Source organism: Limnohabitans sp. TEGF005, from assembly GCF_055394835.1.
In genome coordinates this window covers 177,501-403,412 of record NZ_AP029226.1, presented here as the reverse complement: position 1 = coordinate 403,412, position 225,912 = coordinate 177,501, and the positions used below count along the sequence as shown (strand labels likewise).

Sequence of the window (225,912 nt, the reverse complement as noted above, 5' to 3'; positions counted from 1 at the left end):
GGTGCATCAAGGTGATGTTGGCCGGGTCATACAGGCTAGCGCCTTCAGGGATCAGGCCCATTTGCGCCAGTACCGCTTCGGCTTTTTCGTGACCTTGCTCGGTCAGGAAAATTTGGTGCGATTTTTCATCCAAGGTGAAGTCACCGGGGGTGATGATGCCCTCGCCCGTGCGAGGGTCGGCTTCGCCTTCTTGGCGGGTGAGCAATGGCACAACCTGCTTCATTGACAAGTATGTCGCGGTGTGGTCTTCAGCCTGGCCGCTGATGATCAAGGGCGTGCGTGCCTCGTCGATCAGGATCGAGTCGACCTCATCGATGATGGCGTAGTTCAGAGGGCGTTGCACGCGGTCATGGGCTTCATAGACCATGTTGTCGCGCAAGTAGTCAAAACCGTATTCGTTGTTGGTGCCGTAAGTGATGTCCGAGTTGTAAGCGGCTTGCTTTTCTTCGCGCGACATCTGGGCGAGGTTGATACCGACCGACAAACCCAAAAAGTTGAACAGCTTGCCCATCCAACGCGCATCGCGGCTGGCCAGGTAGTCGTTCACGGTGACCACATGCACGCCTTTGCCTGCCAAGGCGTTCAGGTAAGCGGGCAATGTGGAGGTCAGGGTTTTGCCCTCGCCCGTGCGCATTTCGGCAATTTTGCCGTTGTGCAAGGCAATGCCACCAGATATCTGCACATCGAAGTGCCGCATCTTCATGACGCGTTTGGAGCCTTCACGCACCACGGCAAAGGCTTCAGGCAGCAAAGCATCGAGCGTTTCGCCAGCGGCAAAGCGATCACGAAATGCCTGGGTTTTGCCACGCAGTTCGTCGTCGCTTAAAGACTCCAGTCCGGCTTCCAGTGCGTTGATGCGCTCCACCGTTTTGCGGTATTGCTTGAGCAGGCGGTCGTTGCGGCTGCCGAAAATTTTAGTGAGGAATGGGATGGCCATGTCTACAAGATCCACCTTCAGCCAAGGCTGAGAGACAGACCGTCTATCCTGTCAAGTTAAAGGGTTCAGAGAAAACCGGGCCAGCGAAGTCATATCCCACTTGCCCCAGCGGGCCGCCACAGGCGCCAGCTTAACCCGATGATTTTAGCCTCTGGGACTGCCCCTTTTGATGCCTGCTTTCAGGGGCGGGCTTTCGGCTTCACAAGCTGCCGGATAATGAGCGGCTATAGCTTCAATCATGCAAAGACGCCACCAAGCCATTCCCCTGGAACAAGCCGCGCAAGAATCACCTACTTTTGCGCGATTGGCTGGATTGGTGCGCGATTCATCAGCCCGCTTGCAAGCCATTCGCACTTTGCTGCCAGCCCCCTTGCGGGCCAGTGTTCAGGCGGGACCGATTGAAGACGGATGCTGGTGCCTGCTGGTCAGCTCCAACGCAGTGGCTGCCAAACTGCGCCAACTGGTCCCGGCCCTGCAAGCCCATTTGAACCAGAAGGGCCTTCAGGTCAGCAGCATTCGCATCAAAGTGCAAAACCGCGCGATGTAATTTGCCAAGGCGGTTGATTCAAGCCGCTGATCATTTTCAAAAACAAAAAAAAGGCCCTGATCTTGGATCAGGGCCTTTTCAGGTTTGTGGTGCCGCTTGTCGGATTCGAACTGACGACCTACCGCTTACAAGGCGGGTGCTCTACCAACTGAGCTAAAGCGGCACGGGCTGAATTCTAACTTGCTCCAAGCCCAACTTCGGGGTCGAAGCCGTTAATTTTTTCACTTAATCCGTTTAAGGGCCGGACGCGCAGGACTTGTGCTGGGTGGTGTGGGCTCATCCCCCTCCACCACCTTGACATCTTTCACGCCCACAGGTGTCAATGGGGTCGAGGGCACAACATCGTCATCACTCACAGGAAACGCCATGCCTTGGCCATTTTCACGGGCATAGATCGCCATGACGCGATGGATCGGGACCATGATGTCGCGAGGCTTTCCGCCAAATCGGGCTTTGAATTCGATGAACTCATTGCCTAACTTGAGCGAACTGGTCGCGTCCATGCTGACATTCAGCACGATCTCGCCCCCTTGCACATATTCGCGCGGCACCTGCACGGAGTTGTCCACCTTGACGGCCACATAAGGTGTGAAGCCGTTTTCGGAGCACCACTCGTACAAAGCCCGAATCAAATAGGGGCGTGTTGACGGCAATTCAGTGTCACTGATCATCGTAGGCTCCACCCGAACTTACTTGCGCATGACCTTTTCGGACGGCGTCAATGCCTCAATGTAGGCGGGGCGCGAAAAGATGCGCTCAGCGTACTTGAGCAAAGGTGCCGCATTTTTGCTGAGCTCGATACCGTAGTAATCCAGACGCCAGAGCAGCGGCGCGATCGCCACGTCGAGCATGGAGAAGCTGTCTCCGAGCATGAACTTGTTCTTCAAGAAAACCGGTGCCAATTGGGTCAAGCGATCGCGGATGTGCGAGCGGGCTTTTTCCAGGGCTTTGTCGTTGCCTTTGAGGGCGCGGTTCTCCAGCGTCAACACATGGGCAAAAAGCTCTTTCTCGAAGTTGAGCAAGAACAAGCGCACACGGGCACGGTCAACCGGGTCACCGGGCATCAGTTGAGGGTGCGGAAAACGCTCATCGATGTACTCGTTGATGATGTTTGATTCGTACAGGATCAGATCACGTTCGACCAAAATCGGGACCTGGCCGTACGGATTCATCACGTTGATGTCTTCGGGCTTGTTGTAGAGGTCCACGTCACGGATTTCGAAATCCATGCCTTTTTCGAACAGCACAAAGCGGCAACGATGGGAAAAAGGGCAAGTGGTTCCGGAATAAAGCACCATCATGGCAAAGGCTCCTCAAAAAATCAAAAAGAGTGGAAGGCCCGAAGGCCTGCCACTCCACAAGACCCGGCAATGCTGCCGGGTGAACAATCAATTACTTGATGTCTTTCCAATACGCGGCATTCAGACGCCAGGCGATAAAGGTGAAGATTGACAAGAAAATCAGAACCCAGACGCCAATGCGAACGCGGGTGTTTTGGGCTGGCTCTGCCATCCACTGCATGTAACCCACCAGATCACCAATGGCTTGGTCGTACTGCAAAGGCGTCATGGTGCCGGGTTTGACTTGCTTCCAGCCTTTGAAGATTTGGACCGTGTGGCCATGTTCTTCTTTGTCTTCGTACACAGGCTCACGCTCGCCCTGCAGTTCCCACAAAGGATTGGGCATGCCCACGTTGGGGTAAGCCAAGTTGTTCCAACCGGTCAACTTGGTGTCGTCACGGTGGTAGCTGCGCAGGTAGGTGTAGAGGTAATCAGCGCCAGTGCCGCCGTGACCTGCACGCGAACGTGCCATCAAGGTCAGATCAGGTGGATTCTTGCCAAACCACTCTTTGGCCTGAGCAGGATCAATCGCAGCCTTCATGGTGTCGCCAACCTTGGTGGTCGCAAACAACAGGTTGTCTTTGATCTGCTGCTCGGTCAAGCCGATGTCTTTCAAGCGGTTGTAACGCATGAAAGCAGCGGAGTGGCAGTTCAGACAGTAATTGACGAACAGCTTGGCACCGTTTTGCAGTGCGGCCAAATCGTTCGTTTTGTTGGGTGCTTTGTCCCAGGCGATGGCATCACCACCAGAGGCTTGGGCGCCAGACAGCAAGCCCAGGGCCATCACAAAGCCCAGCGCGAGTTTCTTGATGTTTTTCATGTTCTTGAATCTCCGTGATCTCAGTGAGGCGTGAAGGTCACGCGGTCAGGAACCTGCTTGGGCGTGCCCAGCTTGCTCCACCAAGGCATCAACAGAAAGAAGCCGAAATAGAACAGGGAACCGACTTGGGAAACGCGCTCACCGATAGGCGATGGCGGTTGCACACCCAAATAGCCCAAGATCAGGAAGTTGATCACAAACACGGCATACAAATACTTGTGCCAGTCAGGACGGTAGCGGATCGACTTGACCGGGCTGTTATCGAGCCATGGCAAGAAGAACAGGATGATGACAGCGCCACCCATGACGACCACACCCCAGAATTTGGCATCAATGGCCATCATCAAGGCACAGATCACCACGGCTGCGCCAATCACGGCACCCTTGAGCAGCTGGGGCAACTTGCCCTTCGCCACAGCCAACACCGCGCCGATCACCACGCAGGCGATCAAGGCGTACATCATCTCGCTGGTGATGGCACGCAGCATCGAGTAGAAGGGCGTGAAGTACCACACGGGTGCGATGTGCAAAGGTGTGGTCAGCGGGTCAGCAGGGATGAAGTTGTTGTATTCGAGGAAGTAACCACCGAATTCAGGCGCAAAAAACACAATCGCCGTGAACGCCATCAAAAAGACGCTCACGCCCATGATGTCGTGCACCGAATAGTAAGGGTGGAACGGAATACCGTCCAAAGGGTGCCCTTGAGCATCTTTGGGGGCGTTCGGGCCCTTGATTTCAACGCCATCGGGGTTGTTGGAGCCGACTTCGTGCAACGCAATGATGTGCGCCACAACCAAGCCCAACAAAACCAAAGGCACGGCAATCACGTGGAAGCTGAAGAAACGGTTCAAAGTGGCATCGCCCACCACGAAATCGCCACGGATCAGCAAGGCCAAATCAGGACCGATGAACGGAATGGCCGAGAACAAGTTCACGATCACCTGGGCGCCCCAGTAGGACATCTGACCCCAAGGCAAGAGGTAACCCATGAAGGCTTCCGCCATCAAGCACAAGAAGATCGCGCAACCGAAGATCCAGACCAACTCGCGCGGTTTGCGGTAGCTGCCGTACATCAGGCCACGGAACATGTGCAAGTACACGACCACAAAGAACGCAGATGCGCCTGTGGAGTGCATGTAACGGATCAACCAGCCCCAAGGCACATCGCGCATGATGTATTCAACCGAGGCGAATGCCACAGCCGCATCCGGCTTGTAATGCATGACCAGGAAAATACCGGTGACGATCTGAATCACCAACACCAGCAAAGCCAGCGAGCCGAAGAAGTACCAGAAGTTGAAGTTCTTGGGTGCGTAGTACTCGGACAGGTGCTCCTTGTACAGCTTGGAAGCCGGGAAGCGGTTGTCCACCCAGTTGAGCAGCTTTTCGCCAGCAGGGGCGTTGGGGGAAATTTCTTTGAATTCAGCCATGTCGTTCTCCATCAGGCCTTCTTGTCTTCACCAATGATCAATTTGGTGTCGGACAGGTACATGTGCGGAGGCACTTCGAGGTTATCCGGTGCAGGCTTGTTCTTGAACACGCGGCCAGCCAAATCGAAAGTCGAACCGTGGCAAGCGCACAGGAAACCACCCGTCCAGTCGTCAGGCAGCGATGGCTGAGGGCCTGTAGCGAACTTGTCGCCTGGCGAGCAACCCAAGTGGGTGCAAATGCCCACAGCCACCATGATTTCGGGCTTGATCGACCGGTGCTGGTTTTTGGCGTACTCAGGGGTAGGGTAAGCGTTGCGATCCGAGGCTGGATCAGCCAGCTGGCCTTCGATTTTCTTGAGAGATTCGAGCTGTTCGGGCGAACGCTTCATGATCCATACGGGCTTGCCGCGCCATTCGACGGTCAGCTTCTCGCCAGGATTCAAAGCGGAAATATCCACTTCTACGGCCGCGCCGGCCGCTTTGGCTCGTTCGGAAGGTTGAAAGCTGCTGACGAAGGGGGTGGCCACAAAGCCAGCGCCTACGGCACCTGCGCAACCGGAGGCAATCAGCCAGGTCCGTTTGCTGCTGTCGACTGGGGTGTCACTCATGGGAATCCTCTAGCGAGTCGTTATCAGGGTCAACCCGGGATTGTAGCGGAGTGAAACAGACAAATGACTTACAACCACCACCACCTTGCTTTTCATGCTGCACAATAGCCCTCTCTTTATCTTTTCAGAGGATTTTTAAATGTCTTTTTCTCAAGAATTCAAAACTTTCGTAGTCAAGGGCAATGTCATGGACCTTGCTGTGGGCGTGATCATTGGCGGCGCATTCGGAAAAATCGTGGATTCGGCTGTCAGCGACCTGATCATGCCCTTGGTCAGCAAGCTCTTTGGCGGCCTGGATTTCTCCAATTACTACGTTGCCTTGGCGGGTCAAACGGCTGGCCTGAGCCTGCTCGAAGCCAAAAAGCTGGGTTCTGTGTTTGCTTACGGTAACTTCATCACAGTGGCGCTGAATTTCGTCATCTTGGCGTTCATCATCTTTTTGATGATTCGCCAAATGAACCGCATGAGCGCAGCCAAGGCGGACTCTGCAGCCCCTGAAGCGGCTCCCGTCACGCCTGAAGACGTGATGCTGTTGCGTGAAATCCGCGACAGCCTGAAAACCAAAGGCTGAAGTCCCCAGAGGTCAGTGCGCGCCACTGACCATCTGGCGCGCCATGCGGATGGCCTGGATCATGCTGCTGGCATCGGCCACGCCTTTGCCTGCCAGGTCCATGGCCGTACCGTGGTCCGGGCTGGTCCTGACCAGCGGCAGCCCCAGGGTCACGTTCACCCCCTGCTCCACCCCCAGGTATTTGACCGGGATCAAGCCCTGATCGTGGTACATCGCAATGACCACATCAAACTCACGACGGCCATCGGCCTGCTTGCGGGCCCGCATGAAAACAGTGTCAGGGGCATAAGGGCCATGCACATCCATCCCATGCTGCCTTGCTGCGGCAAGACAGGGCTGCAGAATGTCGATTTCTTCGCGCCCAAACAAGCCCCCCTCGCCAGCATGCGGATTGACACCTGCCACAGCCATCCGAGGCCTGCGGCCCAATATTTTCGACAATGAAGCATCGGTGATGGCAAGGGTTTGCAAGACACGCTCGAACGTGATGGCGTCCAAGGCATCGCGCAGCGACACATGGATGCTCACCAGCACCGTGCGCAGCTCGTTGTTGGCCAACATCATGCGCACCGGCATCAGCTCGATAGTCACCCCCGCATGCCGGGCCGCTTCGGCTTGCAACAACTCGGTGTGGCCAGGGTATTGGTTGTAAGGCGCACCAGCGGCGTGCAAGGCTTCTTTGTGCAAAGGTGCAGTGACCAGCCCGGCCAACTCGCCCCGCAATGCAGCACGTGTAGCCCACAAGACGGCTTCACCCGCCAATTGCCCGGCACGGCCATCGATGCACCCCCAAGGCAATACAGGCGACACCGGCACCACCTGTAACACAGGCAAACACCGGGGCGGAACATGCAGGGCCTCGCTCGGGGCTTGGATTTCGACAACCGGAAAGGTCGGCACCGCCTGCACCAAAGCCATGGCGCGGCGCATCAAGCCCACATCGCCCGCCACAAAACAACCTTGGGTCGACTCAGGCGCAAGGCACCACGCACGGGCGATGATTTCAGGCCCAATGCCGCAAGGGTCGCCCGGCGTGAGGGCGATGGCTTGCTGGATCAAGGGCGTCAGCGGAGCGGATTCAAAAGTCATGCGTGTGCGCCTCAAGCCGGGTTGTCGATGTCAATGAAACGGTGTTGCATGCCCAGGTCTTGCGCAACGCGGGCAGCCACAGCGGGGGCACCGTAACGCTCACTCGCATGGTGCCCACAAGCCAGAAAGGCCACGCCGGTTTCTCTGGCCAGATGGGCTTGGGGTTCCGATATTTCACCCGTAATGAAGACGTCCACACCTTGAGCAATGGCGGCTTCAAAGTAACCTTGCGCCCCGCCCGTGCACCAGCCCACTCGGCGAACGGGTCGATTGCTGTCACCCGCGCAAATCACCGAGCGTCCGAGAACGGCGGCCACATGGTCGGCCAAGGCCTGAGGGCTGGCCCATGTCTTGACACCAGTACCCACAAAGCCCAAATCCTGCTCGCCAAATCGACCATCGGCTTGCAGGCCCAACACACGGGCCAGCTGGGCGTTGTTGCCCAATTCGGGGTGCGCATCCAGCGGCAGGTGGTAAGCAAACAAATGAATGCCATGGGTCAATAACAAGCGCAGCCGTTCACGCATCCAGCCAGTGACACGCCCGTCCTGGCCTTTCCAAAAAAGGCCATGGTGCACAAAAATGGCATCGGCATCGGCTTCAATCGCCGCTTCGATCAGGGCCCGACTGGCGGTGACACCACTGACCAGCAATTTCACCTCGCGGTCACCTTCGACCTGCAAGCCATTGGGGCCGTAATCGCGGAACTTATCGGGTTGGAGCAGGGCATCAAAGGCCTGGCCCAAGGTTTTGGCATTGGTCATCGGCTGCGCTTTCAGGATGGGAGGAGTATTGTGGCGCAAGGCCTGCATGACTTGACCCACCAAGGGCGCACCATGCAACCGGGCGAGTGCCCCGAATCAAGGACAATTGGGCTCATGAAACGTTATTGGCTCCTCTTTTCGCAATGGGTGACGGTCTTGTTGGCGGTCTGGTTTGTCGTGGCCACACTCCAGCCCGATTGGTTGCGCAGTGCACAGCGCTCGACCGACGGAATGACTTTGCTGCAGGCTCCCGCAGGTTCACCACTGAGCCGTCCGGTGGGCAGCCTGAGCGCACCCGCCCGCCAAGCGTCGCCAGCGGTGGTCAGCATCAACACCAGCAAAGCCAGCACACAAAGCCCCCAGAGCCAAGACCCTTGGTTCAAATTTTTCTATGGTGAGCAGGAAGAACAAAATCCAGCCGGGCTGGGCAGTGGCGTCATTGTCAGCCCCGAAGGCCACATCTTGACCAACAACCATGTGATTGAAGATGCGGACGACATCGAAGTCGTGCTGGCCGATGGCCGCCGTGCTGCGGCCAAAGTCATTGGCACCGACCCTGACACCGACTTGGCACTGCTGAAAATCACGCTCGACAAATTGCCCGTGATTGTGCTGGGGCAAACCCAAAACCTGCAGGTAGGCGATGTGGTGCTGGCCATTGGCAACCCCTTTGGCGTGGGCCAAACCGTGACATCGGGCATCGTCAGCGCCTTGGGCCGGAGTCAGCTGGGCATCAACACGTTCGAAAACTTCATACAGACCGATGCCGCCATCAACCCCGGCAACTCAGGCGGTGCATTGGTGGATGTGAATGGCCACCTGATGGGCATCAACACGGCCATTTATTCCCGCTCAGGCGGCAGCATGGGCATTGGCTTTGCCATCCCGATCTCTACGGCCAAGCAAGTCATGCAGGATTTGCTGAAAAACGGCAAAGTCATCCGGGGCTGGATCGGGGTCGAGCCGCAAGACATGTCCGCCGAATTGGCCGAAAGCTTTCAACTCCCTAAATCTGGCCAAGTCCTGCCTTCGGGGGTTGTGATCACGGGCGTGCTGAAAAACGGGCCTGCCGCCAATGCCGGCATTCGCCCCGGTGACGTGATCGTCAAGGTGGCTGGTCAGCCTGTCAGCAATGTGGCCGAGTTGTTGGTTCAGGTGGCCAGCTTGAAGCCTGGTGAACCTGCCGAGGTGAAAGTCTGGCGTCGCCAAGGCGAAGTCAATTTGCGCTTGACCCCGGCCGAGCGGCCTGCAGCCAACAAAATGCGCAAATAAATCCCCGACGCGGGAATGACTTCCTGCTCCATGCAAAAGAGGCCTGTCGGCCTCTTTTGTTTTGGGAAATCCGATGTCGTCAAGAAGCGACTTCAGGTTCTTGCGGCGGCTGTGTGTGTTTGATGAAAATTTGTGCGGCCCAGATGCCCAGCTCATACAGCAAGCACATCGGGATGGCCAAGGCCAATTGCGATACCACATCGGGCGGGGTGACCACGGCTGCAATCACAAAAGCCAACACCACAAAATAGCCCCGAAAATCCTTCAGCTTTTGCACGCTGACCACACCCATGCGGGCCAACACAACCACGGCAACAGGCACCTCAAAAGCCAGTCCAAAGGCCAAGAACATGGACAACACAAAGCTCAAATAAGCCTCGATGTCAGGCGCGGCCGTGATGCTTTTGGGGGCGAAGCTCTGGATGAAGCTGAACACCTGGCCGAACACAAAGAAGTAACAAAAAGCCACCCCAATGAAAAACAACAAAGTGCTGGAAACCACCAAAGGCATGACCAGTTTTTTCTCGTGGCTGTAAAGACCTGGCGCAATGAACGCCCAGACTTGGTAAAGCACCACGGGCAAAGCGATCAAGAACGCGGCCATCAGCAAAATCTTGAGCGGCACCATGAAAGGAGAGATGACCGAGGTGGCGATCAAGGTGGCGCCTTTGGGCAAATGCACCACCAAAGGTGCCGCCAAGATATCGTACAAATTGCCGGGGCCAGGGTATATGGCCAGCGCAGCAGCTGCCACCGCCACGGCGGCCACGGCCCAGATCAGGCGGTCGCGCAACTCGATCAGGTGCGCCACAAAAGGTTGCTCAGAACCTTTGAGTTCGTCGTCGGACTGGGAAGGGGTATCGGACATGGGGGAGTCGGTTGGACGTTGCGCACCCAAGGTGCGCAGGCGTCACACAGAATTGAGGGGCTTGGGCCGGTAACGGGCTACACGAGCGGCACCCGAAAGCGCTTTGGTTCGAACCCCGGAACGGGCTTTGTACCACTGAGGCATCGCACCCCGCTTGAGGCGCCAATTCTTATCGGGCCGCACGTAATAAGGCGGTGGGGGCTCAATGGCAGGCAGATCACTGTTCAGCCCAGCCGTGGTGTCGGCCCAGTCTTTTTCAAAATCAGAGGCCGTGGTTTGAACGGTTTGCTCGACATCGCGAGCCGCCGTTTCCATGGTCTCTTTCATCTTTTTAAGCTCTTCCAGGTCCATGGACCGGTTCACCTCGGCCTTGACATCGGCGACGTAACGCTGGGCCTTGCCCAGTAAAGTGCCCATTGTGCGGGCCACTTTAGGCAGTTTTTCGGGGCCGATGACGATCAACGCCACCACCCCGATGAGCGCCATTTTTGAAAAACTTAAGTCCAGCACAGTGCAGCGTTCGGTCGTTCAAGCATCAAGACTTGGTCTTGGCTTCGACGTCGATGGTGGTCTTTTCGGCCTGGGCCGAAGAGGCCACTTGACCAGCCACTGGCGACTCTGCTTCAGGCTTGGTACCGCCCTCTTTCATGCCGTCTTTAAAGCCTTTGACGGCACCACCCAGGTCAGAGCCCATGTTTTTGAGCTTTTTGGTGCCAAACACCATGACCACGATCAACAGCACGATCAGCCAGTGCCAAATGGAAAAGGAACCCATGAATATCTCCTAACGTAGTTGCAAGATTCTAAGGGGTGATACCCCCCAAAACCGATCTGCCTTGCTTGAACAAGGAATTGAGGTCCGCCCGCTTGTTTGACAAGCCCGCTTTAGCCCTTGAGCCAGGGACGCGGACCGCCCATGACGTGCATGTGCAGGTGATGCACTTCCTGCCCGCCTTCGGAGCCGTTATTGACCACGATGCGGAAACCGCCCTCGGGGTAAGGCGTGCAACCCGCTTGCAGGGCCAGTTTGGGGACCAAGGTCATCATGTGGCCCATCAAACCTGCATGCTCCGGGGCCAACTGGGCCATCGAGGGGATGTGCAGCTTGGGAATGATCAGGAAATGGACAGGTGCCCAAGGGGCGATGTCGTGGAAGGCGAACACATGTTCGTCTTCGTACACTTTGCGCGACGGGATTTGACCCGCGATGATTTTGCAAAAAATACAGTTGGCGTCGGTCATGGCTTGATCGTTGTCTAAAGTCAAAATTCAGTCGGTCACCGGGCGCTGCCCGTTCAAACGCACCATGCCCAGCACGATGCGGTACAAAAACCAGATGGAAATACCCACCCAGGCCAGCCAACCCGGCAACACAAAGAAGAACCAAAGCGGGAACGTCACCAAATACAACACAGCCGCCCAAATCACGGTGCGGATGCGGTAGCTGAAATGTGTGGCCTCCCAGCCTGCGGCATCGCCTTTTTTGACCAGATCGATGATCAGCGCCACCACCAGCAAGGCCGGGCCCATTTGCGCGCCAGGCACCACGGCACTCACCGCCACGATCAGGTGCAGGATGTAGCTGACCCAGCTGATGGTGCGGGTGCTGTCGTCCAGCGGCTGCTCATGGGGGGGCTGTTGGTTCACGGCTTATTCTCCAAGCCGTTCGCGCTCTTGCACCTTGCGCAGGGCTTTTTCTTCCAGCCCGCTCAGGCCTTCGCGGCGGGCCAGCTCATTGACCACATCAGCGGGTGTCAGGCCATAGTGCGCCAGCGCGATCATGCTGTGGAACCACAAATCGGCCACTTCATAGACCAGCTTGCTGGCATCACCGCCGTGGTCAACATCCTTGGCGGCCATCACGGTTTCAGTGGCTTCTTCGCCAATCTTTTTCAGAAAAGCGTCGGGGCCTTTGTGCAAGAGGCGTGCTACGTAGCTTTTTTCAGGATCGCCGCCGTTGACCGCCTTGCGACTTTCGATGATGGCGGCCAGACGCGCCAAGGTGTCTTCTGAAGACTGCGCCAAGGTGTCTTCTGACGACGGGGATGGGGAATCGGTCGAGCTCATGGCAATCACTTGTAAATGGTTTCAGGGTCTTTCAAGACCGGGTCAGTGGCCAGCCAAGCGTCGGCTTGCAGGCTCTGGAAAAAGCAGCTGTGGCGACCCGTATGACAGGCAATGCCCGGCTCGTGCCCCAGCTGGGTGACTTTGAGCAACACCACATCGTTGTCGCAGTCGAGGCGAATGTCGTGCACCGTCTGCACATGGCCAGACTCTTCGCCCTTGAACCACAGTTTGTTGCGCGAGCGGCTGAAATACACCGCCCGCTTGAGCTCGGCCGTCTTTTGCAGTGCCTCGCGGTTCATCCAGGCAAACATCAGCACATCGCCGCTGTGATTTTCCTGAGCGATGACCGGCACTAGGCCTTTGTCATCCCATTTGATTTTGTCGAGCCAATTCATGTTCACAACCTGACCTGAATGCCACGTTCCCGCATCCGCTCTTTGGCCTGCTGCACCGTGTATTCACCGTAGTGAAAGATGCTGGCGGCCAGTACCGCGTCGGCGCCGCCGATGCTCACGCCATCGGCCAAGTGATCGAGGTTACCCACGCCGCCTGATGCGATCACGGGCACGCTCACGGCGTCGCTCACGGCGCGGGTCAGTTGCAGGTCAAAGCCGCTTTTGGTGCCGTCGCGGTCCATGCTGGTCAGCAAGATTTCGCCTGCGCCGTACTCGGCCATTTGGGTGGCCCAGGCCACCGCGTCCAGGCCCACGTTTTTGCGGCCACCGTGGCTGTACACATCCCAGCCTGGCCCCATGGCCAGGCCATTCGCGCCGATGCGTTGCTCGTCTTCGGCTGTGCGGCGCTTGGCGTCGATGGCGACCACGATGCACTGCGCACCGTATTTGGCCGAGGCTTCGCGGATGACTTGCGGGTTGGCAATGGCCGCCGAGTTGAAGCTGGTTTTGTCAGCCCCAGCGTTGAGCAGTCGGCGCACATCTTCCACCGTGCGCACACCGCCACCCACCGTGAGCGGGATGAAAACCTGGCTGGCCACGGCTTCGATGATGTGCAGGATCACGTCACGGCCATCGCTGGTCGCGGTGATGTCGAGGAAAGTCAGCTCGTCTGCACCCTGCTCGTTGTAACGTGCCGCGATTTCGACCGGGTCTCCGGCATCGCGCAGTTCGACAAAGTTAACGCCTTTGACCACGCGACCGCCGGTCACGTCGAGGCAAGGGATGATGCGTTTGGCCAGCATGGGGGTCTCTTTTCAAATCTCAGTGGGTCAGCGCTTGCAAGCGCTGCCAGCCTTCCCATCGCCCGCCCGCAGACAAGGTAATGGGTTCATAAACCTGCGCAGCTTCGACGCACAACATGTGACGCCAGCCCTCATCGGGCATGTCAGCCAAGCGCTTGCAGAGGTCTTGCGCGGGGTTCCAGACCACTGTGTTGGCCCAGCTGGGGCTTTGGCTGATGCGCAAGGTCTGGTTCAGCGTCAAGGCTTGTGCGGACGTTTTGGCATCGGCCTCGTAAACGCGGTCAAATTCGGCCACAAAACGCAGCGCATCGGCGGCTAACGCATGGGTGTCGTTGAGCGAATCCCATTCGGGCTGTCCACCCAGGCCATGCAATGTTGCAACGGTCACGTCAGGCACTGCCAAGTAGGTGTGCAATGCGCCCGAAAACGCCAACGGTTGGGTGTCGGTGTTGTGCACCCGCAGCGTCAGCTGCACTTCGCCAGGGCTCAAGTCGATTTGCAATTGCAGCTCAAACGCTTGCGGCCACCAGGCGAGGGTCTGGGCGTTGTCGGTCAAGCGCAGCGTGAGCCGAGCATGGTCTGCACGCAAGTCGGGCGCGTCAGCCTGCCAAGCCACGTTTCGTGCAAAACCGTGTTTGGGCAGCCGATCGGCCATGGGGCCGCGCTGGTTGAACTGCGGGAAGCACACCGGCACACCGCCTCGAATGGCGGCTTGGCCGTCCATCACGCTTTGAGGACTGAGGTAAAGCTGTTCTTGCCCGCCCGACACCCAGGACAGCACATGCGCGCCGTGCAGCGCGACCACCAAGCGGTCGCCCGTGGGCAAGGCCAGCTCGCAAGCCGGCAGGCCTGCGAACACGGTGTCGCGACAAGTGGCCTGCCCGGTCATCTGGAACTTCCTGTGGATTTCAACCGTTGAGTTCGTCGGCGCGTTTTTGCGCCAGCGCAAAGTCGAGGTCGCCCGAATACACAGCGCGGCCGCAGATCACGCCTTCCACGCCTTCGCCTTCCACCGCGCACAGCTGCTCGATGTCGGCCATGTTGGACAGGCCGCCCGATGCGATAACGGGGATGGTAAGGGCCTGCGCCAGCTTGACGGTGGCGTCGATGTTGATGCCGCTGAGCATGCCATCACGGCCGATGTCGGTGTAGATGATGGACTCGACGCCCCAGTCTTCGAATTTTTTGGCCAAGTCCACGACTTCATGACCCGTGAGCTTGCTCCAGCCGTCTGTGGCGACTTTGCCATCCTTGGCGTCCAAACCCACGATGATGTGGCCGCCAAAGGCCGTGCAGGCGTCCTTCAAAAAACCGGGGTTCTTGACGGCGGCGGTGCCGATGATGACGTAGCGCAGGCCGCTGTCGATGTATTTTTCGATCGTGTCCAGATCACGGATGCCGCCGCCCAGTTGCACCGGAATGTCATCGCCCACCGCCTTGAGGATGGATTTGATGGCACTAAAATTTTGCGGCTTGCCGGCAAAAGCGCCGTTCAGATCGACCAGATGCAAGCGACGTGCGCCTTTTTCGAGCCAGGTGCGGGCCATGGCAGCGGGGTCTTCACCGAAGGTTGTGGCTTGGTCCATATCGCCCTGTTTGAGGCGAACGCAATGGCCGTCTTTGAGGTCAATGGCGGGGATCAGAATCATGGCAAATTAAAAGCAGGTGGAAGAAAAACGGCAGTGAAAACCACTCAAGGCTGCCAGTGGAGGAAATTGCGGAACAAGGCCAAACCTTGGTCGGCGCTTTTTTCGGGGTGAAACTGGGTCGCGAAAATATTGTCACGGGCAATCGCACAGGCAAAACGACCGCCGTAATCGGTTTCGGCCGCACTGTGCGCTGGGTTGGCCACCTGGGCATAGAAGCTGTGCACAAAATAATACCAGCTGCCATCGTCAATGCCTTGCCAAAGGGCGTGCGCAGGCTGGGCTTGCCACACCTGGTTCCAGCCCATTTGTGGCACTTTGTAGCGGGTGCCGTCGGGTTGAATTTGCCCCGCCAACTCGAACTTGACCACCTTGCCAGGAATCAGGCCCAAGCCCGGCGTGTCGCCCTCGTCGCTGTGATCGAGCAGCATCTGCATGCCTACACACACGCCAAACAGCGGTTTGCTGACGGCCGCTTCGAGCACGGCTTCGATCAGGCCCGATTCGCGCAACTCGCGCATGCAGTCGGGCATGGCGCCCTGCCCTGGCAAAACCACGCGGTGCGCATCACGTACGACCTGAGGGTTGGAGGTCACGGTGACTTCGGCATGGTCCACGCTGGACGCGGCATGGATCACCGCTTGCGCCACAGAGCGCAAATTGCCCATGCCGTAATCGACGACGGCGACGCGGTTGACGCTCATGTCAGAGGCTGCCTTTGGTGGAGGGAATCACACCGGCCGAGCGCGGATCGAGTTCGAGCGCCGCACGCACGGCGCGGGCAAAGGCCTTGAAAATCGTCTCGCACTGGTGGTGTGCGTTCACGCCCTTGAGGTTGTCGATGTGCAAGGTGCAGAGGGCGTGGTTCACAAAACCCTGGAAAAACTCATACACCAGCTGCGTATCCAAGGCGCCCAGCGAGCCGGACGTGAACTTCACATCCATGTGCAAACCGGGGCGACCTGAAAAATCCACCACCACACGGCTTAAAGCTTCGTCCAACGGCACGTAAGAATGGCCGTAACGGCGAATGCCTTTTTTGTCGCCAATGGCCTGGGCAAATGCCTGGCCCAAGGTGATGCCGATGTCTTCTACGGTGTGGTGACCATCGATGTGCAAGTCGCCTTCGCAGCTGATGTCCAGATCGATCAGGCCGTGGCGCGCAATCTGGTCGAGCATGTGGTCCAGAAATCCGATGCCTGTGGCCAGCTTGGCCTGGCCGGTGCCATCCAGGTTGATGGCGACGCGGATGTTCGTCTCGGCCGTCTTGCGGGTCACGTTGGCTGTGCGGTCAGCGCTGCTGTTCATAAGGAGGCTTTCAAAGCGGCAAGGAGTTGGTCGTTTTCTGCGGCGGTGCCCACCGTCAGGCGCAGGCAATTGGCCAGCAGTGGGTGCATTTTAGAAACGTTCTTGATCAGCACACCGTGCGCCTTCAGACCTTCAAAGGTTTTGGCCGCATCGGGCACGCGGGCCAAAATCATATTGGCTTCGCTTGGGAACGGCGACACGCCGGGCAATGCGGCCAGTTCACGCTGCAAACGGGCACGCTGTTCGCGCAGGTCTTTGGCCTGTGCGACAAACACCTCGGCGTGCTCCAAGGCAAACAAGGCGCACTCGCAATTGAGCACACTGATGTTGTAGGGCGGGCGGACTTTGTCGACCTCGGCCACCAAGGCTTTGGGGCCCACCATGTAACCCAAACGCACACCGGCCAGACCGAACTTGCTGAGTGTGCGCATCAAAAGCACATGCGAGTGGCGCGTGATGCGGTCGATGTAGCTTCGGCTGGCAAAGGGCTGGTAAGCCTCGTCCATGACGACCAGCCCGCCTTGGGCACCTTGCGCGAGCACGATCTTTTCGATCACATCGTCGTTCCACAAATTGCCCGTGGGGTTGTTGGGGTAAGCCAGGTAAACGATGGAAGGCTTGTGCTCGGCAATGGCGGCCAGCATGGCAGTTTCATCGAGTTCAAAATCGGCCGTGAGTGGCACGCCGTGAAAGGCCAGGCCTTGCAGTTGGGCGCTCATGGCGTACATCACAAAGCCCGGCAGCGGGGCGAGGATGGCAGCGCCAGGGACGTCGCAAGCCAGCGCCAGCAGCGAAATCAGCTCGTCCGAGCCGTTGCCCAACATGATGTCGAAGCCTTCGGGCATGCCTGCGTGCGTGGCGAGCGCGTGGCGCAAGTCGTTCACGCGGCCATCGGGATAGCGGTTCAGCGCCAGTGCACCCAGCCGCTCGCCCAAAGCCTTTTGCAAATCTACGGGCAATCTGTGCGGGTTTTCCATCGCGTCAAGCTTGACCATGCCCGCCGAATCCTGGATGGCGTAGGCGTGCATGGACTGCACGTCTTGGCGAATGCGTTGCATCAATTTGGGGCTGACGTTGCTCATTTCGTATCTCGCATCGGGGGCACAGGGTTCAAACGCAACTCGGCAGCGCGGGCATGGGCTTGCAGGCCTTCTCCGTAAGCCAGCTCGGCGGCAATGCGGCCCAAGGGCTGAGCACCGGCTTCGCTGACCTCGATCAGGCTGGAGCGTTTCTGGAAGTCATAAACACCCAAAGGCGAAGAGAACCGCGCCGTGCCGCTGGTGGGCAGCACGTGGTTGGGACCTGCGCAGTAGTCGCCCAAACTTTCGCTGGTGAACGCGCCCAAAAAGATCGCGCCCGCGTGGCGAAGCAGGGGCTCCCAGCGGTGCGGGTCGCGGCTGGACACCTCAAGGTGTTCGGGCGCGATGCGGTTGCTGATGGCGCAGGCTTCTTCCATGCTGCGCGTCAAGATCAATGCGCCTCGGTCATTCAGGCTTTTGGCGATGATCTCGCGCCGTGGCATCTCGGGCAGCAGGCGGTCGATGGCAGCTTGCACCTCGGCGATGTAAGTCGCATCGGGGCACAGCAAAATGCTCTGTGCAAGTTCGTCGTGCTCGGCCTGGCTGAACAAATCCATCGCCACCCATTCAGCGGGTGTGCTGCCGTCGGCAAGCACCAGAATTTCGCTGGGGCCGGCGATCATGTCGATGCCCACGGTGCCGAACACGCGCTTTTTGGCGCTGGCCACATAGGCATTGCCGGGGCCGGTGATCTTGTCCACCTTGGGGATGGTGGCGGTGCCGTAAGCCAATGCAGCCACAGCCTGTGCACCGCCCACTGTGAATGCGCGGCTCACACCGGCCACACAGGCGGCGGCCAACACCAGCGGGTTGCGCACACCGGCTGGCGTGGGCACCACCATGATGATCTCTTGCACTCCGGCCACATGGGCAGGAATCGCATTCATCAACACCGAAGACGGGTAAGCGGCTTTGCCGCCAGGCACATAAATGCCCACACGGTCGAGCGGCGTGACTTTTTGGCCCAGCAAGGTGCCGTCTTCGTCGCGGTAACTCCAGCTCTCGCCAGATGCTTTCTTTTGTGCCTCGTGGTACTTGCGCACACGGGCCGCAGCGGCCTGCAAGGCTTCGCGCTGTGCAGCCGGAAGGCTGTCGAGCGCCGCTTGCAACTCGGCTTGGGTGATCTCCAGCGCCTTCACATCAGCCGCTTGCAAACCGTCAAAGCGCTGGGTGTAATCGAGCACGGCCGCATCGCCACGCTTTTGCACATCGGCCAGAATGTCGGCCACGCGCTGCTCAATGGCGGCGTCGGTATCGGCAGACCAATGCAGGCGGGCAGCAAAGGCCGCTTCAAAACCGGCATCAGCCGTGTTCAGTTGCAAGGGTTTTGCGTGCAGGCCCATAGCGTTCATGTCTTTCAGTCTTTTTTCACAGCGCCCGCAAAGGCGTCGATGATGGCCCGGATCGGCGCTTGCTTGAGCTTGAGTGCGGCCTGGTTAACCACCAAGCGCGAGCTGATGTCCATGATGCGTTCGACCTCGACCAGGTGGTTGGCCTTGAGCGTGTTGCCCGTCGACACCAGATCGACAATCGCATCGGCCAAGCCAGTCAACGGGGCCAACTCCATGCTGCCATAGAGCTTGATCAGGTCAACGTGCACACCCTTGGTGGCAAAAAAGTCACGGGCAATCGCGGTGTATTTGGTCGCTACTTTCAGGCGCGAGCCGGTACGCACGGCACTGGCATAGTCGTAGTCAGCACGCACGGCCACGCTCATGCGGCACTTGGCAATGTTCAGGTCCAGCGGCTGGTACAGGCCTTGACCGCCGTGCTCGATCAAGGTGTCGAGACCGGTCACGCCCAAATCGGCACCGCCGTACTCCACATAGGTGGGCACATCGCTGGCACGCACCAGCACCACGCGCACATGGGGCTGGTTGGTGGGCAAGATCAGCTTGCGTGATTTTTCGGGGTCTTCGAGCACCTCGATGCCAGCGGCCAGCAGCAGCGGCAAGGTTTCGTCAAAGATGCGTCCTTTGGACAGGGCCAGCGTGATCATTTCACTCTTTCAATGTCGGCCCCCAGGCCGCGCAGTTTCAGTTCCATGCGGTCATAGCCGCGGTCCAGGTGGTAAATGCGGTCGACGATGGTTTCGCCTTCGGCCACCAAACCGGCAATCACCAGGCTGGCAGAAGCCCGCAAGTCAGTGGCCATGACGATGGCACCCGACAATTTATCCACCCCTTCGATGACCGACACCTTGCCGTCGATTTGGATATGAGCACCCAGGCGCACCAACTCGTTGACGTGCATGAAGCGGTTTTCAAAAATCGTCTCGGTCACCTTGCTCGTGCCTTGCGAGATGCAGTTGAGCGCCATGAACTGGGCCTGCATGTCGGTCGGGAAACCGGGGTATTCGGTGGTGCGAAAGCTCTGCGCCTTCAGGCGGCCATCGGCCTTGACGCGGATAAAGCCTTCGCCCGCTTCGATGGTGGCACCGGCGTCGCGCAGTTTTTCGATGACCACTTCGAGGTGGTCGGCACGGCCGTGGCGCAACACCACGTCACCGCCCGTGGCAGCGACCGCGCACAAGAACGTGCCCGCCTCGATGCGGTCGGCCACCACTTGGTGCTGGCAGCCATGCAAACGCTCAACCCCTTGGATGCGAATGCGGCGTGTGCCGTGGCCTTCGATCTTGGCGCCCATCTTGATGAGCATCTCGGCCAGATCGCCAATTTCAGGCTCTTGTGCGGCGTTTTCGAGCACGGTTTCGCCTTCGGCCAAAGCCGCCGCCATCATGAAGTTTTCAGTGCCGGTCACGGTGACCATGTCGGTGGTGATGTGCGCGCCCTTCAGGCGCGTGCGGCCTGCAGGCAAGCTGGCCAGCATGTAACCATGGTCCACCGTGATCTCGGCCCCCATGGCCTGCAGGCCCTTGATGTGCTGGTCCACCGGGCGCGAACCGATGGCGCAACCGCCAGGGAGCGACACCTTGGCATGGCCAAAACGGGCCAGCAAAGGCCCCAATGCCAGCACCGAAGCGCGCATGGTTTTCACCAATTCGTAAGGCGCTTCGGGGTTGTTCAGGCCACCCGCATCCAGCGTGACGCGACCGTCTTCATGGTGCTCGGCCGTCACGCCCATGTTGCGGATCAGCTTGAGCATGGTCGACACGTCTTGCAGGCGCGGCACATTGGCCAACGTGACAGGCTCGGCGCTCAACAAGGCGGCGCACAACTCGGGCAAGGCGGCGTTTTTGGCACCTGCCACATCCAGCGTGCCTTGCAGGCGCTTGCCGCCGCGAATTTTCAGTTTGTCCATGGATCAACTCAGTGTGCGTTTTAGCGAGGGCTCAAGTGGGGAAAAGCGATCAGTTCGCTTGCGCGGCCCACTCGGCGGGCGTGTAGGTCTTCATCGACAAAGCATGCACTTCATCGGTGTGCATTTTTTGGCCCAGCGTTGCGTACACGCGTTGGTGGCGGGCAATGGGACGCATGCCGGCAAAGGCTTCAGACACCACCACGGCGCTCCAATGTCGGCCATCGCCCTCCACACTGAGGTGGGTGCAAGTGAGGCCTGCGGCGATGATGGCTTGAAGTTGCTCTGCGTTCATGGGGGTTCAGCTCCGGATTTTGTAGCCGGTGCGCAAAAGGTAAAGGGTCAGGCTGCTGATGAGCACCAAGGCGGTGCCCACCACGGCCAGACTGGTCCAAGGTGAGACATCGCTTTGGCCAAAAAAGCCATAACGAAAACCGTCAATCATGTAGAAAAACGGGTTCAAGTGGCTGATTTTTTGCCAAAACGGCGGCAAAGAATGAATGGAATAAAACACACCCGACAAAAAGGTCATCGGCATGATGATGAAGTTCTGGAACGCGGCCATCTGGTCAAACTTTTCAGCCCACAGACCGGCGATCACACCCAAAGCGCCCATCATGGCCGCACCCATCAAGGCGAAAGTCAAAATCCACAGCAGATTCACAAAGTGGATGTTGACCATCCAGCCGGTGATGACAAAGACACCCAGACCCACGGCCAAACCACGCACCACAGACGAGCCCACATAGGCCACAAACCAGCTGCGGTGCGACAAAGGCGTGAGCAGCAAAAACACCAGACTGCCCATGATCTTGCTCTGCACCAAACTTGACGAGCTGTTGGCAAAGGCGTTTTGCAACACGCCCATCATGATCAGGCCCGGCAACAAAAACGAGGTGTAAGGCACTTGGTCATACACCTTAACGTGGTCTTCCAGCACATGGCCGAAGATCAGCATATAGAGCACCGAGGTCAGCACGGGCGCGGCCACAGTCTGGAAAGCCACTTTCCAGAAACGCAACACTTCTTTGTATAAAAGGGTTTGCCAGCCGAGCATGAATCCGCCATGCACCGCCACGTCAAGCAGCTCAGCGCCGGAAACGGGCGATTCAGGGGTTGGCTTTGCGGTGCTCATGCAGCAACCCCTTTGCGGTTCATGACTTCCAAAAACACGTCTTCCAGGTCGGCCTGTCGGATCTCGACGTCTTCGACCACCAAACCCGCCGTACGCAGGGTGGCCAAGTGGTTTTCGATCTCGACCGCGTTGTGCACCGGCAATTGCACGATGCGGCCCGTCACGCGGGCCATGGCCGCCACAGCCGGCGGCAAGTCGCCATCGAGTTTGAAGCGCAGCACCTGGCTGGTGGCCGAGCGCAGCAAATCCGAGGTGCGCTCTAAGGCCAGCAACTGGCCACGCTTGAGCATGGCGATGCGCCCGCACAAGGCCTCGGCCTCTTCTAGGTAATGGGTGGTCAGCAAGACGGTGTGTCCTTGCTTGTTGAGTTTGGCGATGAACTGCCACAGCGTCTGACGCAGCTCGACATCGACCCCAGCGGTCGGCTCGTCGAGCACGATCACGCGTGGTTTGTGCACCAAGGCTTGCGCCACCAGTACTCGGCGCTTCATGCCGCCCGAGAGTTGGCGCATATTGGAGCCCGCCTTGTCGGCCAGGCCCAGGCTGTCCAGCAGCTCGTCGATCCAGGCGTCGTTGTTCTTGACACCGAAATAGCCCGACTGAATGCGCAAGGACTCACGCACTGTGAAAAAAGGGTCAAACACCAGCTCTTGCGGCACCACGCCCAGCAAGCGACGCGCTGTGGCGTAGTCGGCCTGTACATCGTGGCCATGGACCAGTACTTTGCCTTGGCTTGCGCGAGTCAAGCCTGCCAAGGTGCTGATCAAAGTGGTTTTGCCTGCGCCGTTGGGGCCGAGCAGACCAAAGAACTCGCCCTCCTGAACGTCAAAGCTGACCTGGTCGAGCGCTTTGAACGCAGCTGCACCCGCCTGTTTGGCTAGGTAGGTTTTAGAGACGGATTGGAATGAGAGCGCGGGCATGGAAGGGCTGTATTTTAAGTGCTGGCCTACTGCCCCCAGAGCAATAGTGGGGGATCGGGGCAAAAAGACCCCAAAACCGGCTATTCAGACCTGCACAAGCAAGTCAAGCACACCGTACAGGCTGGCCAATTCGCGCAGACGGGACGTCATGCCCCTGATCTGCAATGAACCGCCGTGCGCCAAGACCACACGGCGCAAGCCCAGCAAAACGGCCAAAGCCGAAGAGTCAAACGCGACCAACGCAGAGGCGTCCACTTCAACGTCGGGCTTCGCATCCAGAGGCAATTGCGCCACCCACTCGGCCAAACAAGCGTCCGCTTGGTCATGCAGCAAGGTTTGGGGCAAAGTCAATGCGCTGATCATGTTTGACTGACTCAGGAAGCTTTGGCGTTGGTTTTATTGCGCGCGGCCAAGCTGGCGATCAGCGCATCGATACCACCGGCATTGATTTCTTTGGTGAATTGGGTGCGGTAATTTTCGACCAACCAGACACCCAGGACATTCAGGTCAAAAATCATCCAGCCAGCACCTTCTCCGGGCGTTTTTTCAAGGCGGTAGTCCAGCTGGATCGGGTCACCTTTGCCTCGCACTTCGGTGTTGACTACCAGATTTTTGTCTTCTTGGCCTGCACGCAAAGGCTTGACCACCACGACCTGGTCACTGACCTGACTGAGCGCTCCGGAATAGGTGCGCACCAACAAAACCTTGAATTCATCTTGCAGGCGTTTTTGCTGTTCTGGTGTGGCTTTTCGCCATGCTGGCCCTGTGGCCAATGCGGTCATGCGGCGAAAATTCACATGCGGCATCAGTTGGCTGTCGACCAGTTGCATGATTTTGCCGATGTCGCCATTTCGCAGAGCCTTGTCGGCCTTGATGGTGCTCAAGGTGTCGTTGGTGATGCGCTTGATGAAGGCCTCTGGGGCTTCGTCTGCAGCCCAAGCGGGCACCCCGGTGCAGCACAGCGCCAAAACACCGACGGTGGTCAAAAGATGGCGGCGGTTCACAGGCAATACGGACATGTTTTTCATCAGCTAACTATACGGTCAAGAGGCAGGCCTCTTGTAACAACTGTAACGAGCGGCAGGCCGTCTCGCCATGGGTGCAACTCAGGGTGCCTCTGACTCAGAGTAATCAAAAACCGCCGGTGGATTGCCGTCGTGAATGTCATTGATCCGTTTTTGCAGATACCCATCCCGAACAAATGTGTAAGGGTCCAAGGCGGCCGCCTTGACGACATCAACGGTCTGAAGCAGCCCTGAACGTACATCCAATACACCCGTCACGGACAGAACGTTGCGGGTCGCGGTATCGTTGAATTGCGGCACGAGGTTGCCCTGCATGTCGAGCGGCATGGCAACCGTGTCTCGCAAAGTCGACGGCCCAAACAAAGGCAACACCACATAGGGCCCGGGCTTGACACCCCAATAACCCAAGGTCTGACCGAAGTCTTCCTTGCGTTTCTCAAGTCGCATTTCTGTGGCCACATCGAGCACACCGCCCAAACCAAAAACCGTATTCACGCTGATGCGCATGAGCGTCTCGACTGTGGCCTGGCCCTTCAATTGCAGGGCGCTATTGGCCATGGACCACACATCGCCCAGGTTACCCAGAAAATTGTGAATGCCCGTACGCACCGGGCTGGGCAGCACAGCGGTGTAGGCCTTCGCTGCAGGCTTGAGGGCCAAGTTGTCCAGCGCGTCGTTGAAGTTGTAAACACTTCGGTTCATTGACTCCCAAGGGTCGCGCACGTCCGCATGCTGAACACTGGCACAGCCCTGCAAGGCCAACACCATGAAGCCAGCGCACAGCAGCAAAATTCTTCGCATGGAATGGCTCATGGTTTTTGACTTTCTGCCGCCGGTTTTTCGGCTTGGCTAAACAAAAATTGGCTGATCAGGTTTTCCAAAATGACCGCTGACTGGGTCGATCCAATTCGGTCACCGGCTACCAGATTTTTTTCATCTGCACCGGGCGACACATCCAGGTATTGCTCGCCCAGCAGGCCACTGGTGAGGATTTTCAGGGCGCTGTCCTGGGGAAACGCGTGTTCCGACTGCAAAGCCAAAGTGACCTTGGCCTGAAACGACTCACCATCAAATTCGATTTTCTTGACGCGGCCAACCACCACACCGGCGCTCTTGACGGCGGCACCCGGTTTGAGACCACCAATGTTGTCAAATTTGGCGCTGACATCGTAGCTGGCGTTGAAGTTCAAGGTCAACAGGTTGGCGGCCTTGAGTGCCAGAAACAGCACGGCCACCGCGCCCAACAAGACAAACAAACCGACCCACACATCATTTTTTGAACGTTGCATGCCGTCCTCCTCAAATACTGAACATCATCGCGGTCAGGATGAAATCCAGTCCCAACACCGACAAGGAAGAAACCACCACGCTGCGCGTGGTGGCACTGGCCACACCCTCGGGCGTGGGCTTGGCCACATAACCCTGGAGCAAGGCAATGAAAGTCACAGCAACGGCAAACACCACACTTTTGATGATGCCGTTGCCCACATCTTTGAAGACATCAACGCCGCCTTGCATCTGGCTCCAGAACGAACCCGAATCGACACCAATCAGCAGCACACCCACCACATAGCCGCCCAGGATACCGACTGCGCTGAACACGGCCGCCAACAGGGGCAAGGCAATGATGCCCCCCCAAAAGCGCGGTGCCAGGATGCGCTGAATGGGGTCCACAGCCATCATTTCCAGCGCCGTGAGTTGTTCGCCCGCACGCATGAGACCGATCTCGGCCGTGAGTGAAGCCCCTGCGCGACCGGCATAAAGCAAGGCCGCCACCACAGGCCCGAGTTCGCGCACCAGACTCAGGGCGACCAACAAGCCCAGCGCCTCGGCCGAGCCATAGCGTTGCAAGGTGTAGTAGCCCTGCAAACTCAACACAAAGCCCACAAACAAGCCCGACACGGTGATGATGGCCAGCGAATAATTGCCCAAAAAATGCACTTGGTCACGCACCAGGCCAAAGCGCTTGAGGGCTGCGCCAGACATGCCCACCAACTTAAAGAACAGGCGAGCACCAAAGCCCCAATCCGTCAGCATCTGACGGGTGGATGCGCCCAAAGCGCCCAACACAGCGGTGATCATGCAGCCCTCCGGTCGTAGTCTTGCGCTATCGAGGGGGCCGGGTAATGGAAAGGCACGGGGCCGTCGCTGAGCGCATGCACAAACTGGTGGATCAAGGGGTCAGTGCTGACGCGCAACTCAGCGGGCGTGCCTTGCGCTGCCACACCGCCATTGGCCAGAATAACCACATGGTCGGCGATCTCAAAGGTCTCGGTCACATCGTGCGACACGACCACGCTGGTGATGCCCAAGCTGTCGTTCAAGCGGCGAATCAGGCGTGCTGCCGTGCCCAGCGAGATCGGATCGAGTCCGGCAAAGGGCTCGTCGTACATGATGAGGTCGGGGTCGAGTGCAATGGCGCGAGCCAAGGCCACACGGCGGCTCATGCCACCGGAAATTTCTGAGGGTTTCAGGTCACGGGCACCCCGCAAGCCCACCGCATCCAGCTTCATGAGCACGATGTCGCGGATCAGGTCCTCAGACAAACGGGTGTGCTCGCGCAAGGGGAAGGCCACGTTGTCGAACACACTCATGTCGGTGAACAAAGCGCCAAACTGGAACAGCATGCCCATGCGGCGACGGGCTGCATACAGCTCGGTCTGGCGCATGGTGGTGATGTCGTCCCCATCAAACAGCATCTGGCCTTGGCTGGCGCGAATCTGACCACCTATCAGCCGCAGCACGGTTGTTTTACCCCCGCCAGACACCCCCATCAGAGCCGTGACTTGGCCACGAGGCACGTTGAAGCTCAGGTTCTTCAAGATGACTCGGTCGCCGTACCCAAAGCTCAGGTCGCGCAATTCAACAAGGGGTGGTGCAGATGTGGTGTTCATGAAAAACAAGAGCCGGGTTGTCCGGCTCTTGTGATGTTATGACCCCAAGGTCAACGCGATGTAAACCTTGGTGTTCTAGGGATTTTACCTAGAACCGGCCAGCCTTAGCGCGGCAGGTCGCTCTTGCCCATCAAAAACTCATCCACCGAACGTGCGGCCTGACGACCTTCGCGAATGGCCCAGACCACCAACGATTGCCCACGGCGCATGTCGCCCGCAGCAAACACCTTGTCCACATTGGTGGCATAGCCGCCTGTGAAGTCGGTGCTGGCCTTGGCGTTGCCACGGGCATCTTTGTCTACGCCAAAGGCTTCGAGCACGGTCGCGACCGGGTTCACAAAGCCCATGGCCAACAAGACCAAGTCGGCTTTGTATTCTTTTTCGGAGCCTGGAATCTCGACCATCTTGCCGTCTTTGAACTCGACGTGCACCGTCTTCAAACCCGTGACCTTGCCTTTTTCGCCAATGAATTCCTTGGTCGATACCGCAAATTCGCGGGTGCAACCTTCATCGTGCGAAGAAGAAGTGCGCAGCTTCATGGGCCAGTAAGGCCAGGTGAGCGGGCGGTTTTCTTCTTTGGGTGGCTCAGGCATCACCTCGAACTGCGTGACGCTGACGGCACCGTGGCGGTTAGATGTGCCTACGCAATCCGAGCCGGTGTCACCGCCACCGATCACGATGACGTTTTTGCCATCGGCACGCAACTGACCTTTGAGCTTGTCGCCCGCATTCACCTTGTTTTGCTGGGGCAAAAACTCCATCGCAAAGTGGATTCCGTCCAGATCGCGACCGGGCACAGGCAAGTCACGCGACTGCTCGGAACCGCCAGTCAGCAACACCGCGTCAAAGTCTTTTTTGAGCTGCTCTGCCGAGATGGTTTCCTTGGCCCAGTTGGTGACCTTGGAGTCTTTGGGCCAACTGCCGACCAGCACGCTGGTGCGAATGGTCACGCCTTCGGCTTCGAGCTGCTTGACGCGACGGTCGATGTGCGTCTTTTCCATCTTGAAGTCGGGGATACCGTAGCGCAGCAAGCCGCCCACACGGTCGTTCTTTTCGAACAAGGTCACATCGTGACCTGCACGGGCCAGCTGCTGTGCTGCAGCGAGGCCAGCGGGGCCCGCACCAATCACAGCCACTTTTTTACCGGTCTTGACCTTGGCAGGACGAGGTGTCACCCAGCCCTCGGCCCAAGCGCGGTCGATGATGGCGTGCTCAATCGACTTGATGCCCACGGCGTCGTCGTTCACGTTGACCACGCAAGCCGCCTCGCATGGTGCAGGGCAGATGCGGCCCGTGAACTCGGGGAAGTTGTTGGTGCTGTGCAGCACTTCGATCGCGTTTTTCCAGTCGCCTTCGAACACCAGATTGTTGAAGTCTGGAATGATGTTGTTGACCGGGCAACCGTTGTTGCAAAACGGCGTGCCGCAATCCATGCAACGCGCAGCCTGTTTCTTGGCTTGCTCGTCGGTCAAACCGATCACGAACTCACCGTAGTTCTTCAAGCGCTCGGCGACGGGTTTGTAACCTTCTTCGATGCGCTCGAATTCCATGAAGCCTGTGATTTTTCCCATGATGCTATTCCTTCAATCTTGACGTTCGGCTCAGGCGGCCACAGGCTGGGTGGCCTTGGCGGCTTTGCGGGCATTGATTTCGCCGAGAGCACGCTTGTATTCGTTCGGGAAGACCTTGACGAACTTGGCGCGGGCCGTGGCCCAGTTGTCCAACAACTCGCGGGCACGCTGGCTTCCGGTCCACTTGTGGTGGTCTTCCAGCAATTTCTTCAGCTGCGCTTCGTCGGTCTGGTCACGGTGCCACACATTGCGGTCAATTTGCGCTTCCTGCTCGGCGGTGCTCAGCACCTTTTCCATGCTGACCATGGCGGTGTTGCAACGCGACGCAAATTGGCCGTCTTCGTCATACACGTACGCCAAACCACCGCTCATACCTGCACCGAAGTTGCGGCCAGTCTTGCCCAGCACCGCCACGGTGCCGCCAGTCATGTATTCGCAACCATGGTCGCCAGTGCCTTCGACCACGGCCGTGGCACCCGACAAACGCACGGCGAAACGCTCGCCGCCCACACCCGCAAAGAAAGCTTCACCACTGGTAGCGCCGTACATGACGGTGTTGCCCACGATGATGTTTTGCGATGCCACGCCACGGAACTCCAGACTTGGGCGCACCACCACACGGCCGCCCGACAAGCCTTTGCCGGTGTAGTCGTTGGCTTCACCGATCAAATACAAGGTGATGCCTTTGGCCAGGAACGCACCAAACGATTGACCGCCTGTGCCTTCCAGCTGGATGCGCAGGGTGTCGTCTGGCAGACCTTCAGGGTGCACCTTGGTCACGGCACCGGACAACATGGCACCGACGGAACGGTTCACGTTGCGAGTGACTTCCATGAACTGGACTTTTTCGCCCTTGTCAATGGCCGCGCGGCTCTTGGCGATCAACACGTTGTCGAGGGCCTTTTCAAGACCGTGGTCCTGAGTGGACACATGGCGCACCGCCACATCGGCAGGCACTTGTGGCACAGCCAGCAGACGGCTGAAGTCCAAGCCTTTGGCTTTCCAGTGTTCAACGCCCATCTTCATGTCGAGCAGGTCAGCACGACCCACCAGATCGTCGAACTTGGCGATGCCCAACTGGGCCATGATCTGACGTGCTTCTTCAGCGATGAAGAAGAAGTAGTTCACGACGTGCTCGGGTTTGCCCGAGAACTTTTTGCGCAACTCGGGGTCTTGCGTGGCCACGCCCACCGGGCAGGTGTTCAGGTGGCACTTGCGCATCATGATGCAGCCCTCGACCACCAGCGGTGCAGTGGCAAAGCCGAACTCGTCTGCGCCCAGCAAGGCACCGATGGCCACGTCACGGCCGGTCTTCATCTGACCGTCGGCCTGCACACGAATGCGACCGCGCAAACCGTTGAGCACCAAGGTCTGCTGGGTTTCGGCCAAGCCGATTTCCCAAGGCGAGCCCGCATGCTTAACCGACGACCAAGGCGATGCGCCCGTGCCACCGTCGTGACCCGCGATCACGAGGTGGTCGCTCTTGCACTTGGCCACACCGGCAGCGATGGTGCCAACGCCGATTTCAGACACCAGCTTGACGCTGATGTCACTGTGTGGGGCCACGTTCTTCAGGTCGTGGATCAGCTGGGCCAAGTCCTCGATCGAGTAGATGTCATGGTGGGGCGGTGGCGAGATCAAACCGACGCCGGGCACAGAATGGCGCAGCTTGCCGATGTAGTCGGACACTTTGCCACCCGGCAACTGACCGCCTTCACCGGGCTTGGCGCCCTGAGCCATCTTGATCTGGATCTGATCCGCGCTGGACAGGTATTCGGCGGTAACGCCAAACCGGCCCGAAGCCACCTGCTTGATGCGTGAACGCAAAGAGTCGCCATCTCGCAAAGGCAAGTCGACTTCGACGTTTTCGGCACCGATCACGCTCTTCAAGGAATCACCCTGCTTGATCGGGATGCCCTTGAGCTCATTGCGGTAACGTGCCGAGTCTTCACCGCCTTCACCGGTGTTGCTCTTGCCGCCAATGCGGTTCATGGCCACAGCCAGAGTGGCGTGTGCTTCGGTAGAAATCGAACCCAAGGACATCGCACCCGTGGCGAAGCGCTTGACGATCTCTGCGGCTGGCTCGACCTGCTCGAGCGGGATGGCTTTGGACGGATCGATCTTGAATTCGAACAAACCGCGCAGGGTCATGTGGCGCTTGCTCTGGTCGTTGATGATCTGGGCGTATTCCTTGTAGGTGTTGAAGTTGTTGGCACGGGTAGAGTGCTGCAACTTGGCAATCGCGTCAGGCGTCCACATGTGCTCTTCGCCACGGGCACGCCAAGCGTATTCGCCACCTGCATCGAGCATGGTGGCCAGCAGGGGGTCATCACCAAACGCGGCTGTGTGCATGCGAATGGCTTCTTCGGCGATTTCGAACACGCCAATGCCGCCCACGCGGCTGGCCGTGCCGGTGAAATACTTGCTGATGGTCGCGCTGTTGATGCCGATGGCTTCAAACAACTGCGCACCGCAATACGACATGTAGGTGCTCACGCCCATCTTGGACATGATCTTGGACAAGCCCTTGCCAATCGCCTTGACGTAGTTGTAGATGGCCTTTTCGGCCGACAAGTCACCGGACAATTCCTTGTGCATGGCCGCCAGGGTTTCCATGGCGAGGTAAGGGTGCACGGCTTCGGCACCGTAACCGGCCAACACGGCAAAGTGGTGCACTTCGCGGGCGGTCCCGGTTTCAACCACCAAGCCTGCAGTGGTGCGCAGACCTTCACTCACCAAATGCTGGTGAATGGCCGACAGCGCCAACAAAGCAGGCACAGCCACCTGGGTGGCGTTCACACCGCGGTCGCTGATGATCAGAATGTTGTGGCCGCCCTTGATGGCGTCCACGGCTTCAGCGCACAAAGAAGCGAGCTTGGCTTCAACACCTTCATGCCCCCACGACACTGGATAAGTGATGTCCAGCGTAGCGCTCTTGAACTTGCCCTTGGTGGCTTGCTCGATGTTGCGCAGCTTGGCCATGTCAGCAAAGTCCAGCACCGGCTGGCTGACTTCGAGGCGCATGGGCGGGTTGACCTGGTTGATGTCCAGCAAGTTGGGCTTGGGGCCGATGAAGGACACCAGCGACATCACGATCGCTTCACGGATCGGGTCAATCGGCGGGTTGGTCACTTGCGCGAACAACTGCTTGAAGTAGTTGTACAGCGGCTTATTTTTGTCGGACAAGACGGCCAGCGGGCTGTCATTGCCCATGGAGCCCAGCGCTTCTTCACCCGCTTGGGCCATGGGCGCCAGCAAGAACTTGATGTCTTCTTGCGTGGTGCCAAAGGCTTGTTGCAAGTCCAGCAATTGCACAGCAGAAGCCGCCGCCACAGGGGCTGCGGCCACATCGTCCAGCTTGACGCGCAGGTTTTCGATCCACTGCTTGTAAGGTTTGCTGCTGGCCAGGCTCGACTTGAGCTCTTCGTCGTCGATCATGCGACCTTGTTCCAGATCGATCAGGAACATCTTGCCGGGCTGCAGACGCCACTTGCGCACGATCTTGCTTTCGGGGATCGGCAACACGCCGGTTTCCGAACCCATGATGACCATGTCGTCGTCGGTGATGATGTAACGCGATGGACGCAAACCGTTGCGGTCCAGTGTGGCGCCGATCTGACGGCCATCGGTGAACACGATCGACGCGGGGCCATCCCATGGCTCCAGCATCGCAGCGTGGTATTCATAGAAGGCCTTGCGGCGCTCGTCCATGGTGGTGTGCTGCTCCCATGGCTCTGGGATCATCATCATCACAGCCTGGCTGATGGGGTAGCCCGCCATGGTCAGCAGTTCAAGGCAGTTGTCGAAGGTGGCGGTGTCGGACTGACCGGCAAAGCTGATGGGGTACAGCTTTTGCAGGTCGCCAGCCAACACGGGCGAAGACATCACACCTTCGCGGGCCTTCATCCAGTTGTAGTTGCCTTTGACGGTGTTGATCTCGCCGTTGTGTGCCACATAGCGGTAAGGGTGCGCCAATGGCCACTCGGGGAAGGTGTTGGTCGAGAAGCGCTGGTGCACCAGACCCAAGGCCGAGACGCAGCGCTCGTCTTGCAGGTCCAAGTAATACGTGCCCACTTGGTCGGCCAACAGCAAGCCCTTGTACACCGCAGTGCGGCTGGACATGCTGGGGATGTAGTACTCGTTGCTGTGCGTCAGATTCAAGGCCTGGATGGCCGCGCTGGCGGTTTTGCGGATCACATACAACTTGCGCTCAAGGGCGTCTTGCACGATCACATCGGCGCCACGGCCAATGAAGATCTGGCGCATGACCGGCTCTTTTTCGCGCACGCGCGGCGACATGGGCATGTCGCGGTTGACCGGCACATCGCGCCAGCCCAACACCACTTGTCCCTCGGCCTTGACAGCGCGTTCCAACTCTTGTTCGCACGCCATGCGAGAGGCGTGTTCTTTGGGCAAAAACACCATGCCCACGCCGTATTCACCGAAAGGCGGCAGCGCAATGCCCTGCTTGGCCATTTCGTCGCGGTAAAGCGCATCGGGCAGCTGAATCAAGATACCGGCACCGTCGCCCATGAGCGCATCGGCACCCACAGCACCCCGGTGGTCCAGGTTTTGCAAAATCAAGAGCGCTTGCGTGACGATGGCATGGGTCTTGTGACCCTTGATGTGGGCTACAAAGCCCACACCACATGCATCGTGCTCGTTGGCCGGGTCATAGAGACCGGTGGATTGGAAATGTTCTTTTTCGGATGCCGTGGTCATGGCGCGCTCCTAAGGGTTTTTACGCAGACTGAAGAGTGTAGTGCACAGCAGCATCCATGCCAAGAAAATTAATTGGGGTCAGATCCCAATTAATTCCAGCTTATTCAAGACGGCAAATCAATTGGGGACAGATTCAATCCACTGTCTTTTTGAAAGGTCGACCGGCCCTGCCCGACACAAGGCGGCGCGTCGTGGATTGCTGCAACTCGCTCACAAATTCGGCCGAACCCAGCGCCCAACCCGACAAGGCACTGCGGCTCAGCTTGTCTTTGTCGGACAAGGCCAAACCCGCCTGAACCAGCTCGGCATAAGCGGCCTCGCGTGCAAACGGCGTGTTGCCCAAGCCCCAAAACAGGGCGTGCGGGGTCACCATTTTGTCGCTCGCCTGCCCAATACAGTGCCTGTGGCTGGACCACTTGAAGTCCGCCGGTTGCGCCACCATGCCCGCACGAACGGGGTTCAGGTCGATGTAGACCATGCAAGCCAAAAGATAGCGCTCACTCTCAATCAAATTGCTGCGGTAACGCCCCTCCCACAATGTGCCGGTACGCTGATGGCGCAAATTGAAATAGCGCACATAGGCCCGGCCCACCGCCTGCATCATTTTTGGCAAACCCTCGTCCGTTTCGGGCGTGACCAACAAATGAAAGTGGTTGTCCATGATCACCCAGGCATGAATGGCCACTTTGAAAGCCTGCGCATGCTCTTGCCACAAAGCCAGCAAACGCTCACGGTCGGCATCGTCTCGCACGATGGGCTGGCGGTCATTGCCGCGCTGGATGACATGGTGCGGGTAAGCGGCAACGGTGAGGCGGGGTTGGCGGGCCATTGAGAGATTCCCTGAAAGAGAGGGCCAGTTTAATTGGGATCTGACCCCGATTAAACCGATTAAATTCAGGCTCTGATGCGACAGCCGCCCCGCTTGAGCAGGTTTAAGCTCAAGACATGGACAAGCAAACCCTCCGCATCGGCGTCGGCGCAGGCTATGCGGGCGACCGCATTCCCCCCGCCGTGGCGCTGGCCGAAAAAGGCCAACTGGACTATCTGGTGTTCGAATGCCTGGCCGAACGCACGATTGCGCTGGCTCAGCTCGAACGCAGCCAGCAACCCGAACTCGGTTTCGACCCCATGCTCGCCGCTCGCATGCGTGCCGTATTGCCCGCCTGCATCCGCCAGGGCACACGCATCATCAGCAACATGGGCGCGGCCAACCCGCTGCAGGCAGGGCACGCGGTGTTGGCCGTGGCCCGCGAACTGGGATTACACCAAGTCAAAGTGGCGGTGGTGCTGGGCGACGATGTGCTGACCCAGCTTGGCACAAACGGCTTGTCGCTGCCAATACTCGAATCTGCTCAGACGCTGGCCGACCTGCAACCCCGGCTGATATCGGCCAACGCTTATTTGGGTGCTGAGGCTTTGCTAGCGGCTTTGCAAAGCGATGCACAGGTCATCATCACCGGGCGAGTGGCCGATCCGGCGCTGTTTTTGGCGCCCTTGATGCACCACTTCGGCTGGGCAGCAGACGACTGGACGCGGCTGGGCAAGGGCGTGCTGGTGGGCCACTTGCTAGAGTGCGCAGCCCAGATCACCGGCGGCTACTTTGCCGATCCCGGCTTCAAAGATGTGCCCGACATGGTCAATCTGGGGTTTCCTCTGGCCGAAGTCACCGCTTCGGGCGATGCCGTCATCACCAAAGTGGCGGGCTCGGGCGGTTGCGTCACGGTGGCCACTTGTACCGAACAACTGCTTTACGAAATTGAAAATCCAGCGCGTTACCTGCAGCCTGATGTGGTGGCCGATTTCTCTCATGTTCAACTCGTGCAAACCGGACCCGACCGGGTTCAGGTCACAGGCGGCAATGGCCACGCTCGCACCGACACGCTCAAAGTCACGCTGGGTTACCGCGATGGCTTCATCGGCGAAGGCCAGATGAGCTATGCCGGACCGGGTGCGCAATCGCGCGGGCAACTGGCGCTGGACCTGGTACGCCAACGGCTGGCCGGAGCCGATTACGCCCACTTTGAAAGCCGATACGACCTGATCGGTGTGAACGCCATCTTTGGACCTGATTCAGGCCAAGCCAAGGCCGAGCCTACCGAAGTGCGCGCCCGCGTGGCCCTGCGCGTGCCCACTTTGCAGCAGGCCCAGCATGTGGCGCATGAAGTCGAAGCCCTCTACACCAATGGACCCGCCGGAGGCGGCGGTGCAACCCGCTCTGTGCGAGAAGTCATCGCCGCAGCCGCTGTGCTCATGCCACGCAGCGCCGTGCAACCCTCCACCGTGCTGCTGAACGCCGAAGGACACTGACATGCTGCTGCGCGACATCGCCCACACACGCACCGGAGACAAAGGCAATCGGTCCACCCTGTCGGTCACCGTCTACGAACCGCAAAACTTTGCACTGCTCGAAAAAGCCCTGACCGCCGAACGCGTGCAAGCCCACTTTGCCGGCACCGTGCACGGCCCCGTCGAACGCTATGCCCTGCCCCATCTGGGCACCCTCAATTTTGTGATGCATCAGGCACTGGGCGGCGGCGTGACCCGCTCGCTGGCCTTGGACGCCCACGGGAAATGCCTGAGTGCGCACCTGCTGTCATTTGTGCTGGAATGATCTTTTTACCCACTGGAGACCCCATGAAACGTTTGCGCATCGCCACCTTGTTGTCTGCCGCCCTGGGCCTGAGCCTTGTGGCCTCTCAAGCCATGGCACAGGCCTACCCCAACAAACCGATCAAGGCCATCGTGCCCTTTGCTGCGGGCAGCGCCACCGACCAAATCGGACGCGCCTTTGCCCAAAAAATGTCCGAGGCCTTGGGCCAGCCCGTGGTGGTGGAAAACAAAGCCGGCGTGAACGGCATGCTCGGAGCCGACGCGGTGGCCAAGTCGGCACCCGATGGCTACACGATCCTGATCGGCACCAACAGCACGAACGCCGCGCTGAAAAGCCTGATGAAAAAGCTGCCCTACGACCAGGACACCGCTTTTGCACCTGTGGCCTACATGGGCTCGGTGCCGCTGATCGTGGCCGTCAACAACGATGTACCCGCCAAAAACCTGAAGGAATTGGTCGATCTGGCCAAATCCAAGCCCACACAAGTGACTTTCGCCAGCGCCAGCACCTCCCAACTGGTCTCCACCGAAGTGCTCGCCAGCATGGCCGGCATCCAGATGACCAATGTGCCTTACAAAAGCGGCCCCGCCGCCATGACCGACCTGATTGGCGGCCAGGTGAACCTGTTCACCGCTGACTTTGCCGTCATGCTGCCCCAGATCAAAGCAGGGAAAATCCGTGGCCTGGCCGTCACATCGACCCAGCGCTCCAAAGCCATCCCCGAGCTACCCACCGTGAACGAAGCGCTGGGCCTGAAGGACTACGAACTGATCGCCTACTTTGCGGTCTTTGCGCCCGCAGGCACCCCGGCTGACTTGATCACAAAGCTCAATGCCGCCGTGAACGCCGCCGCCACCGACAAAACCATCCTGGAACGCTTCTCGGCCTTGGGCTTTGAAACCGCACCCGCCTCGCCCGAAGCACTGGCGCAACGATCCAAAGCCGAAACCGCTAAATGGGCCAAGGCCATCCGCGACGCAAAAATTGAGGCGCAGTGAAACTGCTGGCAGGCTTTGCCGCCTGCCAGACAGCCCCAAGCTTCAGGCGAGCTCTGGCTGAACCCCTGCAGCCACAGCCACCATCGGATAACGCCCGCCCATCAGGCCTTCCACGCCAAACTCCTTGAGCAGCGCCAACAGGCGCTCGCCCGAGGCGCGTTTTTTCTGGCCGGTGTACTTGGCCAGAATCAGTTCATTCTTCATGCTGTGCTCCCAGCCCACCAGTTCGGTCACAGTGACTTGATAGCCTTGTGACTCCAGGTAAAGGCAGCGCAACACGTTGGTGAGCTGGCTGCCCACCTCGCGGGTGTGCAAGGGGTGACGCCACAACTCAGCCAAGGGCGTGCGCTGCAAATTCAACGCCTTGTTCTGGTTCAGCGCCCGGGCCAGTTCGGCCTGACAGCAAGGCACCAGCACCATGTATTTGGCCTTCTTTTGCAGGCCAAACGCGATCGCGTCGTCGGTGGCGGTATCGCAGGCGTGCAGCGCAGTGACCACGTCGATCTGCACAGGCAGTTCGTCGCTTTGTGTGGATTCGACCACGCTCACATTCAAAAAACGCATGCGCTCAAAACCCAGCCGCTCGGCCAGCGCTTTGGACGATTCGACCAATTCGCTTCGGGTCTCGATGCCGTAAATGCTGCCTTGGCCCAGCGCTTTGAAAAACAGGTCGTAAATGATGAAACCCAAATACGACTTGCCTGCCCCGTGGTCGGCCAGCGTCGGCCCGGTGTCACTGGCAGGCAGTTCGAGCAGCAGCTTTTCGATGAACTGGAACAGGTGGTAGACCTGTTTGAGCTTGCGACGCGAATCCTGGTTGAGCTTGCCATCGCGCGTGAGGATGTGCAGTTGCTTGAGCAGTTCGACCGACTGGCCGGGGCGCACTTCGGGGGGCAATGCGTCAGGGCTGGCAGCGGGCGTCTTGGGAGCGCGTGTTGGGGTTTTCATGGCGTGGGCCCGACAGCCAGCTTTTTCCAGCCCTCGGCACCCAGCTTTTCCAGGGTCGCCATATTGGTTTCGTAAATCATTTCGGCTTCAGGAAAAGCCTCCACCGCCCGGTCGATGCTTTCCTCACGCAGCAAATGCAGCGTGGGGTAGGGCGAGCGGTTGGTGAAATTGCCGATGTCATCCGGCTCGGTGTCGGCAAACTGGAACTGCGGGTGAAAACTCGCCACCTGGAATTCACCTTCCAAGTCCAGCTCTTGCAGCACCGCATCGGCCTCGTCCAGAAAATCGTTGAACTCCAGAAAGTCCTGCAACATCTGCGGCACGATCAAGAGCACGGTCTCACGCTCTTCGGCGGGCATGGCGGCCATGGCTTGCAGCGCTTCAATCAGCTCGTCGCGCAAGCCTTCCAGGCCTTTGGCTTCGCTCACCACGTAATGGATCTGGCCCTTCACATGCGGGGCTTTGGCGAATGGGCAGAGGTTCAGGCCAATCACGGCGCGTTCGAGCCAGCGAACGGTGTCGGCGATTTCGGGGGTGTTCATATCGGTCATGGGCGAGATTGTGCCTGCATCGTTTGTCGCCCCAGCTCTCGCCCAGCCGCCCAAGCCAAGCCCGCGCCGACCACGCAACACCCCACCGAGACCAGCGGCGTGAGCTGCCAGCCGCCTGCACTTGCGGCCACCGCGGCCACCACAGGCGGGCCCACAAACTGGCCCAACGCCGACAGCTGCTGCACCCAGCCCACGGTGGTGGTCACCTGTTGTTCACCCGGGGCCAGGCGCACCGCCAGACTGAACAAGGTGCCCGGCACCAGCCCTCCCACACCCGAGAACAGCAGCACCCCGGCAAAACGCAGCCACGGCAGGCCTTCGGTGAACGAGGCAAAGGCCACAGTGCTGCCCAGTGCCATCGCGCCAAAGCCCAGCCACAGCGTAGCGCGAGGTGCCCAAGCGCGTTGCAGCAAACGGCCCGACGCCATATTGCCCAGCATGTTTACCGCTGCCGCCAATGCCGTGAGCACGCCCAGCAAAGCTCCACTCACGCCCGCAGCGGCGTAAATGGAGGGCAAGAAACCCACCACCGCCAGCCACTGACCCGAATACATGCCAAAACTGAGCGCCACCCACCAAGGGCCGGGCGCACTCAAGGTCCGGCGCAGGCGTTGCAAGGCACCCTGCCCTGCCAAGGCGGCATCGGCGGTCAGATCGGCAGGCACGCTGCGCCAGAGCCAAGCCGCCATGCCCAGCGACACGGCCGCAAACAACCACCACCACGCGCCCCAACCCCAGGCCGGAATGAACAAAGGCCCGATCAGCAAAGCCAGCGCCGTGCCCGTAGGCATGTACGCACCCCACACGCCCAGCATGGCAGGCAGTTGCACAGGCGAAACCAAGCGGCGGATCAAGGCAGGCGCGGGCAGGACGACCCACAAAAACCCGAGGCCTTCGATGGCCCGCAGCGCCAGCAAGGCGGTGACCGATGTGGCGAAGCCTCCCCAAGCGCTGGCCAAGGCCAACAAGCACAAACCGCGCACCATGCTGCGTTTGAGTCCCATGCCATCGGCCCACAAGCCCATGAACACGGCCAGGCTCAAACCCGCCAACTGAACAATCGACAAGAGGAAACCGGATTGCACCAGCGTCAGGCCCAGCTCGGCCTGCAACGCAGGCAAAGCAGGTGGCAGCTTGCCCACCTGCAACGCGGCAACGCCCCCGGCCAGCACCACAAGCCAAGCGGCGCGGTCATGGCGTGGTGGGCTCATGCCCAAAATCTCCCGGTCACAAGAGCTTGCGCCCGGTCAGGCGTTCGTGTTCACGCAGGGCAAAGCGGTCGGTCATGCCGGCGATGTAGTCGGCCACCGAGCGATGCAGGTCTTGGTTGGCGGCAAAGTCAGCCGACATTTCTGCGGGTTTCGTCACATACGCTGCAAACAATTCGCGCACCGCTTGCTGCGCCTGACCCGTGGTGTGCATGACTTGCGGGTGACGGTAGAGCTGCGCAAACAAAAACTTTTTGAGCTCGCTGCTGCGCGACTTCATGTCTGTGCTAAAGCCCACCAGTGGACCGGCCAGTCGGGCCTCGGCCAAGGTGCACACGCCCGCCCTGGCCACAGCTTGGCGGGTGGTGTCGATCACGTCATACACCTGATCGCTGAGCATGCGACGGATGGTTTCGTAGAGCAGGCGACGCGGCTTTTGAGCCAACGTCGGGTGCTCGGCCAATGTCTGATGGTGGTAATGCGCAAACAGCTCGACTTGCAACAACTGCTCGGTGCTGATCAGGCCCGAGCGGACACCATCGTCGATGTCGTGCGCGTTGTAGGCAATCGCGTCGGCCAGATTGCACAGCTGCGCTTCCAGGCTGGGCTGGGTGCGCTCGATGAAGCGCCGCCCCACCCCGCCCGGCTCGGCCAGCTCCAGATGCTCGGCGTTGGCTCGCGAGCAATGTTTGAGCACCCCCTCGCGGGTTTCAAAACTCAGGTTCAGGCCGTCAAACGCGGGATAACGCTCTTCCAGTTTGTCCACCACGCGCAGGCTTTGCAGGTTGTGCTCAAAGCCCCCGTGCTCCGCCATGCACTCGTTCAACGCGTCTTGCCCGGCGTGACCAAATGGCGTGTGACCCAGGTCGTGCGCCAGCGCCACAGCCTCCACCAAATCTTCGTTCAGCCCCAGCGCCCGGGCAATGGAGCGGCCCAGTTGCGCCACCTCCAGCGAATGCGTCAGCCGCGTGCGGAACAAATCGCCTTCGTGGTTCAAGAACACCTGCGTCTTGTAGACCAAACGCCGAAACGCGGTGGAATGCACGATGCGGTCGCGGTCGCGCTGGAACGCGTTGCGCGTGGGCGCGGCAGGCTCGGGGTGGCGACGGCCACGGGTTTCAGCCGGGTCGCAAGCCAGCAACGACAAACTGCCGGCGGCCTGAACGGGAACTTCAGCCAAATCGCTCAGCAACATGGCAGGCACTCAGGCGCAGCAGGCGTTGATCACGTCGCGCACCATGGCATCGGGTGCACCACACACGGCGGCTTGGCCGGGGCCGTCGATCACCACAAACTGGATGTCGCCGCCCACGGCTTTTTTATCGAGCCGCATGTGCTCGATGTAGTGCCCAGCGTTGTCGGTGGCATCGATGACTGGGCCACGCACAGGCAATCCGGCGCGTTCGATCAGGGCACGCAAACGCGCGACAAAAGTGGCATCGACTTGGCCCAAACGGTGTGACAACTCGGCCGCCATGACCATGCCGCAGCCCACCGCCTCGCCGTGCAGCCAAACGCCAAAGCCCAGACCGGCTTCGATGGCGTGGCCAAAGGTGTGGCCAAAGTTCAAGATGGCCCGCAGGCCCGCTTCGCGTTCGTCCTGCCCGACCACCCAGGCCTTGATCTCGCAGCTGCGCTTGACCGCATGGGCCAGCGCTTGCGGGTCTTGTGCGATCAGCGCGTCGATGTTCGCCTCGATCCAGTCCAAAAAGGCCATATCGGCAATCGGGCCGTATTTGATGACTTCGGCCAAGCCCGCGCTCAGTTCGCGTGGCGGCAGGGTTTGCAAAGTGTTCAGGTCACAGACCACGCGCACCGGCTGGTAAAAGGCACCGATCATGTTTTTGCCCAGCGGGTGGTTGATGGCGGTTTTGCCGCCCACCGACGAGTCGACCTGCGACAAGAGCGTGGTCGGTACCTGCACAAAAGGCACGCCGCGCATGTAGCTGGCGGCCGCAAAGCCGGTCATGTCGCCGATCACGCCACCGCCCAAAGCGAACAACACGGTCTTGCGGTCGCAACCTTTGGACAGCAGTGCGTCAAAAATCAAGTTCAGGGTCTGCCAGTCTTTGTGCGCCTCGCCATCGGGCAAGACCACGGTGTGCACCTGCTTGTAATGCGGGGTGATGGCGCTGCGCAAAGCGGCTTCGTACATCGGGGCAATCGTGTCGTTGGTCACGATCATGGCCGTTTGCGCCTTGGGCAGCCCGGCCCATGTGCCTTGGCGGCCCATAAGGCCCTGGCCAATGTGGATGTCGTAACTGCGGTCGTCCAGCGAAATGGCGACCTGTTCAAGGGTGGGGGTGTGCTCTGACATAGCCCCCAAGTGTAGGGGCTTTGGCACGCATCTCAGGGGCTGGCGGCAGGCTGCGCGGGTGCTGGCGTTGGGGCTGGCGTTGGGGCTTGGGCAGGCAAATGCCCTGCCAGCTCCAGCTGCATGACGATCATGTTGACCAGCGTAGCCACCGAAGGGCGGCCGGTTTCGATGACAAAGTGGGCAGCATCGCGGTACAGCGGGTCGCGCGCCTCAAACAGCGCACGCAAACGGCTGAGCGGGTCATCCACCTGCAGCAAAGGCCGCGCGGTGTCGTGGCGCACACGGCGAAACACGTCTTCGGGTGTGGACCGCAGGTAAATCACATGGCCGCGCTCGCGCAAATGGCGGCGGTTGGCTTCGCGCAAGACAGAACCGCCCCCGGTGGCAATCACGCCCTCTTGGTTTTGGGTCAGGTCGTCGAGCACCTGCTGCTCGACGTCGCGGAAGCTGTCTTCACCTTCGCGGGCAAAGAATTCCCGGATCGAGCAACCCAGACGGTGCTCGATCACATGGTCGGAATCGACAAAGGGCACCCCCAGACGGCGTGCCAGCTGCCGGCCAATGGTGGTTTTGCCCGAGCCCGGAAGGCCCACGAAAATGATGCTCAAGGAAGTCTCACACTGGAAATATCGGCTTGGCCACACACAAAAATGGCCAGCACTTCAGAGTCTGCAAGTGTATTCGACCGGCCTGACCCGCACGGCCCTTTGGGCAAAGGTCCGAGGGAACCCCGCTTCAGGGAGGCAGTGCGACAGGGCCATCGGCCACCACCCGAGGCGTCAGGAAAATCAACAACTCGCTTTTGCGTCGGGTCTGATCGCGGTTTTTAAACAGCCAGCCCAAGCCAGGCACATCGCCCAAACCGGGGACTTTGGCTTCGTCGCTGCGGTTGGTTTCTTCGTAAATGCCGCCCAGCACCACGGTGCCACCGTCTTCCACCCGCACCTGGGTCTTCACATGCTTGGTGTTGATGGCATAACCCGCCGGCGTGAGTTGCCCGACGCTGTCGCGGTTCACATCCACATCCAACACAACAGAACCATCGGGGGTGATTTGGGGCGTCACCTCTAGCTTGAGGTTGGCCTTTCTGAAAGAAATGGCGGTCACGCCAGTGCCCACGGCTATTTGATAAGGCAGCTCGGTGCCCTGCTCGATCAAGGCCTTGGTCTGGTCGGCTGTGACCACGCGGGGCCGCGACACCACCTTGCCCAAACCTGCTGCCTCCAAAGCCGAAATTTCCACATTGATGAACCGATCGGCTGCAGCGTTGAACAGCGATACGGCAAAAGTGGCCGGGTTGTTGAGCGTTTGCCCGGCCAATCCTGCAGGCAGGTTGACCTGATTGCCCGCCACTGTGCCGGCCGCTGCGGGCTGGTTGCTGGCACCCAGGGCCAGCGTGTTGGACCGGCCTTGCACCTTCATGGGGATCGCCAGACCAGCCCCCAGCCGCACCCCGAGCGATTGGCCAAACTGGTCATCGGCTTCGACGATGCGGGCCTCGATCAGGACCTGCCGCACCGGCACATCCAACTGCGCCAGGACTTTTTCAATATCCAGCAAACGAACGGGCAGGTCTGAAATGAAAATCTGGTTGGTCCGTGGCTCGGCCAAGACACTGCCGCGAGCACTCAACCAACGCCCCCCGCTGCTGCCTGCTGCGCCACCTTGCAAACGCTGCGCCACTTCGGTGGCGCGGGCATATTGCAAACGCAAGGACAGCATTTGCAAAGGGCTCACAGCGTCCAGTGCAGCTTGGGCGTCCAGTTGCTTTTTTTCACGCAAGGCCCATTCGCCTTGTGGTGCCACCCACAAAACACGGCCCTCCTGACGCGAAACCAGGCCTTTGGACTGCAACACAATGCCCAAGGCTTGCTGCCACGGCACATCGTTCAAACGCACGCTCACAGGCCCACTCACGCTGTCGGTCGGCACCACATTCAGGCCTGAAAAATCAGCAAACACCTGTAACAGCGCTTTGATGTCGATATTTTGAAAGTTCAGGCTGATCGGCTTGTCGCCCGGCACAAAACCAGGCACAAGCCCGGGGGCCACCGAGGTCAAACCGACCACCGACGATGGCTGCGGCGCAAGCGATTGGGGCGTTTGCGCCACTGACGACAAGGCAACACCGAAGGCGCCACAACTCAGGCATCCCCACAGGCCCCAACACAGGCCCCCGCGAGCGCCGGATTTTTTGAAGGTCATCATCGCTTTACCCTGTCTTTTGTTTCGTCACGCCGTTCGTCCCAACCGAGCGCCAACAAAGGCCCCCGCGCCAAGCGCAAGCTCACACCGGCATCGGTGATGGCAGCGACGCGGTGCCCTTCTTGCGTGACACGTTGGCCCTGAGTCACTCGAGCCCAATGCGGCCCTGCCGACAAAATCGCCTGCCGATCCTCGCCTTGTTGCCAAAGCCCGATCAAACGCACACGCGCCAATGGCCACTGACGGGGGTCTTCGGACACTGCATTCGCGTCCCCCCTCGCGGCCCCTGATGCCCCCGCAACACCCGATCCGCTTGCGTCGCTGTGATCGGCCGAATCCGCCAAACGCACAACCGCGCCATCGGCCAGTGGTCCTGAACCCCTGGCCTGCGCAAACAAGACCGGTTCCAGGTGGCCGGACTGGCGGTGTGCCGCCATGGCGGAGGCGAGCCAAGTCCCCTCAGGTGGCTGCAGCGTGTGCGCGCCCACGGCACCAGGGCGGATCCAGACGCGCAGTACCGCTTCGATCTGGACCTCTGCCGGGTTGGCCGTCGCCGCCACGCTGATCCGGTCGATGGAACACACGGGTCCAGCTTGCGTCAAGGTAGACCACACGCTCGACCAATCCTGAAAACGGCCCACCAAACGCACCGCTACCGCTTGGCTGGGCAACCGCCCGCCAGCCGCATCGGCCAAGGTGGGCGGCAATGGGCGCAAAGACAGCAGGCGCAATCCGTGCCCCGTCAATGCTTGTTGCAAATCGGCCCAGATTTGCCCTTGCCGAGCCTCACCCGGCAAGCTCGCCAGCATGTTCTGCTGGTGAGACGACAACGCTTTTGCAGGCGGGCCCGACAAACCTGCAGGCAGAGCGGCCAGCTGTTGGTGCAAAAGCGCTACCGCCTGGGCGACGCGTGAATGGTCCTCGCTGACCTGCAACTGAGCCCCCCAAACACCCCATAAACCCACAACCAAACCAGACAAGGCAAAACCCCATCGGCGCAAAAAGCGTTCAGCCAAGCGTTGCCAGTGGGGCCAGTTCAAGGCATCCCTTGACAGCCCGCTTATCTGGGTCATTTGGGTCATTTGGGGCATTTGGGCCCTTGGGTCTGAATCAGTGTTCATGGCGGCGGTCCCGATGCGCGTGAAGGCGGGGCGCTTGAAGCCGCCTGCACTGCGGGCAAATGGGTTTGCCAGACAAAGTCCACGCTGGCATGGGGCCCGGTGGTGATGCTCACCAAACCCAAGGGATGATCGAGCTGCTCGGTCAGCCGTTGTTGGGCATCGGTCATCGCAGCCGCATCGGCGGTCGTGCCCTGCAATTCGATTTTTTCAGCATCTGACTGCAAGCGACCCAATTGCAAACCGCTGCGCCGGGCTTCCATTTGCAACAGGTCATGCAGCGATGCCCAAGCCTGCTGGTGCTGCGCGATCTGCCTCAGCTGCACCAGTTGCGCAGCTTGCAAGCGCAGTTGGATTTGGCCCTGCACGGCTTCTTTGGCCTGCTGATTGCGCGTGGTCAAGCTCGCTTGCAGGAGGCTTTGCGTTTGCCGCAGACGCAGCGTCTGAATGTCTTGCCATTGCAACCACCCCCAAGCCACCGCACCACCCAACAACAAGCCCGCCAGGCTGCTCCACCAACGGTGGAACACCTTTTGTTGCCGCGCCAGACTCGGGTAGTGCAGCAAGTTGAGTGCGCGCATCACTGCCAGGCTTTCAGGGCAAGACCCGACGCGACCAAACGGGCCCCTGTCGGCGTGCTCATAACTTGCCCGACGGCCTCTTCCATCGCCGCGTCTGAATCCATGAGCGCACTCGCCGGTATGGCGTTGCTCTGGCTTTTCAGTCGAAATTGCCAATCTTGGGGGGCTTGGGTCAACAAGCTGGACACGCCGCCCTGCAAGGCGCGAACGCCACGCCATGCGGCCTGGGCTTCAGATTCGACGGCGGCCAACCGCCAACCTGCCGCACGCGTGCAGTTTTTGAACTCAAGCATGTGCGCCTGTGCGCAACCGATCCAGTGAACTCGCTGCACCGGGCCCTGGGTCAATGGCTCGGGTGCAAAGTCAAAACTCACCTCATCGGGTGCCAACTGGAGCGCCTGAGACACCTCCAGCTGCACCTCATAAGGCCAATCTTCTTTGGGCAACTGCGCCGGAAAATGGATGATGCCCTCCTGCAAATGGGCGGCAGGCAAAGCCATATTCAAACGATGCATGAAGCCGCCACGCAAACGCCCGTTTTGGCGCAAGGCATGGCTCAACCAAGCTAAATCCACCAAACCTGAGTGGGCGGGTGCCTGCAATGACAAGGTGGTGTGGACCCTGGCCAGCTCGTGGTTTTGTCGGGCCAGACCCACCAGGGCCCATGCCATCCCCTGCGGGGCCAAACCCCACGCTTGACCGACCGACCGGGAAGTCAACCGCCGCCACCACTGCGCCAATGCCTGCATGCCAAGCCTCCTGGGAAGTGGCCGGAATGGCCTTCCAAGAGAGGTTTTGTAACATGAATCAGCTTCGGCGACAATTTTTCTAAAACCAATTTATTCATTTTTCTTTTAAAACTTCTTGGCGCTGTGCCCAGGATTTTTATAATGGCCAGCAGCCCGCACCTTGTTGGCTGCCCCAACAGCCCACCTATGCCCTACAAAGACACCGCCTCTCCAGAAAAGCAACCTCGCAAAGAGCAGGCCCCAGCGCCAAACGCTCTGTCATGGCTTGTCAAATTGGCTGTGTGGGCGATGGGCTTGGCGGCCGCTGGGCTGGTGTCCATCCTGATGGTGGTGGGTGTGGCCATGGTCATCGCCTACCCCAATTTGCCCGACATTTCAGACTTGGCCGACTACAAGCCCAAGTTGCCCCTGCGTGTTTTCACGGAAGATGGCCAACTGATGGGCGAGTTTGGCGAAGAGCGCCGCAACCTCACGCCCTTCAAAGAGATCCCTCAGGTGATGAAGGACGCGGTACTGTCCATCGAGGACAACCGCTTCTACCAGCACGGCGGCGTGGACTACCTGGGCATTTTGAGGGCGGGCATTGCCAACCTGGGCCGCGTGAAAAGCCAGGGCGCATCGACCATCACCATGCAGGTGGCCCGCAATGTGTACCTGTCGTCCGAGAAAACTTACACCCGCAAAATTTATGAAATTTTGCTGACCTACAAGCTCGAACACATGCTGACCAAGGACCAGATCCTTGAGATCTACATGAACCAGATTTTCTTGGGCAACCGGGCCTACGGTTTTGCATCGGCGTGTGAGATTTACTTTGGCAAACCACTGAAAGACATCACCATCGCCGAAGCCGCCATGCTGGCGGGCTTGCCCAAAGCCCCATCGGCCTACAACCCGATCAGCAACCCCAAGCGCGCCCGCTCGCGCCAGCTGTACATCATCGAACGGATGGAAGACAGCAAGTACATCTCTGCTGCCGAAGCCAAAGCAGCCAAAGCCGAGCCTCTCAAGCTGCGGTCTGCGGCGGACAAAAAAATTCTGCATGCCGAATACCTGGCCGAAACCGTGCGGCAAATGGTCTTTGCCCAATATGGCCAAGAAACCTACACACGCGGCCTGAACGTGTACACCACCGTCCAATCGGCCGAGCAAATGGCGGCCTACAGGTCGCTGCGCCAAGGCATCATGGATTTTGAACGCCGCCAGATTTACCGTGGCCCAGAAATATTCATCGACCTGCCTGCAGACGCCAAAAAGATGGAAGACGCGATCGATGACGCGCTGGAAGACCATCCGGACAACGGCGATGTGCTGTCGGCTGTGGTGCTGGAAGCCTCCCCCCGAAAAGTGGTGGTCGTTCGCCAAAACGGCGAGCAAATCAGCATCACAGGCGATGGCCTCAAGCCAGCGCAATCGGGGCTTTCTGACAAGACCCCTCCGGCCAAGCAGGTGCGCAGAGGGGCCCTGATCCGCGTCACGCAAACCGCCAAAGGCGCTTGGGAGATCACCCAACTGCCCGAGGTCGAAGGTGCCTTGGTGGCACTCACACCGCAGACGGGCGCCATCCGCGCCTTGGTGGGGGGCTTTGACTTTGCCAAAAACAAATTCAACCACGTCACTCAAGCCTGGCGTCAACCTGGCTCCAGCTTCAAACCCTTTATTTATTCAGCGGCGCTGGAAAAAGGCTTCACACCAGCCACCGTGGTCAACGATGCGCCCTTGTTTTTCGACAGTGGCGTGACAGGCGGGCAGCCTTGGGAGCCCAAAAACTACGACGGCAAGTTTGACGGCCCGATGAGCCTGCGCACCGGTTTGGCCAAATCGAAAAACATGGTCTCGATTCGGGTCTTGCAAGCGGTCGGCGCACGCCCTGCCCAAGAATGGATCACCCGTTTTGGCTTCGACGAAGACAAGCACCCGGCTTATTTAACGATGGCGCTGGGCGCGGGTTCGGTCACACCGATGCAAATGGCCACGGGCTACTCGGTGTTCGCCAACGGCGGCCATCGGGTTCAGCCGCACCTGATCACACGCATCACCGATTTCAAAGACCGGGTACTGGTAGACAGCCCTGCCGCCGTGCAAATGAATGAAGCATCCTCGGCCATTCCCGCACGCAATGCATTTGTGATGACCAGTTTGTTGCAAGAAGTGACGCGCTCGGGCACTGCCGCTCGCGCTCAGGCCACGCTCAAACGCCCCGACATTTATGGCAAAACCGGCACCACCAACGACGCAATGGACGCATGGTTTGCGGGCTACCAACAAAATCTGGCCGCGGTGGTCTGGATCGGTTACGACACCCCGCGCAAGCTGGGTGACCGCGAAACGGGCGGCGGCTTGAGCTTGCCTGTCTGGATCAATTTCATGGAAACGGCTTTGCGCAGCATCCCTGTTTCAGAGCCCGCCGTTCCCGAGGGTCTGGTGAACGTCGGTGGCGACTGGATGTACGAGGAATACGCCAAAGGCGGTGCGATCAGCACATTGGGCACCGGCGGTGATGGTTCGGGCCAAAGCCGCAATGCCATACCACCTGCCGAAGAACGCAACCGGATTCTGGATTTGTTCAGAAACTGAAGGCAGGCAATGGCCAACCGAATGCACAAGGCCTGCGCCTTGTGCATGGCCCCCTGCTCAGGGCTTGAAAAACAGGCTTTGACCGGCCTGTTCTGACGCGTAACGCGACAGGCTTTCCCAAAACTCACCCTGCCCCTTGGTGTCCATCCAGTGGACACCGTCAAACTTGTAATGAAAACCACCGCAACGGGCGGCCAACCACACCTCGTGCAGCGGCTTTTGCAGGTTGATCACGATCTGGCTGCGGTTGGGAAAGGTGAGCGTGACCATGCCCCCGGTGCGCTGGTTGTCGATATCGGCGTCGGTGTCGTCGTTCAGGCGATCGCTGCTGATCTCCACGCCCGCGAGCAGGCGTTCAGCTTGGTCCAGAAATTCAAGGTCGGTCATTACAATCGCTGCATGTTGAAGGTATTGAAGATTCTAGTCATGGCGCATGCCCTTGCAGGTGGTGCGGCGATGTTGACCGCTTGCGGTCAAAAAGGGGCCTTGGTTTTGCCCAGCACACCGGAATCTGCCGGTCGGGCCACCCTGCCTCAAACCTTGAAGCTCTGGCCTGCCTCGTCAGCGTCCCCTTCACCGGCTACCGCACAACCCAACGCACCTTCCGATTTGCCTTCCGCCGCCCCCCTCACTGCCCCCGAAGCACCCACTGCCGCACCACGATGAACGCCATTGCCACCCCCACCAACCTGCCAGGCCAACCCCACATCGCTTACCAAGGCGATCAACTCATGGTGGAAGGCGTTCGCCTGTCCGACCTGGCCCGCGAACATGGCACACCACTTTTTGTCTATTCGAAAGCGGCCATGTTGTCGGCGCTGGCCGCCTACCAGCGCGGCTTTGCCGGGCGCCAAGCCCAAATTTGCTACGCCATGAAAGCCAACTCCACCTTGGCTGTGCTGCAAGTCTTTGCTGAAGCCGGTTGCGGCTTTGACACCGTCTCGGGCGGCGAACTGGCCCGCGTGCTGGCAGCAGGCGCTGACCCTGCGAAAGTCATTTTTTCGGGCGTGGGCAAAACCCGCGCAGAAATGAAGCAGGCCCTGCAAGTGGGCATCGGTTGCTTCAACGTCGAAAGCGAAGCCGAACTCGACGTGCTCAACGAAGTGGCGCTCCAACTGGGCATGCAAGCCCCGGTCAGCTTGCGCGTCAACCCCAATGTGGACGCCAAGACCCATCCCTACATTTCGACAGGCCTCAAAGGCAATAAATTTGGCATTGCCCACGAAGACGCCTTGCGCGCCTACCGCCATGCGGCCCACTTGCCGGGCCTGAAGGTGGTGGGCATCGACTGCCACATTGGCTCACAAATCACCGAAACCACGCCTTACCTTGACGCCATGGACCGCGTGCTGGACTTGGTGGGCGAGATCGAAGCGGCGGGCATCCCGATCGAGCACATCGACTTTGGTGGTGGACTGGGCATCAACTACAACGGCGACACCCCGCCTGAGGCCGATGCGCTGTGGGCACAACTGTTGGCCAAGCTGGATGCACGCGGTTACGGCCAGCGCCCCATCATGATCGAGCCAGGCCGCTCGCTGGTGGGCAACGCCGGCGTGTGCCTGACGGAAGTGCTGTACCTGAAGCCCGGCGAGCAAAAGAACTTTTGCATCGTCGATGCCGCGATGAACGACTTGCCCCGCCCTGCGATGTACCAAGCCTTTCACCAGATCGTGCCGGTCACACCCCGCGCAGGCTTTGCCAGCGCCGATGGCACGCTGTACGACATCGTGGGGCCGGTATGTGAAAGCGGCGACTGGATCGGCCGCGACCGTCAACTGCTGGTGCAAGCCGGTGACACCTTGGCCGTGTTGTCGGCCGGCGCTTATTGCATGAGCATGGCCAGCAACTACAACACGCGCGGTCGCGCGGCTGAGATTTTGGTGGACGGCACGCAGGCCCACTTGATCCGTCAACGCGAATCAGCGTTCGACACCTTTGCGCTGGAACAACTGGTCTGATCCGTGAGTGCCAGGGGGCGATGCCCCTGGCCCATCACCCCGGCTGAGCAGCTTGACGCCAGCGACGCCAAATGCGCCAAGCCAACAGCAAGGCCAGCACAGCGGCGTACACCAGCACTTCGGCGAAGTTGTTTTTGCCCGCACGCATCCACCAAAAATGCAGCACCGCCAACACGGCCACGGCATACACACTGCGGTGCAGTGCCCGCCAACGGGCCGCGCCAAGCCAGCGAATGGCCCGGTTGAACGAGGTCAAGGCCATGGCCGTCAGCAACAACCAAGCGGCAAAGCCCACCAAAATGAAGGTGCGCTTGGGGATGTCGGCCAAGATATCGGCCAAGTCCAGCCCCATGTCAAACCAGGCATAACAGGCCAAGTGCAACACCGCATAAAAATAGGTGATCAAGCCCAGCATGCGGCGAAAGCGCAGCCACTCTGGCCAGCCTGACAGCACCCGCAAGGGCGTCACCGCCAGCACCACGCACAAACTGCGCAAAGTCCAATCGCCCGTCGCTCGGGTCAAATACTCGGTCGGATTGGCCCCCAACTGGTCTTGCAGCGTCAATCCGACCAAGCAGAAAAATGGCAGCAAGCCGGTGAACAACAGCGCCCACCAAGCGGCCGGATGACGGAGGGCCGCTCTCATGCCTGCCACGCTTGCGCCCGAATCGGCATCAGAAAAACTTCTTCAAGTCCATGCCCGCGTAGAGCTGCCCCACTTGCGCTTCGTAGCCGTTGAACATCAGCGTTTTGCGTTTTTTGGCCAGCAAACCGTCTTCGCCAATGCGGCGTTCGGTGGCCTGACTCCAGCGCGGGTGGTCCACCAAGGGGTTCACATTGGAATAAAAACCGTATTCTTGCGGTGCGGCTTTTTCCCACGACGACACGGGCTGCTTGTCGGTGAAACGGATTTTGACCAGGCTTTTACCGCTCTTGAAACCGTATTTCCAAGGCACCACCAAACGCAGAGGGGCTCCGTTTTGCTTGGGCATGACTTCGCCATACATGCCAAAAGCCAGCAAGGTCAAGGGGTGCATGGCTTCGTCCATGCGCAGGGCTTCGACATAAGGCCAATCCAACGCGCCACCGCGCACACCCGGCATGGTCTTGGGGTCAGACTGGGTGATGAACTCCACAAATTGAGCACCCGGTTGGGGTTCCACCTTGCGGATCAAGTTGGCCAGCGAATAGCCAATCCAAGGGATCACCATGGACCAGCCTTCTACACAGCGCAGGCGGTAAATGCGCTCTTCCATAGCGCTGAGCTTCATCAAGTCTTCCAGGCCATAACGGCCCGGCTTTTTGACCAAGCCCTCGATCGCCACCGTCCAAGGCTGGGTGACCAGGGTGTGGGCACGCTTGGCGGGGTCGGATTTGTCGGTGCCGAATTCGTAGAAGTTGTTGTAGGTGGTGGCGTCTTTGTAGGCCGTGAGCTTGTCCATGGTCAAGGCACCGGGCACCGCCGATGGCACCGAAGCCAGTGCAGCCAACTGCCCTGCGCGTGGCGTTTGTGCATGAGCCTCGCGCGCACCCCAGGCCGTCAAAGCCAAGCCCGCAGAGCCTGCGGCCAGGTTGCGGATGAGGTCGCGCCGAGTCTGGTAGACCGATTCGGGGGTGATTTCGCTGGCAATGGGATGCCGAAAACCTGAGTTGTCTGTCTGAATGATCATGGACGGTCCTGTTGAAGGCTAAAGACAGCGTCGTATTCTGGACTTTTTCAGAAACCCTCGTCGAAACAGCGTCTGTCAGCCAAGCCCAACGCGGGCATGCGGTGATCACAAGGGCCTAAGGCATGGCCCTGCCCGCAAAAGGCACAGGCCACCGCACGATCAGAGCGTGCCGTAGCTGTGCAAGCCGCTCAAGAACATGTTGACACCCAAGAACGCAAAGGTGGTGACGGCCAAGCCCATCAATGCCCACCAAGCGGCCACCGTGCCGCGCAGGCCCTTCATCAGGCGCATGTGCAACCAGGCTGCGTAGTTGAGCCAGACGATCAAGGCCCAGGTTTCTTTCGGGTCCCAGCTCCAGTAACCGCCCCAGGCCTCGGCCGCCCACAAGGCCCCCAGCACGGTGGCGATGGTGAAAAAGGCGAAGCCCACGGCGATGGATTTGTACATCACATCGTCCAAGATTTCAAAAGAGGGCAAGCGCTCGGCAATGCGGCGACGGCCAAACAAAATACCTGCCACGATCAGGGCCGAAATGCCGAAATAGACCATCCAGTAGCCACTGCCGCCTTCGGTGGGGGACTTGCGGAACACCACCGGCTCAAAGCACAAGACAATGCCCAGCAACCACAAGGGCGCGAGCTTGTACCAACGGGTCTCGCCTGCGGTTTGCTTGATCAGGTAGGCAAAGGCCACCATCGCCGCCAGTGCAAAGGTGCCGTAACCAATGAAGTTGGCAGGCACATGCAGCTTCATCCACCAGCTTTTAAGGGCAGGCACCAAAGGCTGGATGGCGTGTGCCTCTCGAACCAGGGTGTACCAAAGCAAAAAGCCAACCGCTGCACTGACCACCAGCATCACAAAAGCGCCCAAGGCGCGGGTGCGGTAATGGTCTTCGTAGTACAAGTAAAAGCCTGCTGTCATCCAGCAAAACATGACGAAGACTTCGTACAGATTGCTGACCGGAATGTGGCCCACATCGGCACCGATCAGGTAGCTCTCGTACCAGCGCACCATGGTGCCGATCAAGGCCAGCGCCACACCGACCCAGGCCATGCGGCTGCCCAAGGTTTCAAGGGTATCGCCTTGTCCGCGAATGAACATGCCCGCCCAATAAAACACGGTGCTGATGAAAAACACCATGCTCATCCACAAAATGGCGGATTGGCTGGACAGGAAATACTTGAGCCAGAACACCTGCTCGGCACGCGCCAAATCGCCCTGATAGGCGTTGATGGCGAACAAGGACAAGCCCGCCACCACCAGCATCAGCGTGCGCATAGGGCGCCAAAACCAGGCCAGGGCAACAGCCGCAGGCACACTGGCCACCAAGATGCCTTGCTCGTACACGTCCATCGCCTGGCTGTAACGGCTAAAGGCAAACACCATGCCCAGCAGCGCCAGCACGGCAAAGCCCCAGTCAAGGGCACTGCGGCGAGAGAAGTAACCGGGGTTCAAAGTCACAGTAGTCGTCATTGGTTTTTCTCGGGACGTCCCAGCAAACGGGCACTCAGTTGGTCAAATTCACGGTCCATGTCCATGGTTTTGCGATTGGACGACAGGGCCAAGGTGGCTTGCGAGCCACCCGCTTGGGGGGCCAGCCACACCCACAGGCGGCGCTCACGCACGTAGAGCATCGCAAAAACACCCAGGATCAGAAAAAAGCAGCCCAAATAAACCACATTTTTGCCTGGGGCTCTGGCCACCTGGAACACGCTGGCCTGGACCTGCTTGAAGTCTTTCAGCAAGAACGTCATGGGTGCGGGGTAAAACGGCGCATCGGACAGCGCCAGCACCGACTGCGACATGAAGCCTTGCACCTTGTCAGCGGGCAACGGTTTGGCGGCCGCCTGCTCACGCGCCACAGCATCCAGCTCCAGCAGGGTGCCGTTCAGGATGCGCACAAACATCTCGCCTGCTCGGGCACGTTCAGCCTCGGGCACATTGACTTCCAGAAAATCGGCCAGTGCCTGCAAGCCCGCCACTTTTTTGCCCTGCACCGACTCAAGTCCGGCAAACAAGCCCAAAGCGCGGGAGGCCGAACCGGCCAATTGCTGCGTCAATTCAGGCCGCTGCGGGTCGACCGCCTTGCGGGCATAACGTTGCACCGCACGCTCGCGCAAGCTGGCATCGGCCAAGGCCGAACGCAAGCGGAGGAATCCGTCCAGATTGCCATTTTCATCGGCTGGCGGACGCAAGTAGCGATAAGGCTCGCTCGGGTTCTCGCGCATGCCCAGCAAAAACACCGGCACGCCGTCGCCCGCATCCACCGGCAGCATGTAGTTGTTGTATTCGCGGGCCTGGCCTGCGGCGTCGCGCAGCTTGTAGCTCACGCTCGGACCCACGTTGCGCAGTTCTTTGGTCTCGGTGGTTTTGTGGCCCGCGCCCATGCGCTGGTCGATGGCGCTGCGCAAATCGACTTTGCGCACGTCCACGCCCTGCCCTTGTGCGCCGTTGCCCGACATGTTTTCCACGTTGATGACGCGAAGGCCGGTGAACTCGAGGCTCATTTTCTCGGGCCCATTGCTCAGCTCGGTGCTGCCCCCGATCGTGCCGTCGACCTCAAAAGCCCGCGTGGCTGCGGCCATGGGCACGGCCTGCAGCTTGACGCTGGAGCCACCGTCATCAAAGCTCGACTGGTAAATTTCGATGCCCTTGTAGCTGACCGGGTGGTTGACTTCGACACGGGCGTCTTTTTTCTCGCCCGTGGCTTTGTCGTGGATCACGATGTCGCTGGCAAACAGCTTGGGCATGCCGGTCGAGTAATACTCGACGATGAACTTTTTGAGTTCGATCGTAAAGGGCAGGTCTTGCAACAAGATGCCGCTGGACTGGCTCAGGATGGCGGTGCTCGAGGCCGTGTCTTCGGCCACCATCAGATTGCCTCGGAAAGCCGGGTTGCGCTCCGACAGGCGGTGCTGCGCGGGCACATCGGCGATCAGCCCGCCACCGCTGTAAACAGCCTTGCCGCCAAACCACATCTGGGCACGCACCATCAAATCGCCATCGAGCAAACCGCCCACGCACACCAACACAATGGCCGAGTGCGCGGCGATGTAACCGAGTTTGTTGGCCGCACCGGCCTTGGCCGCCAGCATCCAGCCGGTGCCTTGCGGGGTCTCGCGCGATTGCAGCTTGACCTTCCAACCGCCAGTGGCCAGCAACTGGCCCAGACGATGGGCAGCGGCTTCCGGCGCGTCGTCCAGGCTGCCCTCGGCCTTGTGGTGAAAAGCCTTCAGGCTTTGTTCACGGATGTTTTCTTTGTAGGTCTTGAGATCGGCCAGGATCTTGGGCGTGTTGCGCGCAATGCACAAACTGGTGCTGAGCACCAAAAACGCCAAAATCAGCAAAAACCACCATGCGCTGTACACCGCATTCAGTTTCAGGGTGGCAAAAAATTCGGCCCAAAAAGGCCCGAACTGGTTGACGTAATTGGTGGCAGGTTCGTTTTGTTTGAGCACCGTGCCAATGACCGACGCAATGCAAATGATGGTCAGCAGCGAAATCGCGAACCGCATCGACGACAGGAGCTCCAGCACAGCTTGCCAGCGGGGCGAGTCACGTTCAGATTCAGGGCTGGAAGCTACAGACGTCATGGTGCAAAGGTGTCCACAGACAAACAAAAGCGGGCCAAAAGCCCGCCACAAACAAAAAAGGCCGGAAATCCGACCTTGATTGTCACGTCACAGCCGGGGACCCGATTGTGGCTCAGGCAGCTGATCACTGGCTGAAGACCCCATGCACTCAGGGGAATGCCCTGTGTGACGTGGCCGGGGGCCGGGGGCCGGGTGGCCGCTCAGCGCAGACCGGCGATGTAATCGGAAACGGCCTTGATTTCGCGGTCGTTCATCTTGGCGGCGACCTGGGTCATCTGGACGCTGTTCTTGCGAACACCGTCACGGAATTGCACCAGCTGGGCTGCGGTGTAGTCGGCGTGTTGGCCAGACATGCGGGGGTATTGGGCAGGCATGCCAGCGCCGTTAGGCGAGTGGCAGCTGGCGCAAGCGGCGATCTGGCGGTCTGGAATGCCACCACGGTAAATGCGCTCGCCCAAAGCCACGGTGTCTTTTTCTTTGGCAAAACCGGGCTTGGCTTGTTTGGAAGCGAGCCAGTAGCTGATGTTGCGCATGTCGTCATCGCTCAAGCCGGCCACCATGCCGCTCATCACAGCGTTGGCGCGTTTGCCTGACTTGAATTCATGCAACTGCTTGATCAGGTATTCGGGGTGTTGCTGCGACAGCTTGGGGTTGACCGGGGTGGTCGAGTTGCCGTCAGCGGCGTGGCAGGCCACGCACATGGCAAAAGCGGCTTCGCCTTTGGCCAGATCGGGCTTGGCCACCACCGGCGCAGGGCCAGCAGCCAATGCAGAGCCCGCGACAAAAGCGGACAAGGTGGCGGACATCAGGAGAGAAACAATTGACTTCATGGTCGTCGTCCAAAAGTTGGAAGAATGGGCGCAAAACCCAAGGATTCTACAATGAGGTCTGCGTCAGTTTCCTGACGACCCAAGGCCCCCTGATTTATGAGCTCCAGCCCCCGCGTTTCTCCCACCTCGACCCCAGCCGCGCCAGCCACCCCTGCAGCGGTCACGCCCATGGGCTGGATGCACACCGCGCGCTTCCTGACCACCGCCGCGCAATTGCACCATTTGCCCGAGATGGACACCCCTGAAATCGCCTTTGTGGGTCGATCCAATGCAGGCAAGTCCACCTGCATCAACACCTTGACGCAGAAAAAACAGCTGGCTTTTGCGTCCAAAAAACCGGGCCGCACCCAGCACATCAACCTGTTTGCCCTGGGCAAGCAAGGCATCACCGACACGGTGTTGGCCGACTTGCCGGGCTACGGCTACGCCGCCGTGGCCAAAATGGACAAGCTGCGCTGGCAGCAGGTCATGGCCAACTATTTGGTCAGCCGCGAAAACCTGACCGGCATCGTCATGATGTGCGACCCGCGCCATGGCCTGACTGAGCTGGACGACATCCTGCTCGAAGTCATCCGCCCCCGGGTCGAAGAAGGCCTGAAGTTTTTGATCATCCTGACCAAAGCCGACAAGCTCACCCGCGCCGAGCAGGCCAAGGCCTTGTCGATTGCGCGACTGCAAGCGGGTGGCGGCGAGGTGAAACTGTTCTCGGCCCTGAAAAAACAAGGCGTGGACGAGGTGGCCAAGCTGCTGTGGGACTGGACCCACCCCGCCGCGGGCATGGCGCCTGCACCTGCCCCAACCGAGCCGCCCGAAGAAGAACCCGAAGCCCTGGACGAGTGAACCCCAGCTGCTGAGCCCACTGGATCACCGCCGCACAAGGAGTGATCCCGCGTGTCCCCGATGCACCCTGACATTCAGACCTGGCAGCAAGACCTGCCCCACGGCATCACCTTGAGCTGCCGTGCTTGCGGCGAAAAAGGCCGGCCTGTTTTGATGTTCCTGCACGGCTTTCCCGAAGCAGCCTGGGTATGGGATGCGTTGCTGGTCTACTTTTCAAAGCCCGAAAACGGCGGCTACCGCTGCGTGGCCCCCAATCTGCGCGGCTACGAGCGGTCCAGCGCCCCCGAAGATGTCAAGGCCTACCGGGCCAAGTACCTGGTGCAGGACATCGTGGCATTGATCGAGGCCGAGTCTGGCCCAACCCCACTGGCCGCTTTGGTGGCCCACGACTGGGGCGGCGCTGTGGCCTGGAGCCTGGTCAACCAGCACCCTGAGCAATTGGACCAACTGGTCATCATCAACTCGCCCCATCCCGGTCCGCTGCTCAAGGCCCTGCAAAGCCACCCGGCACAACAGGCGGCCAGCGCGTACATGAATTTTCTGGTCCAAGCCGATGCTGCGGCACAGTTGGCCGCCAACGACTTTGAAGGCTTGTTTGCTTTTTTGACCGGCCAACATGCCACGGCTGCATCGCCCACAGACGGCCTTCGCGCACCGACACATCCGGATTGGCTCACGCCCGAAGTCAAAGCCCAATACCGCCAAGTCTGGCAGCACGGCCTGCAAGGCGGTCTCAATTACTACCGCGCTTCGCCCTTGCGGCCAGCCACCGCACAAGATCCAGGGGCTTCGGGTGTGCAGATTCCGCCAGAGGCGCTGCGCATTGACGTGCCCACGCTGGTGCTGTGGGCGCAAGACGACGTGGCTTTGCTGCCCTGCCTGACCGAGGGGCTGGACGCTTACATCGCCGACCTGAAGGTGGTGCCCATTGAACACGCCACGCATTGGGTGGTGCACGAACAAGAGGCGCGGGTGCGCTCAGAAATAGCGGCCTTCCTGAAGCCACAGCCCGCATGAAACGTGGCGCTCAGTAAAAACCTGGCTCGCCCTCAGGCCGCGTCTTGAAGCGCTTGTGCACCCAGTAATACTGCTCGGGCATGGTGCGCACCCAGTCGGCCAGCAGCGCGTTCATGCGGGTGGTGTCCTGCACCAGATCGGCCGTGGGGAAGTTGTCCAGTGGCGCATGCACCTCGATGTCGTAGCCCGCAGGCGTCATGCGCGTGACCACCGGCACCACGCGGGCACCGACCACCTTGGACAAACGCGACAGCGAGGGCACTGTGGCTGCTTTTTCGACGCCCATGAAGGGCACAAAAATCGACTCCGTGCGCCCAAAGTCCATGTCGGGCGAAAGGTGCAAAGGCTCGCCTTTTTTGATGCCCGCCAAAATTTGGCGCATGCCCTGATGCCGAAAATAGGGCCGTACATTGCCTGACCGCTCACGCCCTTGGCGCACCCAAGCCTCGACCGCCGGACGCGACTGCCCCACAAAAATGAAAGCCACCGGCCCGGGCACATCCAACGATACCGCCAGGCCGCCCGCATCCAGACCGACAAAATGCGGGGCAAACATGACCAAGGGGCCTGGCGCTTGCAAAGCAGGCAAGTCGCCCACCCAGCGCAGGCGTTGCCGCACCAAAGCCTCGGGCGCGTGCCAAAGCCAGGCACGGTCCATCACCGACTGTCCAAACGAAATCAAGTGCCGAAAGGCCAAAGCCTCGCGTTCGGCGGCGGACAACTCAGGCAGGCACTTTTGCAAATTGACCTGCACAATCCGGCGGCGCTTGCCAGCCACATGCCACAACAGCCAGCCCAGCCCATAGCCAGCAGCCCTGACCCAAGACAAAGGCAGGCGCGCAAAAAGGCGCAAAAGAGCGATCAGCAAATTCACCATGGGATTTCAGCTCAGGCCTGGGCCTGCCGGGGATTCTTGTAACGGGCATAGCCCCAGATGTACTGCGAAGGGCATTGCAGGATCAAGGCCTCCATGGCCTGGTTGATCTGCACCACCGCAGTGTCCAGATCGTCTGACAGGGCATGACCCAAGGCCTGGGTGTGCAAACGGTAGCCGCGCCCCCATGGCAAGCGCTCGCCCCAGATCAACACCACGCGGGCACCGGTTTGCAAAGCCAGCCGGGCGGCCAGGGTCATGGTGTAAGCCGACTGGCCAAAGAAGGAGGCCCACTGCCCCATGCCTTCAGGCGGAACCTGGTCAGGCAGCAAACCCACCGCACGCCCCGAACGCAGCGCCTTGATCATGCTCCGAACGCCCGCCAAAGTAGTGGGCACCGCTTCCAGCCCAGTGCGCTGGCGGGCCAACGTCATGACTTCGCCCAAACCGGCATGGCGGGCGGGACGGTACAGCACCGTCAAAGGGCCGTGTTGCGCAGAAAACCGCAAGGCCAAGGCCTGGGCCGTGATCTCGAAGCAACCCATGTGCGGGGTCAAGAACAACACGCCTTGGCCGCTGGCATACGCCTCCACAGCGGCGCGGTCATCGGCCCAAACCACGGGCGGCGTGCTGCCCAGCCACAAACGCGGCAATTCGGCCGACATGCGTCCGGCTTGCCCCACGGCTTGCCAAACAGCGCCCCAGCCCAGACCTGCGCGGCGCGCATTGTCCAAAAACCGACGTCTGTAATGCCCCGAAAAACACCAAGCCAGCCAGCCCCCCACGCTGCCAAGAGCGTGCAGGGCCCACAAAGGCCATCGGGAAAAGAAACGGAACCAACTGAGCATGGGGGGTGATTTTGCCCTGAACTGACAACGACATCGACAAACCGGAGAAGGCGGGGGACAGCTACCTGTTTTTGTTCATTCCGCTACCGGTTCATGCCCCACCGCGACAGCAAAGCGCGCCATAACATTCAAAGGTCCCAAAAACTTCAAACCTCTCTTTGCACGGCTCACTTGAAGAATCCACCATGAAAAACACCCACATCAATCAAGCCTATTTCAGCACCAGCCAAGCAGCCAAAGTGCTGGGCCTGTCGGTAGGCACCGTCCAACGCATGGTGGAAAACGGCGTCTTCAAAGCCTTTATCACGCAAGGGGGACACCGCCGAATTTTGTCCTCGTCTCTCAGCCAGTATTGCAAGCAGCATGGCTGCCAGACTTCAACCACCGAGGTCGTCAGACCCTTGATTTGCGTTTTGCACGACAGCCAGCACCAACCCGCCGCTTTGGGCAAATTGGGCCAATGGGAGCAGGTCAAGGTCATCACCCACCCCTTGGATCTGTTGGGCATTCACCAGACTGTGGGGGCTTTTTTCATCGATGCCCGGATTCCGTGGCTGCACGCTTCGCCGCTTGATTTGCAAGAAAAACTGATGCACAACGCCCACATCGTCGTTTACAACAGCAGAGAACTGCCGCCCAGCAGCCCTTTGCACCTGTCCCCAAAAATCAGCCTGTTTGAGGGCGACATCAGCACCGACCTGGTTTTTGGCTACCTTTTGGGCACGGCGCACGCCCACGACGCAGATTCGGATGAGACAAACACCCTCCGTGAAAACACCCCAATGGCGGCTTAGCACTTGAAATGAGTCCAAATGCCCTTATCATTAGCACTCGATGGAGTTGAGTGCTAACAAGCGCCCTTCTCCTCAGATTTCAGCAGCACCCTTTTCAGGTGCTTTTGTTTTTCAACCCTTGTTTCAAATCCAGGAGATTCCATGAAACTGCGTCCTTTGGGCGATCGCGTGATCGTCAAGCGTATCGAAAGCGAAACCAAAACAGCCTCGGGCATCGTGATCCCCGATTCGGCTGCTGAAAAGCCAGACCAAGGTGAAGTCTTGGCCGTCGGCCCTGGCAAAACCAACGACAAAGGCGATCTGAAAGCCTTGACCGTGAAAGTCGGCGACCGCGTGCTGTTCGGCAAATACAGCGGCCAGACCGTCAAGGTCGACGGCGACGAGCTGTTGGTCATGAAAGAAGAAGACCTGTTCGCGGTAGTGGAATAACTTGCGGGACAGACCGAACGACGCGCGAAGCGCCCGTTCGCTCTGTCCTCAACTGATCAAATCAATTTAATTCAGGAGCTATCAAAATGGCAGCAAAAGACGTAATTTTCGGCGGCGAAGCCCGCGCACGCATGGTTGAAGGCGTGAACATTTTGGCCAACGCGGTCAAAGTGACTCTGGGCCCTAAGGGCCGTAACGTGGTTCTGGAGCGTTCTTTCGGCGCCCCTACCGTGACCAAAGACGGTGTGTCTGTGGCCAAGGAAATCGAACTCAAAGACAAGCTGCAAAACATGGGCGCGCAGATGGTCAAGGAAGTCGCTTCCAAGACGTCTGACAACGCTGGTGACGGCACAACCACCGCGACCGTGTTGGCTCAAGCCATCGTGCGCGAAGGCATGAAATACGTGGCTGCAGGCATGAACCCCATGGACCTGAAGCGCGGCATCGACAAAGCGGTTGCCGCTTTGATCGAAGAGTTGAAGAAAGCCACCAAGGCCACCACAACGACCAAAGAAATCGCCCAAGTCGGCTCGATCTCTGCCAACAGCGACCACAGCATCGGCGACATCATCGCCAAAGCCATGGACAAAGTGGGCAAAGAAGGCGTGATCACTGTCGAAGACGGCAAGTCTTTGGACAACGAACTCGACATCGTTGAAGGCATGCAATTCGACCGCGGCTACCTGTCGCCTTACTTCATCAACAACCCCGAAAAGCAAGCAGCCTTGCTGGACAACCCCTTCGTGTTGTTGTTCGACAAGAAGATCAGCAACATCCGCGATCTGCTGCCTACATTGGAAGCCGTTGCCAAAGCTGGCCGTCCTTTGTTGATCATTGCTGAAGAAGTCGAAGGCGAAGCCTTGGCGACTTTGGTGGTCAACACCATCCGCGGCATCTTGAAGGTCGTGGCTGTCAAGGCCCCTGGCTTTGGTGACCGTCGCAAAGCCATGTTGGAAGACATCGCTATCTTGACCGGCGGCAAAGTGATCGCTGAAGAAGTGGGCTTGACACTCGAAAAAGTGACTTTGGCCGATCTGGGCCAAGCCAAGCGCATCGAAGTGGGCAAAGAAAACACCATCATCATCGACGGCGCTGGTGCAGCTATTGACATCGAAGCCCGCGTCAAACAAGTGCGCGTGCAAATCGAAGAAGCCACTTCTGACTACGACCGCGAAAAGCTGCAAGAGCGCGTGGCCAAGTTGGCTGGCGGTGTTGCCGTGATCAAGGTTGGCGCAGCCACCGAAGTCGAAATGAAAGAAAAGAAAGCCCGCGTTGAAGACGCCCTGCACGCGACCCGCGCTGCTGTGGAAGAAGGCATCGTGGCTGGCGGCGGCGTGGCATTGCTGCGTGCACGTCAAACCGCTGGCGTCATCAAAGGCGACAACGCTGACCAAGAAGCTGGTATCAAGTTGGTGTTGAAAGCCATCGAAGCGCCTCTGCGCGAGATCGTGTACAACGCCGGTGGCGAGCCATCGGTGGTGGTGAACGCGGTGTTGGCCGGCAAAGGCAACTACGGCTTCAACGCCGCCAACGACACCTACGGCGACATGATCGAAATGGGCATTCTGGACCCTACCAAAGTGACACGCACTGCTTTGCAAAACGCAGCGTCTGTGGCCTCTTTGATGTTGACCACCGAGTGCATGATTTCCGAAGCGCCAAAAGAAGAGTCCGGCGCTGGCGGCATGCCTGACATGGGCGGCATGGGTGGTATGGGCGGCATGGGCATGTAAATGCCAAGCCGGTCAAAAGGACCAGGCGGGTGCACCCTGCCTTGTCTGTCACCCCGGGCTTGACCCGGGGTCCATGACCCCAAAAGCCCCGCAAGGTGAAAGCCTTGCGGGGCTTTTTTTATGGGCGTCACCACCGCTGTCAGCGTAAGCTCACATCGCCGCAGCTTCGATGTTGACCACCCAGTAGGCGCCGTTTTCTTGTACCGCCTGAAAGCGCACTTTTTGGCCCACCTGCAAGGCATCAAGCTGCTCAGGGCGTTTGACCTGAAACACCATGCTCATGGGCGGCATATCGAGGTTGGGGATCTCAGCGTGCTTGAGCGCCACTTTGCGCGTGGCCTTGTCGATGCGGCGCACTTCGGCGCTGACCCAGGGCAAGGCCACTACGCCAGCGCCAGCGCCACCGCCGTCACTGGCTCTTTGCATGCCCCCGCGCTGGGCCATGCGGCCTTGGCCTGGATAGCGTTGAAAACTTTGGGTGCTGCCGTCTTTTTGCACCAGCAACACGTCGTAAGCGTCTTTTCGGCCTTTGTATTCGGGGCCGTCCATACCAGGGCTGCCAATGGGCATACCGGGCACCGACAGACCCAAAGCAACAGGCCGCGTCTTGAGCAGGCGGTGGATGTCGGCGGCAGGCACATGGCCCTCGATGACGTAGCCGCCCACGGTGGCGGTGTGGCACGAGCCCAGCTTCTCGGGCATGCCCAAGCGCTTGCGGGCAGCGGTGTTGCCCACGTCACGCACCTCGACCTTGAAGCCGCTGGCTTGAAGGTGCTCTACCCACAGTTGGCAACAACCACAGTTGGGGTCTTTCCAAACTTGCACCAGGGTGGCCTGCGCCAGCGCGGTGCGCTGAAAACCGGTAATGGCCAACAAGGCGGCGGCTGCAAGCCATTGGCGTCTTGAAGGGATGGTGAATTGCGAATTTGTCATGGCTTTACACCTTATTTGACGGTGATGCGGCCGACCATACCGGCTTCAAAATGGCCTGGAATCAGGCAGGCAAATTCAAAGCTGCCTGCGCGGTTGAAGGTCCAGACGATGGCCCCTTTCTGGCCCGCGTTCACGTGCGCCATATAGGGTTCGTCGTGTTCCATACCCGGGTGCTTTTTCATCATCTCGGCATGCGCCTTCAGCTCTTGCGGCGTGCCGATCACGATCTCGTGCAGCGTCTTGCCCGCGTTCACTGCCACCAATCGCACGGTATCGCCCAGCTTGATCTGGATCTCTTTGGGCGCGAAACGCATGTCGTCACTCATGCGGATCTCGATGGTGCGTATGGCTTTTTTCGGATCGCCTGCGATGCCCCAGTCTTTTTGCTCGGCAGGTGCGGCTTCCTGGGCTTTGGCATGGTGGCCTTGATGGGCAGCAGGCGAATGCGCGTGGGCCGCAGGCAGGGCCAGCAGGCCAGCGCTCAACAACAAAAAGGTCAGTGATTTGTTCATGGGAATTCCTGAAAAGTGAATGTGAATGTGAAGACCCAAGCTCCGACTTGGCGAAGGTGCTCAGGCGCGTGCTCAGTGGTGTTTGTGGCTTTGGGGCTTGCGTGCATTGGCAGCAGGTGCCGCAGGTGTGGCAGATGCGGCAGATGCGGCGGCGGGCGCGGGTGCATCCGGCGCACGCGGCGTGTCCATCACCGGGCCCGTGTATTCATGCGCTTGCGTGCCCAATGGTTGTTTGTAATCGCCGGGGTCACTGTAATCACCGCGCTTTTGCTCAGCCCGCACTTTGAGCGTGGTGAACATGCCGCCCATCTCCACCGGGCCATAAGGGCCGGTGCCGGTCATCATGGGAAAGGTGTTGGCGGGCAACTCCATTTCCATTTCGCCCATATCGGCCATGCCCCGCTCACCCATGACCATGTAGTCGGGAATGAGTTTGCCGATTTTTTGCACCAGACCCCGATGGTCCACACCGATCATGGTGGGCACATCGTGGCCCATGGCCCCCATGGTGTGGTGGCTCTTGTGGCAGTGCATGGCCCAGTCGCCGGGCTCGTCAGCGACAAACTCCAGCTGCCGCATTTGGCCCACGGCCACGTCGGTGGTCACCTCGGGCCAACGCGCCGTTTTGGGCACGGGGCCGCCGTCGGTGCCGGTCACCTCGAACTCAACGCCATGGATGTGCACCGGATGGTTGGTCATGGTCAGGTTGCCCACGCGCACGCGCACCCGGTCGTGCAGGCGTGCCACCAGCGGGCTGATGCCCGGGAACACGCGGCTGTTCCAGCTCCAGATGTTCTGGTCCAGCATGGTGTTGACGTTGGGCGTTTTGGCACCCGGCGTCACATCAAACGCGTTGAGCAAAAACGCGTAATCGCGGTCCACCTCGGCGATCAGCGGATGCGGGCCTTTGGGGTGGGTGATCCACAGGCCCATCATGCCCATGGCCATTTGCGTCATCTCGTCAGCGTGCGGGTGGTACATGAAGGTGCCGGGGCGTCGCGCCACAAACTCGTAAACCCAGGTTTTGCCCACGGGGATCTGCCTTTGGTTCAAGCCTCCCACGCCGTCCATGCCATTGGGCAGGCGCTGGCCGTGCCAGTGCACGGTGGTGTGCTCGGGCAATTTGTTCGTCACATAAATGCGCACCTTGTCGCCCTCAACCACCTCGATGGTCGGGCCGGGGCTTTGACCGTTGTAACCCCACATGTTGACGACAAAGCCCGGTGCCATTTCGCGCACCACCGGCTCGGCCACCAGGTGGAACTCTTTCACACCATCCTTCATGCGAAAGGGCAAGGTCCAACCGTTCAGGGTGACCACCGGCTTGTAGGGACGCCCTGCGCCCGTCACGCCCGGAGGGGTCCAAGGCGGCGCGGTGTCGGGGCGGGTCTGAATGACGGGCTCGGGCAAGGCGGCCAATGCGCTGCGGCTGACAGCCGTAGTGGCGACAGCAGCCCCTGCCACAGTACCCGCCACGCTGCCTGCGGCGGCCATGGCTTTATGAAAAAAATCTCGGCGTTGCATGGTCAGTGTCCTGCGGTGTTGGGGTTGGTGGGTTTGGACGTGTCAGCGGCATCGGTGCCCGGCGCATAAGGCAAGCCAGCCAGTACGGCGGACAGGTCGGCTTGTGCCAACCAGGCCTGGCGCTGCGCTTGCAAGGCCGCGGATACGCTGTCGATGCGGGTGCGGGCGCTGGCCAACAAGTCCCAAGTGCTTTTGAGCATGCCGTTGTAACGCAGCCCGGTTTCTTGCAAGAGCTCGGTGTGTAAACGCAGCACTTCGGCCTGCGTGTTGTGCGCCGTCTGCAGGGCCACCTGCAAAGCGGTCACCGCCACTTGCACCTCGGCCCGCACCTGGCGTGCCAGCCGATCGGCCTGTCGGCGCGCTTGCCAAGCGGCCTCCACCTCGTGGCCCCAGCGAAGGGCACGCGGGTTCCACAACGGTGCATCTTGGCCCGCCTGTTCGCTCAGGGCTTTTTCTGCCGCTTGCAAGTCTGCTGCGCTCAGCCCCAGCCCTGCCATCAGGCGTTGGGCCTGCAAGTCGTCCAAAACCCAGCGCAAATTGGCCTGGAGTGCCTGCGCCTGCAAAGCCGCCACATCGGCCAGCGGGCCAAGCGCTTGCACCTCAGGCACACCCGATGTCACCAGAACAGGCACTTGCTCTGCCATTTGCGCCGACGTTTGCGCCGACGTTTGCGCCGACGTTCTGTCTGTCAGCAGCTTCGGCAAATGCAAGGGTAAATGCAAGGGCAACTGCTGCGCCATCGCCTGCACCGCCATACCGGCACCGACGCGTTGCCACAGCGCATGGCTTGCGCGCTCAGCTTGCAACTGGGCATTGTCCAAGCGTGTACGGGCCTCCCACAGCGGCAGCTCTTCCTGAATTTGGCGTGCACGACTCCAGTTGCCGACCTGCGCCATGCGTTGGCCCAACTCGGCCCCGGCTTCTGCCACCGCCAAAATGTCCCGGCTGAGCGCCACCGACTGGCGACTGACCACTGCATCGACCCACAGCTTTTGCACTTGCCAGCGCAAAGCCGCCGCTTGCTGGCGCACTTGGGCCTGCTCTAAGGCACTCATGCCGGGTTTGAGCCACTGCGCCTCGTCTTGCAAGGCCAAACGGATGGCCCGTGCCAGCGTCAGCTGACCGGCCTCGGAAGTTGCAGGCACATCCTGTGTCTGCGGCGTGTTGTTTTTCTCCCAGCGCAGCAGATCTGCATGGCCACGCGGAAACTGGCCCACTGCTTGGTTGGCATCCTGCCAGCTCAACGGGGCCTTGCCTTCACGACCCGATGACGGGGCAGCAGACGTTGCCGTTTGCCCATGGCCGAGGGCAGGCTCACTGTGGGTTTGCGCCATGGCTTTGGGCCCCATGACCGTCAGCAAGGCAGCGAGCAGGGTTGATGCACCCTGCATGCGTTTTAAAAATAGCTTCATACCAATTTCCTGAACGAAACGAACACGGCAACTGCTTGCCTCAGTGGCAAGCAGACGCAGCTGTGGCGTGAAACTCAGGAAATCGGGGGTTTGATCAGCGGCGAAGTTGCCTGGCCTGCAGGTTGCCGTGCCTCACCGATGGGCAGTGGGTGAGACTGAAACACGGGCAACACCAGTGGCCACAAGGCCAAGCTGGCGCTTTGATGGCACACGCCACACAGCTGACAAGCCGCATCATGGCAATCGGCTTGGGGATGGGCGTCATCACGCGCAGCCTGAGACGGCGCAATGCCTTCATGGCAGTCATGGGCCGCCTGCGCCTCAGGGCCAGCGTGTGGCATGGCGCTGGCATGAACCTGTGTTGACGGGTGATGTGCGCTGCTTTCTGGCATGGTCATCCAAGCCCCGGCCCACAGCCGCAAGGGCATCAAGCAAAGCAGGAAACAAAGAAAAAAGTGGCGCATCTTTTGATCATATGCCAACACCTGCCGCCCGTGCAGACCCAAGCCACAAGACCTTGGTGCTGACACCCAATGAACGCCTCGAACCCAAGACTCAAACAAAGGCGTGCAGGCGCCCACGTTGGTCGTAGGTGGTCAAAAAAGGCTGGGCATTTTGGAGTGAGGCCCCCGATGTGGTGATGTGCACCACCGGGGAAACAGGCCGAGGGCGCGGCACTCGGCAGCTGACGTCGTAAGCGCGACGCCGTTCCGGTTGGCACAAAACTGCGTAGGCTTGGTTGAGGCGGGCCATCTTGGCCGCCATCAAGGCAGATGCGCCTAATTGGCGGTCTGGGTGGTAGCGCTGCGCCAATGCGCGGAACGCCGCCCGAATAACTTCGGGTTCGGCCTGCGGTGTGACACCGAGTTCAGCGTAGAGGTCCATGGCGTTGTCCATGGATGAATCATAAAATATGAATACATTTAAATTAACTAAAAGTGATAAATTAAACGTATCAAATTGTTAAAAATCAGGCGCTACGCCCTCCACGCTCAAGCACGCAAGCGCTGCAACAAAGCTGCCGTCGAAGCGTCAAGCCCCGTCGCGTCACCCGACATGATGCGCGCATGGATGTCTTTGGCCAGCACTTTGCCCAGCTCCACGCCCCACTGGTCAAAACTGTTGATGCCCCAGACCGAGCCGCTGACGAAAACGCGGTGTTCTTGCAAGGCAATCAGCGCACCGAAGCTGGCAGGTGTCAACTCATCGAGCAACAAAAACGTGCTGGGCCGGTTGCCCGTGAAGTGCTTGTGCCCGCCCTCGTCGGCCTTGCCCAACATCAGGGCCTGCGCCTGCGCGATCACATTGGCCAGCAACAATTCGTGGTGGTCTTTCAGGCTGTGCGTGGGCTTTTTCACGGCAATGAACTCCAACGGCACCACGTCGGTGCCCTGGTGCAGCATCTGAAAATAAGCGTGCTGGCCGTTGGTGCCCGGCTCGCCCCACAACACCGGTGAAGTGCCATAAGGCAGCGCATGGCCATTGCGGTCCACGCGTTTGCCATTGCTCTCCATCTCGAGCTGTTGCAAATACGCAGGCACGCGTCGCAAAGCGCTGTGATACGGCGCAATCGAGCGGCTGGTGTAGTTCAAAAAGTTGCGGTACCAAACATCGAGCAGGCCCAAACGCACAGGCAAATTGGCCTCGGGTGGTGCGGTCTGAAAGTGCTGGTCCATCGCGTGTGCACCGGCCAACAGGTCTTTGAAACCCTGAGCGCCAATCGCAATGGCCACCGGCAAGCCAATGGCTGACCACATGGAATAGCGACCGCCCACCCAATCCCAAAAGCCAAAGGTGGTGCTGATACCGAACTCGGCTGCAGCCGCCACGTTGGTGGTGAGTGCCGCAAAGTGGCGGGCGACATCGTGGCCGCCTTGCGCCTTGAACCAAGCCTGCGCCGAACGGGCGTTGGTCATGGTCTCGGTGGTGGTGAAGGTTTTGGATGCGATCAAGAACAGCGTGTTCTCAGCTTTCAAGCCCTTGAGCACAGCGGCCAATTCGTGTCCGTCCACATTCGACACAAAGTGAAAGCGTTTGCCCGGCATGACAAAGTCTTGCAGCGCCAGCACCGCCATTTGCGGCCCCAGGTCTGAGCCCCCAATGCCAATGTTCACCACATCGGTGATCTGTGCGTCAGCGCGAATTTGCTCAGCGTAAGCCAGCATGGGCTTCAGGGTGTCGTGCACCTGCGCCAGGGGTTCGGCCAATGGGCCAACCAAAGAACCCTCGGGTTGCCGCAGCAACCAATGCATCACAGGCCGGTCTTCGGTGTGGTTGATGTGCTCGCCCCGAAACATGGCATCGCGGTGCGCGGTCAAACCGGTTTGGCGGGCCAGCTCTTGCAGCAGCGCTTCGGTGGCGGCATCCACATGGTTTTTAGACAAATCGGCGAACACATGGGCCGCTTGCTGGCTCAGGGCATCGGCACGCTGCGCATCGGCGGCAAAAGCACTGCGCAAATCAAAGTCGGCAAAGTGGGCCGCGTGGGCCTGCAAGGCCGTCCAAGCCGGGGTTTGATCACAACGCATGTTCAGGCCTTCTTCATCATGTCTTCCAACTTGACCGCATCGGCGCAGAAGGCGCGGATGCCTTCGGCCAGCTTCTCGGTGGCCATCGCGTCTTCGTTCAGCGCCAGGCGGAACGAAGCTTCGTCATAAGCCACCGCGGGCAAGTCCATCGTTTTCGCGGCAGCGGCGTCGAGTGCCAAGCCCAAAGGCGCATCGGTAGCGGCCAGCTGGGCCAACAGCTCAGGGCTGATGGTCAGTAAATCGCAACCGGCCAAAGCCGTGATCTGGCCCACGTTGCGAAACGACGCGCCCATGACTTCGGTGGCGATGCCGTGTTTCTTGTAGTGGTTGAAGATGGCCCGCACCGACTGCACACCGGGGTCGTTCGCGCCCGACTTGGCAGCCTCGTCCCAGGCAGCGCCAGCGGTCTTTTTGTACCAGTCGTAAATGCGGCCCACAAAAGGCGAGATCAGCTGCACTTTGGCTTGGCCGCAGGCCACGGCCTGGCAAAACGCGAACAACAGCGTCAGGTTGCAGCGGATGCCTTCGCGCTCCAGCTCGGCTGCGGCCTGAATGCCTTCCCAAGTCGAGGCGATCTTGATCAACACGCGCTCACGCTGAATGCCTTGCGCCTCGTACAGCGCCATGATGCGGCGGGCCCGCGCCACGGTGGCGGCAGTGTCAAAGCTCAGGCGAGCGTCCACTTCGGTCGAGACACGGCCGGGAATGGTCTTCAATATTTCGCAGCCAAAACGCACCAGCAATTGGTCCATCACCACGTCCAGCGGCTGGCCACGGTGGGCCGCCACAGACTCGGTCAGCAAGGGCGCGTATTCGGGCTTTTGCACCGCCTTGAGGATCAGCGACGGATTGGTCGTCGCGTCTTGCGGCTGAAACTGGGCCAATTGCTTGAAGTCACCGGTATCGGCCACCACGGTGGTGAATTGTTTGAGAGCGTCGAGTTGGTTCATGGCGTTTCGTACAAGTTGGCAAAAATGGTGACGAACATCCGTCAGGGTGGTTGCCGCTGCAACAGCGGCATGCCTGCAGATGAAATATTTGTCGGGTATTTAAAAGCTGGCTTGAATTATCCGTGAAACAAAGTTACATTACAAATCAATTTTTCATGTAACTCAAGAACATCATGGCTTTTGATCTTGTTTTCTTTGGCGGCACGGGCGATCTGGTCTGGCGCAAACTCATGCCTGCCTTGTTTCAGGCCTTCCGTCACGACACGCTGCCCGAAGGCGGTCGCATCATCGGCGTCGGCCGCGATGACCTGACGGACGAACAATACCGCCAGCAAATTCAGTCGCGCTTTGAACAGGTCGAAGGCGACAAGCGCCCCAACCCTGAAGAATTTGCCCGCTTTGCCAGCTTGCTGTGCTACGTGCGCATGGACTTGTCCAAGCCAGAGGCATACGCCACGCTGTCAGCCCGATTGGCCGAGCGCGAAACCGACAACGTGGTGATGTATTTGTCCACCGCACCCAGCTTGTTCACCACCGTGTGCGAGCAACTGGCCGCCAACGGGCTGAACACGCCCAAGACCCGCATCGTGCTTGAAAAACCGCTGGGCCACGACCTGGCCTCCAACCGCGCCATCAACGAAGCGGTGGGCAAGGTCTTCAAAGAGCAGCAAATTTTCCGCATCGACCACTATCTGGGCAAACCTGCGGTGCAAAACCTGTTTGCCATGCGCTTTGGCAACGCCCTGTTTGAACCCCTGTGGCGGCGCGAGCACATTGCCAACATCCAGATCACCATGTCCGAAGAGCTGGGCGTAGAAAAACGCGGTGGCTTTTATGAGACCACCGGCGCACTGCGCGACATGGTGCAAAACCACGCGCTGCAGCTGCTTTGCGCGATCGCCATGGAGCCGCCCATCAACGCCCATGCCGACGCGATCCGCGACGAAAAACTCAAAGTGCTGCGTGCCTTGAAACGCTGGACGCCCGAAACGCTCAGCCAGCATGTGATTCGGGGCCAATACAGCGCGGGCAACATCTTTGGCCAGGCTGTACCGGGCTACCGCGACGAGCCAGGCGTAAACCCCAGCAGCGGCACCGAGACCTTTGTGGCGCTGCGCACCGAGATCGCCAACTGGCGCTGGGCGGGCGTGCCGTTTTACATCCGTACCGGCAAGCGCATGGCCTCGCGCGAAGCGCACATCGAGATCAATTTCCGCCAGACACCGCACGAGATTTTCAAGAGCCCAGTGGGTCATGCCAACAAACTCGTCATCCACCTGCAACCCAAGGACGGGCTGGAGCTGCACCTGTTTGCGCAAGGCCAAAGCAAGCGCGGCGAAGGCAGCAGCGGGGCCACCCTGAGCCCAGTGCACCTGGATCTGGACTTTGACAAGCGCTTTGGCAGCCAGCGCGTGGGCGCTTACGAACGCCTGCTGCTCGACGTGCTCGATGGCCGCCTGAACCTGTTCGTGCGCAGCGACGAACAAGAAGAGGCTTGGCGCTGGGTCGAGCCGATCCTGCAACACTGGAAAAACGACACCATTGGCCCACGCCCCTACGCTGCGGGCACCTGGGGCCCAAGCGCATCGAGCGCGATGATTGCGCGCGACGGCTTTTGCTGGTCCGAAGAAATTTAAACCGAAAGACACACCATGCTCGAACGAATCAAGGCTTCTTTGCCCTCCCTGGCCCCGGCCGAGCAACGTGTGGGCAAGCTGGTGCTGGCCGATCCTCGGGCTTTTGCCAACTTGCCGGTCACCGAACTGGCCGATCGCTCGCATGTGAGCAAACCGACTGTGGTGCGTTTTTGCCGCAGCATGGGCTACGACGGCCTGTCCGACTTCAAACTCAAACTGGCTGGCAGCGTGAGCGAGGGCGTGCCCTTCATCCACCGCAGTGTGGACGTGGACGACAAAACCAGCGACATCGCGGTCAAGGTGATCGACAACACGGTGGCGGCGTTTTTGAAGTACCGCAACGATGCCAGCTCGTTTGCTTTGGAGCACGCTGCCCAAGCCCTGGCCGCGACCCAAAAGACCAACCGACGCATCGAGTTTTATGGCGTGGGCAACTCCGGCATCGTGGCGCAAGACGCACAGCACAAATTCTTTCGCCTGGGCGTCAACGCCATTGCCTACAGCGACGGCCACATGCAGGTCATGAGCGCCTCGATGCTCAAGCCAGGCGACTGCGCTGTGATCATCTCCAACTCGGGCCGCACCCGTGACCTGATGGACGCCTGCGACATCGCCAAAAAGCAAGGCGCGACCACCATCGTCATCACCGCCAGCGGCTCGCCCTTGGCCAGCGCCGGACACATCCACCTGACAGCCGACCACCCCGAGGGCTACGACAAATACAGCCCCATGGTCTCGCGCCTCTTGCACCTGCTGATCATCGACATTTTGGCCACCACGGTGGCCCTGCGCATTGGCGAAGAGTTGCAGCCCAATCTGCGCGACATGAAAAACAACCTGCGCAGCAAACGCTACACCTGAGCGCAGAGGGCATGGACCCCCGATCGAGTCGGGGGTGACAATTTGTGATGCCCGACCCGACCGAGTGTCCACGCACGTCGAAGGCATTTGTCATACCCAGCCCAACCGAGTGTCCATGCTCGGCGAAGGCATTTGTCATACCCAGCCCGACCGAGTGTCCATGCGCGGCGGAAGCATTTGTCATACCCGACCCGACCGAGTGTCCATGCGCGGCGAAGGCATTTGTCATACCCAGCCCAACCGAGTGTCCATGCACGGCGGCAGCATTTGTCATACCCGGCTTGACCGGGTATCCATGAGCGTCGAAGGCGTTATGCCCAGCTGAGGCGTATCGCTGTGCCGCGGCCACCGTGCACAGGGCTGCGCACACTGACTTGGGCACCGTGCTGGCTGGCGATTTCTTTCACGATGGCCAAACCCAAACCACTGCCCGACAAGCCCGAAGGCGCGGCGCGGTAAAAGCGCTCGAACACATGCGCTTGGTGCTCGGGTGCGATGCCCGGGCCATCGTCTTCCACTTCAAACCAGTGCGCGCCCACCCGCACCGTGATCTGCGTGCCCGCAGGCCCGTGGTGAATGGCGTTGTCGATCAAATTGCTCAAGGCCTCATGCAACAACAGGTCCACGCCGTGCACCTCGCACTGCGCCACTTGCAACTCCAGCCCCAAGTCATCGCCCAATTGGTGGGCACGCATCAAATGCTCTTGCGTCACCCGCTTGGCCAGGGCCACCACATCCACGGTTTGGGGGCTGTGCATTTCGCGGGCGTGCTCGACACGGGTCATGGCCAGCAATTGTTCGGTCAAGCGCACCGCGTCGTCGGTGGTTTGGCGTGCGGCCGACATCAAGGCTTGCGCCTGCTCAGGCTCGGCGTTGCGCTGCGCCAATGCCAGCTGGGTTTTCAGGGCGGTGAGGGGCGTGCGCAGTTGGTGCGCCGCGTTGTCCAAGAAACGTTTGCGAATATCGATCAGACGCCCCAGTCGCTCCAGGTAGCTGTTGAGGGTTTCGATCAGCGGACGCAACTCGCGTGGCAAATCGGGCGGCTGGATGGGCGAAAAATCGTCATCTGCTTTGTGCGCCAGTTGCTGGCGAAACGCCTCCAGTGGCCGAATCCCGCGCTGCACGCCCCACACCACCAACAACGCAGCGGCCAAGAGCAACAAACCTTGGCTGCCCAAGGTGTCCCACAAAATGTGTTGAATGAGTTGTTGCCGCGCTTCCATGGTTTCGGCCACGGTGATCTTGATGAGCGCTTCGGCTGGCCCCGCCTCTTCCATGACGTGGGTCAGCTCGGCCAGACGCACGGGCTGGTTCAGGTACACGCCATCGTCAAACTGAACCAAGGCAAAGTATTTGACCGCAGATTTGTCACGCACAGGGGCGCTGGGCAGCGCGGCATCGCCAGCCAACCACGCCCCCCCGACCGAGGTGACCTTGTAAAACAGGCGCGAGCCGGTGTGATTTTCAAACAGATAGCCAGCCGCCTTGAGCACGTCCAATTGCAAGCGGCCATCGCGCCACTCCAGCTCTTCGGCCAAGGTGCGGGCCGCCAAGTACAAAGAACGGTCGTAGGCTTCATTGGCCGCCTGCACCGCATTGCCATAGCCCACCCAGGCGTTCACCCCGATCAAGCCCATCAAAGGCCACAAGATCCAACTCAGCAAGCGCCTGCGCAAAGAGGCGACCGCTTTGGATCGGTTGGCAGACATGGGGCTCGTGCTCAAACGGCCTGCCCTGCTGGCAAGGTCAGCATGTAACCCATGCCGCGAAACGTGGTGATGGTGACTTCGGGCTGCTCTGCCGGGCTGGCCAGCGCCGACTCGAACTTTTTGCGCAAACGGTAAATCAGCACCTCGACCGCCTCCAGTCCGGTGGCCTCGTCGGCAAACACTTCGGCATGCAGCTGTTCTTTGCTCACCGTGCGCTGCGGCGACTCCAGCAGCACCCGCAGTGCAGCGGCTTCGCGCTTGGTCAAGGCCAAGGGCTGGCCATGGAGCTGAACGGCACCGCTGTCGACCTGCATCTCAAGCGGTCCGCAGCGCAGCACAGCGGGTTTGACGCGGCCATGGCGGCGCAGCAAAACCTGCAAACGCGCCTCCAACTCGCTCAAATCAAACGGTTTGGGCAAATAGTCGTCAGCCCCCATGTTCAGGCCCAACACCCGGTCGGGCACGCTGGCACGGGCCGTCAAAATAAGCACCGGCACGGCATCGCCACGCTCGCGCAGGGCTTGCAGCACGCTCAAACCGTCGCGTCCGGGCAGCTGCAAATCGAGCAAAACAGCGTCAAAACCATGGCCCGGCTGCAAACACTGGTCGGCTTGCAGGCCATCGGTGGCAAAACTGACCGCCATGCCGCCTTGACGCAAAGCCGTGCCCAACCACAACGAGATGTCTGGCGTGTCTTCGACCAACAAAATCCGGGGCTCTAGGGTATTCACTGAACGAAATTGACAGGTGATTGACAGCTTGGGGCCATGCCCAAGCTCAGAATGGTGGCTGTCTGCCAGAGTGCTTGGCAGTGGTGCTTTGATTTTTACACAGGAGACTGAAATGCAAATGTCCAAACGCGACTTTCTGGCCCTCGGCGCTGCCGCAGGTGCATCCATGGCCCTGCCCGCCTGGGCTCAGGCCAAACCCCTGATTGCCAACATGAACATGTTTGTGCCCGCAGCCCCTGGTGGCGGCTGGGACGGCACTGCCCGCACCATGGAGCGTGCGGCCAAGGCCGCAGGCCTGGTGGGCAATATGCAATTTGAAAACGTCGGCGGCGCTGGCGGCATGGTCGGTCTGCCCCGTTTTGTGAACCAGCGCAAAGGCCAGGGCAACACGCTCATGGTCGGCGGCTCGGTCATGATCGGCGCTGGCATTGCCAACAAGAGCCCCGTCACCATCAAAGACGTCACCCCCATCGCCCGCCTGACCGAAGAAGCCGGCGTGATCGTGGTGCCTGTCAACGGCAAGATCAAGTCCTGGAAAGACCTCGAAGCAGCCATCAAGGCCAACCCCAAGGCCGTCTCGGTCGCAGGCGGCAGCGCTGGCGGCACCGACCACCTGATCTTGGGCATGCTCATCAAAGCCTTGGGCAAAAACCCCCGCGAAGCCGCTTATGTGGCGTTTGCAGGTGGCGGCCCCGCCAACGCGGCCATCTTGGGCGGCCAAGTTACTGCAGGCATTTCGGGCTACTCCGAGTTCGAAGAGCAAATCAAAGCCGGCCGCATGATCCCCTTGGCCGTGTCGGGCAAGCGCCGCATCCCCGGTGTGAGCGTGCCAACCCTGACCGAATTGGGCATCAACGTCACCGAATCCAACTGGCGCGGCGTGTTTGCGCCTCCCGGCATTTCGAACGCTCAGCGCGAAGCCATGATCGACTTCGTCACCAAACTCAACGCTTCGGCCCCATGGCGTCAAGAGCTGGAAACACGCAAGTGGACCGACGCCTTCATGACCGAGCGCCCATTTGAGCGCGACTTGGCCCAAGACATCGAAGACAAAGTCGTCTTGATGAAAGAGCTGGGTCTGGCATGACGCCATTTCGCGTTGCCCTTTTGTTGGTCGCCCTTTGCGGGGTGGCCGCTTGGCAGGTCACGGTCATCCCTGAATCCTTGATGCAGATGACCGTGGGCCCCGTGCTGGCCCCGGGTGTGATCGTGGGTGCGCTCAGCGTGTTCGCCGTGCTTTATGGCGTCAGCGCCTGGCGCGGCCGGCAGGCTGACGAAAGCCAAGCCCCTGACCAATCGCCCCTGCCCGGCGCGAATGCCCGCGTGCTCAGCTTGCTGGGCGGCGGCGTGGCATTCATCGCGCTGGTGATTCCGCTGGGTTTTGTGATTCCCGGCACCCTGTGCGGCATGGGTGTGGCCCATGCTTTCGATGCCCCGCTGAACCTCAAGTCGGCCGGCATTTGCGCGGCCATTGCCAGCACGTTCTGGTTTGTCTTTGCCCAACTGTTGGGTGTGGGCTTGGGCCCTGCACTGCCTTGGTTGATTTGACGCGGGCCTAGCCCGCTTAACGCTGAGTTCTGAACACTCAGCCTCGACGTTTTCACGTTTTTCGATCGGATACCCCATGGAAGCTTTTGACGCCCTGATGGGTGGCTTTGCCATTGCCCTGCAACCCACCACCTTGATGTGGGGTTTCGTCGGTTGCTTTGTCGGTACTTTGGTGGGCGTACTGCCTGGCATTGGCCCGGCCCTGACCATCGCCTTGCTGCTGCCCCTGACCTACCACGTGCCCGCCACCAGCATGTTCGTCATGTTCGCAGGCATCTATTACGGCGCGGCCTATGGCGGCTCCACCACCTCCATCTTGCTCAACACGCCCGGCGAATCATCGGCCGTAGTCACCGCACTCGAAGGCAACAAAATGGCGCGACGTGGCCGAGCAGGCCAAGCCTTGGCCACTGCGGCCATTGGCAGTTTTGTGGCCGGCACCATCGGCACGCTGGCCTTGACCTTTGTCGCTCCTTGGGTGGTTGAGGCCGCGTTGGCTTTTGGCCCTGCTGAATACTTCAGCCTCATGGTGCTGTCGGTCGTGGCGGTGTCGGCGGTGCTGGGCAACTCCATGTTGCGCGGCCTGGTCGCGTTGGGTCTGGGCCTGCTGCTGGGCATGATTGGCGTGGACTTGCAGACAGGTCAACCTCGCTTCACGTTTGGCCGCCCTGAATTGCTCGACGGCATCGAAGTGACCGTGGCTGCCGTGGGCCTGTTTGCGGTGGGTGAAGCCTTGTATCTGGCCTGGCAAGGGCGCGAGTCCAAGACGGGCGAAGTCATGAAATTGTCGGGCAGCCTGTGGATGAGCAAGAGTGACTGGGCACGGTCCTGGAAACCCTGGTTCCGAGGGGCGCTGTTTGGCTTCCCCATTGGTGCCATGCCCGCAGGCGGGGCCGAATTGCCCACCTTGCTGTCTTACTACACCGAGAAAAAACTCTCCAAGCACCCCGAAGAATTTGGCCACGGCGCGATCGAAGGCGTAGCGGGCCCCGAGGCAGCCAACAACGCTGCGGCAGCGGGTGTGCTGATGCCATTGCTCACCTTGGGCATCCCCACTTCGGCCACGGCAGCCATCATGCTGTCGGCCTTTGAAGGCTACGGCATCCAGACCGGCCCACAACTGTTCAGCCAACAAGGCAGCTTGGTGTGGACCCTGATCGCCAGCCTCTATATTGGCAACGTGATCTTGCTGGTGCTCAACCTGCCCCTGGTCAGCCTGTGGGTCAAGCTGCTCAAGATCCCACCACCTTGGCTGTACGCCGGCATCATCGTGATCTCGACGGCTGGGGTCTACGGCGCAGGCAACTCGGTGTTCAACGTGGGCTTGCTGTTCGTGTTCGGCCTGTTGGGCTACATCATGCGGCGCTTTGACTTCCCGGCTGCGCCCCTGATCGTCGGCCTGATCCTCGCGCCACTGGGCGAACAGTCCATGCGCCAGGCCCTGACCATCAGCCAGGGCGAATGGTCTACGTTCTTTACCCGACCGCTGTCGGGCAGCTTGATGGCCATTGCCGCGCTGCTGCTGATCGGGCCTGCGCTTTGGCGACAGTTACGCGCCAAGACGTCCTCTTGATCCGTAAAAACCCTCTTTGAAAACACGCACATTTTTGTTGTGATCGGTGCTTAAATTTTCATAAGGTCTGTGACATGAACGAACAAGATTCCCCCCTCATTCAACGCCGTGACTACCTCAAGTGGATGGGTGCGGCGGGCTTGGCGGCCACGGGGGTGTCTGGTCATGCGCAATCGGCCTGGCCGAACAAACCCATCCGCTGGATCGTGCCCTTCGCACCGGGTGGCACCTCCAGCATCGTGGCACGCACCATCGCGGCTGAGTTGACCAAACAAATGGGGGTCGCCTTCGTCATCGACAACAAAGGCGGCGGCGGCGGCGTGCCGGCCATGCAAGAGGCCATGCGCTTGCCTGCTGACGGCTACACCCTCGTCATGAGTCACATCGGTCTCATGGCGGTCAACCCCCTGATCTACCCCGACAGCGGCTACGACGTGAACAAGGATTTTGTGCCCGTCACCCTGCTGTCGCGCGTGCCCAGCTTGTTTGTGGTGCACAAAGACGTACCCGCCACAGACATGAAGTCGTTGGTGGCTTATGTCAAATCACGGCCGGGTCAGCTGAACTACGCCTCAGCAGGCAACGCCAGCGCGGGCCATTTGGCCATGGAAGCGCTCAAGCTTGCCACCGGCATGTTCATCACGCACATCCCCTACCGGGGCACCGGCCCAGCCCTGAACGACGTTCTGGCAGGCCGCATACAGTTGTTTTCGGCGGGCACACCCGCTTTGCTGCCCCACATCAAAAGCGGCGCACTGCGCTGCATTGCCGTGGGCACACGCGAACGCATTTCGGTCTTGCCTGATGTGCCGACAGTGGCCGAGCTGGGCTACAAAGACTTTGAAACCGTGCAGTGGTACGGCATCACCGCGCGCGCAGGCACGCCACCCGAAATTTTGCTCAAACTGCAGCAAGAGTGCGCAAAAGCCATGAAGTCGCCTGAAGTCATCGCCAAATACGCGGCCGAAAGCGCCATTGCAGGCGGCGGCCCCTCCAGCGAATACGGCGCCTTCATTGCCCGCGAACAATCGCGCTGGAAAGAAGTGGTGATCAAAGCAGACATCAAGCCGGGTTGATGCGTTTGCACTGAATTGGCACTGAGTTCAAGTGCTTTTCTTCTTGCTCCGGCGACTTTGAATCATCGACACATTCATTTCGCCATCCAAAGTAGAAGCATAAAACCGCTCAATCATTTGCACCGAAGTTCTGGCATTGCGGGCCAAGGTCAACATGTCAATGCCCTGCCCGTACAACAGGCGGAACATGATGGAGGTGTGACGCAAACAATAGAGCGTTCGGGGTCGGTTGTTGTCGTCTGTTGTGGGCAAACCTGCCTCACGCATGACCCACTTGAACCAAAAACCGAGCACCGCCAGTGCGTAGTTCCGGTCTTTTTCGGCTGGCAAAAACACAAAATCATCCGGCTGCCCAAACCCCTGCGTCTTAGCGCGGCGCAACGCCGACTCATACACATGGACCGCCGCTTGCATCGTCACCATGGGCTTGTCGTGCTTCTTGGTCTCCGGCAGGTTCAAGCGCAAATAAACCGACTCACCCCGCACCACGGTGACGTGTTTGTTCTTAAGTTGCCTCAAGTCACCCGGCCTGAAAAAACTGTTCACCATGAAGCGGATGACCCAAAACATATCAGGGGCCAACAACATGTTTCTGGGTGCAACCCAAAACCGATCCCGATGGCCATCTGACGATTTGAGCGGTGGGGCCTGCACGCCAGATCGGGACATTTTCAGCGCCGTGTGTGCCAACTTGCGGTATTCCAGCAAAGACAACATCGATCGCGGCTTCGTGATCACCTTGATGCGCGGAAATTCAGGGACCTCTTTCAACAAGCCTTGACGAACAGCCAGCTTTAACAACTTTCTGACCAACACCAGGTATTGAGAAACGGTGGTGGAGCTCAGTTGGTGTTGCGTCAAGCGCGACACAAAACCGTCCAGATCCACATGCGTCACTTGCGTCGGGGCAACGTATCTGAAAAACGGCAACACATGGGCTTCGAGTCTGTTTTTTTGAATCCCCACCGATGCGGCACTCAACTCACCACGACCGACACGCTCCCACTCGGTGTCCAATAATTTCTCAGCGATGAAATTGAAGTTGTTTTTCTTCTCAAAACTCCGCTGGTCTGTGGCGAGGGCACCAATCGGATCAGATTTGAAAATCAGCTGCGACTTGTCCAAGACGGGCGTGGGTGCTTGAGCCTGCACTGGCTGACCGACCTCGATGCCCCCCTGGGTTTTGGCTCGCACACCCATCAAATCCCAACTTTTGACGGGCACCACATAAAAAGCCGGCTTGTTTTCATGGAGGACAAGAAGAGGCGAATTGCCACATTCTCCAACCAAATTTAACGTATCCGATAAAAACTCAGGCAAACCGACTAATTTGTTAACATTTGAGAAATTTATGATCATATAAGTTAGATTAAGACAGACTGACGCCTATGTCCGTGTTCCATGGCACAGAGCATCTCATTCCATCCTAGTTGCTCTGGCTACATTGGCAGCCGCAACTGGCTCTTTCGCTCAGTCCACCGTGACTTTGTATGGTGTTGCTGACCTGGGTTACAACACAATTAAATTGACTGATGGCACTGACACAGTCAAACAGTCCGGTTTGAACAGCATCGCTTCTGGCAGCCGTATCGGTTTCAAAGGCACTGAAGACCTGGGCGGTGGGTTGAAGGCCAACTTCCTGATGGAATACAGCATCCAGCCTGATGAGGCGACAACCTCTATGGCTAACCGCCAGTCTTATGTCGGCTTGGAGGGCGCTTTTGGTTCCGTGAACTTGGGTCGCCAATACACACTGCACCATGGCGTGCAAGGTGGTGCTGATTTGATTGGCAACGTGACAGCGGCAGGCTGGATCGGTGGCATGGACAGCCGCGTTCGTCAGTCGAACGCCATCACATACAAGTCACCAGTATTTAACGGCTTCAGCGCATCGGCTCAAGTTGGCTTCGGCGAGACAGCTCAGCTGAACGGTTCTGCTAAAGAGAATGAACAAACCTCTTTTGGTCTGAACTATGCAAATGGCCCATTGGCCTTGGCATATGCTTTCGAAAAAGTGAAGAACACGAGCGTACTGGCACGCGATTTGGCTGGTACAGCGTTTGACCTCGCAGCAGTAGCAGGCGCTGACTCTTGGAAAGCGAATGCGTTGTCTGTCTCTTATGACTTCGGCGTTGCAAAAGTTGCATATTTGAACAACAGCACCAAAGCTGATGACACAACTTTCAATGCTAAATTCGCAGCAAACAACTTTGCAGTCAGCGTGCCAGTTGGTGCTTTCACTGCAATGGCGACTATTGGCAACGGCAAAATCAAAGTTGATGGCGTTGACGACACTAAGTTGAGCGCGTATCAGTTCGGTTTGACATATGCTTTGAGCAAGCGCACTACTGCTTATTCTTATATCGGTCAAACGAAGTTCAAAGATGTTACCGTTACACCTAACGACACCATTAAATACAGCACAACCGCTGTTGGCGTTCGCCACACTTTCTAATCCCCCGCTGGCGCAAGCCAGCTGAGGTTTAAAAGACTAAAAACCCATCGTGGCAACACGGTGGGTTTTTTTACTGGGCGAATAACAACGGTTGTCCCGATCTACTTCTGAGGCTGTTGAACTTGGCTCAACGCATCAAAGCCTTGCGTTGATTCAGCACATCCTGATGCATTTTCTGGCGTGTGCCTCGTCGGAAATCGAACGATGCGATGAGAGGCTAGAGTCTGGAAATTCCAGCATCAAATGTTTGAGATGTGATGACCCCTCATGTTTTGATGAAATCCAATTTGACATCGGGATACCGTGATTGCAGATAATCTGCGCCGCGCACACACCGGCTGATCCAGCCTTTGCCACTGCGCTGAATCATTTCCCAGGCCTCTTCCAAGGCGTCGGGTTCGTTCTCCTGGAGGTAAGCAATCAGGCTGGCTGCCTGTGCGATGTCTTTCTGGGCTTTGACTTGCAGCTCGGGCGGGCGCTCTCCAAAAACGATCAATTTGTGCAGGGCGTAACGTTCAGCTTTGGGGACATTGATGGCAACAGGACCATTGCGTGAAATCAAGACGGCCTGCATGGTGGCGTCCATTGAAAAATTCATGAATTGAAGTGGCTGCATTCTCAAGTTCAAGGCATGGACACGGATGGGGGCATCGGTGGTGTTGACCTTGGGCGTCACAAAATCCAACTGCAAGTCGGGCTCATCTTGCTTGGTGAATGTCGTTTGCGATACGTTGGGAATGAAGCCCATCTCCAAAGACTCGATCACACTGCGAGCATCCATCTTGAGCCCATCGGGCAAGGCAATGGAGAGGTTATTACCAGGATGGGCAAAGTCAATGTCCAGCGTTTGATTGCCTTCTGTCCAACGGATGCCAAAGTGGTTTTGGTACGCTAAAAAAGCATGCGTTCCTATGAGAATGCCACCGGCATGGAAAAAACCATGGTCAGCCAATCGTTGCAGTATCCGATGATGGGTGCGGCCAATGGCATTTGCCCCAAGCTCAATGGCGGAACGGCATAAACGACCCAGATGCGCCAATGCCTCGGCGTGAGAAGGCTGCTCTTTAAAGTCGGCAATCAATCCCCTCAAGCTTTCTGAGTCGTTGCCCAGGTAAATTTGTCTGGTTTTTCCATCCAAAGACTTGAACTGGTAGTACCAATAGGTCTTTTGCCCGAGTTTCTTCTGGGTGAATCCCCCCGGCAAATCTGCCACCGTGCGGTTCGAACTGGTGGACTGAGCGGCTGGCACCAAGTTGGCAAAGGCTGCTTGTGCCGAAGCAGGCAAGTGTTGATACCAGTTTTGCATCCTTATACTCCCCAAAATATACTTGGTAGTATAAGATCGCCCTCGCTGCAGAGCAATACAGGCCAAGCCTCTGTCACACCACCGCGTGACAAGCGATCTTGATGCCTTTGAAGTCGCGCAGTGGCGGGCGTTCGGCACGGCAGATGTCGGTGGCCTGCGGGCAGCGGGGGTGAAAAGTGCAGCCGCTAGGTGGGTTCAGCGGGTTGGGCACTTCGCCTTGCACGGGGGTGCGGGCGCGGCCGGTGTCGTGCATTTTGGGAATCGCGTCCAACAGCATCTTGGTATACGGGTGCTGCGGGTTGCCAAACAGCGTGTGCTTGTCGGCCAGCTCAACCAGTCGGCCCAAGTACATCACCCCCACTTGGTCACTCACATGGCGCACCACGGCGAGGTTGTGGCTGATGAACAAATACGTCAGGCCCCGTTCGCGTTGCAGGTCTTTCATGATGTTGAGCACTTGCGCCTGCACGCTCACATCCAGCGCCGAGGTCGGCTCGTCACAGACCAAAAACTCTGGTGCGGTGGCCAAAGCGCGGGCGATCGAGATGCGCTGGCGTTGCCCACCCGAAAACTGGTGCGGGTACTTGACCATGTCCAGCGGCGACAAGCCCACCGACTGCAGCAGCTCGGCCACGCGGGCCTTGAGCTCATCGGCATCGCTGATCAGGCCATGCTCTTTGAGCGGCTCGCCAATGATGTTGTCCACTGTCCAGCGCGGGTTCAGGCTGGCATAGGGGTCCTGAAAAATCATCTGAATGCGCTGGCGCATTTTTTGAGAATCGGACGACTTGAATGCCGCGTGCGCGTCTTGCCCGTCGAAGGTCAGGCCGCCGCGAGTGGGTTCGTACAGGCCCACCAGCAAGCGGGCGACGGTGCTTTTGCCGCAGCCGGATTCGCCCACCAAGGCCAGTGTTTTGCCGCGTTCGATCTCGAAGCTCACGCCGTCTACAGCGTTGAGCATCTGGCGCGGTTTGCGCTCGATCACACGGTTGAGCCAAGGTGCCGACACGTCGAATGTTTTGGCCAGGTCGTGCGCGATGACCAGTGGCTGGCGCTGTGATTGGGCTTGTTTGGGGTGATTCGTGTCGCTCATGCTGCGCTCCCGTCGTGCAGCCAGCAGGCGGCGCGGTTGACCCCGGTGTTGACCAACTCCGGCCGGTCTTGGCGGCAGCGTTCAAAGGCTTTGGGGCAGCGTGGGTTGAAGGCGCAGCCTTGGGGGATGGCGTTCAGGCGCGGCATGGCCCCATCGATCTGGTTCAGCCGTTCACGGTCACTGTCCATGTCGGGGATAGAGGCCATCAGGCCTGCGGTGTAAGGGTGGGCCGGGTGGTTGATGACTTGATGCACCGGACCGATTTCGGCTACACGCCCGGCGTACAACACGGCCACACGGTCACAGGTTTCGGCGATCACGCCCATGTCGTGCGTGATCAGCATGACCGCAGCGCCACGGTCTTTGCAGACCTTTTTGAGCAAGCTGATGATCTGCGCCTGAATGGACACATCCAGCGCCGTGGTGGGCTCGTCGGCCACGATCAACTGAGGCTCGGCAGCCAAGGCCAGTGCGATCACCACGCGCTGACGCATGCCGCCTGAAAACTGGTGTGGGTAGTGGTCGATGCGCTCTTCGGCGGCAGAAATGCCGGTGTCCTTGAGCAACTGAACAGCGCGTTGGCGGGCCTCTTGGGGCGTCACTGGCAGGTGGGCCAAAATCGTCTCGGTCAGCTGCCGACCGATGGTGTACAGCGGGTTGAGCGAGGTCAATGGGTCCTGAAAAATCGCCCCAATCTTGCGGCCACGAATGTGGTGCATCTGGTCGGCGTTCAGGTGGTCTATGCGTTGGCCTTCCAGCAAAATCTGGCCACTCGCCACACGGCCTGGCGGCTCCAGCAGGCCAATGATGGCGGCCCCGGTCAGCGACTTGCCGGCACCCGACTCGCCCACCACACCCAAGATTTCGCCGGGTGCGATGTCGAAAGAAATGTCGTCCAGCGCACGCAGCGTGCCGTGGCGGCTGGGGAATTCCACCACCAGGTTTTTGACTTGTAAAAGACTCATCGCAATCTCGGGTTCAGCGCGTCGCGCAACCAGTCACCCAGCAAGTTGACCGACAGGGCGATCAGCACCAGCATCAGCCCCGGAAAAATCGTGATCCACCATTCGCCAGAGAACAAATAGTCGTTGCCCACGCGAATCAGCGTGCCCAGCGAGGGCGATGTGGGCGGCGCACCCACACCCAAAAACGACAACGTGGCCTCGGTGATGATGGCCGTGGCCACCTGGATGGTGGCCAGCACCATGACTGGGCCCATGACGTTGGGCAGCACATGCTTGAACATGATGCGCAAAGGGGCCACGCCCGTTACCCGGGCAGCTTGCACGTACTCTTTGTTGCGCTCGACCAAAGTGGTGCCACGCACCGTGCGGGCGTATTGCACCCAGCCCGTGAGTGAGATCGAGATGATCAACACGCCAAATGCCAAGGATTCGTGCGCGTTAGGAAACAAGGCACGCCCCACGCCCGCGATCAACAAGGCCACCAAAATGGCTGGAAACGACAGCATCACATCGCAAAGACGCATCAGCAAAGCGTCAACCCAACCACCGCGAAAGCCTGCCAACAAGCCCATGCCCACACCCACCACCACCGACAGAATCACAGATGCGATGCCCACCACCAGCGAAATGCGCGAGCCGTAGATCAGGGCCGACAAGATGTCGCGCCCCTGGTCATCGGTGCCGAGCAAAAACTTGGTGGTACCGCCCTCCATCCACGATGGCGGCAAGCGAGCGTCGCTCAGCTCCAGCGTGGCCAGATCAAACGGGTTGGTGGGCGAGACCCAGCCGGCAAAGACCGAACAAAAAAGGCAAACGAAGGCGATGCCAGCCGCCACCATCGCCGTGGGCGATTGGCGAAAGCTGTAACCGACGTCGCTGTTCAGCCAGCGTTTCAATGCGTTCATGGCTTATTTGACCGTGATGGACTTGAAAGGCATGTAGTTGTCACCGCGTTGCACCAGCGTGACCTTTTTGCTGGTGCCCCAGGCCAAGGCTTGCTGGTGCAAAGGCAAATGACCGATGTCAGCACTGTGCAGTTCGAACACTTCGCGGATCATGGCGTTGCGCTTGGCCTGATCGGTCTCGCTTTGGATCTTCACGGTCAGCTCATCCACCTTGGGGTTGCAATAAGCACCCAGGTTGAACTGGCCTGTGCCTTTGTCGTCCACACAACGCATCAGCGCATTCAGGGCGTTGTGCGCGTCGTAGGTGCTGGGCGTCCAGCCCAGCAAATAGAAGCTGGTGTCACGACGCAAGATTTTGGGGAAATAAGTGCCCTTGGTCTCGGCCTTCAGATTGATCTTGATGCCCACGCGTGCCAAGTTGGCGGCCACAGCTTCGCAGATCTGGCCGTCGTTCACATAGCGGTCGTTGGGGCAGTTCATGTCCACCGAAAAGCCTGTGGGGTAGCCCGCTTCAGTCAGCAATTTCTTAGACGCTTCGGGGTCAAAGGGCAGGCGCTTGTTCAGGTCAGGGTTGTAGCCGTTGATGCCGGGGCCCACCATCAGGGCGGAGTTGTTGGAGGCACCGCGCATCACCGTGCGCTTGATGCCTTCCATGTCAATGGCCTGGTAAAAAGCCTGGCGCACGCGCTCTTGTCCTTGAAGGGGTTTTTGCCCTTCACGCTGGAATACAGCAACTCATCGCGCTTTTGGTCCATGCCCAAAAAGATGGTGCGCAGTTCTGGGGCCACCAGGGCGCGTGTGTTGGCACCCGCATTGATGCGGGGCACGTCTTGCACGGGCACGGGTTCCATGACGTCGATCTCGCCCGACAACAACGCCGCCACGCGGGTCGGGTCGTTGGCGATGACAGAAAAGATCACCTCATCCACGTTGCCATCGATCTTGCCCCAGTAGTTGCCGTTGCGCACGAAGGTGGTGCGCACGTTGGGCTGACGCTCACGCAGGCGGTAAGGGCCTGTGCCGTTGGCACGGAAGGAGGCCGCGTTTTCGATGCCCTTGCGGCGGTCCACCGGGCGGGTTGCCTGGTTTTCCTCACACCACTTCTTGCTCATGATGTAGACGGTCGACAAGACGTTGGGCAGGATCGGGAACGGTGCCTTGGTTTCGATCTCGATGGTGTGGCTGCCCAACTTGCGCACTTCCTTGATGTCGTTGGTGTTGCTGCGCATGTCAGAGCCTTCGCCTGCGGCACGGTTCAACGAGAACACCACATCATCGGCGGTGAAAGGCGTGTCGTCATGAAAGCGCACGTTGTTGCGCAGCTCAAAGCGCCACACCGTAGGCGACGTCTGCTTCCACGAAGACGCCAGGCCCGGTTCAAACTTCAGGTCCTTGCTCACACCCACCAGCGACTCGTACACGTTGTTGGTCACGCTCAGCTGCAACGATTCGTTGAGCGAGTGCGGATCCATTGACAAGGCATCACCCTGGTTGGCAATGCGCACAGTGGCGGCATGTGCCACGCCCAGTGACATGGCTGACACCAGTGCAGCGGCCAACAAAGAACGGGAGAGTTTGGAAGTGCGCATGAAAGACTCCTGGGGTTGAATGTGATCGGGTATCAAGGCTGAACGGCCTTGTCCAAAGGCAAGGCCTGCTCTACCAAACTGGCATGCAGTGCAGCGCCCAAGGGCAAAATTTCGTCGTTGAAGTCGTAGCGGCTGTTGTGCAGCGGGTGCGGGCCGGGGCCATGCGGCAAGCCTTGGCCTATGCGAATGTAAGCACCGGGTTTGGCTTGCAGCATGAAAGAAAAATCTTCGCCGCCCATGCTGGGCAGCATGTTGCGCCAGACCTTGTCTTCGCCCACCAGGCTTGCAGCCACATCGCAGGCAAATTGCGCTTCGGGCAAGGTGTTCACCGTGGCGGGGTACACGCGCTCATAGGTCAATTCGGCCGAGGCACCAAAGCCCTGGGCAATGCCGGTGCACAAAGAACGCAAACGGTCTTCGATCTGGTCTTGCACGCTTTCGCTGTAGGTGCGCACCGTGCCGACCAAAGTCACCTCACCGGGAATCACGCTCATGGCACCGGGGTTGCCGCCTTGCATCGAGCAGATGCTGACCACCGCTTGGTCAAATGCCGACAGGTTGCGCGACACCACGCTTTGCGCAGCGGTGATGATGTGGCCCGCCACCAGCACCGGGTCCACGCCTTGGTGCGGGCGAGCGCCATGGCCCCCTTTGCCGCGAATCAGGATCTCGATCCTGTCGACCGCCGCCTGCATGGGGCCGGGCGTGATGCCGATCACCCCCAAAGGGGTCTCGGGCGAGTTGTGTTGGGCATAGACCTGCTCGCACGGAAAGCGCTCAAACAAACCGTCTTCCATCATGGCGCGGGCACCGGCATAGCCTTCTTCGCCGGGCTGAAAAATCAGCACGGCAGTGCCATCAAAGCGACGGGTTTCGGCCAGATAGCGTGCCGCACCCATCAGCATGGCGGTGTGGCCGTCGTGTCCACAGCCGTGCATCAGGCCGGGCGTGGATGATTTCCAGGTGCACTCGTTGAACTCGGTCAGGGGCAAGGCATCCATGTCGGCACGCAGCCCAATCATGCGGCCCGGGTGACTGGCTGAGCGGCCTTGGCCGTGCACCAAAGCCACCACGCCGGTTTTTCCGATGCCGGTGTGAATGCTGTCCACGCCGCAAACCTTGAGCATGTCGGCCACGCGGGCCGAGGTGTAGACCTCTTCAAAGCCCAGTTCGGGGTGGGCATGCAGGTCACGCCGAAAAGCCGTGAGCTCGGGGTGGAACTGCGCGATGCGCGCAAACGCGGCACCACGCCCCAGTACCGATTGCAAAGAAGCGCCCATGTTCAGTGTCCCCCCGGCTTGCCCACGCGCAGGCGCGGATCGACCACAAAATAAAGCAAATCAACCACCAAGTTGATGACCACAAAGATCAAGGCAATCAGGCACAAATACGCCGCCATGACCGGGATGTCGGCAAAGGTCACCGCTTGAATGAACAGCAGGCCCATGCCGGGCCACTGAAAGACCGTCTCGGTGATGATGGCAAACGCGATCAAACCACCCAGCTGCAAGCCCGTGATGGTGAGCACCGGCACCAAGGTGTTTTTGAGCGCATGGCCAAAATGAATGGCGCGATTGGACAAGCCCCGGGCGCGGGCAAATTTGATGTAGTCGGTGCGCAGCACCTCCAACATCTCGGCGCGCACCAAACGCATGATCAAGGTCAGCTGGAAAATCGCCAGCGTGACCGCGGGCAGCACGATGTGGTGCCAGCCCTTGGCTGTCATCAAGCCGCTCGACCACCAGCCCATTTGCACCACTTCGCCACGGCCAAAGCTGGGGAACCAGCCCAGCATCACAGCAAAAACCAAGATCAGCAAAATGCCAATCAGGAATGTGGGCAGCGACACCCCAAGCAGCGACACCGTCATGATGAGTTGGCTGATCCAGGTACCACGGCGCAGCGCCGCATAAACCCCCATGGGCACCCCGATGGCCAACGCCAAGGTGGCGGCCACCAGCGCCAGCTCTAAGGTGGCGGGCAAGCGCTCGGCGATCAGGCGCGAGACCTTGGCGCCTTGGCGCAAGCTGAGTCCAAACTCGCCTTGCACCGCGTTGGACAAGAAGTGCCAGAACTGCACAAAGAATGGCTGATCAAGGCCCAAGCCTTGACGCAACTCCTTGATTTGATCGGGTGTGGCGTCTTGCCCCAGCAAAAACACCACCGGATCACCGACATACTGGAACAGCAAAAACGCGATGAAAGCGACCGTGACCATGACGACCACGGCCTGAATCAGCCGCTGCAAAATAAAGGCCAGCATCAATTGACCTTGATCAGTGTCCAATCGAGGCGGTTGTCAGCGCGGTGCACCACATCGACGTTTTTCTTCATGGCCCAGGGGATGACCTGGTTGTGCAACGGGATGTGCGCCACGGTGTCGTTTTGCAATTGCAGGCCTTCGGTCAGCAGGCGGTTGCGCACGGGCAAATCGGTCTCGGTCTTGATGCGGTCCACCACATAGTCCATGCGCTGGTTGCTGTAGCGTCCCACGTTGTAGTTGCCATCGCCACCCGCACCCACAGTGCGCACCAAGGATTGCAGGCTGTACAAACCGTCAAAGGTTGGCACACCCCAGCCGAGCATGTAAATACTGGCTTCGTAGCGCTGGATCATCGGGAAGTAAGTCACCAAAGGCATGGTGCGCAGCTTGGCTTTCACCCCCACCTTGGCCCACATGGCGGTGATGGCCTGGCAAATTTCTTCGTCGTTGATGTAACGGTTGTTGGGGCAGGCAAAGTCCACTTCAAAACCTTGCGGATAACCCGCTTCGGTCAGCAGCTTTTTGGCATCGTCTTGCGAATAGGGAAAGCGCTTGTGCGTGGCTTCTGTCCAGCCATTGACCTGGGGCGACACCAGCGCCCCCGTGGTTTGCGACAAACCGCGCATGGTCACGCGGTGAATCGTTTCGATGTCGATCGCTTGGTAAAGCGCTTTGCGCACCTTCACATCCTTGAGCGGGTTCTTGCCCTTGACGTTGGAGCCAGGGAGTTCGGCCCGGTTTTGGTCCATGCCCAAAAAGATGGTGCGGTTTTCCACCCCGTCGATCACCTTCAGGTTGGCGTTGCTGCGCATGCGGCCCAGGTCTTGCGGGCTGGGGTCCAGCACAAAATCAATTTCGCCGGACAACAAGGCCGCAGCGCGTGTGGCTTCGTTCTTGATGGGGGTGTAAATGACCTCGGTCACGTTGGTGGGGACCTCAGTCCAGCCCCACCAGTTGGGGTTTTTGACCAGCACCAGCTTTTGATCGGGCTGCCATTCTTTGACCATGTAAGCGCCACTGCCCATGGCGTTGCGGTGGGCAAAGTTTTCGTCTTTCGACTTGGAATCTTTGGGCTCAACCGACTTGTTCTTTTCGGCCCAGGTTTTGCTCATGATGCGCAGCTCGGTCAGCTGGTTCAGCAGCACTGGGTTGGGGCCACTCAAAATGATGTCCACCGTGTTGGCATCGACCTTGACGATGCGGCTAAAGCCTTGGGTGTACACGTTGAAGTTGGAGGTCTTGGCGCGTGCGCGGTCCAGTGAAAACACCACATCGTCGGCCGTCAAGGGCGAACCATCGCTGAACTTCACGCCCTTGCGCAAATTGAAGCGGTACTGGGTGGCCGACATCTCTTTCCAAGCGGTGGCCAGCTTGGGCTCGACCTTAAAGGTGTTGCTGTTGTAGTAAACCAGAGAGTCAAAAATAGCCGCATGCACGCCATTGCCCAGGGCGTTGTTTTGCGAGTGGATGTCGAGTGTGGGAATGTCACTGGCGCTGGACCATTTGAAGGGCTTGGCCTGCACAGCGGCAGCGCCCATCAGGCCAGCCAAACCCAAAGACAGCACCAATGTGGTGGTGCGGACAGACAAACTTGCGGCATTTTTCATCAAAGTCACCTTGATCTTGGAATGAGAGATTCAGAGATGAACAATATGCAACATTCAGGCCCGCATCAGAGAGAGGGAAATCCCCCAAATCAGGTGTCGCGCACAAGACTGGTGCGCGCCTCAATCAAACCGAATGTCGCCGTACCAGGCCCGCACGTTGCTGCGGGTGTTGTCACTGTCGGTCATGATGGCCACGCCCACCAAAGCGCCGGGCGCTTCGCCAAAAGCCTTTTCATAATCAGCCCGCACATCGCGCTCGTAGCGACGCCACTGCATCAAGTGCCCAGGCCCCGACTCCACCACCATTTTCCGCACACGGTCCGTGCGCGGGTTGACGATGACCGAATCTACCGGGCGGTGGTTGGACCACACGTACATCAAAGTGGCGTAGGGCAAAGGCTCTCCGGTCAACGCTTCGGTCAGGTCGCTGAGCATCGCGTTTTTGGCTGACAAACGGCTGCGGTCGCCTTCAAAGGCCAAGATCAAACGCACCGGTGAATCACCACGGTCGCGTTCAGCCATGTCGGCCTCCACCATGAGGTTCTCCACTTGCCATTCAAATTGCAGCCGCCCCAACTTCTCGGGTGCCACGTTGACGCGCTGTCGCAGCAAACTGGCCGACGATTGCGCATGGGCTTGCAGGGCGTGGCGATGGCCCTGCTTTTCCAGTTTGAATGCGGTGCGCAACTTGCCGGGCAAAGACACGGCCTCCCATTGCGCTTTGTCTTGAGGGCGGAAATGCAAGCCACCTGCCGCAGAAACCGAAGCCCCCACCACAGACTTTTGTTCATTCACGCCATGGCTGGCGCATCCGCTCAGAACAGCAAGGCACAGCACGCCTACAGCGCTCCAGCCCCATGACCCAGTGAAAACCATGAATGCCCTTTCAACACCGATGCAAGACAATCGTGCTTGCACACAATCGTTCATTCTGATTCATTTTTTGATTTATTCATTCTGGAAGTATCGCCATGTTCAACCGCCGCCAGTTGCTCCAATCCTTGGCTCTGAGCACATTGCCCGCTGGCTGGGCGCACGCCCAATCGGTGTTCCCTTCCAAGCCACTCAAAATCGTGGTGCCCTTTGGTGCAGGCGGCGTGGCCGATCTGACGGCACGTGCCGTGGCCCAAAAACTGTCTGAAAATTTAGGGCAGCCGGTCATCATCGACAACCGCCCGGGCGCTGGCGGCATCGTGGCGGGCGAACTGGTGGCCAAAGCCGCGCCCGACGGCCACACCTTGCTGCTGATGTCCAACGGCACGGCCGTGAGTGCCGGTTTGTTCAAGGCCCTGCCCTTCAACCCACGCAGCGACTTTGCGCCTGTTTCCTTGTTGGGCTTGTTCGACATCGCCATCGTGGTACCTGAGTCGTCACCGCACAAAACCCTGGCCGAGTTGGTCAGCTTCGGGCGTGCCAACCCGGGCAAGCTCAACATCGGCACCATCAACATCGGCAGCACCCAACACCTGGCGGCCGAGCTGTTCAGGTCGCAGGCCAATTTGATCAGCCAGATCATTCCCTACAACGGCACGCCAGCGGTGATCAACGCCTTGCGCGGCGGCCAAGTGGATGCGGTGGTGGAAATTCTGGGACCACTCAAACCGCAGATCAGCGCCAAAGCCGTGCGCTTGCTCGGTGTCATGGGCGCAAGCCGCCCGAAAGACCAGCCGCAAGTGCCGGTGGTGCGAGAGCTGCCGGGCCTGAGCAACTTCAACGTGTCATCCTGGAATGCCTTGGCAGCGCCCGCCAAAACGCCCAAAGCCGTGGTCGATCGCCTGAGCGCCGAAGTGGCCAAAGTGCTGTCAGAACCCGAGATGGTGCAGCGCCTGGCCGGCTTCAACGTCGAAGCCAAAGCCAGCACGCCGGCGCAATTGGGGCAGTTGCTGGACAGCGACATCAAGCGCTGGGGCGATGTGATTCAAAAGGCCGGGATACCGCAGCAGTGAGGTTCACACGGCTGAAGACTCAGTCGTCCAAGCCGCCCACCGCAAGCACATCCCAGCAAGCCCCCATGGTGTGATAGTCCACCTTGCCTGCGGGTGATTTGGTGTTTTCAAGCTTGCGGCCATCGGCACCCAAAATACGGAACCATGCACCGTATTGATGGTCCACCATGTGCAACCAACTCCAGTGCCAAAGCGCTTGGTATTGCTTCAAAAATTCAGCCTCACCCGTGTGCCGCCACAAGCGCCAAGCGCTGGCGAATGACTCTGCCTGGACCCAAAAATATTTGTCGGTATCACATGGCGATCTGTCTGGCGCGAAACCATAAATCAGCCCACCATGTTGCGCATCCCAGCCATGACGGTAGGCCTCTCGCTGCAAATGGACCGCCCGATCTACCCAACGGTTTTGTGGGCGGTGCTGATGGGCCATCATGAGCAATTTGGCCCACTCGGTTTGATGTCCTGTCTGGAACCCCCAAGGTTTGAAAATATTGCCCGGATTGTTTTTGTTGTAGTCCCAATCGATGGACCAATCAGCTTGATAGTGCTCCCAGACCAAGCCTCCTGCGGTGTCTGCGAGATCAAAAGCAAAGCGCTCAATCAACACTTCGGCCCGATCGAGGTACCTGACTTCTCCCGTGAACTCGTACGCAGCCAGACAAGCTTCGCACATGTGCATGTTAGCGTTTTGACCTCGGTAATCCAGCAATCGACCGTCGGGCGTGATCTCGTCGGCATAAGCGCCATCGGCGGCACTGAAAAACGCATCGTTCATGCGTGCAAATGCGGCTTCCACATCCTGGCGCGTGGCGCATCCCACGCTGAAAGCATGGGCTTGTGCCAGCAACACAAAAGCTTGTCCATAGGCCATGACCGTGGCGTCTTCAATTTGTCCATGGTCGACCGTCCAGGCATACAAACCATCTGATCGGCGAAACGCCTCCAAATGGGCGATGCCATGACGTGCCCAGTCGGCGACGGCATCGAGCCCACTGTGACGCTTGGCCATCGCGCCATTGAACACAAACCGGGTGGCGCTCACCAAATGACGGTGCGTGGTGTTGTAGACCGTCCCATCGTCTAGGAAATAATGAAAAAATCCCCCCTCGGGATCCACCGCTCTCGGCGCGTAAAAGTGCAAGGTGTCAGCGATGTGCTGTTCTAAAAAATGACGGCTTTGAAAATTCACGACAAGCATCTCCTTTCAACTCAGTGGGCAACAGGTGCATCAGACGAGCGAGGCACCAACACAACGGGCTCCAGATAGTGAAGAGACTCAGGCGATTCACCCGCCAAAACCGAAAGCAAGACCTGGCCTAAATGTTGACCATTTTCGAAAATACGGTGCTCAATGGTCGACAGCGGCGGGTTGCTGTAGCGTCCGGCATCGCTGTTGCCATAGCCCATGATCGAGATATCCGAGCCCACACGCAGCCCGATGGCACGGCATGCGGCCATGGCGCCGATGGCCATGGCATCGGTCGCACACAACAAGGCAGTCGGGCGGTCTTCTAACGCCAACAAATGCTGCGCCATGGAAAACCCACCTGTTTCAGACAAGTGACCTTGCACGATCAAGCGCTCATCCACCTTCAAATTGGCCTGTTTCAAAGCGTTCAAATAGCCTTGCTGACGCAACTGGGCAAACGTGTATTCGGCAGGTCCGTTGAGCAAAGCTATTCTTTGATGACCGAATGCAATTTGGCGTTGCGCCGCCATGAAAAAGGCCATTTCATTGTCTGTATCCACCCAGGCGTGGCCCGTGCTGTCGGCACATCGCCCATAGGTCACAAAGGGCTTTTCGTGTTCAAACATCAAGCCGACACGCTGATCAACCAAGCGGGTTCGCACAATGACAAAGGCATCAAACCAGCCACTGCGAATGAAATTTTCGTAAACACCACGCTCTTGTTCGGGTGTTGAGATGGCCGAAGTCGTGGCCATCAAGCTGTACCCAGCGGGCTCTAAAACGCTGGAAGTGCCGCCCAGCAAACTGGAGTACATCGAGTCAATGAACTGGCCACCTTCTTGCGATGTCGGCAACACCACGCCAATCGCACCGGACTTTCCCGATTTGAGTCTTCTTGCACCCGGATGGGGTTTGTACCCCAATGCCTGAGCACGCTCCATGACTCTGAGTCGCGTGGATTCAGCCACATCGGTATAGCCATTTAAGGCACGGGAGACGGTCGAAACCGACAGTCCAAGATCTTGAGCCAGGTGAACAATCGACATGGGACAGATATTAACCAGTCACCGACGCTGTCATGCGGTGAGCAGTGCTTGTGAAGCGTCCATGTTCAAGAATTCAATCACCATCGCAGCAGTCCATGTGAATGTGCCGCCGCCCAAGGCCTCGCCTGTCATGGGGTGGTAGTACTCGGAACATCCGCTTTTTTGAATGCACTGAAGGCTCGCTTGCACCACACGATGGGCCAACTCGGTCTGGCCACATTGGCGCAGGCCCGTGATGAGCAGGAAATTGACAATCAGCCAAGATGGGCCGCGCCAGTAACGTTTGCCATCAAAACGCATGTCCAAAGGGTCCATGCTGCAAACACCAAACGGTGCCTTGTCCAGCCAATCGGTCAATCGGATACTCAAGTCGGCCACGTGTTCGTGCCCTTGCGGCAACACCAGCAAAGGCAACAAGCCCCCCACACTGGCGCTGTTGACACGTTGGCCTGTCCGTCGATTCAGACACGCATATTGCTTTAAATCGCCGTGCCACAAAGTGTCCATGGCCCCAATGGACCGGGCCGCACGTTCGCTCAGTCTGTGGGCCAGCGCCGAATCCCCCAGCTGGTCTGCCAGGCGCGACAGCGCCAACTCAGAGTGAATCAAGATCGCATTGAACCCAGGGTCGACCACCTGAAAGGGGGAGGCATCGTGCAAGAGCGTGTTGTCCCACTTCAAGGCGCGAAAGCATTCAAGCAAGGCCACATAGCGGTCGTATTCAAATGCGGTGGGTCGTTGACTGGCATCGACGTGCGTGATGTCTTTGCGCTGGTAAGGTGAGATGCCCTCTGTGGGCACTTGGGCCAAGGCATCGTCCCAATCGCAAGAATTGTCACGACCCGATTCCCAAGGGTGCAAAAGCGCGACAACCCCTGTGCCTTGGGGATCACGACAACGGTAAAACCAATCGTGCCAACGTGCAGCGGCCTGAACCAGGCTGCGGCAACGCGATTCGCTCCGATGGTCCGGGTCTTCACGCAAAAAGAGTTGCTCCAGCACCATGCCCAAAACAGGCGGCTGGGTGATGCCCGACGTGGGGGTGGGTCGACCGGTCTGCCACACATCCGGACCGGGGAAGTAACCTTCATCGCGTTCGTGGAAAACAATGTGCGGCACCATGCCATCAGGCCACTGGTGGGCCATCAAGGTCTCTACTTCGGTCCAAGCACGATCAGGGCTGAGCCTGAACTGACCCAGTGCCGTCAAACAGGAATCCCAATTCCATTGAAAAGGATACAAGCCATGTGTCGGAACGGTGTAATGGCCCTTGTCGTTGAGTCGCAAAATGCGCTCGGCTTCTTGCAGCATGTCTTCGGTGTTCATGGCTTCTCTATCAAACAATGACCAAACGTCCGCCAGCGTCATACCAGCGGATGCGGGTTAAATCAGGTTGCAAGTGCAATACCTGCTTGGGGGACAGCGCCATGTCGGATGGCAAAGCAGCCCGAAAGACGCCCTGCGCCTGCAATGCGGTGACCAATGTATGGGCACCCAATGGCTCAATGACATCGGCCTGCAACTTCAGCCCCTCATCTGCCGGGTGCAAATCTTCGGGTCTGACACCCAGCGTGAGCGCTGCATGCCCAGTGGGCCCGCTCAAACGCATGCCTGCCACTTCATAAACCCCATCTTGCACAGCCTGCGCAGGTAGAAAGTTCATGGGCGGGTTGCCAATAAAGCCCGCCACAAAAGTGGTGGCCGGATTGCGGTAAATCTCAATGGGCGTGTCGCACTGAACAATCACCCCCTGGTCCATGATGGCGATCCGATCGGCCAGACTCATGGCTTCGACTTGGTCGTGCGTCACATAAATGGTGCTGGCTTGACTCTTGGCCAAAATAGTCTTGAGCTCGGCGCGCATTTCCAATCGAAGCAAAGCGTCCAGGTTGGACAGCGGTTCGTCCATCAGGATGACTTTGGGCTCTACCGCCAATGCACGCGCCAGGGCCACACGCTGACGCTGTCCGCCAGAAAGCTGCCCCGAATACCGGTGCAGCAACACTTCCAGGTGCACCAACTCGGCGACTTCCTGGACCTTTTTCTCAACCCAGGCCTGTGGTTTTTTTTGCATGCGCAAACCAAATGCGATGTTTTCAAAAACCGTCAAGTGTGGAAATACAGCGTAGTTTTGAAACACCATGGACAGACCGCGGTCCCTGGGTGCCAAATTGTCAATGCGGTTCTCGCCGACGTGAATATGACCGCCATCCGCAGTCTCCAAACCGGCCATGATGCGCAGCAAAGTGGATTTGCCACAGCCAGATGCACCCAGTAAAACCAAGAATTCTTGGTCAGCGATTTGCAGATCAATGCCTTTGAGAGCACGGAACTCACCAAAGGATTTTTCGATATTTTGTATTTGAATCTGAGCCATTTTGTTCATCGATTGGAAATGCCCCACATCGCAAACATGTGTTTGCGAATCAGGAACATGAAAACAGCTGCCGGCAAAACCAGCAGGGCACCACCCGCAAACTTCAAATGCAAAGGCGCATAGTCCAAACTTTGCAGCAAGAGGGCCGTGAGTGTTCTGTTTTGCACGGTCAAGACCGAAGCAGCGAACACCTCATTCCAGGAAATAATGAAAGCAAAAACCGCCGAAGCCACCATGCCGGGCAAGGCCAAAGGCAGCACCACACGTGTGAATGCCTGCAGTTTGTTGCAGCCAAAAACCCATGCGGCTTCTTCCAGTTCAACCGGAATGCCTGAGAACAAGGAATAGGTGATCAACACAGAGAACGGCAAGGCCAGCATGGTGTGAACCAAGGCCAAACCCATCAATGAGTCGTCGATGCCCAGCCGAATGAAATAAACCGTCAATGGCAAAGCCAGCAGTGGCAACGGAAACGCACGCGTCAACATGATGAGCATGCGAAAACCACCCTTGCCCTTGAATTCATAGCGCGCCAAAGCGTAGCCCGCTGGCGCACCCAAAGCGATGGCCCCCACCATGGTCATCACGGCCACCGCCAAAGAATTCAACAAGGATTTCAAAACGCCTTCGTAGGCCAGCAAGTATTGGATGCTGCCCATGTCTACGGCGGGAATCCATTTTTTGGGGAATGCATTGACAGCCTCTGGCGTCGACAAGGCATTGGCGATCAAAAAATAAATCGGCAGAACAACCCACAAGCAGACCAAGCTGGCCCCCGTCACCAAGATCAACCGGGTACGGCGCTGTCTTTGCGCCAGCGTAAGCACTGAACGGTTCATGTCGAGGCTCCTGGCGGCGTGCGCAAGACACGCAGATAAATGAGGGTGGACACGATGGACACGCCCAAAATGACCATGGCCATGGCTGCCGCAACAGGACCATCTTGCAAATTGAATTGCCAGTTGTAGGTCTCACTCATCAAGACCGGGAACTTGGTGCCCGACAAAGCAGCCACCACTGCAAACACCTCAAAAGCCAAGATGGTTCGCAATATCAAGGCGGTTTGCAGACTGGGCTTGAGCAAGGGCAAAGTCACATGCCTGAATTTTTGCCAGGCACTGGCACCAAACACATCGGCCGCTTCGCCATACTCTTTGGGTATCAGCCCCATGCCGGAGACCAGAATCACCAAAACAATCGCGGTTGCCCGCCAGACTTCAGCCAAGACAACGGCCAGCAACAAAGTGCCCGTGTTTTGAAAAGCCAAGAAATTAAAAGGCTCAGAGGCCGCACCCAGTGAGACAAGCACCGAATTGAGAAACCCTGTTTGCTCAAAAATGGCCAGCCAAATGATGCCGGCAGCCAAGTCTGAAATACCCAATGGCACCGTCCAGACATACAGCAACAAATCACGGCCCTTGCGTATCTGGCTCAGCATTTGGGCCATGGCCAATGCCAACACCAATTGCAAAGGAATCACCAGTACGGCCAACCACAAGGTATTTTGGAGGGCAGCGCCAAACTTCCAGTGCTGACTCATTTGTTGAAATGCCGCCAGCGAAAACCCGCCGTTGGAACCGGTAAAGGCCAAGCTGGCGACACCATAAAACGGCACGACAAACAGCGCCACCGTGAAAAACGTTGCGGGCGCAATCAGCCAATAGGGCAATAGACGTTGATTCATGTTTTCATGCTTCAGGGGTTAATCACAACTGTCCAACGTCATCCCGCGTGTTTCGTCATTCCCGCGCAGGCGGGAATCCATCTCTTGCGCCAACGACCTACCGCGCAACACTGGATTCCCGCGTTCGCGGGAATGACGGGGATTTAGAGAAACTCACTTAACAGGGCAAGCGCCCACGGATGGTTTGTCGGGTTCCCAGCAAGGCGCATTGGCTTCTTGCATGAGCTTGCGCAAGGTGGCGGCTTGTTCGTCCAGAACCGCTTTGACCGGTTGTCCGGCCAACACCACACGTTCAAAGGTGTCTACATAAACCTGGTTGAACTTGCCACCCAGTGCGCCCAAGCCCACAGGCAAGAGGCCTGGGTTGGCGTCTGCTGAACCCGCTTGCTTGCTGATGGCTTCAGCGGTGATGCGCACCGACGCAGGCATGTCTGCCGGAATCTTGACGTCCACTGTGGGGAAAAAGTTGGTGGCGCGCAAGGTGGCCAACTGCACTTCGGGTGTCATGAGGTAGGCCACCAGTTTTTCTGCTCCGGCTTTGTCGGGCGCAGTTTTGGGAATGGCCAATCCAGCCAACACCGGCATAAAGCCTCGTCCTGTTGGACCGCTGGGTGCCGGGAAAGCCACAAAGTCATTGGGCTTTGCATTGAACGCATCGGCCAACCGCGCAATGTGGTCAAAAGCAACCCAGACTTGCTCATTCTTCAAGGGCTCTTGCATCTGGTTAAACCCAGTGGACGATGCGTGCGTGTATTTCCAGAGTTCTTTGAACATGTTCCAACCCGCCTCGGCGCCTGCAGACCGAAACTCCGTGACCATGGAGTCTGCGTAAGAGGGGTAGAGATAGCCTTGGAAGAACCGGTGCTTCAAGCCTTGTGGGCCAGCCGGAAAGCCAAACTTGGGGCCACCGGTTTTTTCAGCCAGATTTTTGGACCATGCCACCAATTGGTCATAGGTCAATTTATTGATGTCTGCGCCAGCGGGCAAATAGGGCAAGGCTTTTTTATTGGCCGCCATGACAAAAGTGGCCTGCATCCAGGGGACATACTTTTGCTCTGTCGTGCCGAGTTTGCCGAGTTTGACAAATGCCGGACTGACTTTGGCTGTGGCACCCAGTTTGCTCAAATCTTGCAAGTCTTTGGTATTGCTCGACAAACCACCGTGCAAAGCGCCCAGCAAACCAATGCTGCCTTTGCCCGCTTGCAATTCGGCGTTCAGACGGGTGAAGTAAGGACCGTCGTTGTTGGTCACGAATTCGACGGGCACGGGGCTGTTCTTCAGGACCACCTCGCGCACATCTTTTTGCTCGTTGACCGGCGTGGCCTGGGTTGACCAAAACAACACCGATTGCGCATTGGCCGATGCCGTTGCCAATAGCGACAGTCCGAATCCGACCAGCAACTGCGCGGCGGGACGTTTCATCTGTTTCATCCAATTCTCCTTGTGCAATATCGGGCGGTATCGTCCGAAAAGTAACCGGTTCAAAACCAGTCCAAAAACGTTTTTGGAAAATGGAGTGTCTCAACTTGCCGGACTCAAAAAAAGGGGGTTTACCCTAGTTTTTGAGCAAAAAAATCAAACAAGGCGTCAGAGGTATTCAAGCAAAGGGAAGGCGTTGCACAGGCAAGCGCCAGCGCGGTCGGTCACATTCGACAGACGCTGCATTGGGGGCAACTCAGATTCAGCCTCGACCACCTTGCCTTGGGTGGTCGAGTTCAGGGGTGTCAGAAAGCCAGCGTTTCCGAGACAGGATCATCGAACCTGGGCAAAGCCCCGGCTGAGGCATTCGCCACAGGAATCTGCGCACCAGAGCGGGCGAACAGCGGCAAGTGGTTCAAGGGCGAACTGACGCAGTGTTCGGTGCCCGCCGCCAAGGGGGCGCGGGTGTAAAAATCAAACCAGCTTTCGCCCGGCGGCAGCTGGGGCAAGTAGACCCGGCGTTGCGTGGCGCCTTGCTCCACGACGGGTGCCACCAGCAAGGCATCGCCCAACATGAAATCGTCACAGTCCTGCAGGCAACGCGCATCGTTCGGGAAATTGAAAAACGTGGGCCGAATGATGGGCTCGTGCTTTTGGCTGGCCGCTTCAAAGCACTGCCACATGTAGGGCAACAGCCGGTAGCGCAATCGGATGGCCTGGGTGACCGCCTCCGTGACCTCCGGGTGCATCCAGGGCAAATTGCTGACATTGCCCTCTTTCCATGAATTCATCACCATGCGTGGGTTCAGGCTACACGCCTGCACCCAGCGCAGGAATAATTCAGGATCAGGGATCGGCCCATAAAAACCACCCACGTCATGCCCGATATTGAACATGCCCGACAGGCTCATTTGCAAGCCGGTGCGGATGTTCCACTTCAAACTGGCCCAGCTGGTGGTGTTGTCACCAGACCAGGTTTGGGCATAGCGCTGCAGGCCTGGAGGCCCCGCACGGGTGATGGTGAAGACCAAATCATCTTGCCCGGTTTCGCGGGCATGGGCTTGTTGCGACTCAAAGGTGGCACGCGTCATCAGCAAACCGTGCAAAGGGCGGCTGCGGTGCATGGGAATGGTTTGCCCCAGGCCTGCGCTGAAAGCGTCTTCGGCCTGAATGGCGTATTCGTTGTTGTCGTTCCAGCCCACGTCAATGCCGCGTTGCAAAATCTGCGCCTTGAGCTGTGACTGCCACCACTGAATGGCCTGTGTGCGGGTGAAGTCCAGGTGCGAACCCTGGCCATCCCAATAAGGCTCGACCACAGGCTGGCGCGTGTCTTCGTGCTCGATGAATGCACCTTGCTTGGCCAAGTCGGCATAGGCCGGATGGTCGTCCAGCAAGCATGGCTTGAGGTTGGCCACCAGCTTCATGCCGGCGGCATGAAATTTGGCGTTGACCCGTTCAGGATCCGGGAACTTGCTGGTGTTCCAGGTGAACACATAGCGTTGCTTGCCCCGACTCGAATAACCTGAGCCATAGTGGAAAGACGAGATCGGCACGCCATGCTGCTGACACTCGTCGACAAACGACTCCAGCAACTCTTGTGCATTAGGCGAATCGGCCAAGCCCATGGCGGTCTGGGCAAAGCCCAAGGTCCAGCGGGGTGGCAGCAAGGTGCCGCCAACCAGCTGCACAAATTGCGCCACCACCTGTGCCGGTGTCTCACCCACCATCAGGTAATAGTCCAGATCGCCATCGTCAATTTCGGTGGTGCGAAACAAGCCGTGGTAGTTGTCGTGCTCGCAGCCCAGATCGAATGTGCAAGCGGACAAGGTGTCGTAATAAATACCGACCCACAAACCGTCGACCGTTCGGGTCATCAAAAATGGCCAATGCTTGTACAGAGGGTCGCCACGCTCCGGGTCATACCCGATCGAGTCCTGGCCCAAACAACGCAAACGTCGGCCATGCAAGTTCAGCGGCCCGGTCTTGTCGCCCAGTCCAAAGTAATGCTCGCGCGGATCGCGCACCACACAGTGGCGCACCAGCCCTGTGCGCTTCTCGCTCAAATACGCACTGGTCACACGGTCGGACTGAAAAACCTTGCCGCTGCCGGGCTGCGACCATTCCAGACGCACCGGGTCTCCGTTGCCGCCTGTCCAGTGCACCGCCAGCTTGCCGGTCTGCAGACCTTGGCCGTTCGCAGCCGCCGTCAGCTGGGGCCGCGCAAAACCCGCCAAACTGGCGCGCTCTCGGCCTTGCCAGGCCACATCTTCGCCTGCGACCGGGGCAATGGCCCAGGTTCGAGGTTCTTTGTAATCTTGTGCAGGTTGCCAGCTCACACGCGCCAGGGTGTCTGACAAAAACACCAAGCGCAGTTGACCACCCGGGGTGAGCGCAGCGACCGCATCGGCCTCGGGTGCGCCAGGGTGGGCTTTCCAGCCAGAAGTGGCAACGGGTTTCATACAGCCGCCCTTTCAATGCGCTGGTCTTGTGCGTCAAAGACATGCAAATGGTGTTCGGCCACACGCATGTGAATGGTCTGCCCCGCCGACAGCGCGTGCTCGCCATCGACCAACAGCTCCACCCGAGTCTGGTCTTGCAGCTCGGCATGCACCAAGCGTTGGGCGCCCATGTACTCGGCGTGGCGCACAGTCATGGACAAACCCTCACCTGGCCCGCAAGCCAGCCAATGCTCGGGGCGAATGCCCACTTGATGCGCCTGCGATGGCACCCACGCTGCCAAAGCAGGGCAGGCGCGAACCAAGGCAGCAGGCACGAAGTTCATGCGCGGGCTGCCAATGAAACCGGCCACAAAGGTATTGCAAGGTTTTTCATACAGGGCCACTGGGGTGCCCACCTGCTCCACCAGACCGGCCCGCAACACCACAATCTTGTCGGCCATGGTCATGGCCTCCACCTGGTCATGCGTCACATAAACCATGGTGGCGCCCAAGCGCTGATGCAGCTCACGCAACTCGCTGCGCATGGACACACGCAACTCGGCATCCAGGTTGGACAGCGGTTCGTCGAACAGGAAAATCTTGGGGTTGCGCACAATGGCGCGGCCAATCGCCACCCGCTGACGCTGACCGCCCGACAGCTGGGTTGGCCGTCGCTGCAGCAAGGAATCCAGCCTGAGCAAACTGGCCGCCTCATGCACCTTGCGCTCAATTTCCGCACGCGGCACCTTGGCGTTTTCAAGGCCAAAGGCCATGTTGTCATACACCGTCATGTGCGGATACAGCGCATACGACTGGAACACCATGGCACAGCCACGCTCGGCGGCCCCGACGTCGTTGACACGCTGACCGTCGATCAGCAAATCACCATCGGTGGGCGAATCCAGCCCGGCGATCATGCGCAAAAGCGTGGATTTACCGCACCCGGAGGGGCCGACAAAGACCACAAACTCGCCGTGGGCCACCTGCAAATCCACGCCGTGGATCACCGAGGTTTGGTCAAACTTTTTATAAAGGGCACGCAATTCAAGAGTGGACACGATCGACTACCTGACAAAAATATAAAAACAAACCGCTCACTTCACCCCGGCACCTGCAATGCCGGTGGTGATGTAACGTTGAAGGAAAGCAAACACCAAGGTGACGGGCAACAAGGTGATGACCGTCATGGCCAACAGGTAGTGCCACTGGGTGTTGAGCTCACCCTGGAACGAGTTGAGCGCCAGTTGCAAAGTAAAAAACTCGTTTTTGGACAAAACGATCAAGGGCAGCAAGAAATCGTTCCAGCGCCACATGACCGAGAAAATAGCCAGCACCGCCAGCGCGGGTGCCGACAAGGGCAACACGATGCGCCAATAAATGCGCCACTCGCTGGCGTGGTCCATGCGGGCCGCCTCGATCAGCTCGTCCGGAATGGTCAGCATGTACTGCCGGAGCAAAAAGACCCCGGTGGGCGTGGCCACCGCCGGCAAGATCACGCCCCACAAACTGTTGAGCAAGCCGACATGGTTGATGACCAAAAACACCGGCACCAAAATGATGGTGGGCGGAATCATCAGCGTGGCGATGATGAGGAAAAACACCCCCTTTTGCCCGCGAAACTTGTATTTGGACAAGGCAAACGCGGCCATGGAATTGAAGAGCAAGGTCAGCACCGTGGCCACCACCGTGATGAACACGCTGTTCCACAGGTAAGTGCCAAAGGTGAACTTGCCAAACAACTCGGTGTAGTTGCCCCAGGCGAACTTCAAGGTATTGACCGGTTCGCGCTGACGGATGTTGACCTGCACCCGCTCTTCAGGTGCCGCAGGGTCCACCATGGTGGCCATGATGCCCATGCGCTGAACCTGGGCCATTTCGCGTTTCCGGCCATCGTCCAGCGTCACGGTAAACAGCGGCAAGGGTTTGTCATGCCCCGCAACCACCACTGTTTTTTGTGTGTAAGGCATGAACGTGGGCGGAAATTGCCCAATCGCCGCCTCGGTCTTGAACGAGGACATGACCAGCCAGACCACCGGCGCGAACATGGTGAACAAACCCACCACGAGGTAGGTGTAACTGAGCACGTCGGTCCAATCCAGACGCTGACGCCCTCGTGTACGCAACAGAAAATTCATCCAGCCCATCTCAGCGCCCCTTCTGACCAGCTTCGCTGGCCCGCGTCAGACGCAACTGCGCCAAAGTCAACACAATCAAGAAAAACGCCAGCGCCAATGAAGCTGCCGCAGCCAAACCGTACAAATGGATTTGCTCCGCAAATCCGGTCTGGTAGATGAACTGGACAATGAACGTGGTGGCCGATCCCGGGCCGCCACCGGTCAAGACAAACACCTCGTCAAAAACCTGCACCGCGCGGATGGCGGCCAGCACCAACACCACGATCAGGTTGGGCATCAACAAAGGCAAAGTGATGCGGGTCAAGGTGCGCCAAGGGCTGGCGCGGTCCATCTCAGCGGCCTCGTACAAGTCTTTCGGAATGGCCTGCAGTCCGGCCAGCAAAATCAGGGTGTAAAAACCCATGTGCGCCCAGATCGACACAAACACGGTCCAGAAAAAAGCCCAACCCGATTCGGTCAACCACTGCACGGGCGACATCTCCAGCGCCACCAAGCCAGCATTGAACGCGCCTTGGCTTTGCAACAACCATTTCCAGATCAATGCCACCACCACGGGTGACAGCAAGACCGGGTAGAAAAACACCCCACGCCAAAACCCCCGCCCCAAGATTTTGCGGTTGAGCACCAGCGCCGTGACCATGGCCAGCAAGACCATCAAGCCCACCTGGATGAAACTGAACTTCACGGTGTTGAAAATTGCACGCCAAAAGACGTCTTTGCGGCAAGTCGACAAGTCGAGGTAGTTGCCGCATTCAAACAAAATCTGAAAATTCTCAGCCCCCGTGTACGGGCGGCTCAAGGGCATCAACTGCACGCCGCCCGTCACCGCGTAGATCAGGTTGATCAGGATTGGCAAAAAGCAAAACAAGCCAAACACGATCAGGTTGGGCGCGACAAACAGCCACCCCAGCCGCTGCAGACCCAAGCGCTGCTGCCCGAACCTGAAAAAAGGTTCCAGCAAATTGAAAAAGAAGGCGAGAAATCTCATGAAAAAACCTCACCCCGCCGTCAAAGCGGGGCGATCTGCAAACCAATGGGGAAGCGGTGTGGGCATTTCCATGCCCACACCTGCGTTGCCAAACTCAGCCCAGACTTACTTCTGGGCTTGCTTGACGGCGTCTTGCATGTCAGAGGTGATCTTGTTGACCGCCTCGTCCGTGCTCATCTCGCCCACAATCGCCTGCGTCACACGGCTGACCGTGGGCAACATGATGGCGCGGTTGAACTTGTAGCCCTGGAATTGATAGGCCACTGGCGCGAGTTGCGCCACACCCGCACTGAACACGCCCAAAGCGGCTTTGGCTGCAGGCTTGGCGCTGGCGTAGTCCACGCCTTTTTTGGCCAGACCGGCGTGTGCGGGAATGTTGTTGGTGCGGGCACTGAACTCGGCATAGGCTGCCTCAGACGCCATGAAGTCCATGAAGGCACCCACTTCTTTGGGTGACTTGCTGGTTTTCAAGGCCACCCAAGCCGCGCCACCGGGGATGCCCGAGCATGCAGCTGGACCGCAAGGGTTGGGCACCGCGACCCAGTCAAAATTACTGCCCACTTTGTTTTGCAGGTTGCCGATCTGCCAGCTGCCAGCCAGCACCATGGCCACGTTGCCGTTGATGAACTCATCGATCGACGAAGCGTAGGTCGAACCCCCTGTGCCGGCCCAAACTTCGCGCATCATGCCGCCGTCTTTGTGCCATGCGACAAATTTGTTGACCGTGTTTTTGTAACCGGCATCGATGACGGGGTTGCCCTGGGCATCAAAGATTTTGGCACCGTAGCTGATGGCAGGGCCTGCAAAACGGTGGCCCGAACGGTCCCAGGCCGCAGCGGCCTTGAGTTGGGTGGCCTTGGCCACTTTGCGGCTGGCCTCCATCCAGTCGTCCCAAGTGGCCTTGGCACCGGGCATGGGCACTTTGGCTTGTTCAAACAAGGTCTTGTTCACGAACGGGCCGGTCATGGTCAATTGCGACATGAAGCCGTAAATGCCTTTGTCGCTTGCGCTGGGGCGCAGCCAAGGGGCGGTAGCGCCAAAGTTGTCATCCCAGTATTTGCGGTTTTTGAGGTGTGCAGAAATGTCCATGTAGTACTTGGACAGGCCACCCAGATCGGTCACACGCGCAATGTCCGGGCCCTGACCTGCGGCCAACTGCACCGGCAACTGCTCCACAATGGTTTTGTAGGGCACGGTGTCAATGACCACCTTGGTGCCGGGATTTTGGGCCTCAAAGCGCTTGGCCAGCTCGGCGGTGACCTCGCACTCCACGCCGTCCTGGTAGCACATGACGCGGATCTCTCCTGCATGGGCAAAACCCGCCAAAGCGGACAAACCTGCGGCCAAAGCCAGGGGACGAATAAAAACAGATTTCATGGTTGACTCCTCGTTTAGTGATGAAATGAATATAGTTCAATGACGCTGAAACACGCTTATCGTTTACACGAATGCTGAATGAATCGACTCTCCCTTCGCCGCATGCGACGCCACACCTCGCAGCTCTCGAGACCCTGTTTGGGGGCTTCGTGCCGCATGACGGGGTTGTGCAAACGCAGCGCATGCACCGGCTCTTGCAAACCGACCGCGAGTTGCAGTTGTGGCGCGTCAGTGTCGGCGGGCCTGCTTGGATCAGCTGGACCTTGACGCTGATTTGGCCCCGCCACGCCAAGCGCTGCCCGGTGCTGCTCAGTCCCGATGCTTGCTGGCCGCATGTTTTGGGCAACGACGCCGTCTCGGCCACACTGCAACAAGAGACTGCGTTGGCCTGGTTCAACCGCACCGAACTGGCTTTTGACAATGACACCGCGCAGCGCGAAGGTCCGGTCTTTGAACACTGGCCACACCTGAGCAGCGGGTGTCTGGCGGTCTGGGCTTGGGGCCTGCAATTCTGTGTAGATGCCTTGCGGCAGATCAACGACGGCCGAATGTCCGGCATCGCCGTGGCAGGCCATTCCAGAGGTGGCAAAGCCGCCTTGCTGGCCACGGCCCTTGATGACCGCATCGACGCCGTCATCGCTCACAACAGTGGCACCGCCGGCGCAGCGTCTTTGGCCATCACCCCGCCCAGCGCCGAAAGCCTGAGCCAACTGGCGAGCCAATTCCCCCACTGGCTGGGCCCGGACACCCAGCAAGCGGCTGTGCGCGAGCACCTTATGGCCATCGATGCCCCCCGCTTTTTGCTGGAACACATCGCTCCGCGTGGCGTGTGTCTGCTCCAGGCCAGCGATGACCTGTGGGCCAACCCCGAAGGCACCCGGCACATGGCCGAAGTGCTTGGCCCGCATTGGCAAGGGCACCCTCGCCGATTGCAATGGCATGGGCGAACAGGCGGGCACGCCATGACCGCTGCCGACTGGCAAAAGGCCGCGCATTTTGTGCGCGAAGTTCTGGGCTGATGCAAACGGCACAGCGGGCATCGCTTTAAATTTGACTCAGCGCATAAGCGCCCTGAGTCAGGTCAATGGCTTGGCCCGTGCGTGCCGACTCTTGTGCGGCCAGACCCATCAGCACAGCGGCCAGGCCATCTTTCAAACCAACCTCGACCTGGCCCACGCCACGCACCACCGCATTGAAGCGCTGGTGCTGGTAAAACGTGGAGCCGTTGTGGTCTCCTGCGGCCAAGGCCACAGGGTCAACCGGCACATCCAGCTCGCGCGGACCCTTGGGGTCACGGGGGCTGATCACCACCTTGGGCACTGGCGGCTCGCCCAGATGGGCTGGCCAAAAACGGCCTGGTCCCGGCACAAAGCACTCGGCCTTGCCACGCGATCCCACCACCGAAATTTCTTCCTGGTAACGCGCGCCCTCGGCGAACATGCACAGCTCCAGCAAAGCACGCTGGCCGTTGGCAAAGTCCACGACCACATAAGCGTTGTCCAGAATATCGGGCACGCCATCGGCATAACGCTCGTCCAGGTGGTTGTGCGCCACCGAAGCGGACGCATACACCCGCACCGGTTCGCTGCGCAGCACATGCCGCATGAGGTCAAAAAAGTGGCAGCATTTTTCGACCAGCGTGCCCCCGGTGTAACGGTTAAAACGGTTCCAGTCGCCCACCTTGACCAGGAAGGGAAAGCGGTGCTCGCGAATGGACAGCATGGCGAGCGGCCCGGTGTTTTGCTGGCTGTGGGCTTCTTCGGTCAAGCGGGCCACAGGCGGCATGTAGCGGTATTCCATCGCCACCCAGATCGGCGCGGCATAAGCGTGCCCCAACAAGGCCAGCTCGCGCAACTCATCCAATGAGGTGCAAGCAGGCTTCTCAAGCAGGACGGGTAAGGGGCGCAATGCGGCGATCTCGGCCAACTGCTGTGCGTGCCTGAAATTGGGGCTGGCCACCAGCAAACAATCCACATCGGGCGCAGTGACCACCTCGGCCAGACTCGCGGCACGCTGGCTGCCGTGAGCCAGCGCCAGACTGGCAGCGGCCATCGCGTCATCGGGTTCAAATATCCGGGTCACCGAGGCACCGGGCAACAGGGCGATGTTGCGCAGATGTTCTTGCCCCATCATGCCGCAGCCGATGATGCCGTAGCGCACATTGGAAATCGTATCGGTGCTCACAAAAATACCTCCATCACATTCATAAGCCAGCCAAGTCTGCCGGACTCAGCTGGTATTGCCGGCACAAAGCCAAAAACGCGGGCAACGCCGGGTCGATGCCCGTTTCTTGCTGCAACAACTCGGCCACACGCGGGGCCATCTGCTCGGCCAAGCGGGCATCGAGAAACAACACACGCCAGCGCCTGGCCAGCATGTCCTCGACCGTGATAGCCCACTCCGAACGCGCACAGTAGCGCACCATCGCCGCTGTCAAACCCAAGCCGAGCAACTCATCGCTGCCGGGCACATTCAACACCTTTGCCGCCTCAGACCCCAGCAAATGCGCACCTGGCGCTTCACGCAAACTGGTGGGCAGCGCACCGGCAGCAGGCGCACCAAACAAAGTGTGGCTTTCGGTGTGGGCCACACACCGGGCCTTCGGCAAATCGCCACAGGCCACCAAAGTGCTCAACACCTCTTGCGCCATGCTGCGGTAAGTCGTCCATTTGCCGCCGGTCACGGTCACAAAGCCAGGCGCTTCGCGGGCGATCAGATGTTCGCGTGACATTTGCGCCGTTTGCCCCTGCTGGCCATGTCCGTTGTCGACCAAAGGGCGCAAGCCCACCCAGACACTTTTCACATCGTGTGCCTGCAAGCGAACGCCCAAGGCGCGTGCTGTCTCACCCCACAAAAAGGCCAACTCCTCGGCCATGGGCCGCGGCTCCAGCGGGGCGTCGTCACGGGGGGTGTCGGTCGTACCGATCACCGTGGCCCCCAACCAAGGCACTGCAAACAGCACACGCCCATCGGTGGTTCGCGGCACCAGCACCGCCTCGTTCAGCGGCAAACGCGCACGGTCCACCACCAGGTGCACGCCTTGGCTCGGCTTGACCAGGCCCTGCAGTGCCGATGAACGCGATGACGATGACGAAGCCGATGTTGTTTGTGCCGATGTCTTTGGCACCGCTGTCTGCGGCCCTGCAGACAAAGCCAGCTGCCGCAAGCCATCGACCCAAACGCCAGTGGCATTGACCACGCAATGCGCCCGCAAGGTGATTTGCTGACCATTCAGGGCATCTTGCAGCGTGACTTCCCAATCTTTCTCGTGCTGCTTCAGTGCGACCACACGGGTGTGGTTGCGCACCCGGGCACCTGCGGCCTGTGCGGTCCGGGCCAAGGCCAATGCCAGCCGGGCATCCTCAAATTGACCATCCCAATAACGCACCCCGGCCACCGTGCCGGGCAATGCCAAACCAAGGTCACACAAGCTGCGCTGGCTGATGGCCTCGGTGGCCCCCAAACTCAAGCGGCCTGCCAGCCACTGGTACAGCTTGAGCCCCAAAGCCGTGATGGCCCAAGACAGCCAGCGCCGCTCGTGCACCACAAACGGCAAGGGCTGGGCCAAATGGGGAGCCAGGCCCAACACAATGGCCCGTTCGCGCAAAGCCTCCCGCACCAGCTTGAAACGCCCCTGCGCCAAATAGCGCACCCCGCCGTGCAACAACTTGGTCGAACGTGACGACGTGCCACAGGCAAAGTCGCGCGCCTCGACCAGCGCCACGCGTCGCCCCTCCAGTGCCGCCTGCACGGCCACACCCAGACCAGTGGCACCGCCACCGATCACCAGCACATCGCAGGGTGCCTGGGTCCAGTCTGAAAGATCAGGTCGAAACATAATGGAGCGCGAAATATGATTATTTATGTTCGTTTATTTTCTTTTAAGGGTTATATAACAAAAGCAAATGATCAAATATGCTCGGAATCCCTAGTTTTGCAACATCAAAAACCGGTTACAACAGGGCCATGACCATGGCACTCAATCCCAGACAACAAGCCATGCTGCACCATGTGCGCGAGCATGGCAGCCTCAAAACCGAGGCTTTGGCAGCCCAATTCGGCACCACACTGCAAACCATCCGCCGTGATGTCCAGCGACTGACAGAAACGGGGGCCATGGAACGGTTTCATGGTGGCGTGCGCGCCATTGACAGCAGCACCCGCAACACCACTTACACCCAGCGCCAGCGCACCCATGCCGAGGCCAAGCAGCGCATTGCACGCACCGTGGCGGCAGCCATCCCGCCGGGTGCCAGCTTGTTCATGAACATTGGCACCACCGTCGAAGCCGTGGCCAGCGAACTGCTGCACCATGCCGATCTGCGGGTGATCACCAACAATTTGCATGTGGCCCGCACCTTGACGGCCAATCCCCAGTGCGAAGTGCTCATGGCCGGCGGCACGGTGCGCCACGAAGACCTGGGCGTGGTGGGCGAAGCGGCGCTGTCGTTCATCCGCCAATTCAAGGTGGACATCGGCCTGATCGGCATCAGCGGCATCGATGCCGATGGCACCCTGCGCGACTTCGACATGCGCGAAGTCATGGTGGCGCGGGCCATCGTCGAGCAATCTCGCCAGGTTTGGCTGGTGGCCGACCACAGCAAATTTGGCCGTGCAGCCATGATCGAGATGGCACCGCTCAAAGTGCTGCACACCTTGTTCACCGACGCGCCTCTCGCCCCAGATTTCGAGAGCCTCTTGCGCGATCAAGCCGTTCGCTGCGTCGTGGCGCCCGCCAAAGACATGTCTTCAGACACCCCCAACTGACAAACCATGACACAGCCCACTTATTTGCTCGCACTCGACCAGGGCACCTCCAGCTCCCGGGCCATTGTTTTCAACGACCACGGCCACATCGTCGGCACGGCGCAACAAGAATTCCCGCAAATTTACCCTCAACCTGGCTGGGTAGAACACGACCCCTTGAGTCTTTGGCACAGCCAACGCGACACAGCGCAAAAGGTGCTCGCCCAATGCAACTTGACGGCCGCCGACATCCGGGGCGTGGGCATCACCAACCAGCGCGAAACCACCCTGCTGTGGAACCGCCAGACCGGCGTGCCACTGCACAACGCCATCGTCTGGCAAGACCGGCGCACCGAAGCACTGTGCCAGCAATGGCGCGAACAAGGGGTGGAGCCACTCATTCAGCAGCGCACCGGCTTGCGCCTCGACGCCTATTTCTCGGCCACCAAACTGCGCTGGTTGCTCGACCACATTCCTGGTGCCCGTGCACAAGCACAAGCCGGTGAACTGGCTTTTGGCACCGTAGACACCTGGCTGATTTGGCAATTGACGGGGGGTCAAAGCCACCGCACCGACATCAGCAACGCCAGTCGCACCTTGCTGCTGAACATCCATACCGGGCAATGGGACGATGAATTGCTCGATTTGTTCGGCATCCCTCGGGCCGTGTTGCCCGAGGTGCATGCCTCTGTGGCCGATTTTGGTCGGGTGCAAACCGGCTTGCTTGGGCCTGGGCTGGGGCCGGTCATTGGCGGCGTGGCGGGCGACCAACAATCGGCCTTGCTGGGACAAGCTTGCTTGCAAGCAGGCGAGGTCAAAAACACCTACGGCACGGGCTGCTTCATGCTCATGCACACCGGGCACGCCGCACTGCACAGTCACAGTGGCCTCATCACCACCTGCGCCGCGCAGCTGCAGCCCAATGCCGCGCCCGGATACGCCCTGGAAGGCAGCGTGTTCATGGGCGGTGCGGTGGTGCAATGGCTGCGCGACGGCCTCAAAGCCATCACGCACAGCAGTGACGTGGAAGCGCTGGCCGCAAGCGTGAACGACAGCGATGGCGTGGTGCTTGTGCCGGCATTTGCCGGTTTGGGTGCGCCCTATTGGCTGCCCCATGCACGCGGCAGCATTCAGGGCTTGACCCGTGGCAGCGGTGTGGCCCACATTGCCCGCGCTGCGCTCGAAAGCATTGCACTGCAAAGCACCGTGCTGCTGCACGCCATGCAACAAGACGCCAAACACCTGCCGCACCTGCAAGTCAAGGCCCTGCGCGTGGACGGGGGTGCCTGCAGCAACAACTTGCTGATGCAAATGCAAGCCGACCTGATGGGCTTGCCCGTGGTCAGGCCTCAAACCACCGAAACCACCGCCCTGGGGGCGGCTTTGCTGGCAGGACTACAGCAAGGCGTGTTCAGCGAACCGGGTGAGCTGCGCGAGCGGCTGGCCACCGAACGTGTTTTCGAGCCGCAATGGAGCCGAGACCAAGCCGAGGCCAAACTGGCCGCTTGGGCGACCGCCGTTCAGCGCAGTTGAAAACCAGTCACCAAACTTCAACAGCCAACGGCCAACAGCCAACAGCCAACAGCCAAAGCGTCTTTCACCCAAACCAACGGCCGCTTAAATGGCGTCCATCTGGATGCCTTGCTGGCGCACCACTTTCTTCCAGCCATCCAAATCGCTGCGAATGAACCTGTCCATGTGCGCCACACCTTGCGGGGCGGGTTCCAGGGCATCGGCCTTGAAACGCGCTTGCACATCGGGCATGGCCGTGATGCGGCCAATCGCCTGACCCAAACGCTCCACCACATCGGCGGGCGTGCCTTTGGGCGCCACCAAACCAAAGTAATTCAAGGCACTCAAATCGGCCAAACCCTGCTCGGCCAGTCCCGGCACTTGCGGTAAAGACGGGTGACGCTGCGCGGTGGTCACCGCCAAGGGCTTGATGCGGCCATCGCGCACAAAAGGGGCCAAGGCCGGGATCGTGCCTGTGAGCAAGTGGATTTGTCCGCCGATCATGTCCAGTGTGGCGGGGGCGATGCCGCGGTAAGGAATGTGCACGATCGACACCCCTTTTTTCGCCTTCAGCTGCTCCAGCACCAAGTGGTTGATGCCACCTGCGCCCGCAGAGCCGTAATTGAGCTGCCCAGGTCGGGTTTGGGCATAGGCCACCAATTCGGCCAGCGTGTTGAAAGGCAAATCCTTGTTGCAAGCCCACATCAAAGGCCCTTGGGCCACCATGCTGATCGGCGCAAAACTGGCCACCGGGTCATAGCCCGCGTTGGGCAACACCGCAGGCACGGTGGTAAAAGGTGCCGCGACCAGCAAAAGCGTGTGCCCGTCAGCCGGGCTTTGCGCCACATGCTGGGTGCCAATCGCCCCCGAAGCACCGGTGCGGTTCTCGACCACCACGCTGGCACCCCACAAATCGCCCAACTTCTGCGCCAACAAACGCCCCATGGCATCGGTGCCCGCGCCTGCGGCAAATGGCACCACGATGCGCACCGTTTTATCAGGGTAAGTGGCCGCTTGCGCACCCAGTGCGTGCACAAAACTGCCGGCTGCAGCCGAAGCCAGCCACTGGCGGCGAGAAAAATGAGGCAAGGTCATGGGGTACAAAAATGTCAAAAACAATGGCCAGATTGTGATCTGCAGACATGTCGGCTGAATGACAAAAACCCACCTGAACGCAGCGCAAGCCATAAAAAAACCCACCGTGTTGCCACGGTGGGTTTTTTAGTCTTTTAAACCTCAACTGGCTTGCGCCAGCGGGGGATTAGAAGGAGTGAGCCAACTGAACGCGTGTGTTGGTGTTAGTACCAGCAACGTTAGCTGTCTTGGCGGACTGACCTTGCAAAGCCACGTAAGTGCGCTTGCTCAGGTTGTACTGAACAGCGAAGTCATAACCCGTGTTGTTGCCGGCAACGCCATCAGTCTTGCTGGTAGCGTAGATCATGCCAACGTTGAATGCGCCGAAAGGAGCAGACACGCTAACAGCGGTTTCGTTTTTCTTGATGCCGGCTGTTGTCTTGGCAGTCTGGTAGCCAGCGCCCACAATGGCAACGCCCAGGTTGTAGTTAGCGCTCATGCGTGTACGGCTGTCAGCACCAGCTGTCAAAGAGTTCAAACCGTAGTTGGTCATGTCAATAGCAGCAGACAGAGGGCCGTTGGCGTAGTTCAAACCAACCACGGTAGCGTCTTGGGATGTAGAAGTAGCTTGAGCACCGCCAGCGCCGACCGAGTCGATCATCAGGGCTTTCACGGAGAAACCGTTCATTGCAGGCGATGTGTATTGCAGCAAGTCAACGTTGGAAGCAGCGGCCAATTGCACGCCGTTATCCAAGCCGATGTATGTTGGGCCGCCAGCAGTGACCAAGCCCAGAATGCCGTTGCCGGCTTCAACTGCGCCAACAGTCACAGTACCGAAACCACCTGTCAGGTACATGCTGGAGTCACGTGGACGTGCGCCGTTGCTTTGAGCGCCATCAACGGCAACATCACGGCCGCGCAAACGCAGGGCCATGTTAGCGCCGGCCTTCAAGCCACCGCCCAAGTCTTCCACAGCAGCGATGTTCCAGTCACCGTCGGTAACACCAACACCAGTTGTCTTAACACCAGCAGAAGTCTTGGCATCGCCGTAAGCAAAACGCAGCTTACCTGTCAAAGACACAGAAGATTGAGCGAAAGCAGCGCCCGAAGCGGCCACAACAGCCAGAGCAACAAAAGCTTAATTTTTCCTTAGAGCATCCGAAAAGTTTACAAGAGCACGCCAAGGTTTTTCCAACCTAAAAGTGACGCTTGTTGCAAACCTGCAGGTCTACAACTTGCGAGTGTGCTGCATGTCTTTTTATCAACGTGGATACGCACGGTGCAGCACGGCAACAACACGGCAAGACTGCGCCTGTAAAACGCACCAACCGTTTTTGTGCGCGGTTGCATTTGCGATGTACAACAGTACGCTTGAGTGATGCATACCGTTTTTACCGCAGCCGCAGCCAACGACCCAGTGCTGCGCACTCAAGCACGTGAGCGCACAGTGCCCATTCCTGCGACCATCACACCAGTGCCAGGTTATCCACGCAAACTATCAGTGTTCAAAATAGCTGCCAGCAAGTTTTGGCAAGTGCGCTGCTGGATTGCGGGACGTACACACAGACGCAGCACACAAACGCAAAGCCTGCGCATGGCACAAAGCTTTGCACGTGACTTTTATGAACAACTGCTAGCGCAGTCTGCCAGTTTGCGGTAAGCGTCCGGCCATCCCATCTGGTTTTTTGATTTTCCCGCCCGCTTAGCAGATACGTGTCCACGCCAAGATCGTGGACACGTACACACTATCCCGCCGACCACCGGTGCGGCAGCAACTCATCTATTCGGTTGTTCATGTGCATCGGCAGCCTCGTCAGCACATCTTTCAAGTACGCATGCGGGTCGTGTCCATTCAGTTTGGCCGACTGAATCAAACTCATCACCGCCGCCGCCCTTTGGCCAGCACGCAGCGAGCCCGCAAACAACCAATTGTTCCTGCCAATCGCGATCGGCCTGATTTGGTTCTCGATCCAGTTGTTGTCCACCGGCAATTGACCGTCTTCCAGGAAACGTGTCAACGCCCTCCAGCGCCGCAGGCTGTAGTCGATCGCTTTGGCCGTGGCCGAACCTTCGGGCACCTTTTGCCGGTTGAGCACCAGCCACTCGTACAAGGTCTGCACCAACGGCTGGCTTTTGTCTTGCCGTATTCCCAGTCGCTCTTCGCAACTGAGATCTTTGACCTCCCGCTCCACCGCATAGATTTGCGCCATTTGCCTGACGGCTTGCTCGGCAATCTGGCTTTGGTTGGCCAGCTGCAAGTCATGGAACTTGCGCCGGGCGTGCGCCCAGCAGCCGACCTCGGTGATCTGACCCGATGCATCGCCCATGAGTTGCTTGTAGCCACTGAAGTCATCGACCACCAATGATCCTCGCCATTCATCCAAGAACGCTTTGGCGTTCGCCCCCGCTCGGCTTTCGCAAAAGTCGTACACCACAGCTTTGATGTCTTCATGCGCTCCGGCTGCATACGCCCACAAATACGCTCGGTGCGTTTTGCCTTTGCCCGGTTTGAGCATTTGCACCGGGGTTTCATCGGCGTGGACCACGCTTCGGCTCAGAATGTCTCGCTTCAAAGCGTCCACCAACGGTTGCAGCTCCACCCCGCAGCTGCCCACCCATTGGGCAAGTGTCGAGCGGGACAGCGCCACACCCGCGCGCCCAAAGATCGCTTCCTGGCGGTACAGCGGCAGGTGGTCGGCAAACTTGTTCACCAGCACCTGGGCCAGCAAACCCGGTGTGGGGATGCCTTTGTCGATGACGTGTGGCTCGACCGGCACCTGCACCAAAGTTTGGCAGCAAGCGCAGGCCCATTTGCCACGCACATGACGGTGCACGCAAAACACGCCGGGCACATAGTCCAACTTCTCGGACACGTCCTCACCAATGCGCTTCATCTGGCTGCCGCAGCCGGGGGCTGTGCACACAGTGGACTCGGGCTCGTGGGCAAAGGTCTGGCGCGGCAACTCAGCGGGCAAGGCCTGGCGCTTAGGCGTTCTTTTTTCTTGAGCCGCAGCAGACTCAGGCACAGCCAGTGCGATCTCATCGGCCACAGCCTGCAAATCGGCGTCCAGTGTTTCATCGAGCAAGCTGCGCTGCTCGGCGTTCATCCGCTCGCTCTTGAGGCCAAACTTCAGGCGCTTGAGAACGGCATTCTCGTAGGTCAGCTTGTCGATCAGGGCTTGCTTGAATTGAATTTGCGCCGCATCAGCTTTGATTTTTTCGGTGTTGCTCGCCACCTTTTGCAGCAAACCCGTGACCATCTCACGCAGCTCATCTGCGTTCAAGTCTGCAAGTGCGGGCGGTGCGCTGTTCATGGGGTAGAAGTGTGCCCAACACTGCCGGTGTTGGGTATCCGAGGATGCCCCAATTGAACAACTCAAAGACCAGGGTCGATGATCACAAAACCGTGATCACGCCCGCATCACCCATGCGTTGCCAAGGCAAACCAAGCGCCAATGCGTTCAACTGCGCTGCGTTCATCGGCAACCGGGGCGACAGCCGAGCATCGCCCCAAACGAATTTACCGGTGTTCAACCTGCGCGCTGCCAGCCATACGCCGACCCCGTCATGCACGAGCACCTTCATGCGGTTGGCGCGCTGGTTGGCAAACAGATAGGCGTGATGCGGATGGGCTTGTTGACGCCGATCCAATATTGACCACCTGTGCCGATTGAATTTTGACCAGGGGCTTGAGCCAGCTTTTATCTCCGCTGGCTGTGGATAACTATAAGTTTAATTGTCGTCCCGCATCCCCTTTCTCTCCGCTTTTCTTGCCTGCTCCCTGGCTTTAATTCGGCCCCTCGCCTCATTGGAGCTGTGCCTGAATCGGTAGGACTCATTGCCCGTTTCCACAATGTGGCAGTGGTGCGTCAACCGGTCCAGCAGCGCCGTCGTCATCTTGGCATCCCCAAACACGCTAGACCATTCGGCAAACGTCAGGTTCGTCGTGATCAGCACGCTCACCCGTTCATACAGCTTGGACAGCAAGTGAAACAGCAGTGCCCCTCCGGCTTGGCTGAACGGCAAATACCCCAACTCATCGAGTACCACCAAGTCCATGCGCGACAAACTCAACGCAAGCCGACCTGCCTTGCCTTGAGCCTTCTCTTGTTCCAGCGCGTTGACCAGGTCCACCGTCGAGTAGAACCTGACCTTTTTGCCGTGTTGCGTCAGCCCCGAGATGCCCAGCGCCGTGGCCAGGTGCGTTTTGCCCGTCCCCGGCCCCCCTATGAGCACCACGTTTTGCGCATCCTGCGTGAACGACAGATCGGCCAGTTTGTGCACCAATGCCCGGTCCACTTGTGACGCCTCAAAGTTGAAGCCCGCCAAATCCCGGTGCACCGGGAACCGCGCGGCCTTGGTTTGATGCGCAATCGATCGCATATGGCGGTTGACTGCTTCGGCTTGCAGCAAGTGCTCGATCAGCCAGCGAGATGCCTGCAGCTCGGCATTGCCACCTTGCTCCACCAGATCCGCCCATGCCATGGCCATGCCGCTCAGTCTGAGCCCTTTAAGTTCGGCCTGGATGTCCCGCTGTGTTGGCTTGTACTCAGTCATGCGTCACCTCCACGCTGGACCGCAGGCCGTCGTAGCGCGCCGTGTTGGCCATCGGCACCTCACTGAGCTGCAGCGATGTTTCGGCTTGCTGCGGCATCGGTGGACTGCTCAAGCGCGCCAACACGTTGCGCACATGCTCCACGCTGATGCCACCGTTGGGGGTGGCGCCTTCCAGCAAAACCTCCACCGCCACCAATACAGCGTCCAGCCCCGCTTGCGGCACCACGGCCAGCACCTGGGCCATCACCCGGTCACCTCCAGCATGGCGCATCAGCGATTGCCGCAGCTTCAACAGCGCAGGCGGCAAGTCCAGAAACGGTGTGCCATTCCTCAGCGCCCCCGGCTTGCGTTGCACCAGGTCGATGTAATGCTGCCAGTCGTAGCTGATTTGCGCCCGGTTGGTCAGCCTTGCGTGACTGGCCACGATGGCGTCTTGGGCCACCACATCGACTCGGCCCGGATACAGCCTTGTACTGACCATCTGCCCAGCCCACTCGCACGGCACCGAATATTTGTTGCGCGCCACATTGACCAAACAGGTGCTGCTCACCCGGGCCGGATTCTCCACATACCCATCAAACGGCTCGGGCATGCTCATCAAGTGCTCATGCTCCAAATCCAGCATCTCGGCCAGCGTGAACTGCTTTTGCTCAGGGTGCGGTGTTTCGGCCCAGATCGAGCGGCAGCGCTCAGCCAACCAAGCATTGAGCTCAGCAAACGAGCCAAACCGCTTGGTGCCAGCCTCTATCCAGATACGCCTGCGGCTGTCCTGCACGTTCTTCTCCACCACCCCTTTCTCCCAACCCGAGGCCACGTTGCAAAAGTCCGGCTCGAACAGGTAGTGGCTGCACAGCGCATTGAAGCGGGCATTGACGATGCGACCTTTGCCTTTCTTGACCTTGTCCACCGCCGTCTTCATGTTGTCGTAAATGCCCCGGCGCGCCACACCGCCCAGCGCCGCAAAACTGCGGGTGTGCGCGTCAAACAACATCTCGTGTCCCTGGCTGGGGTAAGCCACCACCCAGAACGCCCGGCTGGCGCACAGCTTGAGATGTGAGACCTGCATGTGGTGGTACACCCCGCCAATGAGCAACCCTTCCTCGCTCCAGTCAAACTGAAACGCCTCGCCCAGCTCGAAACTCAAAGGCACATACGCCTTGGATGCCGCCTTGCCCTCTTGCTCGCGCCAACCCCGAATGAAATCCGTCAATCGGCTGTAGCCGCCCCGATAGCCCTGCGCCTGCAACTGCGCCAACAGCGCCCGCGCACTGCGCCGGGCATGTTTGGGTCGATGGGAATCGGCTTTGAGTGCCTGCACCAACGTCGCCTCAAACGCGCTGAGCTTGGTGAATCCGCTTTGCCTTTTGTACTTGGGAGCCTGGTCGCCAGGGGCTTTGAGCCATTTTTTGACCGTGTTGCGCGACAGTCCCGTGCGCTTGGCAATCTCGCTGTTGGAGAGTTGCTCGCGCAACTTCATGCGCCTGACCTTACCTATCATTTCCATGGTGATCACCTTCTATCTCTCCTGCTGAATATTTCAGCAGGCCAGTTGAACACCCTGGTCAATTTTGAGTCGGCACTCCTAGGTTTAGATGGTCAGTTTTCGGTCGGCGGCAACAATTGCCAACTCATTTCGTGTGCACCGCATCGCTGCAACTTGCGCCGATGCAATTGATTTTTCACATTCCTCTGCTGCACTTGTTTCATTCATTTTTTCTCAATCATTTTCTACCGCATCACGACGCACTGCGCTAGCACAACACCGCACAGCTAGCGCAGTCACCGCACTTGTGCCAGTGCGATAAATAATTGCATGAAGATCAGCGAAATTACTCAACCACTACTGTTATTCATCGCCAACGTTCGTGTTGTTCAAAACCACTTGACCATCACCGCTCGAATCGTGGCACTCGCTGATAACTTCATGCGTGCCAAAATCTTGCTCGCGGAAAAGTACGGAGCAGAAAATGTTCTGTCCCTGCTACCGTTTGCACACGAACAAGCGATTGACGAAACCACAGCGCCGTTGTCCGCTGCAGAGCTTCAAGTCAAATCCATGCGCGACCGTGCCAAACAACTCAACCAACAAGCCCAGCAAGTCAAAGCACGCAGCAAGCTGCAAAAAGCACAGCAAAATCTTTTCAAAGCACACCAACCACCACGCACCAACTGACACCATTGCGTGCACACATAAAAAAACAGCGTACACAAAGCGTGACGCTGTTTTTCTTTGAGCTGTTTTCCAACGCCTTTATGTGCTGCGCTTTTTTCTTGTCGCTGTTTTGCGTGGCGTTGTCTTGCGAGCGGGAGTTGATTTGATGAAGTCTTTTACATCTTTGTATTCGAATGCATGTGACTCATATAAACGCTTGATTGATTCCAAAGCTGCTTGCCGCGCAACTTCACGTTGCTGTTTGATTTGTTCTTCAAGTAATTTTTGAGCAGCAATCATCTCTTCAAGTTGCTGTTGCGGATCATTAGTAGCTGTCATTTGTGTCTCCAATGTGTTGTTGTCACATTTATCAATTTATCAGCAACATCACCAACACTGCACCAGTGTTTTCCCTTGAGTGCAGTTGTTTCGTCTCTGCAACGCACAGCGTGCAGTCGTAAAAAAACCCACCGTGTTGCCACGGTGGGTTTTTAGTCTTTTAACTCTCAGCTGGCTTGCGCCAGCGTCAAATTAGAAGGAGTGGCGAACGCCAGCCCAGTAAGTCTGGTTGGCATCGCCCTTGACTTTGTAAGTGTTGGCTTCCAAAGTAGTGCGCTTGCTCAAAGCGTAGTCAACACCAACGGATGTCTTGTCTTTGGTGGACAGTTGGTCGTTCAGGTAGCCCACTTTGCCAGTGAACGCACCGAATGGGATGCTGGCGGACACGGAAGTGCCTTTAGCCAACTCAGTACCGTTGACGGCGTCTTTCTGGTTACCAGAAATCAACATCAACTTGGCAACGCCCAGGTCGTAAGATGCACCGAAAGAGCTGATTTTCACGCCATTCACCACAGCAGCAGTCGCAGCAGCAGTAGGACTAGTTGCCAGCGCAGCAGGAGCCAAACCAACCACTTTTTCACTGACGTAGGCAACCGACACTGGGCCGTTTGCATATGTCAACAACACGTGTGTGGAGTCAGCGTTAGAACCAGCAGTGCTGTTGGTGTTGGCCTTCAGAGCGCCACCCAAAACTGCTTTGAAGCCGTTGAAAGAAGGGCTGGTGTAACGGAATTGACCGTTTTGTGTAGCACCAGCGTATGTTGTGGGGTTCACGTGAGCGCCGTTAGAACCGAATGGGTTGAAACCCCACACTTGGTCGAAACCGATGCGACCGAATTGCACACCACCGAAACCGCCTTCAATGCCCACAGCTGCCAAGTGGAAGCCAGCTTTGTCGCCAGTAACGCCAGATTCGTTACGCAATGCGCCGTTAGATGCATCAAAACGCAATTGAGTCATGGCTGTAGCCTTCAAGCCACCGCCCAGATCTTCGGTGACCTTGACGTTGATCGCGTTGCCGGAACCCTGGTCTGGGGTGATGGACTTGAGTGAAGCTGCATCAGACTTGTAACCAATACGGAAAGCGCCGTCGATGGTGGCAGTAGATTGAGCGAAAGCAGCGCCGGAAACTGTCAGAACAGCCAGAGCAATCAGAGTTTTTTTCATTGAGAGTTTCTCCAAAGTTTAAAAAAGAGCCTTGAATCCACCAGGTGAAGACCACCTGCCTGAACGCTTAGCCAACCTCCAAATTCGGAAGGTTGTGTGTATTCGACCAGAGCCGCGCTTCTTTTCCAAGAATTTCAAAGAATAAAGGGCTTTTTCGTTGCATCCCTGCAACAAACCAAGAATGGCGGCCTTTATTTGAATCACTTTCACTCTATTTTTATCAATGAATTCAACAACTTCCAGATACTGTCAAAAGTATCAGATGAGAAATAACAACCCTCTTCGTGGTGCCGCAATGCAGCAAGTACAAACCCTCAGCGCACGGTTAAGGCGCTATTTGCTAAGCTAGCCTTCATGAACACCCACGCTTTGATACTGGCCGCTGACAGCGCTTTGCGCACTTTGTGGGCCGAACCTCGCGCCAGCCGCCCGACCCCATTGGCCGCCACCTCCGAGCTGGAGCTGACAGATGCCGAGCGCCGCGAGTCTGCCGCGCTGATGCGCGTGAACCATGTGGGCGAGGTGTGTGCACAGGCGCTTTACACCGGACAAACGCTAGCCTGTCAAAACCCGGCCTTGCGCGCCCAGTTGGTCGAAGCCAGCCGCGAAGAAACCGATCACCTGGCCTGGACGCAGCAGCGGCTGACTGAGTTGAAGGGCCGCCCCTCGCTGCTCAACCCGCTTTGGTATGCCGGTGCCTTTGCCATTGGGTACGCCGCAGGCAAACTGGGCGGTGACAAAGTGAGTTTGGGCTTTGTGGTCGAGACCGAACGGCAGGTGGAAGCTCACCTGCAAAGTCACATGGACCTGTTGCCTGCAGCCGACAGCGCATCGCGTGCCATCGTGGCGCAAATGAAGACCGACGAAATCGCCCATGCTCAGATGGCCATGAAGGCCGGGTCGGTGGAACTGCCTGGCCCAGTCAAATCAGTGATGGCGCTGGCGGCCAAAGTGATGACGACGGTGGCACACCGGGTTTGACGGTCAAACTCTGGCCTACATCTTGAGTTGCGTCACGGTCACTCCGGCATCGATGCTGGCCACAAACGACTGTTTGCAGTGTTACCCGTCAGGCCAGACAAGCGTTGACGCTCGCCTGGGGAGAGTTTGTCTTTCAGGCTTTGTGAATTGGGGGTCATGTCAGCAAAACGCCTTCTGAAAGTGCCACCGTATCAACGGACAAAATATTCTGCGTCGCGTCCAGCAATCGGACATCCACTTTGCGTCCATCCAGCTGCCTCTGCAGTTGCGCTGCCAGCAATGAGGCTTCCCATATTGGGTTGTTAACTTTGCCTTGAACTTGTATGTGCAAGTCGATGTCCCCCCCCTTTGCCGAGTCATCCAATCGAGAGCCAAACAAACGCACCACAGCCAAGTCGCCCCAGCGAAGCGCGACAGCCTGTTGAATGATGGCTCGTGATTGGGGAGAAAGTCTCATGCTTTTGAGGATACTGGATTCAAGCCGCCTCCACCACCTCAAAACTGGTGGTGATCTCTGCGGTTTTGCCCAGCATGATGCTGGCCGAGCAGTATTTGTCGTGGCTCATGGCAATGGCCCGCTCCACCGCGCTGGCGGGCACGCCCTTGGCTGTGACGGTGAAGTGCATGTTGATGCGGGTGAAGACTTTGGGGTCCACCTCGGCACGTTCGCTGCTAATTTTGACGCTGCAGCCGCGCACGTCATGGCGACCTCGCTTCAAGATGAGCACGACGTCGTAAGCGGTACACCCGCCAGTGCCTGCCAACAGCATTTCCATAGGGCGGGGTGCCAGGTTTTGTCCGCCGTTTTCAGGCTTGGCCGCATCGGGTGCGCCATCCATGGCCACCACGTGGCCCGAGCCAGTTTCGGCCAAAAAGCCCATGCCTGAGCGGGTGCCGGCAGCGCCGGTCCAAGTGACTGTGCATTCCATGTTCATTTCCTTGGTGAGTGGCTTGCCCTGTGGGTCAAGTGATTTTGTGTGTGCCTATGGTACCCAAGCGCAGATGCTGCAATTGCCAGACCACGTCATAGCCAACGGGGAAATTTGCCATAGCCTGCGCTTAGATTTGTCATACCCGTCGCGTAAATTTTCCATAGCTTGCGCTTAGATTTGTCATATTCGGCTCATAACTTTGTCATACCCGGCTTGACCGGGTATCCATAACCACCGAAGGCATAGACCCCCGGTCAAGCAGGAGACAAGTGGGGCTGCACGGCCCCCGATCAAACCGGTGCTGACTGACGCCGCCACCCGCACCCAAACATTTGACGATTTTTTACAGTTTGTGAGGCTGCGCATGCTGCATCGCAACAAAAACACCCGTACAATTGCGAACAGTCGTGCTTTTTTGCACACACCAGTTGTCTCCTCCACCCTCTGAAAAGGTGGATTTGCCCCGATCCGCAAGGTTCGGGGCATTTTTTTTGCCTTGAAAATCAATTTTTGAATACTTTAATAGCATTAATGGTTTAATTTCACATCTCTTAACTTTGTTTGTCATCCTTCAAAAATGACAGAAAGGGCGGATCATGCGTTTCCATTCTGCTGGGCTCCCAAACGAAATCATCCGCTTGAAACTGCGATGGCATTCGTTGCTGGCATGTTGTGCCGTATGGGGTCTTGTGTTGCTGCCGCTACCGACTCGGGCGCAATACCAAGTCAACATCGTGGACAAAGCACCTGAGTACCGGCAATTCGAGCGGGTCGAGATCACTGGCTCCAGCGTGGTCCATCCACGTGGCCGCGAAGCATTGCCGGTGCGCGTCATTGACCGCAAAGAAATCGAACGAATGGGCGTTCAGTCGGTGCCCGAGCTGATTCAAGGCCTGTCGGCGATGCATTCGTACACCGAATCAGGTGGGACCAATATCAAGGGCGAAGGAGGCTACCGGTCGGCAGCAATTCATGGCTATGAAGCTGGCACATTGGTCTTGATCAACGGGCGCAGATCACCTTCTTTTGCCAAACAACGCCCTCAGGTGGACCGCACGGCTGTTGATTTGTCGATGGTTCCCCTGCGCGCCATTGACAGGGTCGAGATTTTGACCGACGGTGCCTCGTCGCTCTATGGCAGCGATGCGATTGCCGGAGTCGTGAACCTGATCACGCTTCAGCAAGCCCCCGGACTGAGCATGACTGCTGAAAAACTGACCACTCAAGGTGCTGGCGATGGGAGCAGCGCTGGCATCAGTTGGGGCAAAGGCAAATTGGATCTGGATGGGTATGCTTTGTCCATGCATCTGGAAACGCAACACCGTGATCCGGTGCGCATGCGTGACCGGGCTTACACAGACCTTCGCACACAGCTTTATGGGCACGACGCACAAGGCAAGCCTGTGTATTTTGTGCCGCAAAACATGTTTCCCCACAATGCGCCAGCGCAACTGCTGAGCAACAGCACCAATCCGTCGTTGTGCCCTGCTGGCTTTGATTACACCGTGACCCGCAGAGACACAAGCTGGCCTACGCCTTACCAGTGCCAGACCAGCCAGTTGCGAGACACTTACCTGTACCCGGCTTATGACAACACCACTTTGTGGATGGCGTTTGAAAAGCGCATCGATGCCACGCGGGCTGTTTTTTCCGAGATCGGTTATCAACAGCAGTTCAGTGACTATCGCCGCAACGTCAACGGACGCGCCACCCAGGACAACACCCTCTACGATGCGGAAGACTTCAACCCGGGTTTTGCCAAAGAAAAACAATACAACCACAGGGTCGTGATCGGTGTCCGTGGTGAATGGAACAACTGGTATTTCACTGCGAGCCACACCCGGGCCGAAAACCACTTTGAAACCGTCAACCGAGGGGGTTTTACCCAGGGCTCAAACTGGGGAACCATCCTGACCACCGCAGAGCGCCAACAAGACCCCGCCAGTTACTCTGATGCAACATGGGCCAAAATAAGAGCCCGTTTTGCAACGCCTACAAGCTCACAGGAATACCGCACGCGCCTGCAAGACACGCAACTGCAAGCTTCGCGCACGGTGGGCGAAACCGCGTGGGGTGACATCAAACTTGGGACGGTGCTGTTCAACACCCAATCGCAACTGATCAATGAACTGGCTGGGAACCGTGAGGACTACCCTTTCAAGCGGGACAACAGTGGTGCGGCCCTGGAGCTGCAGCTGCCCTTGTGGGACCGACTCGAGTTTGTCTCAAGTTTGCGAGTCGAACAGTACAGTGACTTTGACAGAGTCCTGACAGGCAAACTGGGGGCCAAACTGGAAGTGGCCGACAACACCCATTTGCGCATCAGCACAGGCACCGGCTTCCGGGCCCCAACCCTTGCCCAAACCAGCGCCAGCAATTACAGCCGTTTCGGCTTGACCAGCTCTACCGATTACTACTCGGTCGGCAACCCGGATCTGAAACCTGAAAAATCCAGGCAATGGAGTCTGGGCATCCTGTATCAACCAACACCGCAGTGGAGCGTAGGGCTGGATTATTGGGCTCTGGGTGTGCGAGATGTCTTTGGCACTTGGACCGACGATCAGATCTGGAACGACCCGACGCTCCGAGCGCTTTACTACACAAGCAATTACAACAGCGCAGGAAAAAACCGATACCTTTTCAAGCCGTTTAACCAGGGCATCATGACCAAGTCAGGTGTTGACTACCAAATGCGCTACCGCTGGCCTGTGCGCATGGGACGGGTTTGGAGCGGACTGGAAGGCACTTACAACATCAGGTCAAAGCGCAGCACTTACCCCGGCCAAACACCCATCTCCAATCTGGGCAATTACGATACGGCGACAGGCACGGTGGTGGCACGCAACATGCTGCGCCTGACGACGTCACTCGAATCCCGGGATTTCAGTGTCACGGCTCATGTCAACTACCACTCTGGCAACGATGAGCTCATGCCGGCCTTGATCGACTCAAAAGGCTACTTCGTGGGCGACCAATTCACGCACCGCGTACCGGATCATTGGACTCTGGATGTCTCCGGGGTGTACCGGTTGACACCTGCCATCAGCATGCGAGTGCATATTGCCAACCTGACCAACCGCACACCGCCCACTCGCTACAACAGCCCCTACCTTAGCTCGACGTTGTCAGACACGCGCTATGACGACTATTACGGCCGCACCATGCGTATCGCCATGGACATCAAGTTCTAAAAAGATGGCCAGGCCTGCACGCTATGATCAAACCATCGCCCACCTCTTGCGCGGGCCTGTGACATAGCCGACATGACCACATCCAAACTCCGCCCTGCCGATTACCTGATCAAAATCCTCAACGCCCGCGTGTACGACGTGGCCACCGAGTCGGCCCTGGAACCCGCAAAGAACTTGTCTCGCCGCTTGGGCAACCAGGTGCTTTTGAAGCGCGAAGACCAGCAACCCGTGCACAGCTTCAAGCTGCGTGGGGCTTACAACAAAATGGCGCACCTGACACCCGAGCAGCTCAAGAAGGGCGTGATTTGCGCCTCGGCCGGCAACCACGCGCAGGGCGTGGCACTCAGCGCCAGCAAACTGGGCACCCGCGCCGTGATCGTCATGCCGACCACCACGCCGCAGGTCAAGATCGACGCGGTCAAGAGTTTTGGGGGCGATGTGGTGTTGTTTGGCGACAGCTATTCCGACGCCTACAACCACGCGCTGACTTTGCAAAAGAAGCAGGGCCTGTCCTTTGTGCACCCCTTTGATGACCCGGATGTCATTGCCGGTCAAGGCACGATTGCCATGGAAATGCTGCGTCAACACCAAGGCCCGCTCGATGCCGTGTTTGTGGCCATTGGCGGCGGCGGCTTGATATCGGGCGTGGCCAACTACATCAAAGCGGTGCGCCCCGACGTGAAGGTGATCGGCGTGCAAATGAACGACTCCAACGCCATGATCCAGTCGGTGGCCGCTAAAAAACGCGTGACCTTGCCCGATGTGGGCTTGTTCTCGGACGGCACCGCGGTCAAATTGGTGGGCGAAGAAACCTTCCGCGTCGCACGCCATCTGGTGGACGAATACATGACCGTGGACACCGACGCCGTGTGTGCGGCCATCAAGGATGTGTTTGTGGACACCCGCTCGATCGTGGAGCCCGCAGGTGCCTTGGCCGTAGCCGCCATCAAGCAGTATGTGGCCACGCACAAAACCAAGGGCCAGACCTATGCCGCCATTTTGTGCGGTGCCAACATGAACTTTGACCGTCTGCGTTTTGTGGCCGAACGTGCCGATGTGGGCGAAGAAAAAGAAGCGCTTTTTGCGGTGACGATCCCTGAAGAGCGCGGCAGCTTCAAGCGCTTCCTTGAGCTGATTGGCAGCCTGCCCGGTGGCACACGCAACGTGACCGAGTTCAACTACCGCATGAGCGATTCGGACAAAGCCCATGTGTTTTTGGGCCTGAGTACTTCGGCCAAGGGCGAGAGCACCAAGATCACCGCCAACTTCAACAAGCACAAGTTCACGGCCATCGACCTGACACACGACGAGCTGGCCAAAGAGCACATCCGACACATGGTGGGCGGACATTCGGCCATGTCACAAGACGAACGCTTGCTGCGCTTTGAGTTTCCGGAGCGTCCAGGTGCCTTGCTCAAGTTTTTGAGCCTGATGCGCCCAGGCTGGAACATCAGCCTGTTTCACTACCGCAACCAGGGTGCCGACTACGGACGCATTCTGGTGGGTCTGCAGGTACCGCCTAAAGATGACAAAGCGTTTGCCAAGTTTCTGGGAGCATTGGGTTATCCGTATGCAGAAGAGACGAATAACCCGGTTTATCGCTTGTTTTTGCGCAACTAAAACCCAAACTGTCCACCATGCCCGCATCCCTAGAAGGCCAACTCGTCGTCGCGATTTCATCGCGGGCTTTGTTCGACTTTGAAGAAGAGAACCGCCTGTTCGAGCAAGGCGATGACCGGGCTTACATGAAACTGCAGCTGGAGCGGCTCGAGGAGCCCGCCAAGCCCGGTGTGGCCTTTTCTTTGGTGCGCAAGCTGCTGGCGTTCAACGATGCCGATGCGCAGCGGGTGGAGGTGGTCATCCTCTCGCGCAACGACCCGGTCTCGGGCATGCGCGTGTTCCGTTCGGCTCAGCACTACGGCCTGCCCATTCAGCGCGGCAGCTTCACACGGGGTCAACCGCCTTGGCGCTATCTGAAGCCCCTGAATGCCAATTTGTTTTTGTCCACACATTTGTCGGATGTGCGTGCAGCCTTGGGTGCGGGCGTGCCAGCCGCACAGGTGTACCCGCATTCGGCGCTGGCTTCTGAAGCACATCCCCACGAAGTGCGCATCGCTTTTGACGGTGATGCGGTGCTGTTTTCAGACGAGGCCGAGCGGGTATTTCAGGCCGAAGGCCTCTCGGCTTTTCAGGCACACGAGCGCGACAAAGCGGGCCAACCCTTGCTGGCAGGGCCTTTCAAACCTTTGCTGGCCGCCTTGCACCGCTTGCAACAAGAAGGCACGCCCGCCATGCGCATTCGCACCGCCTTGGTCACCGCCCGCAGCGCCCCGGCACACGAACGTGCCATTCGCACGCTGATGGACTGGAACATTGAGGTGGACGAAGCCATGTTTTTGGGGGGTTTGCCCAAGGGCGAATTCTTACGCGAATTCGAACCCGACTTTTTCTTCGATGACCAGACGGGGCACATCGAATCTGCAGCGCGGCATGTGCCATCCGGGCATGTGGCTTCTGGTGTGTCGAACCCTGATTGAAGGCAAGACCCTCAAGCTGCACGGTGCCGTCAGTATTCGCGAGCAGAGGTTCGCTCCTGCAAAGCTTCAATCAGAAACGACGGTGGGTCGTTTCCCCTCCCGGCGGGCAATCCACACGGTCGCCCACAAAATAACGAACGCGCCCAACCAGGTGGACTGACTGGGCACATCGCCGAACACGAGCCAGCCCAACACCGAGGCCCAGACCAAGTCCAGAAAACGCAGCGACTGGGTGGCCGAAATGTCGGCCAGGGCGAACGCCCGCGTCAGGCAATAGTGGGCCAGCGTGCCCAGCACGCCCGTGGCCGCAAAGCCCAGCCATTGCAAAGGCGTGGGCATTTGCCAATGGGGCAAGGCCATGGGCAGGCTGAGCACAGACACCGTGAGGGCTTGCCACAGCACGATGACGCCCGGTTTTTCGTAACGGGTCAGCGCTTTGGTGATGAGAAACGAGGCCGCAAACACGGGTGACGAGGCCAGCATGACCAGGTTGAACCAGCCACCATCGCCAGACATCTTGGGCAAAACCACCACCAACACCCCCGCAAAACCGACGATGGCCGCGATCCAGCGGTCTTTGCGCATGGGCTCACCCAAAAACCAGGCTGCCCCGATCATGATGAAAATCGGCCCGGTGAAGCCAATGGCCGTCATGTCGGCCAAAGGGATTTGCGGCAAGGCGGTGAACCACAAAATCAGGCCCACGGTGTGCACCCCACCGCGCCAGAACTGCCCCGCCATATTGACCGGCATGTAGGTGCGCCAACCGTCCCGAAAAACCCAGGGCAGGATCACCAACAGCCCAAACAGGTAACGCAAGAATTGTGACTGGTAGACATCCAGATGCAGCGTCAGTTGGCGTGCGATGGTGTTGAGCATCGAGAACAACAACCCGCCGCAAACCATCCAGACCATGCCGCGCACGGCCACCGGCCAGGCTGCAAAAGAGCGCCGACTGCGGTGGTGCGCAAGCAGCCACTGACGAGGAGGTGAGAAAAAGGCTTTGCGCGGTTTCATGCGCAAACACCAAGATAAATAAGATTCACCCTGCCATCTTAGGCCGAGTCATCGCCCAAGCGGGTCACTTGGGTTACGTGGCTTTGTGGGCTTTAACCGGCGCTGTTTTGCAGCGCGGCGATGCGCTCTTCAATCGGCGGATGGGTACTGAACAGCTGGCCGATGCCGCCGGCAATGCCCATCGCGGCCATGCTCTTAGGCAGCTCGGCCGTGTGTACCCCACCCAAGCGGGCCAGTGCGTTGATCATGGGTTGCTTGCGGCCCATGAGTTTGGCGGCACCCGCGTCAGCACGGAATTCGCGCTGGCGGCTGAACCAGGCCACGATGATGGCGGCGACAAAACCCAACAAGATGTCCATGACGATGGTGGTCACATAGTAGCCAATGCCGGGGCCGCTGCTTTCTTCGTCGTTCTTTCGCAAGAAGCTGTCCACGCCGTAACCCACCACGCGCGAGATAAACACCACAAAGGTGTTCATCACGCCCTGGATGAGGGTCATGGTGACCATGTCGCCGTTGGCGATGTGCGCGATTTCGTGGCCAATCACGGCTTCGATTTCTTCGTGCGTCATGTTTTGCAGCAAGCCAGTAGACACCGCCACCAGCGCCGAGTCGCGAAATGCGCCTGTGGCAAAGGCATTCGGGTCGCCTTCAAAAATACCCACCTCAGGCATGCCGATGCCGGATTTGTCGGCAAACTTGCGCACGGTTTCAACGATCCAGGCTTCATCGGCGTTGGCGGGCTGCGAGATGACTTTCACACCCGAGGTCCACTTGGCCATAGGTTTGCTGATCAGCAAGGAAATGATGGCACCACCAAAACCCATGATCAAAGCAAAGCCGAGCAAGGCGCCCAGGTTGAGCCCGTTGGCCGTCAGAAAGCGATTCACGCCAAGCAAGTTGGCAACGATGCCCAGCACGACCACAACAGCCAAGTTGGTCAAGACAAACAAGAAAATTCGTTTCATGGAAGGTTCACTTTCAACCCGAAAGACGCGGGCACGTTGGTGGGAATGTTAGGGGCTTGCCGAGCAAAATCAAGCGAGGGGAAGGATTTCCTGATTGGCGTACGGTTTTTATGCCGCCACTTTGACGCGGCGCGGGCGAAACACACGGGTGTCTTCGTAAAAAGCCGGATCTTGATTGGCATCCCACCAACCAGGCACGCCTAAAACAGGCAAGGGGCTGAAAGGTTTGCACGACAACTTCTCGGCCGTCAGGTCTTGCGCCAGCCAGGCATCGATGTCGGCAGGGGCGAGCGACAAGGGCACGCGCCACATGTGCACGGTGATGGATTTGTAGGGTTGGACCGCTTTTTCGAGCGCGGCATGGCCGAAAGTCCACAACCGGGTTTGAGGCCACTCGGCACGCAAGCCCACAAAAGCGTCCGCCCAGCGGTGCTCAGTCAAGGCGTCCCACAAGGCGTCCGAGGGCTGAATCAGCAAAGCGTTTTCGTCGAACACGGTAGCGGCATCGCGCACCGGGCCACGCACCTGACCTACCCCAGCGCGGGCAATTTCACGGGCCTGGAGCTGGTTCAAGCGCTTTTTAGCCAACGGAAAATGCATCCAGCACAAGGCATTGAAGAAGTCGTGCAGACCCTCGCGCGTGGGCACCTGGCCAGTGGCAAAAATGAAGTCTTCGTAGGCCTGACCATCCGGCAAGTCGCTTTGCGGCACGAAACGCACCGGCGCACGGCCTGCCTGGTTCAAGGCCTGCGCCTGGGGGATGCCCGCCACGATCTGGCGGGCAATGGGTTCGCCCACACCCCGCCAGTCATGCAGCCACGGGGCGGACCAGTCGATATCAGGTACGCCCAGGGCCGATGTACTTTCGCAACGGCAACCGGGTCGATTCGGGTCGGACTTCAGACACCCACCAGACGCCAAGGCAGGCTTTCCCCTGAACGCAGGGGTTTGAGTTCAGCCTCACCAAAAGCGAAGCTCTCGGCAGGTGTCCAGCTTTCGCGGCGCAGCGTGATGGTGCCGCTGTTGCGAGGCAGACCGTAAAAATCGGCACCGTTGAAACTGGCAAAAGCCTCAAGCTGCGCCAAGGCCCCCGCATGGTCAAAGGCCTCCGTATACATCTCGATGGCGGCATGCGCGGTATAGCAACCCGCACAGCCTGTGGCGTGTTCTTTCAGGTGCGCCGGGTGCGGTGCGCTGTCGGTGCCCAAAAAGAAACGGGCGTTGCCACTGGTCGCCGCTTGCACCAGCGCCAGCCGATGCGTCTCGCGCTTGAGCACGGGCAGGCAGTAGTAATGAGGGCGAATGCCGCCCGTGAAAAGGGCGTTGCGGTTGTACAGCAGGTGGTGCGCGGTGATGGTGGCACCCAGATTCGCATCGCCTTCGGCCACGTATTGGGCGGCTTCTTTCGTGGTGATGTGTTCCATCACGATTTTGAGGCCCGGAAAATCGCGGCGCAGCGGCTTGAGCTGCTGCTCGATGAACACCGCTTCGCGGTCAAACAGGTCGATGTCTGGCGAGGTGACTTCGCCGTGTACCAAGAGCAGCATGCCTTCACGCTGCATGGCTTCGAGCACGGGGTAGATTTTGCGCAGGTCGGTCACGCCAGCGTCGCTGTTGGTGGTGGCACCCGCTGGATAGAGCTTGCAAGCCACGACACCTGCAGCCTTGGCTCGGGCGATTTCTGCCGGGGCCAGGTTGTCCGTCAAGTACAGCGTCATGAGCGGCTCAAAGGCCAGGCCCTCAGGTACGGCATCCAGGATGCGCTGTTTGTAGGCCAGCGCCTGCTCAGCCGTGGTCACGGGCGGTTTGAGGTTGGGCATGATGACCGCGCGGCCAAACTGGGCGGCGGTGTGCGGCACCACCACACTCAGTGCAGCGCCATCGCGCACATGCAGGTGCCAGTCGTCGGGGCGGGTAAGGGTGATTTCTTGTGTCATGGAACGTATTGTCTCAAACCTGTGACCTGTGACCTGTGGTTTGTCTGTCTGCTACGGTCGCCGCTGGGTTCGAGGCCAGAGGTGCCACGCGGACCAAGGCTGTTTGCGCTGTGCCCGACTTGATCGGGCATGCGCAAGGGATCACCGGCGATGCAGGCACTTTGGATCACCGGAGATGCCGGCACTTCGGTTTGTCGTGATGGCTTGGATGGACACCCGGTCAAGCCGGGTGTGACATTCAAATGAAAAACGATTCGGCCCCAATTAACTAGGCCTCAATTAACTAGGCCTCAATTAAAACTAGGCCTCAATTAACTAGGTCCCAGTTAACGCGGCCTCACTTAACGCGGCCTCAATTTATGCGACTCCAAATAACAAGGCCCTGATTAACAGGGCCGTGATTAACGAGCGCCATTAAAAGGAGTCAGTGAGCTCAATGCCCCAGGATCTTGGACAAGAAGTCTTGCGCCCGGTCGGTTTGAGGCGAGTCAAAGAACTGTTGCGGCGGCGCTTGCTCGACCACTTGGCCTTGGTCCATGAAGATGACGCGGTCGGCCACGGCTTTGGCAAAACCCATTTCGTGCGTCACGCACAGCATGGTCATGCCTTGGCTGGTCAGCTCGATCATCACGTCCAGCACTTCCTTGATCATCTCCGGATCGAGCGCCGAGGTGGGCTCATCAAACAACATGATCTTGGGCGTGAGACACAGCGCCCGGGCGATGGCCACGCGCTGCTGTTGACCACCTGACAGCTGCAATGGGTATTTGTGGGCGTGTTCGACAATGCGCACACGCTCAAGCTGAACCATGGCTTTTTCTATGGCTTCCTTGCGCGGCATTTTGGCCACCCAGGTGGGCGACAAGATCAGGTTTTCCAGCACGGTCAGGTGCGGAAAAAGGTTGAACTGCTGGAACACCATGCCGACTTCGCGGCGCACTTTGTCGATGCCCTTGAGGTCATCGCCCAACACCGTGCCATCAACGGTAAGGGTGCCTTCCTGGTATTCCTCCAGGGCGTTGATACAGCGAATCAACGTGGACTTGCCCGAGCCGGATGGACCGCAAATGACGACTTTCTCGCCTTTGGCAAACTGCAAGTTCACATCGCGCAACACATGGTAGCCATTGCTGGCGTACCACTTGTTAACGCCTTTGAACTCGATAAGGGGGGTAGCGTTGGAGGTCATGGGAGTCTTTCGTTCAGCGAACTTTGCTCACGGCCGTGCGGTCTTCAATCCACAGGCTGTAACGAGACATGGCAAAGCAAAATGCGAAATAAATGAAGGTGATGAAGAGGTAGGCTTCGATCTTGAAAGGACGCCAGTCGGCATCCGAGTTCAGTGCCAGGCCCAATGCCCCGGTCAACTCATACAGCGACACGATGGTCACCAACGAGGTGTCTTTGAACAAGCCAATGAACGTGTTCATGATGGATGGCACCACAGTGGCCAAGGCCTGCGGCAACACAATCATGCGCTGCACTTGCCAGTAACTCAGGCCCAGTGTGGCGGCCGCTTCGGTCTGCCCCTTGGGCAGGGCTTGTAAGCCACCGCGAATCACCTCAGCCATGTAAGCAGCTGAAAACAGCGTGATGCCCACAACCACGCGCAGCAACACATCGATCTTGACGCCTTCCGGCATGAACAGCGGCAGCATGAACGAGGCCATGAACAACACCGTGATCAAAGGCACACCACGGATCAGCTCAACGTACAAGGTGCACAAAGTTCGGATGGCAGGCATGCTGGAGCGTCTGCCCAGCGCCACAAAAATGGCCAGCGGGAATGCCAACGTCATGGAGATCACCGTCAGCATGACCGTGAGCGGAAATCCACCCCACTGGTCGGTGTCCACCGCTGTCAGGCCCACAAAACCACCCTTCATCAACACAAAGTAGACCGCCAGCATGACGCCCCAGAGCAAGGGCAAAGCCTTGTTCCAAAACCTCGGCATGCAACTGAGCACCACCACGCCCAGCATCAAGGCGGTCGCGATCACAGGACGCCAGTGTTCGGCTTCAGGGTAACGGCCCATCACGATGAGACGGCCTTTTTCTGAAATCACGCCCCAGCAAGCACCCACACCCCGCAGTTCATTGCACGACTGCAGATTGGCATTGAAAACGGCATGCAAAACCGCCCAGTCCATGGACGCGACCAACACCCAAACGCCCAGCGCCAGCAAGCCCAAAGACAACAAACTGCTGCCTGCGCTGAAAAACAGGTTGACCCGCAGCCAAGCCAGCGGCCCGGACCTGCTGCCCGGCATGGGCCGGGCATCGATTGATTTAAAAATTGTGCTCATGTCAACGCTCCTGGATGGCGGCACTGGCATTGAACCAGTTCATGAGAGCCGACGTGATGAGAGACAAGGTCAGGTACACCAACATCACGATGGACAGCGCCTCGATGGCGCGGCCTGTCTGATTGAGTGTGGTGTTGGCAATCGAGACCAACTCAGGGTAGCCAATGGCCACCGCCAAAGAGGAGTTTTTGGTCAGGTTCAGGTATTGGCTGGTCAAGGGCGGAATGATCACGCGCAAGGCCTGCGGCAACACCACCAGACGCATCGACTGGCTTTTGGTCAAACCCAAAGACGCGGAAGCCTCGTGCTGCCCCAGTGAAACGGAGGCAATGCCCGATCGCACCACCTCGGCGATGAACGAAGCCGTGTAGAACACCAGTCCGCACAGCAACGCCATGAACTCGGGACTGAACACACCACCGTCTTCAATCTGGAAGTCACCCACTTTGGGCAGATTCCATTCAGAAGGGGCACCGCCCAACAGCCAACCGAGCACAGCCAGCGCCAAAGTGACCGCCATAGACACCCCCCAAACCGGGCGTGTCTGACCGGTCTGGTCAAAATGCGCCTTGGCTTTGCGACGGTAATAAATGGCAAAGACACCCCCCAGCGCAGCCCCCAGAAGGGCCAGCGTCTGCCCCATTTGCCACACAGGCCAGGGGAAGGAAACGCCGTTTTTGCTCAGGTAAAAATTGCCCAAGGTCCAGGCCTTGTCGAAATCAGGCAAGGCCTCCGTGAAGACCAGATACCAAATGAGCAATTGCAGATACACAGGCACGTTACGGAAAAACTCGACATAGCCGTAACAAATCTTGCGCACCAAGAAGTTGGCAGAAAAACGACCAACCCCAACCAACACGCCCAGAAGCGTGGCCAGTGCAATGCCGATCAATGCCACCTTGAGGGTGTTGAGCATGCCGATCAGAAAAGCCACCAAATAGGTGCTGTTGGGCGCGTATTCAATCAGCGTTTCGCTGATGTCAAAGCCAAATGGCTGAAACAAGAAGTCATACCCGCTTTGGATGCCGCGCAAACGCATATTGCTCAGCGTGTTGCTGACCAGCAAACCGACCAGCGCCAAGACTGACAGGATCGCGACGATCTGGTAAATGACCGAACGCCCTTCGCGGCTACGCCACGAGATGGATCGGTTTTTCTTGCCAGGCAATGGCCTGGCCTCGATCATGGAAAAATGGGACATGTGCAGGGCCTGAAGAAAACCACGGTTGCAAAAGATACGCCCCACGAAGGGGCGTATCCAGAGCCTTTACAGAAGGCTGAAAATCAACGCAGTGGAGATGCGTACATCAAACCGCCCTTGTTCCACTGGTTGTTCAGACCACGGGGCAAGTTGATGGCCGTTTTAGGACCGACGTTGCGCTCGAACATTTCGCCGTAGTTACCGGTCGTCTTGATGGCACGTGTCAACCACTCCTTGTCCAGACCCAGGTGCTTGCCCAGGTCTTCGGTGGCGCCCAACAAACGGCCCACTTGCGGGTTGTCGCTGCTCTTCATTTGTTCCACGTTGGCTTGAGTGATGCCGTACTCTTCGGCTTCAACCAAACCACTCAGAACCCACTTGTTGATGGCGAACCACTCGTCGTCACCACGGCGAACCATCGGGCCCAAAGGCTCTTTCGAGATCAAGTCCGACAGCACAACGTGTGCAGCAGGATCTTTGGCTTCCTTGGCGCGCACCGAGGCCAGGCCCGATGCGTCGGTGGTGTACGCCTGGCAACGGCCAGAGAAGTAAGCACCAGTTGCTGCTTCGACTTTTTCAAACACCACGGGCTTCAGATTGAGCTTGTTGGCGCGGGAGAAATCGGTCAGGTTTTTCTCGGTGGTGGTGCCGGATTGCACGCAAACTGTGGCGCCCTTGAGCTGCTTGGCGCTGGTGATTTTGCCCTTTGGCACCATGAAACCTTGGCCGTCATAGTAGTTGGCACCAATGAAGTGCAGACCCAAGGAGCCGTCACGGTTCAGGGTGTTGGTGGTGTTGCGGGCCAGAACGTCCACTTCGCCAGATTGCAAAGCGGTGAAACGCTGTTGCGCTGTCAGGGGAACATATTTGACCTTGCTGGCATCGCTCAACACGGCAGCGGCCACGGCGCGGCAGTGGTCAACATCCAAGCCAGACCAGTTGCCACTGGAATCGGCCGCAGAAAAACCTGCCAGACCGGTATTGACGCCGCAAACGACCTGTCCGCGCTGCTTGATCTGGTCAAGGGTTTTGCCAGCCATGGCAGATGTGCCGGCGAACAGACCTGCGGTAGCCAAGACGGCACCGATCACTGTTTGTGCATGTTTTTTCATGGTTCGTATCCTCTTTTTCAATTTTGAGTAGCAAAACGCCACCCGTTGATTAAATGCCAAATCCAAGTCCGGATCGCCTAGGAGCTTCCCTAGGGCTTGCCCTGACGAGGGTGATCACTTCTGCTGCACCACAACGATGCACAGCGACTGATCCACAGTTTCACTCAGCACAAAATGTGCCCGAAACAAAACGTGAGAGGAATGTAGTCTGTTTATGGTCTGCGACTCCTCCGTGAGTACCCTTGATTGTTATGCAAAAAATGCATGAATCAATGCGCTCAGCGGGATGAATGAACGGATGCCGCTCTTTGGGTCAAATGCAGCCACAACTGCTGAGCTGCCCCTGGGTCCACATGTTTGGCATTCGGTTTTTCACGGTAAGCCCGAACCTCCATGGTCAGCGCCAGGGCGTTGCCTTCTGGCAAACCCACCTCGACCAATGTGCCCGCCTGGACTTCTTTTTTAACGGCACTGCGCGGTAAAAAAGCGATGCCATGCCCCTCAAGTGCCATCACCTTCAAACCCTCGGCCATGTCAGTTTCGTACACCCGCTCCAGATGAATCGGTGTTTTGGACTGCTTCAAAATCCAGTCCGTGATGCCGCCCAAATAAGCCCCCGGGGCATAGCCCAAATAGGGCAAAGGCCAAGTCACCGTGCCGGGCAAATTGAAAACAGCCAGGCCATCCGGCCCCGCTTTGGCATAGGGCGCAATCACTTCTTGCCCCAAAACCACCATCTCGTAACGCTCGGCATCAAGTTGCAAGGGCTGCGAGGGATGGTGGTACGTGATCAAGAGATCACAACCGCCTTCGACCAAGCGCATGGCGGCATCGTGCACGTTCAAGGCGATCAAACGACTTTTGATCGGACCAAAACCTTCGCGCAAGCCAGCGACCCAAGATGGGAAAAAAGTAAACGCCAAGGTGTGCGGGACAGCGAACTCGATAAAGTCCTGCCCGGCCGAATTGTGGCCACGCAGCATGGCGCGGGTGTTCTGCAAAGACTGCAGCAACTCCAGCGCCTGGGCGTACAAGGTCTCACCCGCTGGGGTGAGTTTGGTGGGATAAGAGCTGCGGTCCACCAGATCGGCACCCGCCCAGGCCTCGAGCGACTGGATGCGACGGGAAAAGGCGGGTTGCGTCACATGCCGCAACTGAGCAGAGCGGCTGAAACTGCGGGTTTCAGCAAGGCTCACAAAATCTTCTAGCCATTTGGTTTCCATGCGGTGATTATGGCTTTGTGGCGCACAACGCAAACCTGCAGATCGGGGCTCAAGCCACCGACGTGCAAATCAGTTCACTCTGCCGACTGCTGCAGCGCCCACATGCTGGCGTAGCGCCCTTGCATTGCCAGCAAGGCGGCATGGTTGCCGCGCTCGATGATGTGCCCGGCGTCCATCACCAGAATTTCGTGCGCATCGACCACGGTGGACAAACGGTGCGCGATCACCAAAGTGGTTTTGTTTTGCGCCACACTGGCCAGCTCGGCCTGAATGGCCCGTTCGTTGGCCGAGTCCAGCGCCGAAGTGGCTTCGTCAAAGACCAAAATCGGCGGGTCTTTGAGCAAGGTGCGGGCAATGGCAACGCGTTGTTTTTCGCCGCCTGAGAGCTTGAGGCCTCGCTCGCCCACCGAGGTTTGGTAGCCCTTGGGCGTGGACGCGATGAAATCGTGGATGCGGGCAGCGCGAGCGGCGCTTTCGATGTCGGTCTGACTGGCACCGGGTCGGCCATAAGCGATGTTGTAGGCCACGCTGTCGTTGAACAACACCGTGTCTTGCGGCACGATGCCTAAAGCGCAGCGCACACTGGCTTGTGTGACCTGACGAATGTCTTGCCCCGCGATTCGGATGAAGCCTTGCTGCACGTCGTAAAAGCGGAACATCAATCGCGCCAACGTGGACTTGCCCGAACCCGAGGGGCCAACGACCGCCACAGTCTTGCCAGCCGGAATGGTGAAGCTGATGTCCTTCAGGATCGGGCGGTCGCTTTCGTAGGCAAAAGACACGCGGTCAAACACCACCTCGGGCGCACCTTGCAAGGCCAGCGCGGGCGCACCCGGCGCATCGGCCACTTCACGTTCGCGGTCCATCAGCACAAACATCTTGTCCAGGTCGGTCAGGCTTTGCTTGATCTCACGGTAGAGCACGCCCAAGAAGTTGAGCGGGATGTAAAGCTGGATCATGAACGCGTTGATCATGACCAGATCGCCCAAAGTCATGCGCCCGGCCACCACGCCTTCGGTGGCACGCCACAGCATGGCCACCAAGGCAGCCGCAATGATGAGCTGCTGCCCGGTATTGAGCACCGACAAGGTGGTTTGCGCCTTGAGCCTGGCCATGCGCAAACGCTCTAGGCTTTCGTCATAACGCCCGGCTTCAAACACCTCGTTGCCAAAGTATTTGACGGTTTCGTAATTCAAAAGCGAATCGATGGCCCGCGTGTGGGCTGCCGAGTCAAACTCGTTGGCCTGCTTGCGAAACTGGGTCCGCCACTCGGTGATGCGCACCGTGAAAAAGATGTACAAGGCCAGCGCCAGCAGCGTGATGCCCGCGAACCAGGCATCGAATTTGACCGCCAAAATGGTCAACACCAGGCCCACCTCGATCAGCGTCGGGATAATGCTGTAGAGCGAATAGGAAATCAGTGATTCGATGCCACGCACGCCGCGCTCGATGTCGCGGGTCATGCCTCCGGTCTGCCGTGCCAAGTGAAAACGCAGGCTCAAGGCGTGCAGGTGCTCGAAGGTTTGCAAGGCGATGCTGCGCGATGCACCTTGCGTGGCCTTGGCAAACACCAGCTCGCGCAACTCGGTGAAGGCCGAAGTCAGCAAGCGCAAAGCGCCATAGCCCACCAGCAAAGCCACGGGCACCACCAGCACCGCTTGCGGGTCACCGGGTTTCAGGCTCATGGCATCGACCAACTCCTTGAGCAGCAAAGGCACGCTGACGTTGGCCAGCTTGGCACCGACCATCAGGCTCAAGGCGATGACCACCCGCCACTTGTATTGCCAAAGGTAGGGCAACAGGCGCGACAGGGTTTGCCAATCGCCGCCCGCGGGTGGCTGAGGCACATTGCCTGAGACAGGCACAGGCTGAGGCGTGGCAGAAGAACCAGGGGCAGCAGGTTCGCCGTGGTGGCGCATAAGGGACAATCCGGTTTTTAGTTCACCCGATTGTGCCCATGTCTGAAACCCTCCGCCCCCACACCGTGGCTTTGCCCACAGACCAGGAATTGGTGCTCAAGGTCATTCCCATGCCCGCCGATTGCAATGCCAGTGGTGACATTTTTGGCGGCTGGGTCATGGCCCAAGTCGACTTGGCCGGAGCCGTGCTGCCTGCCCGGCGCGTACGGGGCCGCATGGTGACGGTGGCGGTGAACGAATTCATCTTCAAGCAACCGGTCAAAGTGGGCGACATTCTGTCGTTTTTTTCACGCATCGTGCGGGTGGGCCGCACATCGGTCACCGTGAAGGTCGAGGTGTTTGCCGAGCGCTTTCAGCTGCAAGGGCAGTACATCAAGGTGACCGAGGCCCACCTGACCTATGTGGCGGTGGACGACCAAGGCCAACCACGGGCCGTACCGGCAGAATAAAACGCTGAGCGGAAGTCTGAGCAAGCCTCGAGCCGAAACCAGGTCTTGGCTGCATTCAGACCACAGACACCGGAGGCAAGCGACTGCAACTGGGATCAGGACACGATGTAGGCGGCAGCGCCGGTCGACATCAAGATGCCATCCGGACCACAAAACTCCATGCGCGATGACCCCACTCGAGAGCCCACGCGCAGCGCGTTGGCCGTGATGGTGAAATGCTCGCCAATGCCAGGGCGCAGATAGTCCACCCGCAAGTCAATCGTGCCCAGCTTGGCGAAACGCTCCAATCGCTTGGCGGGCGTTTCATCCATGTGCTTGGCGGCCAGGGCCGCCATCACGGCCGCGCTGCCGATGGCGTCCAGCACCGCGCTGATGACGCCGCCATGGATGCGGTTGTAGGCATAGTGCCCCACCAACTCGGGGCGCATGTCGATGCGGGCCTCGACCCCTTCGGGTGTGACTTTCACCAGTTTCAGCCCCAGCGTCTTGTTGAAGACGATTTTTTCTTCGTAAATCTGGCGAAAGCCCTCAAGGTATTCGGGCTCAAGGACGACGGGTGAGTTGGTGCGATGGGGCATCTGGCGATTTTATCGACGACCCAAAAAGTGCCGGCGGGATGTGTTTTGCAGGTCGATGCTGCAGCGCTGTGCCCCAACTTAGAGCTTCGAAAAATCAGGCTTGCGCTTTTCCATGAAAGCCCCAAAGGCTTCTTTGGCGGCCGGCTCTTTCAGCATGCGGCCAAAGCTTTTGCCTTCTTCGTCCATTTTTTGCAGCACCTCTTGCTGGTAGCCGCCTTTCATCAAACGCTTGGTCTCAATGAGTGAGGACAAGGGTTTGGCAGCGAGCTTGCGTGCCTGCGCTTGGGCGTAGCCATTCACTTCGGTGGGCGGCACGACGCGGTTGACCAACCCGACTTCTTGAGCCCCCTCGGCAAAGAAGGGGTCACCCATGAGCAACGCTTCGGCTGCACGGTGGTAACCAAACATGCGCGGGGCCAGCAGGCTCGAAGCCGCTTCGGGGCAAAGACCCAAGTTCACAAAAGGCATGGAAAACGCAGCGTTGTCGCCTGCGTAAACCAGGTCGCAATGAAACAGCAGAGTGGTGCCAATGCCCACGGCAGGCCCGGCCACAGCGGCCAACAGCGGTTTTTCAAATGTCGCAATGCCACGCAAAAAGCGGAACACGGGCGAGTCTTGTGTGCTGGGCGGCTGGTTCAAAAAATCACCGATGTCATTGCCCGCACTGAAGACGCTTTCGTGACCCTGAAACAGCACCACCCGCACACGGGCATCCGCTGCAGCTTGGGCCACGGCGTCAGCCATGGCGGCGTACATGGCCGAGGTGATGGAGTTCTTTTTGTCCAGCCGGTTGAAGGTGATGGTCATCACCCCGGCGTCGATGTGGGTCAGGATGTCAGACATGGTGTTCCTCGTGTGTGGCGGTGAGTGTGGGCCTGTGCAAAAACCAGCTTATTGAACCCGAATCCAGGTTTGGGTGCGTCCCAACAGGGGCGTACCGATATAACCCCGGACCTCGAGCTTTTTGCCACCGTCAATCGGCGTCAAACGCAGGCTGTAGTTTTTGCCGTTCTCGGGATCGAGAATTTTCCCACCTTCCCACACCGTTTTGCCGTCGCCTTGTTGACCGCCCCGAATGATTTCCATGCCGATTTTCGGCTTGTCTTTGCGGTCATCGGTGCACAAATTGCAATGGGTCTCAGCGCTGGGCGTGGTCAACAACGATTTTTCGACCACCCCCGACAAGCTCCCGGCCGCGTTCTGGCTGATGCGAATTTCGGCTTTGGGCTGCTTGCTCTCGTCGTCAATGCTGCGCCACAAGCCCACCGGGCTCATTTGGGCGTGGGCGGCCAGGGTCAGCAAGCCGAGGCTCAGGGTCAATGCGGTTTTGATCATGGTGTTCTTTCTGTTCATATACCCGGCCTTCATGCCAGTGCCGCATCGGTGTCCATGAGCACATCGCTGCCCGCACGGATGCGGCGCATCAGGCTCGATGTCTCGGGCATCAGGCGGGTGAAGTAAAAACGCGCCGTCTGCAATTTAGCCTGGTAGAAAGGGTCGGGGCGTTGGGCTTCTTCTTCGGCTTCGGCCAGTTTCTTCAAGGCGATTTGTGCCGAGCGAGCCCAGAAGTAAGCCAGCACCAAGTGCCCCACCACGCGCAAGTAATCCACCGCAGCCGCACCCACTTCGTCGGCATTGCTCATGGCTTTCATGCCCACTTCACCCGTGAGCTGCGTGAGCTTTTGGCCCAGATCGGCCAGTGGTTTGATGAACTCGCCCATGGCTTCGTTGGCCATTTCGGCCTTGACCAGTTGCTCGACCAATTTGCCAAACTTTTTGAGCGATGCACCCTGGTTGCCCAGCACCTTGCGCCCCAGCAAGTCGAGCGACTGGATGGTGTTGGTGCCCTCATAGATCATGTTGATGCGGGCATCGCGCACAAACTGCTCCATGCCCCATTCCTTGATGTAGCCATGACCACCAAAGACCTGCTGGCAGGCGGACGTCGCCTCCCAGGCGTTGTCGGTGGTGAAGGCTTTGACGATGGGCGTCAGCAAGGCCACCAGCTCGGCCGCTTCGGCGCGTACCGCTTCGTCAGGGTGGTTAATTTCTTTGTCGAGCAGCAAGGCGCAATAGCAAGCCAGAGCGCGGCCACCTTCGGCATAAGCCTTGGCCGTCAACAGCATGCGACGCACATCGGGGTGCACGATGATCGGATCGGCCGGCTTGCCTGGTGCTTTCACGCCTGTCAGTGAACGCATCTGCACGCGGTCTTTGGCATAGGCCAAGGCATTTTGATAGGCCACCTCAGTCAGTCCCAGTGACTGGTTGCCCACGCCCAAACGGGCCGCGTTCATCATCACAAACATGGCGGCCAGGCCCTTGTTGGGCTGGCCCACCAGAGTGCCCACCGCATCGTCGAGCACCATCTGGCAGGTGGCGTTGCCATGAATGCCCATCTTGTGCTCAAGGCCACCGCAATAAATGCCGTTGCGCTCACCGATGGCGCCATCTGCGGCCACCTTGAACTTGGGCACCAGGAACAGACTGATGCCTTTGCTGCCGGGCGGCGCATCGGGCAGGCGGGCCAACACCAGGTGCACGATGTTGGCGGCCAAATCGTGCTCACCCGCGCTGATGAAAATCTTTTGACCGGTGATGCGGTAGGTGCCATCGGCTTGCGGCTCGGCCTTGCTGCGCAGCAGGCCCAAATCGGTCCCGCAGTGCGGTTCGGTCAGGCACATGGTGCCGGTCCACTCGCCACTGGTCAGCTTGGGCAAGTAAAGGGCTTTTTGCTCGGGCGTGCCGTGCGCGTGCAGAGCTTCATAAGCGCCATGCGACAGGCCGGGGTACATGGTCCAAGCCTGGTTGGACGAGTTGAGCATCTCGTAAAAGCACTGGTTGACCACAAACGGCAAGCCTTGCCCGCCAAATTCGGGGTCACAGCTGAGTGCAGGCCACCCCCCGGCGACATATTGTGCGTAAGCCGCTTTGAAACCATCTGGCGCCTTCACGTCATGGGTGTCGCGGTTCAATGTGCAGCCTTGGGTGTCGCCTGAAATATTGATCGGAAACACCACTTCGGCCGCAAACTTGCCGCCTTCTTCGAGCACCGCATTGATGGTGTCGACATCGGTCTCGGCATGCTTGGGCAAGGCCTTGAATTCGTCGGTAACGTTGAGCAACTCATGCAATACAAACTGCATGTCGCGAAGGGGCGGGTTGTAGACAGGCATGGAGACTCCTAGAAAATGAAGATCGGGGGGTTAAAAGCAAAAATCAGTGGTCGCTGTTCTTGCGCTGCGTCTTGGCCAACGACGCCCATTGAGCGGACGGGGCTGCACCGTCAGGGGTTTTGACTGGCGCCGGTGTTGGCTCTGTGGCGTAGCGCGCCAGAATGTGCGAGAACCCTCGCCTTGCGCGGTCGGTGGCAGCGGGGTTGCGCAAAAAACGCGCCTCGTAGTGCAAGGCCAAAATCAAGCCATGAATTTCGAAGGCAATCTGGTGGGCATCTGACTCCAGGCTCAATTGCCCTTCGGCCTGCGCCAGTTCGACGGCACGGCGCAAGGCCGTTTGCCAAGTGGTCACCGATGAGGCCAAAGCATCGCGGACAGGGCCCGTGCGGTCGTCAAACTCGACTGCGCCACTGATGTAAATACAGCCCGAATCAATTTCAGCGGAAGTCTGCACCATCCAGTTGTCGAACATGGCTTGCAGTCGCGCCACGCCTCGGGGTTTTTGCATGGCGGCGTAAAACACCTCTGCCTCGAAACGGTCGTGGTATTCGCGGATGACCGAAATTTGCAGCTCTTCACGCGAGCCAAAGTGCGCAAAAACGCCCGACTTGCTCATGCCCGTGACCTCAGCCACAGCCCCAATGGACAGCCCTTCCAGCCCAATTTGCGAGGCCAGGCCCAACGCGGCATCGATGATCACGGTCTTGGTTTGCTGACCTTTGATGAGCACGCGTCGACCCGCTTCTGGAACGGGCAAGCTTTCTACTTTGGGGGTTTTTTTGTGATCGGTCATGGTGCATCAAAAAAGAACGGTCGTTCTATTTTGCACCAAAATTCAGCAAAAGATCAAACCACTTGGGCAAGCAAGGGTAAATCAGGGGCATCAACCGCCACAGCAAGCCGCAAATGCGGGGGGCGCTATAGACCCCCGATCAGGTCGGGAGTGACAGACTTGATTGTCATGCCCGCGAATGCGGATATCCATGGCAGCCGAAGCCATGGACCCCCGATCGAGTCGGGGGTGACAAGCAAAAGCCCGAGTGACAAGCAAAAGCCCGAGTGACAAGCAAAAGCCCGAGTGACAAGCAAAGGCCAGGTGACAAACCCAATGTCATGCCCGGCTTGACCGGGTATCCATGCTCGCCAAGCAGGGTCTCCCAGGTCAAGTCAAAAAACATCAGGCTTTGAAAGCCACCACTTTCTGGCTTTGCTCACCCAGGCCATCAATGCCCAAGCGCATCACGTCGCCACGCTTCAAGAACACAGGTGCGGGCTTGCCGTCTTTTTTGATGCCCATGCCCACGCCTGGAGGTGTGCCGGTGGTGATGATGTCGCCGGCCTCGAGGGTCATGAACTGGCTCACATAGCTGACCAGTTTGGCCACGCCAAAAATCATGGTCTTGGTGGTGCCGGTTTGCATGCGCACGCCGTTCACGTCCAGCCACATGCCCAGGGCTTGCGGGTTAGGCACTTCGTCGCGCGTGACCAACCAAGGGCCGACGGGTCCGAAGGTGTCGCAACCCTTGCCCTTGTCCCATGTGGCACCGCGTTCGAGCTGGTATTCGCGCTCGCTCACGTCGTTGATGACGCAATAACCAGCCACGTGGTTCAAGGCGTCTTTTTGCGACACATAGCGTGTGCGGGTGCCAATGACGATGCCCAACTCGACCTCCCAGTCGGTCTTCTTGGAGCCTTTGGGCAGCATGACGTCATCGTCTGCACCCTGAATGCAAGAGATGGCCTTGGTGAACACAATTGGTTCAGCCGGAATGGGCATGCCGGATTCGGCCGCGTGATCGGCGTAGTTCAGGCCAATGGCAATGAACTTGCTGGTGTACGAGATGGGCGTGCCAAAGCGCTTTTTGCCGCGTACCAAAGGCAGCTTTTCGGTCTTGACTTTGGCCAACTTGGCCAGCGCCTTGTCGTTGAGCAACTCAGGGGAAATGTCTTTCACCACGCCACTCAGGTCGCGCAAGCGGCCATCGGCGTCGATCAGACCTGGTTTTTCTTTGCCGGGTTGGCCATAGCGAACGAGTTTCATAAAACCTCTCAGTGTGTAAAAAATCAATAAGTGGAACGGCCACCCGACAAGTCAAAGACCGCCCCGGTGGAGAAGGAACATTCTTCGGTGCTGAGCCACGTCACCATGGCGGCGACTTCTTCGGGCTCGCCAAAGCGGGCCATCGGAATCTTGGACAACATGAACTGGATGTGCTCTGGCGACATTTGATCAAAAATCGCCGTCTTGACAGCCGCCGGGGTGACACAGTTCACGCGCACACCCGTGTCGGCGAGCTCTTTGCCCAGCGATTTGGTGAGGCCAATGACGGCCGCCTTGCTGGCACTGTAAGCGCTGGCATTGGGGTTGCCGTCCTTGCCCGCAACCGAGGCGATATTGACGATGCGTCCGTAGTTGCGCGCCTTCATGTGGGCGCTGAGTTCGCGGCAGCAATAAAACAAACCATTCACGTTCACATCGAAAACCTGCTTCCATGCGTCAACCGGGTAATCCCACACTTTGACGTTGGGGCCGGTGATGCCAGCGCTGTTGACCAACACATCCACATCGGCCAAAGCGGTGGTTTGAGCAGTGGCTTGCACCACCGAATCGTGGCTCGTCACATCGACCTGCACCGTGTTGACGACAGCGCCTGCTTGTTGCTTTCGCAGTTGTTCGGCGGCGGCGATCATGCCCGCCGCATCGCGGTCCCAGACCGTCACTCGGGCACCCGAAGCCAGCATGCGCTGGGCAATGGCAAAACCCAAGCCAGTGGCTGCGCCCGTGATGACCGCGTGGCGGCCTTTCATGTCCAGCAAATTCATGTCGGTCTTTCTGAAACTCAAATGGTCATGCCACCATCGACCATGTAGGCATTGCCCGTGGCGAAGATGGATTCGTCAGAGGCCAAGAAGGTGACGATGGGCGCGATCTCTGCCGCCTGCGCCAGTCTGCCCATAGGCTGGCGGTTGATGAAGTCCTTGCGCGCCTGCACCGGATCGGCGTAGCTGTTGATGCGGTCTTGCAACGAGGGAGTGTCCACGGTGCCTGGGCAAATCGCATTGCAACGGATGCCCTGGCGCACAAAGTCAGCCGCCACACTCTTGGTGAGGCCTATCACTGCGGCCTTGCTGGTGCCGTAAATGAAGCGGTTGGGCAAGCCCTTGACGCTGGAACACACGCTGGCCATGTTGATGATGCTGCCGCCACGGCCGTCTTTCTCGAACTGCGCCACCATTTTGGGGATGGCCGCCTGAATCATCCAGAACTGCGAACGCACGTTCAGGTTGAACGCGAATTCCCACTCATCGTCTTTGGCCTCCACAATGCTGCCGTTGTGCACAAAGCCTGCGCAGTTGAAGATCACGTCGATGCGGTCCATGCTGGCCACCTGGGCGGCAATCGCGGCTTTGTCGAGCACGTTGAGCACGGCGGTGTGCACATTCGCCACACCTTGGTAAGACTTGAGTAACTCGGCGTTCACATCGGTGGCGTAAACGACGGCGCCTTCTGCGGCCATGGCCAGCGCCGCAGCCTGGCCAATGCCTTGCCCAGCGGCGGTCACCAGCGCGGTTTTTCCTTTGAGTCTCATAGTGCCTTGATCTCCAGATAAGTGGTTTGTCTTTGTGTGATGGCGGACCAGTCCCAGGCGATGCCCAGACCTGCGGTGTCGTGTGGGTGGGCGAAACCATCAGACACCCGCATGCGCGAAGTGGTGATGTCGTCCAGTTGCGGAATGTATTCGACCCAAGTGGCGTTGGGCACGGCGGCGCAAAGGCTCACATGCAACTCCATCAAAAAGTGAGGACACACCGCCACGTCAAAGGTCTCGGCCAAATGCGCCGTCTTGATCCAGGGCGTGATGCCGCCAATGCGGGCTACATCGGGCTGCACGATCGAGCAAGCGCCCTGCTCCAGATATTCACGGAACTGCATCGGGTGGTACATCGACTCGCCCACCGCCACCGGAATGGTCGTGTGCTCACGCAGCTGGCGGTGGCCCGACACATCTTCGGCAGGCAGCGGCTCTTCCATCCACGCCAGCCCCAAGCCATCAAATGCCCGAGCCCGGCGCACGGCCTCGGCGCGGTTGAAGCCCTGGTTGGCATCGGTCATCAGCTCAAACGCTGGCCCCACCGCATCGCGCACAGCGCTCAAGCGGGCCACGTCTTCGCTCACATGAGGGCGGCCGATCTTGATCTTGGCCCCTTTAAAGCCCTGGGCTTGCGCCTCCAGGGTCTGATCCACCAGCGCCTCAGGCGACAAATGCAACCAGCCTCCTTCGGTGGTGTAAAGCGGTACGCGTTTTTGTGCACCACCCAACAACTGCCACAGCGGCAGGCCCTGGCTTTGCGCACGCCAATCCCACAAGGCGGTGTCCACACAGGCCAACGCCAAGCTGGTCATCGCGCCCACTGCCGTGGCGTGGGTATGAAAAAACAAGTCTTTCCAGATGGCCTCGACCATCACCGGATCCCGACCGATCAAACGGGGGGCCAAGTGGTCCTTGAGCAAAGCAATAACAGAAGAGCCACCCGTGCCAATGGTGTAAGCGTAGCCCGTGGCCGCAATGCCGTCGCTGCAATGCAGGGTGAGCAAGATAGTTTCTTGCGTCACGAACGACTGAATCGCGTCGGTGCGCAGCACCTTCGGCGGCAAATTCACCTGCCGTAGGCTCACGCGGTCAATGGTGACTGAGGACATGCGACTGAGGGCCCTTGTATGAGGGTTTGTGCGGGTCTAAAAAAGCTTGACCGCTGAAATCTGAACATGTGATGATTGTGCAACTGGTCTGACCACTTGTCCAATTCACGTTATCCCTGATTCGCCAAATGCCCTTGCACACCGTAGCCCCGCAGCGCCTGTACCGCCAAATTGCCGAGCAACTCAGAACGCTCATGGTCTCAGGTGAGTTTGCTTTGGGCTCTCGATTGCCAGCCGAACGCGACTTGGCCTTGCAATTGGGCGTCAGTCGGCCTTCGGTGCGAGAAGCTCTGATCGCGCTGGAGGTCGAGGGGATGATCGAAGTACGCACCGGCTCCGGCATTTACGTGCAGCGCATCCAGCCGCTCGCCAAGGCAACGGCCGCATCCGAAGCCGACGCCAACACCCCCGCCGACTGGGGGCCGCTGGAGGTGATGAGCGCCCGCTTGTTGATCGAGGCCGAAGTGGCGGCGTTGGCAGCCACCCACGCAAAAAAGACAGACATAAAGGCCATCAAAAACGGCTTACAGCAGATGAAGCTCGAAGCCGCTCGCGATGAAGTGCCGCGCGAGGGCGACGAAGCTTTTCACGAAGCGATTGCCAAAGCCTGCGGCAACAGTGTCTTGCTGGACACCGTACAGCGTTACTGGCAAGCCCGCAACGGTCCGCTGTTTGAGCGACTGGGCGATTATTTTGAACACCCGGCATCTTGGCAAGCAGCCATTAGCGAGCACCAACAGGTGTTGCAGGCCATTGAGGCGCACGACCCAACAGCCGCCCGCAAGTCCATGCAAAAGCACCTGAAACAAGCCCACAAAAGGTACAGCGCGAGCTGGCGCCGCGCGCCTGCCCGTTAAGGGCAAGCAGTTTTTTCGCGTCAGCATTTTTAAAACCAATGAGGAGACTTTGATGAGCAAACGATTGACCCTGAAAACACTGGCCACCGTCGGCGCATTCGCCGTAGGTGCCTTGTCCGTGCTGAGCAGCACTGCCGTGCTGGCGCAGCAAAAAATCAAGTGGGCCCACGTCTACGAAACATCTGAGCCCTATCACACCGAATCGGTGTGGGCAGCTGAAGAAATCAAAAAACGCAGCAGCGGCAAGTACGACATCCAAGTCTTCCCTGCCTCCACACTGGGCAAAGAAACCGACATCAACCAAGGCCTGACGCTCGGCACCGTGGACATGATCATCAGCGGCCCTTCCTTTGCCGCCCGCTCCTACCCGCGCTTTGGCATTGCCTACTACCCCTTCATCTTCCGCGACGGTGATCACCTGGTGGCCTACTCCAAGAGCCCCGTCTTTCAGGAAATGGTCAACGAGTTTCGTGCCAAAACCGGCATTCAGGTCACGGCCTACACCTACTACGGCGCACGCCACACCACCGCACAAAAGCCATTCACCAACTGCGCAGGCATGAAGGGCCTGAAAATCCGCGTACCCGATGTGCCGGCTTACACCGCCACACCAAAATCTTGCGGTGCCAACCCTACCCCGATTGCCTTTGCCGAGGTGTACTTGGCCTTGCAAAACGGCACCGTGGAAGCGCAAGAAAACCCCTTGACCACGATCGAGGCCAAGAAGTTCTACGAAGTGCAAAAAGCCATCATGATGACCGGCCACATCGTGGACGGTTTGACCACCCAAATCGCACCGCATTTGTGGAACAAACTCAGCGATGCCGAGAAGAAGATGTTCACTGAAGTGACGCAAGAAGCTGCCGTGCGTGCCACAGCCAAGATCAAAGCCCGCGAAGCCGAGCTGGTGGGCGAGTTCAAGAAAAAAGGCCTGCAAATTGTGGAAGTGGACCGCAAGTCATTCCAGGATGCCGTGCTGAAAAACGCCCCACTGTCTTCGATGGGCTTTACACAGTCTGACTTCGACAAGATTCAAGCCGCCAAGTAAGCAGAAGACGCCGCAAGTCTGACTCTCCGAGTTCGACTTGCGCGTGCCATCTGGCCATCTCATCGAATTCAAGGACCTCCAATGAGCAACATCCCAGACCTCGACGCCATGCCCAAAGTCATGGGCGACGATGGCCAGTTTCATGCGACAGACGACGAGGTCGATTTATCCGGCACGCCCATCGAGGCCTGGGCCGCTCTGGCCTTCTTCTGGGCATTGGGCTTGACCGTTTTTTACCAATTTTTCACGCGTTACGTACTGAACAATTCGGCTTCGTGGACCGAAGAAATTGCCCGCTATTTACTGATCGCAACAGTCTTTACTGGCGCGACCATTGGCGTGGCCAAGAACAACCACATTCAAGTCGATTTCTTTTACCGATTCATGCCCACATGGCTGTCGCGCGTCATGGGCACCGTGGTCGACGTGATGCGCATCGCCTTTTTCGCCGCCGCCACCGTCCTGACGGGGCAAATGATGGAGAAACTGGGCAGCTACAAGATGACCATCATCGACCTGCCCATGAACCTGATTTATGGCGTGGTCATGGTCGGCTTTGCCGCCATGTGCCTGCGCGCCATCTGGGTGGCCCGCGTGCATTGGCAGCGCGGCTATACCGTGCTGCAACGCCCCGAGTCTGAAATGACCGACCGCTGAAACCGCCCCTCTAGAAAGTTCTCCCATGCTGAAGATCCTTTTTCTGATTCTCATGAGTGGCGGTATCCCGGTGGCGATTGCCATGGCGGGTGCGTCCTTGCTCTATTTGTTTTTTGTCGAAAGCTCTCCACCGTTTGTGGTCATTCACCGCATGGTCTCGGGCATCGACAGCTTTCCGCTGCTGGCAGTTCCCTTCTTTATTTTGGCCGGCAACCTGATGAACAACGCGGGCATCACCAACCGCATCTACAACTACGCACTGGCCCTGGTGGGCTGGCTTAAAGGTGGACTGGGTCACGTCAACGTGGTCGGCTCGGTCGTATTTGCCGGCATGAGCGGCACGGCCATTGCCGACGCGGCTGGTCTGGGCACCATCGAAATCAAAGCCATGAAAGACCATGGCTACAGCACCGAATTTGCGGTGGGCGTCACGGCTGCTTCGGCCACGCTCGGCCCCATCATTCCGCCGAGCTTGCCCTTTGTGATCTACGGCATGATGGCCAACGTTTCCGTCGGTGCCTTGTTTCTTGCAGGCATCCTGCCCGGCATTCTGATGGCCGTATTGATGATGCTCACTGTGGCTTTTTTTGCGCACAAAAACGGCTGGGGTGCGGACGTCAAATTCGAGTGGCCCAAAGTCATCAAGGCCCTGGCTGAGACGGCTGTGGTCGTAGGTTGGCCACTTTCCATCTGGTGGATGGTCACCGCCCTGGGCACGCCCGCGCAAATCACGGTGTTTGTGGCCTTGATCGTTTTATTTGCCGCCGACAAGTTCTTCAACTTCCAGGCCGTTTTGCCCATCATGACACCCGTGATTCTGATCGGCGGCATGACCACTGGCGTGTTCACCCCCACCGAAGGCGCGATTGCGGCTTGCGTCTGGGCCATTGCACTGGGGTTTTTCTGGTACCGCACGCTCAACTTCAAGATGTTCGTGAAGATTTGCCTCGACACAGTAGAGACAACGGCCACCGTGCTGTTCATCGTGGCTGCGGCCAGCATTTTTGGCTGGATGCTCACGGCCACGGGTGTGACCACCGCCATCAGCGAATGGGTTCTTGGCTTCACCAAAGAGCCTTGGGTGTTCTTGCTGCTGGCCAACGCGCTGATGCTGTTTGTCGGCTGCTTCCTAGAGCCCACTGCCGCCATCACCATTCTGGTGCCGATCCTCGTACCCATTTGCCAAAAGCTGGGCATTGACCTGGTGCACTTCGGTCTGGTCATGGTGCTGAACTTGATGATTGGCCTGCTGCACCCGCCTATGGGCATGGTGCTGTTTGTGTTGGCGCGTGTGGCCAAGCTCAGCGTCGAGCGCACGACCATGGCCATCCTGCCTTGGCTGTTCCCCTTGCTTGGCAGTCTGGCTGTCATTACCTACTTCCCCAGCTTGGTGCTGTGGTTGCCCAAGCAATTCTATTGACCTTGTAGGACAGCGCTTCAGCGCTGTCCCCAACCGATTAAAAACATGTCAAATCTCTTCATCCGACTGCACCCGGCCGATGACGTGGTCATCGCCCGCGCCCAACTCATGAGCGGCAGCGCCGTGGACGGTGTGGCTGTGCGTGGCCTGATACCGCCGGGCCACAAAATCGCCACTCGCGCCATTGCCGCAAACGAGCCCGTGCGGCGCTACAACCAGATCATCGGTTTCGCATCGCAAGCCATTGCGCCGGGCGAACATGTGCACACGCACAACCTCAACATGGGCGCCGAAAAAGGCAACTTCGAGCGCGACTACGCCATCGGGCAAGACGTCAAGCCCGAACCCGTGCGCAAGCAAGCCACCTTCATGGGCTACCAGCGTGCGGACGGCCGCGTGGCCACACGCAACTACATCGGGGTGCTGTCCAGCGTCAACTGTTCAGCCACCGCTGCACGCGCCATTGCCGACCACTTCTCCAAACGCAGCAACCCGCAAGCGCTGGCCAACTTCCCCCATGTGGATGGCGTGGTTGCCTTGACCCACGGCACCGGCTGCGGCATGGACACCGAAGGGCTGGGCATCCAGCTGCTCGAACGCACTTTGGCCGGTTACGCCACGCACGCCAACTTCTGGGGTGTGGTCGTCGTGGGCCTGGGCTGTGAAGCCAACCAACTCAACACCTGGCTGGCGCACAGCAGTCTGCGCGAGGGCGACACACTGAAAGTCTTCAATATCCAGGACACGGGCGGCACACGCCTGACTGTCGAAAAAGGCATCAAGCTGATCGAAGAAATGCTGCCCCGCGCCAATGCCATCACGCGCCAGCCTTGCAGTGCTGAACACATCACAGTGGGTTTGCAGTGCGGTGGATCAGACGGCTATTCGGGCATCAGCGCCAACCCGGCGCTGGGTGCGGCGGTAGACCTGCTGGTCCAGCACGGTGGCACCGCCATCCTGAGCGAAACTCCCGAGATTTATGGGGCCGAACATTTGCTCACACGCCGCGCCGTCAAACCCGAGGTAGCGCACAAACTGATCGAGCGCATCAAATGGTGGGAAAACTACACCGCCATCAACGGTGGCGAAATGAACAACAACCCTTCGCCCGGCAACAAGGCCGGTGGCCTGACCACCATCCTTGAAAAGTCGCTCGGCGCCGTGGCCAAAGGCGGCACCAGCAACCTGCAGGCGGTTTACGAATACGCCGAACCGGTGCAGGCCAAAGGCTTCGTCTACATGGACACGCCAGGTTACGACCCCGTCAGCGCCACCGGGCAAGTGGCGGGCGGTGCCAACCTGATCTGCTTTACCACCGGTCGCGGCAGCGCCTATGGCTGCGCGCCTTCGCCCAGCCTGAAGTTTTCGACCAACACCGCGCTGTGGAAAAAACAAGAAGAGGACATGGACCTGAACTGCGGTGAGATCGTGGACGGCGGCGTGAGCATCGCCGAGATGGGACAGCGTATTTTCGAAATGATCCTGGCCGCCGCCTCGGGCGAACCCACCAAGAGCGAACGCCACGGCTACGGGCAAAACGAGTTTGTGCCATGGCAAGTAGGCGCGGTGATGTGAGCGCCCCCTCGCTCGTCATTCCGGACTTGATCCGGGATCCATGTGGTCTAGCGCCATGACCCACCCTCAAGATGGACCCCGGGTCAAGCCCGGGGTGACAAGAGTAAATCAATGACTGACAAGGATCACCATGAGCCAACGCATCCAAGCCAACGATCTTCGCCAACACATCACCCGCATCATCGCCATGACGGGCAGCGCCCCGGCAGAGGCCGCGCAGGTGGCCGACAACTTGGTGATGGCCAACCTGAGCGGTCACGACTCGCACGGCGTCGGCATGGTGCCGCGCTATGTGGACGCCGTACTCGAAGGTGGCTTGAGTCCCAACACCGGCGTCAAGGTCTTGCTTGACACCGGCCCACTGTTGAACCTAGACGGCCAACGCGGCTATGGCCAGATCACTGGCGTGCAAGCCATGCAAATGGGCATCGAACGCGCCAAGCAACACGGCGTATGCACCGTGGCCCTGAGCCGCTCACACCACTTGGGGCGCATCGGCCACTTTGCCGAAATGGCCGTCGCCCAAGGTCTGGTGTCGGTTCATTTTGTCAACGTGCTTTCACGCCCCGTGGTCGCGCCTTTTGGCGGTGGCGATGGGCGCTTTGGCACCAACCCCTGCTGCATCGGCGTGCCCATGGGCAGCCGCGCACCCTTTGTGCTGGACTTTGCCACCAGCCGCGTGGCACAAGGCAAGATGCGCGTGGCCCACAACAAGGGCGAGCAAGTACCGCCCGGCTATTTGATTGACGAACATGGTCACCCCACCACCGACCCTGGCGTGGTGGTGGTGCCGCAGACCAACGGTCTGTTTGGCGCACTCATGACCTTTGGCGACCACAAAGGTTTTGGCATGGCCGTGGCCTGCGAACTGCTGGGCGGTGCACTGACCGGCAGTGGCACCTGGCACCGCGAAGCCGACCAGCAACGCGCCGTGCTGAATGGCATGCTGACCATGCTGATCGACCCGGTGCGCCTGGGCACGCAAGACATTTTTGAACAAGAAGCCCTGGCCTTTGCCGACTGGCTGCGCCAAAGCCCCGATGCCCCAGGCAGCGACGGTGTGCACATGGCAGGCGAACCCGAACGCGCTGCCCGCGCCGAGCGCGAACAAAACGGCATCTGGATCGACGACACCACCTGGGCCGAGATCGAGGCATCCGAACAAAAACTCCAACAGTCGCAAAAAACTTAACCAAACAACTGCGACGCTAAACATAACTTAACAACTGTCACCTCGGCCCAAGTTAACAACTGCCAGCCCGGCCCCAACTTATCAACTGTCACCCCGGACTTGATCCGGGGTCCATCCCCCCCCCCAATTCATGCAACTCTCAGCCCTCACCTTGGCATCGCTGCCCGCGGCCATCCAGACCCCGACGTACGACCGCACAACTGGCGCTCCGGGCGTGGTGCATTTGGGCCTAGGCGCTTTCCACCGGGCCCACCAAGCCATGGTGTTTGACCAACTGCTGGCCAGTGGCGACACGCGATGGGGCATCCACGGCGTGGGCATGACAAGACCCGACCTGGTGAACCAGCTCAAAGCGCAAGACGGCCTTTATGCGGTGCGCATCGCCGATGCGAACGGCGTGAAGTGGCAAGTGCCCGGTGCCCTGTGGCGCATGAACGTGGCCGCCACCGAACGCGATGCGGTGGTGCAAGCCATTGCAGCGCCCAGCACGCGCTGGGTCACACTTACCGTGACCGAAAAAGGCTACACCCCTGCGCTGGGCCAGTTGCTGCTGGACGGCTTGCGCCTGCGCCAACAAGCTGGCCTGCCCGGCCTCACCATCGCCTCATGCGACAACCTGCAAGGCAATGGCCACAAGCTGCAAGCCTTGGTCAAAGCCGCGATCCAAGCAAATGACACTGCACCGCAAGACGCTGAGCTGCTGCGCTGGCTCGACGCGCAATGCGCCTTTCCGTGCAGCATGGTCGACCGCATCGTGCCCGCCGCGACGCCCGAAGTGTTGGCCGCCGCACAAGAGGCACTGGGCCTGCAGGACGCCTGCGCCCTGAGCACCGAAGGGTTTTGGGAATGGGTGATCGAGGACCGGTTTGCCGACCCGCTAGATGCCACCCTGCTGCAAAGCGCGGGCGTGCGCGTGACGCGCGATGTGCACAGCTACGAAGAAGCCAAACTGCGCATGCTCAACGGCAGCCACACGGCCATGGCCTTGATGGGTGCCGTGACCGCGCGGCCCTATATTGCCAGCTGCATTGGCGCGGCACACATCCGGACATTTGTTCACAAACTGATGAGCAACGAAGTCGCGCCGCACCTGAGTCGCAGTGACTGGGCCGAGTATCGCGACGCCCTGATTGCCCGCTTTGGCAACCCGTATCTGAAGCACAGCGTGCACCAGATCGCCACCGACAACTCACAGAAAATTCCACAACGCTGGCCACCCTCGGTGCTGGGGCAAATCGCCAAGGGCGCTTCGTTTGACCACCACGCACTGGCAGCAGCGGTGTTTGTGCGCTACACATTGGGTGTAGACGAAAGCGGCCAGAACTATGTTCTGAACGACCCGCAAGCCGCAAGCCTGAGCGCCCTGGGTGCCGCCCAGCGCAGCGAAAGTGCCGCGTGCGTTCGCGCCTTGCTGGCCCGAGAAGACCTGTGGGGCAGCGCCCTGCCGAACAACTCCGCATGGATCAACCGCGTCATGCACTGGCACCAGCAAGTCCTGCAAAACGGTGTGGACCTCGCCATCCAGCAACTGCTCTCTCTTGAGGTCTGAGCCATGAAAATCACCGCCGCCCGCGTCATTGTCTGCAGCCCAGGCCGCAACTTCGTCACCCTCAAAATCGAAACCGACCAAGGCGTCACCGGCATTGGCGATGCCACGCTCAATGGCCGCGAACTGGCCGTGGTCAGCTACCTCGAAGACCACCTGATTCCCTGCCTGATCGGGCGTGACCCGCAGCAGATCGAGGACATCTGGCAATACCTTTACAAGGGCGCCTACTGGCGGCGTGGCCCGGTGACCATGAGCGCGATTGCCGCGGTAGACACGGCGCTGTGGGACATCAAGGCCAAGATGGCGAACATGCCGCTGTACCAGCTGCTGGGCGGGCGCAGCCGCACCGGGGTGATGGTCTATGGCCACGCCAACGGCCGCGACACGGCTGAGACAGTCGATGAGGTTTTGCGCCACAAAGAAGAAGGCTACTTGGCCATCCGCGCCCAAAGCGGCGTGCCGGGCCTGAACAAGGTTTATGGCGTCAGCGGTGCCAATCGAATGTACGAGCCTGCCGACGGCAACCTGCCCAGTGAGCACGACTGGAGCACCGAAAAGTATTTGCGCCACACGCCCGGCCTGTTTGAAGCCGTGCGCGAAGCCGTGGGCCCCGACATCCATTTGCTGCACGACGTACACCACCGGCTGACCCCGATTGAAGCAGGCCAGCTGGGCAAAGCGCTGGAGCCCGTGCGCATGTTCTGGATGGAAGACCCGACGCCTGCCGAAAACCAGGACGCGTTTCAGTGGATACGCCACCACACCACCACGCCGATTGCGGTGGGCGAGATTTTCAACAGCATCTGGGACTGCAAGACGCTGATCGAAAAACAACTGATCGACTACATCCGCACCACCGTGGTCCACGCTGGCGGCATCACCCACCTGCGGCGCATTGCCGACCTGGCCAGCCTCTACCAAGTGCGCACCGGCTGCCATGGTGCGACCGACCTGTCGCCCGTTTGCATGGGCGCTGCCCTGCACTTTGACACCTGGGTGCCCAACTTTGGCGTGCAAGAGTACATGCCGCACAGCGAAGAAATGCTGTCGGTCTTTCCGCACGACTGGCGCTTTGAGCGCGGCATGATGTACTGCGGCGAATCACCCGGCCACGGCGTGGACATTGACGAAAAGCTGGCAGCCAAGTACCCGTATCAAAGGGCCTATCTGCCGGTAAACCGGCTGCAGCACGATGGGACGTTGTGGAACTGGTGAGGTGCGTTGATCGTGCGTGGGCTGCTTTGCAGCGGTAGCAGTCGACCACAAAAAGCAGCTGACCTTCTGCTACCGGCCATAAGCAGTCATCAAAAGCAAATCGATCAATGTCCGTTTTCTGAATCCACACTGCCAAACGCCCCCATCAAATGAAGGTCAACAAGACCATCAAATGATCATTGTTCATGCACACCATGGTGACCATCGTCTTCTTCCGATTCAGGAATTTTTTGGTCAATCTTTTCCATGTTATCCAGTAGCTTCAAAAAGTAATGAAGCGTGTGGGCCATGTCGCCCATCGAGAAATCCTGCAGAGCCTGCTCGTAGTAGGCCTTGATTTTTGGTTGGGCCAGATCCATCCAGACATGCCGTCCTGACTCTGTCATCACGATCAACCGCGAACGGCGATCACGCCCGTCGGTGCTCATTTCAATGTGGCCATCTCGAGTCATCCGGGTGATCAAGCCAGACAAATTTTGTCGGCTGACCATCAGATAACGCGCCAACTCCCCAACTCCCATCCCCTGCGCCGCTTCGGGCCGTGACAGCGCCCCCAGCACCGCCCATTGCTGCGTGGTCAGGCCTTCGTCCTGCACCGCACGGCTACCCGTTTTGTGCAACATATTGGCACATTGGTAGAGCTTAAAGAAAATCCTGTTGGCTAGTTCCATGCGAGCATCTTTTGCTTGTGACATAGGGTAAACGATAGGTTATTGAACACGGAAAAGACTTGAAGCGGAATATGTGAAAACCCCATAATAAGACAACATGTTGACATATGTTCGATATCTAGAAATTTCCAAACCATTTCAAATCACGGAGAAAGACATGAAAGACCTCAAAGGCAAAACAGCGATTGTGACCGGTGGCGGCGGCGGTATTGGTGGGGCCACCAGCCGCCGCTTTGCCGAAGAAGGTGCCCAAGTTGCGGTGTTCGACATGAACCTGGAAGCCGCCCAGAAAGTAGCCGACGGCATCGTGGCCGCTGGTGGCAAGGCTCAGGCTTTTGCTTGCAACATCACCGACCGTGCCCAGGTCGATGCGGCCGTGGCGGCTGCTGAGGCTCAGCTCGGACCCATCGATATCCTGGTCAACAACGCCGGTTGGGACATCTTCAAACCCTTCACCAAAACCGTGCCCGCCGAGTGGGACAAACTGATCGCTATCAACCTCACAGGCGCTTTGCACATGCACCACGCTGTGCTGCCCGGCATGGTGGCCCGCGGCGGTGGCCGTATCGTCAACATCGCATCGGACGCAGCCCGTGGCGGCTCTTCGGGTGAAGCCGTTTACGCCGCTTGCAAGGGCGGCTTGGTTGCCTTGTCCAAGACACTGGCACGCGAACACGCCCGCCACAACATCACCGTCAACGTGGTTTGCCCTGGCCCAACCGACACCGCCTTGCTCGCAGGCTTTGCCGAAGGTGCAGCCAACCCCGAAAAACTCATGGACGCCTTCAAGAAGGCTATCCCCCTTGGCCGCATTGGTCAGCCTGATGACTTGGCCGGTGCCATCGTTTTCCTGAGCAGTAGCGACGCTTCCTTCATCACTGGACAGGTCATCAGCGTGTCTGGTGGCTTGACCATGCACGGCTGATCGGCCACCCCGAAACCTCTTGGAGAACCACATGCAATTCGAAGACATCCTGTACGAAAACCGCAACGGCGTGGCCTGGATCACGATCAACCGCCCCGAGAAAATGAACGCCTTTCGCGGCACCACCTGCGACGAGATCATCAAAGCCCTGAACAAGGCCGGTTACGACCGCGACATCGGCTGCATCGTGCTCGCCGGTGCTGGTGACCGTGCTTTCTGCACGGGCGGCGACCAGTCGGCCCACGATGGCAACTATGACGGTCGGGGCACCATCGGCCTGCCGATGGAAGAGCTGCACACCGCCATCCGCGACGTGCCCAAGCCTGTGATCGCCCGCGTGCAGGGTTTTGCGATTGGCGGCGGCAATGTGTTGTGCACCATCTGCGACCTGACCATCTGCTCGGACAAAGCCATCTTCGGCCAGGTCGGCCCCAAGATGGGTTCGGTCGATCCTGGCTACGGCACAGCCTTTTTGGCCCGTGTGGTCGGCGAGAAAAAAGCGCGCGAGATCTGGTACCTCAACAAACGCTACTCCGGCCAGGAAGCCGTGGACATGGGTCTGGCCAACATCTGCGTGCCACACGAGCAGCTCGACGCCACCGTGCAGGAGTGGGCCGAAACCATTTGCGAGCGCAGCCCTACAGCCATTGCCATTGCCAAGCGCAGCTTCAACATGGACACCGCCCACCAGTCGGGCATCGCGGGCATGGGCATGTACGCGCTCAAGCTGTACTACGACACCGAAGAGTCGCGCGAAGGCGTGAAGGCTTTGCAGGAAAAGCGCAAGCCCGACTTCCGCAAGTACGCCAAGTAAACACACAGACAGAGGACGTCAGATGAATCCCAATCCCTACATCAACGAAGACCTGCAGGCACTGGCCGAAACCGTTCGCCGCTTTGCCGATGAAAAAATCAAACCCGGTTTTCTGGAGCGCGACAAAACGCGTGAGTTTGACCTCGCCTTGCTTCGCGAGATGGGCGATTTGGGTTTCATCTGCCCCGAAGTGCCCGAGGAGTTCGGCGGCTTGGGCATGGGCTGTGTGGCCGCAGGCGTGATCCATGAGGAAATCGCCCGTGCCGACCTGAGCTTTTCTTACCTGAATCTGTTGGCATCACTGAACAGCCAGATCCTCTACAAGTACGGCAAACCCGAAGTGGTGCGCCCTTGGCTCGACAAAATCCGGGAGGGTCGCGCCATCTGTGCCATCGCCCTGACCGAGCCGAGAGGCGGATCAGACGCGGCCAACTTGCGTTTGCGGGTGGAGCGTGATGGTGACTTTTATGTCATCAACGGCGAAAAGACTTCGATCTCGGCGGCTGATCAAGCCGACATCACCGTCGTATTTGGCCGCACCGGCACACCCGAGTCGGGCGCCCATGGCGTCACCGCCTTGCTGGTGCCCATGGACACGCCTGGGCTGACCACCAGCCGCTTTGACTGCCACGGTCAGCGCTCCATCGGTCGCGGCTCCATCTTCTTTGAAAACGTTCGCATACCCGTCAGCCACCGCTTGGGCGACGAGAACAAAGGCTTTGTCCAAGTCATGCACGGCTTTGACTATTCGCGCTCTCTGATCGGACTGCAATGCCTAGCCGTAGCACGCGTGGCGCTCGAGGAAACCTGGGAGTACATCACCCAACGCCAGGCCTTTGGCCAGCCCTTGTCGGCTTTCCAAGGTGTCACTCACCCCTTGGCCCAATACGACACCGAGGTCGAAGGCGCACGCTTGGTCTGCTTGCAAGGCCTGTGGCTCAAAGACCAAGGCCTGCCGCACTCCGCCGAAGCGGGCATGGCCAAGTGGTGGGGACCCAAACTTGCCTATGACGTGATCCACCAATGCCTGCTCTGCTTCGGTCATGGTGGTTATGACCGAGGCCTGATGGAGCAACGCATGCGCGATGTGCTGGGCTTCCAGATCGGTGACGGGACCGCACAGATCATGAAAACCATCATCGCGCGTACCCGTGCAGGCCGCAAGAACGTGCCCGCCTGACATTTTGATCAACAAGAAAAACATTCAATCTCAAAGTAGACAACCATGGAATTCGATGCCGTATTACTGCCCGCACGCCGTGACGCCATGATCGAGCAAGGACTGTGGCATGACCGCACCATCAACCAAGATCTGGACGCTTGCGTCGCCGCTTGTCCCGACAAACTGGCACTGACTGCCTACCGTGTTGAAGCCGATGACGTGCGCCGATTCACCTACCGTGAACTGGCGCAGATGACCGACCGTGTGGCCGTGGGCCTGACCCGCCTGGGCGTGCAAAAAAACGACATCGTGGCCTGTCAGTTGCCCAACTGGTGGCAGTTCACGGTGACCTATCTGGCGTGTTCGCGCATCGGTGCGGTCATCAACCCACTGATGCACATCTTCCGTGAGCGTGAATTGAATTTCATGCTCAAGCATGGCGAGGCTAAGGTCATCATCACACCTAAGACGTTTCGGGGTTTTGACTTCGAGCAGATGATCACCGCGATCCAGCCTAGCCTGCCGCATCTGCAGCATGTGGTGGTGATCGATGGCCATGGCCCCAACAGCTTCGAAGCCTTGCTGAGCGGCCCAACCTGGGAAAACGAGCCCGATGCTGCAAGCATCCTGAGTGCGCACCGCCCTGGCCCGGACGACATCACCCAACTCATCTACACCTCAGGCACCACCGGCGAACCCAAGGGCGTGATGCACTCGGCCAACACCGTGATGGCCAACATCATTCCTTATGCCAAGCGCCTGCAGCTTGATGCCGAAGACGTGGTGCTGATGGCCTCGCCCATGGCACACCAAACCGGCTTCATGTACGGCCTGATGATGCCCATCATGCTCAAAGCCAGTGCGGTTTTGCAGGACATCTGGGAGCCCAAGAAGGCGGTCGAGGTGATCAACGCCGAAAAAGCCAGCTTCACGATGGCTTCCACGCCGTTTCTAACCGACTTGACCCGCGTGGTGACAGAAAACAAAACACCGGTGTCCAGCCTCAAGACTTTCTTGTGTGCTGGCGCCCCGATACCTGGCCCACTGGTCGAGCAAGCACGCGCCGCGTTGGGCACCAAAATCGTGTCGGCTTGGGGCATGAGTGAAAACGGGGCCGTCACACTGATACGGCTCGATGATGCCGATGAGCGCGCCTTCAACACCGATGGTCTGCCCCTGCCCGGGGTTGAGCTCAAGGTGGTGGAAGCCGACGCCTCGGGTCCTGCACTGCCTGCAGGCACGCAAGGCAAGTTGTATCTGCGTGCCTGCTCCAACTTTGGCGGATACCTCAAGCGACAGCACCTCAACGGCACCGACGCCGAAGGCTGGTTTGACACAGGCGATCTGGCCCGTATCGACCAGCAAGGCTACGTGCGCATCACCGGGCGCAGCAAGGACGTGATCATCCGAGGCGGCGAAAACATCCCAGTGGTCGAGATCGAGTCGCTGCTCTACAAGCACCCTGCAGTGGCCTTGGTCGCCATCGTGGCCTATCCCGACGAACGCCTAGGCGAACGGGCCTGCGCCGTGGTGGTGCCCAAGCCCGGTCAAACCTTCGACATGCCCACCCTGGTCGCTTACCTCAAAGAGCAGAAGGTTGCGATTCAGTACATCCCTGAACGCCTCGAAGTTCGGCAAAGCATGCCGTCCACGCCATCCGGAAAGATCCAGAAATTCAAGCTGCGCGAGGATTTGCGCGACGGTGCAGCTTAAGACAAAGCGCTCAACTTTCAACCACCCCATCAGGAGACAAACCATGACATCCACACCACGTTTTCAACTGCGTCGCACTTTGGCGGTCGCAGTTCTTTCACTTCTTGGGATTTGCGCCAGCGGCATCAGCCATGCACAAAGCTGGCCCAGCAAGCCCATTCGTATCGTTGTGGGATTCGCTCCCGGTGGAACCACCGATGCCATGGCGCGCATGGTTGCTCAGAGCTTGACCGAGAGTCTGGGCCAGTCCGTGGTCATTGATAACAAGCCCGGTGCCAGCGGCAACATTGCTGCATCAGAAGTGGCCCGTGCAACTCCAGATGGCCATACCCTGTTCATCTCCCCTACATCGGTTGAGACCGTCAATCCTCACCTTATCAAGTCCACTTTGCTGCCTTCGCGCGACCTCACGCCGGTCAGTGGCATTGGCAAGTCCCAAATGTATTTGGTGACCAAGCCTCAAAGCACTGCTAAGGATGTGCGTGAGCTGGTCGCACAAGCCAAATCCGGAAAAATGTCCTACGCATCCGCAGGTGCTGGCACCCCACCCCACTTGGCTTGCGAGCTCTTCAAACAAGCCACTGGCACCAACATCCTTCACGTGCCTTACAAAGGTGCTGCTCCAGCCTTGCAGGATGTACTGGCAGGGCAAGCCGACATGGTTTGCGACCCCGGTATTGCCTTCCCGCACATCCGCACCGGCAAGGTCAAGCTGCTGGCGGTGGTGAGTGAGAAGCGCTCCCCATTTTTCCCTGATGTACCCACCGTGGCCGAGCAGGGTTTCAAAGGAGCCAATTTGGACATTTGGTTTGGCATGTGGGCGCCCAATGGCACACCCGCTGAAGTTATTGCCCGTTTGAATCGTGAAGTTGTCAAAGCTTTGGCTTCGCCCACGCTGAAGGCCCGCTACGCCGATTTGGGCGGCGAAAACGTGGCGCTGGACACGGCTGAATTCAAGGCATTGCTGGCCAACGAAGGCAAAGTCTTGGGTGCCTTGATCCGCGATCAAAAGATCTCTGTCGAGTAAGCGGGAGCAAGCGATGTCCGAGTCCCCCATCCTGAGCAACCGGCAAGGCCGTGTCGGCGTCATCACCCTGAACCGGCCCGCCCAACTCAATGCATTGAACGATGCATTGATGGACGCGCTAGGACAGGCACTGATCAGCTTGGATGCTGACCCGGACATCGGCGCCATCGTCATCACCGGCAGCGACAAGGCTTTTGCCGCCGGTGCCGACATCGCCGTCATGGCGGACTGGAGCTACATGGATGTGTTCCAAAGTGGATTCATCACCCGCAACTGGGAAACCATCCGTCAAGTACGTAAGCCGGTGATTGCGGCTGTGGCGGGCTACGCCATGGGCGGCGGCTGCGAGTTGGCTCTGGCATGCGACATCGTGATCGCGGCCGAGTCGGCCCAGTTTGCACTGCCCGAGATCAAGCTGGCGATGCTACCCGGTGCCGGTGGCACCCAACGCCTGCCCCGCGCCATCGGCAAGGCCAAGGCCATGGACATGTGCCTGTCGGCCCGTATGCTGAACGCCGAAGAGGCCGACCGCTACGGCCTGGTATCGCGTGTGGTACCCGATGCCGAGTTGCAGGCCGTGACGCTGAAACTGGCCACACAGATTGCGGGTTACTCGCTGCCCGCGCTGATGGCCATCAAGGAATCGGTCAACCGCGCCCACGAGGCCAGCCTGAGCGAGGGCATCCTGTTCGAGCGCCGTGCACTGCATGCCCGGTTTGCCAGCGCCGACGCCCATGAAGGCATGCATGCTTTTTTAGACAAGCGTAAACCTGTTTTTCAGCACCGTTAACTCACCATCCACCATGGCTCTCGACACCGAATCCTTTGAACTCCTGCTGCCCACCCTCCAGCGCTTCATCCGCGAGCGCCTGATCCCGGCCGAAAACCACCTCGAAGAGCACGACGACGTGCCACTGGACATCGTTCAGGACATGAAGGACATGGGCCTGTTTGGTCTGACCGTGCCCGAGGAATTTGGTGGCATCGGTCTGTCGGTCCGTCAAGAGGTCCTGGTCAACTACGAGCTCGGCTGCACCGCGCCCGCCTTCCGCTCGGTCTTTGGCACGAACATCGGCATCGGCTCGCAAGGCATCCTGATGGACGGCACGCCCGAGCAAAAAGCCGCCTACCTGCCCCGCGTGGCCAGCGGCGAACTGATCATGTCCTTCGCTCTGACCGAACCCGATGTCGGTACCGACGCCGCCTCGCTCAAGACCCGCGCCGAACTTGACGGCGATCACTATGTGCTGAGCGGCACCAAGCGCTACATCACCAACGCGCCGCGTGCCGGTGCCTTCACCCTGATGGCGCGCACCGGCGGTCCTGGCGCCAGTGGCGTGTCGGCCTTCATCGTGCCGGCCGATCTGCCAGGCATCAAGCTGGGCAAGCCCGACAAGAAAATGGGCCAACGCGGCACCAAGACCTGCGACGTGATTCTGGAAAATGTGCGCGTGCCCGCCGCCAACATCATCGGCGGCGTGCCCGGCCAGGGTTTCAAGACCGCCATGAAAGTGCTTGACCGTGGACGCCTGAACATCTCGGCCGTCTCCTGCGGACTGGCCTCGCGCATCCTGGATGAAGCCCGCACCTACGCCCGCGACCGCAAACAGTTTGGCAAACCAATTGGCGAGTTCCAGCTGATCCAGGCCATGCTGGCTGACAGCCAAGCCGAGCTGCTGGCGGGTTGGTCGCTGGTCAAGGACGTGGCTGCACGCTTTGACCTCAAGCCGCCGCATGTGTCCAACCCTGAAATTTCCATGCAGGTGTCCTGCGCCAAATTGTTCTCTACCGAGATGGTGGGCCGCGTGGCCGACCGCGGCGTGCAGATCCACGGCGGTGCGGGTTACATGAACGAATACGCGGTGGAGCGCTTTTACCGCGACGCACGCTTGTTGCGCCTGTACGAAGGCACCACGCAGGTCCAACAAATCATCATCGGCCGCGAACTGTTGCGCACAGCCTGAAAGCTGTAGCTCTTCAGACCCCACATCCATTGGAGTTAAGTCATGAAAATTCTCGTTCCCGTCAAGCGGGTGGTGGACTACAACGTCAAGGTCCGTGTCAAGTCCGATGGTTCGGGTGTGGACATCGCCAACGTCAAGATGAGCATGAACCCCTTTGACGAAATCGCCGTCGAAGAAGCCGTGCGCCTGAAAGAAAAAGGTTTTGCCACCGAAGTCATCGCTGTCTCCTGTGGTGTGGCCCAGTGCCAGGAGACCCTGCGCACCGCCATGGCCATCGGTGCCGACCGCGGCATTTTGGTCGAGACCCCCGCTGACTTGGACTTGCAGCCTTTGGCCGTGGCCAAGCTGCTCAAGGCCCTGGTGGACAAAGAGCAACCCGGTCTGATCATCTTGGGCAAACAAGCCATTGACGATGACTGCAATCAGACCGGCCAGATGTTGGCCGCTTTGGCCGATCTGCCCCAAGCCACTTTTGCCTCCAAGGTCGAAATCGTGGACGGCAAGGCCCATGTGACCCGCGAGATCGACGGCGGTCTGGAAACCCTGGCCATCAATTTGCCTGCGGTGGTGACCACCGACCTGCGTCTGAACGAGCCACGCTACGTGACCTTGCCCAACATCATGAAGGCCAAGAAAAAACAGCTCGACACCTTCAAGCCAGAAGACCTGGGCGTCGATGTGGCCCCCCGCATCAAGACCCTGAAAGTGGCAGAGCCTGCCAAGCGCAGCGCCGGCATCAAGGTGCCCGATGTCGCCACGCTGGTGGACAAGCTCAAAAACGTGGCCAAGGTCATCTGACCATCCAAGGAAATCTCATGACTTCTCTCGTTATTGCCGAACACGACAACGCCTCCATCAAAGGCGCAACCCTCAACACCGTGACCGCTGCCGCTGCATGCGGTGGCGATGTGCACGTGCTGGTGGCTGGCCACAACGCCGCCGCCGCTGCACAAGCCGCCGCCCAAATCGCCGGTGTGTCCAAAGTGATCCACGCCGACAGCGACGCGCTGGCCCACGGTCTGGCCGAAAACGTCGCAGCACAAGTGCTGGCGATTGCTGCCCACTACAGCCACATCCTGTTCCCTGCCACCGCTGCGGGCAAAAACGTCGCGCCCCGCGTGGCCGCCAAACTGGATGTGGGTCAAATCAGCGACGTCACGCAAGTGTTCTCTGCCGACACCTTCGAGCGCCCCATTTATGCCGGCAACGCCATGGCCACCGTGCAAAGCACCGATGCGACCAAAGTCATCACCGTGCGCACCACCGGCTTTGACGCCGCAGCCGCCACGGGTGGCAGCGCCGCTATGGAAAACGCAGCCGCCCAAGCCGACAGCGGCAAGAGCAGCTTCACCCGCAGCGAAATCGCCAAGAACGACCGCCCAGAACTCACCGCCGCCAAGATCATCGTGTCGGGTGGCCGCGCTTTGGGCAGCTCAGAAAAGTTCAACGAAGTGATGACGCCCTTGGCCGACAAGCTGGGCGCGGCCATTGGTGCGAGCCGCGCTGCGGTCGATGCTGGTTACGCCGCCAACGACTTGCAAGTGGGCCAGACCGGCAAGATCGTGGCACCTCAGCTGTATGTCGCTTGCGGCATCTCGGGTGCGATCCAGCACTTGGCGGGCATGAAGGATTCGAAGGTGATCGTGGCGATCAACAAGGACCCCGAAGCGCCCATCTTCAGCGTGGCGGACTTTGGCCTTGAAGCCGATTTGTTCGCGGCTGTGCCTGAATTCGCGGAGCAGGTCTAAACCACGACGAAAGCGGTCATTGGCTATCTAACGATGAACTTCTACTGTGAGTAGGCTGCTGCCAGTCGGCAGGATTTTTGAAGGTCTGCTTTCAGCCTCTAGCGGCCAACCACCCCACGCGCTGCGATGTCCAAACAACCCCAGCACCAAGCCGATTCATGGCACCAACCACTCCGATAAGCCAGCGGGCGTGAGTCTGGCCCTGCGATGTCCGTCTGGGCTCAATGCCAACCAGTCCATCGAGGACACTTTGAAGTTCAAGATCGCCAAATGATGCTCACGCAGAGAGTCTTCGGGGGTTTCGGCCACGGGTTCGCTGGCAGATTGGATGTGACCGGGTGGCAAGGCACTCAAATAATCGGCAGAAGCGCGTGATTGCCGCATACGCTCCCAGGCGGCATTGACTTGCTCGCCTTCAAAGTCAACCGTTGCCAGCGCAGATACACGCAACTGCCAATTGAGGCGCTTGCTCCAAAAGGTCAGTTGCGCCAACGGTTGCGCCACAAGCTCTGAACATTTCGGAGAGCGCGCATCGGTGTAGACACGCAAGGTCCACAAGGGTGCATCGGCATGCCGGAGCACGACAGTCCGCGCTTGAGGGCCGCTGTGGTCGAGTCCCTGTGTGGCCAAAGTGGGCGTACGCCAATCGTGGTGCCGGTCATGTGGTGCACGCGTCAGTTCTTGCCACAAACGCACAGCCAAATGGTCGGGAGTTACTTCTAAGTTGTCTTGCGGCATAAAAAATATAAGTCGACGTTGGAGGTCGCGGGAGCAAGCCAGCCAGCCAGCCAGCACAACTTGATCAGATGCGTCTAAACGTTGGGCCGGGTTCGTTCGGGTCGCAGTGCATCGGTTGCAATTTCATCAAGCGACAGGCGAACGCCCAGCGATCCGTTGCCCGATCGCACGGGTGATTTTTTCAGGCTGATCTCCATGTGCTTGATGGCTGGGTATGCCGCACATACACTTGCAATGCGCGTGATGAGCCGCTCCTGCGTTTCATAGTGACCGTCTGCTGCGAGTCGGTCGATTTCTAGCACCAGCGGGTCGTAGTCGAATACATGCGCCATGCCATCTTGGGAAATGACCACTTGATTGACCGCAATCCCAAGTGTCAAATCGAGCAGATGGACATCTGGCCGGGTGTCGTTGGCACCATAAGTTCCGATGTCTGTTTTGAGGTGTAGATCTCTCAACTCAATGACCGCTGAGCTCGTGGGCTTCATGACTGGACCTTTTGAATGATGAATTTCATAAGGCCTTCGCTGGCTTCTTCGATCAAATCCAATACATGTTCAAACCCCTGCGCCCCACCGTAGTAGGGATCAGGTATGACCGATGCCTGTGTTGTTTGTAAAAATTCAGCCAAACCTCGGATCTTGTGAAGATGCAGTGCTGGGCATCGTTCCTCCAAGAGCGCACGGTTGTCCCAATCCATCGTCAAAAGCAAATCAAACTCTTCAAAGTCACTTTCAACAACCGATCTCGCCCTCAAGTTGGACAGGTCATAACCTCTTTTGAGCGCATGCGTCTGGCTGCGTTCATCGGGTGGCGCATTGGGATGGAAGTTGTGCGTTCCTGCTGAATCAATTTTGATCTTGTGCAAGAGGTCTCGATCAGACAGTCTCTTGAAAAAAACAGCTTCTGCTGTGGGGCTTCGACAGATATTGCCCATGCAGACAAACAGAATTTTGAAATCAGCTTCGTTCATTTCTTGCTTTGTGTAGTGGCTGCCGTCTGCATTCGATCAATACAGCTTATGGCAAGCGACCACAACGTGACCTTCAGTTCGGTGCTTTACCCCAATCAACACTGGGGCATTGGTGTTTGCAGGCACACTGCCTGCAAAGTTACACACCCCGTGTTTTTAAAAAACGTTTTTTCATCATGGAGCATCGCCGTGGAGACCAAATTCTCTCAACGACTTTCAAGCCTTTCCGATGGGGATATTTCGGCCATTATTCAGATGGCTTGGGAAGATCGGACGGCCTTTGAGACCATTCAGGAGCGCATGGGATGGTCAGAAGCGGATGTCATTCGCCTCATGCGGCACGAGCTTCAGCCCAACTCTTTTCGGTTGTGGCGCAAGCGCATGAAAGGGCGAACAACCAAGCATCGGGCCCTGAGAAGCCCGGAAATGAACTTCGATGACCGCTTGGTGGCAGATCATCGACGGGCTAATTGTTGAGGCAAGGCGCTTTCACAACATTTTGGTCAGCGCTGCCTGCAGGTGCTCAGAGGGCAAGCGTTTGAAGCCCGAACGCGCAAAGCGCTGCAAACGCCCTTGCATGAAAGCCACCAGCAAAGAGGCGGCAACTTGTGCATCGGCTGTCGGCGTGGGCGAATCACTGGTTTTAAGCGATTGACGCAACTGCGCTTCGATCTTGTCAAACAGCAGGTTGATGCGCTCTTGCAAGCGCTCATGCTCCAGCACCAGGGCATCGCCAATCATCACGCGGCTCATGCCCGGGTTTTTTTCGGCAAACTGCAACAACAAGGCCACGATGCGGCTCGCTTGCACAGGGCCTGCGGGCTCGCGATCTGTCACCTGCCGAATCAGGCCGATCACCGACTGGTCGACAAAATCAATCAGGCCCTCGAACATCTGCGCTTTGCTGGCAAAGTGCCGGTACAAAGCCGCTTCGCTCACGCCGATCTTGGCGGCCAGGCTGGCCGTGGTCACGCGTTCGGCTCCGGGTTGCTCCAGCATGGATGCCAGCGTTTGCAAAATCTGCAAGCGCCTCTCGCCCGGACGTGGGCGCTTGCGTGCAGGCGTGACGTCCTCGTCTAAAAAACGCTCACTGACTGTTTCTTGGTCGGCCATGTCTCTCCCTCTTTTTTAATTCTGATCGTGCTGCCGCACGAGTCGCCCTCAACGGCTGCGGATCATGGTGCCGAAGGCTTGCTCAGACAGCACCTCCAGCAGCATGGCATGGGGCACACGTCCGTCGATGATGTGGACCGCATTCACACCGCTCTTGGCGGCATCGAGCGCGCCCGCGATCTTGGGGATCATGCCGCCGCTGATGGTGCCGTCGGCGCACAACTCGTCGATGCGGCTGGGCGTCAGTTCGGTCAACAGTTCACCCTGCTTGTCCAGCACGCCTCGGATGTTGGTGAGCATGAGCAACTTTTCGGCTTGCAGCACGGTGGCCAGCTTGGCGGCCACCACATCGGCGTTGATGTTGTAGCTTTCGTTGTTGGCACCAAAACCGATGGGGCTGACCACGGGAATGAAAGCGTCGTCTTGCAAGCAAGTGAGGATTGAGGGGTCGATGCTTTCGATCTCGCCGACCTGACCCACATCGTGTTCTTTGGTCGGATCTTGGCTGTCCACCAAGCGCAGTTTTTTGGCGCGGATCAAGCCACCGTCACGGCCTGTCAGGCCCACGGCCTTGCCGCCTGCGCGGTTGATCATGCCCACGATGTCTTGCTGCACCTCGCCGCCCAAGACCCATTCGACCACTTCCATGGTCTCGGCATCGGTCACGCGCATGCCTTGAATGAACTCGCCTTTTTTACCCAAGCGCTTCAAGGCCGTTTCAATTTGCGGGCCACCGCCGTGCACCACCACCGGGTTCATGCCCACCAGCTTGAGCAGCACCACGTCTTCGGCAAATGCTTGCTGCAAAGCCGGGTCGGTCATGGCATTGCCGCCATATTTGATGACCAGCGTTTTGCCGTGGAACTTGCGGATGTAAGGCATGGCCTGCGCCAGGATCTGGGCTTGGTCATGCGGGGCAACAGTGGGGGCAACAGTGTGGTCGGTCATGGTGCGTAACGAAGTTTCAAAAGAGAGGTTCAACAGTCCAAAGGATTGTGCCGCAAGCCCGTGACGATTCAGAGTATCTCGGCCAGCATGCGGTCAACGCCTTGCTGCCAAGGGGGCAGCACCAAGCCAAAGGCATGTTGCAGTTTGTGGGTGTTCAAACGTGAGTTCAATGGGCGCTTGGCGGGTGTGGGGAAAGCCGTGGTGGGCACGGGTGCGATCTCACTGACTTTCAAACCGCCTCCGGGTTGAAGCTGCCGGGCTTGCGCGATCACATGACTGGCGTAGCCGTGCCATGTGGTTTCGCCAGCGGCCACCAAATGGTAAATACCCGCCAGCGCGGGCTGCTGGAGGGCGCTACGGATCGCGTGTGCCGTCACATCGGCAATCAAATCAGCGCCTGTGGGGGCACCGTGTTGGTCGTCGATCACCGTCAGGCGTTCGCGTTCACCGGCCAGGCGCAACATGGTTTTGGCAAAGTTACCGCCCCGCGCGGCATAGACCCAGCTGGTGCGAAAAATCAAATGCTTGCAGCCACTGGCGACGATGACCTGCTCGCCCTCCAGCTTGGTCTGGCCATACACGCTCAGCGGGCCGGTGGTGTCGCCTTCTTGCCAGGGCTGATCGCCCCGACCATTGAACACATAGTCGGTCGAGTAATGCACCAGCCAGGCACCGACTTGGGCAGCCGCTTGCGCCAGTGCGGCGGGCGCGGTGGCATTGAGGCATCTGACCAGTTCAGGTTCGCCCTCGGCTTTGTCCACCGCGGTGTGGGCCGCCGCATTGACGATCACATCGGGGCGGTAAGCCAAAACAGTTTGAGCCAAGCGCTCTGGCTGGCTCAAATCGCCGCAGAAATCGGTGCTGTGTCGGTCCAGCGCCAGCACCTCGCCCAGCGGGGCCAGGCTGCGTTGCAGCTCCCAGCCGACTTGGCCGTTTTTGCCCAACAGCAAGATTTTCATGAGGCGCTGTATTGTTTTTGCACCCACTCGCGGTAGGCCCCGCTTTGCACATGGGCCACCCAATCGGGGTTGGCCAGGTACCACTCCACCGTCTTGCGGATGCCGGTCTCAAAGGTCTCGGCAGGCTTCCAGCCCAACTCGGCTTCGAGCTTGCGGGCATCAATGGCGTAGCGGCGGTCATGGCCCGGGCGGTCGGTGACGTAGGTGATCTGGCTGGCGTAGCTGCCATCGGCCTTCGGGCGCATTTCGTCGAGCAGCTTGCAGATGGTTTGCACGATCTCGATATTGGGCTTTTCGTTCCAACCGCCCACGTTATAAACCTCGCCCAAGCGCCCGGCTTCGAGCACCCTGCGGATCGCGCTGCAGTGGTCTTGGACGTAAAGCCAGTCGCGAATTTGCATGCCGTCGCCATACACCGGCAAGGGCTTGCCTGCCAGGGCATTGACGATCATCAGCGGAATGAGTTTTTCTGGAAAGTGATACGGGCCGTAGTTGTTGCTGCAGTTGGTGGTGAGCACCGGCAGGCCGTAGGTGTGGTGCCAGGCGCGGACCAAATGGTCGGATGCGGCTTTGCTTGCGCTGTACGGGCTGTTGGGCTCGTAGCGGTGCGTTTCGGCAAAGGCGGGATCGCCTTTGGTCAGCGAGCCATACACCTCGTCGGTAGAGACGTGCAAAAAGCGAAATGCCGTTTGTGTCAGCGCTTTGTCATCCCCGCGAACGAGGGGATCCATCTCCCCTTTGGGCAAAGCCTGCCAATACCCACGCACCGACTCGAGCAACTTGAAGGTGCCCACGATGTTGGTCTCGATGAACTCGCCCGGGCCATGGATGGAGCGGTCCACATGGCTTTCGGCGGCAAAGTTGACAACGGCGCGGGGCCGGTGCTCGGCCAGCAAGCGGCTGACCAAGGCCGCATCGCCAATGTCGCCTTGTACCAACTGGTGGCGGGCATCGCCTTGCAGGCTGGCCAGGGTTTCGGGGTTGCCCGCGTAGGTGAGCTTGTCGAGGTTGATCACAGGCTCATCGCATGCGGCCAGCCAGTCAAGGACAAAGTTGGCACCAATGAAGCCGGCACCGCCGGTGACGAGAATGGTCATGAGGATGAGGAAAAGTGGGCACTACGGGACGTTGCGCCTCAATTTCGTGATTTTAGAAGCATTGCACAGGCACGCAGGTTAAAGTGGCAGCCTGTTCAGGAAGTTCACCATGGCCAAATCAGACGACTCTTCACGCGACAAAGCAACAACCAAGTCTCAACCAGACAGTCAGACCCCGCCTGCCCAGCATGTGTGGCTTGCGGGCTTGGGGGCCATGGCCAAAGCCCAAGAGCAAGGCAGCAAAGCCATTGAAGCGCTGGTGAACGACGGTCTGGCATTTCAGCGCAAAAGCCAGGCAGAAGCGCAGCAACGTCTGCATGAAGCCACCGAACGCTTGAGCCACATGGCGAGTGATTTTGGCCAGCAAACCTCGGGGCGTGTGGACAAACTAGAGCACCTGTTTGAAGACCGCGTGGCCAAGGCCTTGCACCGTTTGGGCATGCCCACCTTGCTGGACATCCAGATTCTGAACGACCGCATAGCGCAACTCGAAGCGCAGCTTGCGGCATTGTCCGGAGCCGCGACACGGAAGCCCGCTTCGGCTTCAGCTTCGGCCCCAGCCAAGACCAAAGCGGCAGCGCCCCGAAAATCGGCCACGGCCACTGCGCCAACCAAGGGCGCCAAGACGACCAAGTCTGCGAAGACTGCCAAAAAATCGGCTTGACTGACCCAAACAGCCCTCCGTCATGGCCAAAAAAGCACCCCGCCGCACCGCCGAGCGCATTGCCGAGGTCACGCTGGAGCTGTTCAACCGGTTTGGCGAACCCAATGTCTCAACGACGCTGATCTCGGCCGAACTCAACATCAGTCCTGGCAATTTGTACTACCACTTCGCGTCCAAAGACGCCCTGGTCAACCGCTTGTTTGACCAGTACGAAGTGGCCATGCTGGGGCTGCTGGATGCGGCGCCCGATGTGCAAGACATCGAAGACGCCTGGTTTTTTCTGCACTCCCTGTTTGAGCAGGTCTGGAACCACCGGTTTTTGTACCGCGATCTGAACAACCTGTTGTCGGGCAATCGGCATCTAGAGACGCATTTTCACGCGGTGCTGGAACGCAAAACCCATGCTTTCAGATTGATGCTGGAGTCCTTGGCCGCGGCGGAACTGATGCGCATCGACCCGGACAGCATCGAAACCCTCTCGGCAAGCATGTCGGTGATGGTCACGTATTGGCTGAGCTATGAATATGTGCGCAACCCACGGCAAGCCCTCGAACCCGCCAGCGCCGGGCTGGCCCTGACCCGTGGCGCACAGCATGTGCTGGCACTGTTAACGCCTTACATGGCCAGCCCCGATTTGCAAAGCCATCTGCAAGGTTTGACAGCCGCTTACAGCGCGGCTGAACGCTGAACGACACAAGCCGCTGTCAAGCGTAACGCTGGGCGGCCATGGCCAGCAGGCCGTCAAAAATCAGGTTGTCCACCAATTCAAATTGCAGCGACATGCTGGGCGCCATTTTCCAGCCCGCACCCCCCGTCATGATGCACACGGGCTCTTGCCCAGTGTGCTCGCGCAGGTGCTGCACCATGCGCTCGCATGCCCCGGCAATGGCGTAAGTGCCACCGCTGGTCAGGGCATCGCTGGTGTTGGTCGGGAAAGGTGTCACTTCTCCGGTCGGCACATGCAAGCCGGCCGTGCCGGACTCGAGCGCCCGCAGCATGATGCCGTGGCCCGGCAAGATCAAACCACCCAAGAATCGGCCCTCGGCATCGATCGCCTCGACCGTCACGGCCGTGCCCACCATGACCACCACCAAGGGGCGCAGCTCGCCACCGGCGGCCAACATGCGCTGGCGAGCGCCGATCATGGCCACCCAGCGGTCAGCGCCCAATCGGCTGGGGTGGTCGTAACCATTCGTCAGACCGGCCTCGGCAACACTGGGCACCACCCACTTGGGGCTAATGTCCCAAATCTCCAACTGCTCTTGCACCCGACGTTTGATGGCATCGCCCGCCACCACACAGCCCAGCATCTGATCCGGCTCAGCCAAACCAGCCCAAGGGCCTTCGGCCAAGCGGTCGATGTTTTCCAGAAACTCCGCGCCATGGGCCAGCAAAGCGGCATCTGGGTGGGGCCGCTCATAGAGCGCCCATTTGAGCCGGGTGTTGCCGACGTCAAGTGCTAAAAAAGTCATGGCAGCATGATAATGACTTTCATGCCCGCCCAACCTCATGACATTCCCCACCTGAGCGCTCAGGCGCTGTCCCAAGCCATCCACCAAAAACAGGTGTCCTGCCGCGAGGTCATGGCCGCCACGCTGACGCAGATTGACAGGCTCAACCCGGACAGCAACGCGATTGTCAGCCGCGTTCCGCACGACGTGCTGCTGCAACAAGCCGACGAACGCGATGCGCAATTGGCGCGTGGCGAGTCCATGGGCTGGATGCACGGCATGCCACAGGCCATCAAAGATCTGAGCAATGCACAAGGCCTGCGCACCACACTGGGTTCGCCGCTGATGAAAGATTTTGTGGCCAACGAAGACGGCCTCATGGCGCAGCGCATGAAAGCCGCAGGCGCCATCGTGATTGGCAAAACCAACACCCCCGAGTTTGGCCTGGGCTCGCACACCTTCAACGAAGTGTTTGGCGCCACCCGCAACGCTTGGGACCCGAGCAAATCAGCGGGGGGCAGCAGTGGCGGTGCAGCCGTTGCACTGGCCCAGCGCATGTTGCCTGTGGCCGATGGTTCTGACTTCATGGGCAGTTTGCGCAACCCCGCAGGCTGGAACCATGTGTTTGGCCTGCGCCCCTCTCAGGGCCGCGTGCCCATGTGGCCGGCACAAGATGTGTTCGTGGCCCAACTGGGCACCGAAGGCCCGATGGCGCGGCATGTGCGCGACCTGGCCCTGCTGCTGTCAACGCAAGCGGGCCCGCACGGCAAAAACCCCTTGAGCTTGACGCAAGACCCTGCCGTTTTTGCAGGCCCATTGAACAGCGACCCAACAGGCCAGCGCATCGGTTGGCTGGGCAACCTGCAGGGCTATTTGCCCATGGAAGAAGGCATTCTGGACCTGTGCCAATCGGCACTGAACAGTTTTTCGGGCATGGGCTGCACCGTGGACGAAGCGGTGCTGGGCATGCCCCCCGAGCAGATTTGGCAGGCCTGGCTGGTGTGGCGTCAGGCCCTGGTCGGGCCGCGTGTCGCGCCCTTTTTAGTCAAGCCGGCCAACCGCGCCCACATCAAACCCGAAGCCCTGTGGGAGCACGACCAGTCACTGACCCTCAGCGGCGCGCAATTCATGACGGCCAGTGCCAGCCGCACGCGCTTTTACCAAAGCATGTTGGCTTTGTTTGAAAAGTTCGATGTGCTGGCCATTCCGGTGGCGCAAGTTTGGCCGTTTGATGTGCACATGCGCTGGCCACAAAGCGTAGCGGGTCACGCCATGGACACCTACCACCGCTGGATGGAAGTGGTGATTTACGCCACCTTTGCGGGCTTGCCGTCGATCAGTGTGCCTGCAGGCTTTGGGGCCAATGGCTTGCCCATGGGGTTGGCCCTGATCGGCAAACCGCAAGGGGATCTGGACTTGCTAAAACTGGCCCACGCCTACGAAATGGCCAATCAGGACATGATCGCCATGCGACCCAAAGGCACTTAAGACATGGATCCCGGGTCTTCGCCCGGGATGACAAACCCATTCAGGCCACGCCCGTACAGTCACCCAGAACGTGATCCGTCTTTGTCATCCCAGCTGGCTTTCTTTTGCCACCCAGGCACTGTGCTCTTTCATCACCCCCGGCCCCCGTCTTTTGTCACCCACGCACCTTTTTTTGTCACCCACGCACCCCTTTTACCCACGCACCCCTTTTGTCACCCCCGACTAGATCGGGGGTCCATCTCCCCGACTTTCAGGTGGCGGCCATGCGGGTCCAGCCTGTCAAGTCCAGCGAAGCCAGCGCCATGATCTTGGCCGAATCGACCAGCTCCTGAATGCCCACATATTCGTCGGGCTGGTGCGCCAGGTCGAGGATGCCGGGGCCATAGGCGATGCAGTCTTGCAGCTTGCCCGTGCGCACGATGTGCTTTTGGTCATAGGTGCCGGGGCTGGCAATGTAGCTCGGCTCTCGCCCCAACACCCGCGCAATGGCACGGGCTGTGGCATCCACCACGGGCGCGTCTTTGGGCGTGGCGGTGGGCACAAAACTCATGATGTCGCGAATGCCGTAATCAAAGCCCGGCCGCGTGCGCTTGAGCTCGTCGAGCATGTCGATGATTTCCTGCTTGACGGCTTCCAAGTTCTCTTCGGCGATGAACCGGCGGTCCAGCACCGTGCGGCAACTGTGCGCCACCACCGGTGCGGGCGTTTGCGCCGTGGGCCAGCCACGCGCATCGTTGGCGTAGTGCTGCTCCACTTGGCCGCCGTGGATGCTGTTGATGTTGAGGGTGCTCACGCGTGCGCCCGGCGGCTCCACCGGTTCGGCTGTGTGGCGGCCTTGCAAGCGGGGCTGCAACTGCGTCTCCAGCAAATGGATGAAGGCGCTCATGTGGTTGATGGCACTGTCGCCCAAAAACGGCATGGAGCCATGCGCGATGCGGCCCCGCGTCTCCACCTCGCCCCACCACACACCCCGGTGCCCCAGGCAAATACGGTCCACCCCCAAAGGCTCGGGAATGATCACATGGTGCACACGCGGTTTGCTGAAGTAACCGCGCTCGGCCAAATAGCCCACGCCCGCAAAGCCGCCAGATTCTTCGTCCACGGTGCCGCTGATCTCCAGTACTCCGGGAATCGGCAGGCCAGACTCGATCAGGGCTTCGCAGGCAATGATGCTGGCCGCCAAACCACCTTTCATGTCGCAGCTGCCTCGGCCATACACGCGCCCGTGGGCCACTTGCCCGCCAAATGGCTCATAGGTCCAGCCCGGTCCGGCCTCAACCACGTCGATGTGGCTGTTGAAATGCACGCACTCGCCCGGCGCCTGCCCTTGCCAGCGCGCCACCACATTGGTGCGCGGGTGGCTGTCGCTGTCGCCCGGCGCGCCGATGGCCCGAACATATTCCACCGCAAAGCCTTTTTTTGCCAGCCGTTCGCCGATGAAATGGGCACACGCTTCATAAGCGTCACCCGGCGGGTTGACGGTGGGAATGCGCACCAAGTCTTGCGTGAGGGCGGTCACCTCTTCGCGTTTGGCTTCGATGCGGTCCAACAGCTTTTGAACAGGTGAATTCATGGCTTCAGTCGATCAGTTTTGCTGCCAAGGCAAGCCGCGAAAACGCCAACCGCCCGTCAAACCACGGTGCGCATTGCCATCCGGATCGCCCTCAAAACCTTCCAGAATGTTGTAAGCCTCTAGCCCCAACTCGGTGGCACGCTGCGCCGCAGCAATCGAGCGCACGCCGCTTCGGCACAACAGCACCAGCTTTTTGCCGCCCGCGCCCAGGGCCTGCACGCCCGCGTCAAACGACGGGTTCATCGCCATGCCGGGCCACTGCTTCCAAGCCAGCGCATGGCCACCGGGCACAAAGCCCACCCAAGCACGCTCGGCATCGCTGCGCACATCCACCAGTTCGGCCTCGCCCGACTGGACCCAGGCCCAGGCCAAATCAGGGCTGATGTCTCCGGCATAGCCAGTCGCAGGCTGCACGCCGGACGGGGATGGGGTTTGAGGCGCATTCATGGGCTTGTCCTGTCGGTTTGAATCGGGCTTGAATGATAGCTTTTTGGGTCTCTTCGCCCCGACAAGGGGCCGTCAGTGACAGGAAAGCCGCCAGCGGATAAGATGCGGGTCTTGATTGACGTTTACGTCAACGTCAACAGAACAAACCAAGAGACACCCATGACCGACCTGTCTGCTGAATTCAAAGCCCTGGCCGAATACCGCCCCACCAACAAGGTGCGTTTTGTCACCGCCGCCAGCCTGTTTGACGGGCACGACGCGGCCATCAACATCATGCGACGCATCCTGCAAAGCATGGGCACCGAAGTCATCCACCTGGGCCACAACCGCTCGGTGGACGAGGTGGTGACCGCCGCACTGCAAGAAGACGCGCAAGGCATCGCCATCAGCTCTTACCAGGGCGGGCACAACGAATACTTCAGCTACATGGTGGATTTGCTGAAGGCGCGGGGCGGCGAGCACATCAAGGTGTTTGGCGGCGGCGGCGGTGTGATCGTGCCGTCTGAAATTCGCGCACTGGCTGAAAAAGGCGTGCGCATTTTCAGCCCCGAAGACGGCCAGAAGATGGGCCTGGCCGGGATGATCGGCGAGATGGTGATGCGTTGCGACCAAGACGTGAGCCCGCTGGCACCGAAAGACGTGAGCGCCATTCAGGGCCACAGCGAGATGAATTGGCGTGCCCTGGCTCAGTTGATCACCGCTTTAGAAAACGACAAAGCCGACGCCAGCGTGGTCCAAGCCGTGCGCGAACAAGCGGTGCAAAAGCAGGTGCCCGTGCTGGGCATCACCGGCACGGGCGGTGCGGGCAAGTCTTCGCTCACCGACGAACTGATCCGCCGCCTGCGCCTGGACCAGAACGACGCGCTGCGCGTGGCCGTGATCTCTATCGACCCATCCCGCCGCAAGAGCGGTGGCGCGCTGCTGGGCGACCGCATCCGCATGAACGCCATCAGCCCTTGGTCTCAGGGCCCGCGTGTGTTCATGCGCTCACTGGCCACACGAGACTTTGGCAGCGAAATTTCAGCTGCCCTGCCCGATGTCATCGCGGCTTGCAAGGTGGCCGGGTTTGATGTGATCGTGGTTGAAACCTCGGGCATTGGCCAGGGCGACGCGGCCATCGTGCCGCACGTTGATGTGCCCATGTACGTGATGACGCCCGAGTTTGGCGCGGCCAGCCAGCTCGAAAAGATCGACATGCTGGACTTTGCCGAGTTTGTTGCCATCAACAAGTTCGACCGCAAAGGCGCCAGCGACGCCCTGCGCGATGTGGCCAAACAAGTGCAGCGCAACAAGGAAGCCTGGACCGTGCCGACCGAGCAGATGCCGGTGTTTGGCACCATGGCCGCCCGCTTCAACGACGACGGCGTGACGGCGCTTTATCAGGCACTCAAGACACGTCTGGCCGAGCTGGGCATGCAGACCACCGAAGGCCGCCTGCCCGTGGTCAAGGTGCGTCACAGCACCCACCAAAACCCGGTCGTGCCCTCGGCGCGCACACGCTATCTGGCCGAGATCAGCGACACGGTGCGCGGCTACAAAAAACGTGCCATTGACCAGTCGCGTTTGGCCCGTGAGATTCAGCAACTGCGCGCTGCAGCCCGCATGCTCGAAGCGGGCAAAGCCGGTCGCGCCAAGGCCGCCGAAGCGGCACTGGACTTGGCCGTGAGCCGCGAACAAACCCAAGACCCCACCGCCCGAAAACTGCTGGCCCAATGGCCCGACATGCAAAAAGCCTACGCGGGCGATGAGTATGTGGTGAAGATTCGCGACAAAGAAATTCGCACCGCGCTCACCACCAAGAGCCTCTCCGGCACCACCATCCGCAAGGTCGCACTGCCCCAATACGAAGACGACGGCGAAGTGCTCAAGTGGCTGATGCTGGACAACGTGCCCGGCAGCTACCCCTACACCGCAGGCACCTTTGCCTTCAAGCGCGAGGGCGAAGACCCGACCCGCATGTTTGCGGGTGAAGGCGACCCCTTCCGCACCAACCGCCGCTTCAAGCTGGTGAGCGAAGGCTTGCCCGCCAAGCGCCTGTCGACCGCTTTCGACTCGGTCACCCTTTACGGCAACGACCCCGACCTGCGCCCCGACATCTACGGCAAGATCGGCAACTCGGGCGTGAACGTGGCCACGCTGGACGACATGAAAGTGCTGTATTCGGGCTTTGACCTGTGCAACCCGACGACCAGCGTGTCGATGACGATCAATGGCCCTGCGCCCTCCATCCTGGCCATGTTCATGAACACGGCCATCGACCAGAACATCGACAAGTTCAAAACCGAAAATGGCCGCGAGCCCACCGACACAGAAATCGCCAAGATCAAGGAGTGGGTGCTGGCCAATGTGCGCGGCACCGTGCAAGCCGACATCTTGAAAGAAGACCAAGGCCAGAACACCTGCATCTTCAGCACCGAGTTTTCATTGAAGGTCATGGGCGACATCGCGCAGTACTTTGTGCACCACGACGTGCGCAACTTCTACTCGGTGTCCATCTCCGGTTACCACATCGCCGAAGCCGGGGCCAACCCGATCAGCCAACTGGCCTTCACGCTGTCCAACGGCTTCACTTTTGTGGAAGCGTATTTGGCGCGCAGCATGCACATCGACGATTTCGCGCCCAACCTGAGCTTCTTCTTCAGCAACGGCATGGACCCGGAGTACACCGTGCTGGGCCGCGTGGCGCGCCGCATCTGGGCCGTGGCCATGAAAGAAAAATACGGCGCGAACGAGCGCAGCCAAAAGCTCAAGTACCACATCCAGACCTCGGGCCGAAGCTTGCACGCGCAAGAGATCCAGTTCAACGACATTCGCACCACGCTGCAAGCGCTGATTGCGATTTATGACAACTGCAACAGCTTGCACACCAACGCCTTTGACGAAGCCATCACCACGCCCACCGAAGACTCGGTGCGTCGGGCGATGGCGATCCAGATGATCATCAACCGCGAATGGGGCTTGGCCAAAAACGAAAACCCGAGCCAGGGCGCTTTCATCATCGAAGAGCTGACCGAGTTGCTCGAAGAAGCCGTGCTGGCCGAGTTTGAAAAAATCGCCGAACGCGGCGGCGTGCTGGGTGCGATGGAAACCGGCTACCAGCGCGGCAAGATTCAAGACGAGTCCATGCACTACGAGATGCTCAAGCACACCGGCGAACTGCCCATCATTGGCGTCAACACTTTCCGCAACCCCAAGGGCGACGAAGTGCTCGAAAGCCTGGAGCTGGCCCGCTCGACCGAAGAAGAAAAGCAGTCGCAACTGCAACGCCTGACGGACTTCCACACCCTGCACGCCAAAGAATCCCCTGCGATGCTCAAACGCCTGCAACAAGCCGTGATCGACAACGGCAATGTGTTCGAGGTGCTGATGGACGCGGTGCGGGTGTGCTCGCTGGGTCAGATCACCAATGCACTGTTCGAGGTGGGTGGACAGTACCGGCGCAACATGTGAACGCCTTGTGTCTGGGCCGAAGCCACCAAGCGCTCAAGGCGTCTTGTCGGTCGGAGGCTTAGCCGCGGCGAGTCGAGGCTTGTACATCCATGTATTTACAAGCCACCGGCCATTTGTTAGGATGTACATGTACATCCTAACAAGGAAAGGACTGACATGGCCAACACCAAACTGTTCAAAAACGGCAACTCGCAAGCCGTACGCATTCCGGCCGAGCTGGCTTACGGGAGTTGGGACATCGAGCTCGACATCGAACGCATCGGTGACGAGTTGCGCATTCGACCAGCCCGTAAGCGCATGGGCGATGTCATGGGCAAGCTGGCCCAGTTCTCGCCTGACTTCATGAGCGAAGGTCGGGCACTCAACATCGAAGGCGAGCGCGAGGCCTTATGAAAGCCAAGTACATGCTGGACACCAACATCTGCATTTACCTGATGAAGCATCAGCCGCCGCAAGTTCAAGCGCGTTTTGCAGACTGTTTTGTCGGGGATGTGGTGATGTCGGCCATCACATTGGCCGAACTCGAGTTCGGCGTGGCTTGCTCGGGGGAGGCTCAAGCCCGAAACCAAGCGTTGCTTGACAGCTTGCTCGAGGACATCTTGGCAGTCCCTTTTGATGCCCGTGCAGCGCGCACCTACGGCCCGCTGCGTGCAGCCCACCGCGAGCGCAACAAAGATGCCCTGGACAAGCTGATCGCCTCTCACGCTATGTCGCTGGGGGTGACGCTGGTCACCAACAATGAAGCCGACTTCCGTGAATTTGCCGGACTGACCGTCGAAAACTGGGTCAACAACCACTGATCACCCGGGGACTGATGCACCCGGCCACAACCGGAAAAACCGTCATGCGGCTTGTGCACAATGGGGCCATGCAAAGACCCACTCCTTTCATCGCCCCCGAAGTGTTTGACTCTGCCGATGCCGCATTGGCGCGGGTCCAGGCCATCTACGAACAAAGTTTGAACCACTTGCGTGCTGCCATGCGCCGCTATGTGGCCGGTGAACCGATGGCCGACAAGGTGCGCGCCTGCTACCCCTTTGTGCGACTACAGACCACCACCGGCTGGGTGCCCCCCAAGAGCCTAGAGGCCGAATGGCTGAGCTACGGTTTTGTAGCGACCGCTGGGCGTTACGAAACCACGTTGACGCGCCCAGACCTGTTTGCCGTGTACCTGCGCCAGCAGTTCGCCTTGTTGCTGGCCAACCATGGCGTGGCGCTTGAAGTGGGCACCAGCCAGTTGCCGATTCCGGTGCATTTTTCCTTTGCCGAAAACGACCACATCGAGGGCGAGATGAGCGCCGAGCGCCGCACCCAAATGCGCGAAGTGTTTGACCTGCCCGATCTGACGGCCATGGACGATGGCATTGCCAACGGCACCTACGAGCCTGCGCCCGGCCAGCCCGCGCCACTGTCGCTGTTCACCGCGCCGCGCATCGACTATTCGCTGCACCGGCTGCGCCACTACTGCGGCACCAACCCGGTGCACTTCCAGAACTTTGTGCTGTTCACCAACTACCAGTTTTACATCGACGAATTCATTGCGCTGGGCCATGCCGAAATGGCCAAAGCAGACAGCCCTTATGTGGCATTTGTGGAGCCGGGCAATGTGGTCACGCGCCGCGTGGGCCTGCCTGCCGAGGCTGACGATGCGCTTGGCCAAACACCGCCACGCCTACCCCAGATGCCCGGCTACCACTTGGTGCGCGAAGACCACAGCGGCATCACCATGGTCAACATCGGCGTGGGGCCGGCCAATGCCAAAACCATCACCGATCACATCGCTGTGCTGCGCCCGCACAGCTGGCTGATGCTGGGCCATTGCGCCGGGCTGCGCACCACGCAAGAGCTGGGCGACTATGTGCTGGCCCACGCCTATGTGCGCGAAGACCATGTGCTGGACGAGGAGCTGCCCTTGTGGGTGCCGATCCCTGCCTTGGCCGAAATTCAGGTGGCACTCGAACGTGCCGTGTCCGAGGTCACGGGTTGTCATGGGGCAGACCTCAAACGCCTGATGCGCACCGGCACTGTGGCCAGCACCGACAACCGCAACTGGGAGCTGTTGCCAGACAACACGCCCCAGCGCCGCTTCAGCCAGAGCCGTGCCGTCGCGCTCGACATGGAAAGCGCCACCATCGCAGCCAATGGCTTTCGCTTTCGGGTGCCCTACGGCACCTTGCTGTGCGTGAGCGACAAGCCGCTGCACGGCGAGATCAAGCTGCCCGGCATGGCCAACCACTTTTACCGCGAACGGGTGAACCAGCACTTGCAAATTGGCATCCGCGCCCTCGAATTGCTGCGTGCGGCAGGCCCGGCCCAACTGCACAGCCGCAAACTGCGCAGCTTTGCCGAAGTGGCGTTCCAGTAAAGCGTGCCAATCACCCCTGCAACAGACACCTGAAAGACCGCAGGGACAAAGCCTCAACCCTAAAATGACATGATGAAAATACTGTTTGTTGCCGACCCCCTTGAATCGTTCAAGATTTACAAGGACACCACGTTCTCGATGATGCGCGAGGCGCAAAAACGCGGCCACCAAATCGTGGCCTGCGAGATGACCGATGTGCGTTGGCAACAAGGGGAAGCGGTATCAGCCCAAGTGCGTGAGATTCACCTGACGGGCGAGCCCACAGCTTGGTTCACCGAATCAGGCACAGGCCGCGCCGCACTGAAAGACTTTGACGCGGTGGTCATGCGCAAAGACCCGCCTTTTGACAGCGAATACTTTTACGCCACCCATTTGTTGAGTCAGGCCGAACGCGAAGGGGCCAAGGTCTTCAACAGCCCGGCGGCGCTGCGCAACCACCCCGAGAAGCTGGCCATCTTGGAGTTCCCTCAGTTCATTGCGCCCACACTGGTCACCCGCAACGAGGCCGACATCCGCGCTTTCCACGCCAGCCACGGCGAGATCATCTTGAAGCCCTTGGACGGCATGGGCGGCATGGGCATTTTCAAGGTCGGCGCAGACGGCTTGAACCTGGGCGCGATCATCGAAACACTGAATCGTGATGGCCAGCAAACCGTGATGGTGCAAAAGTTTTTGCCCGGCATTGCCCAAGGCGACAAGCGGGTGTTGCTGATCGGTGGCAAGCCGGTGCCGTTTTGCCTGGCCCGCATTCCCCAAGGCGGCGAAGTGCGCGGCAATTTGGCCGCCGGCGGCAAAGGTGTGGCGCAACCGATTTCGGCACGCGACCGCGAAATTGCCGAGGCCCTCGGCCCGATCCTGTTCGCGCGGGGCCTGATGCTGGTGGGCTTGGACATCATCGGCGACAGCCTCACCGAGATCAACGTGACCAGCCCGACCTGCTTTCAGGAAATCACTGACCAGATGGGCTGCGATGTGGCGGCCCTGTTCATGGACGCAGTGGAAGCAGCGCTGTAAGCGCTGCGCTCGAAAGTCATGCCCGACCCCGACTGTCATCCCGACACCGACTGTCATCCCGACACCGACTGTCATCCCGACCCCGACAGTCATGCCTGTCCCCTACTGTCATGCCCGGCTTGACCGGGTATCCATCCCCGCCGAAGTCATGGCCCCCCGATCAAGTCGGGGGTGACAGAGTTGCAGTCACGGTGACAGGGCTCAGTCACGGTGACTGGGCTCAGTCATGGTGACAGGGCTCAGTCACGGTGACTGGGCTCAGTCATGGTGACAGGGCTGCAGTCAAGGTAACAAAGTCAAGTCGGGTATCACAGGAATCGGCTCAGGTGGTCATATCAACTATTGGCCAAACCCCCATCCAAAAACGTGTAAACCCGGCCCGGCTCAAACGCGACCCAGGCTTCATCGGTGGTCAGCGGGGCGGTCACCACCACCGCCACCCGATCGCTGTCTCGGGTGTGGTCGGCAAAATTCACACTCAAGTCCTCGTCACTCAAAGTCGCGTGCGTGAAGGGGTGGCGGCGCAGCACGTAATGCAGGTGGGTGCTGGCATGCGCCCACAGCGCTTGCCCGTTCGACAACAAAAAGTTGAAGGTGCCAAACCGGGCGATTTGAGGCACCAACTCACGCAGTGTCAATGTCAACTCCGCCACACTGGGCACACTGGCGTGCGACTTGGCCAGCTCTTGCATGAGCCAGCAAAACGCGCGTTCGCTGTCGGTCTGACCCACCGGCTTAAAGCTGCCATGCAAATGCGGCGCGTAGTTCACCAGATTGCCGTTGTGCGCAAAGACCCAATAACGGCCCCACAGCTCACGCACAAACGGGTGGCAATTTTCCAGGCTCACCTCGCCTTGCGTGGCTTTGCGGATGTGGGCAATGACGTTGCGGCTTTGGATGGGGTAACGGCGAATCAACTCGGCAATGGGTGAGCTGCTGGCGCTTTGGTGGTCCACAAAATGGCGCACGCCCTGCCCTTCAAAAAAGGCAATGCCCCAGCCGTCACCGTGGTGGTCGGTGATGCCGCCGCGCTGGGCAAACCCGCTGAAGCTGAAGGTCACGTCGGTGGGGGTGTTGCAGTTCATGCCGAGCAGTTGGCACATGGTTCAGTCTTTCTTGAGGGCGGTGCTGGACTCGCCCATTTTCCAGGCAGCCAACGGAGCACACAGCTTGCAAAGGCCTTGGGGCCAGCTCATGCGTTGTCACCATCGAATTTACCTTTTGACGCCCTTGCACACGCCGCGCAAATGCAGGCCTTGTTGCGCGCCGCTTCGGGCACCTGCTTCAGCACATCGGCACTGAAGTGCACGCGCGTGCACCAGCACGGGCCGGGCGCTGTGGCACCGGCACCGACTGTGGTCGCAGGCGTGGCCATGGCGCAGGCGTTGGACTGTCCGCACAAAGGACATCGGCAAGGGTCAACGGCAGGCAGCGAAAAGTTCATGGGATGGGGTCAGCATTTTGGGTCATATGAGGGCTGATGCAAGGATTCATGGCCGGACGCAAAGGGAAGGCTCAGTCTGGGCGCTGCCTGCGACGCTGCGCATCACGCCACAGGCGAATGGCCAGCACCCCCATGGGCGCGTTGTGCAAGAAAAAATCAAAGATGTCGATGGGCTTGCCCAAATGGCCCTCGGTGAGCATGCGCCACTTTTCGACCAAGTGCGGCTCGGGCACAAAAGGTGCGCCCGCCAGGTAAACGGCGATGGCCACCAACCACAGCATGGGAATTCGGTCTATCCAGCGCATCGCACTCTCCAAAAACCCCTATTTTCAGGCATGCCCGGCACAGCAAGGCATGACCCACAGCAAAACGGCTCCCGAAGGAGCCGTTTTTTCAAGTGTCAGACCGTGTCCGGTCTGGCCCATTTCAGGCGGCCTTGACCTTCAAGCGCCAGGCGTGCAGCAGTGGCTCGGTGTAACCGCTCGGTTGCGCTTTGCCTTTGAAGACCAGATCGCAAGCGGCTTTGTAGGCCGCTGACTTGGCAAAGTTGCCTGCCATGGGCTGGTAAGCCGCATCACCGGCGTTTTGCGCGTCCACCACGGCGGCCATGCGCTCCATGGTTTGTTTGACTTGCTTTTCGCTCACCACGCCATGGTGCATCCAGTTGGCCATGTGTTGGCTCGAAATGCGCAAGGTGGCGCGGTCTTCCATCAGGCCCACGCCATTGATGTCGGGTACTTTCGAGCAACCCACGCCTTGGTCCACCCAGCGCACCACATAACCCAAGATGCCTTGGGCGTTGTTGTCGAGTTCCTTTTGCTTGTCTTCTTCAGACCAGTTGGCGGCGTCTTTTGCCACCACAGGGAACTGCAGCAACTGGTTCAGGGTTTCGTCGCGCAGCACTTTGGCGTCTTGCTTTGCCACCGCCTTTTCCATTTGCTTTTGCAACGCGGGCACGTCCACCTGGTGGTAGTGCATGGCGTGCAGTGTGGCGGCCGTCGGGCTTGGCACCCAAGCGGTGTTGGCACCGGCCAAGGGGTGACCAATCTTGGCCTTGAGCATGTCGGCCATCAGGTCGGGCATGGCCCACATGCCTTTGCCAATCTGAGCGCGTCCGCGCAGACCGCAAGCCAGGCCCACGTTGACGTTGTTCTTTTCATAGGCACCCAGCCACACGCTGTTTTTGATGTCGCCCTTGCGCATCACGGGGCCGGCCAGCATGCAGGTGTGCATTTCGTCGCCGGTGCGGTCGAGGAAGCCGGTGTTGATGAAGGCCACGCGGCTCTTGGCTGCGGCAATGCAGGCCTTGAGGTTGGCGCTGGTGCGGCGCTCTTCGTCCATGATGCCCAGTTTGACGGTCGACGGCTTCATGCCGATCACCTTTTCAACGCGGCCAAACAGCTCGTCGGCAAAGGCCACTTCGGCGGGGCCGTGCATTTTGGGCTTGACGATGTAGACGCTGCCTGTGCGGCTGTTGCGCAGCGGGTGCGACGATTTTTTCTGCAAGTCGATCAAGGCGCAGGTCACAGTGACCATGGCGTCAAGGATGCCCTCGGGGATCTCTTTCATGCTGCCGTCAGCAGCTTTGTAAAGGATGGCGGGGTTGGTCATCAAGTGGCCGACGTTGCGCACAAACATGAGCGAGCGGCCATGCAAAGACACCGTGCCTTTGCCTGCGGGCTTGGTGTACTCGCGGTCAGCGTTCATGGTGCGGGTGAAGGTCTTGCCGCCCTTTTGCACTTCTTCGCTCAAGGTGCCTTGCAAGATGCCCAGCCAGTTGGCGTAGGCCAGCACTTTGTCGTCGGCGTCCACAGCGGCCACGGAATCTTCCAGGTCAAGAATGGTGGACAGCGCGCTTTCGGCGATCAGGTCGGACACGCCCGCAGCATCGGTCTTGCCGATGGCCGTGGTTTTGTTGATTTGCAAGTCGAGGTGAATGCCGTTGTGCACGAACAGCACCGAAGCGGGGGCCTTGGCATCGCCGGTGTAACCCACGAATTGCTTGGCATCGGCCAAGGTGGTGTTCTTGCCGTTGGCCAGCGTCACCACCAGTTTGCCGGCCTTGACCGCGTAGCCTTGGCTGCCCACGTGCGAGCCGGTCTTCAGGGGTGCGGTGCGGTCGAGCACGTTGCGGCAGTAGTCGATGACTTTGGCGCCGCGCTTGGGGTTGTAGCCCGTGCCTTTTTCGCAACCATCGGCCTCAGAAATGGCGTCGGTGCCGTACAGCGCGTCGTACAAGCTGCCCCAACGGGCGTTGGCAGCGTTCAGGGCGTAGCGGGCGTTCAAAATCGGCACCACCAGCTGAGGGCCAGCCAGCTTGGCCAGCTCGGCGTCCACATGGGCGGTGGTGGCCTGAGCGTTGCGCGGCTCGGGCACCAGGTAGCCGATCTGGCTCAGGTATTTGCGGTAGGCCTTCATGGCCTTGCCCTCAAGCACCGGGCCGGGGTTGGCGCTGTGCCACTGGTCCATGGCGGTCTGGATGCGGTCACGCTCGGCCAGCAACGCGATGTTTTTCGGTGCCAGATCGGCCACGATGTCGTTGAAGCCTTTCCAGAACTTGTCTTGGTCCACGCCTGTGGCGGGCAGCATTTGGTCGTTGATGAAACTCAGCAAGGGATTGGCCACTTGCAGGTGATGGATCGCGGTGCGTGCAGTCATGAAAACCTCTGGGGTCTGGTCAAAAAATCGGGGCTGGCCGCTTGCAAAGCTGTCAAGCTGCAGATTGGCCAAAGTGAGAAAGCACTCTATTCTAAATTTAGACACCGATAAACCCGCCCAAACTTCATAGACCCATGACTTTTAGACACAAATGCGCCCCTCCAGCGTGAGGTTTGGCGCCTTGCCGCACTGCGGTTTAATTCAGGCATGACACGCCCCAACACCCCGCAAGTTCTGATCAGCGAAGTCGGTCCACGCGATGGCCTGCAATCGGTCAAGGCCACCATGCCCACGGCCGACAAGCTGCGTTGGATCGACGCGCTGGCGGCAGCGGGCCTGCGCGAGATCGAAGTGGCCTCGTTCGTGCCCGCCAAGCTGCTGCCTCAAATGGCCGATGCCGCGCAAGTGGTGCAGCACGCGCTGCGCCACAGCCATGTGCGGGTGATGGCGCTGGTGCCCAACCTGCGCGGCGCACAAGCGGCCTTGCAAGCGGGCGCACAAAAGCTCACTTTGCCGGTCTCGGCCAGCCCAGCACATTCGATGGCCAATGTGCGCAAATCGCCCGAGGCCATGGTGGAAGAAGTGCGAACCGTATTGCAGTTGCGTGACGAACTCGCCCCCAATGTGCCTGTCGAAATCGGCATGTCCACCGCCTTTGGCTGCACCTTGCAAGGGGCAGTCCCAGAGGACGATGTGGTGCGCCTGGCGCTGCTGCTGGCCGAAGCGGGCGTGGACGAGATCGGCCTGTCGGACACCACCGGCATGGGCAACCCGGCGCAAGTGACCCGCTTGTTCAAGCGCTTGTTTCAAGAGATCGGCCCGCTCACCGGCTCGGCCCACATGCACAACACCCGAGGCCTGGGCTTGGCCAATTGCCTGGCCGCTTACGAATCAGGTGTGCGCACCTTTGACAGCTCGCTGGGTGGTTTGGGGGGCTGCCCTTATGCACCGGGCGCTTCGGGCAATGTGGTCACCGAAGACCTGGTCTTCATGTTCGAGGCCATGGGTGTGTCGACAGGCATCGACCTGACCCAACTCATGGAGGCTCGCCTGCCGCTGCAAGCCGGACTGCCCGGCGAGCCGATTTACGGCATGACGCCCGAAGCGGGACTGCCCAAGGGCTGGCTCGGCCATTGACCACCTCTTTGAGCGCCAATCACCCGCAACCGGACCTGCATTGCAACCCTGAACCCGCATAATCGGGCCGCATGGACAAGTTCAAAGCCTTCGAAACCTTTGTCTCGGTTGCCACCAAAGGCAGCCTGACCGCTGCAGCCCGGGCTGAGGGCGTGGCCCCGGCCATCATTGGCAGGCGACTCGATGCGCTGGAAGAAAACCTGGGCGTGAAGCTGCTGGTGCGCACCACGCGCCGCATCACGCTCACCCACGAAGGCAGTGCTTTTCTGGAAGATTGTCAGCGCCTGCTCTCTGAAGTGGCCAATGCCGAGGCCAGTGTCTCGGCAGGCGGCGTGAAGGCCAGCGGGCATTTGCGCATCACCGCACCAGCCGGGTTTGGCCGTCGCCATGTGGCCCCGCTGGTGCCGCGCTTTCGCGAACTGCATCCCGATGTGTCGATCTCGCTGAACCTGAGCGACCGGGTAGTGGACTTGGCCGCCGAGGGCTTTGATTGCGCGGTGCGGGTGGGCGACCTGCCCGACTCGTCGCTGGTGAGCGTGCGCATGGCCGACAACCGCCGCCTGTGCGTGGCCACCCCGGCTTATCTGGCGCGGCGCGGCACACCTTTGCAACCCTCAGACTTGCTGCAGCACGACTGCCTCACCTTGTCGAGCGACGCCTCACAAACCCGGGGTTGGGCTTTTCGCACCCCAGCCGACAGCGGCCACGACGTGGTCCACCTGCGCCCCGGCGGGCCACTGGACTGCTCGGACGGGCAGGTGTTACACGACTGGTGCCTGGCCGGCTACGGCATCGCTTGGCGCAGCACCTGGGAAGTCGAAAGCGAAATCCAATCGGGCCAGTTGGTGGCCGTGCTGGAAGACTTTGCCGCTTCCCCGAACGGAATTTTTGTGGTTTTCCCCCAGCGCAAGCACCTGCCATTGCGGGTGCGACTGTGGATTGACTACCTGAAACACCACTACGCGCAACCCGGCTATTGGCAAACCGCGTCAGACTGAGTCGCTCGGCAACGTGAACACCTCAGGACCACAAAAAAGCCCGGGCATGCCCGGGCTTTTTGATGTCGGGAAGGGTGAACCACCAGGCTCACCGCACCGGTGACATCACTTCTTCAGGCATTCAGACATGAAGGCCTTGCGTTCGTCGCCTTTTTTACCCGTGGCTTCGGTGTTGCAGGTTTTCATCTTGCTTTGCTGGGTAGCAGGCTTTTTGGCGCTCAAGCACGTCTTCATGAAGGCTTTGCGCTCATCGCCCTTTTTGCCGTCGGCGTCTTTGTTGCACATGGCCATTTTGCTTTGTTGTGGGGTTTTATCAGCAGCAGGGGCGGCTGGCGTCGCAGGCATGGCGGGAGCGGCGGCAGGAGCAGCAACAGCAGCCACGGGCGCAGCAGCGGCCGCTGGCTTGACAGGGTCAGCCGCGAAAGCCACGCCAGAAATCAAGGCAAAACCGAGTGCAGCAATAGAGATGGAATGACGCATGAATGAACTCCCAAAAAATAATCAACAGTCAAAAAAGCCTGCACAGAGGTGCAGGTCGCTCATTAACGCTCAAAAGCCCACAGCTGTTGACGCCAGTTGTGACCAACTGTAATTTGCTGCATATAAAAACGCCCCGCAAGCTTGTCCACCGCGTGATCCCTGGCCCAGCCCCGTAAAATCGCGCCCTATGCTCTTAGCCAAACAACATTTGCTCACGGCCCTGGCCACCGAGCTTGAAAAACTCCAAACCGGCGCGGGTGCGCGTGCGGCCTTTGAATCGCCCAAAGTGGCCGCCCACGGCGACCTGGCCTGCACAGCCGCTATGCAGCTGGCCAAAGCCCTCAAGCAAAACCCACGTCAACTGTCCGAAACCCTGCGCACCGCCTTGTTGAGCACCCCTGCTTTCGAGCGTTGGGTCGATGCGATCGAGATCGCTGGCCCGGGCTTCATCAACATCCGCCTGAAAGACGCGGCCAAACAAGCGGTGGTGCACGAGGTTTTGCAAGCGGCCGAATGCTTTGGCGACCAAGCTGCCCAGCCCAACAAGGTGCTGGTCGAATTCGTTTCAGCCAACCCCACTGGCCCGCTGCACGTGGGCCACGGCCGCCAAGCGGCTTTGGGCGACGCGATTTGCAATTTGCTCGCCACACAAGGCCAGCAGGTCTACCGCGAGTTTTATTACAACGACGCGGGCGTGCAAATTGGCACCCTGGCCAACTCCACCCAATTGCGCGCCAAGGGCTTCAAGCCAGGCGATGCCGAGTGGCCCGAAGCGGCCTACAACGGCGACTACATCCAGGACATCGCGAACGATTTTCTGGCCAAAAAGACCGTCAAGTCCGATGACCGCGAGTTCACAGGCAGCGGCGATGTGAATGACCTGGACGGCATGCGCCTGTTTGCCGTGGCCTATCTGCGCCACGAACAAGATCTGGACTTGAAGGCCTTTGACGTTCAATTCGACAACTACTACCTTGAGTCCAGCCTGTACACCAGCGGCAAGGTCGACGCTGCCGTGCAAAAACTGCGCGATGCCGGCAAGACCTACGAACACGATGGCGCGCTGTGGCTCAAATCCACCGATTACGGCGACGACAAAGACCGCGTCATGCGCAAAGGCGACGGCAGCTACACCTACTTTGTGCCCGATGTGGCCTACCACATCACCAAGTGGGAGCGCGGCTTTGGCCGTGTGGTCAACATCCAAGGCACCGACCACCACGGCACCATCGCCCGCGTGCGTGCAGGCTTGCAAGCGGCCGCTGTGGGCATCCCCGAGGGCTACCCCGACTACGTGCTGCACACCATGGTGCGCGTGATGCGCGGCGGCGAAGAGGTCAAGATCTCCAAGCGTGCGGGCAGCTACGTCACGCTGCGCGATCTGATCGAGTGGACCAGCAAAGACGCGGTGCGTTTCTTCTTGCTGTCACGCAAGCCCGACACCGAATACATCTTCGACATCGACCTGGCGCTGGCGCAAAACAACGACAACCCGGTGTACTACGTGCAATACGCCCACGCCCGCATCTGCTCGGTGCTGGCTGCCTGGAAAGACAAAGACGGTGGCGACCCCGCCACACTGGCCAAGGTCGATTTGTCGCCACTGCAAAGCCCGCAGGCCCACGCCCTGATGTTGGCCCTGGCCAAGTACCCCGAGATGCTGACGGCGGCCGCCACCGACTTTGCGCCGCACGACGTGACGTTTTACCTGCGTGATTTGGCCTCGCTGTACCACAGCTACTACGATGCCGAGCGCATTTTGGTGGACGACGAAGCCGTCAAAAAAGCCCGCTTGGCGCTGGTTGCGGCCACTGCGCAGGTGCTTCGCAATGGCCTCAAAGTGCTGGGCGTATCGGCTCCGCAAAAAATGTAAACAGGGATCACAACATGCAACTCCACCCCCAACGCGGCGGTACTTTCCTCGGTTTCATCATTGGACTGGTGCTGGGCTTGGGCGTGGCATTGGCCGTGGCCATTTACGTGACCAAAGTGCCGACCCCTTTTTCCAACAAAAACCAGCCTCGCACCAACGACCAGGACGTGCAGGAGACCGCGAAAAACAAGGACTGGAATCCGAACGGTGTGTTGCAGCCCAAAGCACCCGCAGAAGTACCGGCACCACCCGCAACGCCTACTGCGCCACTGTCACCGTCTGTGCCAGCCGCCAACACAGCCGCAGACAAAGCCGCCCCCAGCGGACACGGCAAAAGCGCGGCTGAAGCGCCCAAGACCGAGCAACGCCCAGCGGTCACGGCCGACCCTTTGGGCGATTTGGCCAAAACCAAATCCGGCCTCTCTACCCCTGCGGCTGCCAGCGCCAGCGCCGATCCGTTTGATTACGTCATTCAGGTGGGCGCTTACCGAACCAGCAACGATGCCGACGCCCAAAAAGCCAAATTGGCCATGATGGGCCTGGACGCCAAGGTCTCTGAACGGGATCAAGCCGGGCGCACGGTGTTCCGTGTACGCTTGGGGCCCTTTGCAGACAAAGCTGCCGCTGAAAAAATTCGCACCCGCCTGGAAAGCGGCGGCATTGACAACACGCTGGTGCGTGTTCAACGCTGAACCCACACCGTACTCAAGACTCATGAGGGACCCACACATGGACCGCCGTTTCTTCTCTTCTGCCTTGGTCACTGCCGCTGCCTGGCTCAGCACCTCTGCCGCCTGGGCTCAAGCCGCCCTCTTCAAGTCAGGCAAAGACTTCCTGACGCTGGACCGCCCTGTGGCCACCGAAGCAGGCGCAGGCAAGGTCGAAGTCATCGAGTTCTTCTGGTACAGCTGCTCGCACTGCAACGCGTTTGAACCGACATTTGCCCAATGGGTCAAGAATGCCCCGAAAGACGTGGTGGTGCGCCGCATTCCGGTCTCGTTCCGCGAAGACTTTGCGCCGCAGCAGCGCCTGTTTTTCACCATCGAAGCCATGAATTTGCTGGACACGCTCCACCCCAAGGTGTTTGCGGCGATCCATGTGGGCAAGTTGGCCCTGAACACCGATTCCAGCGTGCTGGCCTGGGCAGAACAGCAAGGCGTGGACAAAGTCAAATTCAACGAAATCTACAAATCGTTCGGCGTGGCCAGCAAGCTCAAGCGTGCCGTCCAGTTGCAAAACGACTTCAAGGTGGAAGGTGTGCCATCCTTGGGCGTGGCGGGTCGTTATTACATTGACGGCAGCCTGGCTGGCGGCATGGACCGCGCCTTGAAAATCACCGAATCCCTGATCGCCCAGTCTCGCCCCGCCCAAACCAGCACGCAAGCCGTCAAGCCAAAAAGCTGAGTCTGCGCCAGCAGCCCCAACCCAAGCCCGCTGGTGAGCCACCTGAGCGGGCTTTTTTTATGCCTTGGCACGCGCGGCAAGGCCGATCTGCTCACTCTTGCCTCTACAATCAAAATTCGTCACCAGCAAGATTCATGCCCCCATGACAATTCTCCGTACCATCAGCCTCGTCGCCGCAGCGCTCAGCGTGCTTTGCACGCCTGCGTGGGCCGAAAAAGCCGACCGCGACAAGCCCATGCTGATTGAGGCGGATGCCATGCGCCACGACGAAAACAAACTGCTCACCCATTTCACAGGCAAGGTGGTTGCGTTCAAAGGCACCATGGTTTTGCGCGGCGATCGCATGGAAGTGCAACAAGACAAAAACGGCCAACAAGTGGCGCACGTTTGGGCCGCACCGAACGAACGCGTCTTTTTTCGGCAAAAACGCGAAGGCGTCGATGAATTCACCGAAGGTGAAGGCGAAATGGCCATCTACGACAGCCAGGCCGATGTCGTGACACTGAGTCAGCGGGCAGAAGTTCGAATTTTGCGCGGCACCGAGCTGGCCGACCAACTCAATGGTCAAAAAATCATTTTCAACAACACCACCGAAGTCATGACCGTGGACGGTCTGCCCAAAGGCACCCAAGCCACGGACCCGCGAGATCAACGCGTACGCGCCGTGCTGACGCCCAGAAAAACAAGCCCGGCGACCACGCCCCCCGCTCCGAAAACGGCCATCCCTGCCCTGCGGATCAGCCCCAATACAGGCGAAAGCAAAAAACAATGAGTGAGCCACTCGTGCCCAGCCGACTGGAAGCGCACCACCTGAAAAAGGCCTACGGCAGCCGCAAAGTGGTGCACGACGTGTCCGTGCAAGTAGACAAGGGCGAAGTGGTGGGCTTGCTCGGCCCCAACGGCGCAGGCAAAACCACCTCTTTTTACATGATCGTGGGCTTGGTGCGTGGTGATGGCGGCCAGATCATGATTGATGGGCAAGACGTCACGCGCATGCCCATTCACAAGCGCTCGCGCATGGGCCTGTCGTATCTGCCGCAAGAGGCCTCGATTTTTCGCAAACTGTCGGTGGCAGACAACGTGCGCGCCATTCTGGAGCTGCAAACCGACGCCCAGGGTCATGCACTCTCATCGGCTGACATTGAACAACGCCTGAGCGAGTTGCTGGCCGACCTGCGCGTCGACCACCTGCGCGATTCCCCTGCGGTCGCGCTGTCAGGGGGTGAACGCCGCCGCGTAGAGATTGCCCGCGCCTTGGCCACCAACCCGCGTTTTATCTTGCTGGACGAGCCTTTTGCTGGCATTGACCCGATCGCCGTGATCGAGATCCAGCGCATCATTGCCTTCCTCAAGCAGCGCGGCATTGGCGTGCTGATCACCGACCACAACGTGCGCGAGACCTTGGGCATTTGCGACCACGCCTACATCATCAGCGAAGGCCGCGTGCTGGCTGCAGGCACCCCCGACGAAATCGTGTCCAACGCCGAGGTGCGACGGGTGTACCTGGGCGAACACTTCCGGATGTGATGAACAAATCCAAGGTCCACGCCATGAAAGCACAGCCATGAAACCCGGTCTGTCGCTGCGCATGTCCCAGCACCTGGCGCTCACGCCCCAGTTGCAACAATCGATCCGCCTGCTGCAACTGTCCACGCTGGAGCTGTCGCAAGAGGTCGACCAGATGCTGGACGAAAACCCATTTCTTGAGCGCAGCGAAGAAGAAGCGGCCTCCGAGGCCTTTGGCCTGGACCAAACCGACACCCACGTCAGCCTGGGCGATCGGGTGAGCGAAAGCGCCAGCACATCCAGCAGCAGCGACGACAGCGCCAGCGAAAACAGCGACGAAGCCGTGACCGATGTGGCCGAAAGCTGGGACGGCGACGGCAGCGTGGACATGCGCCCTGACGACAGCGAATGGGGTGGCGATGCCGGACCGCGCCAGAACAATGGCGAAGAAACCGCTGACGCCATCGACCTGGCCCGCAGCAGCGGCTCGCTCACCGACTTTTTGCACCGCCAGGCCTTGTCGCTGCGCTTGTCCGAGATCGACCGTGCTGCCCTGCGCTTTTTGATCGAGTCGCTCAACGACGACGGCTACCTGACCGACACCCTGCCTGAATTGGCCGCCAGCTTGGCTGGCAGCGACGATTTTGAACAACTGGACGAGCTGGTGCACCGCTTCACCGTGGCGCTGGGTTTGCTGCAATCGCTCGAGCCCGTGGGTGTGGGCGCACGCGATCTGGCCGAGTGCATGCGCATCCAGATCAAGGCATGGCTCAAGGACGCGCCAGACGACGAGGTCGCCCAAGCCGCTCTGGCCGTCTGCGCTCAACCCATGGAAATGCTGGCCAAACGCGACTTCAAACGCCTGGCTGTGGCCTGCGGTCTGGACGAGGCCGTGGTCAAAGCCGCTATCCCGTTCATTGCCCGGCTGGAGCCCAAACCCGGCCGCCCGTTTGCGCAGGCCGAACAAAACATCATCATCCCCGACGTGCTGGTGGTGAACACCAGTAAAACGGCCACGCCCAAATTCCGCATCCAGCTCAACCCCGACGTGATGCCCAAGCTGCGCGTGCACGACATTTATGCCAACGCCTTGCGCGGCAGCAAGGGTTCATCGCATGCCGGTTTGCAGCAGCGCCTGCAAGAAGCGCGCTGGTTCATCAAAAACATCCAGCAGCGTTTTGACACCATCTTGCGCGTATCCACCGCCATCGTGGAGCGGCAAAAAAACTTCCTCACCCACGGCGAGCTGGCCATGCGCCCGCTGGTGCTGCGCGAGATCGCCGACGAGCTGGGCATGCACGAGTCCACCATCAGCCGCGTGACCACGGCCAAATACATGTCCACGCCGCAAGGCACGTTTGAGCTGAAGTATTTCTTTGGCTCGGGCTTGGGCACCGACAGTGGCAGCGCCGCATCGAGCACCGCCGTGCGGGCACTGATCAAGCAGTTTGTGGCGGCTGAAAAACCCGCCAAACCCCTGTCGGACAACCAAATTTCAGAAATGCTGAAAGAGCAAGGCATCGACTGCGCACGCCGCACGGTGGCCAAATACCGCGAAGCCCTGAAGATCGCGCCTGCGAACCTGCGCAAAACCCTTTGAGAGTATTCGAGTGAATTCATTGAACCTGTTCATGCCTTGCGCCGCTGGCGTCGAGGGCTTTTTGGCCGACGAGGTGCACGCCATCACGGGCCTGACCGGCAACGACCTGATGACCGGACGCGGCGGCGTGATGGCCCGCGCCTCTTGGCGCGACGCGATGCGCATCAACCTGCACAGCCGCTTGACCCAGCGCGTGCTGGTGCAGCTGTCCGTCACCGACTACCGCAACGAAAACGACCTGTACCAAGCCGCCAGCGAAGTGGCCTGGGAAATTTGGTTCACGCCCAAGCAGACGTTCAAGATCGACATCACGGCGCAGCACAGCCCGCTGACCAGCCTGAACTTTGCCGCCCTCAAAATCAAAGACGCGGTGGCCGACCGCTTTCGCGCCAAGCGCGGCGAGCGCCCGAACGTGGACACCACCTGGCCCGATGTGCGCATTTATGCCCACGTCACACCCGAAACCCTCACGCTCTACATCGACACCTCGGGCGAACCGCTGTTCAAGCGCGGCTGGCGCACCGACAAGGGCGACGCGCCCCTGAAGGAAACCTTGGCGGCCGCCATGATCGCGGCCAGCGGCTGGGATGCGACAGTGCCTTTGTACGACCCCTGCTGCGGCAGCGGCACCATCCCGATTGAGGCGGCGCAAATCGCCTGTGGCATCGCCCCTGGCTTGCAACGCCGCTTTGGCTTTGAAAAGCTGTTGCCTTTCCAAAACCATGTCTGGCAAGGCTTGATCGAAGAAGCCCGCGACCACGAGCACGAACCCACCGCGCCCATTTTTGGCAGCGATGTGGCTTTCCGAATGGTCGACTTTGCCGAGCGCAACGCCGAACGCGCAGGCGTGTCGGGCGTGATCGAGTTCCGAGGCGGCGATGCCCTGCAACGCATGCCGCCCAGCGAGACCCCCGGCGTCATGCTGCTCAACCCGCCCTATGGCGAGCGCATTGCCGCTGCCGGTGTCGCCGGTCGTGGGCGTGACAGCTTCCAGCCCGGTGCCTTGGCCGATGCGCGTTCAAGTACCCGCGCAGCCGACCAAAGCCACCACCGCGAAACCGCGCAAACCAATGATGGCGACGACAGCGTCGACTTCTTTGCCCAACTGGCCAGCCACTGGAAGAAAAACTACAGCGGCTGGAGCGCTTGGATGCTCACACCCGACCTGAAGCTGCCCAGCAAAATGCGCCTGAAAGAATCGCGCCGCGTGCCCATGTGGAACGGCCCCATCGAATGCCGCTTGTTCCGCTTTGACATGATCAAAGGCAGCTTGAAGCGCACGCCAAGCGACAGCAGCAACAACCCAACAGTCACCTCAGGCCCCGACACATCGGGAACGTCTGCACCATGAGTTGGGAGCGGGGCGTTGAGGTGAACCTTGAGGTGGGCGCAATTCTGAGTGAAGGTCCGGGCGCAGATGGGGTTCAAACCCCGGCACGCCGCGTGCTGGACACCAACATCCTGCTCGACCTGTGGGTGTTTGACGAACCCAAGGCCGAAGCGCTGCGCGTGAGCGTCGAGACAGGCCGCACACACTGGCTGGCCACCGCCGCCATGCGCGAGGAACTGGCCCGCGTGCTGGCCTACCCGCAAATCGTGAAACGCCTCACACACCGCGAAATACCCGCTGACACTGTGCTCGGCCATTTTGACCGCTGGGCGCAGCTGCACCCCGATGCGCCCAAAGCCGAGTACGTCTGCAAAGACCCCGACGACCAAAAGTTCATCGACCTGGCCGTGACCCACACCGCCGCCTTGCACAGCAAAGACGCACAAGTGCTCTGCATGAAAAACCGCCTGGCGCGCTGCGGTGTGGCGTTGAATCCCGTCACGCCCTGACCCCATGGCAGGCCAACGCGCCTCCTACAATCGTGCCATTGAAAAGGAACACCCCATGAACACGACCGCTGGCTTGGAAGCCGAAGACTTTGACACCTTGGACAACATCCTCGACGACCTGCGCGAGCGTTTTGAAGAAACACCGCAGTGGGAATTTTGTGAGGGCTTCATGGCCGCCTTGGTCTGTAGCCGACGCGCCATTCCCGAAGACGAATGGCTGCCGATGCTGCTGGGCATTGACCCGGATGAGGCCGAAGGCGGCAGTTTTGCAGACGACGCCCAGCGCCAGCAGTTCATGGCTTTGTGGCAGCGCCGTTTTGACGAGATCAAGCTGGCGCTCGACACCCCGGTCGAAGCGCTGGACGATGACAAGGCCTATGCCCCGGAAGTAATGGACGTGCGCGGCGCGATCGCTTCGCTGCCCCCCGAAGAGCGCGAAGAAATCGAAGACAGCGAGATCCCCTCGTTTGCCCAGGTGTGGGCGCTGGGCTTCATGTTCGCGGTCGAAAACTGGGCCGACGAATGGGCCACCCCCAAAGACAAAGACGCAGCCAAGTGGCACGACTTGTCGCTCGAAGCCATCGTGGCACTGACCGAAGACGACACCGATGTGCCCACCTTGTCGGCCCTGTCAGAAGACGGCCCGCCCAGCGTGAGCGAAGAGCGCCTGAACGCCTACGGCGAAGCGCTGTGGGCGGTGTACGACCTGCGCGAAATCTGGCGCAACATCGGCCCGCGTGTGGCGCAGGTCATCAAAGCCGCCACGCCCGGCCGCAACGATGCGTGCTCGTGCGGCAGCGGCAAAAAATACAAGAAGTGCTGCGGGGCTTGAGTCAGTAGCAACGCTAGATCCCGGATCAAGTCCGGGATGACAGATGCTTAGTCGAGGTGACAGAAGCTTAGTCGAGGTGACAGATGCTTAGTCGGGGTGACAAATGACAGATGTCATACCCGCGAAGGCGGGTATCCATGACCGACGAAGGCATGGACCCCCGATCAAGTCCAAGATGACGAATGAGCTCAAACCATCCACTGCGCCAGCGCTTCGCTGGTCGCTTCGGACAGCTCTTCGGGGATGAAATGGCCCGAAGGCATGACCTGGCCACTGACACGTCCAGCACATTGCGCTTGCCACAGCTCGACCGGCTTGAACATGCGGTTGACTACGCCCCGATCACCCCACAAGACCAAGGTGTCGCAAGCGATTTTGTCGCCGTGCTCGCGGCCCTCGCGGTCATGCTGCAAGTCGATGCCTGCGCTGGCACGGTAGTCTTCGGCGGCGCTGTGGATGGCGGCTGACCAGCCTTGGTCATTGCGTGTCGGGTTGCAAAAAGCGCGCTCGTATTCACCCAAGGCTTCAGGCTCGATATAGCCCAGCCCTTGACTGCCCCAGCCGCCCAGCTTGGCGTGCAAATAAGCCTTGGGGTTGCCGCCAATCATGACCTCGGGCAAGGGCGCGGGCTGCGTCAGATGAAACCAGTGGTAGTAGGCTTGCGCAAAAGCAAAGTAGGGGTCGGCCACCGGGCCTGCGACTTCAGGGGCTTTTCCCCAATGGCCGCTGTACATGTCCAGCGTGGGGGCAATGTCGATGATGCAGAGCTTCTTCACCCTGGCGGCATGGTCCAGCGCCAAACGGTGCGCCACGCGTCCGCCCCGGTCGTGGCCGCACAAAAAGAATTCACCGACACCCAAAGCGTCGAGCAGGCCCACCACCTCTTGCGCCATGGCACGTTTGCTGTAGTGCAGGTGCAGCGCATCCCCCACGGCATGCGACGAATCGCCATAACCGCGCAGGTCAGGCATCACCAGTCGATAGCGACCGCGCAAATGCTGCGCAACGCGATGCCACATGACATGGGTTTGCGGAAAGCCATGCAGCAAAACCAGCACGGGCAAGTGCGCTTGCCCCGCCCAGTCGGCCGTGCGCCGAAAGCAGACGGGCAAACCCGCCACCGTGAGCGTTTGCCGCTCGAAGCCGTCAAACCAGGTCATCAGTCGACCTTGGCACCCGAGGCCTTAACCACTTCGGCCCATTTCTTGTGCTCGGCGTCAATCAGCGCCGCAAACTGCGCGGGCGTGTTGCCGCTGGGGATCGCGCCCAGGGTGGTCAGGCGCTCTTTCATGGCGGGACTGGCCAATGACTTGGCGACTTCTTGCTGGATGCGGCTGACCACATCAGCCGGGGTGCCAGCGGGTGCCAGCAAACCAAACCAGCTGCTGGCTTCGAAGCCTTTGAGCCCTGCCGCCTCTTCGACCGTGGGCAAGTCGGGCATGGCCGCTGAACGTTGGCCACTGGTCACGGCCAGCGCTTTGATTTTGCCCGCCTTGATGAGTGCCATGGCCGAGGGCAAGTTGTCGAACATGACGTCCATGCTGCCGCCCGCCAAATCGAGCAAGGCCGGGCCGGAGCCCCGGTAAGGGATATGCGCCATGAAGGTGCCTGTTTGCGACTTGAACAGCTCACCCGCCAAATGGATGGAGGTGCCGTTGCCGCTGGAGGCCATGTTCAGTTTGCCGGGGTTGGCAAGGGCGTACTTGATGAAATCGTTGACGCTGTTGATCTTGTTGGCCGCTGCCTTATCGGCGTTGACCACCATGACATTGGGCACGCCAGCGACCAAGGTGATGGGCGCGAAGTCTTTGATGGGGTCATACGGCAGCTTGCTGTACAGGGCGCGGTTGATGCCGTGCGTGCCCACGGTGCCCATGAGCAGGGTGTAGCCGTCGCCAGCCGATTTGGCCACTTGATCAGCGCCCAGATTGCCACCGGCACCGCCTTTGTTCTCGATCACAAAGGACTGGCCAAAGGCTTTGCTCAGGTCGGGCGCGATGGCGCGGGCCAAGATGTCTGTGGTGCCGCCGGGTGCGAAGGGCACAACGATCTTGACGGGCTTGTTGGGCCAGGCGGTTTGCGCCCAAGCCATCGAAGTGGTTGACAACAACACCGCAGCGGCCATGCCCAAGACTGGGCGGCGGGTGAGAGAACTTGAAAGCTTGCGTGAAAAATGAACCATGTTTGTCTCCTGGCAATGTGTGCAAAACATGATGCCACTCACCCACGGATACGCTGTCGCACAGGCGAAGAAAAGAGCCTGTTTTAAGGGTTTGTCCCGGTCAAAAGGGCCTGCAAGGCGGGCTTTTGCACTTTGCCCAAGGCGCTTTTGGGCAAGGTGTCCATGAAGACCACTCGCCGTGGCAACTTGAAGCGGGCGATGCGGCTTTGCAGGTGCAACAGCACCGCTTCGGGCGTGAGCCCTTGCCCCAAAGCATCGGCGCTGCGCACCAACACAGCCACCGGCACCTCGCCCCAACGGACATCGGCCAGACCAACCACGGCGCATTCGGCGACGCCCGGCAGGGTCACGAGCTGATTTTCAATTTCTGCCGGGTAAATGTTTTCGCCGCCCGAAATCACCATGTCTTTGCTGCGGCCCACGATGGTAATGCAGCCGTCTGGCGCACGCTGACCGAGGTCGCCGGAGTGGAACCAGCCGTCTTGCAGACCCACGCCACTTTGCCCGTTCGGATGCCAGTACCCGCGCATGAGATTGGGCGCGCGGACGCAGACTTCACCCGTCTCACCGGAGCCGACTTCTTGCCCCCGTGTGTCGATCAGTTTGACCTGCGCCTCGGGCTGCGGCCAACCCGAAGCACCCACGCGGGCCACAGCGTCTGGCAGTCGCAGCACGATGGACACAGGGCCCGTCTCGGTGGTGCCATAGACCTGCCCCACCGGCACACCGCGTGCGTGCAGTGTTTCGAGGTAGGCCACAGGCACAGTGGACGAACCGGTCATGATGCCGCGCAAACAGGCCAGCGATGTGCTGGCCCAGCGCGGGTGGTCAAACAGCGCACGCATGGTGGCGGGCACCAACAGCGACAACGTGGGTTGGCTGATGGCCATTTCATCCAACCAGGCCGAGGGGTCAAAGCGCGCGTGCAGCACCACCTCCACGCCCGACAGCAGCGCGGGCAAGGTCTGGATGCACAGCCCCCCCACATGGAACATGGGCAGCGTGGACAGCAACTTGTCGCCGGGCACATTGGGGTTCGCCCCCGCACGGCGAAAGTCATGCGCCCATGCACTGGCACGGGCATTGGCCATCAGGGCGGCTTGCGTGTGCACCGCCCCTTTGGGTTCGCCCGTGGTACCCGAGGTGTAGACCAAGAGCAAGGGCATGTCGCTGTGCATTTCGGACCGTGGCAGTGCGCGTGGCGATGCGGTGGCGATCAGCGTGTCATGTTGGGTGTGCTGTAGCCCAGGGGCATGCAGGGCCTGGGCCGTGTCGGCATGGTGGGTGTCGTGCACCAACAGGCGCGGCTGGGCGTCCTGCATGACTTGCTGCAACTCGGGCACCGCCAGGCGAAAGTTCAGCGGCAAAAAAATCGCCCCCAGTCGGGCACAGGCCACCAACGTGACCAGTTGCAACTCGTGGTTAAAGCCCAACCAGGCCACCCGCTCACCGCTTTGCACGCCCCAGGTGGACTGCAAGTGCGCGGTGACGCGTTCGACACGCCGCCAGAACTTGGCGAAGTCATAGGCCAAAGTGCCGTCAGGCTTGCGCGCGTCACCCCGAAAAGTCATGGCCGCCTGTGCGCCGTGCGTTTGCGCCAGTTGCGCAAATCGGGCCGCGATGGGGCTGGTCTCGTGGTCCGACATCATTCGTCTTTTTCGCCAGCTTCGTACAAGGCTTCGCGGCCGATGCGGTCCAAGCACAGCTCGGCCGTCCAGGGCAGCATGAGCGAACCGCAGCGTGCATCGCGGTACAAGCGCTCCAGCGGCAGGCTTTTGAGCATGGACTGACCGCCGCAAGTGCGGATCGCCAAACGGGCGATGTCTTGGGCGTTTTCCATGATGGTGTACTGCGCAGCGTAGGCCCTCAGTCGGGCGGATTTGCTGGGGTCGACCTTGGCATCTTCGATCGCGCGCAAAAAGAGATTGCGGGTTTGTTCGAGCTTGATGAACATCTCGGCCAAAGCAATCTGCTTGGTGGCAAACTGGCGGCGCTTGACAGGTCCGGTGCCCGCAATTTCGCCACGCAGGTAAGCCACCGTGAAGTCGTAAGCCGCTTGCGCGATGCCCATGTAAGTGGGCGAAAGCGTCATGAACATGTGCGGCCAGCGGCTGGCGGCCTGGAAGTACAAGCCCTGCGGCATGAGCGCCGCGTCGTCGGGCACGAACACGTCTTTGAACAGCAGGTTGCGCGACACCGTGGCACGCATGCCCAGCGGATCCCAGTCGCCCTCCACCGTAAGGCCCGGCGCGGTGCGGGGCACGGCCAGATAGAGTGTGTCGCGACGCGAGAGGTCGGCGCCCTCTTTTTTCTCGGTGCACAGCACACCAAAAAAGTCAGCCGCATCAGACAGGGATGCGAAGATTTTTTTGCCATTGATCTTCCAGCCGCCCTCGACCTTGACGGCGATGGTGCCAAATGGCTGAGCACCCGCCGCTGCGGCACCGCCTTCTGAAAAGGGCTGGGCATAAATCGCACCGTCTTTCACTACGCGGGCAAAGTGCGTGGCCTGGTGCATGCGGTGAATGGCGCGTTGCTCGGGTGTCATCTCCAGGTCTTCAGACAACAAGCCGCTCCAAAGCATGGTGCAGACATGCATGTTGAAGGTGAGCGCGGTGGCGCCGCAGTAACGCCCAATTTCGGCCGACACCATGGCATAAGTGGCGTAGTCGGCACCGTGGCCACCATGCGCTTCGGGCACGCACAGCGCCAGCAAACCTGCATCGCGCATGTCATCGTAGTTGGCAAAGGGGAACTGAGCATCGCGGTCGAGCTGCGCGGCACGCGGGGCAAATTTGTCGCGGCCCAGCTGACGGGCCAAGGCCATCAGCTTTTGCTGTTTCGCGGTCAGGGGATAGTCGTCGCCACAGATCGGCATGGCGGTTGACGGGGTTTTGTCTTGCTCTGCACTCATGGTTTCACGTCCTTCAGAAATTGTTCCAGTTCGGCGTTAAACGCCTCGGGCTGCTCGCAGTGCAACAAGTGCCCTGCGCCAGCCAGGCAGGCGTACCGCGCACCGGGGATCTTTTGCGCCATGCGTTCCATCACGGCGGGTGGGGCCGTGCGGTCGTGCGCTGCGGCCAGGCACAGCACGGGCACGGTGAGGGTGGGCAACGCAGCGCGTTGCTCAAACTGCACCAGCGCATGCAAAGCGGCGCGGTAGGTGGCAGGCGGCACGGCAGACATGCTTTGGTGCGCCGACTTCAGTTTGGCGGGAATCAAGTGGGCGGCATCGCCACCGGGTGCGGCCATGGTGGGGATCAGCATGTCTGCAATGTCGCCCATGGTTTTTCCGGCCTCCAAAGGGGCCAGGCGTTGCGCCAAAAACTGTTTTTGAAAATCACCGTCGCTGTGGCCAAACGCCGGGCTGCTGGCCGCCAGCATCAAGCCACTGATCCGCTCGGGTGCTTGCGTCCAAGCTTGCAGGGCCACCATGGCCCCCATGCTGTGGCCCACCAACACAGCTTGGTCGATGTGCGCTGCGTCCAGCATTTGCCACAGGGCTTGCGCCAAGTGCGCAAAGTCATATGGGCTGACCATGGCGCTGTCGCCATAACCGGGCATGTCCCAGGCCAAGCTGCGCCAACCCATTGCAGCCACATGCGATTGCTGCGCTGCCCAGCCGTGTCGGCCACCGCCCACGCCATGCAAGAACACCACGGCGGGCTGGGTGGGCAAGCCCCGATCGGTGAATGCAGGCGCGTTCATGCCAGTGCCGCGCTCACGACTTGGCCCGCATCGACCACCACCGTGTCGTCAAGCCGGATGGTGCAGCCGCGCATGGGCAAATCAAAGTGACCCAGCGTGTGGCGTCCCGCGACTTCGTTGGCCCCGGTCGAATACAAAAAGTTGCCCGCAAAAGCACGCAGCTCAGTGCCATTGCAGTCGCGCTTGTCATAAAAAGCCATGGCATCCCAACGCGCAGCGGGGTTCAGGCCAAAGCCCACATGCGAGACCGCATAGGCGGCGCGGTGGCCCTCTGCGTCCTCCCAAGCTTTCCAATAGCCGCGCATCATGTCCACATCCACCCCTTCGCCCTCGATCTGAATCACGCTGTCGTTTTCGATCGTCAGGCGGATCGTGTCGCGCAAATAGCTTTTGAAGGTCAGGTTCACATCGCCGGGGGCCATGACCAAGGTGCCATTGACACTGCCCGCCGCCGGGAAGGCTAGCGCCAGGCCCGCAGGCCAGTGCGAGACCATGCCCGGCTTGGGGCAAAAGCCCCACACGCCGCCGACCACGGCTTTGTTCAAACTGACGCGCAAATCGGTTCCGGCTTTGGAGGTGACGTGCATTTGCTGTGCGCTGCGCAGCTTCTTCATGGCCGAACGCACAACGCCTTCCAGCGCCGGGTCGGGCACGGTGCGCTCCAATATTTCAGGGTGCTCGTTGGACACCATCAGCAAGCGAGGCATGTGCCCATCAACGCCTTTCATGATGGTCGGTAACTCGGGCGCATGCAACAGGCCCTCCACTGTGCAATCAACCACCATATCGGCACGGGCCAGCGCGGCCACCACCGGGCTGAGCTGCGCAATGGCGTCGCTGGCCCCGGTGGAGCGGACGGGCGCAGGCGCGGTCAGCGCGGGCGTGGTGAGCGTGACTTCAAACACTTTGGCGCCCATGCCCTCCAAGGCCAGACGGGCAAGGTCGACGTTCACGCGCCGCGACTGCGTTTCGGCCAAAATGGCCACCACTTCGCCGGGCTGCACTTTGCACAAGGTGAAGGTGCGGACAAACGCCGCCAACCATTTGTGTTCGATCTTTTCCACCAACATGCAGGCCTCCTGAACAGACGGGTGGGGTGCACGACGCACCCGACCTCTTGCCAAACAGTTTATATGAATATTCATGTAAACTCATCCATAATGACCCTATGCGCCCCAATCCACCGCCGTCCATTCAGCCGCTGAGCCCTGACTTTGAAACGCCTCATTTCAGGCAAGCCCTGTCGCGCTTTGCCACTGGCGTGACCGTCATCACCACCTTTGCGCCAGGCGCACAAAAAGGCGACTCGGCCAGCAGCAGCTTTGTGGGCATCACGGCCAGCTCGTTCAATTCGGTGTCGCTCACGCCGCCGCTCGTGCTGTGGAGCCTGGGCCACCGGGCCAGCAGCCTGCCGCTGTTTCATGCGGGCACGCACTATGTGGTGAATGTGCTGGCCGCAGACCAGCTCGACTTGTGCAATCGCTTTGCCTATGGCAAAGGCGACCGGTTTGCCGACACCGCTTACACCTTGGGGCAAGCCGGACTGCCCATTTTGAAAGGCGCTCTGGCCTGGTTTGAATGCCACAACCGCAGCCGCCACGAAGAAGGCGACCATGTGATTTTTGTGGGCGAGGTAGAACGCTGCGGCTTCAGCGATAGCTCGGCCCCACTCGTTTACCAGGGCGGTCAGTTCAGCACCACCACACCTCTGCCCCACCCGCTGACATGACCCACTCGGCAGGCTTTGTAGACGACTACCTGGCCTATTTGTTGGCACGCGCCAGCCATTTGATTTCGAGCGAATTCCATGCCGTGGTCGAGGCCAGTGGCCTGAGCCTGATGGAATGGCGCGTGATGGCCAGCCTGTCGGGCAAAGACAGTTTGAGCATCAACGAACTCGCCAGCATCGTGCTGGCCAAACAACCCACCGTGACCAAGCTGGTGGGCCGCATGCAAGACGCCGGGTGGGTCAAGCGCTGCGACGCCGCACACGACAAACGCCAAAGCCTAGTCAGCCTCACTCCCGCAGGTCGGCGCAAAGTTCAGCCCTTGCTGAAGCAAGCCAAAGCGCACGAAGCGCAGGTGGTGTCAGCTTTGGGGTCGGACCCGGCGCATCAACTCAAGCTCATGTTGGAGAGCTTGATTGAGGCGCATACCGGTGCTGGCGAAAATCTGGTTTGAATCGCGAAAGGAAACACACATGAACAACGCATTCAAAAGCATCAAACAAGGCTTGACTGAAGCCATTGCACATGCCAAGACCAAAGACACAGAAACCACTGGCGCGAAGCCGTACCAGCCTTATGCCGTCAATGTATCGACCAGCGAAAGCGACTGAACATGACTCAAGAACAGTTTGCAGCTCACTTTGGTTTTTCAGTCACCACGCTGCGTGATTGGCAGCGTGGCGACCGCGCTCCCTGCGGCGCATCACTGATATTTTTCAACGTGATTGATCGCAATCCAACAGCGATGTTGCAAGCATTTCAATAAAACAACCTGCACAATTCTTCGGCAAGGCAACGGTTCAACTCTAAGCACCTCCCCGCGACCAAGCTGGTTAGCCTCATCACCACCAAGTACTGAACCAAGCTCGTTAAGGTGTAGGTCAATCGCTCTATCATGGTATTGGTAATGGCCTCGCCTTGCTGTTTGATACGTCAATGCCAGAAATGGATCTATCATCACAAAACTGAAAACATGGAACCTAACCAATGCGAAAAAATTTCCAATCGGTGAAATGTACTGTTTTACTTACAGCATCTGACTATATATCGATGCTAGAAGCTATCGACCTAGTACTGGCAGAAAATCATAAAAAACAATCTGATATTTTTATAAAGATTGGCACAGAATTACACGATATCGTTCACATCGAGAGCAGCAGATTTGATTTGTATAGATTTATTGTCAAGAAGAATTTAAAAAGAGTAAATTCAAAAATTGAAGATGGAAAAAATTCTCATGACGCAATTGAATCGATTATTCGAGAGGATCATAAAATTATTCCTCACAAATACACATACGAATCAAATTACTATTCAATAAAAATATTAATGTCTATATATGATGCCGTGCTTGAAAAACTGAGCGAAGAAGAATGGAAAGAGCTTGCCGCCGACGAATGGGCACCCCCAGAAAACTTTGCTCACGGAACTGATACCGAGCAAGAAATTTGGAATTCCCATCATGGCAAACCTGTTTGATTCTTCGCCTTTTGCGGCAATAAGCCGCCGGAGAATTTAAGGCTTTCGATTGACGTCTGTCAACTTGTTTTGAGCCACACGAACACACGCGATAGCTTTGGTCTCGCGTTCGTTTTTTACTACCCTATTGCCATTAGCCGTCGCCACTGCGAGGCGCCGGGTGAGTCAAGCGTAATTGGGCATTGGAATCACAAACCGTCAATTACCTACATTTAGCGTGAGCGGAGCAGCCCACCGATCAGCGACGCTTTCACTAACAATTCAGGCGCGAACCCACTCAATCCGGCACCACCGCCGTGACCTCGATCTCGACCAGCGCCCGGTCTTCGACCAGATCGGCCACCTGCACCAACGTCATGGCCGGGTAGTTTTTGCCAATGACTTCCTGATAGACCTTGCCCAGCTCGCGGCCGCGTGCGAGGTATTCTTTTTTGTCTTTGACGTACCAAGTCATGCGGGCCATGTGCTGGGGGCCAGCGCCAGCACAGGCCAGCGTGTCGACGATGTTTTGCAAGGCCTGCCGGCATTGCGCCACAAAGTCGTCGGTCTCGAATTGGGCTTGGCCGTTCCAACCGATCATGCCGGCCACAAACACCATGCGGCCACGCGCTTCGATGCCGTTGGCGTAGCCTTTGGCGGGAGCCCATCCTTCGGGTTGCAAAACATTGAACATGTGTTTTCCTTGGGTTCAGTGGGGGCTGTGCGAAAGGCCGGCCCCGCAAAATCAGTGGCTTGAGATTTGTCGCAACTTGAAGCGTTGCAGCTTGCCGGTTTCGGTGCGGGGCAGGGCCTCCATGAAGACCACTTTGCGCGGGTACTTGAAGGGGGCAATGCTTTGCTTGACGTGTTCCTGCAAGGCTTTTTCCATGGCGGCATCGCCTATGTGGCCGGGTTTGAGCACCACACAAGCGTGCACGATCTGGCCTCGGTCTTCGTCGGGCATGCCGACCACGCCGCATTCGGCCACGGCAGGGTGTTGCAGCAAAGCGCCTTCCACCTCGGGGCCGGCGATGTTGTAGCCCGCCGAGATGATCATGTCGTCGTTGCGGGCTTGGTAGCTGAAGTAGCCATCGGCATCCATGACGAAGGTGTCGCCGGGCAGGTTCCAGCCGTCTTTCACATAGTCTTGTTGGCGCGGGTCGGCCAGGTATTTGCAGCCTGTAGGGCCGCGCACGGCCAGGCGGCCCACGGTGCCCGGTGGCACGGGCTGCATGTCGTCGCCCACGATTTGCGCCTCATAACCGGGCACCACCTGGCCAATGCTGCCAGCACGCACCTGTTGGCCTGCGCTGGAGATGTAGATGTGGATCACCTCGGTGCCGCCAATGCCATCGGTCATCTCAAGGCCCGTGGCCTGCTTCCACAACTGGCGGGTGGCGTCGGGCAAGGCTTCACCCGCCGAGACAGGGTGCTTCAAGCTGCGCAGGTCGTGCTGCGCGGCCAAAGGGGCCATCTGGCGGTACATGGTGGGCGCGGTGTAGCACTGCGTGGCGCGGTACTTGGCAATGGTTTGCAGCAAGCTGTCTGGTGTGTGTTTTTCCAGCAGCACGGTGCTGGCACCCAATCGCAGCGGGAACGCCAACAGCCCTCCCAGCCCGAAGGTGAAGGCAATCGGCGGCGTGCCGCAGACCACATCGTTCTCGTTCATCTGCAAGATGTGGCGCGGGAACAGGTCGCACATGGCCAGCACATCGCGGTGGAAGTGCATGGTGCCCTTGGGCTTGCCCGTGGTTCCACTGGTGAACGCGATCAGGCACACATCGTCGCGGCTGGTGGGGTGGGCGGTGTACGCACCACTTTGCCGCGCCATGCGCTGCTCCAGGCCATCAGGGGCATCGCTGCGAAACTGCACCATCCGCTGCAAGCTGGCTGAGTGGCTGGCGTGGCCGGGCGTCATGCAGTGCTGCAGTTCGTCGGCCAGCAGGCTGTCGCACAGGGCGGCGCTGACCTGCGCTTTGTCGATGATCTGCGCCAACTCGCCCGCCCGCAGCAGCGGCATGGTGGGCACCGCCACCAGGCCCGCCTTGAGCGCGCCCAGCAAGCAAGCCGCCATCATGGGGCTGTTGCCGCCGCGCAGCAAAATGCGGTTGCCGGGCACCAGGCCCATGTCTTGGGTCAGCACCTGGGCGATGCGATGGCTCTTGTCTTGCAACTGCGCATAGGTCCAACTGAAGTCGCCACCGCCCTTGTTGAAGTCGCTCACCCCATGCAGCGCGATGCGATCGCCCCGGCCAGCTTGCACATGGCGATCCACCAGCTCCACCGCGCAGTTGATCTGGTCGGGGTAATCCAACTCGGGCCGGTCGGCGATGAACACAGGCCACTGGTCTTTGGGCGGCAGTCGGTCACGCGCAAAGGTGTCGGTGTGGCTGCTGGGCAGCAGTTCGTTCCAGTCCTTCATGTCCTTGTCTCCATTTTTTATTTCTGTTGTGAAGCCCTCGCTGCACCACGCTGTCGAGGGGCCCCGGGGGCGGGGGCCGATTTCTGCGTACCTCCGCAGCATGAGGCCCCCGCCCCCGGGGCGCCTCGACAGCTCACCAAGCCCCTTGGCCGCTCAACTGCTCAACAAGCTTGCAACTCAGCCCTTCAACAAGTCCTTGCCGATGATCAGTTGCTGAACTTCTGTCGCACCTTCGTAAATGCGCAGCGCCCGGATTTCGCGGTACAGCGACTCCACCATCACGCCTTTTTTGACCCCCATGCCGCCGTGCATCTGCACGGCCATGTCGATGATTTGCTGCGCGTTTTCGGTGGCGCACAGCTTGGCCATGGCCGCCTCGCGCGTGATGCGAGCACCTTGGTCACGCATCCAAGCAGCGCGGTAGGTCAAGAGCGTGGCCGCATCCAACATGGTGGCCATCTGGGCGATCTTGGTCTGGGTGATCTGAAAATCTCCCAAGCTCTGGCCAAACATCTGGCGTGAACGCGCCCAAGCGATGGACTCGTGCAGCGCACGCCGCGCAAAGCCCAAAGCGGCTGCAGCCACCGAGGTGCGAAACACATCGAGCGTGGCCATGGCCACTTTGAAACCTTGCCCCGCTTCGCCAATGCGTTGGTTCGCAGCCACTGGGCAGTTGTCAAAATTGAGCGTGGCCAAGGGGTGTGGGGCCACCACATCGATGCGCTCTTCGATCGTCAAACCCGGCGTATCCGCATCGACGATGAAGGCGCTGATACCGCGTGCGCCGGGCGCTTCACCCGTGCGGGCAAACACCACATAAAAGTCGGCAATGCCCCCGTTGCTGATCCAGGTCTTGCGACCGTTGAGCACATAGCCATCTGCCGTGGCCGTGGCGCTGCACTGCATGGCGGCCACATCGGAGCCCGCATCGGGCTCGCTCAGGGCAAAGGCCGACAGGGCTTGGCCGGATGCCACGCGCGGCAAATAACGCTGCTTTTGATCGGCTGTGCCCATCAGGCTGATGGCGCCTGTGCCCAAGCCTTGCATGGCAAAGGCAAAGTCCGACAGGCCGTTGTGAAAGGCAAGCGTTTCGCGCAGCAGGCACAGCTGACGGGTGTCGATCACATCGGACGCGGCACCATAGGCCACACCGGACACCGCATGTTTGAGCCAGCCGCCTGCGCCCAACAAGCGCACCAGCCGAATGCATTCGGCGTCCACCGCATCGCGACTTTCGTCGTGGTGCGCGTGGGCCAGGTGCGCGTTGCACCAAGCGTCCAGCCGCACTTTGAAGTCGCGGTGACTGTCGTCAAAAAAGGGCCAGTCAAGTTCAGCCGGGTGACTGGTTGCACGGTCGGTCATGGTTCAGTCCCCTTCAAACACGGGCGTTTGCTTGGCCACAAAGGCGTGATAGGCCCTGTGGAAATCGTTGGTGGCCATGCAGATGGCCTGGGCTTGGGCTTCGGCCTCAATGGCTTCGTCCACCCCCATGTTCCATTCTTGTTGCAACATTTTCTTGGTGATGCCATTGGCAAAGGTGGGGCCTGACACCAGCTGTGCGGCCATGGTCTGCGCTTGGCCCAACACATCGTCCGTGCTGCACACACGGTTGTAAAAACCCCAGCGCTCAGCCTCCAATGCGCCCAAGCCGCGACCGGTGAACAGCAGCTCACTGGCGCGTCCTTGCCCAATGATGCGCGGCAAGAGCGCGCAAGCGCCCATGTCGCAGCCCGCCAAGCCCACCTTGTTGAACAAGAAATAGGTTTTGCTGCGCTCAGTGCCGTAACGCAGATCCGAGGCCATGGCCAATATGGCGCCCGCGCCGGCGCACACGCCATCGATGGCGGCAATGATGGGCTGCGGACAAGCGCGCATGGCTTTGACCAAATCGCCCGTCATGCGGGTAAAGGCCAGCAGGCCCGGCATGTCCAGCTTGGTCAGCGGGCCAATGATTTCGTGCACATCGCCCCCCGAGCAAAAGTTGCCGCCCGCTCCGGTGATCACCACGGCGTGGATGTCGGGTGCGTAGGGCAATGCACGGAAGAAATCGCGCAACTCGGCATACGAATCAAACGACAAAGGGTTCTTGCGCTCCGGGCGGTTCAGGCTGATGGTGGCCACACCCTCTTTGACTGAGAGCAAAAAATGTTCAGGCAGATAGCCCGCCATGGGTTGGTTGTGGCGCGGCAGTTGATGCGGCTGGCCTGGCAGGTGACGTGGGCTCATGTGCTCTCCTGGGTGAGGACGGTGTGGTGGCTTTTGGCCTGCGGCTTGATGGGGCCTGTCTTGAGTGTCCCCAGCAGTTGGTGCAGTTGTTCTTGTTCAGACGCTGACAGCGGCGACATCAGTTCGACGACCCAGTTTTCGTGGGCGATCGCCATCGCGGCGAAAACGTCGCGGCCAGCGGGTGTCAGGTGCACGGCGTAGGCTCGCCGATCACCCGGCTGGGCTTGGCGTTGCACCAGTTGTTCTTTTTCGAGTTGGTCCACGATGCTGGTCACATTGCCGCCGGTGACCATCATGCGACGCGACAACTCGCTCATCGACAAGCCTTGTGGCTCGCGCTCGAGCTGCGCCATCAGGTCAAAGCGCGGCAAGGTGATGCCAAACTGCTCACGCAAGCGTTGCCGGATGGTGTCTTCCATGCGTGTGGTGGCCGACAAGAGGCGCAGCCACAGGCGCAGCGAGGCATGGTGGTCGGCGTGGGCTCGCACTTCCATGTCGGTGTGGGGGTGGGCACTCATCCCGCCATCTCCCCGCCATCGATGGCAATGGCTTGGCCGTTGATGGCATCACTGCCTTGTGCACACAACCACAGCACGCTTTGCGCCACTTCGTCTGCCTGCACCAGCCGCTGCTGTGGGTTGCTGGCCGCCAAGGTCTGCCGTGCTTGCGACTCGCTTTTGCCGGTTTTGTGGACGATGTTTTGCACCGCTTCGCGCACGATGTCGGTCTCGGTGTAGCCAGGGCAAATCGCGTTCACCGTCACGCCTTTGCGGGCCAGCTCCAAGGCCAAGGCTTTGGTCAAGCCGACCACGCCATGCTTGGCCGCCACATAGGCGCTCACATAGGCATAGCCTTTGAGTCCCGCTGTGCTGGCGATGTTGACGATGCGACCCGGCGTTCCTGTCTGCGCCGCTTCGAGCATGCCTGGCAAAACGGCCTGGATGCAGTGGTAGCTGCCGGTCAGGTTGACGTTCAGCATGTGTTGCCACAGCGCGGCATCGGTTTTGCCAAAGGGCTGGCTCAGCGCTTGCCCTGCGTTGTTGACCAAGACATTGACCGGGCCAAAACGGACCTGCGCCTGCTGCACTGCGACTTGCACGGACTTCTCGTCCGTGACATCCATGGGCGCGATCAGTATGGCCAGCTCAGGCACTTGCGCACGCAAAGTCTCGGCTTGCGATTGCAATTTGTCTTGTGATCGGCCACACAGGGTCAATCGGCAACCCGCACGCGCCAGTGCCATGGCGATGGCAGCGCCGATGCCAGCGCCTGCACCCGTGATCAGGGCATGGCGGTTTTGCATCTCAGTCTCCTTTGCTGGCTGTTTGTTGTGCACGTTCGCGGGCAAAGCCTGCTTCGAGTTGCGCCTTGCCCGAGACATAAGCACGCGGCCAAGCGATGTCTTTGAATCCGATGCGTGCCGCTTCGGTCAGTGTCCATGCCGGATTGGCCAGGTGCGGCCGGGCCACCGCACACAGGTCGGCGCGGCCTGCCGCCAAGATGCTGTTGACGTGGTCCGCCTCTGATATCGCGCCCACGGCGATGGTGGCGATGCCCGCTTCTTGGCGAATGCGATCTGCAAACGGGGTCTGGTACATGCGCCCGTAGGTCGGCTTTTGCTGTGCACTGACTTGCCCTGACGAGCAATCGATCATGTCGGCCCCAGCGGCTTTGAAGGCGCGCGCCACCTCGACCGCATCCGCGGGTGTGATGCCACCTTCGACCCAGTCGTGCGCTGAGATGCGCACCGACATGGGCAAATGCGCTGGCCATGCGGCACGCACGGCCTCAAATACCTCAAGTGGATAGCGCAGTCGCTTGTCCAGTGAGCCGCCATATTCATCCGCGCGGTGGTTGGTGAGCGGGCTGATGAAACTGGACAGCAAATAGCCGTGCGCACAGTGCAGCTCCAGCCAATCAAAGCCCGCCTGCGCAGCGCGCTGCGTGCTGGCCACAAAGTCCGCTTTGACCCGGTCCATGTCGGCTCGGTCCATGGCTCGGGGCAGTGCACTCTGCGGCAAATACGCGATCGCTGATGCGGCCATCAGCGGCCAGTTGCCTTCTGGGTCATCAGCGGGCACAGGCTGGTCCATGCCTGCACCTTGCCAGGGTCTGCAGCTTGAGCCTTTGGGGCCGGCGTGGCCCAGTTGCAAGCCGATTTTGGCGTCGGTTTTTTCGTGCACCCAGTCGGTGATGCGTTTGAAAGCGGCGGTTTGCGCCTCATTCCAGAGGCCGGGGCAGCCATGTGTGATGCGCCCATCCGCGCTGGGCGTGGTCATCTCCACCATCACAAGCCCGGCCCCTCCCATGGCCCGTGCGCCCAAGTGCACCAAATGGTCGTCACCCACCCGCCCCTCCTGCGCCATGTATTGCGCCATGGGCGACACCACAACACGGTTCTTCAGTGTGACTGAGCGCTGTGTATAGGGCGTGAACATCGGGGGTCGCACACCCGGCGTCTGTGTGCGCGCTGCAAACCAGGCTTCATAGCCTTCGAGCCAGGCCTTGTCGCGCAATCGCAAATTCTCGTGACTGATGCGCTGGCTCCGGGTCAGCATGGAATACATGAACTGCTCGGGCTCAAGTTGATCGCAATAGCGCTCACCACACACCTCAAACCATTCCATTGCATTCCAGGCTGCATTTTGGAGTCGGATCACATCGATCTCTCTGACGGCTTGGTATTGCTTGAGCACTTGGGGAACGCAGTCTGCCGTATCGCCAATCGCTTTGAACTGCCGCACCAATTCGATGGCATCTTCGAGCGCGAGTTTAGTGCCCGATCCAATCGCAAAGTGCGCCGTGTGTACCGCATCGCCCATCAACACCACATGACTGTTGCCATTGAAGTGCGACCAGTTGGCACACTTCACGCGTTGAAAATTCAGCCATGCTGAGCCCCGCAGGTGACGCGCATTGGTCATCAGCTTTTCGCCTTGCAGATTTTTAGCGAAAAGCTTTTCACAAAAGTCGATCGACGCGTCTTGATCGGCCTTGTCCAAACCATGCGCCAACCAAACATGCTCAGGACACTCCACGATGAAGGTCGAAGTCTGGTTGTCGAATTTGTAGACATGCGCCTGAAACCACCCATGTTCGGTCTTCTCGAACAAAAAGGTGAAGGCGTCGTACTGGCGATTGGTTCCAAGCCAGATAAAGCGGTTGGGCCTTGTCACGATGTCAGGCTGAAAGACTGCGGGCAATCGGCTACGAACACGCGAATTAATGCCGTCGCTGGCAATGACCAAATCGGCATCCGGAAAATCCAAGTCAGACTGCACATCCTGCTCGAACAGCAACTTGACACCCAGCTGTTCACATCGCGCCTGCAGGATATTGAGCAGCTTCTTGCGCCCTATGCCCACAAAACCGTGACCGCCGGATCTGATCACCTTGTCCTTGAAATGGAGCTCGATGTCGTCCCAATGGTTAAAGGCCTGCTGCACCTCATTGGCAGTCTCTACGTCCCACTCCCGCATGTTCACCAGCGTTTGGTCTGAAAACACCACACCCCATCCAAAGGTGTCGTAGGGCTTGTTGCGCTCAACCACCGTGATGTCGTGGTGGGGCCCCAGTTTCTTCATCAACAAGGCAAAGTACAAACCCGAGGGCCCACCCCCAATAGAAACAATTTTCATGTCCACACTCCCTGCTGTGAGAGCACAGCCTACTGGTTGACGTCAATATATTTGAAGCCTCAAGTATTTAAGCAAAATAAGATCACCGCAAGCCGGTGATAACCCTTGCTCGGTAGAAACAGAATGGTGGAGGGTGCAGATGGGTGCAGATGAAAATGCTTTGCACAAAGCAAAACGCCCCACCGAACGGTGAGGCGTTTTGGGCTGTTAGAAGCCTGACGATGACCTACTTTCACACGGGAATCCGCACTATCATCGGCGCTAAGTCGTTTCACGGTCCTGTTCGAGATGGGAAGGAGTGGTACCAACTTGCTATGGTCATCAGGCATAACTTGGTGTCATCTTGATCAAATCAAGACAACGAATTCATAGAGTTTCGAATCAGATTTCGGCTTTTCAGCCAGCCTTTCGGCCTTTTTTTGAATGCGTCAACTTGGCATAACTTCCTTGACCAATGCACATCTTGCGACGTGTGATCAAAGTTATAGGGTCAAGCCTCACGAGCAATTAGTATCAGTTAGCTTAACGCATTACTGCGCTTCCACACCTGACCTATCAACGTCCTGGTCTTGAACGACTCTTTAGGGGGCTCAAGGCCCCGGCAGATCTCATCTTGAAACGAGTTTCCCGCTTAGATGCTTTCAGCGGTTATCTCTTCCACACTTAGCTACTCGGCAATGCCACTGGCGTGACAACCGATACACCAGAGGTGTGTCCACTCCGGTCCTCTCGTACTAGGAGCAGGCTTCCTCAAATCTGCAGCGCCCACGGAAGATAGGGACCAAACTGTCTCACGACGTTTTAAACCCAGCTCACGTACCTCTTTAAATGGCGAACAGCCATACCCTTGGGACCGGCTACAGCCCCAGGATGAGATGAGCCGACATCGAGGTGCCAAACACCGCCGTCGATATGAACTCTTGGGCGGTATCAGCCTGTTATCCCCAGAGTACCTTTTATCCGTTGAGCGATGGCCCTTCCATACAGAACCACCGGATCACTATGTCCTACTTTCGTATCTGCTCGACTTGTCAGTCTCGCAGTTAAGCACGCTTATGCCATTGCACTATTATCACGATGTCCGACCGTAACTAGCGTACCTTCGAACTCCTCCGTTACGCTTTGGGAGGAGACCGCCCCAGTCAAACTGCCTACCATGCACTGTCCCCGATCCAGATAATGGACCTAGGTTAGAACCTCAAACACACCAGGGTGGTATTTCAACGTTGGCTCCATGCGATCTAGCGACCGCACTTCAAAGCCTCCCACCTATCCTACACAGATCTGTTCAAAGTCCAATACAAAGCTACAGTAAAGGTTCATGGGGTCTTTCCGTCTTTCCGCGGGGAGATTGCATCATCACAAACATTTCAACTTCGCTGAGTCTCAGGAGGAGACAGTGTGGCCATCGTTACGCCATTCGTGCAGGTCGGAACTTACCCGACAAGGAATTTCGCTACCTTAGGACCGTTATAGTTACGGCCGCCGTTTACTGGGACTTCAATCAAGAGCTTGCACCCCATCATTTAATCTTCCAGCACCGGGCAGGCGTCACACCCTATACGTCCACTTTCGTGTTTGCAGAGTGCTGTGTTTTTATTAAACAGTCGCAGCCACCGATTTTTTGCAACCCCGTTCGGCTCCCTTTGTTCAAGTTCACCTAATAGGGGCATACCTTCTCCCGAAGTTACGGTATCAATTTGCCGAGTTCCTTCTCCTGAGTTCTCTCAAGCGCCTTAGAATACTCATCTCGCGCACCAGTGTCGGTTTGCGGTACGGTCAATTACAAGCTGAAGCTTAGTGGCTTTTCCTGGAAGCAGGGTATCACTCAGTTCGTCTGCAAGCAGACTCCTTATCACCCCTCATCTTAGCCCGGCGGATTTGCCTACC

Annotated in this window: 220 protein-coding genes, 1 tRNA gene, 2 rRNA genes and 1 pseudogene (2 of these 224 running past the window's edge); 75 read left to right on the top strand and 149 right to left on the bottom strand. The window is 59.2% G+C overall.

Annotated features, from left to right (window positions below):
• On the bottom strand, positions 1-937 hold the start of the coding sequence (gene secA, locus ACZ5RG_RS01895) for a preprotein translocase subunit SecA (RefSeq protein ID WP_464447645.1). Its footprint begins 1,811 nt before the window's first position; only the first 937 of its 2,748 coding nucleotides appear in the window; the start codon lies at positions 935-937; its stop codon lies off the left edge, out of view.
• A 238-nt stretch (positions 938-1,175) separates the two neighbouring features.
• Between secA and ACZ5RG_RS01890 the strand changes: the two genes are divergently transcribed.
• A complete protein-coding gene (locus ACZ5RG_RS01890) occupies positions 1,176-1,484 on the top strand; it encodes a DciA family protein (protein ID WP_464447644.1) in 309 nt (102 codons plus the stop codon).
• 87 nt (positions 1,485-1,571) lie between these two features.
• On the opposite strand, the gene ACZ5RG_RS01885 is transcribed toward ACZ5RG_RS01890, so the two are convergent.
• The 6 genes from ACZ5RG_RS01885 to petA form a co-directional block, all read right to left on the bottom strand.
• Positions 1,572-1,647, bottom strand: a tRNA-Thr gene (locus tag ACZ5RG_RS01885).
• Between the two features lie 58 nt (positions 1,648-1,705).
• Positions 1,706-2,155, bottom strand: a complete 450-nt coding sequence (locus tag ACZ5RG_RS01880; protein WP_312260496.1) for a ClpXP protease specificity-enhancing factor — start codon at positions 2,153-2,155, stop codon at positions 1,706-1,708.
• 18 nt (positions 2,156-2,173) lie between these two features.
• Complete coding sequence (locus ACZ5RG_RS01875) at positions 2,174-2,785, bottom strand: glutathione S-transferase N-terminal domain-containing protein (RefSeq protein WP_298601883.1); 612 nt, start codon at positions 2,783-2,785, stop codon at positions 2,174-2,176.
• Positions 2,786-2,876: 91 nt separating this feature from the next.
• Positions 2,877-3,644: a cytochrome c1 gene (locus tag ACZ5RG_RS01870; protein WP_315137891.1), complete on the bottom strand. Its 768-nt coding sequence runs from the start codon at positions 3,642-3,644 to the stop codon at positions 2,877-2,879.
• 20 nt (positions 3,645-3,664) lie between these two features.
• The gene (locus tag ACZ5RG_RS01865; protein WP_464447643.1) at positions 3,665-5,074 is read right to left on the bottom strand and encodes a cytochrome b; all 1,410 of its coding nucleotides are present in this window, start codon (positions 5,072-5,074) and stop codon (positions 3,665-3,667) included.
• An 11-nt stretch (positions 5,075-5,085) separates the two neighbouring features.
• The gene (gene petA / locus ACZ5RG_RS01860; protein WP_298601875.1) at positions 5,086-5,682 is read right to left on the bottom strand and encodes a ubiquinol-cytochrome c reductase iron-sulfur subunit; all 597 of its coding nucleotides are present in this window, start codon (positions 5,680-5,682) and stop codon (positions 5,086-5,088) included.
• A 139-nt stretch (positions 5,683-5,821) separates the two neighbouring features.
• Here petA and mscL point away from each other — a divergent pair, with 139 nt between their 5' ends.
• Positions 5,822-6,253 (top strand): large conductance mechanosensitive channel protein MscL, encoded by a 432-nt coding sequence (mscL, locus tag ACZ5RG_RS01855; protein ID WP_298601872.1) that lies wholly within the window; start codon positions 5,822-5,824, stop codon positions 6,251-6,253.
• Between the two features lie 12 nt (positions 6,254-6,265).
• On the opposite strand, the gene pdxA is transcribed toward mscL, so the two are convergent.
• Complete coding sequence (pdxA, locus tag ACZ5RG_RS01850) at positions 6,266-7,342, bottom strand: 4-hydroxythreonine-4-phosphate dehydrogenase PdxA (protein ID WP_464447642.1); 1,077 nt, start codon at positions 7,340-7,342, stop codon at positions 6,266-6,268.
• Between the two features lie 11 nt (positions 7,343-7,353).
• Positions 7,354-8,106: a Nif3-like dinuclear metal center hexameric protein gene (locus tag ACZ5RG_RS01845; protein ID WP_298601866.1), complete on the bottom strand. Its 753-nt coding sequence runs from the start codon at positions 8,104-8,106 to the stop codon at positions 7,354-7,356.
• Between the two features lie 114 nt (positions 8,107-8,220).
• Here ACZ5RG_RS01845 and ACZ5RG_RS01840 point away from each other — a divergent pair, with 114 nt between their 5' ends.
• On the top strand, positions 8,221-9,378 hold the full coding sequence (locus ACZ5RG_RS01840) for a S1C family serine protease (RefSeq protein WP_298601863.1): 1,158 nt from the start codon (positions 8,221-8,223) through the stop codon (positions 9,376-9,378).
• A gap of 79 nt (positions 9,379-9,457) precedes the next feature.
• Here ACZ5RG_RS01840 and tatC read toward each other — a convergent pair whose 3' ends face one another.
• The 28 genes from tatC to ACZ5RG_RS01700 all read right to left on the bottom strand — a co-directional run bounded on the left by tatC (position 9,458) and on the right by ACZ5RG_RS01700 (position 33,898).
• On the bottom strand, positions 9,458-10,246 hold the full coding sequence (tatC, locus tag ACZ5RG_RS01835; RefSeq protein WP_464447641.1) for a twin-arginine translocase subunit TatC: 789 nt from the start codon (positions 10,244-10,246) through the stop codon (positions 9,458-9,460).
• A gap of 42 nt (positions 10,247-10,288) precedes the next feature.
• Entirely contained in the window at positions 10,289-10,756 is a 468-nt protein-coding gene (tatB, locus tag ACZ5RG_RS01830; protein WP_298601857.1) for a Sec-independent protein translocase protein TatB, read from the bottom strand.
• 25 nt (positions 10,757-10,781) lie between these two features.
• On the bottom strand, positions 10,782-11,021 hold the full coding sequence (gene tatA, locus ACZ5RG_RS01825) for a Sec-independent protein translocase subunit TatA (RefSeq protein ID WP_298601855.1): 240 nt from the start codon (positions 11,019-11,021) through the stop codon (positions 10,782-10,784).
• Between the two features lie 110 nt (positions 11,022-11,131).
• Positions 11,132-11,488: a histidine triad nucleotide-binding protein gene (locus tag ACZ5RG_RS01820; protein ID WP_464447640.1), complete on the bottom strand. Its 357-nt coding sequence runs from the start codon at positions 11,486-11,488 to the stop codon at positions 11,132-11,134.
• 27 nt (positions 11,489-11,515) lie between these two features.
• Positions 11,516-11,893, bottom strand: a complete 378-nt coding sequence (locus ACZ5RG_RS01815; protein WP_298601850.1) for a DUF4870 family protein — start codon at positions 11,891-11,893, stop codon at positions 11,516-11,518.
• 3 nt (positions 11,894-11,896) lie between these two features.
• Complete coding sequence (locus ACZ5RG_RS01810; protein ID WP_298601846.1) at positions 11,897-12,313, bottom strand: phosphoribosyl-ATP diphosphatase; 417 nt, start codon at positions 12,311-12,313, stop codon at positions 11,897-11,899.
• Between the two features lie 5 nt (positions 12,314-12,318).
• Complete coding sequence (gene hisI / locus ACZ5RG_RS01805; protein WP_298601843.1) at positions 12,319-12,708, bottom strand: phosphoribosyl-AMP cyclohydrolase; 390 nt, start codon at positions 12,706-12,708, stop codon at positions 12,319-12,321.
• 2 nt (positions 12,709-12,710) lie between these two features.
• Complete coding sequence (gene hisF, locus ACZ5RG_RS01800) at positions 12,711-13,511, bottom strand: imidazole glycerol phosphate synthase subunit HisF (protein WP_298601840.1); 801 nt, start codon at positions 13,509-13,511, stop codon at positions 12,711-12,713.
• A gap of 19 nt (positions 13,512-13,530) precedes the next feature.
• Complete coding sequence (locus ACZ5RG_RS01795) at positions 13,531-14,400, bottom strand: D-hexose-6-phosphate mutarotase (RefSeq protein WP_315235125.1); 870 nt, start codon at positions 14,398-14,400, stop codon at positions 13,531-13,533.
• 19 nt (positions 14,401-14,419) lie between these two features.
• Entirely contained in the window at positions 14,420-15,160 is a 741-nt protein-coding gene (gene hisA, locus ACZ5RG_RS01790) for a 1-(5-phosphoribosyl)-5-[(5-phosphoribosylamino)methylideneamino]imidazole-4-carboxamide isomerase (RefSeq protein WP_298601835.1), read from the bottom strand.
• A 44-nt stretch (positions 15,161-15,204) separates the two neighbouring features.
• A complete protein-coding gene (hisH, locus tag ACZ5RG_RS01785) occupies positions 15,205-15,861 on the bottom strand; it encodes an imidazole glycerol phosphate synthase subunit HisH (protein WP_464447639.1) in 657 nt (218 codons plus the stop codon).
• A gap of 1 nt (position 15,862) precedes the next feature.
• On the bottom strand, positions 15,863-16,465 hold the full coding sequence (gene hisB / locus ACZ5RG_RS01780; RefSeq protein WP_298601829.1) for an imidazoleglycerol-phosphate dehydratase HisB: 603 nt from the start codon (positions 16,463-16,465) through the stop codon (positions 15,863-15,865).
• Positions 16,462-17,547: a histidinol-phosphate transaminase gene (hisC, locus tag ACZ5RG_RS01775; protein WP_464447638.1), complete on the bottom strand. Its 1,086-nt coding sequence runs from the start codon at positions 17,545-17,547 to the stop codon at positions 16,462-16,464. The genes hisB and hisC overlap by 4 nt, the downstream gene beginning before the upstream one ends.
• Positions 17,544-18,887 (bottom strand): histidinol dehydrogenase, encoded by a 1,344-nt coding sequence (hisD, locus tag ACZ5RG_RS01770; protein ID WP_464448169.1) that lies wholly within the window; start codon positions 18,885-18,887, stop codon positions 17,544-17,546. Before hisD ends, hisC begins: the two co-directional genes overlap by 4 nt.
• A 14-nt stretch (positions 18,888-18,901) precedes the next feature.
• Entirely contained in the window at positions 18,902-19,543 is a 642-nt protein-coding gene (hisG, locus tag ACZ5RG_RS01765; RefSeq protein WP_298601823.1) for an ATP phosphoribosyltransferase, read from the bottom strand.
• Positions 19,540-20,805, bottom strand: a complete 1,266-nt coding sequence (murA, locus tag ACZ5RG_RS01760; protein WP_315137921.1) for a UDP-N-acetylglucosamine 1-carboxyvinyltransferase — start codon at positions 20,803-20,805, stop codon at positions 19,540-19,542. Before murA ends, hisG begins: the two co-directional genes overlap by 4 nt.
• 49 nt (positions 20,806-20,854) lie before the next feature.
• Positions 20,855-21,097 carry a BolA family protein gene (locus tag ACZ5RG_RS01755; protein WP_019429787.1) on the bottom strand — a complete coding sequence of 81 codons (243 nt, stop codon included), beginning with the start codon at positions 21,095-21,097 and terminating at the stop codon, positions 20,855-20,857.
• A gap of 6 nt (positions 21,098-21,103) precedes the next feature.
• Positions 21,104-21,859, bottom strand: coding sequence for an ABC transporter permease (locus ACZ5RG_RS01750; protein WP_298601896.1), 756 nt, complete (start codon positions 21,857-21,859; stop codon positions 21,104-21,106).
• Between the two features lie 74 nt (positions 21,860-21,933).
• Positions 21,934-22,857, bottom strand: a complete 924-nt coding sequence (locus ACZ5RG_RS01745; protein WP_464447637.1) for an ABC transporter ATP-binding protein — start codon at positions 22,855-22,857, stop codon at positions 21,934-21,936.
• An 84-nt stretch (positions 22,858-22,941) separates the two neighbouring features.
• On the bottom strand, positions 22,942-23,220 hold the full coding sequence (locus ACZ5RG_RS01740; protein ID WP_298601813.1) for an STAS domain-containing protein: 279 nt from the start codon (positions 23,218-23,220) through the stop codon (positions 22,942-22,944).
• An 11-nt stretch (positions 23,221-23,231) separates the two neighbouring features.
• Complete coding sequence (locus tag ACZ5RG_RS01735; RefSeq protein ID WP_315137925.1) at positions 23,232-23,885, bottom strand: MlaC/ttg2D family ABC transporter substrate-binding protein; 654 nt, start codon at positions 23,883-23,885, stop codon at positions 23,232-23,234.
• Between the two features lie 78 nt (positions 23,886-23,963).
• Positions 23,964-24,683: a VacJ family lipoprotein gene (locus ACZ5RG_RS01730; protein WP_315235130.1), complete on the bottom strand. Its 720-nt coding sequence runs from the start codon at positions 24,681-24,683 to the stop codon at positions 23,964-23,966.
• 8 nt (positions 24,684-24,691) lie between these two features.
• Positions 24,692-25,171, bottom strand: a complete 480-nt coding sequence (mlaD, locus tag ACZ5RG_RS01725) for an outer membrane lipid asymmetry maintenance protein MlaD (protein ID WP_298601806.1) — start codon at positions 25,169-25,171, stop codon at positions 24,692-24,694.
• 10 nt (positions 25,172-25,181) lie between these two features.
• On the bottom strand, positions 25,182-25,964 hold the full coding sequence (gene mlaE, locus ACZ5RG_RS01720; RefSeq protein ID WP_298601801.1) for a lipid asymmetry maintenance ABC transporter permease subunit MlaE: 783 nt from the start codon (positions 25,962-25,964) through the stop codon (positions 25,182-25,184).
• A complete protein-coding gene (locus tag ACZ5RG_RS01715) occupies positions 25,961-26,776 on the bottom strand; it encodes an ABC transporter ATP-binding protein (protein ID WP_298601798.1) in 816 nt (271 codons plus the stop codon). The genes mlaE and ACZ5RG_RS01715 overlap by 4 nt, the downstream gene beginning before the upstream one ends.
• Before the next feature lie 104 nt (positions 26,777-26,880).
• Positions 26,881-28,347, bottom strand: a complete 1,467-nt coding sequence (locus tag ACZ5RG_RS01710; RefSeq protein WP_019429796.1) for a glutamate synthase subunit beta — start codon at positions 28,345-28,347, stop codon at positions 26,881-26,883.
• 30 nt (positions 28,348-28,377) lie between these two features.
• Positions 28,378-33,069, bottom strand: coding sequence for a glutamate synthase-related protein (locus ACZ5RG_RS01705; RefSeq protein ID WP_315137935.1), 4,692 nt, complete (start codon positions 33,067-33,069; stop codon positions 28,378-28,380).
• A 133-nt stretch (positions 33,070-33,202) separates the two neighbouring features.
• Positions 33,203-33,898, bottom strand: coding sequence for an REP-associated tyrosine transposase (locus ACZ5RG_RS01700; RefSeq protein WP_464447636.1), 696 nt, complete (start codon positions 33,896-33,898; stop codon positions 33,203-33,205).
• A gap of 116 nt (positions 33,899-34,014) precedes the next feature.
• Here ACZ5RG_RS01700 and ACZ5RG_RS01695 point away from each other — a divergent pair, with 116 nt between their 5' ends.
• The 3 genes from ACZ5RG_RS01695 to ACZ5RG_RS01685 are packed head-to-tail and all read left to right on the top strand — an operon-like array spanning position 34,015 to position 36,678.
• The gene (locus tag ACZ5RG_RS01695; protein ID WP_464447635.1) at positions 34,015-35,376 is read left to right on the top strand and encodes an acyclic terpene utilization AtuA family protein; all 1,362 of its coding nucleotides are present in this window, start codon (positions 34,015-34,017) and stop codon (positions 35,374-35,376) included.
• A 1-nt stretch (position 35,377) separates the two neighbouring features.
• Positions 35,378-35,680, top strand: a complete 303-nt coding sequence (locus ACZ5RG_RS01690) for an AtuA-related protein (protein ID WP_464447634.1) — start codon at positions 35,378-35,380, stop codon at positions 35,678-35,680.
• A gap of 23 nt (positions 35,681-35,703) precedes the next feature.
• A complete protein-coding gene (locus ACZ5RG_RS01685) occupies positions 35,704-36,678 on the top strand; it encodes a Bug family tripartite tricarboxylate transporter substrate binding protein (RefSeq protein ID WP_312261721.1) in 975 nt (324 codons plus the stop codon).
• A 42-nt stretch (positions 36,679-36,720) separates the two neighbouring features.
• On the opposite strand, the gene ACZ5RG_RS01680 is transcribed toward ACZ5RG_RS01685, so the two are convergent.
• The 10 genes from ACZ5RG_RS01680 to ACZ5RG_RS01635 all read right to left on the bottom strand — a co-directional run bounded on the left by ACZ5RG_RS01680 (position 36,721) and on the right by ACZ5RG_RS01635 (position 46,277).
• Positions 36,721-37,626, bottom strand: a complete 906-nt coding sequence (locus ACZ5RG_RS01680) for a class I SAM-dependent methyltransferase (RefSeq protein ID WP_464447633.1) — start codon at positions 37,624-37,626, stop codon at positions 36,721-36,723.
• On the bottom strand, positions 37,623-38,177 hold the full coding sequence (locus ACZ5RG_RS01675; RefSeq protein WP_298601772.1) for a DUF1415 domain-containing protein: 555 nt from the start codon (positions 38,175-38,177) through the stop codon (positions 37,623-37,625). Before ACZ5RG_RS01675 ends, ACZ5RG_RS01680 begins: the two co-directional genes overlap by 4 nt.
• Positions 38,174-39,388: an MFS transporter gene (locus tag ACZ5RG_RS01670; RefSeq protein WP_464447632.1), complete on the bottom strand. Its 1,215-nt coding sequence runs from the start codon at positions 39,386-39,388 to the stop codon at positions 38,174-38,176. Before ACZ5RG_RS01670 ends, ACZ5RG_RS01675 begins: the two co-directional genes overlap by 4 nt.
• Positions 39,389-39,404: 16 nt before the next feature.
• Complete coding sequence (locus ACZ5RG_RS01665) at positions 39,405-40,580, bottom strand: deoxyguanosinetriphosphate triphosphohydrolase (protein ID WP_312261713.1); 1,176 nt, start codon at positions 40,578-40,580, stop codon at positions 39,405-39,407.
• 9 nt (positions 40,581-40,589) lie between these two features.
• The gene (gene aroB, locus ACZ5RG_RS01660) at positions 40,590-41,702 is read right to left on the bottom strand and encodes a 3-dehydroquinate synthase (protein ID WP_464447631.1); all 1,113 of its coding nucleotides are present in this window, start codon (positions 41,700-41,702) and stop codon (positions 40,590-40,592) included.
• A 32-nt stretch (positions 41,703-41,734) separates the two neighbouring features.
• Positions 41,735-42,310 carry a shikimate kinase gene (locus ACZ5RG_RS01655; protein ID WP_298601763.1) on the bottom strand — a complete coding sequence of 192 codons (576 nt, stop codon included), beginning with the start codon at positions 42,308-42,310 and terminating at the stop codon, positions 41,735-41,737.
• A gap of 127 nt (positions 42,311-42,437) precedes the next feature.
• Positions 42,438-43,910 (bottom strand): type IV pilus secretin PilQ, encoded by a 1,473-nt coding sequence (locus tag ACZ5RG_RS01650; RefSeq protein WP_464447630.1) that lies wholly within the window; start codon positions 43,908-43,910, stop codon positions 42,438-42,440.
• Positions 43,907-44,947 carry a hypothetical protein gene (locus tag ACZ5RG_RS01645; RefSeq protein WP_464447629.1) on the bottom strand — a complete coding sequence of 347 codons (1,041 nt, stop codon included), beginning with the start codon at positions 44,945-44,947 and terminating at the stop codon, positions 43,907-43,909. The genes ACZ5RG_RS01650 and ACZ5RG_RS01645 overlap by 4 nt, the downstream gene beginning before the upstream one ends.
• Positions 44,948-45,024: 77 nt before the next feature.
• Positions 45,025-45,606 (bottom strand): hypothetical protein, encoded by a 582-nt coding sequence (locus ACZ5RG_RS01640; protein ID WP_464447628.1) that lies wholly within the window; start codon positions 45,604-45,606, stop codon positions 45,025-45,027.
• On the bottom strand, positions 45,606-46,277 hold the full coding sequence (locus ACZ5RG_RS01635) for a hypothetical protein (RefSeq protein WP_298601752.1): 672 nt from the start codon (positions 46,275-46,277) through the stop codon (positions 45,606-45,608). The genes ACZ5RG_RS01640 and ACZ5RG_RS01635 overlap by 1 nt, the downstream gene beginning before the upstream one ends.
• Before the next feature lie 264 nt (positions 46,278-46,541).
• Between ACZ5RG_RS01635 and ACZ5RG_RS01630 the strand changes: the two genes are divergently transcribed.
• Positions 46,542-48,932 (top strand): penicillin-binding protein 1A, encoded by a 2,391-nt coding sequence (locus ACZ5RG_RS01630; protein WP_464447627.1) that lies wholly within the window; start codon positions 46,542-46,544, stop codon positions 48,930-48,932.
• Positions 48,933-48,989: 57 nt separating this feature from the next.
• Here the strand turns inward: ACZ5RG_RS01630 and cyaY are convergent, their stop codons facing one another.
• Positions 48,990-49,319, bottom strand: coding sequence for an iron donor protein CyaY (gene cyaY / locus ACZ5RG_RS01625; RefSeq protein ID WP_312261701.1), 330 nt, complete (start codon positions 49,317-49,319; stop codon positions 48,990-48,992).
• A gap of 12 nt (positions 49,320-49,331) precedes the next feature.
• Between cyaY and lptM the strand changes: the two genes are divergently transcribed.
• Together lptM and lysA are read left to right on the top strand one after the other, a co-directional pair.
• Entirely contained in the window at positions 49,332-49,598 is a 267-nt protein-coding gene (gene lptM, locus ACZ5RG_RS01620) for an LPS translocon maturation chaperone LptM (protein WP_409418273.1), read from the top strand.
• On the top strand, positions 49,595-50,893 hold the full coding sequence (gene lysA / locus ACZ5RG_RS01615) for a diaminopimelate decarboxylase (RefSeq protein ID WP_464447626.1): 1,299 nt from the start codon (positions 49,595-49,597) through the stop codon (positions 50,891-50,893). Before lptM ends, lysA begins: the two co-directional genes overlap by 4 nt.
• Positions 50,894-50,927: 34 nt before the next feature.
• On the opposite strand, the gene ACZ5RG_RS01610 is transcribed toward lysA, so the two are convergent.
• The 5 genes from ACZ5RG_RS01610 to ACZ5RG_RS01590 all read right to left on the bottom strand — a co-directional run bounded on the left by ACZ5RG_RS01610 (position 50,928) and on the right by ACZ5RG_RS01590 (position 56,986).
• Positions 50,928-51,539: a protein-methionine-sulfoxide reductase heme-binding subunit MsrQ gene (locus ACZ5RG_RS01610; protein WP_464447625.1), complete on the bottom strand. Its 612-nt coding sequence runs from the start codon at positions 51,537-51,539 to the stop codon at positions 50,928-50,930.
• Between the two features lie 28 nt (positions 51,540-51,567).
• Entirely contained in the window at positions 51,568-52,563 is a 996-nt protein-coding gene (gene msrP / locus ACZ5RG_RS01605) for a protein-methionine-sulfoxide reductase catalytic subunit MsrP (RefSeq protein WP_464447624.1), read from the bottom strand.
• Positions 52,564-52,722: 159 nt separating this feature from the next.
• Positions 52,723-54,036, bottom strand: coding sequence for a c-type cytochrome biogenesis protein CcsB (ccsB, locus tag ACZ5RG_RS01600; RefSeq protein WP_312261693.1), 1,314 nt, complete (start codon positions 54,034-54,036; stop codon positions 52,723-52,725).
• A complete protein-coding gene (locus tag ACZ5RG_RS01595; RefSeq protein ID WP_315137966.1) occupies positions 54,033-56,156 on the bottom strand; it encodes a cytochrome c biogenesis protein ResB in 2,124 nt (707 codons plus the stop codon). The genes ccsB and ACZ5RG_RS01595 overlap by 4 nt, the downstream gene beginning before the upstream one ends.
• A 200-nt stretch (positions 56,157-56,356) precedes the next feature.
• Positions 56,357-56,986, bottom strand: a complete 630-nt coding sequence (locus ACZ5RG_RS01590) for a c-type cytochrome (RefSeq protein ID WP_298601153.1) — start codon at positions 56,984-56,986, stop codon at positions 56,357-56,359.
• Positions 56,987-57,154: 168 nt separating this feature from the next.
• On the opposite strand from ACZ5RG_RS01590, the gene yihA reads away from it, so the two are divergent.
• Both yihA and ACZ5RG_RS01580 read left to right on the top strand, forming a co-directional pair.
• On the top strand, positions 57,155-57,826 hold the full coding sequence (gene yihA, locus ACZ5RG_RS01585; RefSeq protein WP_298601167.1) for a ribosome biogenesis GTP-binding protein YihA/YsxC: 672 nt from the start codon (positions 57,155-57,157) through the stop codon (positions 57,824-57,826).
• 60 nt (positions 57,827-57,886) lie between these two features.
• Positions 57,887-58,843 carry an alpha/beta fold hydrolase gene (locus ACZ5RG_RS01580; RefSeq protein ID WP_298601164.1) on the top strand — a complete coding sequence of 319 codons (957 nt, stop codon included), beginning with the start codon at positions 57,887-57,889 and terminating at the stop codon, positions 58,841-58,843.
• A gap of 10 nt (positions 58,844-58,853) precedes the next feature.
• Here ACZ5RG_RS01580 and ACZ5RG_RS01575 read toward each other — a convergent pair whose 3' ends face one another.
• Positions 58,854-59,720 (bottom strand): LpxL/LpxP family acyltransferase, encoded by an 867-nt coding sequence (locus tag ACZ5RG_RS01575; protein ID WP_464447623.1) that lies wholly within the window; start codon positions 59,718-59,720, stop codon positions 58,854-58,856.
• Positions 59,721-59,731: 11 nt separating this feature from the next.
• Positions 59,732-60,565 (bottom strand): lysophospholipid acyltransferase family protein, encoded by an 834-nt coding sequence (locus ACZ5RG_RS01570; protein WP_464447622.1) that lies wholly within the window; start codon positions 60,563-60,565, stop codon positions 59,732-59,734.
• Positions 60,566-60,750: 185 nt separating this feature from the next.
• Here ACZ5RG_RS01570 and ACZ5RG_RS01565 point away from each other — a divergent pair, with 185 nt between their 5' ends.
• The 3 genes from ACZ5RG_RS01565 to groL all read left to right on the top strand — a co-directional run bounded on the left by ACZ5RG_RS01565 (position 60,751) and on the right by groL (position 63,521).
• Complete coding sequence (locus tag ACZ5RG_RS01565) at positions 60,751-61,359, top strand: helix-turn-helix domain-containing protein (protein ID WP_315235153.1); 609 nt, start codon at positions 60,751-60,753, stop codon at positions 61,357-61,359.
• A gap of 141 nt (positions 61,360-61,500) precedes the next feature.
• The gene (gene groES, locus ACZ5RG_RS01560) at positions 61,501-61,788 is read left to right on the top strand and encodes a co-chaperone GroES (RefSeq protein WP_019429824.1); all 288 of its coding nucleotides are present in this window, start codon (positions 61,501-61,503) and stop codon (positions 61,786-61,788) included.
• Positions 61,789-61,874: 86 nt separating this feature from the next.
• Positions 61,875-63,521: a chaperonin GroEL gene (groL, locus tag ACZ5RG_RS01555; RefSeq protein WP_019429825.1), complete on the top strand. Its 1,647-nt coding sequence runs from the start codon at positions 61,875-61,877 to the stop codon at positions 63,519-63,521.
• A 150-nt stretch (positions 63,522-63,671) separates the two neighbouring features.
• On the opposite strand, the gene ACZ5RG_RS01550 is transcribed toward groL, so the two are convergent.
• The 8 genes from ACZ5RG_RS01550 to tal all read right to left on the bottom strand — a co-directional run bounded on the left by ACZ5RG_RS01550 (position 63,672) and on the right by tal (position 71,380).
• Complete coding sequence (locus ACZ5RG_RS01550; RefSeq protein WP_464447621.1) at positions 63,672-64,454, bottom strand: DUF411 domain-containing protein; 783 nt, start codon at positions 64,452-64,454, stop codon at positions 63,672-63,674.
• Positions 64,455-64,465: 11 nt separating this feature from the next.
• The gene (locus ACZ5RG_RS01545; RefSeq protein ID WP_464447620.1) at positions 64,466-64,966 is read right to left on the bottom strand and encodes a cupredoxin domain-containing protein; all 501 of its coding nucleotides are present in this window, start codon (positions 64,964-64,966) and stop codon (positions 64,466-64,468) included.
• Between the two features lie 72 nt (positions 64,967-65,038).
• Entirely contained in the window at positions 65,039-66,490 is a 1,452-nt protein-coding gene (locus tag ACZ5RG_RS01540; protein ID WP_464447619.1) for a multicopper oxidase family protein, read from the bottom strand.
• A 2-nt stretch (positions 66,491-66,492) separates the two neighbouring features.
• A complete protein-coding gene (locus ACZ5RG_RS01535; RefSeq protein ID WP_464447618.1) occupies positions 66,493-67,902 on the bottom strand; it encodes a TolC family protein in 1,410 nt (469 codons plus the stop codon).
• A gap of 74 nt (positions 67,903-67,976) precedes the next feature.
• Positions 67,977-68,300, bottom strand: coding sequence for a hypothetical protein (locus ACZ5RG_RS01530; protein WP_298601131.1), 324 nt, complete (start codon positions 68,298-68,300; stop codon positions 67,977-67,979).
• Between the two features lie 157 nt (positions 68,301-68,457).
• Positions 68,458-68,787: a J domain-containing protein gene (locus ACZ5RG_RS01525; RefSeq protein ID WP_315137981.1), complete on the bottom strand. Its 330-nt coding sequence runs from the start codon at positions 68,785-68,787 to the stop codon at positions 68,458-68,460.
• Positions 68,788-68,894: 107 nt separating this feature from the next.
• Positions 68,895-70,430: a glucose-6-phosphate isomerase gene (gene pgi, locus ACZ5RG_RS01520; RefSeq protein ID WP_464447617.1), complete on the bottom strand. Its 1,536-nt coding sequence runs from the start codon at positions 70,428-70,430 to the stop codon at positions 68,895-68,897.
• Positions 70,431-70,432: 2 nt separating this feature from the next.
• A complete protein-coding gene (gene tal, locus ACZ5RG_RS01515; RefSeq protein ID WP_464447616.1) occupies positions 70,433-71,380 on the bottom strand; it encodes a transaldolase in 948 nt (315 codons plus the stop codon).
• 173 nt (positions 71,381-71,553) lie between these two features.
• Between tal and zwf the strand changes: the two genes are divergently transcribed.
• The 3 genes from zwf to ACZ5RG_RS01500 are packed head-to-tail and all read left to right on the top strand — an operon-like array spanning position 71,554 to position 74,203.
• Positions 71,554-73,017 (top strand): glucose-6-phosphate dehydrogenase, encoded by a 1,464-nt coding sequence (zwf, locus tag ACZ5RG_RS01510; protein WP_298596404.1) that lies wholly within the window; start codon positions 71,554-71,556, stop codon positions 73,015-73,017.
• A 15-nt stretch (positions 73,018-73,032) separates the two neighbouring features.
• Positions 73,033-73,878, top strand: coding sequence for a MurR/RpiR family transcriptional regulator (locus ACZ5RG_RS01505; protein WP_019429835.1), 846 nt, complete (start codon positions 73,033-73,035; stop codon positions 73,876-73,878).
• Positions 73,879-73,912: 34 nt separating this feature from the next.
• Positions 73,913-74,203 (top strand): hypothetical protein, encoded by a 291-nt coding sequence (locus ACZ5RG_RS01500; protein ID WP_464447615.1) that lies wholly within the window; start codon positions 73,913-73,915, stop codon positions 74,201-74,203.
• Here ACZ5RG_RS01500 and ACZ5RG_RS01495 read toward each other — a convergent pair.
• Positions 74,190-75,587 carry a sensor histidine kinase gene (locus ACZ5RG_RS01495; protein WP_298596474.1) on the bottom strand — a complete coding sequence of 466 codons (1,398 nt, stop codon included), beginning with the start codon at positions 75,585-75,587 and terminating at the stop codon, positions 74,190-74,192. The genes ACZ5RG_RS01500 and ACZ5RG_RS01495 overlap by 14 nt on opposite strands.
• 11 nt (positions 75,588-75,598) lie before the next feature.
• Positions 75,599-76,318, bottom strand: a complete 720-nt coding sequence (locus ACZ5RG_RS01490) for a response regulator (protein ID WP_464447614.1) — start codon at positions 76,316-76,318, stop codon at positions 75,599-75,601.
• A gap of 112 nt (positions 76,319-76,430) precedes the next feature.
• On the opposite strand from ACZ5RG_RS01490, the gene ACZ5RG_RS01485 reads away from it, so the two are divergent.
• The 4 genes from ACZ5RG_RS01485 (at position 76,431) to ACZ5RG_RS01470 (ending at position 80,515) form a co-directional block, all read left to right on the top strand.
• The gene (locus ACZ5RG_RS01485) at positions 76,431-77,405 is read left to right on the top strand and encodes a Bug family tripartite tricarboxylate transporter substrate binding protein (RefSeq protein WP_464447613.1); all 975 of its coding nucleotides are present in this window, start codon (positions 76,431-76,433) and stop codon (positions 77,403-77,405) included.
• Positions 77,402-77,866 (top strand): tripartite tricarboxylate transporter TctB family protein, encoded by a 465-nt coding sequence (locus ACZ5RG_RS01480; RefSeq protein WP_298596484.1) that lies wholly within the window; start codon positions 77,402-77,404, stop codon positions 77,864-77,866. The genes ACZ5RG_RS01485 and ACZ5RG_RS01480 overlap by 4 nt, the downstream gene beginning before the upstream one ends.
• A 76-nt stretch (positions 77,867-77,942) precedes the next feature.
• Positions 77,943-79,439: a tripartite tricarboxylate transporter permease gene (locus tag ACZ5RG_RS01475; RefSeq protein WP_464447612.1), complete on the top strand. Its 1,497-nt coding sequence runs from the start codon at positions 77,943-77,945 to the stop codon at positions 79,437-79,439.
• 74 nt (positions 79,440-79,513) lie between these two features.
• Complete coding sequence (locus ACZ5RG_RS01470; RefSeq protein ID WP_464447611.1) at positions 79,514-80,515, top strand: Bug family tripartite tricarboxylate transporter substrate binding protein; 1,002 nt, start codon at positions 79,514-79,516, stop codon at positions 80,513-80,515.
• 27 nt (positions 80,516-80,542) lie between these two features.
• Here the strand turns inward: ACZ5RG_RS01470 and ACZ5RG_RS01465 are convergent, their stop codons facing one another.
• Entirely contained in the window at positions 80,543-81,742 is a 1,200-nt protein-coding gene (locus tag ACZ5RG_RS01465) for a hypothetical protein (RefSeq protein ID WP_464447610.1), read from the bottom strand.
• Between the two features lie 217 nt (positions 81,743-81,959).
• Between ACZ5RG_RS01465 and ACZ5RG_RS01460 the strand changes: the two genes are divergently transcribed.
• Positions 81,960-82,970, top strand: a complete 1,011-nt coding sequence (locus ACZ5RG_RS01460; RefSeq protein WP_464447609.1) for a porin — start codon at positions 81,960-81,962, stop codon at positions 82,968-82,970.
• 265 nt (positions 82,971-83,235) lie between these two features.
• On the opposite strand, the gene ACZ5RG_RS01455 is transcribed toward ACZ5RG_RS01460, so the two are convergent.
• The 9 genes and pseudogenes from ACZ5RG_RS01455 to ACZ5RG_RS01415 all read right to left on the bottom strand — a co-directional run bounded on the left by ACZ5RG_RS01455 (position 83,236) and on the right by ACZ5RG_RS01415 (position 93,574).
• Positions 83,236-84,342, bottom strand: a complete 1,107-nt coding sequence (locus ACZ5RG_RS01455; protein WP_464447608.1) for a GSU2403 family nucleotidyltransferase fold protein — start codon at positions 84,340-84,342, stop codon at positions 83,236-83,238.
• A 7-nt stretch (positions 84,343-84,349) separates the two neighbouring features.
• The gene (locus tag ACZ5RG_RS01450; protein WP_298598235.1) at positions 84,350-85,369 is read right to left on the bottom strand and encodes an ABC transporter ATP-binding protein; all 1,020 of its coding nucleotides are present in this window, start codon (positions 85,367-85,369) and stop codon (positions 84,350-84,352) included.
• On the bottom strand, positions 85,366-86,334 hold the full coding sequence (locus ACZ5RG_RS01445) for an ABC transporter ATP-binding protein (protein WP_464447607.1): 969 nt from the start codon (positions 86,332-86,334) through the stop codon (positions 85,366-85,368). The genes ACZ5RG_RS01450 and ACZ5RG_RS01445 overlap by 4 nt, the downstream gene beginning before the upstream one ends.
• Positions 86,331-87,239 carry an ABC transporter permease gene (locus ACZ5RG_RS01440; RefSeq protein WP_298598228.1) on the bottom strand — a complete coding sequence of 303 codons (909 nt, stop codon included), beginning with the start codon at positions 87,237-87,239 and terminating at the stop codon, positions 86,331-86,333. Before ACZ5RG_RS01440 ends, ACZ5RG_RS01445 begins: the two co-directional genes overlap by 4 nt.
• A 3-nt stretch (positions 87,240-87,242) precedes the next feature.
• Positions 87,243-88,774: pseudogene (locus tag ACZ5RG_RS01435) on the bottom strand (ABC transporter substrate-binding protein).
• Positions 88,775-88,860: 86 nt separating this feature from the next.
• A complete protein-coding gene (locus ACZ5RG_RS01430) occupies positions 88,861-90,108 on the bottom strand; it encodes a M20 aminoacylase family protein (RefSeq protein WP_464447606.1) in 1,248 nt (415 codons plus the stop codon).
• Between the two features lie 2 nt (positions 90,109-90,110).
• On the bottom strand, positions 90,111-91,091 hold the full coding sequence (locus ACZ5RG_RS01425; RefSeq protein ID WP_298598219.1) for an ABC transporter permease: 981 nt from the start codon (positions 91,089-91,091) through the stop codon (positions 90,111-90,113).
• Positions 91,091-92,698: an ABC transporter substrate-binding protein gene (locus ACZ5RG_RS01420; RefSeq protein WP_464447605.1), complete on the bottom strand. Its 1,608-nt coding sequence runs from the start codon at positions 92,696-92,698 to the stop codon at positions 91,091-91,093. Before ACZ5RG_RS01420 ends, ACZ5RG_RS01425 begins: the two co-directional genes overlap by 1 nt.
• A gap of 120 nt (positions 92,699-92,818) precedes the next feature.
• The gene (locus ACZ5RG_RS01415; RefSeq protein ID WP_315138023.1) at positions 92,819-93,574 is read right to left on the bottom strand and encodes a DUF3047 domain-containing protein; all 756 of its coding nucleotides are present in this window, start codon (positions 93,572-93,574) and stop codon (positions 92,819-92,821) included.
• Between the two features lie 95 nt (positions 93,575-93,669).
• On the opposite strand from ACZ5RG_RS01415, the gene ACZ5RG_RS01410 reads away from it, so the two are divergent.
• Positions 93,670-94,644 carry a Bug family tripartite tricarboxylate transporter substrate binding protein gene (locus tag ACZ5RG_RS01410; RefSeq protein WP_464447604.1) on the top strand — a complete coding sequence of 325 codons (975 nt, stop codon included), beginning with the start codon at positions 93,670-93,672 and terminating at the stop codon, positions 94,642-94,644.
• 19 nt (positions 94,645-94,663) lie between these two features.
• Here ACZ5RG_RS01410 and ACZ5RG_RS01405 read toward each other — a convergent pair whose 3' ends face one another.
• The 12 genes from ACZ5RG_RS01405 to ACZ5RG_RS01350 form a co-directional block, all read right to left on the bottom strand.
• The gene (locus ACZ5RG_RS01405) at positions 94,664-95,842 is read right to left on the bottom strand and encodes an AGE family epimerase/isomerase (protein ID WP_464447603.1); all 1,179 of its coding nucleotides are present in this window, start codon (positions 95,840-95,842) and stop codon (positions 94,664-94,666) included.
• An 11-nt stretch (positions 95,843-95,853) separates the two neighbouring features.
• Positions 95,854-96,879, bottom strand: a complete 1,026-nt coding sequence (locus ACZ5RG_RS01400) for a LacI family DNA-binding transcriptional regulator (RefSeq protein ID WP_298598205.1) — start codon at positions 96,877-96,879, stop codon at positions 95,854-95,856.
• Between the two features lie 30 nt (positions 96,880-96,909).
• Positions 96,910-98,205 carry an MGH1-like glycoside hydrolase domain-containing protein gene (locus ACZ5RG_RS01395; RefSeq protein ID WP_312260557.1) on the bottom strand — a complete coding sequence of 432 codons (1,296 nt, stop codon included), beginning with the start codon at positions 98,203-98,205 and terminating at the stop codon, positions 96,910-96,912.
• A 10-nt stretch (positions 98,206-98,215) separates the two neighbouring features.
• Positions 98,216-99,256 (bottom strand): ABC transporter ATP-binding protein, encoded by a 1,041-nt coding sequence (locus ACZ5RG_RS01390; RefSeq protein ID WP_298598200.1) that lies wholly within the window; start codon positions 99,254-99,256, stop codon positions 98,216-98,218.
• Between the two features lie 5 nt (positions 99,257-99,261).
• Positions 99,262-100,095 (bottom strand): carbohydrate ABC transporter permease, encoded by an 834-nt coding sequence (locus ACZ5RG_RS01385; protein WP_298598197.1) that lies wholly within the window; start codon positions 100,093-100,095, stop codon positions 99,262-99,264.
• A complete protein-coding gene (locus ACZ5RG_RS01380; RefSeq protein ID WP_315138032.1) occupies positions 100,092-100,940 on the bottom strand; it encodes a carbohydrate ABC transporter permease in 849 nt (282 codons plus the stop codon). The genes ACZ5RG_RS01385 and ACZ5RG_RS01380 overlap by 4 nt, the downstream gene beginning before the upstream one ends.
• 153 nt (positions 100,941-101,093) lie before the next feature.
• Complete coding sequence (locus ACZ5RG_RS01375; protein ID WP_298598191.1) at positions 101,094-102,371, bottom strand: ABC transporter substrate-binding protein; 1,278 nt, start codon at positions 102,369-102,371, stop codon at positions 101,094-101,096.
• Between the two features lie 293 nt (positions 102,372-102,664).
• Complete coding sequence (locus ACZ5RG_RS01370; RefSeq protein WP_464447602.1) at positions 102,665-104,818, bottom strand: glycoside hydrolase family 31 protein; 2,154 nt, start codon at positions 104,816-104,818, stop codon at positions 102,665-102,667.
• Positions 104,815-105,855: an ABC transporter ATP-binding protein gene (locus tag ACZ5RG_RS01365; RefSeq protein ID WP_315235177.1), complete on the bottom strand. Its 1,041-nt coding sequence runs from the start codon at positions 105,853-105,855 to the stop codon at positions 104,815-104,817. Before ACZ5RG_RS01365 ends, ACZ5RG_RS01370 begins: the two co-directional genes overlap by 4 nt.
• A gap of 36 nt (positions 105,856-105,891) precedes the next feature.
• Positions 105,892-106,932, bottom strand: coding sequence for a carbohydrate ABC transporter permease (locus ACZ5RG_RS01360; protein ID WP_298598182.1), 1,041 nt, complete (start codon positions 106,930-106,932; stop codon positions 105,892-105,894).
• A gap of 10 nt (positions 106,933-106,942) precedes the next feature.
• Positions 106,943-107,920 (bottom strand): carbohydrate ABC transporter permease, encoded by a 978-nt coding sequence (locus ACZ5RG_RS01355; protein ID WP_298598178.1) that lies wholly within the window; start codon positions 107,918-107,920, stop codon positions 106,943-106,945.
• A 105-nt stretch (positions 107,921-108,025) separates the two neighbouring features.
• A complete protein-coding gene (locus tag ACZ5RG_RS01350) occupies positions 108,026-109,297 on the bottom strand; it encodes an ABC transporter substrate-binding protein (protein WP_298598174.1) in 1,272 nt (423 codons plus the stop codon).
• Between the two features lie 182 nt (positions 109,298-109,479).
• On the opposite strand from ACZ5RG_RS01350, the gene ACZ5RG_RS01345 reads away from it, so the two are divergent.
• Positions 109,480-110,316: an alpha/beta hydrolase family protein gene (locus ACZ5RG_RS01345; RefSeq protein WP_464447601.1), complete on the top strand. Its 837-nt coding sequence runs from the start codon at positions 109,480-109,482 to the stop codon at positions 110,314-110,316.
• Between the two features lie 25 nt (positions 110,317-110,341).
• Here ACZ5RG_RS01345 and ACZ5RG_RS01340 read toward each other — a convergent pair whose 3' ends face one another.
• Positions 110,342-111,481, bottom strand: coding sequence for a Gfo/Idh/MocA family protein (locus ACZ5RG_RS01340; RefSeq protein WP_298598169.1), 1,140 nt, complete (start codon positions 111,479-111,481; stop codon positions 110,342-110,344).
• Positions 111,482-111,500: 19 nt separating this feature from the next.
• The gene (locus tag ACZ5RG_RS01335) at positions 111,501-113,135 is read right to left on the bottom strand and encodes a glycerol-3-phosphate dehydrogenase/oxidase (protein WP_464447600.1); all 1,635 of its coding nucleotides are present in this window, start codon (positions 113,133-113,135) and stop codon (positions 111,501-111,503) included.
• A 134-nt stretch (positions 113,136-113,269) separates the two neighbouring features.
• On the opposite strand from ACZ5RG_RS01335, the gene ACZ5RG_RS01330 reads away from it, so the two are divergent.
• Entirely contained in the window at positions 113,270-114,064 is a 795-nt protein-coding gene (locus ACZ5RG_RS01330; RefSeq protein ID WP_312260550.1) for a DeoR/GlpR family DNA-binding transcription regulator, read from the top strand.
• A 6-nt stretch (positions 114,065-114,070) separates the two neighbouring features.
• Positions 114,071-115,576, top strand: a complete 1,506-nt coding sequence (glpK, locus tag ACZ5RG_RS01325; protein ID WP_464447599.1) for a glycerol kinase GlpK — start codon at positions 114,071-114,073, stop codon at positions 115,574-115,576.
• A gap of 84 nt (positions 115,577-115,660) precedes the next feature.
• Here the strand turns inward: glpK and ACZ5RG_RS01320 are convergent, their stop codons facing one another.
• On the bottom strand, positions 115,661-116,650 hold the full coding sequence (locus tag ACZ5RG_RS01320; RefSeq protein ID WP_464447598.1) for a Bug family tripartite tricarboxylate transporter substrate binding protein: 990 nt from the start codon (positions 116,648-116,650) through the stop codon (positions 115,661-115,663).
• Positions 116,651-116,816: 166 nt separating this feature from the next.
• Positions 116,817-117,746 (bottom strand): porin, encoded by a 930-nt coding sequence (locus tag ACZ5RG_RS01315; protein WP_464447597.1) that lies wholly within the window; start codon positions 117,744-117,746, stop codon positions 116,817-116,819.
• Between the two features lie 261 nt (positions 117,747-118,007).
• Here ACZ5RG_RS01315 and ACZ5RG_RS01310 point away from each other — a divergent pair, with 261 nt between their 5' ends.
• A complete protein-coding gene (locus tag ACZ5RG_RS01310; RefSeq protein WP_464447596.1) occupies positions 118,008-118,289 on the top strand; it encodes a hypothetical protein in 282 nt (93 codons plus the stop codon).
• An 85-nt stretch (positions 118,290-118,374) separates the two neighbouring features.
• Here the strand turns inward: ACZ5RG_RS01310 and tnpC are convergent, their stop codons facing one another.
• The 4 genes from tnpC to istA all read right to left on the bottom strand — a co-directional run bounded on the left by tnpC (position 118,375) and on the right by istA (position 122,690).
• Positions 118,375-119,943 carry an IS66 family transposase gene (gene tnpC, locus ACZ5RG_RS01305; protein WP_464447595.1) on the bottom strand — a complete coding sequence of 523 codons (1,569 nt, stop codon included), beginning with the start codon at positions 119,941-119,943 and terminating at the stop codon, positions 118,375-118,377.
• Between the two features lie 82 nt (positions 119,944-120,025).
• Positions 120,026-120,280: an IS66 family insertion sequence element accessory protein TnpB gene (gene tnpB, locus ACZ5RG_RS01300; RefSeq protein ID WP_464447594.1), complete on the bottom strand. Its 255-nt coding sequence runs from the start codon at positions 120,278-120,280 to the stop codon at positions 120,026-120,028.
• Between the two features lie 81 nt (positions 120,281-120,361).
• Positions 120,362-121,186: an IS21-like element helper ATPase IstB gene (gene istB / locus ACZ5RG_RS01295; RefSeq protein ID WP_464446705.1), complete on the bottom strand. Its 825-nt coding sequence runs from the start codon at positions 121,184-121,186 to the stop codon at positions 120,362-120,364.
• Entirely contained in the window at positions 121,179-122,690 is a 1,512-nt protein-coding gene (gene istA, locus ACZ5RG_RS01290; protein ID WP_298596769.1) for an IS21 family transposase, read from the bottom strand. The genes istB and istA overlap by 8 nt, the downstream gene beginning before the upstream one ends.
• 309 nt (positions 122,691-122,999) lie before the next feature.
• Here istA and ACZ5RG_RS01285 point away from each other — a divergent pair, with 309 nt between their 5' ends.
• Positions 123,000-123,359, top strand: a complete 360-nt coding sequence (locus ACZ5RG_RS01285; RefSeq protein WP_464447593.1) for a hypothetical protein — start codon at positions 123,000-123,002, stop codon at positions 123,357-123,359.
• A 78-nt stretch (positions 123,360-123,437) separates the two neighbouring features.
• Here ACZ5RG_RS01285 and ACZ5RG_RS01280 read toward each other — a convergent pair whose 3' ends face one another.
• Positions 123,438-123,677 carry a hypothetical protein gene (locus ACZ5RG_RS01280; RefSeq protein ID WP_108313431.1) on the bottom strand — a complete coding sequence of 80 codons (240 nt, stop codon included), beginning with the start codon at positions 123,675-123,677 and terminating at the stop codon, positions 123,438-123,440.
• Between the two features lie 192 nt (positions 123,678-123,869).
• A complete protein-coding gene (locus ACZ5RG_RS01275) occupies positions 123,870-124,844 on the bottom strand; it encodes a porin (RefSeq protein WP_464447592.1) in 975 nt (324 codons plus the stop codon).
• A gap of 354 nt (positions 124,845-125,198) precedes the next feature.
• On the opposite strand from ACZ5RG_RS01275, the gene coq7 reads away from it, so the two are divergent.
• On the top strand, positions 125,199-125,825 hold the full coding sequence (gene coq7 / locus ACZ5RG_RS01270) for a 2-polyprenyl-3-methyl-6-methoxy-1,4-benzoquinone monooxygenase (RefSeq protein ID WP_298596852.1): 627 nt from the start codon (positions 125,199-125,201) through the stop codon (positions 125,823-125,825).
• Between the two features lie 154 nt (positions 125,826-125,979).
• Here coq7 and ACZ5RG_RS01265 read toward each other — a convergent pair whose 3' ends face one another.
• Positions 125,980-126,282 carry a nucleotidyltransferase domain-containing protein gene (locus tag ACZ5RG_RS01265; RefSeq protein WP_298596858.1) on the bottom strand — a complete coding sequence of 101 codons (303 nt, stop codon included), beginning with the start codon at positions 126,280-126,282 and terminating at the stop codon, positions 125,980-125,982.
• A gap of 19 nt (positions 126,283-126,301) precedes the next feature.
• The gene (locus tag ACZ5RG_RS01260; protein WP_298596861.1) at positions 126,302-126,754 is read right to left on the bottom strand and encodes an OsmC family protein; all 453 of its coding nucleotides are present in this window, start codon (positions 126,752-126,754) and stop codon (positions 126,302-126,304) included.
• 860 nt (positions 126,755-127,614) lie between these two features.
• Here ACZ5RG_RS01260 and ACZ5RG_RS01255 point away from each other — a divergent pair.
• The 3 genes from ACZ5RG_RS01255 (at position 127,615) to ACZ5RG_RS01245 (ending at position 132,485) form a co-directional block, all read left to right on the top strand.
• Entirely contained in the window at positions 127,615-129,948 is a 2,334-nt protein-coding gene (locus tag ACZ5RG_RS01255) for a TonB-dependent receptor domain-containing protein (RefSeq protein ID WP_464448168.1), read from the top strand.
• 72 nt (positions 129,949-130,020) lie between these two features.
• Positions 130,021-131,568, top strand: a complete 1,548-nt coding sequence (gene ilvA, locus ACZ5RG_RS01250) for a threonine ammonia-lyase, biosynthetic (RefSeq protein ID WP_464447591.1) — start codon at positions 130,021-130,023, stop codon at positions 131,566-131,568.
• Between the two features lie 17 nt (positions 131,569-131,585).
• The gene (locus ACZ5RG_RS01245; RefSeq protein WP_019430763.1) at positions 131,586-132,485 is read left to right on the top strand and encodes a 5'-nucleotidase; all 900 of its coding nucleotides are present in this window, start codon (positions 131,586-131,588) and stop codon (positions 132,483-132,485) included.
• Positions 132,486-132,551: 66 nt separating this feature from the next.
• Here the strand turns inward: ACZ5RG_RS01245 and ACZ5RG_RS01240 are convergent, their stop codons facing one another.
• From ACZ5RG_RS01240 to ACZ5RG_RS01195, 10 genes are all read right to left on the bottom strand, one after another.
• Entirely contained in the window at positions 132,552-133,502 is a 951-nt protein-coding gene (locus tag ACZ5RG_RS01240) for a DMT family transporter (protein ID WP_298596870.1), read from the bottom strand.
• A gap of 92 nt (positions 133,503-133,594) precedes the next feature.
• A complete protein-coding gene (gene htpX, locus ACZ5RG_RS01235; protein ID WP_464447590.1) occupies positions 133,595-134,470 on the bottom strand; it encodes a protease HtpX in 876 nt (291 codons plus the stop codon).
• A gap of 108 nt (positions 134,471-134,578) precedes the next feature.
• Positions 134,579-135,268, bottom strand: a complete 690-nt coding sequence (locus ACZ5RG_RS01230; protein ID WP_298597509.1) for a DUF3025 domain-containing protein — start codon at positions 135,266-135,268, stop codon at positions 134,579-134,581.
• 101 nt (positions 135,269-135,369) lie between these two features.
• On the bottom strand, positions 135,370-136,407 hold the full coding sequence (gene pyrC, locus ACZ5RG_RS01225) for a dihydroorotase (protein ID WP_464447589.1): 1,038 nt from the start codon (positions 136,405-136,407) through the stop codon (positions 135,370-135,372).
• A gap of 433 nt (positions 136,408-136,840) precedes the next feature.
• Positions 136,841-137,596 (bottom strand): amino acid ABC transporter ATP-binding protein, encoded by a 756-nt coding sequence (locus tag ACZ5RG_RS01220; RefSeq protein WP_019430768.1) that lies wholly within the window; start codon positions 137,594-137,596, stop codon positions 136,841-136,843.
• A 13-nt stretch (positions 137,597-137,609) separates the two neighbouring features.
• The gene (locus ACZ5RG_RS01215) at positions 137,610-138,713 is read right to left on the bottom strand and encodes an amino acid ABC transporter permease (protein ID WP_298597504.1); all 1,104 of its coding nucleotides are present in this window, start codon (positions 138,711-138,713) and stop codon (positions 137,610-137,612) included.
• Between the two features lies 1 nt (position 138,714).
• The gene (locus tag ACZ5RG_RS01210) at positions 138,715-139,914 is read right to left on the bottom strand and encodes an amino acid ABC transporter permease (protein ID WP_298597502.1); all 1,200 of its coding nucleotides are present in this window, start codon (positions 139,912-139,914) and stop codon (positions 138,715-138,717) included.
• A gap of 83 nt (positions 139,915-139,997) precedes the next feature.
• Positions 139,998-141,026, bottom strand: a complete 1,029-nt coding sequence (locus ACZ5RG_RS01205; protein WP_298597501.1) for an amino acid ABC transporter substrate-binding protein — start codon at positions 141,024-141,026, stop codon at positions 139,998-140,000.
• Between the two features lie 278 nt (positions 141,027-141,304).
• Complete coding sequence (locus tag ACZ5RG_RS01200; protein ID WP_464447588.1) at positions 141,305-142,249, bottom strand: LysR family transcriptional regulator; 945 nt, start codon at positions 142,247-142,249, stop codon at positions 141,305-141,307.
• Positions 142,250-142,323: 74 nt separating this feature from the next.
• On the bottom strand, positions 142,324-144,168 hold the full coding sequence (locus ACZ5RG_RS01195; protein WP_464447587.1) for an ABCB family ABC transporter ATP-binding protein/permease: 1,845 nt from the start codon (positions 144,166-144,168) through the stop codon (positions 142,324-142,326).
• Positions 144,169-144,206: 38 nt separating this feature from the next.
• Between ACZ5RG_RS01195 and ACZ5RG_RS01190 the strand changes: the two genes are divergently transcribed.
• Positions 144,207-144,617, top strand: coding sequence for an acyl-CoA thioesterase (locus ACZ5RG_RS01190; protein WP_312260339.1), 411 nt, complete (start codon positions 144,207-144,209; stop codon positions 144,615-144,617).
• Between the two features lie 95 nt (positions 144,618-144,712).
• On the opposite strand, the gene ACZ5RG_RS01185 is transcribed toward ACZ5RG_RS01190, so the two are convergent.
• The 9 genes from ACZ5RG_RS01185 to ACZ5RG_RS01145 form a co-directional block, all read right to left on the bottom strand.
• Complete coding sequence (locus tag ACZ5RG_RS01185) at positions 144,713-145,195, bottom strand: thioesterase family protein (RefSeq protein WP_298597491.1); 483 nt, start codon at positions 145,193-145,195, stop codon at positions 144,713-144,715.
• 78 nt (positions 145,196-145,273) lie between these two features.
• A complete protein-coding gene (locus ACZ5RG_RS01180) occupies positions 145,274-146,038 on the bottom strand; it encodes an enoyl-CoA hydratase (RefSeq protein ID WP_298597489.1) in 765 nt (254 codons plus the stop codon).
• 48 nt (positions 146,039-146,086) lie between these two features.
• Entirely contained in the window at positions 146,087-146,548 is a 462-nt protein-coding gene (locus ACZ5RG_RS01175; protein ID WP_315139308.1) for a DUF2147 domain-containing protein, read from the bottom strand.
• A gap of 11 nt (positions 146,549-146,559) precedes the next feature.
• Positions 146,560-148,371, bottom strand: a complete 1,812-nt coding sequence (locus tag ACZ5RG_RS01170; RefSeq protein WP_298597485.1) for an acyl-CoA dehydrogenase C-terminal domain-containing protein — start codon at positions 148,369-148,371, stop codon at positions 146,560-146,562.
• A 43-nt stretch (positions 148,372-148,414) separates the two neighbouring features.
• Positions 148,415-149,164 carry a TetR/AcrR family transcriptional regulator gene (locus ACZ5RG_RS01165; RefSeq protein WP_298597483.1) on the bottom strand — a complete coding sequence of 250 codons (750 nt, stop codon included), beginning with the start codon at positions 149,162-149,164 and terminating at the stop codon, positions 148,415-148,417.
• 384 nt (positions 149,165-149,548) lie between these two features.
• A complete protein-coding gene (locus ACZ5RG_RS01160) occupies positions 149,549-150,412 on the bottom strand; it encodes a fumarylacetoacetate hydrolase family protein (RefSeq protein WP_464447586.1) in 864 nt (287 codons plus the stop codon).
• A gap of 23 nt (positions 150,413-150,435) precedes the next feature.
• Positions 150,436-151,194, bottom strand: a complete 759-nt coding sequence (locus ACZ5RG_RS01155) for an SDR family NAD(P)-dependent oxidoreductase (protein WP_464447585.1) — start codon at positions 151,192-151,194, stop codon at positions 150,436-150,438.
• 17 nt (positions 151,195-151,211) lie between these two features.
• Positions 151,212-151,961: an SDR family oxidoreductase gene (locus ACZ5RG_RS01150; protein WP_298597477.1), complete on the bottom strand. Its 750-nt coding sequence runs from the start codon at positions 151,959-151,961 to the stop codon at positions 151,212-151,214.
• Positions 151,958-153,073 carry a mandelate racemase/muconate lactonizing enzyme family protein gene (locus ACZ5RG_RS01145; protein ID WP_464447584.1) on the bottom strand — a complete coding sequence of 372 codons (1,116 nt, stop codon included), beginning with the start codon at positions 153,071-153,073 and terminating at the stop codon, positions 151,958-151,960. Before ACZ5RG_RS01145 ends, ACZ5RG_RS01150 begins: the two co-directional genes overlap by 4 nt.
• Before the next feature lie 128 nt (positions 153,074-153,201).
• Between ACZ5RG_RS01145 and ACZ5RG_RS01140 the strand changes: the two genes are divergently transcribed.
• From ACZ5RG_RS01140 to manD, 8 genes are all read left to right on the top strand, one after another.
• On the top strand, positions 153,202-153,930 hold the full coding sequence (locus ACZ5RG_RS01140) for a FadR/GntR family transcriptional regulator (RefSeq protein ID WP_298597473.1): 729 nt from the start codon (positions 153,202-153,204) through the stop codon (positions 153,928-153,930).
• A gap of 52 nt (positions 153,931-153,982) precedes the next feature.
• Positions 153,983-154,978 (top strand): sialic acid TRAP transporter substrate-binding protein SiaP, encoded by a 996-nt coding sequence (locus ACZ5RG_RS01135; protein WP_298597471.1) that lies wholly within the window; start codon positions 153,983-153,985, stop codon positions 154,976-154,978.
• 81 nt (positions 154,979-155,059) lie between these two features.
• Positions 155,060-155,635, top strand: a complete 576-nt coding sequence (locus ACZ5RG_RS01130; RefSeq protein ID WP_298597469.1) for a TRAP transporter small permease — start codon at positions 155,060-155,062, stop codon at positions 155,633-155,635.
• 25 nt (positions 155,636-155,660) lie between these two features.
• Positions 155,661-157,055: a TRAP transporter large permease gene (locus ACZ5RG_RS01125; protein WP_298597467.1), complete on the top strand. Its 1,395-nt coding sequence runs from the start codon at positions 155,661-155,663 to the stop codon at positions 157,053-157,055.
• 45 nt (positions 157,056-157,100) lie between these two features.
• Positions 157,101-158,630: a UxaA family hydrolase gene (locus ACZ5RG_RS01120; protein ID WP_464447583.1), complete on the top strand. Its 1,530-nt coding sequence runs from the start codon at positions 157,101-157,103 to the stop codon at positions 158,628-158,630.
• Between the two features lie 130 nt (positions 158,631-158,760).
• Positions 158,761-159,822: a malate/lactate/ureidoglycolate dehydrogenase gene (locus ACZ5RG_RS01115; protein WP_298597463.1), complete on the top strand. Its 1,062-nt coding sequence runs from the start codon at positions 158,761-158,763 to the stop codon at positions 159,820-159,822.
• A gap of 130 nt (positions 159,823-159,952) precedes the next feature.
• Entirely contained in the window at positions 159,953-161,371 is a 1,419-nt protein-coding gene (locus tag ACZ5RG_RS01110) for a mannitol dehydrogenase family protein (RefSeq protein ID WP_464447582.1), read from the top strand.
• A 3-nt stretch (positions 161,372-161,374) separates the two neighbouring features.
• Positions 161,375-162,586 carry a D-mannonate dehydratase ManD gene (manD, locus tag ACZ5RG_RS01105; RefSeq protein ID WP_464447581.1) on the top strand — a complete coding sequence of 404 codons (1,212 nt, stop codon included), beginning with the start codon at positions 161,375-161,377 and terminating at the stop codon, positions 162,584-162,586.
• Between the two features lie 176 nt (positions 162,587-162,762).
• On the opposite strand, the gene ACZ5RG_RS01100 is transcribed toward manD, so the two are convergent.
• Positions 162,763-163,281, bottom strand: coding sequence for a MarR family winged helix-turn-helix transcriptional regulator (locus ACZ5RG_RS01100; protein ID WP_312260331.1), 519 nt, complete (start codon positions 163,279-163,281; stop codon positions 162,763-162,765).
• 133 nt (positions 163,282-163,414) lie between these two features.
• On the opposite strand from ACZ5RG_RS01100, the gene badH reads away from it, so the two are divergent.
• From badH to ACZ5RG_RS01055, 9 genes are read left to right on the top strand one after another with little or no spacing between them, the layout of a single operon-like run.
• Positions 163,415-164,182 (top strand): 2-hydroxycyclohexanecarboxyl-CoA dehydrogenase, encoded by a 768-nt coding sequence (gene badH, locus ACZ5RG_RS01095; RefSeq protein WP_312260330.1) that lies wholly within the window; start codon positions 163,415-163,417, stop codon positions 164,180-164,182.
• Between the two features lie 31 nt (positions 164,183-164,213).
• On the top strand, positions 164,214-164,996 hold the full coding sequence (gene badI, locus ACZ5RG_RS01090) for a 2-ketocyclohexanecarboxyl-CoA hydrolase (RefSeq protein WP_312260329.1): 783 nt from the start codon (positions 164,214-164,216) through the stop codon (positions 164,994-164,996).
• A 22-nt stretch (positions 164,997-165,018) separates the two neighbouring features.
• The gene (aliB, locus tag ACZ5RG_RS01085) at positions 165,019-166,176 is read left to right on the top strand and encodes a cyclohexanecarboxyl-CoA dehydrogenase (RefSeq protein WP_312260328.1); all 1,158 of its coding nucleotides are present in this window, start codon (positions 165,019-165,021) and stop codon (positions 166,174-166,176) included.
• A 45-nt stretch (positions 166,177-166,221) separates the two neighbouring features.
• The gene (gene aliA, locus ACZ5RG_RS01080) at positions 166,222-167,871 is read left to right on the top strand and encodes a cyclohexanecarboxylate-CoA ligase (RefSeq protein WP_464447580.1); all 1,650 of its coding nucleotides are present in this window, start codon (positions 166,222-166,224) and stop codon (positions 167,869-167,871) included.
• Between the two features lie 43 nt (positions 167,872-167,914).
• Positions 167,915-168,898, top strand: coding sequence for a Bug family tripartite tricarboxylate transporter substrate binding protein (locus tag ACZ5RG_RS01075; protein WP_464447579.1), 984 nt, complete (start codon positions 167,915-167,917; stop codon positions 168,896-168,898).
• 13 nt (positions 168,899-168,911) lie between these two features.
• A complete protein-coding gene (locus tag ACZ5RG_RS01070) occupies positions 168,912-169,688 on the top strand; it encodes an enoyl-CoA hydratase (protein ID WP_312260325.1) in 777 nt (258 codons plus the stop codon).
• A gap of 13 nt (positions 169,689-169,701) precedes the next feature.
• Complete coding sequence (locus tag ACZ5RG_RS01065; RefSeq protein ID WP_312260324.1) at positions 169,702-170,862, top strand: acyl-CoA dehydrogenase family protein; 1,161 nt, start codon at positions 169,702-169,704, stop codon at positions 170,860-170,862.
• A 42-nt stretch (positions 170,863-170,904) separates the two neighbouring features.
• Positions 170,905-171,660, top strand: a complete 756-nt coding sequence (locus tag ACZ5RG_RS01060) for an electron transfer flavoprotein subunit beta/FixA family protein (protein ID WP_464447578.1) — start codon at positions 170,905-170,907, stop codon at positions 171,658-171,660.
• Positions 171,661-171,677: 17 nt separating this feature from the next.
• Positions 171,678-172,610: an electron transfer flavoprotein subunit alpha/FixB family protein gene (locus tag ACZ5RG_RS01055; protein ID WP_312260322.1), complete on the top strand. Its 933-nt coding sequence runs from the start codon at positions 171,678-171,680 to the stop codon at positions 172,608-172,610.
• Positions 172,611-172,766: 156 nt separating this feature from the next.
• On the opposite strand, the gene ACZ5RG_RS01050 is transcribed toward ACZ5RG_RS01055, so the two are convergent.
• The 3 genes from ACZ5RG_RS01050 to ACZ5RG_RS01040 all read right to left on the bottom strand — a co-directional run bounded on the left by ACZ5RG_RS01050 (position 172,767) and on the right by ACZ5RG_RS01040 (position 174,321).
• Complete coding sequence (locus ACZ5RG_RS01050; RefSeq protein ID WP_312260321.1) at positions 172,767-173,348, bottom strand: pyridoxamine 5'-phosphate oxidase family protein; 582 nt, start codon at positions 173,346-173,348, stop codon at positions 172,767-172,769.
• 74 nt (positions 173,349-173,422) lie between these two features.
• Positions 173,423-173,836, bottom strand: coding sequence for a dihydroneopterin aldolase (locus ACZ5RG_RS01045; RefSeq protein WP_312260320.1), 414 nt, complete (start codon positions 173,834-173,836; stop codon positions 173,423-173,425).
• Complete coding sequence (locus ACZ5RG_RS01040) at positions 173,833-174,321, bottom strand: low molecular weight protein-tyrosine-phosphatase (protein WP_312260319.1); 489 nt, start codon at positions 174,319-174,321, stop codon at positions 173,833-173,835. Before ACZ5RG_RS01040 ends, ACZ5RG_RS01045 begins: the two co-directional genes overlap by 4 nt.
• A 48-nt stretch (positions 174,322-174,369) precedes the next feature.
• Here ACZ5RG_RS01040 and ACZ5RG_RS01035 point away from each other — a divergent pair, with 48 nt between their 5' ends.
• Positions 174,370-174,798: a TIGR03643 family protein gene (locus ACZ5RG_RS01035; protein WP_298601085.1), complete on the top strand. Its 429-nt coding sequence runs from the start codon at positions 174,370-174,372 to the stop codon at positions 174,796-174,798.
• A gap of 12 nt (positions 174,799-174,810) precedes the next feature.
• On the opposite strand, the gene slmA is transcribed toward ACZ5RG_RS01035, so the two are convergent.
• The 4 genes from slmA to rfbB form a co-directional block, all read right to left on the bottom strand.
• Positions 174,811-175,434 carry a nucleoid occlusion factor SlmA gene (gene slmA, locus ACZ5RG_RS01030; RefSeq protein ID WP_312260318.1) on the bottom strand — a complete coding sequence of 208 codons (624 nt, stop codon included), beginning with the start codon at positions 175,432-175,434 and terminating at the stop codon, positions 174,811-174,813.
• 48 nt (positions 175,435-175,482) lie between these two features.
• Positions 175,483-176,382, bottom strand: a complete 900-nt coding sequence (gene argB / locus ACZ5RG_RS01025; RefSeq protein WP_312260317.1) for an acetylglutamate kinase — start codon at positions 176,380-176,382, stop codon at positions 175,483-175,485.
• 68 nt (positions 176,383-176,450) lie between these two features.
• Positions 176,451-177,341 (bottom strand): dTDP-4-dehydrorhamnose reductase, encoded by an 891-nt coding sequence (rfbD, locus tag ACZ5RG_RS01020; RefSeq protein WP_464447577.1) that lies wholly within the window; start codon positions 177,339-177,341, stop codon positions 176,451-176,453.
• Positions 177,338-178,438: a dTDP-glucose 4,6-dehydratase gene (gene rfbB / locus ACZ5RG_RS01015; protein WP_464447576.1), complete on the bottom strand. Its 1,101-nt coding sequence runs from the start codon at positions 178,436-178,438 to the stop codon at positions 177,338-177,340. Before rfbB ends, rfbD begins: the two co-directional genes overlap by 4 nt.
• A gap of 109 nt (positions 178,439-178,547) precedes the next feature.
• Between rfbB and ACZ5RG_RS01010 the strand changes: the two genes are divergently transcribed.
• Together ACZ5RG_RS01010 and ACZ5RG_RS01005 are read left to right on the top strand one after the other, a co-directional pair.
• Positions 178,548-179,102, top strand: coding sequence for a phasin family protein (locus ACZ5RG_RS01010; protein WP_298601098.1), 555 nt, complete (start codon positions 178,548-178,550; stop codon positions 179,100-179,102).
• A gap of 22 nt (positions 179,103-179,124) precedes the next feature.
• The gene (locus tag ACZ5RG_RS01005; protein ID WP_019430802.1) at positions 179,125-179,790 is read left to right on the top strand and encodes a TetR/AcrR family transcriptional regulator; all 666 of its coding nucleotides are present in this window, start codon (positions 179,125-179,127) and stop codon (positions 179,788-179,790) included.
• Positions 179,791-179,806: 16 nt separating this feature from the next.
• Here the strand turns inward: ACZ5RG_RS01005 and ACZ5RG_RS01000 are convergent, their stop codons facing one another.
• Positions 179,807-180,574 carry a type III pantothenate kinase gene (locus tag ACZ5RG_RS01000; protein WP_464447575.1) on the bottom strand — a complete coding sequence of 256 codons (768 nt, stop codon included), beginning with the start codon at positions 180,572-180,574 and terminating at the stop codon, positions 179,807-179,809.
• Between the two features lie 21 nt (positions 180,575-180,595).
• On the opposite strand from ACZ5RG_RS01000, the gene ACZ5RG_RS00995 reads away from it, so the two are divergent.
• Positions 180,596-182,041, top strand: a complete 1,446-nt coding sequence (locus ACZ5RG_RS00995) for an amidase (protein ID WP_298601106.1) — start codon at positions 180,596-180,598, stop codon at positions 182,039-182,041.
• Between the two features lie 250 nt (positions 182,042-182,291).
• Here the strand turns inward: ACZ5RG_RS00995 and ACZ5RG_RS00990 are convergent, their stop codons facing one another.
• On the bottom strand, positions 182,292-183,614 hold the full coding sequence (locus tag ACZ5RG_RS00990) for an acetylornithine deacetylase/succinyl-diaminopimelate desuccinylase family protein (RefSeq protein WP_464447574.1): 1,323 nt from the start codon (positions 183,612-183,614) through the stop codon (positions 182,292-182,294).
• A gap of 12 nt (positions 183,615-183,626) precedes the next feature.
• Positions 183,627-184,061, bottom strand: a complete 435-nt coding sequence (locus ACZ5RG_RS00985; RefSeq protein ID WP_298601112.1) for a rhodanese-like domain-containing protein — start codon at positions 184,059-184,061, stop codon at positions 183,627-183,629.
• 159 nt (positions 184,062-184,220) lie between these two features.
• On the opposite strand from ACZ5RG_RS00985, the gene icmF reads away from it, so the two are divergent.
• The 5 genes from icmF (at position 184,221) to gshB (ending at position 190,890) form a co-directional block, all read left to right on the top strand.
• On the top strand, positions 184,221-187,511 hold the full coding sequence (gene icmF, locus ACZ5RG_RS00980) for a fused isobutyryl-CoA mutase/GTPase IcmF (RefSeq protein ID WP_464447573.1): 3,291 nt from the start codon (positions 184,221-184,223) through the stop codon (positions 187,509-187,511).
• A gap of 156 nt (positions 187,512-187,667) precedes the next feature.
• A complete protein-coding gene (locus ACZ5RG_RS00975) occupies positions 187,668-187,904 on the top strand; it encodes an antitoxin (protein WP_019430808.1) in 237 nt (78 codons plus the stop codon).
• Entirely contained in the window at positions 187,901-188,311 is a 411-nt protein-coding gene (locus tag ACZ5RG_RS00970) for a type II toxin-antitoxin system VapC family toxin (protein ID WP_298599986.1), read from the top strand. Before ACZ5RG_RS00975 ends, ACZ5RG_RS00970 begins: the two co-directional genes overlap by 4 nt.
• A 68-nt stretch (positions 188,312-188,379) precedes the next feature.
• Positions 188,380-189,876, top strand: a complete 1,497-nt coding sequence (locus tag ACZ5RG_RS00965; protein WP_298599988.1) for an AMP nucleosidase — start codon at positions 188,380-188,382, stop codon at positions 189,874-189,876.
• Between the two features lie 72 nt (positions 189,877-189,948).
• Entirely contained in the window at positions 189,949-190,890 is a 942-nt protein-coding gene (gene gshB, locus ACZ5RG_RS00960; protein WP_464447572.1) for a glutathione synthase, read from the top strand.
• A 335-nt stretch (positions 190,891-191,225) separates the two neighbouring features.
• On the opposite strand, the gene ACZ5RG_RS00955 is transcribed toward gshB, so the two are convergent.
• From ACZ5RG_RS00955 to ACZ5RG_RS00940, 4 genes are all read right to left on the bottom strand, one after another.
• Positions 191,226-191,993, bottom strand: coding sequence for a class II glutamine amidotransferase (locus ACZ5RG_RS00955; RefSeq protein ID WP_298599990.1), 768 nt, complete (start codon positions 191,991-191,993; stop codon positions 191,226-191,228).
• 89 nt (positions 191,994-192,082) lie between these two features.
• Positions 192,083-192,334 (bottom strand): cysteine-rich CWC family protein, encoded by a 252-nt coding sequence (locus ACZ5RG_RS00950; RefSeq protein WP_464447571.1) that lies wholly within the window; start codon positions 192,332-192,334, stop codon positions 192,083-192,085.
• A 71-nt stretch (positions 192,335-192,405) separates the two neighbouring features.
• On the bottom strand, positions 192,406-192,639 hold the full coding sequence (locus ACZ5RG_RS00945; RefSeq protein WP_464447570.1) for a hypothetical protein: 234 nt from the start codon (positions 192,637-192,639) through the stop codon (positions 192,406-192,408).
• Positions 192,640-192,760: 121 nt separating this feature from the next.
• Positions 192,761-194,992 carry a malate synthase G gene (locus tag ACZ5RG_RS00940; protein ID WP_464447569.1) on the bottom strand — a complete coding sequence of 744 codons (2,232 nt, stop codon included), beginning with the start codon at positions 194,990-194,992 and terminating at the stop codon, positions 192,761-192,763.
• Between the two features lie 207 nt (positions 194,993-195,199).
• Between ACZ5RG_RS00940 and ACZ5RG_RS00935 the strand changes: the two genes are divergently transcribed.
• Both ACZ5RG_RS00935 and ACZ5RG_RS00930 read left to right on the top strand, forming a co-directional pair.
• Positions 195,200-196,129 carry a hydroxymethylglutaryl-CoA lyase gene (locus ACZ5RG_RS00935; protein ID WP_464447568.1) on the top strand — a complete coding sequence of 310 codons (930 nt, stop codon included), beginning with the start codon at positions 195,200-195,202 and terminating at the stop codon, positions 196,127-196,129.
• Positions 196,130-196,200: 71 nt separating this feature from the next.
• On the top strand, positions 196,201-197,127 hold the full coding sequence (locus ACZ5RG_RS00930) for a LysR family transcriptional regulator (protein ID WP_298600002.1): 927 nt from the start codon (positions 196,201-196,203) through the stop codon (positions 197,125-197,127).
• A 105-nt stretch (positions 197,128-197,232) separates the two neighbouring features.
• Here ACZ5RG_RS00930 and ACZ5RG_RS00925 read toward each other — a convergent pair whose 3' ends face one another.
• Positions 197,233-197,607 carry a PsiF family protein gene (locus tag ACZ5RG_RS00925; RefSeq protein WP_298600005.1) on the bottom strand — a complete coding sequence of 125 codons (375 nt, stop codon included), beginning with the start codon at positions 197,605-197,607 and terminating at the stop codon, positions 197,233-197,235.
• A 187-nt stretch (positions 197,608-197,794) separates the two neighbouring features.
• Here ACZ5RG_RS00925 and argS point away from each other — a divergent pair, with 187 nt between their 5' ends.
• The 9 genes from argS (at position 197,795) to ACZ5RG_RS00880 (ending at position 206,661) form a co-directional block, all read left to right on the top strand.
• Positions 197,795-199,480 carry an arginine--tRNA ligase gene (gene argS / locus ACZ5RG_RS00920; RefSeq protein WP_464447567.1) on the top strand — a complete coding sequence of 562 codons (1,686 nt, stop codon included), beginning with the start codon at positions 197,795-197,797 and terminating at the stop codon, positions 199,478-199,480.
• Between the two features lie 14 nt (positions 199,481-199,494).
• Positions 199,495-200,172 (top strand): SPOR domain-containing protein, encoded by a 678-nt coding sequence (locus ACZ5RG_RS00915; RefSeq protein WP_464447566.1) that lies wholly within the window; start codon positions 199,495-199,497, stop codon positions 200,170-200,172.
• 37 nt (positions 200,173-200,209) lie between these two features.
• The gene (locus ACZ5RG_RS00910) at positions 200,210-200,884 is read left to right on the top strand and encodes a thiol:disulfide interchange protein DsbA/DsbL (RefSeq protein WP_464447565.1); all 675 of its coding nucleotides are present in this window, start codon (positions 200,210-200,212) and stop codon (positions 200,882-200,884) included.
• Between the two features lie 142 nt (positions 200,885-201,026).
• Positions 201,027-201,656 carry a lipopolysaccharide transport periplasmic protein LptA gene (gene lptA / locus ACZ5RG_RS00905; RefSeq protein WP_464447564.1) on the top strand — a complete coding sequence of 210 codons (630 nt, stop codon included), beginning with the start codon at positions 201,027-201,029 and terminating at the stop codon, positions 201,654-201,656.
• Positions 201,653-202,411, top strand: a complete 759-nt coding sequence (lptB, locus tag ACZ5RG_RS00900) for an LPS export ABC transporter ATP-binding protein (protein ID WP_298600020.1) — start codon at positions 201,653-201,655, stop codon at positions 202,409-202,411. Before lptA ends, lptB begins: the two co-directional genes overlap by 4 nt.
• Positions 202,412-202,448: 37 nt before the next feature.
• Positions 202,449-203,990, top strand: coding sequence for an RNA polymerase factor sigma-54 (locus tag ACZ5RG_RS00895; protein WP_464447563.1), 1,542 nt, complete (start codon positions 202,449-202,451; stop codon positions 203,988-203,990).
• A gap of 10 nt (positions 203,991-204,000) precedes the next feature.
• Positions 204,001-205,341: a THUMP domain-containing class I SAM-dependent RNA methyltransferase gene (locus ACZ5RG_RS00890; protein ID WP_298600025.1), complete on the top strand. Its 1,341-nt coding sequence runs from the start codon at positions 204,001-204,003 to the stop codon at positions 205,339-205,341.
• Between the two features lie 92 nt (positions 205,342-205,433).
• Positions 205,434-205,829, top strand: a complete 396-nt coding sequence (locus ACZ5RG_RS00885; protein ID WP_464448167.1) for a PIN domain-containing protein — start codon at positions 205,434-205,436, stop codon at positions 205,827-205,829.
• A 55-nt stretch (positions 205,830-205,884) separates the two neighbouring features.
• Positions 205,885-206,661, top strand: a complete 777-nt coding sequence (locus ACZ5RG_RS00880) for a UPF0149 family protein (RefSeq protein WP_298600028.1) — start codon at positions 205,885-205,887, stop codon at positions 206,659-206,661.
• Positions 206,662-206,849: 188 nt separating this feature from the next.
• On the opposite strand, the gene ACZ5RG_RS00875 is transcribed toward ACZ5RG_RS00880, so the two are convergent.
• The 6 genes from ACZ5RG_RS00875 to ACZ5RG_RS00850 all read right to left on the bottom strand — a co-directional run bounded on the left by ACZ5RG_RS00875 (position 206,850) and on the right by ACZ5RG_RS00850 (position 213,621).
• Positions 206,850-207,821, bottom strand: coding sequence for an alpha/beta hydrolase (locus ACZ5RG_RS00875; protein ID WP_464447562.1), 972 nt, complete (start codon positions 207,819-207,821; stop codon positions 206,850-206,852).
• Complete coding sequence (locus tag ACZ5RG_RS00870) at positions 207,821-208,786, bottom strand: Bug family tripartite tricarboxylate transporter substrate binding protein (RefSeq protein ID WP_298600055.1); 966 nt, start codon at positions 208,784-208,786, stop codon at positions 207,821-207,823. Before ACZ5RG_RS00870 ends, ACZ5RG_RS00875 begins: the two co-directional genes overlap by 1 nt.
• Before the next feature lie 140 nt (positions 208,787-208,926).
• Positions 208,927-210,489 (bottom strand): class I adenylate-forming enzyme family protein, encoded by a 1,563-nt coding sequence (locus ACZ5RG_RS00865; RefSeq protein WP_464447561.1) that lies wholly within the window; start codon positions 210,487-210,489, stop codon positions 208,927-208,929.
• Entirely contained in the window at positions 210,489-211,757 is a 1,269-nt protein-coding gene (locus ACZ5RG_RS00860) for an acyl-CoA dehydrogenase family protein (RefSeq protein WP_464447560.1), read from the bottom strand. Before ACZ5RG_RS00860 ends, ACZ5RG_RS00865 begins: the two co-directional genes overlap by 1 nt.
• On the bottom strand, positions 211,754-212,551 hold the full coding sequence (locus tag ACZ5RG_RS00855; RefSeq protein ID WP_464447559.1) for an alpha/beta fold hydrolase: 798 nt from the start codon (positions 212,549-212,551) through the stop codon (positions 211,754-211,756). The genes ACZ5RG_RS00860 and ACZ5RG_RS00855 overlap by 4 nt, the downstream gene beginning before the upstream one ends.
• The gene (locus ACZ5RG_RS00850) at positions 212,548-213,621 is read right to left on the bottom strand and encodes a 2,5-dihydroxypyridine 5,6-dioxygenase NicX family protein (protein WP_298600040.1); all 1,074 of its coding nucleotides are present in this window, start codon (positions 213,619-213,621) and stop codon (positions 212,548-212,550) included. Before ACZ5RG_RS00850 ends, ACZ5RG_RS00855 begins: the two co-directional genes overlap by 4 nt.
• 98 nt (positions 213,622-213,719) lie before the next feature.
• On the opposite strand from ACZ5RG_RS00850, the gene ACZ5RG_RS00845 reads away from it, so the two are divergent.
• The 5 genes from ACZ5RG_RS00845 to ACZ5RG_RS00825 all read left to right on the top strand — a co-directional run bounded on the left by ACZ5RG_RS00845 (position 213,720) and on the right by ACZ5RG_RS00825 (position 215,757).
• Positions 213,720-214,280: a flavin reductase family protein gene (locus tag ACZ5RG_RS00845; RefSeq protein WP_464447558.1), complete on the top strand. Its 561-nt coding sequence runs from the start codon at positions 213,720-213,722 to the stop codon at positions 214,278-214,280.
• Positions 214,277-214,732, top strand: coding sequence for a MarR family winged helix-turn-helix transcriptional regulator (locus ACZ5RG_RS00840; RefSeq protein WP_464447557.1), 456 nt, complete (start codon positions 214,277-214,279; stop codon positions 214,730-214,732). The genes ACZ5RG_RS00845 and ACZ5RG_RS00840 overlap by 4 nt, the downstream gene beginning before the upstream one ends.
• A gap of 19 nt (positions 214,733-214,751) precedes the next feature.
• A complete protein-coding gene (locus tag ACZ5RG_RS00835; RefSeq protein ID WP_464447556.1) occupies positions 214,752-214,889 on the top strand; it encodes a hypothetical protein in 138 nt (45 codons plus the stop codon).
• Between the two features lie 2 nt (positions 214,890-214,891).
• Positions 214,892-215,044: a helix-turn-helix domain-containing protein gene (locus ACZ5RG_RS00830; protein ID WP_464447555.1), complete on the top strand. Its 153-nt coding sequence runs from the start codon at positions 214,892-214,894 to the stop codon at positions 215,042-215,044.
• A 221-nt stretch (positions 215,045-215,265) separates the two neighbouring features.
• Positions 215,266-215,757, top strand: a complete 492-nt coding sequence (locus tag ACZ5RG_RS00825; RefSeq protein ID WP_464447554.1) for a hypothetical protein — start codon at positions 215,266-215,268, stop codon at positions 215,755-215,757.
• A gap of 277 nt (positions 215,758-216,034) precedes the next feature.
• Here the strand turns inward: ACZ5RG_RS00825 and ACZ5RG_RS00820 are convergent, their stop codons facing one another.
• The 9 genes from ACZ5RG_RS00820 to ACZ5RG_RS00780 all read right to left on the bottom strand — a co-directional run.
• Complete coding sequence (locus ACZ5RG_RS00820; protein WP_108406922.1) at positions 216,035-216,430, bottom strand: RidA family protein; 396 nt, start codon at positions 216,428-216,430, stop codon at positions 216,035-216,037.
• Between the two features lie 51 nt (positions 216,431-216,481).
• Positions 216,482-218,140, bottom strand: a complete 1,659-nt coding sequence (locus ACZ5RG_RS00815) for an AMP-binding protein (protein ID WP_464448166.1) — start codon at positions 218,138-218,140, stop codon at positions 216,482-216,484.
• Positions 218,141-218,335: 195 nt separating this feature from the next.
• Entirely contained in the window at positions 218,336-219,520 is a 1,185-nt protein-coding gene (locus tag ACZ5RG_RS00810; RefSeq protein ID WP_464447553.1) for an acyl-CoA dehydrogenase family protein, read from the bottom strand.
• A 3-nt stretch (positions 219,521-219,523) separates the two neighbouring features.
• Entirely contained in the window at positions 219,524-220,384 is an 861-nt protein-coding gene (locus ACZ5RG_RS00805; RefSeq protein WP_464447552.1) for an enoyl-CoA hydratase family protein, read from the bottom strand.
• Entirely contained in the window at positions 220,381-220,902 is a 522-nt protein-coding gene (locus tag ACZ5RG_RS00800) for a MarR family winged helix-turn-helix transcriptional regulator (RefSeq protein WP_464447551.1), read from the bottom strand. Before ACZ5RG_RS00800 ends, ACZ5RG_RS00805 begins: the two co-directional genes overlap by 4 nt.
• Positions 220,899-221,687, bottom strand: a complete 789-nt coding sequence (locus ACZ5RG_RS00795; RefSeq protein ID WP_464447550.1) for an SDR family NAD(P)-dependent oxidoreductase — start codon at positions 221,685-221,687, stop codon at positions 220,899-220,901. The genes ACZ5RG_RS00800 and ACZ5RG_RS00795 overlap by 4 nt, the downstream gene beginning before the upstream one ends.
• Position 221,688: 1 nt before the next feature.
• A complete protein-coding gene (locus ACZ5RG_RS00790) occupies positions 221,689-224,022 on the bottom strand; it encodes a bifunctional salicylyl-CoA 5-hydroxylase/oxidoreductase (protein ID WP_464447549.1) in 2,334 nt (777 codons plus the stop codon).
• A 213-nt stretch (positions 224,023-224,235) separates the two neighbouring features.
• Positions 224,236-224,348, bottom strand: a 5S ribosomal RNA gene (gene rrf / locus ACZ5RG_RS00785).
• Between the two features lie 160 nt (positions 224,349-224,508).
• A 23S ribosomal RNA gene (locus ACZ5RG_RS00780) occupies positions 224,509-225,912 on the bottom strand (it continues 1,476 nt past the right edge of the window).

Bases quoted from the DNA above. Each gene is read 5' to 3' on its own strand.
- groL (WP_019429825.1), top strand. From the start codon at position 61,875: ATGGCAGCAAAAGACGTAATTTTCGGCGGCGAAGCCCGCGCACGCATG.
- aroB (WP_464447631.1), bottom strand. From the start codon at position 41,702: ATGTCAGAGCACACCCCCACCCTTGAACAGGTCGCCATTTCGCTGGAC.
- ACZ5RG_RS01375 (WP_298598191.1), bottom strand. From the start codon at position 102,371: ATGAAACAGATGAAACGTCCCGCCGCGCAGTTGCTGGTCGGATTCGGA.
- ACZ5RG_RS01485 (WP_464447613.1), top strand. From the start codon at position 76,431: ATGCAAATGTCCAAACGCGACTTTCTGGCCCTCGGCGCTGCCGCAGGT.
- ACZ5RG_RS01755 (WP_019429787.1), bottom strand. From the start codon at position 21,097: ATGAACGCAGAGCAACTTCAAGCCATCATCGCCGCAGGCCTCACTTGC.
- ACZ5RG_RS01145 (WP_464447584.1), bottom strand. From the start codon at position 153,073: ATGTCCTCAGTCACCATTGACCGCGTGAGCCTACGGCAGGTGAATTTG.
- ACZ5RG_RS00800 (WP_464447551.1), bottom strand. From the start codon at position 220,902: ATGAGTGCCCACCCCCACACCGACATGGAAGTGCGAGCCCACGCCGAC.
- ACZ5RG_RS01630 (WP_464447627.1), top strand. From the start codon at position 46,542: ATGCCCTACAAAGACACCGCCTCTCCAGAAAAGCAACCTCGCAAAGAG.
- ACZ5RG_RS01045 (WP_312260320.1), bottom strand. From the start codon at position 173,836: ATGAAGCCCACGAGCTCAGCGGTCATTGAGTTGAGAGATCTACACCTC.
- ACZ5RG_RS01215 (WP_298597504.1), bottom strand. From the start codon at position 138,713: ATGAGCACAATTTTTAAATCAATCGATGCCCGGCCCATGCCGGGCAGC.
- ACZ5RG_RS01650 (WP_464447630.1), bottom strand. From the start codon at position 43,910: ATGATGACCTTCAAAAAATCCGGCGCTCGCGGGGGCCTGTGTTGGGGC.
- ACZ5RG_RS01685 (WP_312261721.1), top strand. From the start codon at position 35,704: ATGAAACGTTTGCGCATCGCCACCTTGTTGTCTGCCGCCCTGGGCCTG.
- ACZ5RG_RS00825 (WP_464447554.1), top strand. From the start codon at position 215,266: ATGCGAAAAAATTTCCAATCGGTGAAATGTACTGTTTTACTTACAGCA.
- ACZ5RG_RS01265 (WP_298596858.1), bottom strand. From the start codon at position 126,282: ATGAGACTTTCTCCCCAATCACGAGCCATCATTCAACAGGCTGTCGCG.
- hisI (WP_298601843.1), bottom strand. From the start codon at position 12,708: ATGAATTGGCTCGACAAAATCAAATGGGATGACAAAGGCCTAGTGCCG.
- ACZ5RG_RS01165 (WP_298597483.1), bottom strand. From the start codon at position 149,164: ATGACCGATCACAAAAAAACCCCCAAAGTAGAAAGCTTGCCCGTTCCA.
- ACZ5RG_RS01495 (WP_298596474.1), bottom strand. From the start codon at position 75,587: ATGTCTGCCAACCGATCCAAAGCGGTCGCCTCTTTGCGCAGGCGCTTG.
- rfbD (WP_464447577.1), bottom strand. From the start codon at position 177,341: ATGAAAATCTTGCTGTTGGGCAAAAACGGCCAAGTCGGCTGGGAGCTG.
- ACZ5RG_RS01535 (WP_464447618.1), bottom strand. From the start codon at position 67,902: ATGAAGCTATTTTTAAAACGCATGCAGGGTGCATCAACCCTGCTCGCT.
- lysA (WP_464447626.1), top strand. From the start codon at position 49,595: ATGAACGCCATTGCCACCCCCACCAACCTGCCAGGCCAACCCCACATC.
- ACZ5RG_RS01160 (WP_464447586.1), bottom strand. From the start codon at position 150,412: ATGAAACTCGTTCGCTATGGCCAACCCGGCAAAGAAAAACCAGGTCTG.
- rfbB (WP_464447576.1), bottom strand. From the start codon at position 178,438: ATGACCATTCTCGTCACCGGCGGTGCCGGCTTCATTGGTGCCAACTTT.
- ACZ5RG_RS01320 (WP_464447598.1), bottom strand. From the start codon at position 116,650: ATGACCTTGCCTCATTTTTCTCGCCGCCAGTGGCTGGCTTCGGCTGCA.
- istB (WP_464446705.1), bottom strand. From the start codon at position 121,186: ATGACTGAGTACAAGCCAACACAGCGGGACATCCAGGCCGAACTTAAA.
- ACZ5RG_RS01185 (WP_298597491.1), bottom strand. From the start codon at position 145,195: ATGCCCCATCGCACCAACTCACCCGTCGTCCTTGAGCCCGAATACCTT.
- ACZ5RG_RS01380 (WP_315138032.1), bottom strand. From the start codon at position 100,940: ATGAATCAACGTCTATTGCCCTATTGGCTGATTGCGCCCGCAACGTTT.
- manD (WP_464447581.1), top strand. From the start codon at position 161,375: ATGAAAATCACCGCCGCCCGCGTCATTGTCTGCAGCCCAGGCCGCAAC.
- ACZ5RG_RS01040 (WP_312260319.1), bottom strand. From the start codon at position 174,321: ATGAACGAAGCTGATTTCAAAATTCTGTTTGTCTGCATGGGCAATATC.
- ACZ5RG_RS01200 (WP_464447588.1), bottom strand. From the start codon at position 142,249: ATGGAAACCAAATGGCTAGAAGATTTTGTGAGCCTTGCTGAAACCCGC.
- msrP (WP_464447624.1), bottom strand. From the start codon at position 52,563: ATGATCATTCAGACAGACAACTCAGGTTTTCGGCATCCCATTGCCAGC.
- lptB (WP_298600020.1), top strand. From the start codon at position 201,653: ATGAGTGAGCCACTCGTGCCCAGCCGACTGGAAGCGCACCACCTGAAA.
- ACZ5RG_RS00855 (WP_464447559.1), bottom strand. From the start codon at position 212,551: ATGAACGCGCCTGCATTCACCGATCGGGGCTTGCCCACCCAGCCCGCC.
- ACZ5RG_RS01400 (WP_298598205.1), bottom strand. From the start codon at position 96,879: ATGTCGATTGTTCACCTGGCTCAAGATCTTGGACTGTCGGTTTCGACC.
- ACZ5RG_RS01390 (WP_298598200.1), bottom strand. From the start codon at position 99,256: ATGGCTCAGATTCAAATACAAAATATCGAAAAATCCTTTGGTGAGTTC.
- ACZ5RG_RS01890 (WP_464447644.1), top strand. From the start codon at position 1,176: ATGCAAAGACGCCACCAAGCCATTCCCCTGGAACAAGCCGCGCAAGAA.
- ACZ5RG_RS01865 (WP_464447643.1), bottom strand. From the start codon at position 5,074: ATGGCTGAATTCAAAGAAATTTCCCCCAACGCCCCTGCTGGCGAAAAG.
- ACZ5RG_RS01700 (WP_464447636.1), bottom strand. From the start codon at position 33,898: ATGGCCCGCCAACCCCGCCTCACCGTTGCCGCTTACCCGCACCATGTC.
- yihA (WP_298601167.1), top strand. From the start codon at position 57,155: ATGGGCTGGATGCACACCGCGCGCTTCCTGACCACCGCCGCGCAATTG.
- ACZ5RG_RS00925 (WP_298600005.1), bottom strand. From the start codon at position 197,607: ATGCGTCATTCCATCTCTATTGCTGCACTCGGTTTTGCCTTGATTTCT.
- ACZ5RG_RS01140 (WP_298597473.1), top strand. From the start codon at position 153,202: ATGCCCTTGCACACCGTAGCCCCGCAGCGCCTGTACCGCCAAATTGCC.
- hisH (WP_464447639.1), bottom strand. From the start codon at position 15,861: ATGAGCGTCAACCGCGTCGCCGTCGTCGATTACGGCATGGGCAATTTG.
- ACZ5RG_RS00850 (WP_298600040.1), bottom strand. From the start codon at position 213,621: ATGTTGGTGGAAAAGATCGAACACAAATGGTTGGCGGCGTTTGTCCGC.
- ACZ5RG_RS01450 (WP_298598235.1), bottom strand. From the start codon at position 85,369: ATGAGCGACACGAATCACCCCAAACAAGCCCAATCACAGCGCCAGCCA.
- murA (WP_315137921.1), bottom strand. From the start codon at position 20,805: ATGGACAAACTGAAAATTCGCGGCGGCAAGCGCCTGCAAGGCACGCTG.
- ACZ5RG_RS01210 (WP_298597502.1), bottom strand. From the start codon at position 139,914: ATGTCCCATTTTTCCATGATCGAGGCCAGGCCATTGCCTGGCAAGAAA.
- ACZ5RG_RS01715 (WP_298601798.1), bottom strand. From the start codon at position 26,776: ATGAACACCACATCTGCACCACCCCTTGTTGAATTGCGCGACCTGAGC.
- argS (WP_464447567.1), top strand. From the start codon at position 197,795: ATGCTCTTAGCCAAACAACATTTGCTCACGGCCCTGGCCACCGAGCTT.
- slmA (WP_312260318.1), bottom strand. From the start codon at position 175,434: ATGGCCGACCAAGAAACAGTCAGTGAGCGTTTTTTAGACGAGGACGTC.
- ACZ5RG_RS01875 (WP_298601883.1), bottom strand. From the start codon at position 2,785: ATGATGGTGCTTTATTCCGGAACCACTTGCCCTTTTTCCCATCGTTGC.
- ACZ5RG_RS01795 (WP_315235125.1), bottom strand. From the start codon at position 14,400: ATGACCGGGCAGGCCACTTGTCGCGACACCGTGTTCGCAGGCCTGCCG.
- ACZ5RG_RS01005 (WP_019430802.1), top strand. From the start codon at position 179,125: ATGGCCAAAAAAGCACCCCGCCGCACCGCCGAGCGCATTGCCGAGGTC.
- ACZ5RG_RS01580 (WP_298601164.1), top strand. From the start codon at position 57,887: ATGCACCCTGACATTCAGACCTGGCAGCAAGACCTGCCCCACGGCATC.
- ACZ5RG_RS01665 (WP_312261713.1), bottom strand. From the start codon at position 40,580: ATGTTGCTGAGCGATTTGGCTGAAGTTCCCGTTCAGGCCGCCGGCAGT.
- ACZ5RG_RS00840 (WP_464447557.1), top strand. From the start codon at position 214,277: ATGACCCACTCGGCAGGCTTTGTAGACGACTACCTGGCCTATTTGTTG.
- lptM (WP_409418273.1), top strand. From the start codon at position 49,332: ATGTTGAAGGTATTGAAGATTCTAGTCATGGCGCATGCCCTTGCAGGT.
- ACZ5RG_RS01550 (WP_464447621.1), bottom strand. From the start codon at position 64,454: ATGACAAATTCGCAATTCACCATCCCTTCAAGACGCCAATGGCTTGCA.
- ACZ5RG_RS01190 (WP_312260339.1), top strand. From the start codon at position 144,207: ATGTCTGAAACCCTCCGCCCCCACACCGTGGCTTTGCCCACAGACCAG.
- badI (WP_312260329.1), top strand. From the start codon at position 164,214: ATGCAATTCGAAGACATCCTGTACGAAAACCGCAACGGCGTGGCCTGG.
- aliB (WP_312260328.1), top strand. From the start codon at position 165,019: ATGAATCCCAATCCCTACATCAACGAAGACCTGCAGGCACTGGCCGAA.
- ACZ5RG_RS01420 (WP_464447605.1), bottom strand. From the start codon at position 92,698: ATGAAAAATGCCGCAAGTTTGTCTGTCCGCACCACCACATTGGTGCTG.
- ACZ5RG_RS01285 (WP_464447593.1), top strand. From the start codon at position 123,000: ATGAAGATCAGCGAAATTACTCAACCACTACTGTTATTCATCGCCAAC.
- pdxA (WP_464447642.1), bottom strand. From the start codon at position 7,342: ATGACTTTTGAATCCGCTCCGCTGACGCCCTTGATCCAGCAAGCCATC.
- ACZ5RG_RS01750 (WP_298601896.1), bottom strand. From the start codon at position 21,859: ATGCTCGGCTGGCAAACCCTTTTATACAAAGAAGTGTTGCGTTTCTGG.
- cyaY (WP_312261701.1), bottom strand. From the start codon at position 49,319: ATGACCGACCTTGAATTTCTGGACCAAGCTGAACGCCTGCTCGCGGGC.
- groES (WP_019429824.1), top strand. From the start codon at position 61,501: ATGAAACTGCGTCCTTTGGGCGATCGCGTGATCGTCAAGCGTATCGAA.
- ACZ5RG_RS01155 (WP_464447585.1), bottom strand. From the start codon at position 151,194: ATGAATTTGCTGGACATGAAAGGCCGCCACGCGGTCATCACGGGCGCA.
- ACZ5RG_RS00950 (WP_464447571.1), bottom strand. From the start codon at position 192,334: ATGAACTTTTCGCTGCCTGCCGTTGACCCTTGCCGATGTCCTTTGTGC.
- ACZ5RG_RS00910 (WP_464447565.1), top strand. From the start codon at position 200,210: ATGGACCGCCGTTTCTTCTCTTCTGCCTTGGTCACTGCCGCTGCCTGG.
- htpX (WP_464447590.1), bottom strand. From the start codon at position 134,470: ATGAAACGAATTTTCTTGTTTGTCTTGACCAACTTGGCTGTTGTGGTC.
- ACZ5RG_RS01470 (WP_464447611.1), top strand. From the start codon at position 79,514: ATGAACGAACAAGATTCCCCCCTCATTCAACGCCGTGACTACCTCAAG.
- ACZ5RG_RS01170 (WP_298597485.1), bottom strand. From the start codon at position 148,371: ATGCCTGTCTACAACCCGCCCCTTCGCGACATGCAGTTTGTATTGCAT.
- ACZ5RG_RS01405 (WP_464447603.1), bottom strand. From the start codon at position 95,842: ATGCTTGTCGTGAATTTTCAAAGCCGTCATTTTTTAGAACAGCACATC.
- ACZ5RG_RS01475 (WP_464447612.1), top strand. From the start codon at position 77,943: ATGGAAGCTTTTGACGCCCTGATGGGTGGCTTTGCCATTGCCCTGCAA.
- ACZ5RG_RS01000 (WP_464447575.1), bottom strand. From the start codon at position 180,574: ATGACTTTTTTAGCACTTGACGTCGGCAACACCCGGCTCAAATGGGCG.
- ACZ5RG_RS00795 (WP_464447550.1), bottom strand. From the start codon at position 221,687: ATGCAAAACCGCCATGCCCTGATCACGGGTGCAGGCGCTGGCATCGGC.
- argB (WP_312260317.1), bottom strand. From the start codon at position 176,382: ATGACCGACCACACTGTTGCCCCCACTGTTGCCCCGCATGACCAAGCC.
- ACZ5RG_RS00990 (WP_464447574.1), bottom strand. From the start codon at position 183,614: ATGAATTCACCTGTTCAAAAGCTGTTGGACCGCATCGAAGCCAAACGC.
- ACZ5RG_RS01395 (WP_312260557.1), bottom strand. From the start codon at position 98,205: ATGAACACCGAAGACATGCTGCAAGAAGCCGAGCGCATTTTGCGACTC.
- ACZ5RG_RS01540 (WP_464447619.1), bottom strand. From the start codon at position 66,490: ATGCAACGCCGAGATTTTTTTCATAAAGCCATGGCCGCCGCAGGCAGC.
- ACZ5RG_RS01415 (WP_315138023.1), bottom strand. From the start codon at position 93,574: ATGGTTTTCACTGGGTCATGGGGCTGGAGCGCTGTAGGCGTGCTGTGC.
- ACZ5RG_RS00895 (WP_464447563.1), top strand. From the start codon at position 202,449: ATGAAACCCGGTCTGTCGCTGCGCATGTCCCAGCACCTGGCGCTCACG.
- ACZ5RG_RS01075 (WP_464447579.1), top strand. From the start codon at position 167,915: ATGACATCCACACCACGTTTTCAACTGCGTCGCACTTTGGCGGTCGCA.
- ACZ5RG_RS01425 (WP_298598219.1), bottom strand. From the start codon at position 91,091: ATGCTGGCCTTTATTTTGCAGCGGCTGATTCAGGCCGTGGTCGTCATG.
- ACZ5RG_RS01870 (WP_315137891.1), bottom strand. From the start codon at position 3,644: ATGAAAAACATCAAGAAACTCGCGCTGGGCTTTGTGATGGCCCTGGGC.
- mscL (WP_298601872.1), top strand. From the start codon at position 5,822: ATGTCTTTTTCTCAAGAATTCAAAACTTTCGTAGTCAAGGGCAATGTC.
- ACZ5RG_RS01845 (WP_298601866.1), bottom strand. From the start codon at position 8,106: ATGACCAATGCCAAAACCTTGGGCCAGGCCTTTGATGCCCTGCTCCAA.
- ACZ5RG_RS01820 (WP_464447640.1), bottom strand. From the start codon at position 11,488: ATGACCGACGCCAACTGTATTTTTTGCAAAATCATCGCGGGTCAAATC.
- ACZ5RG_RS00810 (WP_464447553.1), bottom strand. From the start codon at position 219,520: ATGACCGACCGTGCAACCAGTCACCCGGCTGAACTTGACTGGCCCTTT.
- ACZ5RG_RS01570 (WP_464447622.1), bottom strand. From the start codon at position 60,565: ATGCTCAGTTGGTTCCGTTTCTTTTCCCGATGGCCTTTGTGGGCCCTG.
- ACZ5RG_RS01430 (WP_464447606.1), bottom strand. From the start codon at position 90,108: ATGGGCGCTTCTTTGCAATCGGTACTGGGGCGTGGTGCCGCGTTTGCG.
- ACZ5RG_RS00915 (WP_464447566.1), top strand. From the start codon at position 199,495: ATGCAACTCCACCCCCAACGCGGCGGTACTTTCCTCGGTTTCATCATT.
- ACZ5RG_RS01245 (WP_019430763.1), top strand. From the start codon at position 131,586: ATGCCCGCATCCCTAGAAGGCCAACTCGTCGTCGCGATTTCATCGCGG.
- glpK (WP_464447599.1), top strand. From the start codon at position 114,071: ATGACACAGCCCACTTATTTGCTCGCACTCGACCAGGGCACCTCCAGC.
- ACZ5RG_RS01640 (WP_464447628.1), bottom strand. From the start codon at position 45,606: ATGCGCGCACTCAACTTGCTGCACTACCCGAGTCTGGCGCGGCAACAA.
- ACZ5RG_RS01690 (WP_464447634.1), top strand. From the start codon at position 35,378: ATGCTGCTGCGCGACATCGCCCACACACGCACCGGAGACAAAGGCAAT.
- ACZ5RG_RS01195 (WP_464447587.1), bottom strand. From the start codon at position 144,168: ATGCGCCACCACGGCGAACCTGCTGCCCCTGGTTCTTCTGCCACGCCT.
- ACZ5RG_RS01710 (WP_019429796.1), bottom strand. From the start codon at position 28,347: ATGGGAAAAATCACAGGCTTCATGGAATTCGAGCGCATCGAAGAAGGT.
- ACZ5RG_RS01350 (WP_298598174.1), bottom strand. From the start codon at position 109,297: ATGAAATCTGTTTTTATTCGTCCCCTGGCTTTGGCCGCAGGTTTGTCC.
- ACZ5RG_RS00805 (WP_464447552.1), bottom strand. From the start codon at position 220,384: ATGAGCCCACGTCACCTGCCAGGCCAGCCGCATCAACTGCCGCGCCAC.
- ACZ5RG_RS01575 (WP_464447623.1), bottom strand. From the start codon at position 59,720: ATGGTGAATTTGCTGATCGCTCTTTTGCGCCTTTTTGCGCGCCTGCCT.
- ACZ5RG_RS01120 (WP_464447583.1), top strand. From the start codon at position 157,101: ATGTCAAATCTCTTCATCCGACTGCACCCGGCCGATGACGTGGTCATC.
- ACZ5RG_RS00935 (WP_464447568.1), top strand. From the start codon at position 195,200: ATGACACGCCCCAACACCCCGCAAGTTCTGATCAGCGAAGTCGGTCCA.
- ACZ5RG_RS01590 (WP_298601153.1), bottom strand. From the start codon at position 56,986: ATGAAGTCAATTGTTTCTCTCCTGATGTCCGCCACCTTGTCCGCTTTT.
- ACZ5RG_RS00860 (WP_464447560.1), bottom strand. From the start codon at position 211,757: ATGAGTGCAGAGCAAGACAAAACCCCGTCAACCGCCATGCCGATCTGT.
- ACZ5RG_RS01410 (WP_464447604.1), top strand. From the start codon at position 93,670: ATGTTCAACCGCCGCCAGTTGCTCCAATCCTTGGCTCTGAGCACATTG.
- ACZ5RG_RS01205 (WP_298597501.1), bottom strand. From the start codon at position 141,026: ATGAAAAAACATGCACAAACAGTGATCGGTGCCGTCTTGGCTACCGCA.
- ACZ5RG_RS01060 (WP_464447578.1), top strand. From the start codon at position 170,905: ATGAAAATTCTCGTTCCCGTCAAGCGGGTGGTGGACTACAACGTCAAG.
- istA (WP_298596769.1), bottom strand. From the start codon at position 122,690: ATGGAAATGATAGGTAAGGTCAGGCGCATGAAGTTGCGCGAGCAACTC.
- ACZ5RG_RS01035 (WP_298601085.1), top strand. From the start codon at position 174,370: ATGGCAAGCGACCACAACGTGACCTTCAGTTCGGTGCTTTACCCCAAT.
- ACZ5RG_RS01010 (WP_298601098.1), top strand. From the start codon at position 178,548: ATGGCCAAATCAGACGACTCTTCACGCGACAAAGCAACAACCAAGTCT.
- tnpC (WP_464447595.1), bottom strand. From the start codon at position 119,943: ATGAACAGCGCACCGCCCGCACTTGCAGACTTGAACGCAGATGAGCTG.
- ACZ5RG_RS01240 (WP_298596870.1), bottom strand. From the start codon at position 133,502: ATGAAACCGCGCAAAGCCTTTTTCTCACCTCCTCGTCAGTGGCTGCTT.
- ACZ5RG_RS01330 (WP_312260550.1), top strand. From the start codon at position 113,270: ATGGCACTCAATCCCAGACAACAAGCCATGCTGCACCATGTGCGCGAG.
- mlaE (WP_298601801.1), bottom strand. From the start codon at position 25,964: ATGATCACCGCTGTGTTGGGCGCTTTGGGCGCATCCACCCGTCAGATG.
- ACZ5RG_RS01385 (WP_298598197.1), bottom strand. From the start codon at position 100,095: ATGAACCGTTCAGTGCTTACGCTGGCGCAAAGACAGCGCCGTACCCGG.
- ACZ5RG_RS01740 (WP_298601813.1), bottom strand. From the start codon at position 23,220: ATGATCAGCGCATTGACTTTGCCCCAAACCTTGCTGCATGACCAAGCG.
- ACZ5RG_RS01130 (WP_298597469.1), top strand. From the start codon at position 155,060: ATGAGCAACATCCCAGACCTCGACGCCATGCCCAAAGTCATGGGCGAC.
- ACZ5RG_RS00955 (WP_298599990.1), bottom strand. From the start codon at position 191,993: ATGTGCCAACTGCTCGGCATGAACTGCAACACCCCCACCGACGTGACC.
- ACZ5RG_RS01810 (WP_298601846.1), bottom strand. From the start codon at position 12,313: ATGAGCTCGACCGATTCCCCATCCCCGTCGTCAGAAGACACCTTGGCG.
- ACZ5RG_RS01440 (WP_298598228.1), bottom strand. From the start codon at position 87,239: ATGAACGCATTGAAACGCTGGCTGAACAGCGACGTCGGTTACAGCTTT.
- ACZ5RG_RS01070 (WP_312260325.1), top strand. From the start codon at position 168,912: ATGTCCGAGTCCCCCATCCTGAGCAACCGGCAAGGCCGTGTCGGCGTC.
- ACZ5RG_RS01610 (WP_464447625.1), bottom strand. From the start codon at position 51,539: ATGAGAGCGGCCCTCCGTCATCCGGCCGCTTGGTGGGCGCTGTTGTTC.
- ACZ5RG_RS01345 (WP_464447601.1), top strand. From the start codon at position 109,480: ATGCACCGGCTCTTGCAAACCGACCGCGAGTTGCAGTTGTGGCGCGTC.
- pyrC (WP_464447589.1), bottom strand. From the start codon at position 136,407: ATGACACAAGAAATCACCCTTACCCGCCCCGACGACTGGCACCTGCAT.
- ACZ5RG_RS01445 (WP_464447607.1), bottom strand. From the start codon at position 86,334: ATGAGTCTTTTACAAGTCAAAAACCTGGTGGTGGAATTCCCCAGCCGC.
- hisD (WP_464448169.1), bottom strand. From the start codon at position 18,887: ATGGGCCTGCACGCAAAACCCTTGCAACTGAACACGGCTGATGCCGGT.
- aliA (WP_464447580.1), top strand. From the start codon at position 166,222: ATGGAATTCGATGCCGTATTACTGCCCGCACGCCGTGACGCCATGATC.
- icmF (WP_464447573.1), top strand. From the start codon at position 184,221: ATGACCGACCTGTCTGCTGAATTCAAAGCCCTGGCCGAATACCGCCCC.
- hisF (WP_298601840.1), bottom strand. From the start codon at position 13,511: ATGCTGGCCAAACGCATCATCCCTTGCCTCGACGTGACCGGCGGTCGC.
- ACZ5RG_RS01545 (WP_464447620.1), bottom strand. From the start codon at position 64,966: ATGAACAAATCACTGACCTTTTTGTTGTTGAGCGCTGGCCTGCTGGCC.
- ACZ5RG_RS01275 (WP_464447592.1), bottom strand. From the start codon at position 124,844: ATGAAAAAAACTCTGATTGCTCTGGCTGTTCTGACAGTTTCCGGCGCT.
- ACZ5RG_RS01065 (WP_312260324.1), top strand. From the start codon at position 169,702: ATGGCTCTCGACACCGAATCCTTTGAACTCCTGCTGCCCACCCTCCAG.
- ACZ5RG_RS01255 (WP_464448168.1), top strand. From the start codon at position 127,615: ATGGGCGTTCAGTCGGTGCCCGAGCTGATTCAAGGCCTGTCGGCGATG.
- hisC (WP_464447638.1), bottom strand. From the start codon at position 17,547: ATGAGCAACGTCAGCCCCAAATTGATGCAACGCATTCGCCAAGACGTG.
- ACZ5RG_RS01355 (WP_298598178.1), bottom strand. From the start codon at position 107,920: ATGAGATTTCTCGCCTTCTTTTTCAATTTGCTGGAACCTTTTTTCAGG.
- ACZ5RG_RS00965 (WP_298599988.1), top strand. From the start codon at position 188,380: ATGCAAAGACCCACTCCTTTCATCGCCCCCGAAGTGTTTGACTCTGCC.
- ACZ5RG_RS01670 (WP_464447632.1), bottom strand. From the start codon at position 39,388: ATGAGCCCACCACGCCATGACCGCGCCGCTTGGCTTGTGGTGCTGGCC.
- ACZ5RG_RS00835 (WP_464447556.1), top strand. From the start codon at position 214,752: ATGAACAACGCATTCAAAAGCATCAAACAAGGCTTGACTGAAGCCATT.
- ACZ5RG_RS01480 (WP_298596484.1), top strand. From the start codon at position 77,402: ATGACGCCATTTCGCGTTGCCCTTTTGTTGGTCGCCCTTTGCGGGGTG.
- zwf (WP_298596404.1), top strand. From the start codon at position 71,554: ATGGCTTTTGATCTTGTTTTCTTTGGCGGCACGGGCGATCTGGTCTGG.
- mlaD (WP_298601806.1), bottom strand. From the start codon at position 25,171: ATGCAACGTTCAAAAAATGATGTGTGGGTCGGTTTGTTTGTCTTGTTG.
- tatC (WP_464447641.1), bottom strand. From the start codon at position 10,246: ATGTCCGATACCCCTTCCCAGTCCGACGACGAACTCAAAGGTTCTGAG.
- pgi (WP_464447617.1), bottom strand. From the start codon at position 70,430: ATGCGTTGTGATCAAACCCCGGCTTGGACGGCCTTGCAGGCCCACGCG.
- ACZ5RG_RS01840 (WP_298601863.1), top strand. From the start codon at position 8,221: ATGAAACGTTATTGGCTCCTCTTTTCGCAATGGGTGACGGTCTTGTTG.
- ACZ5RG_RS01335 (WP_464447600.1), bottom strand. From the start codon at position 113,135: ATGTTTCGACCTGATCTTTCAGACTGGACCCAGGCACCCTGCGATGTG.
- ACZ5RG_RS01050 (WP_312260321.1), bottom strand. From the start codon at position 173,348: ATGCCGCAAGACAACTTAGAAGTAACTCCCGACCATTTGGCTGTGCGT.
- ACZ5RG_RS01680 (WP_464447633.1), bottom strand. From the start codon at position 37,626: ATGAAAACCCCAACACGCGCTCCCAAGACGCCCGCTGCCAGCCCTGAC.
- ACZ5RG_RS00940 (WP_464447569.1), bottom strand. From the start codon at position 194,992: ATGACTGCACGCACCGCGATCCATCACCTGCAAGTGGCCAATCCCTTG.
- ACZ5RG_RS00985 (WP_298601112.1), bottom strand. From the start codon at position 184,061: ATGAATGCGCCTCAAACCCCATCCCCGTCCGGCGTGCAGCCTGCGACT.
- lptA (WP_464447564.1), top strand. From the start codon at position 201,027: ATGACAATTCTCCGTACCATCAGCCTCGTCGCCGCAGCGCTCAGCGTG.
- ACZ5RG_RS00880 (WP_298600028.1), top strand. From the start codon at position 205,885: ATGAACACGACCGCTGGCTTGGAAGCCGAAGACTTTGACACCTTGGAC.
- ccsB (WP_312261693.1), bottom strand. From the start codon at position 54,036: ATGACGACTACTGTGACTTTGAACCCCGGTTACTTCTCTCGCCGCAGT.
- ACZ5RG_RS00970 (WP_298599986.1), top strand. From the start codon at position 187,901: ATGAAAGCCAAGTACATGCTGGACACCAACATCTGCATTTACCTGATG.
- ACZ5RG_RS01745 (WP_464447637.1), bottom strand. From the start codon at position 22,857: ATGCCCGCGCTCTCATTCCAATCCGTCTCTAAAACCTACCTAGCCAAA.
- ACZ5RG_RS01115 (WP_298597463.1), top strand. From the start codon at position 158,761: ATGAGCCAACGCATCCAAGCCAACGATCTTCGCCAACACATCACCCGC.
- hisB (WP_298601829.1), bottom strand. From the start codon at position 16,465: ATGAACAGCAGCGCTGACCGCACAGCCAACGTGACCCGCAAGACGGCC.
- ACZ5RG_RS01125 (WP_298597467.1), top strand. From the start codon at position 155,661: ATGCTGAAGATCCTTTTTCTGATTCTCATGAGTGGCGGTATCCCGGTG.
- ACZ5RG_RS01100 (WP_312260331.1), bottom strand. From the start codon at position 163,281: ATGTCACAAGCAAAAGATGCTCGCATGGAACTAGCCAACAGGATTTTC.
- ACZ5RG_RS01675 (WP_298601772.1), bottom strand. From the start codon at position 38,177: ATGACCGATATGAACACCCCCGAAATCGCCGACACCGTTCGCTGGCTC.
- ACZ5RG_RS01565 (WP_315235153.1), top strand. From the start codon at position 60,751: ATGAAAAACACCCACATCAATCAAGCCTATTTCAGCACCAGCCAAGCA.
- ACZ5RG_RS01110 (WP_464447582.1), top strand. From the start codon at position 159,953: ATGCAACTCTCAGCCCTCACCTTGGCATCGCTGCCCGCGGCCATCCAG.
- ACZ5RG_RS01135 (WP_298597471.1), top strand. From the start codon at position 153,983: ATGAGCAAACGATTGACCCTGAAAACACTGGCCACCGTCGGCGCATTC.
- coq7 (WP_298596852.1), top strand. From the start codon at position 125,199: ATGAACACCCACGCTTTGATACTGGCCGCTGACAGCGCTTTGCGCACT.
- ACZ5RG_RS00875 (WP_464447562.1), bottom strand. From the start codon at position 207,821: ATGACCTGGTTTGACGGCTTCGAGCGGCAAACGCTCACGGTGGCGGGT.
- ACZ5RG_RS01595 (WP_315137966.1), bottom strand. From the start codon at position 56,156: ATGACGTCTGTAGCTTCCAGCCCTGAATCTGAACGTGACTCGCCCCGC.
- gshB (WP_464447572.1), top strand. From the start codon at position 189,949: ATGAAAATACTGTTTGTTGCCGACCCCCTTGAATCGTTCAAGATTTAC.
- ACZ5RG_RS00975 (WP_019430808.1), top strand. From the start codon at position 187,668: ATGGCCAACACCAAACTGTTCAAAAACGGCAACTCGCAAGCCGTACGC.
- ACZ5RG_RS01695 (WP_464447635.1), top strand. From the start codon at position 34,015: ATGGACAAGCAAACCCTCCGCATCGGCGTCGGCGCAGGCTATGCGGGC.
- ACZ5RG_RS00930 (WP_298600002.1), top strand. From the start codon at position 196,201: ATGGACAAGTTCAAAGCCTTCGAAACCTTTGTCTCGGTTGCCACCAAA.
- ACZ5RG_RS00790 (WP_464447549.1), bottom strand. From the start codon at position 224,022: ATGAAAATTGTTTCTATTGGGGGTGGGCCCTCGGGTTTGTACTTTGCC.
- ACZ5RG_RS01220 (WP_019430768.1), bottom strand. From the start codon at position 137,596: ATGACCTCCAACGCTACCCCCCTTATCGAGTTCAAAGGCGTTAACAAG.
- ACZ5RG_RS01280 (WP_108313431.1), bottom strand. From the start codon at position 123,677: ATGACAGCTACTAATGATCCGCAACAGCAACTTGAAGAGATGATTGCT.
- ACZ5RG_RS00830 (WP_464447555.1), top strand. From the start codon at position 214,892: ATGACTCAAGAACAGTTTGCAGCTCACTTTGGTTTTTCAGTCACCACG.
- tatA (WP_298601855.1), bottom strand. From the start codon at position 11,021: ATGGGTTCCTTTTCCATTTGGCACTGGCTGATCGTGCTGTTGATCGTG.
- ACZ5RG_RS01705 (WP_315137935.1), bottom strand. From the start codon at position 33,069: ATGACCACGGCATCCGAAAAAGAACATTTCCAATCCACCGGTCTCTAT.
- ACZ5RG_RS01530 (WP_298601131.1), bottom strand. From the start codon at position 68,300: ATGACCATGCCAGAAAGCAGCGCACATCACCCGTCAACACAGGTTCAT.
- ACZ5RG_RS01360 (WP_298598182.1), bottom strand. From the start codon at position 106,932: ATGAATTTTCTGTTGCGTACACGAGGGCGTCAGCGTCTGGATTGGACC.
- petA (WP_298601875.1), bottom strand. From the start codon at position 5,682: ATGAGTGACACCCCAGTCGACAGCAGCAAACGGACCTGGCTGATTGCC.
- ACZ5RG_RS01505 (WP_019429835.1), top strand. From the start codon at position 73,033: ATGCTCGAACGAATCAAGGCTTCTTTGCCCTCCCTGGCCCCGGCCGAG.
- ACZ5RG_RS00820 (WP_108406922.1), bottom strand. From the start codon at position 216,430: ATGTTCAATGTTTTGCAACCCGAAGGATGGGCTCCCGCCAAAGGCTAC.
- ACZ5RG_RS01880 (WP_312260496.1), bottom strand. From the start codon at position 2,155: ATGATCAGTGACACTGAATTGCCGTCAACACGCCCCTATTTGATTCGG.
- ACZ5RG_RS01730 (WP_315235130.1), bottom strand. From the start codon at position 24,683: ATGCGAAGAATTTTGCTGCTGTGCGCTGGCTTCATGGTGTTGGCCTTG.
- ACZ5RG_RS01525 (WP_315137981.1), bottom strand. From the start codon at position 68,787: ATGGACCTCTACGCTGAACTCGGTGTCACACCGCAGGCCGAACCCGAA.
- hisG (WP_298601823.1), bottom strand. From the start codon at position 19,543: ATGATCACGCTGGCCCTGTCCAAAGGACGCATCTTTGACGAAACCTTG.
- ACZ5RG_RS00845 (WP_464447558.1), top strand. From the start codon at position 213,720: ATGCGCCCCAATCCACCGCCGTCCATTCAGCCGCTGAGCCCTGACTTT.
- ACZ5RG_RS00865 (WP_464447561.1), bottom strand. From the start codon at position 210,489: ATGTCGGACCACGAGACCAGCCCCATCGCGGCCCGATTTGCGCAACTG.
- ACZ5RG_RS01150 (WP_298597477.1), bottom strand. From the start codon at position 151,961: ATGAGACTCAAAGGAAAAACCGCGCTGGTGACCGCCGCTGGGCAAGGC.
- ACZ5RG_RS01370 (WP_464447602.1), bottom strand. From the start codon at position 104,818: ATGAAACCCGTTGCCACTTCTGGCTGGAAAGCCCACCCTGGCGCACCC.
- ilvA (WP_464447591.1), top strand. From the start codon at position 130,021: ATGACCACATCCAAACTCCGCCCTGCCGATTACCTGATCAAAATCCTC.
- ACZ5RG_RS01735 (WP_315137925.1), bottom strand. From the start codon at position 23,885: ATGAAAAACATGTCCGTATTGCCTGTGAACCGCCGCCATCTTTTGACC.
- ACZ5RG_RS00995 (WP_298601106.1), top strand. From the start codon at position 180,596: ATGCCCGCCCAACCTCATGACATTCCCCACCTGAGCGCTCAGGCGCTG.
- ACZ5RG_RS01310 (WP_464447596.1), top strand. From the start codon at position 118,008: ATGCATACCGTTTTTACCGCAGCCGCAGCCAACGACCCAGTGCTGCGC.
- badH (WP_312260330.1), top strand. From the start codon at position 163,415: ATGAAAGACCTCAAAGGCAAAACAGCGATTGTGACCGGTGGCGGCGGC.
- ACZ5RG_RS01180 (WP_298597489.1), bottom strand. From the start codon at position 146,038: ATGTCTGACATCCTGACCCACATCGACGCCGGGGTGATGACCATCACC.
- ACZ5RG_RS00870 (WP_298600055.1), bottom strand. From the start codon at position 208,786: ATGGCCGCTGCGGTGTTGTTGTCAACCACTTCGATGGCTTGGGCGCAA.
- ACZ5RG_RS01055 (WP_312260322.1), top strand. From the start codon at position 171,678: ATGACTTCTCTCGTTATTGCCGAACACGACAACGCCTCCATCAAAGGC.
- ACZ5RG_RS01260 (WP_298596861.1), bottom strand. From the start codon at position 126,754: ATGGAATGCACAGTCACTTGGACCGGCGCTGCCGGCACCCGCTCAGGC.
- ACZ5RG_RS01175 (WP_315139308.1), bottom strand. From the start codon at position 146,548: ATGAACAGAAAGAACACCATGATCAAAACCGCATTGACCCTGAGCCTC.
- tal (WP_464447616.1), bottom strand. From the start codon at position 71,380: ATGAACCAACTCGACGCTCTCAAACAATTCACCACCGTGGTGGCCGAT.
- ACZ5RG_RS01635 (WP_298601752.1), bottom strand. From the start codon at position 46,277: ATGGCATGGGCCCTGGTGGGTCTGGCCCGACAAAACCACGAGCTGGCC.
- ACZ5RG_RS00945 (WP_464447570.1), bottom strand. From the start codon at position 192,639: ATGCGCTGGATAGACCGAATTCCCATGCTGTGGTTGGTGGCCATCGCC.
- hisA (WP_298601835.1), bottom strand. From the start codon at position 15,160: ATGATTCTGATCCCCGCCATTGACCTCAAAGACGGCCATTGCGTTCGC.